The sequence below is a fragment of the Petrimonas sulfuriphila genome (assembly GCA_038561985.1).
Taxonomy (GTDB): Bacteria; Bacteroidota; Bacteroidia; order Bacteroidales; family Dysgonomonadaceae; genus Petrimonas; species Petrimonas sulfuriphila.
In genome coordinates this window covers 2652885-2883570 of record CP073276.1, presented here as the reverse complement: position 1 = coordinate 2883570, position 230686 = coordinate 2652885, and the positions used below count along the sequence as shown (strand labels likewise).

The following is a 230686-nucleotide window of genomic DNA, read 5'->3' as shown; positions in this document are numbered from 1 at the left end:
AAGCAAGTTCGTAAGGGTAAAAATTGAACATCCCGTGAACGTTGCAGCCCGTTACCTGAATTCCCTGGAAATAGAACTGACTTCCAAAAATTCTTCAGTGGCAAACTTGGCGTTGACTTGCCCGAATGGAATGCTGGGAAAGGATTTTTTGGAAGAATACATCAATACATATAACGAAGAAGGCATAAGGGATCAGATTGAGCTAGCCGACAAAACCTCCCAGCTTATCGATGACCATCTCTCTAAATTAAGCGCGGAACTCAGTTCTGTGGAGACGCAGGTACAAGACTACAAACAGTCGCAAGGACTGACCGATATTGCCTCTCAGGCAGATGTCTACAACACGCAATCTGCCAGTGTGGGACAAATGAAAGTGGAGGCAGAGACTCAATATTCGATTGTTTCAAGCCTGAATAATTATGTTCAAGGAAAAAGAGACCACGACCAACTTATCCCCGCAAACTCCGGGATAAACAGTGAAGCCTTGACAGCTCAGATCAATGCCTACAATGATTTGGTTTTGGAGCGAAACAGGCTCTCGCGCATTGCTTCGAGCAGTAACCAGTCCATGATCGACTTGAATAACCGGATAGAATCCACTTTCAATTCCGTGAAATCTGGCTTGCAAAACGAGAAGAACAACCTGGAAATTCAGCAACGCGACATTTCCGCCATGTATTACCGGAATAACGCCCGGATACGGGCTATCCCCCGCCAGGAAAGGGTTTACTCCGACATAAAACGCCAGCAGAACATCAAGGAAGAATTGTTTTTGTATCTTCTTCAAAAAAAAGAGGAAAAATACATGAATATGGCTTCGGTCGAGCCCAACACCAAACTGGTGGATAATATTCGCCTCCTGGGTGCCGTATCACCAAACCGAAGAATGATCGGATTGTTGTTTTTCGCCCTGGGATTGGTTATACCTGTTGCCTGCATTAAAATAAAGGACCTGTTGCGATATCAGGTTAGCGACAAGGAAGAACTGGAAGAACTGACTCCGGTGCCTGTCCTGGGTGAAATTCCCCAGGTTTCTCACAGTGAACATATTGTCATCCGGGAAAACAACAATGATAATTTCAGCGAAATGATGAGGCTGCTAAGAGCCAACCTGTTATTCGTTATCGACAGCAAAGAAAAAAAGGTAATCAATATGCTGTCGAGCATCAGTGGAGACGGGAAAACATTCGTTACCATCAATATGGCCATGAGCTTAGCCCTGCTCGATAAAAAAGTGTTGATCGTTGAGCTGGATATTCGTAAGCCCAAGCTGTCAGATTACCTGGGAATAGACAATAAAAAGGGGATTACCCTCTATTTGTCGGGAAACCTGAACAAAGAAGAACTGGTGAAACCCTCAGGAGTTCATCCCAATCTGTCGGTCATTACCGCCGGGTCCATCCCGCCTAATCCCAACGAATTATTAGCGAAACCTCTGTTGGATGAACTGATAAGCGATCTGCGAAGAGATTTTGATTTTATAATTATTGATACGGCGCCAGTAGGAGTGGTTTCCGACAGTTTTCTACTGAATCGTCTTGCCGATGTGAATCTTTATGTTATTCGAGCGGACTATACGCCCAAGAAATTCATTGAAGACGCGGCAAGATATTACAAAGAGGACAAGCTTACCCGAATGTATTTCGTCCTGAACTCAGTAAACATGAATGCCATCGCCTACCGTTACGGATATGGCAAAAAATACGGATACGGATACGCGTAAGGCAGAAATACCAGCATAAAACATTGACTTAAAACAAAAAAGACAGACAAATGAATTAAAAAACGCAGAACAATGAAACTCAATGGTGCGAAAATAATTGACCTTCCGAAAAATTTGGACAGAAGAGGAAATTTATCCGTGATAGAAGAACTTAAAAACATTCCTTTCAAAATAAAAAGGGCCTACTGGATTTACGATGTACCCGGTGGGGAAGTCAGGGGAGGCCACGCATACAAACGGAATCAGGAATTTATTGTTGCCCTTTCCGGCAGTTTCGATGTGATCCTTGACAACGGAAAGGAGCGACAGATATTTTCTTTGAACCGGTCTTATTATGGGCTGTATGTTCCTAAAGGGATATGGAGGCAAATGCAGAATTTCTCCACCAACTCCCTGGCACTTATTTTGGCATCCATCAGGTTCGATGTAGCCGACTATGTATATGACTACGAATTGTTTAAACAAATGGCAAATGAAAAAAACGAACATCTATGATTGTTCTATACTGGAAATAGACAAGCACCATCACGAGAAAGGAAACATCAGTGTAGTGGAAAACGGCAAAACGGTTCCTTTTCATGTAAAGCGTGTGTATTACCTCTACGATGTGCCAGGGGGAGAGTCACGGGGTGGCCACGCACACAAAGAGTTGCAGCAATTCATCGTAGCAGCCAGCGGCAGTTTCGATGTAACACTGGATGATGGCGAATTGAAAAGGACATTCACCATTAATCGTCCCTATCGCGGATTACTTGTTGTTCCTGGCATCTGGAGGGAGCTGGACAATTTTTCTTCCGGATCAGTTTGCCTGGTTTTAGCCTCTTCGGAATATTCTGCCGATGATTATATAAGAGATTACAACGAATTTAAAGAATACAAAAAATGAGATATATCCATCCGCGAACGGACGTTCTTTCCCAAAACATAGGTGAAGACACAACAATCTGGCAATTTTGCGTGATATTGCCCGACGCACAGATCGGAAGCAACTGCAATATTTGCGCGCATGTATTCATCGAAAACAAGGTTGTGATCGGTAACAACGTGACCATCAAAAGCGGGGTACAGTTGTGGGACGGGATAACCATTGAAGACAACGTATTTATCGGGCCCAACGTGACATTCACCAACGAGCTGATTCCGCGGTCAAAAGCGCACGACACCTCAAAATTTAAACCCACCCTGGTGAAAAAAGGAGCGTCCATTGGCGCAAACGCAACGATACTTCCCGGACTCGTGATTGGAGAATATTCCTTTATCGGCGCCGGAAGCATCATCACGAAGGACATTCCCGATTATTCGTTTTGGTATGGAAATCCGGCTACTCAAAAAGGGTACATAACCGAAGAGGGTATTTTACTGGATATGGACAAAAGAGACAAGAATGGAGTAAAGCATATATTAAAGATCGACACAGATGATTAAATTTCTCGACATACAGAAAATTACACAGAAATACACCGGGGAAATCCATCAGGCCGCATCCCGGGTAATCGATTCGGGCTGGTACCTGCTTGGCGAAGAAAATAAACGATTCGAGAACAACTACGCCGGATTTATCGGCACCCGTTATTGCGTGGGCGTTGCCAACGGTCTGGACGCCTTGCGGATAATCCTCAAGGCATACATGGAATTAGGCATCATGAGCGAGGGAGACGAAATTATTGTACCCGCAAACACGTTCATTGCTTCTATCCTCGCCATTACCGACAACCGGCTAGTTCCGGTGTTGGTCGAACCAGATATCCGTACGTATCAGCTGGACGACACCAAAATTGAAGCGGCCATCTCCCCCAGAACAAGGGGGATCATGATCGTCCACCTTTACGGGCAATGCGCGTACACCAACAGAATCGGAGAGATCTGTAAAAAACACGATTTAAAACTTATTGAAGATAATGCCCAGGCAAGCGGATGCAAGTTTAACGGAAAGACGACAGGCTCTTTGGGAGACGCGGCCGGCCACAGCTTTTATCCCGGCAAGAACCTGGGGGCTTTTGGCGATGGCGGTGCCATTACTACCGACGACAAAAAACTGGAGGAAACGGCACGGGCATTGGCCAATTACGGTTCCAACACCAAATACATATTCGATTACCAGGGGCTTAACAGCAGGCTGGATGAGTTCCAGGCAGCTATTCTGGATGTAAAACTGAAGTACCTCGACAAAGACAACCAACGACGAAAAGAAGTGGCCCGCTATTACCTGACCCATATCCATCATCCGGATATCGTACTGCCTGAAGTAAACGACTGGGATGCACACGTGTTTCACCTGTTTGTGATTCGCTCGGGGCATCGCGATGCGTTGCTTCACCATCTCAACGGAAACGGGATTCAGGCACTTATCCACTATCCAGTTCCACCCCACAAACAGAAGGCATACAAAGAGTGGAGCGACCTGCCTTTGCCGGTCACCGATAAAATTCACAACGAAGTCCTGAGCCTGCCTATAAGCCAGGTACTCTCCGATGAAGAAGTTGAAACCGTGACAAAAACAGTGAATTCCTTTCATCCGAACAATTCGAAAAGAACAACATGAACAAGCATCAATCCTCATACCGGCAGATCATGAAAGCGACTTCTCTTTTTGGCGGAGTTCAGGTCTTTCAAATCGTCATCTCCATCGTGCGCTCGAAATTTGTAGCACTCCTCCTCGGGCCGGCTGGTATGGGTATCGTGGGACTGCTGACCTCCACCACCGGCTTGGTAGCTGGCCTAACTAACTTCGGTCTGGGCACAAGTGCCATCAAAAATATTTCCGAAGCAAATGCCACAGGAGATGAGCAACGTATATCGACGGTAATCTCCGTTATGCGCCGGTTGGTCTGGATCACAGGCATCCTCGGAGCCGTTGTGACGCTTCTCTTCTCGCCCTGGTTAAGCCAGTTCACGTTTGGCAATAAAGAATATACGGCTGCCTTTGCCTGGATTTCCGCCACACTACTTTTCAGCCAATTGAGTACGGGGGAACTGGTGTTGCTGCAGGGGCTTCGTAAGTTGCAAGATTTAGCAAAGGCCAACGTCTACGGCAGCATCGCTGGACTTCTGATTACTGTTCCGCTCTATTACAGATTCGGAGTTGAGGGAATTGTGCCTGTTATTATCCTCACGGCATTGATCACCCTGTTTTTCTCCTGGCACTTCGCAAAGAAGACAAAGATCAGAAAGACAACGATCAACCGGGCAATCACCGTCGCCGAAGGCAAAAGCATGCTGGTTATGGGCTTTATGATAAGCCTCAGCGGACTGATATCGATTGCCGCTGCATACTTGCTCCGGATATTCATCAACCGCACGGGGAACATGGCAGATGTTGGTTTGTACAATGCGGGATTCGCCATCATCAATACCTACGTGGGCATGATTTTTACGGCAATGGGAACTGATTACTACCCCAGGCTATCAGCCGTGGCAAACAGCAACGAACAGTGTGCCCGGAACGTCAATCAGCAGTCTGAAATTGCGCTGCTGATACTGGCTCCCGTGCTGATCGGGTTCCTTGTATTTATTCATTGGGCCATTATCCTCTTATACTCCACACAATTTTTAGCCATAACGGGAATGATATACTGGGCATCCCTGGGCATATTTTTCAAAGCAGTAAGCTGGGCAATCGCCTTTGTTTTTCTGGCAAAAGGGGCGAGCAGGCTGTTTTTCTGGAACGAGTTAACCGGGAACACCTATACACTAGGCTTTAGCCTGCTGGGATACCATTTTGGTGGATTAACGGGGTTGGGGGTTTCGTTCCTGATGGTTTACATGATCTACCTCATACAGGTATATGTCATTGCAAAAGTAAAGTACCACTTTTCGTTCACCTCCTCCTTCTTAAAGATTTTTGCCGTCCAATTCTCGTTGGCATTGATGAGTTTTGCCATAGTAAACCTAATAGAAAAACCCTATACATACGTTATCGGAACATTGCTCATCGGAGTCTCCTGCTGGTATTCCTACCTGGAACTGGAGAGCAGAATCGGATTAAAAGAGATTATCCGGGGTTTTCTACAAAAATACAGAAACAAATAATGATTTATGAATAATACAGGTACACCTTTAGTTTCGATCATCATCATCACGTACAACAGCTCAAGATACGTGCTGGAGACGCTGGAAAGTGTGAAAGCCCAGACGTGGGACAATATTCAGCTGATCGTGAGTGACGACGCGTCTAAGGACGACACAGTCCAGCTCTGTACGGATTGGATCGAAAAAAATCGGCAGCGATTTTACGAATCAAAAATTATTACGGTAGAAAAAAACACGGGAATAGCCGCAAATTGTAACCGTGGAATACAGGCAACCACAGGAGAATGGGTTAAGCTGATTGCCGGCGACGACGCCTTACTCGACAACTGCGTTACCGATAACCTTGCGTACGCAGGCCGCTTTCCCAAAGCCTCCTTCATTATATCGGAAGTGCAGGAAATGGATGAAAACAGCGTGCCGGCAAAAAAGGAAACCATCAATGAGGGATTGATCTATTTTGCCAGCCGCTCATCCGTCAAGGAGCAGCTAAAGGCCTATGCGCGCTGGCCCGTGTTTCTGAATACGCCAACTTTTTTCTACAAGAAGGAACTGATCAACAGCATTGGGTTTTGCGACGAGGAATTCAAAATCTACGAAGACATGTCCATGGTATTTAGAATTATCGGCAAAGGCATTAAAATACATTACATGAATAAACCGACGGTCAGGTACAGGATTCACAAAAACTCACTCTCCAGAAACGATTCCGTGGAAAACCTGAGAAAAAAAGAGGCCCTGAAAATTTTCAACAAATACAGAAAACAGAATTTGAATATATTCAATCCCATTGATTTATCGATCTATTACGAAAACTGGCTGCGGTATAAATACAAAGGGTTCAAGGGGCACAAAGGTGTCCCCCTCCTGTTGAAATTCAGCCTGTTCTACTGGTACTTGAAATTCAACGGAGTAAGGTCATACTGATACAATGTTTAAATAAAGAAAGATATGCGCGTTTTTTGGATAACACACGATGTGTTTGAGGTTTTCTTCCCCTACGTCAAGGGCCAGCCCACAAAAGGCGGGTCCTGGGTTGCCCCTCTGTTTTACAATATCCTCCAACAACCCGGCATAACGCTTGCATCCGTCACTCCCGTGATAAATGGAAACGAACAGAAGCAGGAAATAGATGGCGTTGTGTATTATTCCATACGCATCAGCAAGAACGAAAACGCGTCAGTAATGAGCGCCAATCTGGCGAACAGATACTTGTCCGTAATAAACGATTTTCAGCCTGATATTATCCACATTCACGGCACCGAAAAGAATTTCGCCCTCCTGCGTAAGTACGTGGATACAAAAATTCCGATTGTCTGCTCCATACAGGGCATCGTATCTTCCTGCCTGGATTACCTGAAATACAGCGTGGCCAATGCCGGGTTAAAAAAACACCGGTCCGTCAAAAACAGAGTCGGGCGCGGTGGAGTGAACTCCACGTTGCGGAAATGGAGAAAATACAGTGACATTGAAAAAGAGGTATACAGGATCAACCGGTATTTTATCGGAAGAACGGCCTGGGACAAAGCGCAGCTGGCAGCTATGAATGCAGGGGCCTCTTACTTCCACGGAGAAGAGCTGTTACGCCCTGCCTTTTACCAACATGTGTGGAAGATCGATGAATGCGAACGTCACCGGATATTTGTCCCCTCGGCCGAATATCCGTTAAAAGGATTTCACACCTTACTGCAGGCCGCTGCAATTCTGAAAAGGCAATTTCCCGAAGTAAAAATAGTCGCACCCTTGTCTTCCTTTACACTGAAATCCTCCAAGATAAAAGATGTATTCATTGGAGAAGATTATTCCAATTACCTGAAAAGCGAAATCAGGAAATTGAAATTAACGGAAAACATTATTCTGCGCAAAAGGTTGTCGGCCGACGAAATGGCCGCTGAATACAGCAAGGCGCACCTGTTTGTTCTGCCCTCATTCCTGGAAAACAGCCCCAATTCACTGGGAGAAAGCATGATGACGGGAACGCCTTGCGTAGCTCCGTCTGTTGGCGGGGTAACGTCCATTGTAAAGGATAATGAAAGTTCACTCCTGTTCTCACCGGGAGACTATGTGTTCCTGGCTTATCAGATAGCCCGGATTTTTTCCGATGATGAACTGGCATTGAAGATTAGTGCAAACGCCAGGGAGATTGCCCTCAGACGGCACAACATCACGCAAACCTCCCGGCAATATTACCAGATTTATTCCGAAATTATAAAACAACACCATGAAAGTAGTACAGATTCTTCACGAGCTTAAATTCTCAGGAGCGGAAATAATGTACGTTGACGCGTCCTCCTATTTTCAACACAAGGGATGTGAACTGACCGTTATGGCCACTGCTCCTGACCAGGGCGAGTATTCCCGGCATTTTGAGCAAGCAGGCTACAAGGTTGTTCACAGGCCCTATCCCGGCGGATGGAATATAATTGCACGCATCCGGTACTGGATCTGGTTTACAGAGTTTCTGACAAGGGAAAACTACGATGTGGTCCATATCCACAGCCATGCGATCATGTGGGAGATGGCACTTTGTGCGTGGCTGGCCGGCAAACGATCCGTGTATACCTTTCACAGTATTTTTGTTTCTCACTTTTACAGTTATCCCTATCATGTGTTGCAACGATGGTCGGCCAAAAAAATATTCAGGTGCCGGTTCCAGAGCATCAGCCATTCGGTTTATGAGCACGAATTGAAACATTACCGCAACAAAACGAAAAAGGTATACAACTGGTACGGAGAAAACCGGTTCTTTCCAGCTTCGAATGGAGAGAAAATTAAATACAGGGAGGAGCTGGGGATTCCCGCAGATGCTCTGGTAATAATCTCCATCGGTGGCTGTAGTTCCATCAAAAGGCACGAAGAAATTATCAAGGCGCTGCCGCTCATTACGAAGCATTATCCCAACCTGCAGTACCTGCATTTAGGGAAGGGAGAAGCAGAAAAAGGAGAAAGGGAGCTGGCCGTAGAACTGGGTGTAGACAAATGCGTCCGGTTCTTCGGCAACCAGACGGATATCCGCAGGTACCTGGTAGCATCTGACATATACCTGATGACGAGTAAACACGAAGGGATCTCCATCACGACCATCGAGGCGATGGCTTGCGGAATCCCCGCAATACTCTACAACGTAACTGGACTGAGGGATTTCAACCAGACAGGGGAAAACAGCCTGCTTATTCCCGAAGACCATACCATCCTGGCGGAAAAAATAATCTACCTGCACACACATCCCGAGATTTCAACCAGACTTTCCGCCCGTGCAAAGGAAATGGTGAACGAGACGTATCATTTGAAAAAAAATGCAGAAGAGATATACCAACTTTATTCTTGACAAGAACAAATGAATACCGTTAACAAACAGATAATAAGCCAAGCCATTCCGGTGACCATTCTGGTGCTCACCGTTTATTCCGTATTGTCTTTTGCCAAACGGTGGCGCTCCATCACTTCCGTTCTAAACAACACCACGATTGTCTGGGTATTGTCAATAATTATTTTAGCTGTATTCTTCCTGGCAAGGTATTCTTTCTTCGACAGGAAAAACGAACAAAACCTTAGGATTGTCTGGATATATTTGCTTTGGAACATTGTCTGCATCGTAAGAGGGATGCTTGTTGCTGAAATTTACTGGGACTGGAAAGGATTGATAAGCAACGCAATGGCACTTCTGCTTCCCATTGTGGCTTATTCGGCAACCAACAAGAAGGTTGTGCAATATATGCTTTCGTATTACGTAAGGTACGTGCTACCTCTCTTTTTAATCTTCGCACTTATCCTGCGTGCAGACGCATATGGATTTTACCTGATTCCGATGAGTTTCTTGCTGTTGTTCTTACCGGCACTTACCCTGCGTCAGAAAATCCTGGTAATAACCGTAACGTTGGTGGTAATAACCGCGGACCTGGGAGCACGTAGCAATGTCATAAAATTTGGCGTTCCTTTACTCATACTGGGTTTTTATTACTTGCGGAGCATGATTACTGTGAAGGTTATGGAAGCAGTCCGGCTCTCCTTGTTTGTCATACCCGTAGTATTGTTTCTGCTGGGGGTCAGCGAGATCTTCAACGTTTTTAAAATGGACGATTACGTGAAAGGAGATTACACCACCGTAGGAACGGATGAATTTGGTAACCGTGTGGAAATAAACGTTACCACAGATACACGTACTTTCATCTATTCCGAAGTGCTTCAATCGGCGATAAACAACAACTACTGGCTGTTGGGACGCACACCGGCCCGGGGAAACGATTCTGAAATATTCGGAGAAAGAGCATACGAGCTGACCCGAAGAAGCGAGCGATTAGCCAATGAAATTGGATTGGCCAACGTGTTTACCTGGACAGGTATAGCGGGTGTAATCCTTTATACGTTGATCTTTTTAAGGGCTTCCTATTTAGCCGTAAACAGATCAGCAAACATATACGCGAAAATGCTGGGTATTTACATTGCCTTCCGGTGGCTGTATGCCTGGGTAGAAGATGTCAACAACTTCTCCCTCAACTACTTCATGCTATGGGTGATGATTGGATTGTGTTTTTCATATACTTTCCGGGAGATGACCAACAAAGAAGTTGCCCTATGGGTGCGCGGCATTTTTGATGTCCGCTATATCCGCCTGCAAAATCATTTGATTAAAAAAGAAAAACAATGGGAAAAGAAATAGCTGTTTTACTCACGTGCCACAACAGAAAAGCCCAAACACTCACGTGCCTGGCATCCCTGTTTGAAGCAGAACTCCCACCGGATGTTCAACTGGATGTCTTTTTAACAGATGACGGCTCAACGGACGGGACGGAAGAGGCGGTAAAAGAACTGTACCCGCAGGTTACCGTACTAAAAGGCGGAGGTACTTTATTCTGGGCCGGCGGAATGCGCCTGGCTTGGAAAAAAGCCACCCAGAAGAAATCATACAATGCTTATTTACTGATAAATGACGATGTTAAGTTAAAGCATGACTTTATCATGAATCTGATGAAAGCCGAAGAGCATTCACTCCGGCAAACAGGCAAGACGGGAATTTACTGCGGCACAACGATAGACGGAAAAACCGGAAAAGTAACCTACGGCGGCTCCCGGATCAAAACCAACCACGTTATCGTGAAAAGTCAACTGCTCTCCCCACAGGCCCAACCGCAGGAATGCCAGATTGCAAACGCCAATATACTGTGGGTCAGCAGAGAAGCAGTAGACCAGGTGGGTATTCTCGATGATCGCTTCACGCACGGTATTGCAGACTACGACTATTCACTGCGGGCCCGCAAAAGAGATGTTCCGGTTTACGTGGCACCTAACGTATGCGGAGTGTGTCCGGATGATCACGGGAAAAGCTGGAAAAGAGGAAATCTACCGTTAAGGGACCGGATTGCGTACTTGAAGAGTCCTAAAGGATTGGCGTATAATGAGTATTTGTTTTACGTAAAGAGGCATTTTCCGATGTTTCTCCCCTACTCTTTTGTGATGTTGTGGATGAAGACGTTTTTCCCGTTTTTGTGGGACAGGTTCAAGAACTAAAGATGTATCGTAAAAAAAGTAAAGAAGTATGAACAGGCAAAGAAAGAAAATACTGATGTTTCACCCGTCCCTTGCACCCTACAGACTTGATCAGTTTAATTCGCTGAACGAGCTGTTCGATCTGACGGTGGTTTTTCTTTTCGACAACATCTGGAACAACAAGATGGATCAGAGTAAACTCCTGGACCATTGCAGATTTAAGGTTCTCTACTTACTGAAAGGGCCACGCCGGAAAGGGAAAGTATTCTTCCGTTTTGGCATGTACAGGATGATCCGGAAGATACAACCCGACATAATTATGGGGTTTGAATATTCTCTGACGACCCAGTTGCTGATTCTCTGGAAACAGCTAGGCATCATCACTCAAAAAATAGGGACTACCCTGGACGACAGTATAGACATGTGCCACCACATGCAATCGAAATTACGAAATTTGGCCCGAAAACGGTCTGTAAAACATTTGGATTTTTGGGTGGTCATGTCTGCAGAGGTATCGGAGTTTTACAAAAACAAGTTCAACTTGAAAGAGCATCAGCTTATCGTCTCACCCATATTGCAAAAACCGGAAAGATTGAGGGAAAACGCCCGGAAATTGGAGGAGATCGCACAACAATATGTTCGGGAATACGACCTCGAAGGTAAAAAGACACTGTTGTTTGTGGGAAGGCTAATCCCCGAAAAAGGGCTTTCCGTTTTTTTGAGTACTCTATCCTCCCTGTTGCTCGAAGCTGATAACCTGAAGTTCGTCATCGTCGGGGAAGGAAGAGAGCTCTCCTCCTTACAAGAAATAATGGAAGATCAGCAATTGCGTGGAAAAGTTATGTTTGCAGGGAGACTAGAGGGAGAGGAACTCCATGCCTGGTATGCCTGCGGGTCAGGATTAGTCTTGCCCAGCTTGTTCGAACCTTTTGGAGCCGTTGTGAACGAAGCATTGATTTTCGGGATGCCGGTACTGTGTTCTCAATATGCCGGAGCAGCAAGTTTGATAACTCCTGAACGAGGAATCCTGTTTGATCCAAAGAACAGAAACGACACCTTGGAGAAAACGGAACGTTTTCTGGAAATGATTCAATCCGTAAAAGAGGTACGCTTGGCAGAAAGGCCTTCATTAATGGGGAATTACCAATTGCAGTTCAATAAAGAATGGGAAAAACTGACCTGACGGATTCGACTTAGATACACATAAAAAACTATGCGCAACAAACAAAAGGACATACTCTACCTGCTTCATCTACCACCACCGGTGCACGGATCTTCCATTGTTGGTGAATTTGTTAAAGAAAGCCCGTTGATCAACAACTCCTTTCACGGCAGGTATATTAACTTGCTCATGTCCCGTTCAGTAAACGAGACCGGTAAAACTAGTTTTATCAAACTGTTCCGATTCATTGCAATCTGGATCGAACTCTTCGGGAAACTTATTCACCGCAGGCCAGACCTCTGTTATTATGCCCTGTCAACCACCGGTGCAGCCTTTTACAAGGACTGTTTTCTGGTAGGATTACTACGCATTTTTCGCGTAAAAACAATATACCACCTTCACAACAAAGGGATCCGGCATAACCAGCACAAAAAGGTAAACGACCTGCTCTACCGGTTTGTTTTTAAAAACACCAGCGTCATCCTCCTGTCGGAGCAGCTATACCTGGATGTAGAAAGGTATGTTTTACCCTGGAAAGTTTATTATTGTCCCAACGGGATCAAAGACTACCAGGTGGAAACAGAACTTTTGTCCCTTCAAGAAGACAAGACGTTAAAGATCCTTTTCTTATCCAATCTCTTTACAACGAAAGGAGTTTTTGACCTGATTGAAGCTTGTTCACTCTTAAAAGAGAAAGGATACCGGTTTACATGCGATTTCATAGGCGGGGAAGGAGACGTGAACGAAGAACAGTTCAACAATTACGTAAAACAAAAAAAACTGACGAACCAGGTAAAGTATCTTGGAAAAAGGTTTGGGAAACTGAAAGAAATGGCTTACGAACAGGCTGATGTTTTTGTGCTACCCACCTATTATCCGAACGAATGCTTCCCGTTGGTTATTCTGGAAGCCATGCAGCACAGCCTACCCGTTATTTCCACCTTTGAGGGAGGCATTCCCGATATGGTAAAAGACGGAATCAACGGTTTCCTGATTCCGCAACGTAACGTCATTGCCCTGGCAGAAAGGTTGGAGTTGCTGGTGCGGTACCCGCTGTTGCGAAAGCAGATGGGAAAGGACGGAAGGATGAAATACGAAAATAATTTCACCCTCAGTATTTTTGAACACAAGTTACTTTCCATTTTACAAGATGCGATTAAATAACCCTTATTTGCTAGAAAATGCTTACAGACATTACAAAAACACTGTACAGAAGGTATTTTGACACCGACCCAAGTCCGTTTATTTCAGAAGCATTTCTCGGGCTGGTTGAGAATAAGACAGAACGGCTGATCAGGCTGATGGACGAAGAGGAAAAGTCTATCGGATTAATTCTTGGCTTGAAGGACGATATTCTCTGTTCACCTTTTTCAGCTCCTTTTGGCGGCTTTCACTATACACACGAACATGTATCGTACAGTGTTATATTCAATTACCTCTCTGACTTAAAATTATTTGTGAACGAACAGGGATTCAAGCGGGTAGTCATCACCTTACCGCCCAACCCCTATCAGAACAACATGAACGCGAAATTCATAAATGCATTTGTCAGGTTGGGATTCACTATGGCTACCCCCGATATACAGAACTGTGTGAACCTGAAGAAATTCGACGGGAACTGGACAAAAAACACGGTGGGCCAGAATTGCAGAAGAGCAATAAAACATCAGCTCTCCTGCAGCATTGTTACAGACGAAGCATCTAGGAAAGACGCTTATGACGTGATTTTCCGGAATCGTGTCGAGCAAGAACGGAAAATACACATGACTCTCGAGGACATACTGAAAGTGAATGAAATCCTGCCGGTCGATTTCTTCCTGGTAAAAGACAGCGATGGATGCAATATCGGAGCAGGAATTTTTTATAGGGGACACAGCAAGATCGTTCAGGGCATTTTCCTGGGCGACGACATGGAAAAAAGATCGCTGGGGATAATAGACTTCCTGGTCATGAATATCTACGAACACTATAAAAAGATGGACTTCGATTACATCGATCTGGGAATATCCAGCATGTGCGGAGATCCTAACGTCGGATTAATCCGGTTTAAAGAAATCCACAACTGTGAGACATCACTCAGGTTCACCTTTTGGTGGAACCCTGGCAACAATCAATCATTTCAAATTAACCCTAAAAAATAAGCAATATGTTACACGAATTTAACTTGTTCAACGGGTCTTTACAAGAGATCAATCCGTCAAAAAAACTGATCACCACACTCAATGCCCACTCATTTAATACACTACATAAAGACATTTATTTCCGGGAAGCCCTGAAGTCGAGCGACATGCTGCTACCCGACGGAATAAGTATCGTCTGGGCGCTTCGCCTGTTAATCGGCGAAAAATTAAAAAAGATTGCCGGAGCGGATCTGTTCCGGTACGAAATGGATCGGATCCACTCAACGAAAGGGAAATGTTTCTTTCTGGGAAGTTCGGAAAAGACGTTGAACCTCATCCGGGAGAGAGCAGCAAAGGAGTATCCCTACGTAGAGGTCTACAGCTACTCACCGCCTTATAAGCCGGAATTCAGCGATGAAGAGAGCCAAAGGATGGTAGACGCAGTCAATGAAATCGAACCCGACGTCCTCTTTATCGGCATGACGGCGCCCAAGCAAGAAAAATGGGCCTTCAAGTATTACCCTCAGTTGAAAGCGGGCCACATCTGTTGCATCGGCGCCGTATTCGACTTCTACGCCGGAACCGTGAAGAGAGCACCCGGCTGGATGATATCCATCGGCATGGAATGGTTTTACCGGCTAATCAAGGAACCTAAGCGCATGTGGCGCAGGTACCTCATCGGGAATACATTATTCATCAAGCATATCCTGAAGGAAAAACTGGTGGCACTCTATCATTATAAAAACACTCGGCCCCGTGTAGTATTTCGCGATTTACTCTAAAAGGCTAAAAGACAAGGCATCCTTGTTTTTCAGCATAAACGCAACAAAGCATGTACAACGTATTCTATTTTATTATTTCGCAGTTATGGAAACAGATCACCCGGGAATAAGGTTCTTTTATCTTTTAATAGACTTGTTTCTTTTGAACTTAGCGGTCTTTATTGTTTTTCAGTTTAGCCCGGTTCACGATTATATGGACGTACCCCGAAGAAACCTGTATTATCTACACGCGAATATCTCGGAAATTATTGCATATACCTTGTACGGCAAAAGAAATTTCTTCTTCACTGACAAGTATAGGTACCGGTTGAGAATTATCAGCATACGTTTCCTTGTTTTGATCATCACCCTTTTTGCGCTGGGAGAGATCTTCCTTCCCAAGGGGTACCACCGGGTGTTTTTATTGGAGTATGTGGCATTCTTTTTCCTGTTCAAGGTAGTAGTGTTTTATTTCATTTACCAACTCCATCGATATCGCTACGCGAAGGGATATTCATTCAACAGGGTGATTATATTGGGTACAAACAACTCGAGTCGGGTAGTTGGAAAAATACTCAATAACAACCCTACGTTGGGTTTCAAGCTGGTGGGTTATATTTCTGACAAAGGAAACGGTGCTGGAGAGGACCTTCTGGGAGGGCTGACGGAGCTACCCGCTTTAGCGAAGGATCACAAAATAAACATGATCTTCGTGACCAACCCCAAGTACTTTACCCTGAAAAACACGAAAGAGCTTCTTGCCCTGTGCAATAAAACCGGACTGAGAGTGCGGTATATCCTCATGAACGGATACTGGAACAAGTGCATGTACCGAAAGGTAGAGTCCGCCCGTTTCTTCGAGATGTTCAACCCCCAGCAGATCCCGCTGGACGACCTGACGTTGCGCCTGAAAAAAAGGGCATTCGACGTCGTCTTTTCATCGGCAGTCATTCTGTTTATCTTCAGCTGGTTGCTTCCCCTGCTAAGCATCATTATCAAGTTAAACTCAAAAGGGCCTGTGTTTTTCGTTCAGCAACGGACGGGAATAAACAACAAGACATTCAACTGTATCAAGTTCCGGACCATGAAGGTGAACCAGGAAGCGGACACAAAACAGGCCGTGAAAAATGACAACCGGATAACCTCTATCGGGAATTTTTTACGCAAGTACAATATCGACGAACTGCCTCAGTTCTTTAATGTTCTCGTGGGGAATATGTCTGTGGTCGGGCCGCGTCCGCACATGCTCAAGCATACCGAACAGTATTCCGCTTTGATTGAATATTACAAGGTGCGCCATTTCGTGAAGCCGGGCATTACCGGCTGGGCACAAGTAAATGGCTACCGGGGACTCACCGACGAGCTTTGGAAAATGCAAAAAAGAGTAGAATACGACATGGAATACCTGGAAAATTGGAACTTCCTATGGGATATCAAGATTATTGTGATGACCCTGATCGGTAAGAACGCGTATAAAAACGCCATGTGAAAAATTTACGATATATTTGCATTTTAATTACAACAGATAAAATCATGACAAAAGTAGCATTAATTACAGGTATAACGGGACAAGACGGATCCTACCTGGCTGAATTTCTAATAGACAAGGGATACGAAGTCCACGGGTTATTACGCCGCTCATCATCATTCAATACGGGCCGCATCGAACACCTGTACCTGGACGAATGGGTAAGGGACATGCACCGAAAAAGGCTGGTGAACCTCCATTATGCCGACATGACCGACTCCAGCTCACTGATTCGGGTCATACAGACCGTGCAGCCCGGTGAGATCTACAACCTGGCTGCCCAAAGCCACGTCAAGGTGAGTTTCGACGTACCCGAATACACAGCCGAAACCGACGCTGTTGGTACGCTCCGCTTGCTAGAAGCAGTCCGGATTCTCGGACTGGAGAAGAAAACGAGGATCTACCAGGCCTCCACCTCAGAGCTCTACGGCCTGGTGCAGGAGGTACCCCAGAAGGAGACTACGCCCTTTTATCCACGCAGCCCATACGGCGTAGCTAAGCTCTATGGTTACTGGATTACGAAGAACTATCGTGAATCATACGGGATGTTTGCCGTGAACGGCATTCTTTTCAATCACGAGAGTGAACGGCGCGGAGAGACCTTTGTCACCCGGAAAATAACAATTGCCGTTGCCCGGATTGCCCAACAGATGCAGGACAAACTTTACCTCGGGAACCTGGATGCCTTGCGCGACTGGGGGTATGCAAAAGATTACGTGGAATGCATGTGGCTGATGCTCCAGCACAACACTCCGGAGGATTTTGTCATCGCCACAGGCGAGATGCACAGCGTTCGCGATTTTTGCGCGCTCGCCTTTGCTGAAGCCGGCATTCAACTACGGTGGGAAGGTAAAGGGATTAACGAAAAGGGAATAGACATCTCTACGGGGAAAACCTTGGTGGAAGTGGATCCCAAATACTTCCGCCCGGCCGAGGTGGAACAGCTTTTGGGAGACCCCACCAAGGCGAAAACCCTTCTCGGTTGGAATCCCCGGAAAACTTCCTTCGGGGAACTGGTGAAATTAATGGTAAAGCACGACATGAAGTTTGTGAGAAAACTGAAAGTCAAAGACGAAATAGACAATGAATAAAGGGAGCAAAATATACATTGCCGGCCACAACGGGTTGGTCGGTTCCGCCATCCGGAAGAACCTGCAGGAAAAAGGCTATACAAACCTCATCGGCCGTTCTCACGGGGAACTGGATCTGTTGGATGGTGCAGCCGTAAAAGCGTTTTTCGAAAAAGAAAAACCCGAATACGTATTTCTTGCTGCCGCCTACGTGGGCGGGATCGTTGCCAACAATACCTACCGGGCCGACTTTATCCACAAGAACCTCCAGATCCAGAACAATGTTATCTACGAAAGCTTCCGGAACAACGTGAAGAAACTGCTGTTTCTGGGTAGCACCTGCATCTATCCCAAGGAGTCCCCACAGCCGATGAAAGAGGATTACCTCCTTTCGTCGCCCCTCGAATATACAAATGAACCCTATGCCATAGCTAAAATTGCCGGGCTGAAGATGTGTGAAAGCTTCAACATCCAGTACGGGACAAACTATATCGCGGTAATGCCCACCAACCTTTACGGGCTGAACGACAACTTTCACCTGGAAAACAGCCACGTGCTTCCGGCCATGATGCGAAAAATGCACCTGGGCAAATGCCTGCACGAAGGCGACTGGGAGTCCGTAAGAAAAGACCTCAGAAGAAGGCCGTTGGACAACATCAACGATATAAGCACGACGGACGATATCGTAAACGCATTGAGCAAACACGGCATCTTTTCCACACACATAGAGCTCTGGGGAACAGGGCAGCCCATGCGGGAGTTCCTGTGGAGCGAAGATATGGCCGATGCCTGTGTTTTTATTATGGAGAACGTGGATTTCGACGATCTGAAACAAGACAGGAAAGAAATCCGCAACTGCCACATCAATATCGGCACGGGCAAGGAGATCAGCATAAAGAACCTTGCAGAGACCATAAGAAAAATTATTGGTTATAAGGGAGAGATCCGGTTCGATGCGTCAAAGCCCGACGGGACGATGCGAAAACTGACCGATGTTTCTAAACTAACATCGCTGGGCTGGCAATACAACGTTGAGATCGGGGAAGGCATAGACCGGATGTACAATTGGTATATAGCCGACCAGGAATAAACAAAAAAACAACTTTTTATGGAATACAGAAAACTGATGGAAGTCGAATTCAGGGAGTTCGACCGTGAAGCACTGGAGAAGTCATGGAAATGGCTGAACGACCCGCAATTAAAAAGCCTGACAATGACTCCCGACTTCGACCAGGAGTCTCAGGAGAAATGGTTCGAGGGCTTAAAGACCCGGACCGACTATCACCTGAAGGCCGGTTGGTATAACGGGGCACCGATCGCCGTTTACGGCCTGAAGCACATTACCGGTACCGACGGCGAGGTTTTCGGGTATATCGGCGAAAAGGAGTTGTGGGGTAAAACGGCTGCCATACAAATGATGCAGGATATAATCGATTACGCAAAATCCCGCAACCTGGAATCCCTGTACTGCATCACCCTGAAAGAGAACAAGAGGACTTACAGGTTATGTAGCCGGTTCGGCTTCGAAACGGAGAAAGAGGTTACCGACGATACAATCTTGATGAGACTCCGTTTCTGACCCAAGCTTCCTGGCACCAACATCACAGTAAATGTTCCATAAAGAATGCCTCCGGCTTGTCGAATGGAATCTTATCTATCCTTCATCTTCTTTTTCTTTACGAATAAATTCTTTGTATTGCTTAATCAAATCAGTCAAATATCTGTCAAGTCCTTTTACATTTTCTTCTTTCCATTTCTTGTTTTCGTAAGTTAATAAGCTTGCCTTGTCAAGATAAATCAATGCACTGTCTTTTTGTCCTATAAAATTATTCATTGCTGCAATTATGAAAAGAATTTCTTTTTCTTGTCCAGAATAAACTGAATCTGAAAGCATTAACCTTGCAAGGTCTAATGATTTTAGTCGAGATTCTTTCGCCTTTTCTTTATTTTTTTCCTGGTCATAATGATATCCCTGTACACGATAGAATTTACACCAAAATTCATTGTCTCGTCCAAGTATTTTATAGACATTTTCTGCAATTTCAAGTCGAGTTGTCATTGGAATGTCAATATAGTCTTTATACTTTTTTTCAAGTTTAACTGTGGATAAAAACTTTGTTAAGGTATCCACTCTATTTTCTGGGACACTATCAAAGTCCCACATATAAGTAGTAAAATTACATTTTGGGCAACAATACACTGATGGAAGATCGGTCAATGGCCAATACACATATTGATACTTGGAAGGCCAATTATAAATATATCCACCATAACTCTCAATTTCCTTGTATTCGTGTTTATGTTTACAGATAGGACAAGTATGTTCTGCTGGAAACCAAGTAGTAGCATTTACATTAAATGTCAATAAGAAAATGACTCCTAGTATTGAATTAATTCTTTTCATAATTGCCGTTTTTTGTTTTACAATGACCGCTAACGTTGGATAAAACGGTTTGATTTGTGCCAGTGATTTCGGTCTATGTGTGCCACCTTTTTCGGTTCAAACCGTGCCACTTTTTACGGTTCGATTTGTGCCACTTTGAAAAGATCAAGTTATCTTGTCCCTAAAAAAGGGATGTGGACTTGCAAACTTAATTGAGACAAAAAGTTAAGCGACATTTTTAATTGATTCTTTTTTAATATTATACTGATTCCAAAATTCATCAATGGTTAAGTTTCCCAATGCTGAGAATCTTCTTTTATGATTATACCAGGATTCAATATATTCAAATACATACAAGCGCATTTGCTCTCTTGTTTTGAGTTTGGTACCATAGACCAATTCAGATTTGAAAGTTTTGAAAAAGCTTTCAGCCACGGCATTATCCCAACAATTTCCCTTTCCACTCATACTTTGTTCCAGCTTCAAGGATTTCAACAGATTGACAGTCTGTTTGCAAGCATATTGTATGCCCCGGTCAGAATGAAATATCATTCCTTCTCCAAAAGGTCTGTTCCTATTGGCCATCCTGATGGCCGGAACTACGGTATGGGATGCATTCATATGATCGCTTATGGACCATCCGATCAGTTTGCGGTCAAAAAGATCCAGCACACAGGTCAGATAAAGAAATCCATCCTTACACGGAATATACGTCAGGTCAGAGACACACGCTTTCACAGGCTCATTCTGATTAAATTCGCGATTCAACAGATTTGGAGCAACCTTATAGTTGTGAGAGGCATCCGTCGTCACTTTGAATCGTCTCGAGAGTTTGCTGCGCAAGCCCATTTTCCTCATGTGGCATGCTACAGTGGTTCTCGAGACAGGAGTTCCGGATACCTGCAAATCCTTTGCCAGCCGGGGGCTTCCATTGCGTCCCCTGGCTGCAAAATATGCATCCCTGATCTTTTCGTCCAGCTCCATATATTTGCGCTTACGTTGGCCCTCCGGATCTTTAAGCCAGCGGTAATAACTGCTCCTGGGGACTTTCAGTACTCTGCACATCACCTCGACCGTCCATTGTTTCGAGTTATATTCCTTTATAAAGAGATAGATCAACGATCTCTCTTGGAGATGATGCTCAAAGCTTTTTTTAATATGTCCCGCTCCGTTTCAGCCTCGCCAAGGCGTTTTTCCAGTTCAGCAATCCTTTTGGTATCTTCACTTAATGACTGGACACCGTGTCCGGGGAAACTGGCTTCTCCTTTCTGCTGGTATTCTTTCCGCCAACGATATAAAAGAAAGGGGGCAATACCCAATTCCTGTGCAAGCTCGGAAATATTCTTGCGTTCTAAACTGAGTTTGACCGCATTCTCTTTGAATGCCTTGTCAAAATGGGTTCTTTGTTTTCTCATATTACACAAAAATAAGCGTTTATGCTTAACTCTGTGTCCCGGCTAAGTTAGTAATTCCAAACGATTTTCTAATAACTCAATATTTTTTACTTGATTTTCCATGGAAAGAAAAGAGGATTTTATCACTTGCTTCATTATTTTCTCAACTTTAACAAATTGCTTAAAGGTATTAAGAATTTGTTTTTCGGTCAATTGAAATTTCAATCCCAAGTTTATAAAATCTGATTTTGTCAGTTTCCGTGAGGATTCCGGCAAAGTCATCTTTATAAAGCACTTTCCCCTGTCTCATTTTTCAATCTCCTTATGGTTCACAGGCGCAAGCTTATTCCCAAACATCATCAATACTTGATTCACTTTTGCCAAACTCAGGTTTTCCTTACCCTGCTCTATCTTTCGGACAACCGTAAGTGCTACGCCTGCTCTGTCGGCAAACTCCTGCTGTGTAAGCTTGGCTTCTTTCCGTTTTGTTTTAATAAATGCGGCTAAACTTAATGACATAATTATATGCTTTTGCAGTTATTTTATGCAAAGATATAGAATTACATTCAAAAACATATAAAATCAAGGAAATAATCAAATTTATATGCTTTTGTAATTATTTTTTATCCAAAAATATTTATTTTCAATACACTATTTTCCGATGCAGAAAATGAAATATAATATAAATCAGATTGTTATATGAATAAAATGTACAGAAAAGTAACAAATAATTTTATCTCAACAATATATAATTATTATTCCAACCAAATATTCTCCCATTTATTTTCACAAGAAATACCATTTAATGGATTATTAAAAGCTCTGTGATTTAAAGTTTCATTATCAGATTTGCCTTCGAGCCAATGAAGATTTAATCCAGCTACGGAATCCAAATTAATCTCCTTTACTCTTTTATATCCTTTCGTATAATATTCATGTGACTGATTAGCAAGATCAATAAACTGACTTCGTGATAATATAAAATAACGAAATTCATAAACCCCATTTTTAATTTGTACATAAACAAATACATAAGGACCTAACACTTTCTTCTCAAGTTCATCTCTATTTAGACAATCTTCAATTTTGAAACCTATAGGTATATTTTTCCCTACGCTTGTTTTAACTTGAATGAAAGAAGTTAAAGGCTTCCAATCATTTAAATCCTCTTTGAAACATATTATATCAACAGATTTAAAATTTTTAATTGTTCCGTTTATGTTTAATGCATCCCAACCCTTTTGTAATAGTATTGATAGAACATTACTCTCACCAATCGCACATAAACGCGCTTTTACATCTTGTGAATTTGTTTTCATTAGCATATAATTTATATTTATCTCCAATTAAATTCGACTCCTAATAAATCCAATGCAGTGTATTTCCATATTTCTTGATCAAAGTTTGGGGTATATTTAGACATAAGGACTTTTTGCTTGTGTTCTTCTCCAGTATCATACCAACTATTGAATAGTCCAGTACGATTCCTTATAGTTTTAGGTGGATACTCATCATCTTTCAACTGAAAAAAAACTGTACCAATACGTTGAAGTTTTTTATTCTGTTTTATGCAGTCTGAAAGAAGTAAACTATGGTTATCGAGTACAAATCTATAGTCAAATTCTTCTGCGGTATCAAAAGTACCCAATGCAAGCTGATCACTTATAGTTGGATCTTTTCTTATGATATTAATAACATCACCCGTATAAATCAATTCTTTATTTATATCACGTACGTTTGTGCATACACCCGCAAATAAAACTTTTCGTGCATATCCACGGCCTTCACACTCATCACCAAATACATCTAATACAATACCTTGATTATGTTGGTCTGCCCATTTGTCATCTAAACTCCACACATAAAAATCTTCTTTATGGAAAAAGAAATCGCCAAATTCTCTGTAGCCAAATTTTTGATTTTCTTCTACATACCTTACCCTTATATTTGGTAAAATATCAAAAATTCCTGCACCTATTTCGTAATTATGTTTTTGACATAATTTCATTAGAGTTTGTTCAGTGATGGTTTCTGGTGATATTTCTCGTTCTTTTGGAGTATCAATTCCTAAATATGTGTCAATTAACATTCCGGGCAACCATTCTTTAGGGACAGCTATATTTGGAATATCTACTGCTTTCCTAAAAAGTTGTGACATATCGATATCTTTAAATCCTGCTATACCACATCCGACACGTGTAAGAAGAAAGCGATTTCGTGGATGTTCTTTTGCATATTCAATAAATTTTTCTGCATAAGGACGGATATCTTCTAGACCTCCATGCATCGTAGGAATAGCATAGCATCTACCAGTTGGGCCATCTCCAACTCCCCACTCAGCACCAAACTTTTCATATGCAATTTTGGCAGCACCTCCCATATGTTCACCTTGAACATTACTGCCAAATACAAATATTTCGCATCTTGATAGTTTAGTAATTCTTTCAGGCGTTAAATGGTTATTTTTCCTATTCATAATATTTTTTTAATTGGGATGCCAACTATTAACTTATGCAAAATAGATTCAACCATACAATTTCGTTATCTTTTAATATCATTACACAAGTTTTTTCAAAAGCTTGACTATTATTTGTAATAATTTCAGATTTGTAATCCATTATATATTGTCAACATTAATAATTCCTTGATTTGTAATACAATCTTCAATTTTGCAATCCTCTGATAGCTTGAACGTTCTTAATTTTGGATTTTCATTTTTTGCATCACCTGTAACTTAATCCATTTGAATAAAATCTGCAACAATAATGTTATTTCCATCAATTTCTTGCATATCCTTTATCAAGGTGTAATTATATTCAACATTTTCATTATTTGATAATTCAAACTGGATTTTTGGAGTATTTGCTGGAGCAGTTCCAATTGGAGCATTATTTTTATTATTTTCTACTTTTGTTTTAGGATAAAATCTGTGTTATGGGATATTTTTGCGTATCGAGCATTCATAGCAACGGGCAAAATAATTTCGCGCTCTTCTGATATTCTTAATATAATATTTTTTTCTCCATCGTTAACTTCAATTCTATCAGGGAACTGCTTACAATTTAACTCATTATTAAAAATCAAAATTTTATTTTCATTTATTATTATATTTATTCCCATCAAAAATATCATCAGTATTTACATTAATTCCAAACATGGTTATTTTCAGTGCATAGGTTCCATTATGATAGTTTTTTGCGCCAAAATTACAGGAACTCAACAAAATAATCATTGTTAAAAACAAAATGACCTTTTACATAAATCTTAATTACTTTTTAGAGGTTAGTACTACTTGAATTAAAAGATTTATCAACAAAATGAATTTTTTTGAATTTGTAAATATACTATTTTTCAGACCAAATAAAAAAATAAAATCGACTGGAGAAACATCGGCCGTTTTTGTTCAGTATTTGTTAGTATTTAGCAGTAATTACCAGTATTTAGCAGTAGTAATTTCGACTAGTGACCATAAAGGACAGAATAAATCATACTAATGACAACGAGAGTAACAAAAATAGTAACAAGAAAAAGATAACTAAGTATTGCAAAGTATATATAAAGTAACACTAAGAAGCTTATTATTATAATTTAAAGAATTGTAAACTATACAGTTATGAAAGCAAATCACTTTCCGATACAGAACTTGCTAAAGATGTTTCCCAGAATTTCATCGGTGGATATTTGCCCGGTAATTTCCCCGAGGTAGAACATGCACTCACGGATATCCTGTGATATAAAATCGCTGGAGATACCGATCTCCAGTCCCTCTTTAACCCGGCGGACGGCTTCCAGCGCTTTTACCAATGCCTCGTAGTGGCGCAGGTTAGTCACAATCACATCATGTTCGCCTATTTGCGGGATAGCCGCCGCTTTTAACAGCAGCTGCTGCAAAACATCGGTATTCTGTTGTTTCTTTGCCGATATAAACAGGCGCTCGGCCTTCAGTTCAGGCAGGATATGTTCTTTTTCGACCCGTTCGGCATCTGGCAAGAGATCGGCTTTGTTGAACAACAGCAACACATGCTTGTCAGCAAGTTTGGGGACAATGGATTCGGCAAGCGACTCTATTTTCTCCACGGGAGTAGTTAGATCAATCATCCACAACACAATGGAGGCCTGCCCGATTTTTTGAAAAGTGCGTTCGATCCCCATCGTCTCAATGGTATCGGTAGTGTGACGGATACCTGCGGTATCGATAAACCGGAAAGAGACTCCACTGATGTTTACGGTATCTTCAATCACGTCACGCGTGGTGCCGTGGATATCGGAAACAATGGCTTTTTCTTCGTTTAACAGCAGGTTCAGCAACGTGGATTTTCCGGCATTGGTCTCTCCGATAATGGCAACAGGAATACCGTTCTTAATCGCATTCCCCAACTGAAACGAACGAGCCAGCTTATCAATCTCCCGTTCAATCTCCTCCGTCAGTTCGTAAAGTTTCTGCCGGTTGGCAAACTCCACATCCTCTTCCGGAAAATCCAGTTCGAGCTCGACCAACGACACAAACTGCAACAACTTATCCCGTAACTCCGTCAGTTTTCCGGCAAACCCGCCGCGCATCTGGTTCATGGCCACACGGTGCGAAGCCTGCGATGCGGAGGCAATCAGATCAGCTACCGCTTCTGCCTGGCTCAGGTCGAATTTACCGTTTCCGAACGCACGGCGTGTAAACTCGCCTGGCTGTGCCAAGCGGACACCCCGGGCAATCAGTGCCTCCACAATCTTCTGCTGGATGTATACCGAACCGTGGCACGAGATCTCCACGCTCTCCTCACCTGTAAACGAATGCGGAGCACGAAAGACGGTAACAAGTACCTCATCCGTAACTTCGTTGTTGAACACGATCTGTCCGAAAAGTACCGTGTTTGCCTTTGCCCCAGCCAGTTTTTTACCGGATGGCGAAACAAAAAGGGTATCGGTCACAGCAATAGATCCCTCTCCCGATAAGCGGATAACGGCTATCGCACCCATCCCGGGCGGAGTGGATACCGCACAGATAATATCATTCATATGCGTTGTGAATTAATACCGGAAACTACTCCCTCCCAAAAACTCCCTCAGCAGGGAAGTGGGCGGCAATTCCCTGTCGGCAATATAATTGAAATAACGCAAAAACTTCAGTAAGCGATAAGCTTCGGAATATTCTTCCACCACACGGGGAACCTGTTGCAAAACCGGCTCGGCATGGCGACGGATGGCGGCCAGCTCGTAGATCATGGCCGAGTTGAACATCACGTCGGCGTTCTCCTGATACGGAAAAATCCACTTCTCTTCGCCCCGGCGAACGCTGTCCCACCGCGAAATGGTATCTCGAGCAGAATATCCGCGGTACCGGTTGTCACGGACAATCCTTCGCAACAGCCGGTTGTCCGCAGGCGGGATCCAGTTGTGGTTGTCCAGCGAGATGGAGGTGAGCGCCGAAACATAGATCATATACTTTTTATCGCGAGCAATGTGTTCCGTCAGCTTGGGATTGAGCGCATGGATCCCCTCAACGATCAGCACACTTTTTTTATCCATAACGAGACGACGGTTCCTGAACTCTCTTTTCCCGGTCACAAAATTGTACGATGGCAACTCAATCTCCTCCTCATTAAGCAGTGTTATGATCTGATTTTCAAAAAGATCCAGGTCAATAGCGTAAAGCGATTCGTAATCTTTTTCGCCAAACTCATCAAGCGGAGTCAGGTCGCGGTCGATAAAATAATCATCAAGTGAGATACCCACCGGCTTCAGCCTGTTCACATAAAGCTGTACTTCCAGCCGCTTCCTGAAGGTTGTTTTTCCAGACGATGACGGCCCCGAGATCAGTACAACCCGCAAACCATCGTTGTATCTTTCTGTAATTTCTTTGGCAATATCGGCAATTTCATTCGCCTGGTAAGCTTCCGAAACCTGAATAATCTCTGAAATTTTATTTGTTCGGATAGCCTTGTTCAAATCGCCCACATTATCCAGCTTACTTATCTTCAGAAACTCGAGATGCTCCCTATAAACCTTCAGCAACTTCTGCTGCGGGATGACCGGCTCCAGCTCAACCGGATTTTGCCTGTTAGGCACCACAAGCAAAAAGCCGCCGTTATAGGGAACAACATCAAACAAATGAAGATAGGCCGATGAAGGCAGCAGACAACCGTAATAATAATCGATATAATTGTCCAGTTTTGAGTAACGTGCATACAACAAATCATCAGAAGTCTCAAGCAATAGCGCTTTGTCTTTCATTCCGTTTTCGCGGAACAGCTTTACCACTTCCGCAATCTCTTCTTCCACTTGAATAAACGGAATATCGGCATCGATAATTTCCTGCATCCGTTTTTTGACCGCCATCAGCTCCTTTTCTCCTACCTCCACGTTGCTCTCTATGTGGAAATAGTATCCCCTCGAAACGGCGTGTTCAATGTACACTTCCGCATCCGGCAAAGTGTCGTCAACGGCTTTCGACAGCACGAAGCACAACGAGCGGACGTATGTCCGCATGGCCGAAGAGTCACTGATGTCGACGTACTCCACCCTACGTGGACGGTAGACCTGGTATGTCAGCGATTCTGTTTTATTGTTCACTTTTGCATTCGCAATGAGGTATGGTTTTTTCACTCCGAACACTTCGATCAGTTCTTCCAAGGAAGAACCCACCCTAACATCCTTGTATTCATTGGTGTTAAGGCAATGAATACGAACAGTATCAGTCATGTTTTTTTCAATTAATTTTCACAAATATTTGCAATCAAGCCTATTTTAGCTATATTTGCACGCTAATATACGCTATTTTTGGAAAATGGACTACAGTTTCTTCGACTTTTTAAAGCTTATAGGCTCACTTGCTCTCTTCCTTTACGGCATGAAGATTATGAGCGAAGGCCTGCAAAAACTGGCAGGAAATAAGCTCAGAACAATTTTGTCAGCGATGACAAAAAACCGCGTCATGGGTGTTTTAACGGGTGTCCTGATCACCGCACTCATCCAATCTTCGTCAGCCACTACGGTTATGGTGGTGAGTTTTGTTAATGCCGGATTGCTGAGCTTGGTCCAATCCATCGGTGTTATCATGGGAGCCAACATCGGGACAACGGTTACGGCGTGGATAATTTCTCTGTTTGGATTCGGGAAATTTTCCATCAGCGCTTTATCCATCCCGTTGATGGGGATTGCCCTCCCCTTGATTTTCTCATCGAAAAGCAAAAACAAATCTACCGGCGAATTCATCTTTGGTTTTGCATTTCTTTTTATGGGCCTCGATTTCCTGAAAAGCGCAATGCCTGACCTTCAGAACAATCCCGAAGTGCTGTCGTTCGTACAAAACTTCTCCGACATGGGTATCGGATCGGTTCTTATTTTTCTGCTGATAGGATCTGTTTTGACCATCCTTGTGCAGTCGTCGAGTGCAACCGTGGCCCTTACCCTGATTATGGCAACAAAGGGATGGATCGATTTCCCGGCTGCGGCAGCAATGATTATGGGTGAAAACATCGGCACCACCATTACGGCAAACCTGGCAGCCATTCCGGCAAACCTGTCGGCAAAAAGAGCCGCCTTCGCCCATTTCATGTTCAATGTGCTGGGTGTCATCTGGATGTTGTTTGTATTCAAGTATTTCGTAAATATGGTGGAAGGGCTGGTAACCTCTTTCGGGCCGGCCAATCCGGCTGAAATGTCGGCGTTTATCTCATCCCTCTCTCCCGAAGAGTATACACAGATAACAACACTTTCAAAATCGGAACTTTCTGCGGACCTGGTGTCCAAACAGAACATGTACCTCAGTTACCAGGGAGCTACCTCATACGGATTGTCGCTTTTTCACACGTTGTTCAACATTTGCAACGTATCATTGATGATCTGGTTTGTAAAGGTATACGAAAAAATATGCATCAACGTTGTTCGTCCGAAAGCCGGAGAGGAAGACGATGAAGAATTTGTTCTTCAGTACATTTCCACGGGAATCTTATCCACGGCAGAGCTCTCTATCCTGCAAGCCGAAAAAGAGACGGAGGTGTATGCCAAGCGGGCACGGAAGATGTTTGGATTTGTCAAGAAGATGACCAACATGGACCACAACGACAAGAAATTCCTGAAGCTATACAACCGGTTGGAGAAATATGAAGATATCTGCGACCAGATGGAAGTTGAAATTGGATCCTATCTAAGCAAGGTTTCCGAAGGAAGGCTTAGCCACCAGAGTAAAGAACATATTCGTGCCATTCTTCGTGCCGTAACGGAAATAGAAAGTATTGCGGATTCGTGCTGTAACATCGGCCGCCACCTGAAACGGAAGATGGAAGCAAACGTTGTTTTTGAAGAGAACATCCTTACCAACATCAACTCGATGTATGGATTGCTGGATAAGGCATACGAGAACATGCAGCTGGTTCTGAAGAACCAGCAGATTTCGGAAAAAGAGCTGCACGAAAGCCAAAGCATAGAAAGCACCATCAATAACAAGCGAAACACACTGAAACAGAAAAATGTGGAAGACCTGAACGAAAACCGGTATTCTTACCTGAACGGCGTGTTCTATATGGACATTACTTCGGAGTGTGAACGGATGGGGGACTACATCATCAATGTAATCGAATCACTGAAAGTGAAACCGGATTGAATTCTGTGCCGGTGACTAAAAAAAAATTCCTACCTTCGTAGTTTAATAAACAACGGCAACAATGAAGGATAACGACTGGAAAAAGCGGTTGAATATTGTTTACTCAACCAACCCCGATTATCACTATCAAGATGGGGAAGCGGAAGAGGAAATCACTCTTCCCAAGGAGAAGCAACTTCTGCGTGTGAGCCTTGACAAACGGAACCGGAAAGGGAAAGCCGTTACATTGATTACCGGATTTGCAGGGACAAACGAAGCATTGGAGACATTAGGAAAACTGCTGAAAACCAGATGCGGTGTGGGTGGTTCAGCCAAGGACGGAGAGATTATCGTTCAGGGCGACCACCGGCAAAAAGTGCTCGAGATACTGCAAAAAGAGGGATATGCAAAATCGCGCGTCATCTGACTTCAACCACCTGCTGCTCATAAAAGCTTCTGCCGGGTCGGGAAAAACACACCGGCTGACCGGAGAATACCTGCGCCTGCTTTTTTCTGCCGAAAACCAATACAGGCACATCCTGGCTGTTACCTTCACCAACAAGGCTACGGATGAAATGAAGTCACGCGTTGTAGAAGAGCTCTACAAGCTCACAAAAGAAGAAGGCTCAAGTTATTTGGAAGAGCTGAAAAAAGAATTCCGTCTCCCGGAAAACAGAATCAGAGAAAGAGCCGCAACTATCCTCGAAAGTATTCTTCACGACTATTCCGCTTTTTCCATCAGTACCATAGACCGTTTTTTTCAACAAACCCTGCGTGCTTTCACGCGTGAAATGGGTTTGTCGGGAGGGTATAAACTGGAACTCGACGACAATTTTGTGCTGACGCAGATTATCGACTTGATGATCTTTGAACTCGACAAGCCCCAAAACAAAGAACTCGCCGGATGGATCCTCGATTACATGAGACACCAGATTGAGGACGGGAAAAGCTGGAACATCAAACAAAACATCGGCAAGTTGGCCGGACAACTCTTCAACGAGAAATACAAGCTGCTGGACAATGACGACAAGCTGAAAATTGAAGACAAAAAACAGCTGAACGATTACCGGCAGACATTGCTGAAGATCATCCGGTCGTGGGAAGGTGAATTGAAATCTACCGGAGCGCGCGCGTTACATCTGATGGAACGATTCGGGCTGAACTACACCGATTTCAAGCACGGCAAAAACTCCGGGTTTCTGGCTTTCATCAAATTGGCCAATGGAGATTTTAAAAAGCCATCGCCCCGTTTTTTTAGTCGTGCCGACAACCTGGAAGACTGGGTAACCACCAAAAGCGAGAAAAAGCCGGCAATAGAGTCTGCCTATTACGAAGGGCTCAACGATTGCGTGAAACAAGCCGTAAACCTGTTCGAAAACAACCTCTCCTACAACACCGCCGTAAGTATCCTGCAAAACTACCACACGCTGGGGATCCTCAACGACATACGAAACCGCCTGCAGGAATACCAGCAGGAAAACAACACCCTTTTCCTTTCCGACACAACCGAACTGTTGAACAGGATTGTTTCCGACAGCGAATCGCCCTTTATCTACGAAAAAACAGGCACGCGCATCAACCACTATATGATTGATGAGTTCCAGGATACTTCATCCATGCAATGGCAGAATTTTAAACCGTTAATCAAGGAGAGCCTGGACGGCGGACATTTCAACCTGATTGTCGGGGACGTGAAACAAAGCATATACCGTTGGCGGAATTCCGACTGGGAGTTGTTGGAAAGCCGGATCCTGCAGGATTTCAGCGACAACATTATCCGCAACAACGTGCTTGAAATGAATTGGCGTAGTGATTTCAACATCGTGAATTTCAACAATTCCGTCTTTTCCGCCGCAGCGGCAATCTTGCAAAAAAAATTCAATACCTCTGCAGAATTACAGGAGAATCCCAACGGGAAAATTACAGAAGCCTACCAACACGTCCGGCAACAGGTTCCGTCGGGTAAAAGTCCGGGCGAGGGGTATGTCAAAATTTCGTTCCTCGACACCTCTGACAAGGAAAACGACTGGAAATCAAAGGCATTAGAACAGCTTCCTCTCGAGATCGAGCGCTTGCAGGACCAGGGATTCGCCTTAAAAGACATTGCCATCCTGGTGCGGAAGAACGACGAAGCAATAGAGGTTGCCGAGACCCTGCTGAACTACAAGGAAAAGAACCTCCAATCCGGTTACCGGTACGACATCATATCAAACGAGGCACTCGTCATCGGTAACGCGCAAAGTGTGAAGGCCGTCATTGCCTTGCTCCGCCATTTTCAGAACCGCAACGATGAAACCCGCCGCATGCTTGCCGTATATGAATATTACCGATTTCACCGGGGCCTGTTGCCCGATAAGGCTATCAGCAACTATTTTGATGAAGGAGCGAAGGATTTCCCCGTTGAAGTCAAACCGGAACTTCACCGCATCTCCACCCTGCCTTTTTACGAGATGATCGAGGCTTTTTTCGCGATGAGTGTGGATGCGCTCAATGAAAAGGAAAATGCTTACGTACAGGCATTTATGGATATCGTGCTGAAATTCAGCACCGATGCTTCATCGAACATCAATGATTTTCTGGAATGGTGGGACGAAAAAGGATCGGGGAAAACACTTTTTTCGCCCGACGAACAAGATGCCATCCGGTTGGTCACCATACACAAATCCAAGGGATTGGGGTTTGGTGCCGTTATTATGCCGTTCTTAAAATGGGACATCGACCATACCGGCAATATGGGGCCTGTTTTGTGGTGTAAGCCCACGGTGGAACCTTTTAACAGGCTTGGAACCATTCCACTGCAGTATAAGAGCTCTCTCGAAAACACCCTCTTCAAAGAGGACTACCTGAAGGAGAAGCTGTACACATACATAGACAACCTGAATCTGCTTTATGTGGCTTTCACACGCGCCAAGAACCGCATCATCGCCGTTGCGCCTAAACCTGTAGGGGACGCCGTTAACGATATCAATTCGCTGTTGTGGCAGACATTTAAATCGGACGGGAAAAATGAAGGAGAGCTTTTGCTAAGTGATTATCTCACCGGACAGGAAAACAACGCGGTTTTCGAGTTGGGAACCCCTACTCTGCTCCAGCGTAAAACAGAAAAAGGATCGGCTTCCAAGCTGGATTCGGGAAAATGGCAATCCATCCCGTTCAACAACCGGCTTAAGCTGCGGTTAAACTCAGCAGGCTTTTTTTCCGAAGATGGAAGCCGTGCCTACGGAACACTTATGCACGAGATCATCAGTAGCATACAAGACCTTGGCGACCTGGCCGGTGCTGTTGAAAAAAAATATATTTCGGGGGAAATCGATGCCGGTGAAAAAAACGAGATAACCGGACTGCTCACCCGCATTTTGTCAGATCCGGGGATTGCTGAATGGTATTCAGGAAAATACCGTGTCATCAACGAAACAGAAGTACTTCATCCGGCTTTCGGCTTTAGCCGACCCGACAGGATAATGATTGGAGATAACGAGGCAATCGTGGTGGACTACAAATTTGGCGAAAGGGAAGAAGAACAATACAAACGCCAGGTGAGACATTACGTCAGGTTAATAAAAGAGATGGGATACAACAATGTGAAAGGATACGTGTTTTACGTGAAAATAGGGAAAGTAATCGAAGTCGGGACAATCTAAAGATTATGCTAAAAGAAATGCTATACGTGGGATTGGGGGGTGGAGCCGGCAGTATACTGCGGTTCCTTACCTCGAAAATCGTGGCGAAGTATGCGCACGATTATTTTCTATTTTTAGGGACGTTCGCCGCAAACATTATCGGGTGTTTCCTGATAGGGGTTTTGTCGGGGTGGATGCTCGCCAACCAACCCGATAATCAACCGTTCAGGTTGCTTTTTATCGTAGGATTCTGCGGCGGATACACTACATTTTCGACGTTTGCGTTTGAGAACCTCCGGTTACTGGAACTCGGCCAGTGGACGCTGTTGCTGGGCTACACCCTGTTCAGCGTTGTCCTGGGGATCTTTGCCGCCTGGGCGGGAATGAAAATCGGTGCTTAAAAAAATGAAGAAAACACAATGAACTCATCAATCAAATTTACCTTGACCGTCTTTTTTACGGTTATCAGTACCTCAGCCGTCTTTGCACAGACCGATTCCGTCTTGCTGAGAGAGATCAACTCCTTGAAACAGACAGTAAACGACTATCAGCATCGTTTTGATGTATTGGAAAAGCAAATCGACGACCTGATGTGGTTCCGGCGGTTGGAAGATATTGCCCATGTCGACAAAGTGAGGCTAACCAGTACTCCCCGATGGAAACCGAAAGACCCTGACGACCGCTTCGCAGGCAACAAATTACAGTTCTATACCTATGTGTTCATTCCCAAAACTGTGGACACCAACAGGAAATACCCGTTAATTGTCCTGCCACACAGCGGGATTCATGCCAATTTTTCTACCTACTACGCGCACATCGTACGCGAGCTGATTGCCCAGGAATACGTGGTGGTATCGGCGGAATACCGGGGCAGCACGGGATACGGAAAAACCACGTACGAAAACATCGATTACGGCGGCCGTGAAAACGACGATGTACTGGAAAGTCGAAACTATATGATTGATAACTATAGCTTTGTGGATTCCACCCGCGTGGGTATCATCGGGTGGAGCCACGGTGGAATGATTGCGTTGATGCAAATCTTGCAGCACGGCGACAACTACCAATGTGCATTTGCCGGAGTGCCCGTAAGCGACTTGGAAAACCGGCTGGCCTCGCACGAAGAGAGTTATACGGATTACTTCACGGCACCTCACCATATCGGGGAAAGTATCCGGGAAAATCCCGGAGAATATGCAAGGCGCTCCCCCACTCACTACGCCAGGAACCTGAACAAACCGTTGTTAATTTACACCAACACCAACGACAACGACGTCTATGTGGAAGAAGTAAAATTAATGATCGAAACCCTGAAAAAAGAGGGTAAACAGTTTGAATACACCATCTTTGAAGAAGCATCTGGCGGGCACGGCTTCGACCGTATCGACAGCAAGGAGGCCACCGATATCCGCTATGGCGTGCATAAATTTCTGGAACGTTACCTGAATCCGCCCAAACCGTTCAAATCGGCGGCAGAAATGCGTGTGGCGGCGTACGGATTTTAAGCTTATGCTTCTATTTCGTTTTAATAATTATCACCCCGTTCTTTCCCTCGTCGCCGTAAATTTCATTAGCGGATTTATCCTTTAATACTGTTATCGACTCAATCTTATCGGGATTAACGGTGTTTAGCTCAAAGTCTGCCGGCATTTTTTTTTCGTCAACAACAATCAAGGGTTTTCCCTTCAACCCATGAGTCGAAATTATTGCATGTTGAGCCGGCTTTTTCATTGTAATCAACACCACACCGTTTTTCCCGTCTTCGCCGTAAAGGAACGTGGATGTCTCGTTCTTCAGAACATCTATCGATTTGATTTCCTTGGGATTGATTCCCTGAAGTTCTTCTTCCGAAGTCCGTTTTCCATCCACGATAAGCAACGGTTGCATTCCGTCCGGGGTACGGATTCCGATAACATTCTCACCCTCCTTTTCCCGGATTTTAAGACCTCGCAATTCTCCTTTGAGGGAGGACATCTGTCCTGAACCCACAGCGATTTCCTCATCGGGAGATAACTCATCGGGAGATAACACGATAACCAGATTGTCTTTCGCTTCATCGACCGTATATTCCGAAGATTTATAATTAATCATCGAAAACACGAGCGTACTGCCTTTATCCACTTTTATTACAAATTTTCCTTGTGAGTCAGTGATGGTTCCCCGGTTTGTTCCTTTAATAACAACAGCTGCCCCCATTATAATACCCTGGTTGTCTTTCACTAAACCAGATACAGTAAGCTTTTCCTCAAACGCGATGACAAAATCTGAACTATCCTTCGTCAAAACTCGTGTGTTCCCTAATTCTAACGGATTTTTTGTCAAATCTGCCCGATTATCGGCAATAATTATCGAATCCCCCATTTGAGTCGTCATTATCTCGTTTTCAGAAGTGTTTTCAATTTCCTTTTCCACCACTTTCGCATTCAGTTTAGGAACCGAGAGGACGACCATAGCCAGAAACAACACGGGAAGCGCCGCCGTGTAGCTCCATTTCATTTGTTTGTTGGTTTTGTTTTTCATCATCATTGTAATTCTTTTGTGCAAGTCGCGCTGACGGAAGTTGTTTGCCAAAGCAAACTTATGTTCGCCCACACTCTTGCGGATTAATAAAAGTTGATATTGTTTTGCATCGGTGCCGCTGGTAAGGACCTGTTCGTCGGCCTGGTATTCGTGAACCGATTGAATTTCCCTTCGCAGCAGCCACGAGAAAGGGTTAAACCAGAAAACACACGTGAACAGATCGAAAAAAATCATATCGTATGAATGTAGCAAATGAATATGTGCCCGTTCGTGATTGATGATAGCCCGATTGTCTGCCGTAATGTCTTTGCGTGACAAAACAATGTTTTTCATCCAACTGAACGGCGCAATATCTTTATCGGTTACACATAAAACTGTTTCGTCGGCCAATGACTGCTTCTCTGCCCTCCGAATAATACGGATAAGCTGATTCAGTCCCGCCAGGTAACGCAAAACAGCGAAAAGGAATCCGGCGGCAAACAGAACCGACAGTACCGGCACCCATGGAATTACAATATGTGGTTGCGGTCCAACAATCTCACTCACTGGAATATTCGAGGGATCAAAGGCAATTGTTTCTGCGATTGGTTCTACTTTTTTTACGGGAAGCAAACTGAAACGCAAGACCGGAAGCACGACGACCAGCATCACGATCGATATCAACAAAAAACGATTGAAGCGATGAAACGTATTTTTTCCGAAAAAAAGCCTGTAGAAACCGTAAAAAAAGGCCATCAGAACGGAGGCGCGAAGCAGGTAATATAAAAATGTTTCCATTTGTCAGTATTTGTGTTTGTCTTTTTTTTAAGAATTTAGATCGAATGCAGATTGAATAAGATTGAAAAACAGGCAGCCCACTATCAATCTCCATCAATCTTTTTCAATCTATCATCAATATTACTAAAACATGGCAGTAATTTTTTATTTTCAGTTCTCATTCAACTTTTCCACTTCGTCCAGCAGTTTCCTCACCTCTTCCACCGAAATATTCTCCTCTTTGATCAACGACGAGACTACGCTCAGGTACGAATTATCGAAATATTTCCTCACCACATTCCGAAGCGTTCCGTTGCGATACTCCTCTTCCGTAATTACGGCAAAATAGCGGTATGTGGTCCCAAATGTTTCGTGAGACAAAAAACCTTTCTCTTCCAGTGCCCGCACATAGGTGGATAACGTATTGAAATGCGGCTTCGGTTCGGGATACATTTCTACGAGTTGCTTCACAAACAACGCATCGTTTTCCCAAAAATAACGCATAACTTCTTCTTCTTTGGCTGTTAATTGTTTCATTTTTTACAGAGGTTAGATGTCAGACTTCAGACCACATTAAGCGTGGAGAAATTTACTATGGCACAAATATAACTATTTTTTTTAGTTTTGAAACTAATTTATATAGTTAAAAGAACTAAAGAGTATAGTTAAAATTAAAAGTAAAAAATAAACCGACTGGTTATCAATCGGTTTATAAATATATAATCAGATAGTATTAACGTAGCTGACAGATTAACCCTTTTCCTTCAACCTCCCGTTTTTCTTCAACGCCTGATCCAGGACCCACTGGATTTGGCCATTAACACTGCGAAACTCATCGGCAGCCCATTTTTCAATAGCCTCCATCGTTTCTGAGTCCAGCCGCAATGCGAAGTTCCGGGTTGTTTTTTCTTTTTTAGCCATTTTCAATCCTTCGTTTTGCCCAATTTAACCAAAATTTCGGCAAGAAATTCAGCCTGCATTGTTCCGATAAGCACTTTTTTGCCGTTCATCAGCACAAGCTGCAACCCCTTGTTTCCAGACATGGTAAAAGCTCTTCCCGCATTTATGGAAAACCGGATACCCCAGCCACCGAATTCTTTTATGGGTTTATAATCTCTGACATACACCTTATGCAAGTTACTCCAATCGTAAAACTTATACCGGAAATGAAACGGGAAAAATTTCACGTAAACACCTTCTTCGTTAATGTAAGTAAACAGTTTTGCACCGAGGATTGCCACACTCAACAAGAGCATGGCTGCGGCAACAATTATTAATCCGGCATCGTTCATCGGGTTAGTTCCCCACTGCTTTCCCAGTAGAAGCTGTTGAATACAACCCCACAAAAAAAGGGCGTTAATCCCCAGCAAGAGAATCCATGTCCACCACTGGCGAAACCGCTGTACTTCGTAAAATTCAACCGGTTCTTTTTTCATCATTCTTGACTTTATCCTTTAACCCTGGCTCGCTTACTGATACAATGTTCCTGTATTCAATACAGGCTGCGCCGATTCATCGGCACAAAGCACTACTAACAGGTTACTTACCATGGCTGCCTTTTTATCGCTATCCATCTCAATGATGTTTTCGTCTTCAATGCGTTCGAGCGCCATCTTTACCATCGACACCGCTCCTTCAACAATCTTCTCGCGTGCCGAGATAATGGCTTCGGCTTGTTGACGGCGAAGCATCACGGCTGCAATTTCGGGGGCATATGCCAGGTAATTGATGCGCGCTTCAACAATTTCTATACCCGCCATTTCCAAACGGTTATTCAACTCGTTGAGCAAATCCACGTTCACCTCGTCACCTCCCGAACGGAGCGTAATTGCCGCATCCGACACCACATTATTGTCGTAAGCGTATTGCCCGGCAACCTGGCGCAAAGCGGCATCACTCTGAACAGCAACAAAGTTTTCAAACGCATCCATTTGTTTACTCACCGAATAAGTTACCGTGCCGTCTTTGCCCGGTTTGGAAGCCGCCATTGTCTGTGCGTCAATTTCAAACATTGCCTTGTACGTATCTTTAAGTTTCCAAACCAATACCAATCCTATCAAAATGGGATTTCCCACTTTATCGTTGACTTTTATCGGATTCACATTCAGGTTTCTGGCACGCATCGATAGTTTTTTCTTGGACATGAACGGATTAACCCAAAAGAACCCGGTTTCTTTTAAAATACCCTTGTACTTCCCAAAGAAGATCATCACTACTGCTTCATTGGGTTCGAGTTTTACAAATCCGAAAAGCAGTACAAACCAGATCAATGCTAAAAAACAACCGGCTATAACCCCTGCATTACCCAGAAAAAAACAAAAAACAGTTCCCCCAAGCATTAGAAGCAACAAAAAAAGCATAAGAAAACCGTTCGCTTTAAAACTGTTAAAAATAAATTCCTTTGTTTCCATATCGATTAATTTAAAATGATATTATTTTGATATTGCAAATATATCAACATTTTTTTATATTTTCCAAATTTCCGGCGTTTTTTTTTTGTTTTTTTTAAAATTTTTCTCAAAAACATGAAAAAATGACAGAGCATCGGGTAAAACCATCGGTTAAATCCTTAATTAATAAGCAAAAAGTTATACCTTTGCCTCAGAAACTATTTTGAATTTTTAGAAAACATTCAATACTTTTTTACAATCGTTTAAATAACAATCAATTAGTACTCGAATGAAAAAATTATTATTTATCACGTTAGCAACTATGGCCTTACTTGCTTGTAACAACGCAAAAACCGGGGAACAGGCCCGGGAAAACGGAGCTATTTTTTACACCGAATTCGACACACCGTTCGGGATGCCACCCTTTGACAAAATTTCCTTTTCCGATTTTAAGCCCGCATTTTTAAAAGGGATGGAAGAGGAAACCGGCGAAATTGATTCTATTGCGAACAATACGGAAGCACCCACCTTTGAAAACACCATTGCAGCATTGGACAACAGCGGACGTTTACTGAACAGGGTTTCACGCGTCTTTTACGGTTTAAAGGGAGCTGAAACCAACGATTCTATTCAGGCGTTGGCTGAGGAGTTATCCCCGCTGATGTCCGAACACCGGGACAACATCAATTTTAACGACAAGCTGTTTGCCCGCATCAAAACGCTTCGCGATGACACGACGGGTATGAACCTGACTACCGAACAGTATCGTTTGCTGGACAACTATTATAAAGGGTTTGTCCGTTCGGGAAGCATGTTGGGCGAAACAGAGAAAAACAGGCTCCGTGAAATCAACAAGGAACTTTCCTCCCTTACGCTTAAATTCGGGAACAACCTGCTGAAAGAGACCAACGGTTTTAAATTGGTACTCGAAAATCAACATGATCTGGCCGGACTCCCCGAAGGAGTAATCGCTGCTGCTGCTGAAACCGCTAAAAAGGAAGGACAGGATGGAAAGTGGGTATTCACCCTTCAAAAACCCAGTTGGTTACCGTTCCTGCAGTATGCTGAAAAACGTGAATTAAGGGAAAAACTATACAAGGCCATGTTCAACCGCGGCGACAACGATAACGAAAACGACAACAAGAAAATCATCAACGACATCGTGAACCTGCGTATCGAAAAAGCGCAAATGCTCGGCTACAAAACCCACGCCGATTTCATACTGGACGAAAACATGGCTAAAACAGCGGCAAACGTTTACAAGCTGCTCAACGATGTATGGAAGTACGCTTTACCACAGGCAAAGAAAGAGGCTGCCGAACTTCAGGCGATGGTCGACGCCGAAGGCGGAAACTTTAAAATCGAATCGTGGGACTGGTGGTATTACACCGAAAAACTCCGCCTACAGAAGTATGCCCTCAACGAAGAAGAAATCAGACCCTACTTCAAGATGGAAAACGTTCGCGAAGGCGTATTTGAAGTAGCCAACCGTCTCTACGGACTGAATTTCAAAAAGTTGGATAACGTTCCGGTTTACCATCCCGAAGTAGAAGCTTATGAGGTGCTGGATGCCGACGGTTCCCATATCTCGGTATTCTACACCGATTACTTTCCACGTGCAGGTAAAAATGCCGGAGCCTGGATGAGCAGCTTCCGCGGGCAGCAAATTCGCAATGGCGAAAACATCCGTCCGCTCGTTTTCAACGTGGGCAACTTTACACGTCCCACGGAAACCACTCCTTCACTGCTTACGTTAGACGAAGTGGAAACACTTTTCCACGAATTCGGACACGGTTTGCACGGAATGTTGTCAAACGTGACCTATTCAGGCGTTTCCGGCACAAGCGTGTCGCGCGACTTTGTGGAACTTCCCTCACAAATCATGGAGCATTGGGCATTCCATCCCGAAGTGTTAAAACTTTACGCCAAACATTACCAAACAGGTGAAGTAATCCCCGATTCACTGATCGCTAAAATAGACGCAGCGTCCAAATTCAATATGGGATTCACTACCACCGAATTTGTTGCGGCTGCACTGCTCGATATGGATTACCACACACAAAGCGAAAGAAAAAATATTGACGTTCGCGATTTTGAGAAAAAATCCATGGAGAAAATCGGACTTATCAGTGAAATTATTCCCCGTTACCGCAGCACCTATTTCTCGCATATCTTTAGTGGGGGCTATTCTGCCGGATATTATGCTTACCTGTGGGCAGAAGTATTGGATGCCGATGCGTTCCAGCCTTTTGCTGATAAAGGGGTGTTCGATAAAGCGACAGCCGCTTCGTTCCGTGAAAACATTTTATCGAAAGGCAACTCGGACGACCCGATGATCCTTTACAAGAAGTACCGCGGAGCAGAACCTAATCCAATCTACCTGTTGAAAAACAGGGGATTTGTGCAGTAATTAACTTTTATCTGGCAAGGTAAGGAGGGACTCTCGGGAAAGCATTTCCCCCCATGCAGCAAAAATAATCCAACGATATTGTTCTTAAAAAGACAAAAAAAGTGTATATTTGCAGGCTCAAATAGAAAGGCATTCCAGATGCCTTTATTTTTGGCAAAAAAATCGGATAAACACCTAAAAAAGAATAGATTAATACTCATATAATAAACGTAATATCGAAATGCAAAACAAAGGATTTATTAAAGTTTTCGCAATCATACTCACGCTTATCTGTTTGTTCTACTTATCTTTTACCGTAGTAGGCAGACAATACAACAAAAAAGCCGATGCGTATGCCAAAGGAGACTTGGAACTAAAGAATCAGTATCTCGATTCACTTTCTACCGAGAAAGTCTATTTAGGATACACACTAAAACAAATTCGTGAAAAAGAGATCGGTTTAGGACTCGACCTGAAAGGCGGGATGAACGTGATTGTGGAAATGGATGTTGCCCAGGTTCTCAGGGCGCTGGCCAACACCGATGACCCGCAATTTAACCAGGCATTGCAGGAAACGATTGTTCAAAACAGAAAAGGAAGTTCATCCGACTTCATCACTCTTTTCCGTCAAAACTACGAAAGAATAAATCCCGATGGTAAGCTGGCAAATATCTTCAGCATCACCATGAGTGACAGGGTGACCCCTACAGCAACCAACGACCAGGTAGTCAACGTCCTCCGGCAGGAAGTGAAAAGTGCTGCTGACAACTCGTTTAATGTGCTTCGTACACGTATCGACCGTTTCGGGGTAGTTGCTCCCAACATTCAACGCCTTGATCAGGCCGAACGTATTCTTATCGAGATGCCCGGTATTACGGAACCCGAACGCGTTCGAAATCTTCTGCAAGGAAGCGCCAACCTGGAGTTCTGGAAAACCTACAACGTAAACGAACTCGGAACATACTTCAACGAAATAAACACCCGTTCCGCAGAATATGCGCAGGCTGTTCGTGGCGCTGCGGCAACATCCACCGATTCCGCCACAATAACAGAAACAACGGATTCATTGACACTGGATTCATCAAGTGCTGAGGAAGAAAAAATGGAGATCAACAAAAGTTTTGTTGAATATTTTGCTCAACCCTACTTTGCCATGAGCGGTGCCAGTGGACCTATTGTGGGAACGGCTGCCAAAAACGATACAGCCGCAGTTAATTACCTGCTTCAACGATACAAAGATATTTTCCCTGCCGACGTTCGTTTCAAATGGGGATTTAAACCCATCGACCAGCGCGAGACCTATTTTGAGTTATATGCACTGAAAGGTGACGGGACCCGACGCGGACCCGCTCTCGAAGGAGATGTTGTTACCAACGCAAAGGCCGACCAGGGCCAACAAGGTTCGGCCTGGGAGGTGAGCATGACCATGAACTCGGCCGGCGCAAGCCGCTGGGCAACCATTACGGGGGCAGAAAAAGGCAAATCCATCGCCATCGTACTTGATGGCTACGTTTACTCCGCACCTACCGTAAATGACCGCATCGAAGGCGGACGTTCCTCCATTTCCGGACGATTCACCCCGGAAGAAGCAGGTGACTTGGAGAACGTGTTGAAATCGGGAAAAATGAAAGCGGGTGTCCGCATCGTTCAGGAAGATGTCGTAGGACCCTCACTGGGGCAGGAAGCTATTCGCGACGGTTTTGTGTCGTTTGTCATTGCCCTTATCGTACTGTTTATCTTCACCTGCTTGCTATACGGAATTATCCCGGGAATGGTAATCAACGGCGCGCTGCTCATCAACTTCTTCTTCACGCTGGGAGTCCTGGCAGCATTCCAGGCAGTCCTTACCCTGCCGGGTATCGCGGGGATGATCTTGTCGCTCGCTATGGCTGTGGATGCCAACGTACTGATTAACGAACGTATCAAGGAAGAACTGGCTAATGGAAAATCGTTGCGTAAAGCACTGGAAGACGGTTATAAGAATGCTTTCTCGGCAATTCTCGACTCCAACCTGACAACCATCATCACCGGTATCATCTTGGCGATCTTTGGAACAGGTCCTATCAAAGGATTTGCCGTTACACTGATCATCGGTATTTCCGTTTCGTTCCTAACCGCCGTTTTCTTAACTCGTTTGGTTTACGAGTATCAATTTGAAAAAAACAGGTGGCAAAAACTTACTTTCAATACCGGATTCTCGAGGGCTATCTTTAACGTATATAACTTCGATTTCATCAAAAACAGCAAGAAAATCATACTGGCAATACTCATTTTTGGAGTTGTCAGCATCGGTTCACTCTTTACCTTGAAATTGAATACGGGTATCGACTTTACCGGTGGACGCAACTACATTGTGCGTTTCGACCAGCCGGTAAAAACAGGAGATATTGAACAAGCATTGCAACCGGTCTTAGGCGGATCGGCACAGGTAATCACCATCGGCTCAAGCAATCAGGTGCGTATTTCTACCAACTATATGATTGATTCCGAAAGCGCAACCGTGGAAGACGATTTAGTTACACTGCTTGGGGAAGGGTTAAAAGATTACATTGCACCCGGAAGCAGCATCAACGACCACATCCTGAGCTCACAGAAAGTGGGTCCAAGCGTTGCCGAAGACACGATGAAGAATGCCTTCCTGGCGCTTACCATCGCTTTAATCTGTATGGGTATCTACATTTTTGCCCGTTTCCGTAATTGGGCATTCTCCGTAGGAACAGTTGCAGCACTATCTATTGACACGTTTGCCGTTATCGGTTTTTATTCACTTCTTTGGAAGGTAATGCCGTTCTCAATGGAAATCGACCAGACATTTGTTGCGGCTATCCTGACCATTGTGGGTTACTCCATCAACGACAAAGTGGTTGTGTTCGACCGTTTCCGTGAAGTGCACCAGTTGTATCCCAAACGCGAACTGCGCGCACTGTTCAACGACTCCATGAACGCCGTATTGGCACGTACCATCAACACCGGTTTGAGTACGATCCTGGTTATCTTGTGTATTCTGTTCCTGGGAGGTGATGCCGTAAGAAGTTTCGTGTTCGCCATGTTGATCGGGGTAGTTGTTGGAACTGTAACAAGTTTGTTCATTGCTTCACCTGTAGCTTACTCGATCATGAGAACGCAGCAGGAAAAGAAACAATTGGAACCTAAAAAATAAACAATATATTCAATTAGGTATTATTATGTTAAAACGGGTTGCCAGGCAACCCGTTTTTTTTTGCATTTGAGAACAAAGTACTAATTTTACCGCGTAATAAATCACAAGATTATGAAAAAGACGCTATTTCCCTTTCTTTTTTTATGCTTTACCGTATACATAAATGCGCAACGTACCGCCAACGGGCTTTTTGTTACAAAAGATACCGTTATAGGAAAAGCGTTTGACGGAAACGATATTGTGGCCAAATGTTACCAGCCACAACACAAAATTTACCGGTGGCATTGGGATGGTTTTTCAGACAACCTGTTACTCGAACTGAGACAGGCAAACAAGAAAGGAACCTCGTTCAAGAATGAAGGAAACGTCGTGATGATCGATCTGGAAGATAAATCTGTAAAATGGAGCCGGAATGTCAATTACAACAACTCCGAAACAAAACAACAGGGGAGGTACCTCTTTCTCGCCGAAAAAAAGAAAAACCTTTGCCTCGATCCCGAAACAGGAAAGGTACTTTGGGAGAACAAAAATGACTTTTATTTTATAGACCCGGAACTGAACATAGGCGTGGGTTATCCGCTCCAAAGCATGTCGAATAACTTATCGGCCATCGATTTATCCAACGGAAATATTCTGTGGACCAAGCCGGTTGACCGGACACGCGGCTGGGACGATGCTTACATGCTGACCGACTCCATTCTTCTGGTGTCCGTCAACGGAATTCAGGCACTTGAACTGCCTACAGGAAAGAGCTGGTCGTACAAAGCAACCACCAGTCAAAAGAAGATCGGGAAAATGATCGCAACCAACGCCGCAGGTATTTTGCTGGGGGTTCTCACGGGAACCGTCATGTATCAAACAAACCCCGACGAGGTTACGGAAATGGTTTCAAATATGCTGATCGATGAAGAAAACACGATCGTTCTCGCTTCCCGAGATATGATTTCCCGGGTAGGAAACTCGGGAGAAATTCAGTGGAGTATCCCGCTACCTGAAAAAATCACATCGAAATCGTCCCTTTTCCTGAAAGATTCGGTCATTTATATGATCAATCGCGGTTATGCCTTCTACAACGGTGGTTTTTCCACGGTTGGCGACCCTTATTTCGCTGCTTTTAACCTTAATGACGGCACCCAACGGTATTTAAACATGATTCCCGAGAAAAAAGAGTTCATCCGGAATTTTCAGGTTATCAACGACGTGCTTTTCCTGGTTTTCGAAAACAAAATCGTCACCTATTCCCTTGCCGACGGCAGCCTGCTGACGGAAAAAATAATCGGTCTCGAGAAAGGTGAACGACTGGATACTTTTGTGGAATCCGGAATCTATGCCCTGCAGGGCGATTCTACTTTTATGGATTTGGCTGCCGCTTACCCCGAACAGAACCTGATAATGACGTCTGAGAATCGAGTCATCTCGCTGACTGACAGTTTAGAAACACTAATAACGTATGACAAGAAGGATGTTTTCAAAAAAACAATCGATAACGGCAATTATAAATTCCTGACTAACGATGAAAAAGAGTTCACCGTTTGTGATTATTCGGGAAAAGCGTTAATGAAATTTCGGGCATCACCCAATATGTTTATGAGAAACAACAAATTGTATGCTTTCGATAAAGATTTGTTTTGGGAATTAAGCCTAAGTGCGTTCGTACGATAAAAACTTGATGTAATTTTAGTCGGTTTCGGTTATTTTTTATAATTTTGCAACCCGAAACGTTGCCACAATAGCTCAGTAGGTAGAGTAACGCATTCGTAACGCGTCGGTCGCGAGTTCGAATCTCGCTTGTGGCTCTTTCACCAAAAGCCTTTAGCCGCCCGGCTAAGGGCTTTTTTAGTTGGTGCCGCAGATCTCCCGGATAAACCGTTCTTCCGCCTGATGCACCCAATCCCGGAAGTTTTCATCGGGCCGGTAATGCGGTATAAAGTTCAACAGTTTGTTCAGTTTAAATTTCGTACTGCTTATTCCCGCTCCGGAAAGGCTGGCATCATAAGCATTAAACTCCTGCTCCACGTGTACGGGAATCATCAGAATGGGTTTTTTGTAATAGAGTGCCTCGCACACCGACTCAAATCCCGAGGTGGTGGAATATGCCATACTGCCCGCCATACTTTTCAGGAAAAGATCGTCATCGATGCGATACAGTATCAGGTTTTCGTCTATCACCGTCACCTCATCGGCATCCTTCTTGTCCCAGAAGAAGCGCAGCGGAATGTGGGGGTTTTTAGTGTGCCAGTCCAGCACTTCCTCGTAATATCCGGTATTGATCATATAGCCGTGGATATAATCTCCGTCGGAGGGTTCATTTTCAAAGACCTCCTGTCTGAGCAGTGGCGGAACAACCACCAGGTTCTTCTCAATGCTTCCGGGCATATCACGGAACGAAAGTGCCAAGATTTTGGACGAACACTGGCAGGTAACCTTCGTTATCATCCGAAGAAAATAATACTTGATGTCCTGTTCGCTGGTGGTTTTGTATTTCGGATTCAGCAGCATGTACTGGTGTGCGATGCTGATTAATTGAACATTTAACTTCTTATCAAACCGATAGGTTCTAAAAGCCACTCCGGTAACCATTTCATAAAAATTGACCACCGCGTCGGGACGATATTCCTCTATCTTGGATTTGACGAAAAGAATGCTTTTCCGAAAGATGAACGATTGCGAAAAATTACCAATGACGCTCAATACGAGGTTTGGCCGTTTTTGTTTGTATAATGCGGTGAAATTAGGGCTTCTAAAATCAAAAACAGGCGCATTGATTTTATCGAGATAAAACCGGGGAATTTGTCGCGAGTCGTCTTTACCCACCAATACGGCCACCACTTCGTGTCCGTGTTTTCTTAACATAGACGCCAATGCGAGCGATTGCGTAAAGTGTCCCCTGCCCTCGCCCTGTACGGTAAATAAAAATTTCACAGTTATTTATTCTTGATTTCGCGCAAAGATATAAAATTATTGTCACATAGGGGCCATAACCTCACATGGATTTACCGGTCGAACGTCAATGCTTCCCCCGAAGCCGATTCAACTACATTGCCGTTATCAAACACCAGATTCCCGTTCACAAACGTTTTCTCGATGCTGTGCCGGAAAGTTTCACCTTCGAACGGCGACCAACCACATTTGTACAGGATATTGTTTTTGCCTACGGTATAGAGTTTATCAGGATTCACAAGCACCAGGTCGGCAAAATATCCTTCGCGGATATATCCCCGGCCTCTCACCTGAAAAAGTTCTGCAGGCGCATGGCACATTTTTTCCACAACAAATTCTTTCGACCAGAGCCCTTGTAACGACAACTCCAACATAGCCTGCAGGGAGTGTTGAACCAACGGCCCGCCAGAGGAAGCTTTCAGGCAACCGCCCTCTTTCTCGCTCAACAAATGCGGAGCATGATCAGTTGCCACAATATCCAGCTTTCCCGATATCAGCGCAGAACGCAAGGCATCACGGTCTGCACGCGTTTTTATCGCCGGATTCCATTTGATGCGTGTGCCCAACCGGGCATAATCCTCATCGGTAAACCAAAGGTGATGAACGCATACTTCTGCTGTTATTTTTTTGTCTTTTACAGACGACTTACTGAACAAACTCATTTCCCTGGCAGTGGAAAGATGCAACACATGCAGGCGGGAACCGTACTTGTCAGCGAGTTCCGCAGCTTGTGCCGAAGAGCGGAAGCATGCTTCTTCACTGCGGATAAGCGGATGGTACAGAACAGGAATATCTTCTCCGAACCGCTTCCTGTAGGCATCCACATTGTCACGGATAATTTCCTCGTTCTCGCAATGCGTGGCAATTAGCGAATCTACTTCGGCAAAGATCCGCTGCAGTGTTTTTGCGTTGTCTACCAGCATGTTTCCGGTAGAAGCGCCCATAAACACTTTCACCCCGCAAACGTTCTTTTTGTCGACTTTTTTCAGTTCCTTGATGTTGTCGTTGGTGGCACCCAGGTAAAACGAATAATTGGCAATGGATTTTTGTGCGGCCAGATCAAACTTTTCGTGCAAAGCATCTATCGTCACGGTTTGCGGGTTGGTATTGGGCATTTCCATAAACGAGGTTACGCCTCCAGCGACAGCGGCCCTGCTCTCCGAATAAATATCACCCTTGTGCGTAAGTCCGGGATCACGAAAATGCACCTGATCATCCAATACCCCGGGAATAAGGTACAAGCCCCTTGCATCGATAATTTCACCGCACTGCTGAAGGATAATTTCGGGGACTTCGTTCTCAAATACTTTCGAAATCCTGTCTCCTTCTACAAGTACAGAACCCGTAAAGGAACGGCCTTCGTTAATAAGGATTGCCTTATGGATAAGTTTCATAATTGTTTGGGTTTAATGTTGCCCGATATTTTTCTCCAGCGCAAATTCATGACACCAAAAAAAGCTTCCCCAAAAATGCTGCTGTTCATTTTGGAGGTCCCCAACTGACGATTAACAAATATGACCGACACTTCTTTTATTTTGAATCCCAATGCGTAGGCCGTATATTTCATCTCGATCTGAAATGCATAGCCTTTGAATTTTATCTCATCCAGGTTGATGGCCTCCAATACCCTTCGTTTGTAACATACAAATCCAGCAGTAGTATCCTTAATAGCTACGCCTGTTATTATTTGAACATATTTCGACGCGAAATAGGACATCAAGACACGTCCTATAGGCCAGTTAACTACATTTACACCGCTGCAATAGCGGGATCCCACCGACATATCGAACCCTTCATCGTGACAGGCAGAATAGAGCCTTAGCAAGTCGTCGGGATTGTGGGAAAAATCGGCATCCATCTCAAAAATATAATCGTACGAATGATCTAAAGCCCATTTGAAGCCATGAATATAAGCGGTTCCCAAACCCAACTTTCCTGACCGCTCCTGAATAAAAAGCCGGGTTGAAAATTCCGTTTCTGCCAAATGGCGTACAATGGTTGCGGTTCCATCGGGCGACCCATCGTCTATAACCAGTATGTCAAATGGCTTTGACAAACCAAAAACGGTACGGATAATGTTCTCGATGTTTTCTTTTTCGTTGTACGTGGGTATAATTACAAGACTGTCGGACATGGTTTTGAAATTTATACCAAAAGTACATATTTTGTCGCAGAAAAAAAAAGAAATACAAAAAACTTGTTTTATAAATAAAAACATTGTATCTTTGCACCTCAATTAATGAAAACATATCGCGGAGTGGAGCAGTTGGTAGCTCGTTGGGCTCATAACCCAAAGGTCATAGGTTCAAGTCCTATCTCCGCAACTACTGAAGGAAAGTTTTAATACTTTCCTTTTTTCTTTTCTACGGGTTAACGCGTCAATCTTCCCAATATCTCCTGCATCTCCGGATCTGGTTTGTGAGCCTGCAGATAACCACGATAAAAAATGATCTGGTATCTTTATGGGCAAAAAAAATAAAAAAAATGGGAGACTCTCATTTTTTTTATACATTTGCAGTGTGAAAATCAAAACAAGAGACAATGAAAAAGTCGTTCTTTTTTATTATCATTCTGTTTATAAACACATTAAATAGCCCTGTTTTTGCACAGCAAAAAGGAGGAGCGTCCTATTATGCCGACAAGTTTCACGGCCGGAAAACATCAAGTGGCATACCCTACCATAGAGACAGCCTCACTTGCGCTCACAAAACCTATCCGTTTGGGACCATACTGGAAGTGATAAATCCGAAAAACGGAAAGAAGGTACTGGTGGAAGTAACCGATCGCGGCCCATACTCCAGAAATAAAATCATCGACTTGTCGTATGCCGCTGCCAAGCAACTGGACATTATCCATCAAGGTGTCACTACGGTGGAGCTCAGCGAATGGATTTGGGACCTAACAAGATTCAAGCCGTTTGTTTTCGAATTCAACAATATCTTTGTGAAAGTTTCTCACCCGGCAGGGAAGAATTTGAAAATAGACAAAGAAAAAGTGCTGAAGTAAATTTCAGCACTTTTTTTGTTATTTATTCTCGTTGGAAAACGAATACGGAAAATCGGACTTTCGGATTCCCCTTGTCCTGTTCGGTTTATCCGACATCTTCACATCAATTCTGGCTCCTTCCATCAAATCCTGATGCTTCACGTAGTTTTTGGTATACGTTTTTCCGTTCAATCTAAAGTCCGAAATGTAACGAGTTGACTTACTGTTCCCTGGAGAATTTATCAGTAGTTTTCTCCCGTTTTCCAGGTGAACGGTTATTTTCTCAAACAACGGTGACCCCAGGATATATTCATCGCTTCCCGGACAAACCGGGTAAAATCCCATAGCAGAAAAAACATACCATGCCGACGTTTGCCCGTTATCTTCATCACCGCAATAACCGTCGGGAGCGGGCGTATAAAGTTTATTCATCACTTCACGCGCCCAGTATTGGGTTTTCCAGGGTTCTCCTGCATAATTGTAGAGGTATACCATGTGCTGAATGGGTTGATTCCCGTGAGCATACTGCCCCATATTCATAATCTGCATCTCCCGGATTTCGTGAATAGGAAATCCGTAATAGCTATCGTCAAAAACCGGTGGCATCTTGAAAACAGAATCCAGCATATTCACAAATTCCTTGTTTCCACCCATCAGATCGATCAATCCTTGCGGATCGTGAAATACCGACCAGGTGTAGTGCCAACTGTTGCCTTCGGTAAATGCATCCCCCCATTTCGTGGGGCTGAAAGGCGACTGAAACGTTCCGTCCTTGTTCTTGCCCCTCATCAGTTTGTACTCAGGTGAATACAAATTACGGTAATTTTGGCAACGTTTCGCGTATAGGTCGATCTCCGCCTGGGGACGGTTCAAGGCTTTGGCCAATTTATAAATTGTCCAGTCGGCATACGCGTATTCCAGCGTGCGCGCCGCATTTTCTTTGATCTTCACATCATAAGGAACGTAGCCAAGTGTATTGTAATATTCATGCCCCAACCGCCCGGTAGACGAGACCTTCGGATGTACATTCTCCGTTCCGTGTATCATTGCCTCATAAAGCGTTTCGATATCGTAGCCGCGTAACCCTTTCAGGTAAGCATCGGCCACCACCGAAGCCGAATTGTTCCCAATCATGATTCCACGGTGTCCAGGACTTGCCCATTCAGGCAGGAAGCCGCTCTCTTTGTACGTATTAATCAACCCCTCCTGAATCTCCTTGTTGACAGACGGGTACATCAAATTCAGCAAAGGAAACAGGGAACGGAATGTATCCCAAAATCCGGTATCTGTATACATATATCCGGGGAGTACCTGCCCGTTGTAAGGGCTATAATGTATTGCATTTCCCTGGGCATCAATTTCGTAAAACTTACGGGGAAAGAGCGTTGAACGATAAAGGGTGGAATAAAAAGTGCGTTTGTTGTCAATATTGTCATCTTCAATCTCTACTTTGCCCAATACTTCATTCCACGATTTTCTGCCTTCCTGCTTAACATTTTCGAAACTCTTGCTTTCAACCTCTTTCAGGTTTTGCCACGCCTGATCGTAACTGATGAAAGAGGATGCAACGCGCGCTACTATTTGCTCGCCGCGCTGTGTTTTGAATTTAACGATTGCTCCGGAATGATCGCTTTGCGTTTTATCGGCTTTTTTCTTTCCGATCATTGCATCTCTTACGTCAAAATATGTTCGAAACGGCTTATCGAAAACAATTACAAAATGGTTTTTGAAATTATCGGGGACTCCGCCGCTATTACGGGTTGTATAGCCGATAATTGCATTTTTTTCAGGCAAAACCTCCACCGAAGATCCTTTATTGAAAGCATCGATTATCAGGTTTGCGTCTTCGGTTTCGGGAAACGTGAAACGGAAAATAGCCGCGCGTTCCGTTGGTGTAATTTCGGTTGTCACATCGTAATCTGCCAGATAAACGCTGTAATAATAAGGTTTGGCAATCTCCGCCTTGTGCGAAAACCAACTGGCACGTTCTTCTTCGTTAAAAACCGTTTTGCCAACAATTGGCATAATCGAGAACTGGCCATAATCGTTCATCCAGGGACTTGGTTGGTGTGTCTGCTTAAATCCGCGGATCTTATCCGCATCGTAGCGGTAAATCCATCCATCGCCCATTTTTCCTGTCTGAGGAGTCCAAAAATTCATTGCCCACGGCAGGGCAATGACAGGATAGGTATTTCCGTTGGAAAGTTCAAACTTGGATTGAGTTCCTACAAGAATACTCACATAATCAACCGGTTCTAATTTATCCTGTGCGTGAACAAGATAAACGCTCAGCAACAAAAGAAGAAACACTGAATTTGATTTCATTACGCTTATTTTTAAGTGTTTAATAGGTTCATTTTATTTTCCTTCTCTAATTTAAGAATCAATTCTCCAAAAAGAGTGTTAACCCATGCGAACCATGTTCGTGTAAAATTTGCAGGATCATTTTTATGAAACGATTCATGCATGAATCCGGTACCGGCGTCAGTATCACGAAGCATTTGTATACAATGTCGAATCTCATCGTCGCTCTGGCTTGTAATTGCACGCAAAATAATACTCATGGGCCAAATCATATCATAACCGATGTGTGGTCCACCAATTCCCTCCCCTGCAGTTCCTTTAAAGAAATACGGATTATCTTTGCTCAACACGAAATTACGCGTATTTCGGTAGATAGCGTCATCGTCACATTCGCCACCCAAGTACGGAATTGCCAATAAACTTGGGACATTAGCATCGTCCATCAGGTAATAATTTCCAAATCCGTCCACTTCAAATGCGTAGATTTGACCGTGGTTGGGATGTGTGGTGACCGCATATTTCTTAACAGCTACATCAACCTCGTCGGCCAGGGATTTGCACTCTTTCGCAAAAGAAGCATCCTTGGTAACCGATTCCGAAATTTCGACCAATTGCTTCAGCGAGGTTACGGCAAACATATTGGAAGGAACCAGAAATCCAAAAGTGGTAGCATCATCCGAAGGACGGAACGAAGAAACGATTAATCCGACAGGATTCACAGGATTCCCCAATCCCTTATTATTTACCGTATCCAACTGGCGGTCGGTAACACGTAGGAAAGTATATGGCCCTTCATTTTCTTTTCGTTGTTGTTCCCTGAAGGTTTTCAACACCAATGCCATCGCTTTTCGCCAATCGGCATCAAAGACCGAGGTATCGTTGGTCGTTTTCCAATAATGGTAAGCCAGACGAATAGGATAACAAAGTGAATCAATTTCCCACTTGCGCTCGTGCACCTCGGGTTTCATATCGGTATTGTCCGTTCTCCATTCCCCTTTGGGATTAGGATTAGGATAAAATGCGTTCGCATAAGGGTCGACAAGTATACACTGCGTTTGCCTGTTTACAACGCCTGCAATCATCTGTTTGAGTTGATTGTCTTCGTTCATTAAAGGAAGATAAGGCCAAACTTGCGCCGAGGAGTCACGAAGCCACATGGCATCGATGTCCCCCGTAATTACAAAAGTATCGGGTTTCCCGTTTCTCATTGAAAAATTCACGGTTGTATCCAACGTGTTCGGAAAACAGTTCTCGAACATCCAAGCCAATTTTTCATCTTTAATCTTGGACTTAACCCTTGTGATGGTCGTTTCCACAGCCCTTGAAACAAATTTTCTTTCAGAAACAGGAGGCCGTCGTGACACATATTTACCCGCCTGGCCGGAAGTTGTGATTTTTCCTTTCGCCCAGGAAGGATTTACAGCCAAGGCCGTAAGCCCCAGGGCACTTTTTTTGATAAAATTTCTCCTTGAAGTCATTTTTATTCACTTAATTTTAGTAATGTCGCCGAGTCCGGCGAAAAGTTCAATCATACAAGCATTATCGAGCAACCATTTATAGGGTTGTGTCGACTTTTTCCTCCAGTCTTTTCCAAGCAGGTTATGCTCATCTGCTGTATTGCTCCAGGCAAAGTGAGCGTTTTCAAGCATGGATTGAATATATTTCTTGTTTCCGTCCACGATATAAAGCGCTTTTAATCCCCTGAAAAGTATTGCATTAAACCACGGAGTATCGGGATAGAACACTATTCTTCCCTCCGCAGTTGATTCAACAGTTGTAAAATATTGATAAGTTCCCGATGCTGTTTTTTGAGCATCAGTCAGGTATGTTCTGTCACCGGTAATCTGGTAAAGCAAAACTCCCGCTTCGATCATTTGCCCGCTGTTGTAAGTATATTTCCTTTTATCAATTTTTCCATCAAGCGCAACATTATCCCAATAAACAAAATCAGACCGGTCCAGTAAATTGTTTTTTGTCCAGAGATAAGTCTCTACTGCACGTGAAAGGAATTTTTCATCGCCGGTTAACTGATACAACCTGGCACTGAGTACGGCTGACGGAGCATTGGAGCAGGTGTTTTTACTGGTTTTTTTTTGCTCACACCAATAAACTCCCCCACCCAGGTTACCGTCCCATCCGCTGTAAACAAAGTCATATATTTCAAGTGCTTTATCGAGGTATTTCTTGTTTTGAGTATTTGCGTAGAACGTACAAAAATCAAGTGCCAGCCATACATTATCATCATAGAACCTATCACTGTGTCCCGCAAAAATAGGATAAGACTGATAACCTCCGGGGTGACGCGATGTATCGAAGTATTTCTCCAACCCCGGCAACAAGCGCTTCTCCATCAGATCAAGGTATTTTTTTTCCTTCGTAAAAGCATACAGGGCAACCGTTCCAGAAATCACACCCGAGTAAGGCCATAAAAAAGACACTTCCTGTTTTTGTTTTTGAGTGCTCCCCTCAGCCAGGTAATTTACTTTGTGATCGGGATTTATCGGATAGGTTTCCGACAACAATCCGTGTTCAGGAACATCATAAAGTCTTATAACATTAGTGAGAATAAAGTCAGCAATCTGCTTTTCATTGCCTATTCCTTCCACTTTTTTACCTGGAACTCCGGCATTACCAGCACAGAATAGCAAACCGGTAAAAACAAAAATAAATATCAATATTTTTTTTTTGCCCACCATCTGACTTTGAAATAAAACAGGTAATAATTTTTTTACGAAAAATCTATCGGCAATTTCTTGCGAAAAGCATCTTTGAAGCACATCAACGTTTCGGTTCTGGCCAGACCAAGAGGTTGAAGCTGACTGTGGATAATACGAAGTAGATCTTTGTTGTTTTTAGCGAACACTTTAATTAACAGGTCATACTGCCCGGTAGTGTAATAACACTCCACCACTTCGGGGATTTTCTCCAATTCTTTCACTACGCTATCGAAAGACGAAGGCGATACAAGAAACAACCCCACATAAGCACACGTTTCGTAACCTATCTTTTCAGCATCAAGGATAAATTCAGATCCCTTGATAACGCCTAAATTGACTAATTTCTGTACGCGTTGGTGAATGGCTGCACCCGACACACCACATTCGCGGGCTACTTCAAGAAAGGGAATTCGTGCGTTGTTTACAATAAGTTTCAGGATTTTCCCATCCAGTTCGTCTAAATCATGATAAGCCATAGTTATACTTTTAATTTGTTAGAAAAATGATTATTTTTTTACAAAAATATAAAAAAACAGGTTCCTAACAGCAAAAAACGAATAAATTATTACCTTTCAAGTGAATCGAGAGCAATAAAAGCAAATAACGATGAAGCGGTTAACAATGCCTTTTCGTCGATGAGAAAATTGGATGAGTGAAGCTTGCCGCAAGCCCCGCTTCTGTCGGCCACACCAAACCGATAAAAACAGCACGGATATTGCTGGGAAAAAAAGCCAAAATCCTCTGCTGTCATGCGTACGGGGTACTCCGAAACCCCGGCTTCGCCTAAAAATTCAATAGCCTGCGAACGTACTTTTTCAGTTACAGCAGCATGACTGACGGTGCACGGATAACCTTCAGGCATAACAATCTCACAGCTACACCCATAGGCAGCAGATACCGAATCAATAATTTGCGGGATGACACCAAGCATCTTCTGTCGTTCGCTTTCGTCCATACACCTGAGTGAGCCGGCAAGCACTACTTCCGAAGGAATAACGTTGGTTGCACCGTCGGCAATGAATTTCCCGAAAGAAAGTGTCATGGGTTGAAACGGATTTCTGCGACGGCTTACCACTTGTTGAAGAGCAATAAGGATGTTCGAAGCAGCCAGCACCGTATCGTTCAGTTCATGAGGTAATGCGCCGTGGCCACCCTCTCCTTTTACCTTAATGTGAATTTCATCGGCAGATGCCATTACCGTTCCGGTTTGGAATGCCACCATTCCGGCTGGTAAGTCCACATAAGCATGCTGTTTTATTACGAAATCGGGGTTAAAATCCCGGAAAACGCCGTCTTTTAACATCAAGGCGGCTCCACCGGGCGATTGTTCCTCTCCAGGTTGAAACACAAACAATACCGTGCCGGAAAATTCACTTCGCAGCGAATTCACTATTTTGGCTGTCCCCATCAACGATGCCGTGTGTGAATCGTGGCCACAGGCATGCATGATACCATCGGTCACCGATTTATACGGCACATCATTTCTTTCGTGTACAGGCAAAGCATCCATATCGGCAACAAAAGCGGCAGTTTTGCCACCCCCTTCTTTTTCACCTACGACCCACGCCAGAATTCCATATCCTCCGATATTTCTGCGGTACGGAATTTTTTCGATATCCAAAAACTCCGTAATGTACCTTGCCGTATTTTCTTCTTTATAGGAAAGCTCGGGATGTTGATGTAAATAGCGGTAATGTCCGACAATTTCGGTAAAAATTTTTTCCGATTCTTTTCTTATCATTACCGCATTATTTGCCATTTCCATCCGGTCTGTTACTTTGGGCATTATTCCCTGTGATTTACGAAAGTTTATGGATTACCAGGCCTGAACGAAGTTTCGGTTCAAACCACGTTGTTTTGGGAGGCATGATGTTGCCAGAATCAGCAATATCCATCAACTGCTTCATGGATACAGGATAAAGTGCTATCGCCAATGCCATTTCTCCGGTGTCCACCCGTTTTTTCAATTCTCCCAAGCCACGGATTCCCCCCACGAAATCAATACGCTTATCGGAACGCAGGTCTTTTATTCCCAAAATCTCGTCCAGGATAAGGAGGGATGTAACCGTTACATCCAGTGCACCTATAGGGTCGTTATCGTCATAGGTTCCGGGTTTTGCCGTCACACTGAATGAACGTCCGTCGAGATATACCGAGAAGTTGTGTAAGTTTCCGGGTTTCTGTATTTCGGAACCGGTAGGCTCAACCAGGAAATTCTTTTCCAGTTTTTTCAAAAATGCGTCAGGGGATAATCCGTTCAAATCCTTTACCACCCGGTTGTAATCGATAATTGTCAACTGATTGTCCGGAAAACAGACCGCCATAAAATAGTTATACTCCTCATCCCCCCTGTGGTAAGGATTATTCTTTGCCTTTTCAGCACCTACAAGGGCAGCCGCTGCGGAGCGGTGGTGTCCATCAGCAATATACATGGCCGGGAAAGTGGCGAAAATTTCGGTAATGCGGCGGATATCGGTATCATTGTCAATCAGCCAGAAATGGTGTCCTACACCGTCTACGGAAATAAAATCATATTCAGCTTCCTGCCTGATAATCCGCGCTATTATGGCATTAATCTCTTCATTGTAATGGTAAGCAAAAAATACGGGTTCAATATTGGCATCGTTCACACGCACATGCTTCATCCGGTCTTCTTCTTTATCGCGCCGGGTTAACTCATGTTTCTTGATTTTACCGTTTATGTAATCTTCCACGTAAGCACCGACCACCAGGCCATATTGCGTCTTGCCGTTCATTGTCTGTGCATACACGTAATACATTTCTTTTTCGTCCTGCACCAACCAGCCTTTGTCTTGAAACAACCGGAAATTCTCTGCAGCCTTCGCGTACACATCCTCGTCGTGTTCATCTTTTCCAACCGGAAATTCAATTTCCGGTTTAATGATTCGATAGAGCGATTTTTCATTTCCTTCGGCTTCCCGGCGGGCCTCGTCAGAATTTAGCACATCATACGGACGCGATGCAACCTCTTTTACGAATTGTTTGGGTGGACGAACACCCTTGAATGGTTTAATAATTGCCATTGTTTAAGATTAATATTATTTGTGAATACTGCTGCAAAAGTACTGTTTTTTTCCCAACCTTGTAGTTATTCAGCGAAATTGTTTAACTTTGGTGTGAGCAATCAAACACTTAGTATTATGGGTGGTGAAGGACACATGCTGGACATGATAAAGAAGCTGGAGCTAAACCGCACACAAAGAAAGGAGGTCGGAGGCGGAAGATTCAGGTCGCATAAGCGGCCGCGCATAACGGAAGAATACTTACGGAACATAGAAAGCGTTGAAATAGAAAAAGCTGAGGAAATTTCTTCACAAAAAAAACGGCAATATCAAATTATTGCCATTGTCTCCCTGATTATTGTTGTGGCAGCCCTACTTTTTTTCTTCATCCAGCTATTTTCACACCGATGAGTTTTTTATACGGCAGGTAACACCTTCAAAATTTATTAAAAACAAATAAAACGTGAAGTAATATGATTCAAATTCCCGAACAAAAGATTATCAAGGCAGCCGAAAAAGGCATGGATGAATTTCTGAAGGTGTTTACCGATGCTTACCTGGAAGTGTTAGACGGGGGCATTACGGCAGAGAACATGCATAAGCTAAATGGTTACCAACACACGCTTCTGGCTTTCCGGTTTTTTACGGACGAAGTGCGCGAAGGGGGTTTCGTGCAGTTGATCCAGAACGGATACGGCGGGTACCTTTTTGACAACCCTGCGGCGAAGGCCTTGAAGTCGATGGGAGCTAAAGGGTTATCGAAAATCCTGTACAAAGCCAAGGAAATTTACGATAGCCACCGGGCTGAACTCGAGCGTGACACCACCGAAGAGGAATTCATGGCCATGTATGAACAATTCGAACAGTTCGATGAATTGGAAGAAAAGTATATGGAAATAGAAGAGGAAGAGACTTCTGTTATTGCAGCATACGTGGATGAAAACATGGAAGATTTTGCGGAAGTGGTCAAGTGAATGCTGATAAAAAAAATTGCGTATCGACCGGCCAAAAGAAAATAAAGAGGATATTTTCCCTTTTCTCCCGCTACGGCATGCTGTTTCTTTTGGTTCTTGTCAAATTTGTTTTGCAGTACGTCATGGTCAATCCGGAATACGAACTGCACCGCGATGAGTTTCTCTATCTCGACCAGGCTTTTCATCCGGCTGCGGGGTACATTTCAGTGCCTCCTTTTACCTCGTGGATTGCCGCAATAATCCAGTTGTTGGGTGGAGGGTTATTCTGGGTACGTTTCTTTCCTGCCCTCTTCGGCACGTTAACGGTCGTGATGGTTTGGTTCCTGGTGGAGGAACTGAAAGGAGGGCTTCCGGCCAAGATGCTTGCCTCAGTTTTGCTGATTTTTTCTCCTTTTTCCCGACTTAATATCCTTTTTCACCCAAACGCTTTCGATATCCTTGTGTGGACAATCATTTTTTACACGCTCGTCAAATTTATCACTTCCCAAAACAACAAATGGTTGCTCATGTCAGGGGTTATCTGTGCACTAGCTATCAACAATAAATACACGGTGTTTTTTCTTATCGCGGGGTTGTTAATTGGGTTACTTCTTTCTTCTCAAAGGAAAATTTTAACCCATAGATATTTCTATTATGCTGCAGGAATCTGCCTGCTGCTAATCCTGCCCAATATTATCTGGCAAGCCAACAATAACCTGCCGGTCTTTCATCACATGAAAGCGCTGAACGAAAGCCAGCTGTCTCACATCAGTCATGCAGAGTTTTTAATTACCCAACCCCGTTTTTTGATGTTTGGAGTATTTCCTGTCTTGGCTGCGTTCTGGTCGTTTATCTTTTACAAGCCTTTTCGCCAATTCCGGTTCATCGGAATAACTTTCCTTGTCGTCCTTACACTGTTCACCCTTTGCAGGGCGAAGAGTTATTATGCGCTGGGGCTTTATCCCGTTTTGCTGGCTTTTGGCAGTGTTTATCCGGAACGCATGATCGGGAAAGGCAGGGTTGTGGTATTCTCGTTGCTGGGAGGGCTGAGCATGGGTGCTTTCCTTTTTCTCGGCCCTTACATCATGCCCTACCACTCTCCCAAATACATCGCGGAAAATCAGGAGTTCTATAACAAGATGGGGCTACTCGACTGGGAGGATGGTTCCCAGCGTCAACTTCCTCAAGATTTTGCCAATATGACCGGTTGGAAAGAACTGGCCGCAAAAACAAGAGAGGCTTACAATCAAATCCCTGATAAAGAGAAACAATCAACACTCCTGTTCTGTGACAATTACGGCCTTGCGGGAGCTATAAATTATTACAACAGGGATAAAGTGCCGGAAGCCTACTCGTTAAGTACCGATTACATTTTTTGGATTCCGCATTATCCAGTTATTCTAAACATTATCTGGATCGGTCCGGAACCCGACAGCACAACCCTCAACCTGTTCAGGAGTGTTCACCTGAAAGGCAAAATTGAAAATAAATATGCCGATGAATACGGAACCCGGATCTATCTTCTTAGCCAACCGAAAACAGATGTAACACCCGTGTTTTATAAAATGATTGAAGAAAAGAAAAAGGCAATGGATATTTTCTAGGGCTCCCTGCTATCTGCTCTTTTCTCCTCTTCCAGCAACTTTGCCGCTTCACAAACCTCCTTGTACCATTCTTCACCGAACCTACGTATAAGCGGCTCACGAAGAAACTCGTAGATCTTTACCCCTTCACGTTTTCCAAGTTTCACAGCGGGCTTGCATATCGACCAACGGTTGTAGTTTACTGCCGTAAATTCGCTCAGCTTCTGTAAACGTATGGGATAAAGGTGGCACGAAATGGGTTTCTGCACCTGAATACGGCCTTCGCGGCAGGCTTTTTCAATGGAACATTTGCATGTACCATCCGCATCAAAGTAGGTGAACACACATTCCCGGCCGTTGATGATGGATGTTACCAGTTCACCGTCATAATCGGTATAAGCAATGCCCTGTTCTTCAATAAGAGCCTGCGCCTTGGGCGACAAATCGTTCCATATCTCAGGCAGGATCGACTGTATTTGCTCAAATTCCTCCTGTTCCAACGGCGCGCCAGAATCACCTTCAACACAACAAGCACCTTTACATTTGGTTAAATGACAAATAAAATGCTCTTCAAAAATATCGTCTGATAATATAGTGTCTCTAATTTGAATCATCATTTTCAACTTTAACTTGTACCTTGTATTGTGAAAACAGGAAATAGGTCAACAACCCACTCACAATCATCACAATAAACGAAACCCACGTCAGGGGCTTATCTTCCAGTTGTTCCAGAAAATTGCTTTCTCCCCAGAAGTACGTGATCACAACCACAGCCGCATTATTCACAAAATGATAAAGCATGGGAATCCATAAATTTCGTGAATAAAGAAACAGGTACCCCAACACAGCCCCCATAACCAGTCGCGGGAGAAAACCATAAAATTGCAAGTGAATGGCACTGAAAATAAAGGCGGCTGTCCACACTGCCACATGGCCGTTACGCAACCATTTTTCGATAAGCTGTTGCAAGGCACCCCTGAAAAAAATCTCTTCCACAAAAGCGGCAGCAGCAGCAATAATCAACAAATTCAAAAACAAGTCGGATAAGGTTTCCCCCGAAAGGAAGAGATCGGTAACATCCTTGGCGGCGTCCTCCATCTGCCGCATCCAATTCTCCACTCCCGTCAATGAGTCAGGAAGCACAATCTGTTCATTCCACTGAGCGATAACCGCTATTGCGGGATAGGAAACTCCAAAAATTAAAAAACCGTACAGAAGACCTTGCGACATTTTTCGGGTTTTCCTTACCCCCATCATCTGCATCGGCTTATCCGCAATCCACAGACAAAGAGTGTAAGCGGGCAGAAACATCACAAAAATATCCTGCAAGATAATGCTGAACCGATAATACCAGATGCTTCCGTCTACGGATGGCAGTGAAATTCCAACCACAAACAAGACTGCTCCGGCCAAAAACGAGCCCATCAGGGAGAACAGAAGCAGGTAGATAATTCTTGCACGTTGTGAGCTATGTTCGAGTATTTTTTGCATGTTTCGTAATTTCGAGCTGCAAAGATAGCTAAAATCGGGTGAATGCGAAGGGCTTATTTTGCATTGTTTAAATAATTAACTCTCAAATATTTTTTGCAGTTATCAATATAAAGCGTATTTTTGCATCCAATTTTAAAAAATCGGTTTTACTATTTAAATCGATTGATTTTCAAACTGGAACAAAACTTATAAAGCGTAAAATAAACAGTTCAAATGAAGGTAACACTCAACAAAACAGACAATGTAAACGGCATCATCGCCATAGAATTAGAAAAACCGGATTATCAGGAAAACGTTGACAAATCGTTGAATCAATTCCGTCAAAAAGCCAATATCCCTGGTTTTAGACAAGGAAAAATTCCCAAAGGAATTATTCAGAAAATGTATGGAAAATCTATTCTTGCCGAAGAAATCAACAAGTTAGTAAGCAACGAATTATACAAATACATCAAAGAAAACGAACTGAATATCCTGGGTGAGCCGCTGCCAAACGAAGAAGAACAAAAAACCATCGATTTCGACAAGGATGAAAATTTCGAATTTAAGTTTGATGTTGCTTTGGCTCCTGAATTTGAACTTCCACTCAACAAAAGAGACACGCTCATTTATTACAACGTCAAGCTGGAAGATGATTTGCTTGATAAACAATACGATGCCTACAAACAAAATTACGGCTCCTATAAAAAAGTGGAAGGCGAAACGGTCGAAACCGATCTTATCAAAGGAAAGATATCGGAAATCGATAACGGCGAACCTAAAGAGAACCTGATTGAAATCGAAAACGGCATGATCATGCCATCGTACATCAAGGATGAAGAGACAAAAAAGAAGTTTGTGGGTGCCAAGGTGGGCGATACTGTTGTCTTCAACCCCAAAACAGCCTATGACAACAACGCTGCGGAAATAGCATCGTTGTTGCAGATCGCCAAAGAAAACGTAGCGGATGTCGACTCCGACTTTTCTTTTGAGATCCAGGAAGTTACCCGGTACGAAGAAGCAGCTATGGAGCAGGAATTGTTTGATAAAGTGTTGGGTGAAGGTGTGGTTTCATCGGAAGAGGAATTCAAGGTAAAAGTCACGGAATTACTGAACAACCAGTTCAAACCGGCAGCAGATAACCTGTTTATGAAATCGGCACGTGAACTGATCCTGAAAAAGTTGAAAGACGTTGAATTTCCCGATGTTTTCCTGAAACGGTGGTTATTGGTAGCCAACGAAAAAAACACAGCGGAAACGATCGAAAACGACTACCCGAAAATCGCTGAAGATTTAAAATATCACCTGTCAAAAGAGAAAATTGTAAAGGAACAGGACATTAAAATCGAAAACAGCGACCTGGAAACCTTTGCAGCCGAGGTTGCCAGAGCACAATTTGCGCAATACGGGATGAGCAATGTTCCCGCCGACGTGTTGGAAAACTATGTTAAACGGATGCTGGGTGACCAGAATACGGTCAGAAACATGTACGACCAGCTGGTTGAAAACAAAGTGATGGAATGGCTCAAACAAACCGTTAAAGTCAACGAGAAGGAAATTCCATCAAAAGATTTCGAGAAGTTACTGTCGGAGGACAAAGAAGAAAAATAAAATCTTCTGCGTAAACAAGGAGATTATCTCCTAAAAATAAATATCTTTGTTTCACGGAAAACGATATTCCGATGGTTGATTGTCTAAATCACACACATTGCATCAGGAGTAAAACCGGTGATAAAAAAACAAAAAATTATGCAAAACGATTTCAGAAAATATGCCGTCAAGCATCTTGGGATGAGCAGTGCCCGATTGGACGGCTATACAAAAATAATAAGTGCAGGTGGCGGATACATCTCTCCGACCATTATCGAAGAACGTCAGTTGAACGTTGCCCAAATGGATGTGTTTTCACGTCTGATGATGGACCGGATCATCTTTCTCGGCACTCAGATCGACGATTACACCGCCAATGTCATACAGGCGCAGCTGCTTTATCTCGACTCTGCTGATCAGGGAAAAGACATCTCCATTTACATCAATTCTCCCGGTGGATCCGTTTATGCCGGTTATGGAATATATGACACCATGCAGTTCATCTCCAGCAACGTAACCACCATCTGTACCGGGATGGCAGCATCTATGGCCGCCGTTCTGCTGGTTGCCGGAACATCCAAGAAACGCTTTGCGCTCACGCACTCACGTGTAATGATTCACCAACCGCTGGGCGGCGTTCAGGGACAGGCATCTGACATTGAGATTACCGCTCGCGAAATTGCCAAGGTAAAACAGGAATTAAATGCCATCATTTCAAAACATACGGGAAGACCCATCGAGGAAGTGTCTCGCGATTCGGACCGTGATTTCTGGATGAGTGCTTCAGAAGCCAAAGAATATGGAATGGTGGATGATATATTAATTAAGAAATAAGAAGTTAGAAAACAGATTTCTGAAATCTGATATCTAAAAGTCTAATAAAATGGCAAAAAAAGCAAACAGCAGCAATCATTGCAGTTTCTGCGGAAGAAGTGAAAACGATGTGAACCTGCTTATCTCGGGAATATCGGGTTATATCTGCGATATGTGTTCTGAGCAGGCACACGAAATCGTAAACGAAACGTTCAAAAGCAGTGGAAAATCGGCTCCCGACATTTCACTCAATTCACTTCCCAAGCCGAAACAGATCAAGGAATTTCTTGACCAGTACGTTATTGGCCAAGACAGTGCCAAACGCTTTCTGTCTGTTTCAGTTTACAACCATTATAAGCGAATCCTGCAAAAGACGGTGAAAGACGATGTGGAAATCGAAAAATCAAACATCATTATGGTCGGTGCCACCGGAACAGGAAAAACTTTGTTGGCTAGGACGATCGCCAAACTGCTGCGTGTTCCGTTTACCATCGTCGACGCTACTGTTCTTACTGAAGCCGGATACGTGGGAGAAGACATTGAAAGTATTCTCACCCGGTTGCTGCAGGTTGCCGATTATGATGTCGCCGCAGCAGAGCGTGGTATCGTTTTTATCGATGAAATAGATAAAATTGCCCGTAAAAGCGATAATCCGTCCATCACCCGCGATGTCAGCGGCGAAGGTGTTCAACAAGGATTGTTGAAGTTGCTGGAAGGATCAGTCGTAAACGTTCCTCCGCAAGGCGGAAGAAAGCATCCCGAACAGCGCATGATTGCAGTAAATACCAAGAATATATTGTTTGTTTGCGGGGGCGCTTTCGACGGGATTGAGAAAAAAATAGCCAACAGGCTGAATACGCGCGTAGTAGGTTATGCAGCCAGCGGAAGAACCGCCGATATAGACCGTAACAACCTGCTCCAGTACATCACCCCGATGGATTTAAAAGCTTTTGGCTTAATACCCGAAATTATCGGACGCCTGCCTATACTTACCTATCTGGAACCCTTAGACAGGGATGCTTTGCTGAGAATCCTCACCGAGCCCAAAAACTCCATCATCAAACAGTACGAAAAACTCTTCTCCATGGACGGTGTTACACTCACCCTGGATAAGGATGTTTACGAGTACATTGTTGACAAAGCCATCGAATTCAAACTCGGTGCCCGTGGGTTACGTTCCATTGTGGAAGCCATTATGATAGACGCCATGTTCAGTTTGCCTTCCGAAGACAAGAAAAAACTACACGTAACTCGCGAATATGCGGTGAAGCATTTCGAAAAATCGGATTTCCGGCACCTGAGAGTAGCTTAAATTGCCTTTTCTCTTTTCTTTTTTCCTTCCTTTTTCAGGAAGTGGTTTGTTGTGTCTTTATTTCTCCCGAAAGATGAATATCAGAATTTGTTTATTCGGTTTTTATTCTTAAATTTAGTGTTTATTTTTGAATTGGAATTGTTTTTAAATATAAAATACTTTCTTACATTTGCATTATTCCATTTGCACGAAAATGTTTTAAGTTTGTAGCGGAATTGCTCTTATGGAAAAACAAAAGACTCTATACGAAGAATTAAAGAAATATTTCGGGTTCGACACGTTTAAAGGAAATCAAAAAGCCATTATCGAAAGTGTCTTGTCCGGGAAGGATACTTTTGTATTAATGCCTACCGGGGGCGGTAAATCGCTTTGTTACCAGCTGCCGGCATTGCTTTCCAAAGGTACGGCAATTATCATTTCGCCACTTATCGCACTGATGAAAAATCAGGTGGATGCCATGCGGAATTTTAGCGAAGAAGACGGCGTTGCTCATTTTCTGAACTCTTCGCTGAATAAACAGGAAATTGAGAAAGTTAAACAAGATATTGTTTCGGGAAAAACCAAGTTGCTGTATGTTGCTCCCGAATCACTTACCAAGATGGAGAATATTGATTTTCTCCAAAACGTGCCCATCTCGTTTTACGCGGTGGATGAAGCACACTGTATATCGGAATGGGGACACGATTTTCGCCCCGAGTACCGGCGCATAAAACCCATTATCAACGAAATAGGCCCTCGGCCCGTCGTTGCGTTGACGGCAACGGCCACACCCAAGGTGCAGCATGATATTCAGAAGACACTGGGTATGCTGGACGCAGCCGTTTTTAAATCATCCTTCAACCGGTCCAATCTATACTACGAAGTAAGAAAGAAAACCGATAAGGTTGATAAGGAGATCATAAAATATATCCTTTCTCAAGGCATAAAATCAGGTATTGTTTATTGCCTGAGCCGCAAAAAGGTAGACGATTTTGCACAGATACTGCAAGCCAACGATATACGGGCCCTGCCCTATCATGCCGGGATGGACGCTGCCACTCGAAGCGCCAATCAGGATGCGTTTCTGATGGAGCAGGCAGACGTAATTGTCGCTACTATTGCTTTTGGCATGGGGATCGACAAACCCGATGTACGCTATGTGATTCATTATGACATACCTAAAAGTCTCGAAGGGTACTACCAGGAGACGGGCCGTTCAGGCCGCGACGGAGGAGAAGGCAAATGTATTGCTTTCTATTCCAGCAAAGATTTGCAAAAACTGGAACGTTTTATGCAGGGCAAGCCTGTTTCCGAACAGGAAATCGGGAAACAACTGCTGTTAGAAACAGCCGCCTATGCCGAAACTTCCGTTTGCCGGAGGAAAATGCTCTTGCATTATTTCGGCGAAGATTACAACGAGCCCAATTGTGGGAACTGCGATAATTGTTTAAATCCAAAAATAAAAGTGGAAGCTAAAGAATTACTTGTCACCGTTTTAGAGGCCATCTCCGTGCTAAAGGAAAAGCACAAGGCCGATTATTTGATTAATTTTTTACTCGGAAAAGAAACATCCGAAATAGAAACATTTGAACACAATGAGTTAGAAGAGTTCGGATCAGGATCGGATGAAGAGGAGAGCACTTGGGAAACGGTTATCCGTCAAGCACTACTTGACAATTATTTAAAAAAGGACATCGAGAATTACGGAATTCTTAAGATCACAAAGAAAGGAAAAGAATTCCTGAAAAAACCCGTTTCTTTCAAAATCACGAAAGAGGAAGATGAAGATGATGCCGATATCGAAGAACTCGAATCCGAAGAAGGCGTAATCGCATCGGGAGGGGGAAATTCCGGAGCTGCCGACCCGGCATTATTTTCGATGATGAAAGACTTACGAAAGAAAATATCCAAAAAACTCAACGTCCCGCCGTATGTTATTTTTCAGCCCGCTTCCCTGGAAGCGATGGCTACGTCTTACCCCATTACACTGGAAGAGCTGCAGAATATTCCGGGTGTAGGGGCCGGCAAAGCAAAACGTTATGGTCAGGAGTTTATCGAACTCATAAAGAAACATGTAGAAGAAAACGAAATTATCCGTCCCGAGGATTTGAGGGTGAAGACCGTAGCTAACAAATCAAAACTCAAGGTTTCTATCGTACAGGCTATCGACAGAAAAGTTGCCCTGGACGACCTGGCCGAATCCAAAGGAATAGATTTCAACGAGATGCTTTCGGAAGTTGAGGCTATTGTCTACTCGGGTACAAAAATAAACATCAACTACTTCCTCGAAGAAGTAATGGATACGGATACTGTTAGAGAAATCTACGAGTATTTCCGGGAAGCCGAAACCGATAACCTGGATAAGGCTATGGACGAACTTTCCGATTATTCCGAAACAGAAATCCGCTTGGTCCGAATCAAGTTTTTCTCCGAAATGGCGAATTAACACTAGACAATGAACCATCGAACTCGATTCTTCGTTTATCAGAAACGAAGAGAAGAGAAAACAAAAAGAATGACATATTTACAAGACATAAATAGCCCGGCTGATCTCAAAAAGTTCAATGTTGAACAACTCAAGGAGGTCTGCAAAGATTTGAGGGAGTTCATTATTGAACAGCTTTCTCACAATCCCGGACATTTTGCATCGAGTTTAGGTACTGTTGAACTCACCGTTGCGCTTCACTATCTATACAACACGCCATACGACAAACTGGTTTGGGATGTTGGCCATCAGGCTTACGGACACAAGATACTCACCGGACGGCGCGATGTTTTCCACACAAACCGCAAACTGGGTGGACTTTCCGGATTTACCAATCCGCAGGAAAGCATATACGATACTTTTGTTGCCGGACACGCCTCCACTTCCATTTCCGCTGCATTGGGGATGGCTGTTGCTGCATCACTTAATGGTGAAGAAGACCGGCATGTAGTGGCCATTATCGGAGACGGAGCCATGACCGGCGGTCTCGCATACGAAGGATTAAACAATGCCTGCTCACAGCCGAATAACTTGCTCATCATACTCAACGACAACGACATGTCTATCGACAGTAATGTGGGGGGTATTCAGGATTATCTGGTTAAAATGACCACGTCGTCCAAGTACAACAAAATGCGTAACAGGGTCTACCAATCCTTCAAAAGCAAAAACCTTATATCCGAAGAGAAGAAAAACATTGTGCTTCGCTTCAACAACAGCATAAAATCCCTTATTACCCAACAGCAAAATATGTTCGAAGGGTTTAATATCCGGTACTTCGGCCCGGTTGACGGACACGATCTGCCGGGACTTATCCGGGTTTTGCATAACATCAGGGACATGAAGGGACCAAGACTGCTTCACATCAAAACCGTCAAGGGAAAAGGGTTCAAACCCGCAGAAAAAGCCGCCACCATCTGGCATGCTCCCGGGTTATTCGATAAAGAAACAGGCGAACGGATTGTAAGAAAAAGAATTGATCAACCGCAACTCTACCAGGATGTTTTCGGACATACACTGGTGGAACTTGCCGAAGAAAACCAGAAAATTGTCGGGATTACACCCGCTATGCCCACGGGATGCTCCATGACGTATATGATGCAAAAATTGCCGGACAGGGCTTTTGATGTGGGAATTGCCGAAGCGCATGCGGTTACTTTCTCCGCCGGATTGGCAAAAGAGGGTTTCATCCCGTTTTGCAATATCTACTCATCGTTTATGCAACGGGCTTACGATCAGGTAATTCACGACGTGGCGCTGCAAAAGCTCAAAGTCATCATGTGTCTCGACAGGGCCGGACTGGTGGGCGAAGACGGGCCAACGCACCACGGGGTATTTGACCTGGCATATCTTCGGCCCATTCCCAACCTGGTTATTTCGGCTCCTTTCAATGAACACGATCTCCGCAACCTAATGTACACAGCCGTTTACGGCAATGATGGTCCGTTTGTGATCAGGTACCCGCGTGGGCAGGGGGTAATGGTGGATTGGCGCAACCCACCGCAGCTCATCCCAATAGGAAAAGGGAAAAGGTTGAAAAAGGGCAAAGACATGGCCCTGCTTTCCATAGGCGCCATAGGTAACAGCGCGGTAAAAGCCATTGCACGGGCAGAAGAGATGGGAATTAGCGTGGCACACTACGACATGCTTTTCCTGAAGCCAATCGATCAGGAGATGTTGAGTAAGGTTGCCAGAAAATTCAAGTACATCATCACGCTGGAAAACGGAGTAATAAAAGGCGGAATGGGAAGTGCCGTAATAGAATTTCTGGCTGATAACGGTTTTATCCACAACCGGATTTTCAGGATCGGGATAGCAGATGAGTTTATCACTCACGGAGCAATAACAGAGTTGCAAAAAATTGCAGGGATTGATGAAGAGGGTATTTTACGAAAAATTATGGAGGTAAACGAATTAATAAAACAGGAACAGGCCATTGTCGTCATTCAGGAACAAAGTAACCTGAGAAACTAGAAAACAGTAAAGTTGTTCTTCCGTTAACGTATTCTGGATGGAGTTCAGAAGCAATTGTAATAAACCATAACTGATGAAAATATTAATAGCTGGAGCAGGAGAAGTGGGCACCCATCTTGCCAAACTGCTTGGGCAGGAAAATCACGATATCACATTGATGGACAGCAGTAAAGAGCGGCTGATGGCTGTTCGCGACAACGCTGAGTTATTGACTTTCATCGGAAACTGCACATCGCTGAAAGACCTTACTGAAGCCGGCGTTGCCGATTCGGATCTTTTTATCGGTGTTACCCCGGAAGAGTCCAAAAACATTAACGCTTGCATGCTTGCTGCCAATCTGGGCGTCAAGAAAACGCTGGCTAGAATTGATAATTACGAGTACCTGCTGCCCAAGAACGTGGAGTTTTTCGATAAGCTCGGCATTCACTCCATGATCTATCCCGAAATGATGGCCGCACGTGAAATCGTTTCTTCGCTCAAAACTCCCTGGACCAGGGTTTGGTGGGAGCTATCGAACGGCTCCATAATACTTACCGCAGCCAAAATAAGGGCCAATGCGCCTATTGCCAACTGGTACCTGCGTGAACTCCCAAACGTCGGTAAAAAGTTTCATATCGTCGTTATAAAACGCGGAAACCAAACGTTGATCCCGAAAGGAAGTGATCAGATCTTACCCAACGATATTCTCTATTTTACCACGTTAAGAAAAAACCTCGATGAAATGCCTGCTATCATGGGTAAGACATCGTTCGAAACCAAAAACGTCATGTTTATGGGCGGTAGCCGGATTACCATGCGGGCCGTGCAATACCTGCCGTCAAACATAAACATAAAGATTATCGAACAAAACCGGGAAAGGGCGGAAAAACTCGTAGAGATTTCTCCTTCGAACGTTACCATATTTCTGGGTGATGCGCGCGATGCAGAGTTGTTACTCAGTGAAGGAATCTCCGATATGGACGCATTTGTTGCGCTTACCGGAAATTCCGAAGCCAACATCCTGGGCTGTATGATGGCCAAGCAATACGGTGTTAAAAAAACCATTGCCGAGGTAGAAAACATAGATTATATTCCTATGGCCGAACGTTTCGATATCGGCACCGTAATCAACAAAAAGCTGTTGGCAGCCAGCAAAATATACGAACTTCTTCTCAAAGCGGATGCTTCAAACATCAAATGCCTCACTTTCTCAAATGCAAACGTAGGAGAAGTTGTTGCAAAACCCAACTCAAAGGTCACCAAAAAACTGATCAAAAACCTGAATTTACCCTCCGACATGACTCTCGGCGCACTTATCCGAAACGGGGAACCCATGCTTATTGACGGTGATACGCTCATTGAGCCATACGACCAGGTAATGGTGTTTTTTATGAATACATCGTTGAAAAGCATTGAGAGTTTCTTCAATTGATTATGCGAAACTTCAACCATCAATTCGTATTTAGCAGCATAGGACTTATTTTGATGATCGAATCATCATTTATGCTTATTTCCGCATTTGTTGGCGAAGTTTATCAGGAACCTTCCGTTTACAGCCTTTACCTGTCATCGTTAATAACGTTCGTTTCAGGGCTTGTTTTATTTTTAATCGGAAGAAAGAAGCGTAAAGAGAAACGCATCTCCCAACGGGAAGTTTACCTTACCGTCACACTTGTATGGGTGATGATGGCCCTTTACGGTACGCTGCCTTTTTTGATCGGTGGAGCCATCCCTTCTTTTACGGATGCTTTCTTTGAAAGCGTTTGCGGGTTTACCACCACCGGAAGCTCTACCCTGATCAACATAGAAGCCTTCCCTAAATCACTTCATTTTTGGCGAAGTTTTACCCAATGGATTGGAGGCATCGGAATCATCATTTTTGTGATGTCTTTTTTGCCCCTCTTCGGGGGCAGCTCCTCCCATCTTTACAATGCCGAGGCAACCGGAATCTCCAAAGAACAACTCCGCCTGCGTGTCAGCGACATCACCCGAAACATGTCCTTCACCTACCTGGGTCTAACAGCAGTCGGGTTTCTCCTGCTCTGGGCAGGTCCCATGAATGCATTTGATGCGGCCTGCCATGCTTTCACCAGCATCTCCACCGGAGGATTCTCCACCAAACAAGCCAGCATTGCTCATTTCAACTCCGCCTATACGGAATATGTAATTATATTTCTGATGTTCTCGGGCGGAATCCGTTTTTTGTTGCTGTTCAACCTGTTCCGCAATTTCTCAGGTCGGATTTTCAAGGACGAGGAATTTTTGTGGTACTCTTTTATGATTCTCGGCTTTACGTTTATCATTACCCTGGCCTTGTATGCCGAAGGTAACGTGTTGGGATCTGTAGAAGACACTATCCGCACCGTTCTTTTTCAGGTTGTAGCGGCAATCACCACTACCGGATATGCCACTACGGACTTCCTGCGTTGGGGACAATTTTATTGGTTCCTTTTCCTGGCTATGGTTCTGTTTTGCGGAAGCGAAGGTTCAACATCGGGCGGGATGAAGATATCCCGGTTAATCATTTTGGTAAAGAATACAAAGGTAGTATTTCGTCGCCAGGTTCATCCGCAAGCATTGTATATGGTAAAGATTAACGGGCAGGTGTACTCAAATGCGGTAGTTGAAAAGGTCCTTGCTTTCGTTTTTCTTTACCTGACTATCACCGGACTGGGTGCCATCGTACTGAGTTTTACCGGAATGTCGTTCGACGAATCCATTGGTGCCGCAGTTTCGAGCATGAGCAGTTATGGCTTTGGGTTAGGCGATTTCGGCCCGTCGGGGAACTTTTCAACCGCTACCGGTTTTGCCAAGTACTTCTTGTCTTTCCTGATGATTGTAGGCCGGCTTGAAGTGTTCACGGTACTCTCGCTTTTCACCTCAAGTTTATGGAAGAAGTGATAAAACAACAAAGGGCAACTTGCGTCGCCCCTTGCCTTGAACAACTGTTCATCATTTTTTCTTCAACAAGGCATACACCCACAGAATGATCAGTGCGCCTCCAACGGCCAGTAACAGCGTACGAAGGCTGAATCCGTCAACGGTCCCCCAGCCTAACAACGAACCTATCCATCCGCCCAAGACACCGCCGGCGATACCGATCAAGATGGTTACGATCCAACCGCCCGGATCTGCTCCGGGGCGAATGGCTTTTGCTATCAAACCTGCTAACAGGCCTAAAACGATCCAAGATAAAATTCCCATAATCAAAAATTTTAGTTAGCTAATTAAAAAATACTATTCTATAACGTATTCTTTTAACGCTTTGTTCGAACCGCCCCATCATTTTCCTCTGTTCCTACACCATTGGAAGAAACATTCATCCACGATTATTTTTTATATTTCGAAAAGTCGGCGTTGATCATATCACCGGTTTCCATAAACGCCTTGTGGAATTCAAAACAAGCGTATAAATTCTGCGGTGTGTGCCCTTTTTTCGTAAGACTCAGGTAATCGTGCAACAACGGGCGGTAGCTAGGATGTGCGCAATTCTCAATGATCTCTTCAGCACGGGCATACGTTCCCTTGCCGCGCAAATCAGCAACGCCATACTCCGAAACAATTACTTTCACCGAATGTTCGCTGTGGTCTTCGTGTGCCACTTTCGGAACAATGGCGCTTATTTTTCCATCTTTTGCGGTTGAAGGTGTAACAAAAATAGAGATATAAGCACTTCGCGTAAAATCACCCGAACCTCCGATACCGTTCATCATCATATTACCCATCACATGCGTGGAGTTTACATTTCCGAAGATATCAGCTTCAATGGCCGTATTGATGCCTATTACACCCAACCGGCGCACCAGACCGGGATTGTTGGAGATTTCCGACGGACGAAGCACCAGCTTGTTCTTGAAAAAATCCAAATCGCGATAAAAACGTTCCATTGCTTCGTTGCTTAACGTAAGCGAGCAACCGCTGGCAAAAGAGATATGCCCTTTTTGCATCATATCCAACACGGCATCCTGAATAACCTCGGTATATACTTCGAAGCGGGGAATATCCTTGTTCTGTGCCATGGATGCAAGAACAGCATTGGCAATGTTTCCCACACCCGATTGAATAGGCAGGAAAGTGGGCGGAATATGTCCTTTTTTCAATTCAGAAACGAAAAAGTTCGAAACGTTCTCTCCGATTTTTTCCGTAATCTCATCAACCGGTGCAAAACCGCTGCCTTCATTTTCCTTACTTGTCCTTACCACATAAATTTTTGAAGGATCCACTTTCACGTATTCCAACCCTACACGCCCCTGTACTTCAAAAATATTTATCTGACGGCGTTTAGGAGGATCCTGTAATTCATATAAATCATGCACACCGCGCATTTTGGCGGGTACCTTATCGTTCAGCTCCACAATAACTATCTTGGCCAAACGGCAAATGGTTGGCATAATCCCAACACCGCTGGTGGGAACAATCTCTCCCGAATCGGTAACCTCACAGGCTTCCACAATAGCCACATCCACACCTCCTAAAAAACCGTAACGAATTTCCTGCGCCACTTGAGACAAGTGCATGTCGAAATACTGTACCGGTTCATGCTGAACGGCGTTAATGGCGTTACGCATATCTTTATTCGTCTGATAGGGTGTGCGGAATTTTACCGCATTGGCGCGAGCCAGGCTACCATCGATAGAATCGCCGGTGGAAGCACCGGTAAACATGCCTATTTTAAAAGGATTGCCTTTAGCGTGCTCTTCTTCGGCACGTTTGGCAATTTCAACCGGAACCACTTTAGGACATCCGGCGTGTGTAAAGCCGCTAAAACCCACATTGTCGTTGTGGTTGACAAGAGCAGCAGCCTCTTTCGCTGTTACATAAGTAAGACTCATAGATTTTTGTTTGTTTTTTATATCATTGTTTTTTAGTTACACAAGAGTCAGGTCAGTATTTTCTGTTCAGTATTTCACTGTAGATAACCGCCTTGCGTATTTCAGACTGTCCGTTTTTGCTCCTCAATTGCTCCAGAATAGGATGGACCGTTTCCATTTCTTTCATCTCATGATGATTGTCGAACCGTTCGGTTGCAAACATGGAACCTTTCAACGAGGATTCTCCCTCGAAATCGGTTACCAGGTCCAGGGAAGATTGAAATTCCCAACGAGTGCTCCTGGCTGAGGCCATTGCTGGCCTTGCGAGTCGATTTTCATTCTTAACGGTCTTTGGAGTTGGAGGTGAAATAGGTTGTCTTTGTGGTTTTTGAAAAACTTCCCGAAACACATCGCGAAACTCTTCTTCTAAATTTACAGGTTGGGTACTTTTACTTATTTTCTTTTTCTTTTTTTTTGAATCATTAAAAATTCCAAAAACAAAGAAAGCAAGCATGAGTATTAAATAAATAATGTCGCCAAATTCCATAAATTGATTAATTTTGCAGTCCGACAAAAGTAATCAATTTTCACGAATAAAGGAAAGGTTATTCAAAAAATCAGGGGCAACTTCACAGCCGCCCCTAATTGTTTAACCAAAACCTTAACTATGAAAAAATTTTTATTTTTTCGTTCGTGACAAAAGTAAAACAAGAATTTAAATTTTACAAATATTTTAGTTTAAAATATACTAAGATGTTTATAAATTCCTGACATTAAGAAAAAATTACAGCAAAAAAAGGAAAATGAGCACAGAAACAACAGATAATCAAAAAGAAAAAAGGCTATTTATCGAAACGTACGGTTGCCAAATGAACGTAGCCGACTCCGAAGTAGTGGCAGCTATCATGGAGATGGACGGATACTCGGTTACCGAAGACGAGAAGGCTGCCGATGCTATTTTTGTCAACACCTGCTCCATCCGAGACAATGCAGAACAACGCGTGATACAACGGCTTGACTATTTCAACGCTTTGAAGAAAAAAAAGAGAGGAGAGCTCATCATCGGTGTTTTAGGATGTATGGCAGAACGTGTAAAAGAGGAACTGATCGATAATCATCATGCTGACCTGGTAATCGGCCCCGACGCCTACCTCGACTTACCCAACCTGATGGGGGCCGCCGAACGCGGAGAAAAAGCAATCAACGTGGTTCTTTCCAAAACGGAAACCTATAAAGATGTTATTCCATTAAAAATGAGTGGATTAAATATTTCGGGGTTTGTTTCCATTACGCGGGGATGCGATAAGTTCTGCCACTACTGCATCGTTCCTTTTACGCGTGGCAGGGAGCGAAGCCGGGAACCGGAGAGCATCCTCAACGAGATTCGTGACCTAAAGGGAAAAGGCTATCGCGAAGCCACTTTGTTAGGACAGAACGTCAATTCATACAAGTTTGAAGACGACGGAAGAGTTATCGATTTTTCCGATCTGTTGGCAATGGTTGCCGAGGAAGCACCTCAAATGCGTATCCGTTTTACCACATCGCACCCGTGGGATATGAATGACAAAACATTGGAAACCATTGCCAAGTACAAGAATTTGTGCAATTATATCCATTTGCCTGTACAGTCGGGGAGTTCACGCATGTTGAAACTGATGAACCGGAGATACGACAGGAAATGGTATTTAGAGCGTATTGCCGCTATAAAACGGATCCTTCCCGGTTGCGGACTCTCAACCGACATTATGTGTGGATTTCACAGTGAAACCGAAGCAGATCACCAGGAAACACTATCACTTATGCGTGAGGTAGGCTTTGATTCGGCTTTTATGTTCAAATACTCCGAACGTCCGGGCACATACGCTGCGAAAAAAATGGAAGACAATGTTTCCGAGGAGGTAAAAGGCCGCCGTCTGCAGGAGATTATCGACCTGCAGCTTGAACTTTCGCAGAAAAGCAACGAGCAGGACGTAGGAAAAGAGTTTGAGGTGTTGGTAGAGGGTTTCTCAAAACGCTCTCGTGAACAGCTCTTTGGAAGAACTGAACAGAACAAGGTGGTTGTTTTCGACAAGCAAAAGCACAGGATTGGAGAATTCGTAAAAGTCAAGATTACCGGATTTACTGCAGCAACGCTTTTTGGAGAGCCTAGCGGGAACTGATAAATCAACTTTTTCCCGAGGGAGTAAACATTTTCAAAAAAAAAACGTTTTACTAAATAGGCAACGTTGAAAACAACATTTCAAAGAAAACAAACTATTAACATCTAAAAAAGCAAAATTATGAAATCAGAAGCAAAATTATTACTCGGATTAGGAATTGGAATTGCGCTTGGAGCAGCTGTCGGTTATATTATGGGAAGCGACAAAAAGGAAGAGTGGCTTGAACAAGCTAACGCGTTTGCCGATAAAGTACGTGCGAATGTAAAATCCGCTATCTATAAAGGAAAAAGCGAAGTCAGTGATCTGAAAGAAGACATTGATGACATTGCAGAAATAGCAAAAAAAGAATTGGCTAAACACTAAAAGGAAACTCAGATGGAGGACAAAACGGTTACCAGCTTATTTGAAGAGATGAAAAGCGATGTCACAGGTTATGTGACAAACACGATTGAGATTGTAAAACTCGAAGCTTTTGAAAAAGTGAGTAAGGGAGCGGCTTCAACTGCCATTACTCTGTTTTTGGTCAGTTTCATTTTTCTGATATTGGCATTGGCACTTCTCACTCTCGGATTTTACCTGGCAGACGTTTTTGACAGTAATTGGAAAGGTTTTGGCATTGTCACTTTAGGCACTATCGCTCTTACTCTGGTTTTGTTGTTGATAAAAAAGCCGCTGAAACACTCTATCATCAATTCTGTAATCAAATTTCTGCAACGTCAGGAAGACGAAGAGGTTAAATTTACAACAAAAAGCTGATGAAAAGTTACAAACTTACTCCACTCGACGAGCTCCATCTGGAGAAGAAGAAACTGCGTGAGGAACGTGCAATTTCTGGTCAACGCCTATCTTATCAGATCCAGTATCTGGCGGATAACTGGGGATCTATGCTTACCAAAGGCGTAACGACCAGTATCAAGAACAAGTTCAGTGAAACGGTGGACAACCTGTCTTACGGCTCATCGTCGTCCGTGGTACCCTTTAAAACAAAAAAACCGGGTAACCCCTGGATAAACCTGGCCCTTTCAAACTTACCTTTAATAAGTGGAATTGCCTGGAATGTTGCCAAGCCGGCCATTCTGGCCTTTGCCGTAAAAAAAATTACCGGCAGGTTGTTTGGAGGGAAGAAACGAAAATAAAACTACTTGATTAAATTAAGGCTCTGTGGACGGTGGTTACACCGTCCACTTTTGCTATCTTCGAAATCAGGACATTAACATCTTCCACACTGTGGACATGAACATGAAAAACACCTTCAAAAATACCGTCTTTCGACGTAACGTTCACACTTTTTATGTTTACCACAATATCCTCTGCGAGTTTAGACAATATCGTATTCAAGATGCCTATCCGGTCAATGCCCGTAAAAACAATGGCTGAAAGAAAAGAATACTGTTTATAGTCGCCCCACTCCGTCGCCAGGATTCTTTCCCCAAAACGCGATTTCAACTTTATGCCTGTTTCGCAGGAGCGTTTGTGAACTTCCACTTCATTTTTGTCGGTTATAAATCCAAAAACATCATCACCGGGCAACGGATTGCAGCAAGAAGCAACAATAAAATTTTTCTTGAAACTCACCTCGTGCAGTTTATATATCGCCTTCTTGTCTATTTCTCCGGTTTTTGCAGGACTTGCAACAGCAATGTCACTCCTGCTTTCCTCAGGGGCTTTTTTAAAACCGCTCATGGCCTGTTTCATATAACGAACAAACAGGTTGTCTTGCTTGGGTTCCACTGTTTCCCGTTGTTTAAGCAACTTATCCCTGGAATCGGGAAGTTTCAGGTCACCATTCCCCAGGCCATAATGCAAATCTTCCCGCTTTTCTACTTTATAATAATTCAGGGTTTTGTTGTACAGGGTATTATCGAGTTGTTCTTCTCCGACAAACTCTTCCAACATTTTTTGACCTCGCTCGCTTATTCTTCTCCTTTGCCGGCGGATTGCGGCTTCTATCTTGGTTCGGGCCTTGGCGGTTGTAACATAATTGAGCCACTCGGGTTGTGGTTGTTGCGATTGGGACGTCAGAATCTCTACCTGATCGCCGCTTTTCAGTTTCTGGCTAAGCGGAACCAGCGTATGGTTCACTTTTGCTCCCAGGCAGTGGTCGCCTATGCGGGTGTGAATGTTGTATGCAAAATCGAGGGCGGTAGCACCCAGGGGAAGGGTTTTGATTTCGCCTTTTGGGGTGAAAACAAAAATCTCGGAAGCGAACAGGTTCATTTTTACCGTATCCAGAAAATCGATGGCGTTAGGGTTGGGATTGGCCAATACCTCCTGAATCGTTTTCAGCCATTTATCCAGTTCGTTGTCTTCCTCTATCCGGTTCTCCTTGTATTTCCAATGGGCAGCAAAACCTTTTTCCGCAATATCGTCCATTCGCCGGCTGCGAATCTGTATTTCGATCCATTTCCCGTCGGGGCCCATCACCGTCAGGTGAAGCGCTTGGTAACCATTGGCCTTGGGATGGCTCACCCAGTCTCGAATACGGTCGGGGCGGAGTTTGTATATATCCGTAATAGCAGAATAGATGTCCCAGCATTGTTTTTTCTCATCCATCCCGGGATAAATCTCAAAGATGATACGGACGGCAAAAAGATCGTACACTTCGCTGAAATCGATACCTTTGGCCTGCATCTTCTTCCAGATGGAATAAAGCGATTTTACCCGGGCACGCATCTCATATTCGATATTCATCTTATCGAGTGCTTTAACTACCGGCTCGGCAAAACTCTCATAAATTTCAAACCGCTCCTGGGCAGAAGTTTCCACTTTATTCGAAAGTTCAGCGTAAGATTCCGGGTGTTCGTACTTGAAGCAAAGTTCTTCGAGCTCGGTTTTGATGGCAAAAAGTCCCAGCCGGTGCGCCAAAGGGGCATAAATATACATGGTTTCGCCGGTTATCTTGAATTGCTTTGCGGGAGTCATGGACGACAACGTCCGCATATTGTGCAACCGATCGGCAATTTTTATCAGGATCACACGAATGTCTTCCGACATCGTCAACAGGAGTTTACGAAAATTTTCCGCCTGAGCCGATACGTTCTCACCAAACATGCCGTGTGAGATTTTTGTTAATCCGTCAACGATCTGCGCAATCTTATCGCCGAACATTACTTCAAGGTCCTCAACCGTATAGTCGGTGTCTTCCACCACATCGTGCAGCAATGCAGCCGATATGGAGGTTGAGCCCAGTCCCATTTCGCGGGAAATAATTCTTGCAACGGCCAGCGGATGCATAATGTACGGCTCTCCCGAACGACGGCGTGCTCCTTTGTGGGCTTCCTTCGCCATATTAAAGGCTTTGGTAATGACTTCCACTTTACGCCGGTGGTTCGAATTTAAATAATCGTTAATAAGTGCCTGAAACTCATCCTCGATCATCCGATCTTCTGCCGCAAGTTTATCTTCTTCGCTCATATTTTCATTTAAAACATACCGTAATTGAACGTTGCAATGAAGGAACGAAATTACAAATAAAACAGCTATCAAAGTCACACGTAACAGATTTTTTATTGCTGGAACGTTAAAAATTGCGGTTTTTATTGTTTGGTGAACAAAAATGAAGTAGCTTTGTTTTGTCAAATACAGGGGTGCCACATAACAACGGGCTGAGATCATACCCAAATACCTGATCCGGATAATGCCGGCGGAGGGAAACAAAAAAAGATCACAAAAAAATCAATGGATATTCAACAGGTATACGCTCCGCGTTATTAGCCGTACAATTGAATAACATTGTAGCTTGGTGATTTTGTTTTTAGGTAAATCTTTCAAAAATCCCCTTTTTTATTTTACTCATCCGACGCAAAAAAACACTTGTTTCTTGTGTCATAAAAACTACTTGTAAATGAAAAAGGCAGTTATTCTTGCAGGGCTTCTGGCCCTCAACCTTTCCTTGTTTGCTCAGGCAGACGAACAAACCGACAGTTTAAAGAACATACATCTCGAAGAAGTGGTGGTCTCTTCCACCCGGGCGGGAAAGAACACGCCGATGGCGTACAGCAATGTTTCCCAGACTGAAATCAGAAAAGAAAACGCAGCCCGAAATATCCCGGCAATCCTGCAGGGCATTCCATCGCTGGTGTTTTTCAGCGAAGACGGATCGGGCGTGGGAAACACCTCCATGCGCATACGCGGAACGGATGCCACCCGCATCAATGTTACGCTAAACGGCATGCCGTTAAACAATCCTGAGAGTCAGGAAGTTTACTGGGTAAATCTACCCGATTTATCATCGTCCCTGCAAAGTATTCAAGTACAGCGCGGCGTAGGAACCTCAACAAACGGTGCTGCCGCTTTCGGCGCCAGCATCTCCATGAAAACGGCAGGCGCACGGTCAACGGCATATGGCGAAGCATCCACATCAGCAGGCAGTTATCACACGTTTTCGTCCACTATCGCTGCTGGAAGCGGGATTCTAAAGAACGGCCTGTCGCTGGATGCACGTTATTCACGAAACACGGGTGACGGATATATCCGCAACGGATTTGTAGATCACAGCAACCTGTATGCTGCCCTTTCCCATTATACGGACAATCAATTGCTCCGGTTGAGTTACATCAATGGTAGGCAGAAGACAGGCATCACCTGGGAAGGAATCTCCCCCGAAGACCTGGAAAAAGAGGGAAGAAGATACAACCCCGCGGGAAAATACATCGACGAAGCCGATAACGTGCATTATTACGATAACGAAACCGACAACTACTTTTCACACATCGTACAGCTTCTGTTTACGCGCGACCTCAACTCCCATCTATCCCTCAACGCCAACCTGAGTTACAACAACGGTTTTGGTTATTACGAGAATTATCGTTCCGATCCATATGGCGGATTCAAGCGGGGCGATAAGTTTTCGAAATACGGGTTGCCTGATCAAACGGTAAACGGAGTAACCTATTCGCGCTCACCGTTAATCCGCCAGAAACTGATGCGCAACGATTTTTACGTGGCAAACCTGGCATTCTTATACACCAAAAATGCGCTCGACTGGTCTTTCGGCGGGATGTACAGTTTCTACGACGGCGACCACTACGGCAAACTGCCCTGGATAAAATTCAATCAAAACATCCCCGAAGATTACGAATGGTACCGAAATGTAGGGAAGAAGGGTGAATTCAACTTCTTCACGAAAGCGGAATACCGGCTCAACGAAAAAGTTTCGCTCTTCGGCGATCTCCAGTACAGGCATATCGATTATGATTTTTCAGGAATTGATGACGACCTGGCGGATATCACCAGCCACTTCAAATACTCCTTCTTTAATCCCAAAGCCGGAGCCTCCTACCGGATAGATAACCGCAACAACCTGTATGCCTCGGTGGCTGTTGGGCAGCGCGAACCGCTTCGGACTGACTTGAAGGAAAGCATCAAGGGAGGCGGAGGAGAAGAGCGGATCCGTCCCGAAAAAATGATCGACTATGAGTTGGGATATCGTTTCTCCCACGAAAACGGTGTGAGCCTGGGTGCAAACATTTACTACATGGATTACAAAAACCAGATGGTGCAAACCGGAAAGCTCAACGACGTGGGATACAAGTTGATGGAGAACGTGAAAGACAGTTACCGGACAGGTGTGGAACTGGAAGCATCGGTACCGTTGGCAAACGACAAATTTCGTTTTGATGCCAACGCCACATTGAGCCGGAACAAAATCAACAATTACACGGCCTATTTCGATCTGTACGACAACAGCAATGACTGGAACGAAGTTTATATAGAAAAAAACGGCAAGCAGGTACGCAAACAGACCCGTAAAGAGTTGGGGACAACCCACATTTCCTATTCTCCCAACCTGGTGGGTATGGCTAGCCTGACCTATCAGCCTCTTCCGGCGCTCTATTTCAATTTGTTGGGGAAATATGTGAGCAAACAGTATCTCGACAACACATCGGACAATGCAAAATCGATTGACGGCTATTTTGTAAGCAACTTCTCGGCCGGATACACATTCAAGAAAACACCGTTGGGCAGTATAGCACTGCAGCTCTTCGTGAACAACCTGTTCAATAAAGAATACATTGCCAACGGGTGGGCTTCTACCGAAGTATTTGAAGAGGATGGTAGCAGCGTAAACTGGATTGGCTACTATCCGCAAGCTACCCGGAATTATATGGCACGGCTAACGGTTAGTTTCTAAACCCTGTTCGCCTGAAAAGAAGTTTTTGCGGGCTGCGGCTCACCCGGCCCGGCCCGCAAAATATAACCCGCAATTCATATGCAGACCCTTGAAATTATTGGAGCCGTTATCGGGCTTATCTACCTCTATCTCGAATACAAAGCCAACCGCTGGTTGTGGCTCTTCGGCGTTATTATGCCGGTGGTGTATATTGTCATCTTCTACCAATCCAAGTTTTATGCCGACATGGGCATAAACATCTACTATTTCTTTGCAAGTATCTGGGGATGGATGGTCTGGACAAAGAAGAAGAAGAAGAATTCAGCGAAAAACGGGAAGATCTCCCATACTCCCACCCGTTTCATTGTACCGTTAACGTTGGCGGGTATTGCTATTTTTGCACTTATAGCCTTTATCCTGGTCAACTACACAGACAGCCCGGTACCGTATGGAGATGCATTCACTACAGCCCTGAGCATAATTGCCATGTGGATGTTGGCTTTCAAATACATCGAACAGTGGGGATTGTGGTTTGTGGTGAACAGTATTTCCTGCGGCCTTTACTTCTGGAAAGACCTACACTACACCAGCGGATTGTTTGCCATCTATGCCGTTATTTCCATTTTTGGATATTTCAAATGGAAGCGGATGATGAAGGATGAATTTCGCCCTTTTACCGTCTAACTACAACCGGAGGCGCCTAAGGTTCACTTCGGGTACCTGCACTCCTGTTAATTGCATCAGACTCTATAAATTTGCCGTAGCTGTAACCTTCTCCTGACAGCTCCATAATTCTTTTGTAGATAGCAAGTCTGGAGGGAGCGTTAAATTCGTCAGAATAGGAGTTCATTATGCTGTTTTGGGAAGGTCGATAGACTCCATATTCATAAGTAAGAACACGTAGTTTGCGTCTGATGTCTGATGATGCTTTTAAAGTCATAAAAATCAAGATTTGAGATTACAAGTTAGTTAATTTGTTAAAAACTTGTCAAGCTTAGTCTCGATTTTCATAATTTAGAAATCAGCCCAGGACTTCACTTATTAGTGTGATTGTTAGCGAAAAAGCACATAATTAAAAAACTATGGTCGTGAAGTTATATAAAAAACACAGTTTTCTGGATTACTACCCGGGATATTATATCGACACTCTACTTAAGAGCGCCTTATCGTTGTTGTGTTCCCTTCCGATATGGAGATATCTACAGGTTGATTTGTTCTCCAGGCTCCTCGTGTAAAATCAGGAATTTCAACGGGTTTTGAACGATTCGATACCGATTTTTCACTTAACGGGATAATCACGCTCCAAGAAGCAGCATCATACACGTCGATATCCATCGGAAGCCCGTTTCTCAAACAATCAATAAGCCGCCATGTCATTAAAAAATCCATTCCCCCGTGTCCTCCTACTTTTTGAGCCATATCACCTATTCGTTTTACAATCTCCGGCTTATATTTGTCGTTAATTTCATTCATCTTTTCATTATCAAGCCATTCACTACCAAGTGAAATCCTACCGGGTTCAGGATATTTCTGAACAGCACCTTTTGTGCCGCTAATCATGTGTATTCGGGAGTAGACCCGAGGACTGGTAATGTCGTGTTGAAGCATGATGGTACGCCCTTTCTCCGTCCTGATTATTGAAGTATTCATATTTCCTCTATAGGAGTTAGTATCATACTTTTTATAAAACGGATCACTTTGTGCCAGTTCCGAAACTTTCTTTCCCAACATAAAATCATTTGAAGACATTGAGGTCATGTAGTCCAGTTTGTCTCCTCTGTTTATGTCCATAACCTGGCATACGGGTCCTAATCCATGCGTAGGATACAAATTTCCATTATGGCGCTGACTTTCTTCCAAACGCCACATATTGTTATCTTTTGTCTTTTCATAAAGTGACTGGTGATGAATATATGCAGCATCGGCATGAATAATATCTCCGAAAAATCCTTGTCGCACCATATTTAACGTTAGTAGCTCGAAAAAATCATAACAACAGTTTTCCATCATATAACAATGCTTTCTGGTCTTCTCCGAAGCCTCAATCACTTCCCATGCCTCTTCAACGGTAGCTATTGCAGGTACTTCAACAGCCACATGCTTACCACACTCCATAGCATACACAGATATTCGTGCATGGAGCGGTCCCCGCGGCACAGCAATACTTACCAAGTCGATGTTTGGGTCTTCACATAGCTTTCTCCATGCATCTTCACGTCCGGTATGGACCTCTGCTTCCGGCAATCCCCGTTTTCTCAGCAACTGTTGAACATTGTCAATGCGAAATTGTACAATATCACAAATTGCCTTTATATGAACTCCTTCCAAAAAGGTCATCTGGTTCAGGTTTGCGTAACCACGATTCCCTATCCCGATAAATCCTACACGAACGATATCCAACTTGGGAGCCCGGTAACCACACATATTAAAATACTGTCTTCTTCCAGTTTCCTTGGAAAGAATTTCATATGGTTCTGAAATAGATTTTTCAGCTCGAAGCCCAGGAATAAAGCTTAAGCCAATACCTCCTGCTGTTATCTGTTTTAAAAAATGACGTCGGTTTTCTTTCATTCGATTACTTTATTTGTAAATAGAAATATTATTTCTCAATTAGCCCAATTTAGTCCAAAACCATTTTAATAAGTCTAACCTTAAAAAAGCCCAATTTTCTTTTATTTATGAAATTATGCCGGATGCTTTTGTATTTTTTTAATGATATCGGATGAATCAAAAGTATCTTCCGGTAAATCAGAGACATCCATAAAGGCGAGCGGTTAAGTATCCATTTATCTGATTCCTGCCAACCCCAATCGAGTTGAAAATGGCTTATTCCCAATCTTGCACAAACATCAATCTACCTGAAACAGAAATCTTCCGTTAATCGCTCCAAACTGTAAATCTTCAGTATAAAGTTTACCGGTTGGTTAAGTGCAAATTTAGTTTAGTAATTTCACAAAAACAACTAATTTTATAACAAACTAACTTTATGCAAAAACAAGGTATGAACGTTATCCCGAATCGCTTGACAACCTTACGCCTGCGGATGTTTATTCAGGCAGAGGAGAGAAGATATTAAAAATCAGAAATCAAATAAAAAAAGAATCGACGGTATTACGAAGAAAAAATTACGTATAGTTCAAAATGCAGCAAGCACTTAACACTAATATTTTTCTTTTCGAACACCCTCTCGCAAATAAAGGAGGGTTCTGAATTATGCTAACCATTTTTCATCTTACTTATATCGAACTCACATTTACCACAATCAAAACTATATATAAGAGAGGTGTGAGGTTGAAAAACATTCTACCCTATATATTAGAAAGGCATTTACAGTCCTTATGAGGGGTTTTACAATTAGTTTAAGGAAGGATTGTCAACAGAAAGAAGCACCTCTTCCAGAAGCAGGAATATTGCCCTCTGGCGTCAGAAAATAACCGGACGGATCTCTTAAAAGAGACAGCTCTTATCCAAACATAACTATTCTCTCTTTTATACTGGAGTTTTTGTCTTGTGGAAGTAAAATCGGAAGAATTTACCAATTCGATAGATTTACTTTGTGGGTAAAAATAGAAGACAAAGAAAGCTATTAATAAATGATTTGTTTGACTACGGTTTGACTAAAATAATAAAACGGTTTCAAGATATTTCCTAAAACCGCTTATGAAATTGGTAGCGAGAGGGGGGCATGATCCCCCGACCTCATGATTATGAATCATATAAAATATATTTCCATTGTTTTTTATCTTTTTTCGGTAGGTTTATATCTATCATATAAACAGAAAATTAATGCTTTATTTTATTCCATTTTGTTTTATCGTTTCAAGTTATTTACTTAATTTTGTTTACCCATTGTTTACCCACTTTTATAAATGAATCGATATGGCAACAAGTTTTGATTACGAAAACAGAGATGTAACGGTCACATTAACCCGGAAAGTAAGAAATGTTGGCGATGAGATTGCCCCGGTATTTTGGCGAATAACATACCGTAGAAAACACAAATTCTATAAAACTGGATTAGCATTTACAGTTAGCGAGTGGGAGGACTTTTTGAAAAGAGGACTTCAGCGACATAGCGATATGAAAAAAACGCTCAAGAATTGGCTTAAGAGAACCCTTGTTCCAATAATTGATACACTTGTAGAAGATGATGGATTTTCATTTGATGCACTTAATAGCCGGTTAGGTAAGTCTGATATCACAAATTTGAATGAGGCATTCACGGCAAAGATCAAAAGGTTATATGAAGATGATCGAGTGAATTATGCTGAAAGTTTAAAATCAACATTAAGTAGTCTGCAGAAATTCAAAAAGAATCCGATCCAATTTGCAGAAGTTACAGTAGATTTTCTCCGTAAATACGAAAAATATTTGATTAATGAGGAAAAGTCTGTGACAACAATTGGTTTTTATATGCGGAATATCCGGACAGTGATTAATGGTGATGGAGAGCCTTATTTGAAAGGCAGTAGGTACCCATTTGGAGCAGGAGGGTATAAATACACCATCCCGAAAGGTGAGAGGCGAGAAATGGCATTATCTTTAGCCGAGATCCATATGATACAGGCTTATCAATGCACTGAATCAATTCAATTATATCGTGATTTGTGGTTATTCTCCTTTTACGGTAATGGGATCAATATGACTGATATCTGTCGCTTAAAATATTCTGACATTCAGGATGGCGAACTAACCTTTATCCGGAAAAAGACAAAGAATAAAAGGAGGACTGTTGTAAGGATCTTCATACCTGTTATCCGGCCAATAGATGAGATTATGCGAAAGCACGGCAACAAAGATAGAGGAGGATATATTTTCCCATTCTTGAACGGTAAGGAGAATGAAAAACAACGAGTGAGAAAAATTGCCGATGTAACAAAAGAAGTTAATGATACTATGCGTAAAATAGCAATCGATCTTAAGCTGCCTGATGGGATCACAGGTTATAGCACGAGGCACTCTTATGTTACAATTTTAGAACGCTTAAACGTACCGAGAATATATATTCAAAATAGCTTAGGACACACTGCAGAAAGCGTGACCGATAGTTACAGTAAGATGGCAGAGCGAGAACTGAGATTCAAATATAATTCTCTCCTTTTGCCAAAAACCAATGAAGAGATCTTGAAAAATTTAGTTGATGCTGCAAAAAAGGAATTAGTGTATAATTGATGATAAAAGTGTATTTTTCTGTATTAAACGAGTGATTTTTGCTTAAACTGAGCGATTAATTGCAGTTTTCGAGGGTTTTCTATTTAAGAAAACCCTTTATTTTTTTAAAATCTAATGTTCTGCATTTCAATATTTTGCGTTTTTGTCAATAACTTTACTCTTTTTTATTTGCTTTTGAAAATTCCACCGACTACATTTGCTTTATGCTAAATTACTGATAATAAGGAATGTATCTTTATAGTATTAAAATAACAGTTACTATATTAAACTAAACATAATTTAAAATGGAAAAAATTTATCTAACAATTAATGAGGCAGTTGAGTATCTTCAGGGATTGGGCTTGCCAGTAAAAAAAAGTACGCTGTACAAACAGACAATGGATCGCACCATTAAGTTTTATCGATTTGGCGGTCAAAAAATCGTTATAAAGATCGATGATTTGAAAGATTGGATAGAAAGCCGATTTGAGGCATTCACTGAAGATCAGTACGAAATGGCTAAAACAGTCGCAGAATCCGCAAGAAATAAAGAAAGGAGGTCATAATGAAACAAAAAGAAGAAGCCCCCGGACGGTCTGGAGAACCGATGCAGGGGCAAAATTTTTCACTTTCCAAGTGTGAACGGTGCAAATGTACAGAACTTTTATCGAAACGCCAAAAGAAAGTTTATGATCTATTGTTAACCGGTAAGCACAGCGTTACAGATATCACTATTGCTTTGGGTTACGGTGATCCACGTTCATATATCCGTGATATTCGAGAAAAGGATATTACGGTGAATGATGAATGGATTGAAAAAGGTGAAGTGAGATACAAAGTTTATTGGATTGATCGAGTAACGCCAGTGCCACTCACCAACGAAAATATACAGACCGTCGGTGAGATCATTCAGAGAGACTTCAAGAACCTATTTGAACGAAATCATTATGATCAGTGAAATCAAAAAACTGCTGATAGAGAGGTACGAATTAAAAAAAGAAATTCATACCAGGCACAACAATATTTTCGAGGGCAAGAGCATTGTCCTGATTGAAAATGTAGTCACGGGCGAGTTAAAATTGAAACCCCGGAGGCGGTAAACCATATCATAAGATGAAGACAAATAGAGATAAAGACATAAATGGTTACAGCTTGAGCCGGCAATGGTTTGATTTCTGTTTCGAAAATCCTGAAAAGATCAGGCCTAACCACACGGCATTATACTTTTTCATAATCGAGCACTGTAATAGGTTAGGCTGGAAAGATAAATTTGGTTTGCCTACAACGGTAACAATGGAGGCCATCGGGATTAAATCCTACAACACTTACAAGAAGACACTTGAAGAGCTTATCAGTTTTGGGTTTGTCGAGATGATAGAAAAATCAAAAAATCAGTATTCAGCCAACATAATTGCCCTATCAAATTTTGATAAAGCACTTGATAAAGCACTTGATGAGGCAATCATGAAAAATGACGTTTGCTCTATCAAAAAACAACAAAGCACATGTCAAAGCACTGATAGTATAAATAAACAATTAAACAATAAAACATATTTAGGGGAGAATGCCCTTGAAAAATCTGAAAAAGAAAAAGAGTTTGACAGGTTTAATTCATGGATCGATGATGAGGCAGGTTACATCAGAAGGATCAAAGATCAGATAACTTTTAAGCAGTATTGCAAGATTACCGAAAAATACAACGGTACCCAAATCAAGCAGATTCTTGGGGATATTGCAAACTACAAAGATGCACCCAAAAAATACACTTCGGTTTACATGACGTTTTTAAAATGGTCAAAAAAAGAATTTGGAGCATGAAAGATATGATATTACCACATAACCTCGACAGTGAAAGGATAGTGATTGGATCTGTTTTGAGTGATATTAATGCCTGGGCCGAAATAAGCCCTGTAGTAACGCCCGAAATGTTTTATGATCCTTTTCACCGGGAACTCTTTGAAAACATCACAGAGCTAAACCGGAAAGGCAAGGCCGCTGATTTGGTAATACTTTCCGAGAAGTACGCGGGGAACAGTGAGAAGATAATCAAATTAGCGGACATTTCTGGAATGTTTTCGGTGGATTACTACGATCACGCACTGAATGTTCAAGAGAAATTTGTGAGGCGTAAATTGTGGATGATAGGTCAACAGCTGACTACTGATGTGTTCTCACCAAAGGAAACAGATGATCTTCTTTATTCGTTACAGGGTGAACTAACAACCGTCACGCAAACAGTTGCATCTACTGAGATCTCGACACTAAAAGAGGCGATAAAAGGCGTTTATAAACAGATTGAAACTAACTTGCAAGGCAACACTATCACTGGAACTGATACCGGATTCGCTCAAATAAACAAAGCTTCAGGAGGATTGCAGAAAAGCGACCTGATAGTTATTGCAGGGGAGACATCGCAGGGAAAGACATCCCTTGCATTATCAATGATTGACACAGCGATAAAACAGGGCGTCCCTGTTGCGTTCTATTCAATGGAGATGAAAGCGACCCAACTGGCAGCCCGGTTACTCTCAATGAACACTGGCATCCCCGCAAATCAGATTCTCTACTCACAGCTTGATCCTGACTATTTGCGAACACTGGATGAAGGAGTAAATAGAATTCATGATCTACCGATTTACTTCGACGAAAGCAGCACATCAAACATTGATAAGATCATTGCCTCAATCAGATCTTTAAAGCATAAATATGACATCACAGGAGCAGTTATTGATTATCTGCAAATATTAAATGTTAACCAAAGATCTGCCAACAAAGAACAGGCAATGGGGGAGGTCGCAAGACGATTGAAGAACTTAGCAAAGGAGCTTGACATCTGGATCATTGCACTTTCTCAGCTAAACAGAAATGATCAAAACCCGGTACCGAACTTGAATAGGTTGCGAGATAGCGGACAGATAGGGGAGGCTGCCGATATTGTTTGTTTCGTTTACCGGCCAGAGATCTATAATAAGTTTTATCCGGCGCCATTTTCGAGTTATTCGACCAAAGGAACAGCGATGATTGACGTGGCAAAGGGTAGAAATATTGGCTTACTAAAATTCATTTGTGGATTTGACGCGAAAACAACTCACTTCACAGAGTTAGGCGATCAAATACCAGAATATGCAGAAGAAACTCCATTTTAAATAACAGATTATGGCTATGACGAAAGAAGAAATTCAAAAACATATCAATTGGATTAACAGAATTGATAGAGCCAAAGAGATTGTATCTGAATTACATATTGATTGGGAAACCGATATCGAAATGATGGATTTTTCTAAACTGTACAACTTTCCCCTCAAAATATCACGGATAATGTCAAAGTCATTATTTTTTGCGCCGGTAGATCCTGGAGTTGTACAACAAACCATCATAGAGCGGGATACGATTCTGACAGATTGGAAAATGTCAGAATTAATTGAATTCGTAAAAGAAGGAAACAAAATCATTCCACCAAGCGTGATAACCTATAACACCGTGGTAGATGGTATCGTTACTAAAAATCACTTTTATTTGGCAGACGGATCTCACAGACAAATGTTATCAGCAATTTTAGGATTGAAAATAATTCCATTCGTTAAGATTGAAACGTACGAAAATATTAAATTTTCCATTGATAAATGGAGTATCAATTATCAGGGCGATTTTATTGTATTGGAGTCTCCAATATTTGGTAAGCGATATGAATTTGTGATGAACGACTGGGAAATAAATAAATATGAATATCGGTACCTGGAATTCAGATAATTAAAATACAAGCCATTTTAAAGCCGTTTAAAAGCTTTAGTTGTTTTTGTGGGCAGTTGTGCCAGAATGTGGACAATCCTCTTAAATTAGCGACGCAGTGAAGCCAGAGGGCATAATTTTAATGATATAATATATTCCAATGGAAATAAAAATTAATAATTACGTTAAGAAACATATAGGTCGGTTACTATTGCAAGAAAGCAAATAAATTATTTTCTTAAATAAGATATAAAGCAAAAGTTTAAAGAGTATTTTTAAATAAGTGTATATGAATAAGTTGACAGCTAGACAAGAAAAATTTTGCTATGAGTATGTGATAGATTTGAATGCTACACAAGCTGCACTAAGAGCCGGGTATTCAGAGAAAACAGCCTATTCAAGTGGCAGTAGGTTGTTGAAAAATGTTGAAATTCAAAAGTTTATACAAACATTACAGGCCGACCTGGAGAAAACAGCAGGTATCACAGCCTTAAAAGTTTTGAAAGAACATAAAAAGATTGCGTTTAGTGATACAAGTATGATCCGGGAGGGATGGATGACCTTAAAGTCCTACAAAGAACTCCCAAAGGAAATTAAAGACTGTATTCAGGAAGTAGTAACGAGGGAGACGAAATACGGAAATGAAGTAAAAATAAAATTCTATGACAAACAAAAATCTTTAGATAGTATCAGTAAAATATTAGGATTTGATGCACCTACTAAGATTGAGCAGAAAATAGATTTTGACAGTTTGACAGATGAACAAGTAAATTCATTAATTGCAAAAATGACTGAATGATTATGAAACAAAGAATTTTAGCAAAGGATAAGAAGATCATTATTTCAGGGTTGAAAACAGGAACCTTCAACATTACTGAATTAAACTACCTAACGAGGGAGATAGCCGACCATTCCGGAGACATTGAGTTGTTTGGTGAAGTTGAGGTAAAGTTAACGATGAACGATAAACGACAGCTGTTAAAATCTCTTAGAAGCGGATATATTGACTTCCAATTGATGCCGGATCTATTGGGAAAAATCAAAGAAAACTTTTTTTTAAGGGTAATGATGGAAAATTGTGATTGATATGAAAACAAAGCAAATATTTAGAAAATCATTGAAGCGAGGTTATATCCTATTGGGAGAGCTCCACTCTATTTATGGTAATCAAAACGATAATAGTTTAGATGGCACTCTCACCCCGGAAGAAATTCAGCGACTGGAAGAAATAGACTTAAAAATCGATGAACCGGATAAACATATACCGCTCACGAACGAAAATAAACGGAGTATTCTCAAATATCTTTTCGGTGGAGAATTGCCACAAGAAAGCGATTTTAAATACAGCCAGGACATTGATAGATTAAGTGAAGAAGAGCAGCAATTTTTAATTGATGTATCCCTAAAATTAGAAGGACACAATAAAGAAAACAAAAATCAATAGATTATCATTTTAACGCCAAAAAGACTAAAAACGGATGCAAAACAAACAAAATAAGCAGTTTTTTAAACATTTTTCCACTATCGGTGAATTGTTAAAAATTGACAGTTTGTAAAGTAAAAAAATATTAATCTGATTATCAGACGTTTGATAAATTAGGGTTTCCTTATAACTATCATTATGTTTAATTATAAATTTCAAAATTAAAAAATTATGAGCACAGAAGACAGAGCAGAGAGGCTTTTAGACCTTGTAGAGAAACAGTCGGAGAAGTTTGATGCACTTCTCGCCAAAACAGAGGAAGCGAGTAAAAAGGAATCCGCAGAAGATCCGGAAGAGCTGGCGAAAAAGAAGGCTGATAAAGATGAGGCTGATTTCATACAGCTTATGAAGGACATTAACAAAGAGTAAACCTATTAACAGCGAAAATTATGGAAGAAAAAATACTGGTGAAGTTTTACGAAAGTGAAGCAGCTAAGCAGATCAATTACCTGAAGGTATCATTGACAGATCTACAAACGATCTTCAACGAAGTTACAAAGATCATCAAAGGGAAGGATCCGGTTACTATTGAAGAACTGGGGAATATGATCATTCCAGATATTTATAGCATCCCGCCAAAAAGACCGAAGCCGAATGAGGGCTATATTATTGAATTTGTAAGAAGCAGGATTGCCGAAGATTTCAAGGGCTTGCCGATCAAAAAGGAGATGATTGAAATACCAGCTATTGATGGTATTGTTGATACAATCCTAAGAGGTAACAGCCATTTGCCCGGCTTCATTTACAATGGTAGTTTTGAAATTCAAAAGGGAAAGGTAGTAATCCGGGATGGAGTGGAGGAATCCATTATTGAATCATTCAAAGTCTACGCCGAATCACCCGACCAGATCAAGCGGTTTGAATCCGTTCAAAAGCTGGCCGATGCGATGAATGAGGTCGGAAGCTATTTGAGCATAAACCCGGCCTTTGGGGTGAAGCTATTCATTCAGGGGCAACTGGAATATATGCTTGAATATGGTGAAGATGGGAATGTGATACCAACTGACTATTTTGTTAAGACAGGAAACGCACCCTTTAAAGAACGTGAGTTTGATGTAGTGATTCCGAATCCACAGCAGGGAGCCATAGGAGGCACTCAGACAGCTTCAAACAAGTTTATTAAGGATCTGCTGGCCGGAAGTTATTAAAATGAGTGGAGAGGGGCGCATTTGCCTCTCCCTGTTATGAAGTTTGGCCCCGAATATACAAGCCCGAAAAGGGAGGAAAATTACCGTGATTCCCATAAATTGGTACCACCTACAGTGCCACATTTATGTAAAATACATAATCATTTGATATTATTGTCCTATGTGGACAACAATCTATATTGATTATCAATCAGTTATAAAAATGTGGTACTAAATGTGGTACTAATTTTCCGGTCGTTCAGAGCGACCTTAAAATGGTCATTATAAGCGACTTATGTTAAATAAATATAAAGTTTAATTTTTCTGTTTTTTATTCATGTTATTCACTTTCAGCTGTTTAGATAGTTTGTTGGTCGCTATTGGCGACCAACTGTCTTATTATCAATTTATTATGTGAATTATAACCGTTATATTTGTCGCGAATAACAATTAAAATTTACAGATATGAAAACAGCAGTAGATCGTTTTTTAATGGCAACCGAAACTATCAAGATGGTAAGAAATGCCTTGTTTGACTTAGCGGAGAGCAAAAGTTTAAATGTTTCTGATAGATTGGCTACAATCGCTTATGTTCTATCTGGAGCAGAGGACATCCTAAACGAGTTTGAAGAAGATCCTGAGAGCGACAATGTATTAATTTTTAAAAATTAGATCATGGAAACAGTATTTGAACAAAACAAAATCACCACAACCACACCGACCGGATCGGTGGTATTTGACATTGAAAATTTAAGGGTTGTACACCAAGTAGGAAACGAACCCTCAAAAACGGTCGATTTACGTAAGGAGCCGTTCTCTCTCAACGATTACACTAAATTATTAACTCAATAAAAATTTACACAAATGGAAACTTGTCTTTCAAGAATGGAAAAAGCGGGTATCTCACCCCAAACGAGAAACTATTTTAAAGCCTATGCGATGCTTTTAGACGCCCTCGAATTAGTCAGAAGCGAACACGTGGCAATGTACACAGAAAAAGGCGAGCAAGGCGAATTAGACGCCATTACTGATATTATTAACGAAGCCAGGACACAAACCGCCAATATGGTTATCCGGGCAATTGAATACAGAATTGCAGAAGAAAGCCCTAATATCTAAACAATATGGAAGAAGGTATCATCAACAGAGTAAAAACCCTTATGGAAAGCCGTAAGGCGAGCAGACAGACACGAATAGTGGAAATTGAGACAGCCACTCACAAACGGCGTGGGTTGCTTCGTGGAGTGCAATCTGATGGAACAATAGTATTTTCATGGATACCGGAACTCGACCCGAAAGCAAAAAAGATTGAGTTTACCGATATGGAAATTATTACAATTTTGTGCGAATACAGACCGGAACAAATTTTATCAATTAACTAAGAACCGACCTAAGCAAGTCGCAAAACTGCTTTATCGATTATGAAAAATGTTACATTAAATTACACTGTCATTAACGATAGTGGAGAAATTAAGCACCACAAAGATGTTTTGCCTGTTAAGCAAAAAGATGGTAAATTTGAAGTTTGCAACCATAGTTTCACGTCTCTTGAGGCGGTTCAGGCGTTTGTTTCACTCTTAGTGAACACTACTATCAAACCAGCGACATACAGCTTTAAATAAGGACGTGAATCAGGCAAGTTACAGGTAAGTTAAGACCGTTCTCACAGGACGGTTTTTTATTATCGGAATTCCGATGTTTAAATGGGCAGAATTCTGCCTTTGTAGATTTTTCACTATCTTTATAGTCCAAATGGAAATTTACAGAGACAAGCACGAAATCAGTCGTGTGATTTTTTTAGAGTTAGAAAACGATCTTTTAACCCTGAGTTCTTATGATTTGGGTGGAGGATACGATGAAGAGCGGATCATTGAAGTTAAAGCGGATTTACTTAAAAAAGCGATGAAACTGGATACCGATGAAGCCTTAATTGTGGAAATGAAGAAGCTATATTCAAAAAGTGAGGGATTAGATTTGTTTAGCGACTTTCTAAATAAACATAAAATAAAATTTCAATATCATCGTTTCACCAATTAAAAGGTGCAATTTGAAATACCAGCATTTGATTAAAAAAATAAGGTTATCTGTTAGATAAAATAAAGTCCATAAAAACAGTATTTGTGAGTTCTTGTTTACCCATTGTTTACCCTTAAAGAAAAAAACACTCACCGAAATAATCGATAAGTGTTTGATTAATAAGCTGTAGCGAGAGGGGGGCATGATCCCCCGACCTCATGATTATGAATCATGCGCTCTAACCAACTGAGCTATCTCGCCAACATGTCTTTCCGAAAATGATTCCAAATTCGAGGTGCAAAAGTAGTTTAAATATTTTAATTTTGCAACCCTAAAACAATAAAACCCGACAAAATATTATTTTTTATTCCAATGCCATCAGCGCAAACGATGCCAGCCAATGTTCTCCGCCGTAGTTCCCGTCAAAAACAAGCGGAAGAGCATGGTCCAATAGTTTCTGGGCGGTTTCTTCGAAATGCAGCTTCAACGGATGCCCTTCGGATAATGATTTGGCGATTCCTTTCATGCACCACGCCCGAGAAAACGACAGTCCAACCAGATGAACCGTCTGATAATCATCCAAATCGCTTACCACAGGAATCTGACTGATGTTATCGATCCCTTTTTGTGTATAAAAGGCAACCAGCCACTTTTCAAAATCGTCCCGGGAAAGAATTCTCCTCATTAGATCAGCAATTTCCAGGCTGGGTGAGAAAAAATCGGCGCCGTCCGGCTCCAGGTGTGCCGGGGTCTCCGTGTCTTTTCCGTAAAAATCGAGCGATTTACCGATCAACTCTTTTTCAAACTCCTTATTTCCGTTCTCCCTTGCCCAATCTATGGCAAAACCCAGTGCAAAAGCTGAATTCGGATGCACTCCTGTTCTGTTCGGATAGGTCTGCTTGGGCAGATACTCCCTCCACAGCTCCACAATTTGCCCGGTAAGCGGCTGAAGGTTTTCGTGCCATTGCCTGGCAGCCGGATTGTCCCACGACGCCAGTTCTTCATCGAGTTTCAGCAGCCACGCCCAACCGTAGGTTCGTTCAAATCCTTTACCTGTCTCGTACTTGAGGAAATACTCCTTCTCAACTTCAACCGCTGCTTTATCAAAGGAGTTATTCAACAAGGTGATGATTTCATTTTTGCTCGCAATACCGGGTTTGGTCTTCAGTAAGCGGATCAACATCCAATGCCCGTGAACACTACTGTGCCAGTCAAAACACCCGTAAAAAACAGGATGCAGTGCCTTGGGCGAAAGACCTACCTCATCGGCCGAACCGTAGGTATGTCCCGGTTTGTTGGGATATTCCCGATCGATACAACCGAGGGGCAGGGCAGATAATTTAAGCGCTGTTTCATCGGTGAGATCCGGATTTTTTTGCGAAAAGAGAGGTGACAGCACCATGCTTAAAAAAAGGTTGATAAACAAAATGGAGGACAACGGTTTCATAAAATTTCTGATTTATCCATTCAAAGATAGGAATAATATCGGCTAAAAAGAGTAATTTTGCACCAAATCCGAAATCGCAAATCCCAATTCCAAAACTAACCGTGATTTATCCCGAAAATTTCGAACAAAAAATAGAGTTTTTCAAGATAAGACAACTGCTAGAACAACATTGCCTCAGTCCACTGGGCAAAGAGAAGGTAGAAGAAATGCAGTTTTCTTCCGTTTTTGAAGAGATTGACGTACAACTATCGCAAACCGATGAGTTTGTGCATATCTTACAGGAGGAAGACTCTTTTCCTTCGGACAACTTTTACGATGTGCGCCCGGTTCTCCATCGCATACGTGTTGCCGGGTCGTGGATTGATCAAAACGCTTTGTCGGAGCTTCTTAAATCGATGTTAACGATAACTTCCATCGTAACGTTTTTTAAAAACGATGAAGAGAAAGCGGAACGTTATCCCCACTTGATGTTGCTGGCAAAAGAAGTGTTTGTATCGTCGGAAATAAGCAAAAAAGCCGAGCGGATCATCGATGAGTTCGGACAAATAAGGGATCATGCATCTCCCCAACTAAGCAATATCCGCAGGGAAATCACCTCGACGCTCAACAGCATCTCTCGAAGCCTGAATTCGATATTACGCAAAGCACAGGCCGAGGGCTTTGTGGACAAAGACATCACTCCCAGCATGCGCGACGGAAGGTTGGTTATCCCCGTAAATCCGGCTTTCAAGCGAAAAATAAAAGGAATTGTCCACGACGAGTCGGCCTCAGGGAAAACCGTTTATATAGAACCTTCGGAGGTGGTAGAGGCCAACAACCGCATCCGTGAGCTGGAAAGCGACGAACGTCGCGAGATCATCCGCATCCTCACCGAGTTTACGGATTACCTCCGCCCTTTTCTACCCGACTTGCTGCAGTCCTACGAATTCCTGGCACAAATAGATTTCATCCGCGCCAAAGCCAAATTTGCGCTGCAGCTAAACGCATTGAAACCCAACTTCGAAAACAGGCTCATTATCGACTGGGTACAAGCGGTTCATCCGCTTCTTTTTCTTTCGCTGAAAAAGCAAAACCGCAAAGTGGTACCGCTCGACATAACGCTCGAAGAGGACAGCCGGATACTGGTGATCTCGGGGCCCAATGCCGGAGGAAAATCGGTTTGTCTGAAAACCGTAGGACTACTGCAATATATGGTTCAATGCGGCTTGTTGGTTCCGTTACGGGAAAATTCACAAGTGGGCTTGTTCAGCGATATTTTTATTGATATAGGCGACGAGCAGTCCATCGAGAATGATCTCTCCACATACAGCTCCCACCTGCAGAACATGAAGTTCTTCGTGAAAAACTGCAGTAAGCATTCTCTCTTACTGATCGACGAATTTGGCAGCGGCACGGAGCCACAAATTGGAGCAGCCCTTGCCGAATCGCTGTTGGATCGGTTTAACCAAAAGAACGCTTTTGGGGTCATCACCACCCACTACCAGAACCTAAAACATTTTGCCAACGAAAATGAAGGGGTCATCAATGGAGCCATGCTTTACGACAGACATGAAATGCAGCCGCTCTTCCAGCTTTCCATCGGAAACCCTGGAAGCTCCTTCGCTGTAGAGATTGCCCGCAAGATCGGACTTCCCGACGATGTAATCGCCCAAGCCTCCGAAATTGTCGGCAGCGATTACATCAACATGGATAAATATTTGCAGGACATTTCCCGTGACCGCCGTTACTGGGAGCGTAAACGCGAAGAGGTTCGCCGCGAACGCAACCGGCTTAACGAGATTTCGGAAAAATACGAATCCGAAATGGAGGAAATAAACCGGAAGAAAAAAGAAATATTGGCCGAAGCAAAACAGCAGGCTGAACGGCTTATAGCTGAGAGTAATGCAAAAATTGAAAGCACCATACGCCAGATCAAGGAAGCACAGGCAGACAAGGAAAAGACCAAACGGGTGCGTCAATCGCTCACAGAATTCCGGGAAAACATAACAACCTCCTCCGACACTCTCCAGGAAGTGAAGCCGATCCGAAAGAAAGTCAAACAAAAACCCGTAACTCAACCTCAAAACACCAACCTCAAAACGCCAATCGTCACTGGCGATACCGTTCGCATGAAAGGACAGACCGTTACCGGAGAAATCCTGGAGATACAGGGAAAAAAAGCGATCGTTGCCTTTGGAGTAATCAAATCCACAGTCGATCTGGAAAAACTGGAAAAAGTAAACGGCAATCAGCGGGTCAAAGAGAATAAATCGTCCAACACGCGTGATCTGCTGCACGACCGCAAGCTCAGTTTCAAGCAGGATATCGACGTGCGCGGAATGCGTGGTGACGAAGCGCTTCAAGCCGTGATGTACTTTATTGACGATGCTATTCAGCTAAGCATTTCACGGGTACGCATTCTCCACGGAACAGGCACCGGCGCATTGCGACAAATCATCCGGGAATACCTGAAAACGGTAGCGGGTGTCGCCCATTTTCAGGATGAGCATGTTCAATTTGGCGGTGCCGGAATCACAGTAATTGATTTGGATTAAACATTATTGTTTTATCTTTGCACGAAAAACAACTCTTTGCGCATTAAATTAACAGATAAAACATACTCTTATGCTGAAATTTTCAAAACCTTTTTGGGTCGCGAACTTTGTAGAACTACTTGAACGTCTGGCATTTTACGCCGTATTTATTGTAATCACTCTATACCTGTCCAACGTCTGGGGTTTCTCCGATGTGCAAGCAGGCATCATTTCCGGGATATATTCCGCTTTTTTGTATTTACTCCCAACCTTTACCGGTGCCGTTGCCGACAAAATAGGTTTTCGTAATTCCATCATTCTGGCATTTACCTTCTTAACCATCGGTTACGGTGGACTGGGCCTAGTTCCCACAATATTGCAGAGCGCAGGGTTGGTACATTACGGAATGACCACCACCTATTCGGGATTAATCGGAAGCCTACACCAATGGTCGATTATCCCGATTCTTGTTTTTATCGTGATCGGTGGCGCTTTCATAAAGGCAGTAATATCGGGAACCGTGGCTCGTGAAACCACTACGGAAAATCGCGCCCGGGGATATGCCATTTTTTATATGATGGTGAATATCGGGGCATTTTTGGGTAAGACCGTGGTCGACCCTCTACGAAGAAGTATGGGGGATGAAGGCCTGGTCTACCTCAATTACTTTTCCGCTTCCATGACATTTTTAGCACTGATTGCCGTGTTCTTCTTTTACAAATCGGCGCATACCGAGGGTCAGGGAAAGAAAATGCAGGAGCTTTTGCAATCGATGGGCAAGGTGCTGACAAACGGAAGATTGATGATCCTTATCCTGATCATAAGCGGTTTTTGGATGATCCAAAGCCAAATGTACTCTACAATGCCGAAATACGTCATACGACTGGTGGGCGATGGTGCTACACCGGGATGGTATGCCAATGTGAATCCACTGGTGGTATTTATAAGCGTTAATTTTATTACCTCCATGATGAAAAAAAGAAACGCCATCACTTCGATGATGACAGGCATGTTTATTATCCCGCTTTCAGCGTTGGTCATGTCTTTTGGGAACCACATAGGAGATGCATATATCCTGGGGATGCATCCCGTTGCATTCATGATGATTATCGGTATTGCCATGCAGGCGTTGGCCGAATGTTTTATTTCACCTCGCTATTTGGAGTATTTTTCGCTGCAAGCACCCAAAGGCGAAGAGGGATTATACCTGGGATTCAGCCACCTGCATTCATTCTTCTCCTACTTGTTTGCTTTTGGAATATCGGGATTCCTGCTGGAAAAATATTGCCCCGATCCACGCCTGTTTACCAGTGCCGAAGGCATACTCGACAAGGCAGCCTATTCTGCGGCAACAGAGCACGCACATTATATCTGGTACGTTTTTGTAGGAATTGGAGCCATTTCTGCGGTTGCCCTCTTTATCTATTCCAGGGTAGTTAAGCACCTGGATAGGAAGCTTGAACTTGTGAAGCAATAAATTTACTTTATTACTTATTGATCAATATTTAATAATTACTTTGCTTTAATTGCCTATTTTGTCTATTTTTGTCAATGGAAATTCTTTATAAAAATCATGTCATGCGATTAGATTTAAGTTCTTACATTACACTCGAAAGAATACCTCAACGGTATTATAAACCGGAAAACGATTTTGAGGAATACACGCTCAGCCGCTTCGAAAAAATCCCGATTCACATTTTTGAAAAATCGGATCGTGCTGCAAAAAAAGTAGCCAGCGGCATTGTAAAAAACCTGCAAAAACATCAGGCGGAGGGAAAACAGTTTACCCTCGGCGTATCCGGAGGATCTTCACCCATTCAGGTATATGAAGAACTGATCAGGCTGCATAAAGAAGAAGGGGTGAGCTTCAACAACCTGGTGGTATTTAACATTTACGAGTTCTATCCGGTTTCCGAACCATCCCTTACTAATTTACAGTTCATCAAGGACTCTTTTTTGAACCACATCGACATAGACCCCGGGAACATCTACTCGATCGATGCCACAATCGAAAAGGACCTCATCGCGGAAAAGTGTGAGGAGTACGAACAGGCATTGCATCAATTGGGGGGATTGGATTATTTGCTGCTGGGATTGGGAAGCAAGGGAAACATCGGCTTTAACATGCCGGGTAGCAACCTCCATTCACAAACCCGCCTGGTGATGCTCGACGGAGACTCGCGACGAGACATAGCTTCCAGCTACGAATCACTGGACAAAGTGCCCGTCAGCGCTATCACTATGGGTATTGCGGATATGATGCGAGCAAAGAGAATTGCACTGATTGCCTGGGGCGAGCAAAAAGCAGAAAGCATCAAACAAATGGTGGAAGGAAGCGTAACGGAATCGACGCCTGCGTCAGTTTTGCAAACGCATCCGGAAGCAGATGTTTATATCGATCTGGCTGCAGCCAGCGACCTGACCCGTATCAGCCAGCCTTGGCTTGTAACCAATTGTGAATGGACAAGCAAACTTATCCGCAGAGCGATCGTTTGGTTGTGCGGCATTGTGAACAAACCCATTTTGAAACTCACCAACAAGGACTACAACGATAACGGGCTAAGCGAACTCATCACCCTTTACGGTTCTGCGTACAACGTCAACATAAAAATATTCAACGACCTGCAACACACCATCACCGGCTGGCCAGGCGGGAAACCCAATGCCGACGATTCCAACCGTCCGGAAAGAGCAAAACCGTATCCCAAACGCGTGATCATCTTCAGCCCTCACCCCGATGATGATGTGATTTCTATGGGTGGGACCTTTCAGCGGTTAGTGAATCAAGGGCACGACGTGCATGTTGCTTACCAGACTTCTGGAAACATTGCCGTTGGCGACGAAGAGGTTATCCGGTATTTATCGGTCTTCAAAAATCTCATCAAAGAGTTCGAACCGACCAACTCTACCGCTCTTAGCAAGTTATCGAACATATTACACCATCTCTTCCACGAAAAAGGGGTAGACGATATAGACACACCTGAAGTTCGTTTTCTCAAAGGAAGGATTCGCCGTGAAGAAGCTCGCTCTGCAGACAGATACGTGGGGTTACCACACAGCCATGTACATTTTCTCGACTTGCCCTTTTACGAAACAGGAAGGGTAAAAAAAGACCCCATTTCGGAAAGAGACGTGATAATCGTCAAGGACTTTATTGAAAGCATCAAACCGCATCAAATCTATGTTGCCGGCGACCTCGCCGATCCGCACGGAACCCACAAAGTATGTCTGGATGCTATTCTGGCCTCCATCGATTTGATGAAGGATGATGAGTGGTACAAGGATTGCCGCGTTTGGATGTACCGGGGTGCCTGGATGGAATGGGAAATCGACCATATCGAGATGGCCGTTCCAATCTCTCCCGAAGAGTTACGCCAGAAAAGAAATGCTATCCTGCGCCATCAATCGCAAATGGAAAGCGCTCCGTTCCTCGGGGATGACGAGCGGTTGTTCTGGCAACGTTCTGAAGAGCGTAACCGGGCAACGGCCAACATGTACGACAAGCTCGGATTGGCCTCCTATGAAGCCATTGAGGCATTCGTGGAATACAAGCCTTTTCGGGAAAACATCGAAAACCATTAAACGGACAAGGGATCTACAGCACAAAACTGATCATACCAGTTTTTGTTCCAGGGCTATTCGTACCAGGACGGCTGTGTTTCGGGCGTTAAGCTTACATAAGAGTTTCTTCCGGTAGTTATTGATGGTATCCACGGCAAGGAGCATCTGTTCTGCAATTTCAGGATTGGTATATCCATTCACGATATGTTGCAACAGTATCTTTTCCCGTGGAGTCAGCCAAACCTGTTCCACGGAGCGTTTGTTCATCAGAAAGTCAATTTCTTCACACAAAAAAGTTTCGTTGTCAGCTACTGTTTGAATACCCAACAGAATTTCTTCGGGCATGGCATTTTTAATGACATAGCCCGAAGCTCCGTTTTCAAGCATTTGCCGCACGATAGAATATTCCGAATAACTGGTGAGCGCTACTATTTTCACCTGCGGATATTTCTCTTTTATTACGCTGCACAGGTCAATGCCACTCCAATCGGGAAGATTGATATCCAGCAAGATGACATGCGGTTGTTTGAAACTTAATTTCCACAGGCAATCTTCTCCGGTATAACTCACGGCCGTGGTCTGGGCAAATCCGGAATTATCCACCAACTTTTGCAACCCCTCTACCAGGATTTTATGGTCATCAACGATATGAACGGTTATCATTTTGCTCGTTTTTGTCTTTGCTTGCCTACCCTGCTTAACTATATCTTTATCTCCACATCCACCTCGGTCCCCTCACCCGGAGAAGAGTGGATGTTCATGGTTCCGTTTACTGCAGCAACACGTGTCCGGATATTGTTCAGACCCGTACCCGAGGTCTCGGCGGCCGTATCGAACCCCTTGCCATCATCCTGGACATTGAGTGAGATCAGATCAGTGCCACATACCAACTGCACATTTACAACACTTGCCCCAGCGTGTCTTAAAGCGTTATTTATCAACTCGTTTGCAGCACGATAAATAACCGTTTCGAGCTTCTTTTCAACCCGCTGTTCTGCACCGAAGTAATGAAATTTTACGTTTCTGAAGTTTTTACAGAAGTCGCTCAAGGCTGTCTTAAGCCCATAGCGCGAGAGTGCTTCGGGCATCATGTTGTGTGCCACACGCCGGAGCTCCCCGATGGAATTGTCCAGCATTTCCATCACTCTGTTGAAACGTAAAACATCTTCCTCTTCAATAATTACATCCTGCTTCATATCGAATAAATTTAATTTTACTGCCGAGAGCATCCCTCCCAATCCATCGTGAAGGTCGCGTGCAAGCCGGGTACGCTCTGCAGTTTCGCCATTCAGTACGGCTTGCGCGGCGATGAGCTGGTTCTCCTGTTCGAGTTGAAGAATTTTTTGCTTGTTAAGTTCCTCGTTCGTTTTTATCGTTCTGTTGCGTAAATACAATACCAACAAAAAGAGAAACAACCCAACCGTACTCACCAGGAAGATAATGGAATTAAGTTTTTTTTCTTTCTCCAGCGTGCGTATCCTGAGCTCTTTTTTCTCGGTCTGGTACTTCTTTTCCAGTTCCGCCATTGCCTGCTCAAACTCTGCCGTTGAGCGGGTATCGATCAGCTTCCGGTACTTGTCGAAGTATCGCAACGTTTCCTGGTGATGGTTTAAAAATATCCCTGCCCTTACCATGTTCGCATACAGGTTTGAGGTTACGTTGGCATCCGTTGTGTCTGCTTCTATTGCTTCTCTGGCCGACTTCAAGCAATTGATGTAATCTTTCTCGTTAAAATAAATGTTCGACAGGATATTCAACGAACCGGCAATCTGTGTGTCATACCCTATCTCCCGGGTTAAATTCAATGCTTTCAGTGCGTATTCTTTAGCTTTCGGGTAATTGTTATAATCCAGGTAATAAACCATGGCTATTCCCTGAATCGCAATAGCTTCCGATGCCTTATACCCTCCCTTGTGGAATATTTCTGCCGCCTTTTCAGAATATTCCAACGATGATTTAAAATCTTTTCGTTTAAGGGCTATCCTGCTGAATCCCTCGTATGCACGCCCTATATTATACAGATCATTGGCCTCTATACTCTCTTTTTCCAGTTCCGAATAGTATCTTTCGGCCTGGCTTAAGTTTATCAGGCTATAATATAATGTAGCAATGTTTCCGAGCAGCGACCGTATACGCTCCTTGTTGTTATGCTTCTCAAACACAGGGAGAGCTTTCAGGTAATAGGTAAGAGCTTCCTGATAGTTCCCCGATACGTTGTGCACATTTCCGATAGCCCCGTAAACGGCAGCTTCCAGTTGTTCATCTTTCAGGAGGATAGCCTTTTCAAGCGATTTGTTTAAAAACAGTTGAGCCGTATCCATCTGACTGTTCATGTAGTAGGCGACTCCTAAATTTCGGTAAAGCCGTGCCTCCATAAGCAGGTTCTGGTCCGACTTTGCTCTTTCAATACCCCGCACAGCGTATTTTATTGATTTTTCAAAATTATCGTCGAGATAGTTCCAGCTTAAGTCGTCGCATACCGTCAGGAACTCTTCCGATGACAGGTCACTGCCGTTCAACACATTTTCCAAACTATCTAAATTCTGAGCAAACCCGTTCATGCAAAGCAAGTACAGCCCAAGAAACAGGATAGTCGTTGGTTTTCTTTTCCTGAAAGTGATCATTGTGTTTAGTTATTAGCATTTTAGTACGTTGACAGCAGCAAATGTAGATTGTATTGCCGACACAAAATTAAATTTATTCACAGTAATTAAAAACTCCCTTTTGGGTCTATTTTTTACTTTTCCCAGTCCGTAAATTTGTATCCTAAGAATCGGATAACGTGAGAAAAATACTTCAATAAACAAAAGTAAAAATCAGTGTTTTATGGAAATTATTAGCAAAGTAAAAAACATTTTGTTGAATCCCAAAACAGAATGGGAAGTAATATCGGAAAAAAACGATACACACTTGAAAGTATTAACCGCCTACCTTATTCCTCTGGCACTCATCCCTGCTATTGCGGGATTCATCGGGTACGGGATCTTCGGATTCAACCTGATGGGAATTCATGCGAGTTTCGCAAATATCGGTATCCGTCACGCATTTACTTCATTTATCTCTACACTAGGAGGAGCTTACCTGTCGGCATGGATCATTGCCTTTCTCGCCGATAAGTTTGAGTCCATCAAAAATTTCGATAAGGCATTCTCTTTGGTCGCCTACTCCTATACGCCTATGTGCGTGGCAGGGATACTCTTGTTGGTTCCCAGCTTGTCGTTTGTGGCAACGTTGGGAGGGCTGTATGGCCTCTACCTGCTTTACCTCGGAATCGCGCCCGTGATGAAGACACCCGAAGAGAAGAAAAACACCTATTTCATCGTGAGCCTGCTCTGCGTGGTAGTGGTTTCGGTCCTCGTTTCTGCACTCCTGGGTGCCCTGATCGTTTCGTCCTCAAGATTCATTTTTTAAATAGACAGATCATGAAAAAAGTACTTATCCTGTTAGGTTTTTGCCTGTTGTTTAACACGCAGGCCGATGCACAAAAATGGCTGAATAAACTGGGAAATGCGGCAAAAGATGCAGCAAAGAATGCCGTAGAGAGACGCGTGGAACAGAAAGCGGAGGAGGTAACCGAGAAAGCAATGGATAAAGCGGAAGAGTCGGTGACGAAAGAGGATAAAAACAAGAAATCCGCCTCAAACGAAGAAGAAGAGGAAGGTGCCATTGTTACGGAGGAGAAAGGCGAAAATATGGCCGCCAACACTTCGCAAAAATTAACGGGCACCAGCCAGTACGATTTCGTGCCGGGCGATCAGATCCTCTTTTACGACGATTTCTCACAGGATGCTATCGGCGACTTTCCGGCCCTTTGGACAACAAACGGCAGTGGTGAGGTGAAGTCGGTGAATATCGCTCCCGGCAAGTGGTTTCATATGAACGGGGAAGATGCGGTATACTGTTATACCCGTCAGATCGATTTTCCGGATAACTTTATCGTTGAGTTCGACATTATCCCCGATGAAAAATATCAATACGGAATCCAGTTCACACTCTACCAGGAAAATGCAGATGACCCGAAAGAGATGAACGACGATTTATATCCGGGTGAAGCAGGGCTACATGTCGATCTGGGATATGACCGCTGGGATACCAAGGGTTACAAGGAAACACAGGACTGGCTTACCGGACAGGCAACGAAAAATACGGTTGTCCGTGAAAAGGAAAATCACGTCATCCTCTGGGTACAGAAACGCAGGGTGCGTATCTATCATCAGAACGCTAAAGTGTTGGATATGCCCACCAACATCTATCCCAACGTGAAGTTCAACCGCATGCGATTCTCGGGATGGGACCGATACAGTGCACCCTACGTGTCGAACCTGAAAATCACCACAGCATCGCCCGACACCCGCAGCAAACTGATTACCGAAGGAAAGCTGGTCACCTACGGCATCACCTTTGATGTGAACAAGGCGGATGTAAAACCCGAATCGTTCGGCACACTGAAGAGCATCGCCGATGTGTTAAAGGAAAATGGACCGGTAAGAGTTAAAATTATCGGGCATACCGACAGCGATGGAGATGATGCCAAAAACCTGGAGCTATCGCAACGCCGTGCCCAATCGGTAAAGAACGAGCTGGTCAGCAAGTTCGGAATAGACGCATCGCGGATAGAGACGGAAGGAGCCGGTGAAACCACCCCCGTTGCGCCCAATGATACACCGGCTAACAAAGCATTGAACCGCAGGGTTGAATTTGTGAAGCAGTGAGAGCAAAATCAAATTTGTTTGAATTTTGCCTAATCGTGAAACAAATCAACGGAGTTAAATTGTTAAACTCTAACTAAAAAAAACATCATGAAAAAAATTGCCACTTTATTACTGTGTCAGTTGATTCTTTCCTACGCACTTGCAGTAAATGTGAGGGATACAATCAAGGCTGTTGCTCCGAATGATCCAAACTTATTGCTGCCGGACATGAACATCTTGATGAACCAACTGAACCAAACTCCCGAACTGCAGCAGATGCTGGAAGGTTTTCAGGATGCCGGTGATTTGCTTCAGCAGTATAACGGAGATTCACAGGTTTTGGTGTTCGACGTACCGGCGGAGTTGCTCCAGATTCTTCCTGAAGGCTGCCGTACGCTGGGCAAAGCAAGCTGTATCTTGTATCCTCTTTTTGCGGGAATCCAGTTTGACACCTTGACCGGAAGGAACGACGGCAAGGGTTACAATTTCACCGTCATCCTTTCTCTGTATGATTCAGACAGTCAGAACGAAGAAGTGAGGGGACGAACGGAAATGGAGAAGATGGCATTGGATATGAAGCTCGAGAAGATAAAAAGCGGGATACATCCAAACTACGACCAGAAGCTGGCAGATATCAAAACCCGGGAGTGGGGGGGCGGCGGAAGCTACAACTATATGGCAGAGTGGGACGGTAAGGAACAGGTGCGTTACTCCAGCTACTATGCTGGACAGGTGGGGGATGTGTTTTTTTCCCTGGAAGCAGACGGTGACGACACTGCGGTTCCCTTGATGGTGGCAGAGAAGCTGGCATCACTGGTCAAAGAAAAAATGACATACAGATCGCTGAAAAGCAGGATAGTCAAACAGTAAATTTGTCGGTATAGTACTCGACAGCAATCACTCATTTAAAAGAAATAATCATGAAAAAACTTCTATCCTTTTTATTGGTGGCCCTCATATTGGGCAGCTGTACCGGAGAAAAGAAAGGAAAAGAATCCGCCGGGAAGGAATTATCGGTGAAAGAACTGCAGGCTGAGGCCGGGAAGAAAAGATATCCCCTTGAACAGGGAATCATACGTTCCACTTCTGAAGCCATGGGAATGAAGATGGACATAGTTACCTACTTCGACAAGTGGGGAGAATGGGAAGCGATTGAAACAACGGTGCCGATGGAGGTTATGGGAGAGGACTATTCCTCACACACCCTGGAGATCATAAAAGGTGAAGACCACTGGAAGATAGACCTGAACGAGAAGACAGGCGAGCATTATACCCAAGCAAGGGCAATCAACCCCATGGGTATCGATGTGGAAACAATGACAGATGAGTTTTTGGGGAAAATGAACATAGAGGATCTCGGCGAAGTGGAGTTCCTGGGATACAAGTGCCGGGAGATGCGCATGAAGGGTGACAAGGGAACTTTTATGGATTATGTAATGTGGGGCAATGTGATGATGAGCATGGAGGGAGAGGCAATGGGCATACAGACCTCTTTACAAGTGACATCGGTGGAAGAGGCGGCTCCTTCGCAGGAGAAGTTTGAACTACCCGAGGATATCCGGTTCACCGACGAGCAATAATGCTTTCTCATCCATGAAACAATTATTACTTTTACTTGTGGCGCTGACATTCGCATTTGCTGTCTGCGCCCAAATACAAATCCCTGATGACATAAGCCGGATTCTGGAAAAAGCAAAATCGGGAAAGGAACTCTCCGAACAGGAAAATACCCGGCTGGAACAGTGGGGAGCATCAATGGAGAAGCAATTTGATGCATTGGACAAGCAAACGAATAAGAAAGATCCGCAAGCGGCCGATACGAAAAGCAACGAACCCTGCCCGGAAAAAGTTGACGTCTCCTCGTTGTCTGCCCTGACACGTGAAAAGTACGTAGAACTTGCCCGGTCGCTGATGACGGCCTATGGCCCGAAGACGGGCGATCTGCAGAAACTGGATCGAATATTGGAACAGACGGCAAAGCCGACAGACGGTGCCGATATGGGAGCGGCTTTTGTGATGACGGGAGCAGGTTCTGCCTCTGTATATGCCATAGCATGGAGTGCAGCAAGAAGCCCGGACGATCTGCTGACTGCCAACAATCTGGGTGTAGCACTCAAAGATATGGGCGAATATGCTAAAGCCATTCAGGTATTACAGTATGCCAATGAGTTAAAACCCAATATAGGCCTTGTTCTTTGTAACCTTGGCTGGGCTTATCGTGAAGCCGGCGATAATGCAAATGCCACACGTATGTTCGAAAAAGCGTTGATGGCTGCCCCCGGGATGAGCTCCCCCTATCTGGGGCTTGGACTGATTGCACAATGCGAAGACAATCATGCGAAGGCTGTGCAGTATTTACGAAAGGCGTTGAGACAAAAATATTCGACTGTTGGTTTTGCTGCCATGGCAAAGGCACAGGAAGCAACCTCCGCCTCACAGCAGCAACCCAGCACACCCCGTCCGCTGGCGGATGAAAAAGGAGACACCGGAGGACTTGAGATTCCCGATTTACCCGTATATGAGAACAAGGGTATGATGGCAGGCCAGGAGCAGTCTCTCAAGCTTTATTTGACGCAATTGGATGCCCGGGAACAGCAATTGTTGTCCCGCCTGCTCTCCGCTTCGGAGCGGATAAGAAATCAGCAGTTGCATGCGTCGAAAGATCCGGACAATGCGATGGTCTTTCAACGGGATTTTTCGAAAGAGCTCATGCAATTCAGTGACGTCACCATGCTGTTATTTGGTGAAAACAGCAACTACGGCCGGGCAGCACAGGAAGGATCAAAATTGTTGGAAAACAACGCGAAAAGAATGGAACAACATCTGCCCACGGTCGCACAGGATCAGGAAAAACATCTGCAGATGCTGGAACAAATGCAGGTCCTCTTTGAAGAAGGAATGAAATGCGGTGATAACGAGTATTGTCAGAAACAGGTTGAAGCCAAAATAAAGAAGTTACAGTATGAGATTGATCTACTCATGTTCAAGATGTGTAGGATGCAAAAGGGAGACATGGAGTCCTCCTTTTCAGCTGCCTGTAAAAATTACGCGCTTGTTTCCGGTGCATTAAAAGAGGCGATATCTGATTTATATGCATTTACCAATCCCATCATTGAACGGATGTATGCGCCCAGCCTCAACGAGTATTACAATCTCTATCGGGAGATGATCGCGCTCAGTCACCTTAAAATAGCCGCAGGTTTTGCTGCTGGAATACCACCCCTTGCCAACCAACTCAACGGGATGATCTGTGTGGAGCCGGAGCCGCCGCAGCCTCCTGTACCACCTGCAGATCCAACGCTGCCCGCAAAAGAGAAAAAAGAATGTCCGCTGGGTGAAAAGGGTATAGGAGGTGGCATTGGAGTCTTATCGTTTGAACTCAGCTGCGAACATGTGAAACTGTCTGGCGGCGAGGGTATCCTCTGGTCGGTCAAGCGCGATTTCAACAAACACGAAACCTCTATCTGGGGAGGCGTGGGCGTGAAAGGAGAATATGGCCGGGGCAATGCCACCGTGGAAGCAAATGTAGGGATGGAAGTCACCTTCGGACAGGGAGATGCCGTGAAAGATGTTGCATTCACCAGCAGTGTGAAGGCAGGTGTGGGGGGACTGGCCGAAGCGGAGATCAGCGGACGGTTTGCCCTGGAGGGAGGCCCATCGGTGGATGCTTCTGCAAACTTCACGCCTCCCGGCTTGGGAGATTTGATGCCTTGACCTGTAGTCAGTCTTACGATCTGATCGTGGTTTAATGGATGCAGTACTAAACTTAAATCAAACCTATGAGTGTTTTTAGAATATTGTTAATAAATGTTTTATGCTTTTATTCTTTGGGGCTTTTCGCAAGGGACCTAACCATAACCAATGAGGGTACCAACGAGAGAAGCATATCATTCACAACCGGTGAACCGAGAAGGGACACGGGTGATTTGAAAGTAACCAGGGAAGATTTCACCAAATTGTGTCAGAATTACATCGATTTGTATTACGATAAGCTTGATCTTATTGAAAAATCACGGATAAACACCGCTACAGATCGATTAAAGGCAAATCCGGACTATGCTGCCGATCTATCTGGCAGTGCAGTGGTGGCTTCCGCCACTGCTACATTGGAATATATGCCTATTGTGATGTCGGCTTTAGCTGCCCTTTCTGATCCGGTTGATCCGCTGCTCGTAAATAATTTTGGTGCTATCCTGCGTGCACTACATGATGCCGATGTGAAACAAATTTCACAGGGGTTTGATGACCCAATTCTTATATTTATTTATGCAAAAACCCTGGAGCCTCATTCACCGATGATCTTAACGAATCTCGGAAACGCATACATTGACCTCAACATGTATCCAGAGGCCGAAGAAAACTATCGGCAGGCCATTAAATACGATGATTATTTCTGTGCAGCCCATGAAGGGATGGCAAGAGTGTATGTACATAAAAAAGATGGCAGACGTGCCATCGATGAACTTATCAAGGCAGGCAAACTGGGCTTTTCAGCTTCAATGCGGAAAGGCTTCAGGGAAGCCGCAAAAAGCGGAGGTCACGTAGAATCTCCATTCTGGGAAGAGGATCAACAAAATGAGGATCAAAATGAGAACGAAAAGTCGCAGGATGACATACTGAAACTGCCTGTTTTTCCGAAATGGGTGAGCAGGGATGCGTTTATGTTTTCATTACCCAATCTGGTTGAGTTCTCACAGGCTGTGATGGAGAAGAGCATGGCAGGGGGATTGCAATTTGCTGCCACGTACCATGCCGACGAGTTGGATGAAGCCATCAATGATTTTGATTCTGACCCATACCCTGATGAGGAGGGTGATAGTGATGGCGAAGATGAAGACGATAATTCTGAAATGGAGAGTATTGAAAGTGTCGAATTGTTGCCCTCCTATGGTCAGAAATTATTTATGTTGGAGCTGGTAAATGATTATTATACCCAAAAAATTGAGCAGGAATACAATAAAAATGCGGCGAGAAGAAAAATGGCAGATGAGATTTTTCAACAAGAACTGCAAAACCTAAAGGAAAGTGGTGAATATAAACAGATGATGAAGTACGTGCAGGAGAATGATACCTACAATTCAAAAAGACTCGCCAAGGATATCAACAAACGTGCCTCTGCCCTTGCTGATGACCATTTTATTCAATGGAGAGATATGACGTTGGACACCTACCGGGGTGTAAAGATATTGCTTTATGAATATTGGAATGTAGCTTACCAGGTGGCTGGAGATATGTATGATCAGGACGCTGTAAATTATTTCAATGATATTCGGGAGTTAACAGTTAATATCAGTCTGTTACCCATAGCAACCGATTTTTCTTTATTACCGCCGGGCTACGCATTGGCAGACTATTTCGCCCCCATTGTAACCAAGGATGAAGACCTGAATCAATATAAAAGTTCACCGGTTGCTGAGATTGAGATGCTCGAGAAAGAGGTGGATGATTGCCCGCTCAAAAAAATTGACAAGCTCGTTTTAAACGCAGGAGCAATAGGATTTAGTATTACCTGTGATACCTGGGAAATTGAATATTTACAAGGTATTGGAGGATCGTTAAAACGTAACTTTAAGAATGGAGATACCGAAATTACGGTCCTGGTAGGTGTCAAAGCCGGTGTTGGTGGTGTGAGTGCCACCGCCAAGGAAGGCATATCGCTCAAATTCAATGAGGCGGGCGATTTCACGGGATGGGCGGTTAAATCGGAGGTAGGTGCCAAAGTGGGAATGGGGCCTGTTTCAGTGGGTAAATCAATTGGATTCTCAAGCGATATAGGCATGGTTTCTTCCCCAAAAACGACGATATCATTCGGAGGGGTAGGAAAGGAGACAAGTAACTGAAAAAATATGAATCATATGAAAAAGATCGATTTTATAATTATTGCAATGTTGTGTATGGTGCACAGCTACGGAGAACAGAACAGTTACCTCTTTTTGAGAGATGGGATGACGGTCGGTAGTGACACTTTGTTGCTGCAGAATAACCCGGACTACAACTATCTGCGCATATTGCGTAGTTTCCCATCGATTCCGGAAAATACACTTACCGCCAGTCAAACAGAAATTGAGCGTTATAAGGAGAAACTGGAAATCATTAACGAACTACTCTATGATTGTGAAGAAGCTGAGAAAGAGAAACAGAGGATAAGGGACAATAAGCCTGTTCCTTTTGATCTGGAGATACTGAATAAGATTGATGCTGCTCAAAAAGAGTGGGAGAAAATTTATGATCAGTATACAGCGATCACTATGCCTCTTACTGAGACTGAAATGGATATTTTGGGCCAGTGGCGGGAGGGCATTGATTCAATGATGAAATTGAATGAACCGCTTAATTATGAGTTGGCGGAACTCAGAAGCAAACCTGCTTCGACAGGAAATCAGCAAAGGAAAAAACAATTAGAACAACAAATCCATCACAACCGGTTAAAGCTCCATAAAGAAGTGGATAGGAAGAACAGGGAAAATCTTCAAAAAATGCTGCAGGAGTATGAGAAATTGACTCCCATTGTAGATAAATTAGATAATTATATCGTTGATGGTTACCGAATTTCATCGGAATCAGTCGGTTTGACAGCCTTAAGGGATCTGTATAAATCAATGTTAAGAGCTTTTTCCTATAACGCTGAGGCCGAGGGCAAAATGAGTCCCTTCGATGCTGTACAGGAATTGAATAAAATGTTTAGGTAAGAATAAACATGGAATGACCTGCTGTTAAACGAGTTTTTGCGTTCGACGTGCCTGCGGAGCTGCTCCAGATTCTTCCTGAAAGCTGTCGAACACTGGGCAGAGCAAGCTGTGTCTTCTATCCTCTTTTTGCAGGAATTCAGTTTGACACCTTAACCGGAAGGAACGACGGCAAGGGTTACAATTTCACCATCGTCCTTACTCTGTATGATTCAGAGAGTCAAAATGAAGAGGTCACGGGACGAACGGAATTAGAGAAGATGGCATTGGAGATGAAGCTCGAGAGCATAAGGAAAGGGTTACATCCAGTGCATGACGAGAAACTGGCGGATATAAAAACCCGGGAGTGGGGAGCTGGCGGAAGCTACAAGTATATGGCAAAATGGGACGATAAGGAGCTCTTGCGCTACTCCAGCTACTATACAGGCCGGGTGAAGGATGTCTTTTTCACCCTGGAAGCAGATGGTGACGATATTGCAGTACCTTTGATGGTAGCAGAGAAGCTAGCTTCGCTGGCCGGGGGCAACATGACAGACAGATCGCTGAAAAGCAGGATAGTCAAACAGTGAGATTATCGCTACCGGATGCGACGGCGATCACTTTTATTAGAGAAACAAATTACTGGGAATTTATAAATCAACAAGTGTGATAAAAGCAAACTAAAAACGGAATAATCATGAAAAAACTTGTATTTTTTTTGTTGGTGGCCCTGTTTTTGAGCAGCTGTACCGGAGAGAAGAAAGAGAAAGAATCCGCCGGGAAGGAATTATCGGTGAAAGAGCTGCAGGCTGAGGCCGGGAAGAAAAGATATCCCCTTGAACAGGGAATTATACGTTCCACCTCTGAAGCCATGGGCATGGAGATGAGCATTGTTACCTATTTTGACAAGTGGGGCGAATGGGAAGCCATTGAAACAACAGTGCCGATGGAAGTCATGGGAGAGGACTACTCCACACGTACCTTGGAGATCATAAAAGGGGATGACCACTGGAAGATAGACCTGGACAAGAAGACAGGTGAGCATTATACCCTGGCAAGGGCAATCAACCCCCTGGGAGTAGATGTGGAATCATTGTCGGATGAACTGTTGGGAAAGATGAACCTGGAAGACCTGGGAGAAGTCGAATTCCTCGGATACAAATGCCGAAAGATGAGCATGAAGAGCGATAAAGGAACCCAAATAGATTATGTGATGTGGGGGAATGTCATGATGAGCATGGAGGGTGAAGCAATGGGCATACAAACTTCCTCCCGGGTAACATCGGTTGAAGAGGTGGCTCCTCCGCAGGAAAAATTTGAAGTACCCCGGGATATCCGGTTCACCGACGAGGAGTAATACCGTCTCATTTATGAAGCAATTATTACTTTTACTTACGGCGTTAACGTTCGCATTTGTTGCCTGTGCACAGATGCAAATACCCAGGGATATAAGCCGGATTCTGGAAAAAGCAAAATCCGGAAAGGAACTCACCGAACAGGAAAGTGCCCGGCTGGAGCAGTGGGGAGAATCGATGGAGAAGCAAGCCAATGCGCTAGACAGGCAAACGGATAAAGGCAAGCTACAGGTACAGGCTACTACGAATAAGCACAACCCATGTCCCGAAAAGGCTGAGCTCTCCCTCCTGCCTTCACTGACGCGTGATACGTATGTGGAGTTTGCTCAATCGCTGATGGCGGCGTATGGGCCGAAGACGGGTGATTTACAAAAGCTGAGGCTTATGCTGGAGCGCTCTTCCAAAAAGACAGACGGAGCAGATATGGGAGCGGCCTTTGTGATGACAGGGGCAGGATCGGCATCGGTTTATGCCATTGCCTGGAGTGCCGTCCAAACGCCGGATGATGTGCTTACGGCCAACAACCTGGGCGTGGCACTCAAAGACATGGGTGAATATTCCAAAGCCATCCGGGTGTTGCAATATGCCGATCGGTTAAAACCGGATATCGGCCTTATCCTCTGTAATCTGGGTTGGGCTTACCGGGAAGCTGGCGACAACACGAATGCCACCCTGATGTTTGAAAAAGCGTTGAGAACAGCACCAAAAATGAGTTCGCCTTACTTGGGCCTGGGGTTGATTGCCCAGTGCGAAAACAATCCCCTGAAAGCGGAACAATACCTGCGGAAGGCTTTGGGCCAAAGGTATTCGGCAGTAGGTTTCGGCGCCATGAAACAAGCACAGGCGGCAAAGTCGCCTTCACAGAGCCAGGGGAGCCAGCCCCGGCCGCTGACGGATGAGAAAGGCGATACAGAAGGAGTGGAGGTACCCGACCTGCCCGTGTATGAGGATATAGGAAGAATGGCGGGACAAGAGCAACCAATCAAGAGATACCTTTCCGGCCTGGATGCCCGGAAAAGACAGCTGACCTCCGACCTGCTGTCGGTGTCGGAGCGGATCAGAAAACAGCAGCTGCGTGCATCGAAAGATCCGGACAATGCAATGGTTTTCACCCGTGATTTCTCAAAGGAGATCATGCTGTTTTCCGATATCACGGAATTGTTGTTTGGTGAAAACAGCAACTACGGACAAGCACTGAATCAGGGTGCAAAGATCATGGAAAACAATTCGAACCTGCTGGAACAGCATATGCCCACAATCACACAACTGATGGAACAATCGCTACGTCTTCAGGAAGAGCTGACTGCACTCCTCAAGAAGCTTGAGGCGTGTGGAGATAATGAGTATTGCCAGAAAAAGGTGGGAGCGGAAATCAGGCGGGTACAATACCAGCTGGACCAGGTCATGTTTCGCATCTGTAAGGAACAAAAACGGGACCTGGAATCTTCCTTTTCAGCCGGATGCAAAAACTACACACTGGTTTCCAATGCTTTGAAAGAGGCGATCCCCGACTACTATGCTTTTACCAATCCCATCATTGAACGGATGTATGCCCCCAGTCTCAATGAGTATTACAACCTTTACCGGGAAATGATGACGGTGATCCATCTGGAGATAGCTGCCGGCTTTGCTTCAGGATTGCCGGGTTATGCCGATCAGCTCAATCAAATGATTTGCGTGGAGCCCGAACCGCCGGAACCGCCGGGAGAGGCGCCTGACCCTGAGCTGCCCTCAAAAAAGAAGAAAGATTGCCCGTTGGGTGAAAACGGTATCGGGGGTGGCATTGGGCCTTTATCGTTTGAGCTCAGCTGCGACCACGTGAAGTTATCGGGTGGAGAAGGTTTACTATGGTCTGTAAAGCGCGATTTTAACAAACACGAGACCACCATCTGGGGAGGAGTGGGCGTGAAAGGAGAATACGGCAACGGCAATCTCACGGCGGAAGCTACCATGGGAGTAGAGGTCACCATCGGACAGGGTGATGCCGTAAAGGATGTGGCTTTCACCAGCTCGGTCAAAGCCGGTGTGGGCGGACTGGCAGAAGGAGAGATTAACGGCCGTTTTGCCCTGGAAGGAGGCCCTTCGGTGGATGCGTCCGCTAATTTTACGCCACCGGGCATTTCTGATTTGCTGCCGGAATAAGCAATAACCAGTCTTGCCACAATAAGTCTTTCAATAAAAAATGGATGTTAAATCAATAGGCAATGAAAAATAATGTAGTTATAATTCTGTGGATTTTTTCTCAACTTGTCTCAGCGCAGCAACTCGCTCAAAACTATCTCTCCAACCTTCCAAAGTTTCCAGACAATGGTTGTGCGGTAACCGAAACAAATAAAAACACCTTTTACCAGCAGATTGACAGGGTCATCGAAGCGATCGAATTGGATATTGAGCGGATACACAAACAACAGCCGCCTGCCGACCAAAATCAGCTCTTAAGTACGGTATCAGGTGGCGAAGCTGCCGGCGAACAACTGGCACAACAAAAACTCATGAAAGATCACGGAATCTCTTCGATGGATCTGAAAAAAATTGAAAACATGAGTGAAGAGGAACTTCAAGAGTGGGGTGAGAAGTATGTCGCTTCCAACAGGGGAAAACATTCGCAATCATCTGCCAGGAAGCAGTACAACATCAAATTACAAGACCTTCAGGACAGACTGTCGACGTATAAAGAGGGGTGGGTGAACATGCAGGCTGAATATGAAAAGAAAGAAAAGCAGGCTAAAACCGATCTCGACCTGTGTTTGGAAATGGTATTGAAAAATGCCCCGGAACCCCAATACAGAGGTGAAGCATGCATCAACCAGGATGTTATTGATGAGTATATCACCAAGAACGAACAACGTTGTAATGACAACTACTGCCAGGCTATCGCGCCACTCAAGAAACAAATGATGAACAAAAAAATGGGGGAGATGCCTCAGGTACTGAGGTTGCTTTCCCAAATTCAAACGATACAGAACGATCAGGTGAAAGAACAAACCGGTCTTAACCTTAATGCATCTCAATCAAATGAACTGGCTGCGTTGGAACTGGTAAAGGAATTCGCCGGAGAAATGCGAAATATGCTTTGATATGAAACAAACGTGCCTCATCCTTATTGCGAATAGAGACAACAATTTGTAAATATTTTGTGTTATAAGCGTAAACATAAAAATTACAGCATTATGACAACAAAACATTTCTTTCTGATCGCCGCCGTTTTCTCTTTTTCCATCTCACTGGCACAAGGCAAATTTGTAACCTATGAGGTGGACAATGAGCCTTATGAAGGCTATTACATCAGGCCATCGACGGGAAATCCGGGAAACGCCGCACTGGTACTGATTCTTCACGACTGGGACGGGCTGACCGATTACGAAGTAAAACGTGCCAACATGTTGGCCGAAGAAGGCTATCAGGTATTTGCAGCCGATCTTTTTGGCAAAGGGATCCGTCCCACCGAGAACAAAGAGAAAGCCCAACACACGGGAGAATTGTATAAAGACCGCAGTAAACTGCGCCGCCTGATGACGGGTGCTTTGCATGCTGCAAGACAACAGGGCGCTGAAACGGAAAAAGTGGCGGCGATGGGTTATTGTTTCGGGGGTGCAGCCACCCTGGAGCTAGCCCGCTCGGAAACAGCGTTGAAAGGTTTTGCAACCTTCCACGGTGGCCTGGGAACCCCCGAAGGGCAAGATTACTCAAAAACCAGGGGGAAGATCATCATTTTTCACGGAACAGCCGATACCGCCATCACGATGGATGATTTTGCCGCTCTTGCCAAAGAGTTGGAAGCGGCAAAAATCCCCCACGAAATGACCTCATACGGAAATGCCCCGCACGGTTTTACGGTGTTCGGGACTCCGGCATATCGCCTGGAAGCTGATAAGCAATCTTGGAAACGATTCATAAAATTTCTCGAAGAAATATTCTCTTAAAAACAAGCCAATTCTGCTCATCTATTTTTATACAACGGCCAAAAAACTGTTGTGAAATGCCGTTATATGGAAAAAAAGTTGTATATTGAGCGCAATTTATTGTGAGCAGTTATGCTTAAAGAGAAGTTTCATATTGAGTTTGTGATGGGGAGTGCCACACAAGCGAGTTTGTGGAGAATGATCAGCCAGGTTGACGGATTATCGGAATGGTTTGCCGATGAAGTTACGATGAACGAGGAAGAAAATGTTTACACATTTTTTTGGGGAAAGTCGGATAATCAGGCAGAGATCTTAGGTTCGAAACCCCAGCAAAGTATTCGTTTCCGGTGGTTGGACGAGGAGGAAGAAAATATATATTTTGAGTTCCAGCTTCATAAACTGGAATTATCCAATGAAATTGCTTTACAAATCACCGATTTCGCAGAACCCGACGAAAAAGGCGATGCCATTACCTTGTGGGAAACACAGATCGATAAAATGAAAAGAAGGCTGGGTGTGTAGTAGCTATCCCTCGCTATATAAACAAAAAGAACAACCGAAAACAAGCCGGTTGTTCTTTTTGTTTTCTTAAACCTCAAAACACTTTTCTCCACAGGAATTTATTATCTTTGTATCGAATTTAAAAAGGGCTTCTTTTAACAGATGAGAAGGGATTTCCATATAAAAAAACTTTACGGCTATTTGTTAAAAACCTATATCCCGCTGTTTCTGATGACGTTTGCCATATGCCTTTTTTTGGTGTTGATGCAGTTCTTATGGAAATACGTTGAGGACATGGTAGGTAAAGGGCTCGGGTTGAACGTAATAGGTGAAATGTTTTTATACGCAGCGCTTCAGTTGATACCTTTGGCACTGCCTTTATCCATATTGCTGGCTTCGCTGATGATGTTTGGGAACCTGGGTGAAAACCTGGAGCTGCTGGCCATAAAATCGGCGGGGATCTCTCTCATCAAGGCGATGGTTCCGCTCATTGCCCTGATTGTCTTAATCTGCATAGGCACCTTTTTTTTTCAAAACAACGCCATGCCGAAAATCCAGCCCAAGTTTTATTCACTCCTGATCTCCATCCGGCAGAAATCACCTGAACTGGATGTTCCCGAAGGTGTTTTTTACAAGGAGATAGAAGGTTACAATTTGTACGTGGACAAGAAAAACCGGAAAACCGGAATGCTGTATGGCGTTTCCATTTACGACGTCAGCAGCGGGTTCCAGAATATGGCTGTCATTATCTGTGATTCGGCCGAGATGCGAACCTCGGAAGATAAATTATCGCTTGTCTTTACGATGCATAGCGGGCAACAGTTTCAAAACTTTACCCAGGGAACGGAAAATATGAATTTTTCTTCGGAGTTTATCCCCTATGCCCGCGAGAGTTTTGTTACAAAAACGATGACTATACCCTATGATGACAACTTCAACCGAATGGAAGAAAGTGTTTTACAGGAGAGCGAATCGAGCAATTACGTTTCCAAAAATATCGCACAGCTAAGGGTTTCGATCGACTCTTTGGAGCAATTCATCGACAGCGTAAACATTTCCGACCGGAAGATAATGAAACAATATACCTATCTTTCTTTCCGGAACAGCTATCCGCAAGAGAAAAGGGACTCCATCGTTGAGCACGCAACCGCATCCATGAAACCCGATATGGATTCTATTTTCGCTTCAAAAGACATACAAACCCAGACGGCCATCCTGCAAAACGCCTACTCAAAAGCCGACAATAACGGGAACGATTATCTTTTCCGGTCGATGTCCAAAACAACCACACAACGAAATATAAACCGGCAATGGATCGAGTGGCACCGAAAATTCACCATCCCCTTTGCCTGTCTCGTATTCTTTTTCATCGGTGCCCCACTGGGCTCCATCGTACGCAAAGGTGGCCTGGGAACACCCATTGTCATATCGGTTATTTTGTTTATTATCTACTATATCCTAGACAATGTAGGTTACAAAATGGCCCGCGACGGGGTTTGGGATCATTGGATCGGCATGTGGTTCAGCTCGATGATTCTGCTGCCGTTGGGCATTTTCCTGACGTACAAGGCCATGACAGACTCGGTAATTATGAGTACCGATACCTATACAAGCTTCTTCAAGAAACTTTTCTTTATCCGCGAGAAAAGAAATTATACGCTGAAAGAGGTCGTTATTGAAGAACCCAACTACGCCGAGGTTTATCAATCGTCACGTGAGCTGACCGATGAGGTGGCCGCCCACCTGCAAAAATACGGCACCCTCGGATACAAAACCTATTGGACAGACAACGGATACGACCATTCCTTGACCTCGATAAAAAACAAGATGGAGAATATGCTCAATCAGCTATCCAACTCACGTAAGCCGATGGTTATTGAGAAAGCAAAGGAATACCCGGTTTTGATAAAATATGTACGCCCCTTTAATACGGGATCCACACTTGCCAAACTGTGCATGTATATTTTCCCTCTCGGGGTTATAATGAAACTGCTTTCACTGCCTTTTGAAAAGCGAATCAACAGGGACTTAAACGCCGTATTAACGTTAAACAACGAATTAAATGAGATAATGAACAACCAGCAACGTAAAGTAGCTGTATAAACAATACAAAATGAAAGAATTTACGCTAAACACGATAGAAGAAGCTATCGAAGAAATAAAAAAAGGAAACTTCATAATCGTGGTCGACGACGAAGACCGCGAAAATGAAGGCGATCTGATCATTGCTGCCGAGTGTATCACGCCGGAAAAAGTCAACTTTATGGAGACGCACGCCCGGGGACTTATCTGTACACCCATCACCAAAGAACGTGCCGAAGAATTGGAGTTGCCCATGATGGTCACCCACAACACCTCCATCCACTCCACACCGTTTACCGTCTCTATAGATTTACTCACTCACGGCTGCACGACCGGCATCTCGGCCTACGACCGGGCACAAACCATACTGGCGCTGGCACGTGAAGAAACCAAACCCGAAGATTTTGGCCGGCCGGGACACATTTTCCCGTTACGAGCCATGAGCAAAGGCGTTATTCGCCGTGCAGGACACACGGAAGCTACTATTGACCTGGCCCGTTTGGCCGGATTGTACCCTGCCGGAGCGCTGGCAGAGATAAAAAAGGAAGACGGGGAAATGGCACGCATGCCCGAACTGATGAAAATGGCAAAGGAATTTAACCTGAAGATTATTTCAGTTGCCGATCTCATCAAGTATCGCCTGAGGACAGAGTCGCTCGTAAACCGCGGGGAAGAGGTACATTTACCCACCCAGTACGGCGATTTCCATATGGTTCCTTTTCGCCAGAAGTCCAACGGATTGGATCACGTAGCACTGATAAAAGGAGAATGGCACAAAGACGAGCCCATTTTGGTGCGCGTTCACTCGTCGTGTATAACCGGCGATATTTTCGGCTCCATGCGATGCGAATGCGGAGAACAACTGCATAAAGCCATGCAGATGATCGAAAAAGAAGGAAAAGGCGTGTTGGTTTATCTCAATCAGGAAGGACGTGGAATCGGACTTATGGCAAAGGCTTCGGCCTACAAATTACAGGAAAAGGGAATGGATACGGTTGATGCCAACCTCCATTTAGGCTATAAGGCCGACGAGCGCGATTACGGCGTGGGTGCACAAATCCTGCAAAGCCTGGGCGTCACAAAAATGCGGTTAATGACCAACAATCCCGTGAAACGTATCGGACTGGAATCTTACGGACTGGAAGTGGTGGAAAATGTGCCTATCGAAATTACGCCCAACGAGTACAACCATTTCTACATGGAAACCAAGAAGAAAAAGATGGGACATATCCTGAAAAATTCCGGATTGTAACCGTAAAAGCAAAAAAATGGAAATAACCGGTCTTCTCATAGGTTTTGTGGCCGGAGGAATTATTGCCTGGATCATGGCAACCCTCCTTGTCAGGTTGAAAACGGTATCAAAACAAGAACTTGAAGCCGTGAATGAGAAGAATGTCTCTCTACATACCGACCTCATTGTAGCGCAGGAGAAACTGAAGTCAATGCAGGAAGATGAGGCGGAATTAAGAACGGAGATTGCGGCATACCGGGAAAAGACAGAACAGTCCCGGGACGAAGTTCAGGCCCTTGAACGTAACCTCTCCGGCACTACTGCCCAGCTCAATGTAGCCCACGACACCGTACAAAAGCAGTTGGAAGAAATCGGCACTTACAAGCTGGAATTAAAATCGATGACCGATGAGTTTAACGAAACCAACAGGTTGCTTGCCGCCTCAACAGCCGACTTCAACGCCCTGAAAGAGAAGCTGGAGACGCAAAAGTCCGAAATGGAGAACCTGCGAAAACAATTCAACCTGGAGTTTGAAAATATCGCGGAAAAAATCCTGGACGAAAAAACGCACAAGTTCACCAAGATCAATCAGGAGAACTTAGACATCATCCTGAAGCCGTTAGGTGAAAATATCGACTCGTTCCGGAAAAAAGTGGAAGAGGTCTACATTACCGAAGCCAAAGAGAGGTTTTCACTGGGCGAAGAAGTAAAAAAGCTGAAGGAGCTCAATACAAAACTCAGCGAGGATGCCGTGAACCTGACCAATGCCTTGAAAGGAAGCTCCAAAACACAAGGCGATTGGGGACAAATGATCCTGGAGAACATCCTCGAGAAATCGGGATTGGTGCGCGACAGGGAATACTTTGTCCAGGAGTTCCTGAAAGACGTCGACGGTGCCTACCTCGTTAACGAGGACGGAAGCAAAATGCAACCCGATGTGATCATCTCCTACCCCGACGACCGCAAGGTAATTATCGACTCCAAGGTATCGCTGTCGGCGTATGTTCGTTACACACAAACCGACGAAGTCGACGAACAAAAAAAATGCATCGGGGAACACCTGCGTTCGGTAAGGAAGCACATTGATGAGCTGAGCCGGAAAAGCTATCAGGATTACGCCGTTACGCTCGATTTCGTGATGATGTTCGTCCCAAACGAACCGGCATACATGCTTGCCTTACAACACGACCCGGATATCTGGCAATACGCATACGACAAAAAAATCCTGCTCATCAGCCCTACAAACCTGATTGCAGCGTTAAAGCTCATCGTTGACCTCTGGAAGCGTGAATATCAGAACCGAAATGCGATAGAGATTGCCGAACGCGGGGCAAAACTCTACGATAAGTTTGTGGGGTTTATCAATAACCTCGAAAAAATCGGGAAAAACCTGGACCAGGCTCAGAACGCGTACAACGATGCCTACAAACAGCTTTCTACCGGAAACGACAATTTGGTCTTACAGACTCAGAAACTAAAAGATTTGGGAGTTAAAGCAAAGAAAAGCTTGCCGCAATCGCTGATTGAGGAGTAAAAAAGCCCAGGCTCTCACAACTTATAACTTAACAACACTATGTACGAAAAAATGCAACAACACCTGCAAAGCGAATTAGCCGCTATCCAAGAAGCAGGACTTTACAAAAATGAACGGATTATCGTTACGCCTCAAAAGGCAGAGATCAAAGTAAAATCGGGACAGGAAGTATTGAACTTTTGTGCCAACAACTACCTCGGATTGTCAGACAACGCCCACCTGATCGAAGCAGCCAAAAAAGCCCTCGATGAACGCGGGTACGGAATGTCATCCGTACGTTTCATTTGCGGGACGCAAGACCTTCACAAAGAGCTGGAAGCTACGATCAGCAAATTTTTCAAAACGGAAGATACCATTCTATACGCAGCCTGCTTCGACGCCAACGGCGGGTTGTTCGAACCCCTGTTTACCGAGGAAGATGCTATTGTTTCAGACGCACTCAACCACGCCTCCATCATCGACGGAGTGCGCCTGTGCAAAGCCAAACGTTATCGCTACGCCAACGCCGACATGGCCGATTTGGAAGCCAAACTGCAGGAAGCACAAGCGCAACGCTTTCGCATCATCGCAACGGACGGTGTGTTCTCCATGGATGGAAACGTGGCTCCCATCGATAAAATCATGGAATTGGCCGAGAAGTACGATGCCCTGGTGATGATCGATGAAAGCCATTCGGCAGGAGTCGTCGGAAAAACCGGACGCGGCGTTACTGAACAATACAACTGCCTGGGAAAAGCGGAAATCATTACCGGAACGCTCGGAAAAGCATTTGGTGGTGCCATAGGCGGTTTTACTACCGGACGCAAGGAGATCATCGACATGCTTCGTCAGCGTTCACGCCCCTACCTTTTCTCCAACTCCATTCCTCCGTTGGTGGCAGCTGCCGGAATCAAGGCGTTTGAATTGCTTCAGGAATCGAATGAGTTGCAAGACAAGCTGCACGAGAATGTCGATTATTTCGTAGCCAAAATGAAAGAAGCCAATTTCGACATCAAACCTACCCAGTCGGCTATTTGTGCCGTAATGCTCTACGATGCCAAGCTGTCACAGGAATTTGCATCAACCCTGCTCGATGAAGGCATCTACGTTACCGGATTCTATTATCCCGTCGTTCCGAAAGGGGAGGCACGTATCCGTGTTCAGCTATCCGCCGGACACAAACGTGAACACCTGGACAAAGCCATTGCTGCGTTTATTAAAGTCGGAAAAAAACTTGCCGTTATTAAATAACCCACAACTTATAACCCACACTCATTATGAAAGCCTTAGTTAAACTGCGTCCCGAAAAGGGAATATGGATGCAAGAGATACCCGTTCCCGAGATCGGAGTGAACGATGTCCTCATTAAAATCATAAAAACCTCTATCTGCGGAACCGATCTGCACATTTATAAATGGGACGATTGGGCGCAAAAGACCATCAAAACCCCCATGACCATCGGACACGAATACGTGGGCGAAATTGTGGACATGGGAAGCGGAGTAAAAAACCTGAAAACCGGCGACCGGGTTACCGGGGAAGGACATATCGCTTGCGGACACTGCCGCAACTGCCGCCGCGGGAAGCTACACGTTTGTGAAAACACCCTCGGTGTGGGTGTGAACCGCGACGGGGCCTTTGCCGAATATTTGTCGCTCCCGGCAGAGAACGTCGTTAAGCTGGACCCCCGTATTCCCGATGAGATCGCCTCCATTATGGATCCCTTCGGAAATGCCACGCATACAGCCTTATCGTTCCCGCTTATCGGGGAAGATGTGCTCATCACCGGTGCCGGGCTTATCGGGAGCATGGCAACCGCCATATGCCGCTTTGCAGGTGCCCGGTACGTTGTGGTCAGCGACCTGAGTGATTACAGGCTGGAGATAGCCCGGAAAATGGGAGCTACGCTAACCGTTAACCCTTCGAAAGGAGAGAGCATCCGGCAAGCGGTTGAAAAACTGGGAATGCGCGGCTTTGACGTAGGGTTGGAAATGTCCGGCTCCCCCGCTGCATTCCGGGAAATGATCGACAACATGTACAACGGTTCAAAAATATCGCTGCTCGGAATTTTACCCAACAACACTACGGTCGACTGGAACGAGATCATCTTTAAGGCCCTTACGCTGAAAGGGATTTACGGCCGTGAGATGTGGGAAACCTGGTACCAGATGGAGCAGATGCTTATTTCCGGAATTGACCTGACTCCCGTTATCACCCATCGTTTTTCCATCGATGAATACCAGAAAGGTTTCGAAGTGATGGAAAGCGGACAGTGTGGAAAAGTGATTCTCAGCTGGGATTAGAATTTTCAGAACGCGTCGGCAGACGGTTTGCGTTCGGTCAGGGTAAGTATCCGGAAGTTCCTGTCCAGTTCCATCTGAACGATATACCCTGAAACGGTTTTCTGTTGTCCACCGTCAACATACGATTTCTGAACGGGAACATTCACCTTGTAATGTTCAATATCCGTTTTCTCGTATGCTACTGCGGCCGTATTCGGTAAAAACTGGACGGTTGGAGCTTGTGTTCTTGCCCCAGTGATAATCAGGTCTCCAACTATCTTTTCACGTTGACCTCCACCGGAGTTGAAAAACCGGAAAACGACCGGAGCCATATATTTGGTTATTTCGTTGGCTTTAAGAGCGGATAATGCCGTAAAGAACCCGTCGACGGTAAGCCGGATACTGTCCAGATCACTTTTTGTAACCGGATACGATTGGAACAACATCTCGTATCTTTCCTGTGCATTGCCGAAATAGTCGCCCGGCAGTTCTCCGCTTTGCGACGCAACCATGTAATCGGAATAACTTTCGGCGGTATTGTCGTTCAGGGTAGCCACCCAGGCAAGCGAATCCAACCTTTTTTTCACCAACGGGGTGTACGGGCTTTCCGGATATTGCGTCAGGAAATCCCGCAGTTCCGCCCTGTTATCCGAAGATTGCAATGTTCTCCAGGTCTCTGCTTCATTTCCTTTGAGTTTCACCAGGTTTTCTTCAGCCAGGGTGTAATATTTTCCTTTCGGAAACGCCTGCATATAAGTCAGGTAACCGCTTACACTGTTTTCTTTCACAGCCGCATCCCATTGCAACCTGTCTAAATTGCCTTTTCTTACCGTCTCTCCGTAATAAAAAAACCCGGCAACCAGCAATATACCCAAGAGGAGCAACCCCCAAAAAAGGCGGCTTTTGTTCTTTCGCGGCCCTGTGTCTTTTGACAAAGTATCCGTCGGCAGATCCGGATTCTCTTTTTTGGCCTCAACACTCCTTTCAGTCAATTCCTGCCCAACAGCATCCATTCCCCCTTCACCTTTGGGGACATCCACTTCATATTCCTTTTCTATCTTATCTTTGCAATCGTTGCAAAACAATGCTTCTTCCGGTTTACTCCTTCCGCAAAGCGGGCAAAATTGGGCCATAGTGTTGTATTTAATTCAGGCAAAGATAAAAAATGCACGGCAATAAAGATAAAAAAACGGCCTGTTTTTGCAAAGATCACCAAAGTTCGTATATTTGTCCCACCACCGTTACCGGCTTTGTCGCGGATGATGATGTATTTGAAAAAGGAATTGTTTATGAATGGTTCTTACAAAAAAAAAATGCTTAGTTTTAAATACGCTTTTCAAGGTGTCGCAACACTTTTCCGCGAAACGCCTAACGCGGTGATTCACCTGATACTGGCCATATCAGCCATTCTGATGGGGTTCCTGTTTTCGATTTCCACTGCGGAATGGCTGGCAGTAACTGTCATTATTGGATTGGTTTTGGCCCTGGAAGCTGTAAACACCTCCATAGAAACGCTTGCCGACCTTGTTTCAAAAGAACGCAACGCAACGATTAAAAAGGTGAAGGACCTGGCTGCTGCAGGCGTTTTGCTGGCTGCCATGGCGGCATTGGCGGTAGGGGTTTTGGTTTTTCTTCCAAAAATTATTGAGTTATTTCAACCTTGATGCCTGATTACACAGCCTACCTGACGGATATACAGGAAGTTTCAATTTCGGAGTCTGCTTTAAACGACAAACTTTTCGAGCTGAAAAAGTTGTTAGAGCGCTTTTCGAGAGAATTAACGTCCGGTGAATCCGTCCAGTTTCCCAACCTGTTCTCGCGCTTGGTGTTCCTGGCTCAGCAACACCGGATTCCCAACCGGTTGGAGTGGCAACTGCAACACTTACGAGTTCGTACGAAAGAGATCCGGGAAAAGAATGAAGAACTGGTAGAGGCCGAATACCGGCAACACGAAAGGGCACTGATCAATTTCCTGGAACTCCTCTCCGGCAACAAAACAAATTCGGATGAGGGCCTCACGCTCTCGCCTCAACCCATCGGCAAAGAGCGGACGTTACGCGTTCAAGTTCAGGCGGTAGACAACGAAAAATCCGAAATCAGGTGCCTGTCGGAAAAACATCCGGGAACGGAGGTAACTGTCAGGTGCGATGCGTTGAGCAGCCCGGTCGATCATTTTTGGGAAGGGGCGCAGCTCAACCTGATCGATTTCACGGTAGACAAAAACGGCCGTTTACTCCCCAAGCTGATTGTATTGGAACCCGATTACCTGATAGACGCCTCCGCCATCGCGGAATGCTTTCACGATTACTGCGTCACTCCGATGCACTATTTCAGAAACAAGTTCGAGACACCCGAAAACCGTTCCTATCTTCTGCTGGGTAACCTGGCAAACTTTTTCCTCGACGAGCTGATCTTTGCCCAACAACCCGATGAGGTCTCTTTTGACGAAACATTCCTGAAATCGTTCCGGCAGTCGCCTTTCGAATACACGAGCTGCCGGGATATTGCAACCGACGAAGACTTCCGTGATTTCATGCGAAAAGCGCGTACCCAGTTTGAGAACATCAAACGAGTGATCACCGAAGATTTTCCACGGAGAGGAATTAACCTGCACCAGTGTACGCTCGAACCGTCGTTCTTCAGTGAACGATACGGTTTTCAGGGGCGGTTGGACTTGTTGCACATCAATAAAAAAGCGTATGAGATTGTAGAGCTCAAATCGGGTAAACTTCCCTACCCTGCTTACGACACAGGAAAGATTGCGCTTAACCACGAAGTACAGACCGGCGTTTACCGGCTAATGACCGAAAGTGTGTTTGATGTACCGTCACGCCGGGTGGAAGCAGCCATTTTATACTCGTCCGGAAGCATTCCGGGTACAAACCTCCGTTTTGCCGCCGGATTCCAACAACTGGAGAAAGAGATCATCAACGTCAGGAACCTCATTATTGCCAACGAACATGCCATCATAAACGGTAACAATCAAACGGTTGCGCAACTGTTTCAGGCTCTTTACGACACCACCGGAACCGCTCAGAAATCCGCAACGTTCTACACGCAACGGATCGAACAATTCAAGTCGGTACTGCAACAATGCACGCCAATGGAATTGAGCTACTTTTACCGCTACATCCGTTTTGTTTCGCAGGAACTGTACCTGCAAAAAACAGGAGACGTAGAATACGAGTCACCCGCCGGTGTGGCTTCGTTGTGGAACAGCGATTTTACCGAACGTGCAGAAGCACTGGATGTTTTGTATGGCTTGTCCATCGAGTCGATTGACGATTCGGGAAACGACATGAAAATCGTGTTCCGGAGAAATCATGCCGGAAACGATGTGGTAAACTTCCGTGAGGGAGAGATCTGCATTGTCTATCCCCGGCAGGATGAACAAGACACCGTCCTCAACCGCCAAATACTGAAAGGGGCCCTGGCAGCCATCTCGCGGGAATTTGTCGAGGTCCGTTTCCGGAACAAGCAACGAAACCGCACGTTTTTCAACGAGAACCCGCTTTGGGCGATCGAGCATGACGCGCTCGACACATCGTACAATAGTATGTATAAGAGCCTGTTTGATTTTCTGAATGCCGAAAAGCAGCAGCGCGATTTACTGTTGGGATTAAGAGCACCCCAAGCTCCGGCAATCCCTGAAAACAAGTTGCCTTATCCCGAAAGCATCATCCGGAAAGCGATGGCTGCCGAAGACTATTTCCTGATTATCGGCCCGCCGGGAACCGGAAAGACATCCATTTTTGCCCGCCGGCTGATTGAAGAGTTTTACGCGAAAGAAAACGGCAACATGCTGGTATTGGCCTATACCAACCGGGCCGTGGATGAGCTTTGCGAAGCCATAAATGCCGCATTTGGCTGCAAGGATGAAAATTCATGCAACTACATCCGTGTGGGAAGCGAACTTTCGTGCGCCGAAGCGTATCGGGACCGGTTGTTGCAAAACATCTCCGAAAAAGCCAGTAACCGCGAATCGCTGCGGACAACGATCCGGAAGACCCGGATTGTTGTATCCACCCTGGCATCCATAAACGGAAAACCGGAACTTTTCAGCCTCAAGAAGTTCGATGTGGCCATTATCGATGAAGCGTCACAGATCCTGGAGCCACAAATTATAGGGTTGTTGCCCCGTTTCGATAAGTTCATCATGATTGGCGACCATCACCAGTTGCCCGCCATTGTCTTGCAGAAAAAACAGGTTGCCGCCATTCACGAGCCGGAACTTACCGGAGCAGGGATCACCAGTTGTGCCCATTCCCTTTTCGAACGCTTGCTGCGCAACTGCGTCGGTAACAACTGGACACACGCCTACACCCAGCTCACCATCCAGGGCAGGATGCACGAGCAGATTGCCGCATTCCCCTCCACTCACTTTTACCCGCAAGCCCTCTTGTCCGCAAAGGAGTGGCAGGCTCAACCGTGGAGATCATCCTTCCCCGAAACCGGCAATGTCTTTTTACAGCATGTGTCAAAAAGCCGAATCGCATTTTTTTCGACCGAACAGTTGCCTCCGCAAAGTACCTCATCGAAAACAAACACCCCTGAGGCGGAGATCGTGGCTGAGGTCATACGTTCCGTTGCCACCGTGTATGCGCACGACCGGCGGAATTTCGACCCACGGAATATCGGAATCATTGCGCCCTACCGAAACCAGATAGCACTCATCAAGCACAAACTGGAGAAAGCAGGCATTCCGGCGTACGAGAACATCATGGTGGATACGGTGGAACGCTTCCAGGGCAGCCAGCGCGATGTGATCATCATTTCGTTTTGTGTGAATAAACCGTATCAACTGTACTTCCTTTGTAACCTGAATGATGAGGGCACCGTAGACAGAAAACTGAACGTATCTCTTACGCGCGCGCGCCAACAACTGTTTATGGTGGGAAACCGGCAAATCCTTAAAAAACATCCTGTTTACGCAACGTTGATGGAATTTCTGAAAGAGAAAACGGTGGTTCTGGAAGCTACCGGGATTAACCCGTAAAAACGTTGTTGCTCGGTAAAAATAGCAATTTTAATTCACGAATCAAACAAAAAGTTTCAGCCTAATAATTTTTTGTTACAATAAATTTTGTACTTTTGTACTCACAAATTGTCTTATGGTGTAATGGTAGCACAACAGATTCTGGTCCTGTTTGTCCAGGTTCGAGTCCTGGTAAGACAACTAATTAAAAATCAGACTGTTGGAAGAAAGCCAGCAGTCTTTTTTTATTTTATATGCAGCAGAAGCGAAAAATAATCAACGATCCCGTTTTTGGATTTGTCAATATCCCCGATGAGTTTATTTACGAACTTATCCAGCATCCCTGCCTGCAGCGGCTGAACCGGATCCGGCAACTGGGAATGGCATCCTATGTTTATCCCGGTGCACAGCATACCCGGTTTCACCATACCATTGGCGCCATGTACCTGATGGACGTGGCCTTGCTGAATTTACGCGACAAAGGCCACGAGATCACCAAAGACGAATACCGCGGAGCGCTGGCTGCCATCCTGATGCACGATATCGGGCACACTCCCTTTTCGCATGTGCTGGAGAATACGCTGGCGAACAACGTGCCTCACGAAGAGGTTTCGTTGCTGCTGATGCAGCAGATCAACGACGAGAAAAAAGGTGCACTCCAGACGGCCATCGATATTTTTCGGGACAAGTACCCCAAGCGGTTTTTACACGAGCTGGTAAGTGGGCAGCTGGATGTCGACCGACTGGACTACCTGCAGCGCGACAGTTTTTTTACGGGTGTCAGCGAAGGGGGTATCGGTGCGGCACGCATCATGAAGATGCTCGATGTGATTGACGACAAGCTGGTGGTTGAGTCGAAAGGGATTTATTCGATAGAGAACTTCCTGATGTCACGCCGGTTTATGTATTGGCAGGTCTACCTGCACAAAACGGCGGTGGCCTCGGAGAAAATGTTGACAAACACCATCAACCGGGCCAAGTACCTGTCGCGAAACGGCGAAGACCTCTTTGCATCGCCCTCGCTGGCATTCTTCCTAAAAAACGACATCACGTTGAAAGATTTCCGGGAAAGCCCGGAAGTGCTGGAACATTTCACGAACCTGGACGACAACGATATCTGGACATCGTTAAAGGTATGGAAGTCTCATTCCGACAAGGTCTTATCCTTGCTGAGCCACGGAATGGTCAACAGGAAGCTGTTCAAGATCCAGATTACCAATGAACCTCACCCGACAGAAAAGAAGCAAGAATTTATCGAAAAATTTACCCGTAAATACGGAATCTCGGAAAGCGAGGCTGCCTATTTTGTTTCTGCCGATTCGCTGGCTACCGACATGTACAACAAGTACGACGAAAGCATCAAGATCCTCTATCGCGACGGCTCCATAAAAGACATCTCCACCGCATCCGATATGTTCAACATCGAGTTGTTATCGAAAAAGGTGGAGAAGTATTACTTCGCGTACCTGAGGGACTAGCCCTCCTCTTCGGTATAGTCTCTCCCTTCGGGAACAAAGAACCACACCACAATCGCTCCGACAAGGCCCGACAAGAGAATTACGATCCTTATGGCCGGCACATTTATTATCAGGAAAGAAGAGACCAACACCATCGTCACCATCAAAATGATTACCTTCACTTTTCCGCCTTTCGAAATACCTTTCCGGCGCTGGTAGTTTTTAATGCGGGGCCCCAGTATCCTGTTACTCAGCAACCAGTTATACAGCTTTTCGGAACTTTTTGCAAAAAGGGCGGCAGACAATAGTGCGAAAGGGGTACAGGGTATGCCGGGAACGAAAACGCCCAACACGGCTAAAACCAGGGCAAAAGAACCTCCTGTGGCGAACAGGATTCTTTTACTCCTGTTCTTCTCCAATTCTTTTTTAGCTTCAACAACGGTAATCTCTTTGGAAATGGGCTGCGATTTTCTCTCTTCCGGTATGTTCATTCCGACACAAAAATGGTTTAAGGCTGCAAATATAAATAAAAATGTTATCTTTGCCGCATTGTTTTAGATTATAATCGATTAGCGTTATGCAAATTCCTCCTGCCAAGAATCAACAAGTCAACGTTCTCTTTGTTTGTCTCGGAAACATTTGCCGTTCTCCGGCTGCTGAAGGGATTCTCAAGAAAATGGTTGCCGACAACCGCCTGGAAGAGAGAATCTTTGTAGATTCCGCAGGCACATCCGGCTGGCACGAAGGCGAATTGCCCGATGACCGGATGCGTATGCACGGACAACGGCGCAACTACGATTTTTGTTCCCGGTCGCGGAAGTTCGTCAGCACTGATTTTGAGCGGTTCGATTACATCATTGTGATGGATGATGACAACTACAGGAACGTAAAAAAACTGGCAAAAACGGAAGAGGATGTTGCCAAAATCCACCGGATGATCGATTTCTCCAGTAAGTTTTCCCACCACCACAAGGTTCCCGATCCCTATTACGGGGGAGCGTCCGGTTTCGAGCTGGTGATGGATTTGCTGGAAGATGCCTGCGGGAACCTGCTGGATAAGATAAAAAGTAATTTTGGATAGAACCGGGATCTTCTTAAGTCGAAATACCCGTTTCTAATTTCAAATTTCTACGAATATTCGTATCTTTGCACCCTTAAATAAATATTCAGAATTTTATATAAGATATGGCAAAGGAATTGAAAGAACTTACCTCCCGCAGCGAAGATTATTCGCAATGGTACCTCGACCTGGTGATTAAAGCCGAATTGGCGGAAAACTCAGCCGTACGCGGTTGTATGGTGATAAAACCGTATGGGTATGCTATCTGGGAGAAGATGCAACGCCAGCTGGACGACATGTTCAAGGAAACCGGACACGTGAATGCCTATTTTCCGTTGTTTATACCCAAATCGTTTCTCAGCCGTGAAGCCGACCACGTGGAAGGTTTTGCCAAGGAGTGTGCCGTAGTAACGCATTACCGGCTGAAGAACGCTCCCGATGGAAGCGGCGTAGTGGTAGATCCCGAGGCCAAGCTGGAGGAAGAACTGATCATCCGCCCCACCTCCGAAACCATTATCTGGAGCACCTATAAAAACTGGATTCAATCGTATCGCGACCTGCCGTTGCTCATCAACCAATGGGCAAACGTGGTTCGTTGGGAGATGCGTACCCGGCTGTTCCTCCGCACGGCCGAATTTCTCTGGCAGGAAGGGCATACGGCCCATGCCACGGAGCAAGAAGCTGTGGAGGAGACCGAGAAGATGATCAACGTTTACGCCGATTTTGCCGAAAAGTACATGGCCCTGCCGGTGATAAAAGGAAAGAAATCGGCTTCTGAACGATTTGCGGGAGCCATAGACACCTATACCATCGAAGCGTTGATGCAGGACGGAAAAGCCCTGCAATCCGGCACATCGCATTTTCTGGGACAGAACTTCGCCAAAGCGTTTGATGTAATGTTTGCCGATAAGGACGGCGGACGCGACTATGTCTGGGCTACCTCCTGGGGTGTTTCCACCCGGCTTATCGGGGCACTCATCATGGCTCACAGCGACGACAACGGGTTGGTACTCCCCCCAAAACTGGCTCCCTATCAGGTTGTTATCGTTCCTATATACAAAAATGCCGAACAACTGGCTCAAATAGACGAAAAGGTATCGGGTATTGTCTCACGCCTGAAAGCGCTGGGAGTAAGCGTAAAGTACGATAACTCCGACAACAAGAAACCGGGGTGGAAGTTTTCCGAATACGAATTAAAAGGTGTTCCCGTTCGTCTGGCCATGGGTGGCCGGGATATGGAGAACAACACCATAGAGGTTGCCCGCCGCGATACGCTGACCAAAGAGACCGTTTCCTGCGAGAACATCGAGGAATACGTCAAGAACCTGCTCGATGAAATTCAGGAAAACATCTATAAGAAAGCGCTCGATTACCGCGCCTCCACCACCCGCGAAGTAAACTCCTACGAAGAATTTAAAGAAGAGATCGAGAAAGGCGGATTTCTACTCTGTCATTGGGACGGAACCCCCGAAACCGAAGAGCTCATCAAGAACGAAACCAAGGCTACCATCCGTTGTATCCCGTTGGAAGGTGATAAAACACCCGGGAAATGCATGGTTACCGGTAAACCGTCGGCACAACGGGTGATTTTCGCAAGGGCATATTAAAGATGGCGAAGTTAAAAAACTGGATCTCGGCTTTCAGGCTTCGCACACTCTTTCTGGCTGTCGCCGGAGTTACCCTGGGTACGGGAGTTGCCTTGCAGGAAGGAAAATTCTCTGCAATCACTTTTGTATTGGCACTGGCACTGGCTGTATCCATCCAGATCTTGTCGAACCTGGCAAACGACTTGGGCGACTACCTGAAAGGTACCGATGTTACCGGCAACCGACAGGGTCCTGCCCGTGCGGTGCAAAGCGGAAAAATTTCTCCCGGGGAGATGAAAACAGCCATCGGGATCGCTATCGTTATCGTTGCTGCAATCGGGCTTACGCTGGTTTTAGACGCTGCGGAGAGTTATACCCAACCGTCCGTTTTCGTACTGCTGGGCATCGGGTTGGTCTGTATCCTGTCGGCCCTGTTCTACACCATCGGCAAGTACGCTTATGGCTACGTGGGGTTGGGTGATTTTTTTGCTTTTTTGTTTTTTGGCCCTGTAGCGGTTGTCGGAACCTATTTCCTGCACACCCACTCCATCGGGTTTCAGCCTGTCTTGCCAGCTGTAGGCTTGGGCTTCATAAGCACGATGGTACTCAACATCAACAACATGCGCGACATGGATAACGACAAGGCATCGGGAAAAATCACCTTTGCATTGAGGTTGGGCTTAAAAAACGCCAAGATCTACCATACCTTGCTCACTTTTGGAATGTTTACCTGCTTTTTGCAGTACAGTTTTATGTTTGCAGCATTGCCCGGATACCGGTTTCTCTATGTGGCTGTTTTTCTTTACCAGTTCTACCTCTTAACGCAAGTTCACAAGAAAACAGGCCGCGAGCTGGATCCCTACCTTAAGCTTACCTCGATGTCAGGTTTTCTGTTAGCCGTTGTTTTCAGCATCTGCATCAATATTTAAACCGTCTGAAAAGGAATGAGAAGAATTTTAGTGCTTACGGGAAAACTTATCGGCGATCTCATTGACTTCTTTTATCCGCCGTTCAAGCGCTATTTCAGCCGGCAGTTTTTCCGCTATGGCGTCAGTGGTGCCGCCAATGTAGGTTTCGACTGGCTGCTCTATTTCGTTGTCTACAACTACGTCATACAAAAGCAGTTTGTTCCGCTCGGGTTTGTGACCATCAGCCCGCACATCGCGGCTCTGCTCATCACGTTTCCGGTCACCCTGTTCTCGGGATTTCTGCTTCAAAAATACGTCACATTCACCTCTTCCGATTTGCGGGGCAAGGAACAGCTCGTCCGCTATATGGCTGTTGTGGGAGTGAACCTGCTGATCAATTATTTCGGATTAAAGCTACTGGTAGAGGTGCTGCACCTCTACCCCACACCCTCGAAAATGGTGGTGACGCTGATTTGTACGATCTTCAGCTATTTCTCTCAAAAGACGTTCACGTTCAAAATAAAAAACTAAACTCTTACTTCAACTCAAGTTCTACCACGTAATCCAGTTCATCGGGAACCTTGTCGAGTTTCAACAGAACACCGTCAGCGTCCTGCGTGAATTTCACCGGTTTCTTATCAAGGAAAACGCGGGCCGACTTCACTTTTTTACCGTTCGTCGGCAAATAAAGCGATTTATCTTTGCAGTTGAGGATATGGACGTAGAGCCTGTTCTCTTTTTGCGTGGTGACACCCCAGTCGCGCGGTGTGACAAGCCCTCCCCTTGTACCGTAAATGCTTTCACCGTACACCTTCAACCAATCCCCCATGGCTTTGTAGCGCTGGACAGCTATATCGGGGAATGTACCGTCTGGACGCGGTCCAACGTTCATCAATAGATTGGCATTGTTGCCGGCCGCTTTAACCAAATAATGAATCAGTTCCTTCTCCGATTTGTATTTCAGGTCGGTAATGTTGTATCCCCACGAATTGTTCATCGTTTCGCACGTTTCGAGCGGAAGTTGTCCAATTTCCGCGTTGGCCGAGAATCCGGTTGTGTTGTGTCCCGGAAGGTCTTTTTCGAAAGTCTGTCCGTCCTCCCCTTCCTGCGGAGCAAGGTGGTGATTGCTGATGACAAGGCATCCCGGCTGTATGCTGTGGATGTGGTCGTAGATTTCACGCAGTCGCCAGTTGAAATCGGCAGGCTGGTCCCATTGCCCGTCAAACCATATTGCGCCGATCTCTCCGTAGTTGGTCAACAGTTCGGTAAGCTGATTGAGCATGAACCGGTGGTAGGAGTCCCAGTTTCCCTGTTCGGTGCGTCCTACTCCACGGCCCGTGCGTCCGATCGGAAAATAGTCGGATCGCCTCCAGTCGAGTTGGGAGTAATAGAAATGCAGTTTGACTCCCTGCTTGTGGCAAGCATCCGCGAGCTCTTTGATGATGTCGCGCTTGAACGGTGTGCCGTCCACAATGTTATAAGGCGATTGCCGGGTATGAAACATCGAAAAGCCATCGTGATGGCGTGAAGTGATGCAAATGTACTTTGCTCCGGCCGCCTTCACATCTGCCACCCATTTTTCAGCATCGTATTTAGAAGGATAGAACCCATCAGCCAGCTTGGCATACTCCTGCCAGTTGATGTTCTTGTTGTTCATGATCCACTCCCCGTCGGCCATCATGCTGTAAATACCCCAATGGATGAATACCCCGAATTTCATGTCCTGGAACTCGGCTCTGTTTTTCAGGTTCTCTGCTGCAGGCACATATTTTTGTTGTGCCTGGGAACTGCCGGCTATAGCAACTGCCAGCAACGATAAGATAATTAGTCGCTTCATTGTTAATCGTATATATTTAATTGTTTTCCAGATAGGTTATGGCCTCCTCAACACTCTTTTCATTAGCCAGCTTCACCTCGTTCTTTTTCAGGTAATTGCCAACCAGCTTCTTTTTGTCCCGATAAATTTTCTTCAACTGCCCGAGGTTCGAAAAACTTTGCAACTTCCCGTTCCGGTTCAGCCAAAACACATTGTAAGGTATAATCTTGTAGTCGTCAGGAAGTTTCAGGTCATATACCCTGCCGTCCGACAGGATGGAAGAATAAGATGTTGTGGATGATGTTTGCGACGTTCCTCCGTAAGCGGCCGGCTTCCCGGGAGGGATCAGCCTGCATTTGTGTTCCACAAACAAGTCAATTTCAGGTTTATCGATCAGGATTCTTACGAATTTATTGTTTATCCGGATAAACTTCTCATCCGCAACGAACACGGTATCTATCTGGGGAAGGACGGCATCTCCTATTGCCAGGGTTTTGCCGTTTTCATCAAAAACCATCTCTTCCGATGCTGCATTATAATTGAGCTTGGCGTTGTTCCTCACGCCGTTTTTCAGCAACACCACCCCCGGCTGGAAATCGGGGAACAGGTAATGCGACAGGGTTACCGTTTCCTGTGCTTTCAGGCAAACGGTTGTCGACAACAGGAGGAATAAAGTCAGGTATTTGATTTGCATGTTGCCTGCCCAACGATTACTTTAATTGTGCCGGTTTCATTGTACCGTACCTTTTTGATGCGATTGGACAACGTAAAGATAATGGATATTCTTTTTCCGGCAAAAAAAATTGTACAGGTTGTAACCAAACAAAGGAAACGGTTGTCCTATTATCGGATTAAAACAAAAACATAATGAATCAAAAAATTCTCTTTTCGTTATTTCTATGTGGCATACTGTTGCCCCTGCGTGCCCAGATAAAAGGAACGGTAACCGATAGCGACAGCAATCCCATTCCATTTGCCAATGTGGCCATCTACTCCCTCCCCGACTCAACACTGATCACGGGAACCACCACCGATCAACAAGGTGTCTTCTCGCTTCTTGCGGATAACAACAGCTCCAATGCCCTTCTGCGGGTATCGTTTATTGGATACGAAACACAAACGGTGCCGGCGCTCCCCGAACAAACGATCTCCCTTCAACCGGACACTACCCTGCTGGATGAAGTGGTAGTAGAAGGAGACCTGCCCCGCATCAGGCTGCGCAGTGATGCCGTGGTCGCTACCGTACAAAACACCGTATTGAGCAAGGCCGGAACAGCCAACGATGTGCTGAAACGGTTGCCCGCCATCACGGGTGACAACGGCGATTTCTCGATCTTCGGCAAAGGGAAGGCAAAGATTTACGTCAACAACCGTGAGTTGCGCGACGTGTCGGAACTCGACCTGATCTCGTCCGCCGACATCAGGGAAGTGGAGATTGTGCACAACCCCGGCGCTGGATACGATGCCTCTGTAAAGGCGGTGATCCGTATTCATACCGTCCGCAAGACCGGCGACGGATTGAGCTTCGATATACGGTCTACCTACCTGCAAACGGAAAATACCGACCTGCGGCAGCAGCTCAACCTGAACTACCGCCACAAGGGATGGGATATCTTCGGGACGGTCAAGTATGAACGGTATGCCTACGTCCAGGACAGCCGGATAGCCCAGGAGGCCTTCGTAGATACCCTTTGGACACAAAAAAACGAACTCCGTGTGGACGGGCTATCCAATCCGCTGACCACCATTGCGGGAGTCAACTACGAGATTTCATCCAACCATTATGCGGGAGTAAAATACACCATGACCGCCTTTCCGGGAAAAAACGGCATGCAGTCCACCACGCTGAGCGACGTCTATGCCGACGGGGTGTTTTACGACCGGTGGGAAAGCAACGATAACCAGACACAGAACAGCAAACCCAGGCACAGGCTGAACGCCTATTACAACGGCAAGTTCGGAGAACTGAACGTGGATTTCAACAGCGATTTCTACAGGAGCAGCCAATCGACCGCCTCCTCCATTACCGAGAGCAGCCAGGAGTATGACGACCGGGTCATCACTTCCGACAACCGGATCAAGAATCGCCTGTTTGCCACCAGGCTGGTACTCTCCTACCCTGTTTGGGAAGGCCAGCTCTCGGCAGGGAATGAGTTTACCCGTACCCGCCGGGACGATGACTACACCACCGACATCCAGGGAATCCCTTCCACCAACACTTCCATCCACGACGAAAACAACGCTTTCTTCGCTGAATATTCCCGTTCCACCCCTATCGGACAGTTAACTGGCGGAGTCCGCTTTGAGAAAGTCTATTCCGACTATTTCAGCGACGGCGAAAAGATGGATGAACAAAGCCGGCATTACGCGCACTGGTTTCCCAATTTCTCCTACAGCAATACACTGGGCGGAGTGCAACTGCAACTAAGCTATACTGCAAAGACCGTCCGTCCCGCATACTGGCAGCTGGGAAGCAGCATCTTCTATGCCAACCGGTTCACCATGCAGACAGGCAACCCTTTCCTCAAGCCGACCATCATCCACGATGCTTCGCTCACCGGTTCCTGGAAATACCTTCAGCTCATGGTCAGCTACAAACAGGAAAGAGATGTGATCATGCAGTGGGCGACACAGATGGAAGAGAATCCCGCCGTAACCCTCCTCTCTACGCGCAACCTGGACAAGCTGCCCAGCCTGACCGCCTACCTCACCGCTTCTCCCAAATTCGGCATCTGGGCTCCGCAGGCCTCCATCGGGTTTATGAAACAATGGCTCACCATCACCAGCAACGATAAGCAGGTACGCCTGAACAGCCCCATACCCACCGCCTCGCTGAACAATTCCTTTTCGTTGCCGAAAGGATTCCTCCTGACCCTCGACGCCAACTTCCAGGGCAAGGGGAACCAGCAAAACGTGGAATTGACCGATCACCAGTTCGTGGTCAACCTGGGAGTCACCAAATCGTTCTTCGACGACCGGCTGTCGGTAGTGCTGAAAGGGCACGATCTCTTCCACGGGCGTACGATGGATATCAAAGCTTATAACGACCGCCTCAACATTTACCAGTTCAGCCGCTGGGATACGCGCGAGCTGGAGCTGACGGTGCGCTACAAATTCAATACCGCCAAGAACCGGTACAAGGGAACCGGCGCCGGCCAGGGAGAGATCAACCGGATGTAAAAGTACTGTTTCACTCAAAATAAAGCCTGCCGCCCTGCATCAAAGCAGATCGAGCGGGCTTTTTATTTTGGATTTCGCGATGTCGGTAACATGGGTATAAATTTCGGTCGTATTCACCGATTTGTGTCCGAGTAATTCCTGGATATACCGGATATCCGTACCGTTTTCCAGCAGGTGGGTAGCAAAGCTGTGGCGCAAGGTATGGGGAGTCACTTTTTTGGTGATGCCCGCTTTTAAAGCTGCATTCTTGACAATGACCTGCACGCTCTTTTCGGAATAGGCACCCCCTCCCTGCCCCTCTATCAGGTATTCCTCCGGTTGATATATCTTGTAGTAATGCCTTAAAGATTCCAGTAACAGAGGGGAAAGCATCACCACACGGTCTTTTCCTCCTTTGGCTTTTCTAATCAGGATAATTTTATTTTTCGAATCGACATCGGTCAGTTTCAGGTGAAGCAGTTCGTTTAACCGCAGTCCGCATCCGTATAACAGCTGGAGGACGCATTTGTGCTTCAGGTTGGTCACGTTATCCATCAACCTGCGGACCTCCCGGGCAGTCAGGTAAACCGGCAGACTTTTGTTCTTCGAGCGGGGATACAGATGGTTTAGGTTGAGTTGTCTGTTGAACATGGAAAGATAAAACTTGTCTATTGAAGCCACGATCAAACGTTGATAAGATGCTCCGATGCGATGTTTCTCAATTTTCCAGTATATATATTTCTCAATTTCCGTTTCCGTTATCTCCAGCGGATGGCTGTATTTCTTTTCAGCCAGCTGTAAAAAACTCCTCACCGCACTCTTGTAATTTTGAATGGAGTTGGAACTGTATCGTTGAACAATCATTTTTCGTTCAAACTCGTCCAATAAATCCATTGTTTTCATTGTATTCGATTTTGTGAAACATTCGTATATGCAAAAATATAAAAAAAATTAATTAAAACATAACAAACACAAATACAATATGATATAAATGCAAAATATTTTAATGTTAATATATATAAGCGAATGTTATAAATCGGGTATTTACGAAAGTTGTATATTTATTGCGTAAACGACACGTTACCAGCCATATTAAGACGACAGATACAATGAAGAAACTTTGGGACAACATAACACCAAGTGACGTAAAAAAAGCAATAGAACTTTTTGACAGGACAAATGAAAATTATCCTGAGCCACGCAACACATTTCTAATTTTTAATGAAAAAAAATACCCTGCCAAGCACATTCGTGGACTTGCTTACTTTGTTGCCAACAAAAAGGAAATTTCAAAAAGTGAATATAGTGGCGGACAAGAGACTGCGACTTTTTTTAAAAAATTAGGCTTTACGGTTCAATACAAAAAAGACACACTTAAACCGATAGAGAAAAGTAAAACAACCGCAAAACCAACTGAACAAACCGAACCACGAAAAACAATCAGCAAAAAATTAAATGTTGTTAGTCAGAAAAATGCTATCCAAAGGTTATTACAAAAACACTTCGGACACATTGAAACTGAGAAAAAATTTGATTGGTTAAAAACTCCAAACCAAGAAAAATTGCCCAAGGAGTATTCTCAAATCGTAAAAGCATTATCAGGATACAGAAATCAAAACGGTTTTCAAAAGTCAAACTACCAACTTCTTTGCGACATTGTTTTAGAAGACCATAAATTGATAATTGAATATGATGAAAATCAACATTTCAGTAAAGCGAGAGAAATCACTTTGCTAAATTACCCTTCAACAATTAAACTAAATTTCTCAAAAGAAACGTGGATAAATGCCTGCAAGAAGATTAATGCAAAAGATAACAGCCCAATAGACAGAGATGAGAAAAGAGCCTTTTACGATACCGTAAGAGATATAGAAGCAAATAAACACGGTTATAAACTTATTAGAATTAAACACGGAGATATAGATTGGGAAGCTGACGGAGCCGAAATATATTTAAAGCAATTTGTTTCCATTGAAGACGAGCAAAATGAAAATTCCACGAAGCATAAAATTGCACGACTTGTAGTTACAGGAAAGCAATATGACAAATACGGCAATCCAAACTTTTCTAAACTTAAAAAAATGATTGAAAAGTTTCTTGCAACAGAATATCAGAAAAGAACTTATGAATTTATTCTAACGCCTGGTGGCTTCTTGACTTTTGACTTTCCAGAAAGTCTCCAATATGAACTTGACATTGCAAAGGCGGAAAAACAAAGTGTTGCATTGCTTGAAAAAGAAGCAAACTCAATAATAGTTTCATTTTTTGAAAGTCTAAACCCTGCAACTTTCAATAAGCTTAAAGAAACTGCTGACTATTTTACCATAGGTATTGACGGCTTCAATCCTACCAACAATCAAAGTATTGAACTTGTTGCTATTTACGATTTGAATAAGGAGAAAGTAATTAGTTGGACAGGAAAATTTTACCCAACCGAAGGGCAGAAAAGGGACTTAATAAAAATAAACGACCTCGACACACATTTCGTTGAGTTGAATAATCAAAGGGTTTTGATGCTTGGTTGTCACGACCTAAACGTATTCAGTCCTCGTGGACAAGCAACTGCAAACCCAGACGGTTGGAAAAAACAATTGGCAGACAGATTTAAAACACAATGCAAGAAATTCAAACCTGAAATTATTTTGCAACACCCACACACGACAGACACACCGAATATCTGGAACTTAGCTTGGCGGACAGTTGATAAAGAACTCCCCTATGTAAAACATTTTGCAAGTGGAATTAAGTATTTCAACAGAAATGGTGTTCGTGGCGACATAGACAAAGTTTTAGAGAAAACAAAAAAGGGTGACGTAACTGATTTTTATTATGACTGAAACAAGAAATACGGCTGGTAACACGGGTTTGGCAAAAGTGGCGGTTCTGTGCTCCGCAGACACATTTGTGGTGAAAATCGCCACCTTCGCCAAGCCCGAAAACGTTAGGGCAAATAGTGACGAACGACATCAAAACGATAAATTACAATTAAATAAATGATTATAAATTTAAAAAACCCAAAAAAAATGACTCGACCAATTAAATTATTAGTACTAATTTGTATGATTTCATTATTTAGTAAAAGTGGATTTTCCCAAATGAGTGTTTCCTACTATTCATCATCTCTTTCAAAAATTGGAGTTGGATATGATTTTAATGAAAAATTTTGGGGAGAATTAAGATTGTATAGTAATACGGAGATTGATGATATTACACCTGAATTAGTTTTTTGCTACAATTTTATAAATAAAGAGAAACACAAAACATATGTCGGATTTGGTGGGAATGTAAATTATTTTACCGGATTAGTTTTACCAATTGGATTACAATTTACACCATGCGAAAAGTTGAATGGATTTTCACTTCATATTGAGCTACAACCAACTCTTGATTTTGATAATGATTTGATACTTCAGAGTTCTTGGGGCTTAAGATATAAATTTGGAAAAAATGATTAATGATTATTTTAAAATCTAAATAATTCAAGATTATAAAAATTGACTGTTAAGTCTAAAACTAAAAAATGATTAAGAAATTATTTTAGAAATATTGAGTAAAAATAGATTGATTAACATTCTGATTAAAGGACACAAATGAACTACTTGCCCTAACAGCCGCTCATAAGTAATTTGGCGCGCAGTGGTTTGCTTAGGTTTTAGCTTTTAAATATGTTTACCGTAAATTGATAACAAAGAGCTACGAATTGCCAAACTACTCATAGCGGCGGACCGTTGAACTAAACCTGTCGGTAAATTAGAATAGTGATAATTTTGAAGCGTAATAACTTCAATTAATTATCATTATGAATCTAAACAAAACATTCGAGAGTTTGCAGATCAAGGAGATGCAAATTCGCAATTACAGTCCCCGTACAATTAAGACGTATTGCAGCCTGCTCATAAAACTTGAAAAAGACTTGGGTAAATCGCTGTATGAGGTTACCACCGAAGACTTTAAAAACTGGTTACATTACCTGATTACCAAAAAAGGAATTTCCGTTTCCACGGTAAACCAGCTTATAAGTGCTTTCAAGATTTTCCATGTAGACGTCTGCCATCGCAAATGGGAAGAGTTCCATGTAAGACGGCCTCGCAAGGAGAAAAAACTCCCCATAGTTTTGTCATTGCAGGAGGTGCAACGCATGATCACGGTAACAAACAACATAAAGCACAGAGCCATTCTAATGCTTACTTATTCTGCGGGACTTCGCAGGATGGAAGTATTACAAATCAAACCAGGCGACATTGATTCACAGCGTATGCAAGTACGTATCGTGCAAGGAAAGGGGAAGAAGGACAGATATACCATTCTTTCGTGGAAAACACTCGAAGTGCTGCGAATGTATTATAAATTGGAACGACCAAGCACTTATCTATTCGAACCGATGGGGCGTAAAGGACAACCCTTGTCGGAAAGAACTGTAGAGTATATTGTGAAAAACAGTGCTAAAAATGCCGGAATAAAAAAAGAGGTATCGTTTCATACATTGCGTCATTGTTTTGCCACCCATTTATTGGAAGCCGGTGTAAACCTGAGACAGATACAGCAGTTCATGGGTCATACTTCATTGAAGACCACAGCTGTTTACCTGCATGTAGCCCATATCAAAACCAGCGAGTTTACTTCTCCATTGGATGATATAACACTTTTCTGATCTATCATTATGGAGAATAAAAAGCAAATCATAGAGATTGCTGACATTTTCCGGGATAAGAGACACGATTTCCTGACCGAGAACACACTTTGTGCCGTACAGCAAAAAGCAATGGAAGATATTATTGCCTGTCGTACTTCAGAACTTGGCGGGCATACATTGAGTTGCAATCATTGCGGTCACAAGGTTCAATCCTATAACTCGTGTCGTAATCGCAATTGTCCCAAATGCCAGTACATAAAACGGATGCAATGGGTACCAAGTGCTAAAAAGTTTTTTGTCCCGGTAAAAGTGCTCAGCACCGTTTTCAGGGGTATTTTATGTCGGCTACTGCAGGAGTCAGTATTCAGGAAGGAGATCAAACTTCCGGATGATACACCCGATTTTCAGACCATAAAAGCAAAATGCTACGCTAAAAAATGGGTGGTTTATGCAGAAAAACCGTTTGCTTCACCCGATAACCTGGTCCGTTATCTGGGCAACTACACACACCGTGTGGCAATTAGCAACCACCGTATGGTAGGTTACAAAGATGATAAGGTTACTTTCAGCTATAGGGATAACAAGGCAGGAGGTGCAAGAAAAACAATGACCCTGGAAACTATGGAGTTTATACGGCGATTCATGCAGCATGTCCTTCCATGTGGATTTAGCAAAATACGTTACTTCGGATTCATGGCTATCTGCAAAAGGAAAACAAAGCTCAATTTATGCTATTCACTGTTGCCCACCCCAACCTATTTTTCAAGACTTACAGGACTGCTTGCAATGGAAGTTTTACAAATAATATCCGGTAAGGACCCGATTATTTGCGCAAAGTGCAAAAAAGGGAAATTAATGGTAAGCCCGGCATGCAATGTTTTACACATAGAACCAGGATAATTCTGATAATTAACAAAAGCGTTCTTTCCATTTAATGACAAAACTCGTATAGATGATGAGCAAAATCATACAGGGAGAATTATGCATTTACGTGGACGGTCTAAGATTAAAAAACAATCATGTACTTGAAAAAGAGCTTTTATAGGAACTTATTAACACAAATCAAGCAAAAACGCCAACCTCCCATAAATACTTTTCCCATAGCAATAGGTTCCGTTCAACTAGTTTTATTTGCCATTATTGATATCATATTAAATTAATCTTTGTGAAAATTTGTGAATCAACTTCTTTTCAATAACTTTGGTGGGCTATAACGGCGAATAAAACACTAAGATGTTGAAAGAGGAAATGCCAATAAATAATATTGATAATTAAAAGACTAAATTTGTGTATTAACAAAATTATCACGAATGACAGAAATTACACATAATCCTGAAAATCTATACTATAAAGTTTCAGAGTTATTAAAACAGGCGCAAAGCAATGTTGTCCAAACTGTAAATAAAACAATGGTTACAACCTATTTTGAAATAGGGAGAATGATTGTAGAAGAAGAACAAAAAGGAAAAGAAAGGGCAGAATATGGGCAACAATTGATCAATGAGCTCTCATACAAGCTTTCGACTGAATTTGGTAAAGGATTTTCCCCGACAAATATCAAACAAATGCGAAGCTTTTATCTCATTTACTCAAAAGGTCAGACAGTGTCTGACGAATTCAATTTAAGCTGGTCGCATTATTTAAAACTAATGAGGATTGACGATGAAAACGAACGCCGGTTTTACGAAATAGAAACTTATAAAAATAACTGGAGCTTGCGCGAACTTCAAAGGCAGTACGACAGTGCATTATACACAAGACTGGCTTTAAGCCGTGATAAAAAGAAAGTCATTGAATTGTCAGAAAAAGGTTTAATAATAGAAAAACCCAAAGATGCCATTAAAGACCCGTATGTTTTAGAATTTATTGGATTGCCGGAACGACCTTCATATACTGAAAGTGATTTAGAACAAAAATTAATAGATAAACTTGAACATTTCTTACTCGAATTAGGGACAGGCTTCACATTTGTTGCAAGACAAAAAAGAATAACATTTGATGAAAAGCATTTCAGGATAGATTTGGTATTTTATAATCGAATTTTGAAATGTTTTATTTTGATTGATTTAAAAATTGGAGAGCTAAAACATCAGGATATTGGACAAATGCAAATGTATGTAAATTATTATGACAGAGAGATAAAACTTAAAGACGAAAATCAAACTATTGGTTTGATACTTTGTCAGAATAAAAGTGAAGCAGTTGTAGAATACACTTTACCCGAAAATAATGAACAGATTTTCGCCAGCAAATATCAGACAGTATTACCAAGCAAAGAAAGGCTGAAACAATTAATTGAAAATAAGGACGAAGAATGAAAATAAACAACAAACTGGTAACAATGTGCAAAAATAACAGCCTGAAAGATAGTAAATTCAAGGCTTTTGGCCCGCTTAAACTTTCGTTTATTTTGAGTGAAAGATAACACGCTACCGGCTACTATTCTTGCACTGAACAGTTATGAGCAAACAAAAACAACGCTCTCCCCAAATGAAAAAGCGTTGTTCTGACAAAAACGGATTTACTTTTTTGGATGAAATCTATCGGGTACGACTTTTAACATTTCAACAAAACATTCTAAAAATTGCTGTGCAGACATCGTGCAAACCGAATTATCCAACTTTAAACCAGACTTTTCAGAAAGTTCCCTAACTTGTTGTTTACGAAAGATTTTCTTCAAAGCCGTACGTACCGGCAAATCAGGGAAATGAAGCATAAAATAAAGAAAATCAAGATATTTTTCTTTCATCTCGACACCGATATCTTCACACTTCTTTTTACTGATTTTTAGTAATGCCGACTTAACCGTTGGAGACGGCAGAAAACTTTTCGGACTAATTTCATACATCAATTCCAACCTGAAAAATGTATGATAAAAAACAACATACGGGTTGAAAAACTTTTGCTGAACAAGTTTTTGAGCGGGTTCTAATTGCATAATCAAACAGCCTTGCGTAAAATATTCCAGATTCGTGAACATCAGCGATTTCAGAATATCGGAAGTAATTCCGTATGGTATATTAGAAACCACTTTAAAATGCTTTTGTGGAAACGAAAACCGCATATAGTCAATTGCTACAATGTTGACTTTTTTATTACATCCGAATTTCGACCTGAGTTCGGATACCAAACGCCTGTCATTTTCAATAGCTATCACATTGTCAGTGTTTTTAGCTAAATGAACAGTCAAAAAACCGCGACCGGCACCAATATCTAAAACCAAATCTTCTTTTTGCACGTCAGCTAGCCGAATAGCATCATTTATTAATCGGGTGTCTATTGCAAAATGTTGACCTGTAAACCTTACAAGAACACGATTTTTTTTCATTATTAATTTCTTTTGGATGAATACTTGACTCAAATCACAGAAAGTGAAAGACAGTATTACCCATCAGAAACAGCAATGAAATTACGACACTGATTTTAGAATAAAATAGTGGCTGTAAATCATAGACTAATCGTCTAGAAAAATATTGATTTAAAAAAATAAGGGAGAACTGTCTTTCACTTATATAAAAGTCCAAGGTCTGCTGAAATACATAATGAAATGATTTAGTTTATGACAAAAGTACAAAAAAATTGCCATCACATAACATCGGCTTTGCAAAAGCGAGGGCAAAATTCCCTGGCGTTGAAGATTTTCGCACTTTAAGTCGCAAAAAACCATTTCGTTTTTTTATTTTTTGTAAGTTTGAAAAACGAAAATGGTTTTTGCTCGGGTTCGTGTTTATAGAAAGTTTTGAATTTCTTAGCCCCGCCTTCGTAAAGCCGTTAACCGTTGGGCAATTTTACAGACTTAGTTAACGAATAGACAAACAGGACTTAATGTAAAAAAATGAATAAATATTTACTTCTTGGTGCAATTGTAATTGGCTTGACAACCTTTTGCTCAAATCCAAGTCAGTCGAATTACGCTGACAAAGCAATAAACCACACTGTAGCAAAAATAACAACGACAAAACGAAATAAAATATGATTACTCAAAAAATAACACCTTCGATTTGGGTCGAAACAACAGACGCTAAAGCAGTTGCCGACTATTATCTTTCAATATTTAAAGACGGTAAACTAAAAGAACATCACAAGTACACAAACCCACCAGAAGCAGGAGGCGGAAACTTTGAAACAGCAATTATCGAAATTGCTGGCATGGAATTGAGCATTTTAGCAGCAGGTCCATTTCAAAAATTTAACGAGTCAGTTTCATTGGTTATTAACACAAAAGACCAAGCCGAAACAGATTATTATTGGAATGCCTTAACTAAAAATGGTGGACAAGAAAGTTCTTGTGGATGGTGCAAAGACAAATATGGCTTATCTTGGCAGGTAGTACCTGTTGAATATTTTGCCCTAATAAACAACGCTGACCCAAAGGTTCGAGAAAAGGCCATGAAGAACACATTGCAACAAAAGAAAATTATCTTAGAAGAACTAAAATAAAAACTGCCCATTACACGGGTTTTGCGTCAGGCGGGGTGACGTGCAAACGCGGAACTTTGTGCTTCTATTCAAGTTCAGTTCAGGTTGACAGTTTTGTGCTCCGAAACCCGTCTGAACGCAAAGCCCGAAAACGTTGGCGGTAACCCTAAAAAGGCTGCGCAAATTGAGTTGTTTAATGACAGATTTTCTAACTTTACATTTTAACGATGGACATTTCGCACGACAAAAAACTTTTAAGGTCAAATAACAATTAAAATGAAACACTATGGAAACATTTCAATGCTTTCAAGATTATCCTACTTGGTTTTTACCAGTTTTCATTGTTCTTATTCTTTGGGATATTGTTTGGAAAATAATCGCAATGTGGAAATCTGCACGCAACAATCATCTGATTTGGTTTATTTGTATTATAGTATTTAATACGATAGGTATTTTACCAATTGTTTACATTTTAATACAACGAAAAAAACGATCTGCATAACTTGACAGACAACTTTTTGATTACTAATTTCAAGTAAGACAGGCTTTTTTATCGACAATTTTACATTTGGTTTAATACAACCTTGACAACCAGAGATTGAAAAAATCAGACAGGACAAAAGGGCTAACCGCCAACACATGGTATAATACATACGGGTTTCAGCGGTTTTCGGGCGTTTGTGCCTCGTAAAAAAGCTGGTGTAAACTGACAGGAAATCGCCCGCAATCGGCAACTTTTCTTACTGCCGTCCGTTATGGTCAAGCCAAGAACAACAAACTGCAATGACAAATACTGACTGAGAAAGATTTTTAACAATAAATCTGACAGACTTCATGGATTAGATCATTTGAGAGCAATTGCTATTTTACAAAAAAGTCACGTTGAAGTAATGCGCTTGATTGACACGTTTACCAACGAGCAACTTTTTACAAGTAAGTTTTTTGATTGGACTGGTACTACCAGTTTGGGTAGTTACTGCGTTTCAGCAACTTCAAGTCATTACGACTGGGCAATGAAAAAGATAAAGGATCACAAGAAAGAACTAAAGTAATCAATACAAACCACCGCTATTTGCCTTGTTTTTAGTAAGTTTGTGCTTTATTTATTCTGAGAGTTTTTATGGCAAAAGGAAGAATATTACAAGTAAAAGAATCCGAAATAACGGTTATCAGTCAGCAGAATACCGATTATATCAGCCTTACGGATATGACCATTACTTTTCGGGAAGGTAGCGGACTGATAGGCAAATGGATAACCAACAAAAACACGATAGAATATCTCGGCGTTTGGGAGAGAGTAAATAATCCCGATTTTAATTACCCCGAATTCGGGGTAATTGGACAAGAAGCAGGTACGAACAGATTTATAATGTCAGTTGGTCAATGGATTGACAGGACGAAAGCCGTAGGAATGCTCGTAAAAGCAGGAAGATACGGCGGAACGTATGCACATAAAGATATTGCATTTCACTTTGCAATGTGGTTAAGCCCCGAATTTCAAATCTACTTGGTTAATGAGTTCCAGCGACTTAAAGATGAAGAAAACGACCGACTGAAATTAGAGTGGAACCTGCAACGCACCCTTGCCAAAGTAAACTACCAAATTCACACGGATGCAATCAAAGAGAACCTTATTCCGCAAGAAATTACCAAACAGCAAGCAAGTTTTGTTTATGCCAACGAAGCCGATTTGCTGAATGTTGCCCTTTTCGGAATTACCGCAAAAGAGTGGCGAGACAGCAATCCCGACAAAACAGGAAATATAAGCGAAAGACTTCTACAACTCAACAAGGTCGCTATTACACAAATGAAATCGTTACTTGCAAGCAACACAATGAAAAAACTGAAATAAGAAAACAACGAACCGCTAACATTGCATATAGCCTTATGGCGGGTTAAGTGATAAAATCAAAGTTTTCGAGACATATCTACTTTTGTGTTATGCTGAAAGATAAACGCTTTTAAAACCGCCACAAGCCATATGCTTAAACGTTCCCGTCGTTTCACACACGTAACCGTTGTGGCGTAATGCAAGAAAATCAGAATCAATAAGGCGATGAAAGACAAATTGAAAAAATATGAGACGATTGGTTGTTGTGGAATAGATTGTGGACTGTGTCCTAGATTCCATACAAAAGGAGATTCTGCATGTCCTGGTTGTGGAGGATTGAATTTTAATGATAAACATCCTTCATGTGGATTTATGACTTGTTGCACGATTAAAAATGGATTAGAGGTTTGTTCCGATTGCAAAGATTATCCTTGTAAAAGATTCAATAAAGAAAAAGAAGGATTAGATTCATTTGTTACTCATAGAAAAGTCTTTGTAAATCTTGACTATATTAAAAGTAATGGAATTAAGCAGTTCATTGAAAATCAAAAAACACGGACTGGCATATTGGATGACTTATTGATAAATTTCGATGATGGTCGTTCAAAAAATTTTTATTGCATTGGTTGCACATTATTACCTATTGACAAATTACTGGAAGTAAACAGATTTGCTTGTGGATTATCAACGGATATTGAAACTCGGGAGAAAAGCAAACTGATTAAAAATTTCATGACGAACATTGCTGATTCCTTGAACATTGATTTGAAATTAAACAAGAAAAAATAATGCACATACGCACAACACGGGTTTTGGCGTCAGGCGGGCTAACATGCAGTTGTGAGGTTTCGTCATCCCTATAAGCGTTCGTCTCGCCAACACGCTCGAATACAAAGCTCCAAACCGTTGTGGGTTATACTAAAAAAGACATTCTACCAAGATGACACCTAGATTAAGAAAGACGATTTTGTTTTCACTATTGGGATTATCGTATGGGTTTTTTTCATATAACTTCTTCGGCGGTTGGTGGAATTCATCGTTTGGGACAATATTGATTCTTTTTTTTAGCTATTTGATTTGGAAAAAAGATTTTCTTAGACATGTAGGGTTACAAGTAAATTTTAAAACATTTGCTACATCAATAATTCTTGCTGTGATTGTTACAATATGTGCATTGTTGATTATGAAACATATCGCAGCTAAACAAAATGTTGTGATTAGCTATACGAGTTGGCGGGGTTATTATCACGATATATTTTACATTATAAATGAAGAGATTGTCATAGGTTCTATTTTACTTTTTGCATTAGTCAATAAAAGAAAAGTTAGACCAATTTTTGCATCCATAGGATTAGCCGTTATCTTTTCATTGATACATTTCGTATTTTACAAATGGATTTTTAATGACAAAGGAATTTTGAGTGTTTCAACATTAATAACGCTTTTTCTTGTTGGATTTGTGAGGAATAGCTTAATTCTACAAACTGGTCATATCGGATACTCTTGGGCGCTCCATTTTGGGTGGATGATGGTAATGTTTGGTAGTAAGCACATTGATTTGAATAGCAACTTGAGAGTAACTGAACCCGAAAGATTTAATTTATATTTGGGTTCAATTGAGATGTTAGGAATTTCGATAGTTTTAGCAGGTTTGAGTTTAACATATTGGATAAAAAAGTACAAATCACAACATCATATATAACACTGCAGTTGTAAATTTTACGACAGAACAAATCGCTACCATACAAAGCGAATGTCTTATTTTGGGTGCGGTAAACGAAAACGAAGTAACATTATTGACGATAGATAAGCCTGTAAATAACGGGCTAAGAATTAAATGAGACGAAAAAAAAGGAGAAGTGAATGCTAAATATTTAGACAAGCAAAATACTCAATTAAGAAAACAGAATAGGATAAAAACAATCTATTCGTCGTTACAAATCGAAGGAAATACTTCGACTGAAAAGCAAATAACAACAATTATCCGAATTATTTGATGACCCTCACTTTATACACATCAATTTCGGGGATCGTTATTTTTTTGGTTGGATTTATGGAGTATATGTTGTGGGTCCACCAGCTTATTTCACCCTGGGTATAGATGAGATGATCCGCTTTTTCGTCGTAATAGACCGACTTGACATCGGGCTCGTTCGCAAGGGGAGCAAAAGGCTCAAACGCATTGCTGTTTAAATCGAACTTCCATACTTTTTTCGACGTGGTTATCAGCAGCTGATTTTCCGAAGAGGCATACAGGTCATGCCCGCCCGTTTCCGGCAGTGTCCACTTCTCCTCCAGTTGTAAACCCGGATTGGGAGTGTCCCAGTCAACCAGCGAATACGCCCTCAGTTCATCGTAGCCCAACGCATAGAGCAGGTTCCTTCCCGCCATCCAGGTAACGCCGTGGCCGGAATACAACGAATCGCTGAACAACACGGTATTTGAACGGCCCGCATCGTAAATTTCCAGCCGGTTCCCCTTGTCGGCGGTAGACAATGCAACCGCTATACGGTTACCGGGAAGGTATTCTACGGAGTGCGCATTGGGTGTGATGGCGTAAAAGAGGCATTTCCGGGTCGCACGGTCCACCAGAAGGGTTCCTCCGCTCGAGGAACAGATCAGGATCTTGGTATGGTTATCTACCGATTTGTGATCATCCACGGTCCTCATGTGCCGGATCATTGTATCGGGCATGTTCGTGACTTCGGAGGTCTTCAGGTACCAATTGACTTTCTTTACGCTGTCGGCCGAGTTGGCGAAATCCAGGATCATCACCACATTGTCTCCCCCGACGATTATTTCCCGCGGACGCTTCGAGTTTGATTCGCTGCACGAAACGGTAACGAAAAGGAAGAAAACAAGAGCGATCTAATAAACACATTTACATTTTGTCATCGTTCTTTTAGTTTAAGTTATCCCATCCGGGATTTTGTTTCAACATTTTATTTAACGTAAGCTCTTCGGTAGAAATCGGGGCGAATTGAGTCAATATCCCTATAATTTAATACCCCCATCTCATTTTTTCTCCAAAAAAAAGAACAAATAAACAAAATCACATCAAAAGAGGCCGGCTCAAGGTAATCCGAAACCGGCCTCTTTGGGCTTTAATTACCGAAACCAAAATCATTTCAGCTTAAATTCAACATAAACAGGATAGTGGTCCGACATGACATCTGTGTATTTATCATGAATGATATCTGATTTCACCACTTTTTCGGCCATCGCTTGATTTACCCACATGAAATCAATTCTCTTGAAATTTCCGGATCCTGATTTTTTAGTCGGAATACTATGTTTGAATGTCGTATTAGTCAGCCAGTGGGTATCCCTGAATCCGGCTTTGGAGAGCTGGTCCATAACCGAGTAATCAATATCGCCGTTATTGAGATTTCTAATGTGCGACTGCTCCTTTTCCCGCTTTCTCATGCCTTCCACCATTTGTGCACCATAGTGTGACTCATCACTTCTGTCCAATGAATTAAAGTCCCCCATAATAAGAATGGGCTCATTTTGGGGTAAGGTAGCGGCATGCGACAAAACTGTCCTTACCTCTTCCAGTCTTTTCTTGTAATTAAAAGGAGAAAAGTGTATGACAAAAATATGCAATTTATTTACGTTCGCGTAAATATACGCATGCCACATATTATCCACCACCTTTTGAACATTCACGATGGGAAATTTTGACGACAAGGCTACCGGATATCCTTCCAGTTTGGATAGGACAGCATACGGATGTCCGTAACTATGGGAAAATTCCTCCAGGCTTTTTTGCGTAAATTTGTTCATCTCCTGAAAAGCCACCACATCGGGGTCAACGGAAGTAACCCATTCCTCAAACCTGACTTTGTTCAGACTATCTTGCTGCAGGCCTTCAAGAATGTTGTAAGAAACAATTTTGAAGTTGTGCTGGGAACAGACAATACTGAAGTGAGTTAAAAAAACGACTGTAATTAAAAACGATATTTTTTTCATATGTAATGGTAATAATATTATTATTCTGTTATATATCCGGGATTTTGATCAACTTTCTGATCAAGAGCCTTGTTGTAGTTAAATTCCGCATCGGGGATTTTCCACAAATAATGCTTTTCACTTATTGTCGTATAGTCACCGTTGACTTTCTGATATTTACCCACCAATTCCTGGGCTTTGCCCAAACGAACGATAAAATCCCAGTGCTTAGCCTCGTTCATCCGTTCATACGTCTCCTCTTTTATTAACAAATCGATAAATTTATCCATATCATTATAATCGGATAACTTATAATCAACGGATTCATCCGGAGAGTCTGGATTTAATCCATAAGCGCGTCGCCTTAATTTATTCAAATACTCTATCGATTCCTGGGTAGGATTATTATTCACCCGCGCAGTGGCTTCGGCGTATGTTATCAATACATCAGAATATCTGATTAACGGTATTGAAACATTCGCCCCGCCTCCTTGTGCCAGAGGATCCCAATATTTAGTCAATAAGCAGGTATAACTACCGTAAGCGTCTTCTCCAAAAATATAAAATCTGACATTTAAATCATGCCGAAAATCATTCTCATCCCAATTTTCTATGACCTTGTTTCTTAAATCGGTATAATGGGTAAAATATCCGTTTCCGTTTAACATTAGTTTACCAGGCTCAATTTCAAACTTGGGGTGTGAAGTATAGGATAAATAACTCCACGTTTTGCCATCCGTCCTGGAGGTTTTAATGTAAAAGACTTCTTCGGTTGAAGTTGTCAGATCATAACCGAAAACCTTATCGAAATCTCTTGGCTGGGCCACTGTTACTAAAGCATATATGCCGCTGTTGATAATCTCTTCGGCAAGTTGTTTCGATTTGGCGTAATCCTTGGTATACATATACACTTCTGAAAGCAACGCTTTTGCCGCATACAGGTTTGGGGTTCCGATCATCCGTGAGGTTGAGGGACAGTTGTTGACCGCAAACAACAAATCATCAATAATGAATTCATAGATATCTTCCACGGAACTCTTTTTCAGGTCCCAGATCTCCATATTCTCTTCCGTTCGCAAAGGCACCGCGCCCCAATGGCGGACCAGATTAAAATAATTGAACGCCCTCAAGAACCTTAATTCACCGATAAAGGCATTGATTTCCTGTCCTGTCATGGCATTGGCGTCTGGAAGCCTGTCAATAGCAATATTGCAATATAAAATTGCCTTGTAGATGTTCGTCCAGTTGGAGCCAATTCTTGTTATATGGGTAGCGTTTACCAATCCTTCATACCTTGGGGAATAGCCCGTGTAGACACCTTTCGAATAACAATATTCCGTATTGATTTCAAGTGTGGCAAACCAGTTTGCGTCATAAGCTCCACGCATCATATTCAAGGGAGCCATAACGGCGGCATTCGCCTCGTTGGTCGTATTGTAAAAATTGGATGTTGCCAGTGCATAAGTATAATCCGCCTCGTCAAGAGACTCATAGCATGAAGATAAGCACAGCAACGATAATGCAAAGATGGATAAAAGTACTATTTTTTTCATAATCTGATTTTAAAATGTGATATTGGCACCAAAAGAGATGGTTTTGTTGTTGGGATAAGTGAAGTGATCAATTCCCGAATTTATATCTCCTCCTTTTGAATTCACCTCGGGATCCAATCCTGAATATTTTGTAAGTGTCAGGTAGTTTTGCAAGCTGACATAGAATCTTATCGCCTGAAACAGTCGTTTATCCTTGAGTGTCATCGGCGGGACGTTGTAACCCAAAAGAATATTTTTCAATCTCAGGAACGACCCGTCTTCAATAAACCTGTCGGAATATTTCAACGGTCCCACCAACTCTATTCTTGGATAACGAGCGTTGGAATTATCTTGTCCCTCACGCCAACTGTGATAATAAACATCCCTTTCAATGTTCATACCCTGGCTGTAACTATAATTCCTCATCTCGCTAAGGTTAAAAACATCATTTCCCTGACTCCCCTGCAGGAAAAAGCTCAACTCCATTTGTTTATACCTGAATCCGCAATTAAGGCCATATATGAAGTCGGGATGGGGAGACCCCGCCACATAGCGGTCCTCTGTATCCGTGAGTTTGTCGTCCTCGTTAAAATCATGATAAGTGAGCGACCCTTTTTCGTTAAATCCGGCATCCTTATAAACATAAAATGATCCTATCGGCAATCCTTCCCGTATAATGGTGATTGAACCGGAACCGAAACTATTGTAGGTTGTGCCGAAGATATCAAGGCCATCGGAAAGTTTTTCAACCCTGTTTTTATTGTGACTTAAATTGAACTGTGCGGTAAATCCGAAATCTTTGGTTTGAACAAGGTCTCCCTCCAACAATAACTCAAACCCTTTATTTGACATGCTGCCGATATTCTGTACGGTTGAGTTGTATCCTGACGACGGTGGCAGAAACACGGTATTAAGGAGGTTGGTGGTCAATTTCGAATAATAATCCAATGTCATACGAAATCTGTTATTAAAAAACCCCAGATCAAGCCCCATATCCCATTGGGAAGTCGTTTCCCATTTCAGATCTTCCGGAAATTCACCGCCCGGCGCGTAAAATGTGTAGTTCCCGTTACCCGTCGCCGTCTTTCCCGATGAAAGCAAATTTTGTGTGGAGTATGGTGCAATGGCAGTAGAGCCTGTTTTTCCATATCCAAAGCGGATTTTCATATCCGACAGGTTTTCGAAACTTTTCATGAAACTCTCGTCAGAAACCCGCCATGCCAAAGCAAATGACGGAAAATATCCCCATTTGTTGTTCTCCGAATAACGGCTCGATCCGTCTGCCCTGATGCTTGCCGTCAACAAATATCGTCCCTTGTAAGAGTAATTGATCCTACCCAAAAGAGATTTCATGACCCATTGCTGGTAACCTGTGGAGGGCGTGTTTATCGTTCCGGCTGACCCCAGGTCGTTTGTCCAGGTTACATCTGACATGAAACTGTTTCCTGAAGCGTTAATGTTCCGCCTGATGTACTGTTGGTAAGTGTATGCGCCCATCACATTGAACGAATTATCATCCAGCACATTGAAATTATAATTGCCGATAAATTCATTGGTGAGGTTCGAATATCGATAGTGATTTACCGAGGCGGAGTTATTTTGATAAATATATTTTGAAGTGGTATACCCGTCGTATCTCCTGTCGGAACTTTCCAGCCCCAGAATTCCTTTCAGGGAAAATCCCGAAAAAGGTTTAAAGGTTACCGAAGCATTCAAGTTGGACAAGTTGGTCGAATTCTTGTAAGTCGATTCGTACGCCATGTTTATAGGGTTCTTCACTTCGTGTGAAGACCAGGAAAACCAGGATCTCAGGTCTTTATAATTCCCGTTTTCATCGTACGGAGTGAATAAAGGTGACGCGGAATAAACAGCTCCGATCATGCTGCTTCCGCCATGCCCTCCGCTATTGGATTGATTGAATCCCTCTATTGAGGAATAACCCAGTTGTACGTTGGTTTCAACCACAGGGCTTATAAGGATATTCAGATTTGACCTGAGGTTGTATCTGCTATATGAGCTATTCTTAATCAACCCGTCTCTGGATAATGCGGTAGCACTTACAAAGTATTGCAACTTGTTTGTACCACCCGATATTCCAAGATTATGCTGTGTCGACGGTGCATTTTTAAACATCAGGCTTTGCCAGTCGGTGCCTTCTCCCATAGCGGCGATATCCTGGTCAGAAAACGGTTTTTCCGTAAGGATGTTGGCATTTATCAGATATTCATTATAGAACCTTGCCCATTCCTGTAGGTTCATCAGATCCAGTTTCTTAATTTGCGATTGCTGCCCGTATTCAAAATTATAAGAAACCGTGGGATTCTCATCTGTTCCTTTTTTAGTGGTTATTAAAACCACTCCGTTTGCCCCCCTTGATCCGTAAATAGCGCTCGCCGAGGCGTCTTTCAATACTTCAATAGATTCTATATCATACGTATTGATGGATGACGTGCTGGCAGGAATGCCATCAATGATAAACAAAGGCGAGTTGTCTCCTTTTATGGAATTGATACCCCGGATACGAATCGAATAATCTCCGGATGGATCTCCTGTATTCTGGGATATGGAGACGCCAGGCACTTTCCCTTGCAATGCCATCATGGGATCGGGCACGGTGTATGTCGTTAATTCTTTGCCTTTGATGGACGAAACAGCTCCCGTCAAATCACTTTTTCTCACGGTACCGTATCCGATCACTACAACCTCATCCAATAGCTCCGCATCTTCGTGCATAACCACATTCATTGTAGAAGTACCATCCCGGACAACTTCCTGCGCTGAAAAACCGATGTACGTAAAAACTATCGTCGCGTTTGCGGGTACGTTGATCGAGAAGTTCCCGCTCTCATCCGTCACCGTTCCGTTTGTGGTTCCTTTTTCAATCACGTTCACCCCTATGAGAGGGATACCGGCCATGTCTTTCACAGTTCCCCTCAGGGCACTGTTTTGTGCTACGGCTCCTGTTGAAAGAGCCCAAAATAACACAATCAAGCTTATAAACACACTTGACAATTTACTTCTAACCATAATTTTTTTGTTAATCAAATTAAAATTTCCAATCGAGACGCAAAGAAAAATGATACATGTTAAGAAGCGGTTACTTTTTAACGAAGAATTTGTTACTTAACATTTGAGGATTGAATAAAACTCAGTAAAACACCATCATGACGGCCGCCTCTTTTACCCTACCTTCCTCTGACGGGGTAATTCAATGATTTTCATTGTCTTGTTTACGATTTAAATTAAACGGGTATTTCCGGGCAAAGCCGGCTGAAAGAGAAGAAAGTTTGCAGATAACTGAAACCCGGTGCGGTAACGGGCAATCGTAGTATGCGCGGGGATATAAAAAAGAGGCGCGGACGATTGTCGTTATCCCTTTAGTCAGGCTCCGCAAGGGCCTTCTCAGGAGAATTGAACAATGTCCACGCCCTTATTTCTAAGGGCGCTTCCATTCTTCGGCCTCCTGATTTGAATTTTGCGGATTCGACTAAAAGGCCAAAAAAAGCGCTATATTATTTCGTACCGTGGTTTTACGGCACAAAGATAATAATTCATTTTAAATTCTGTTATGGATCCATGGCTTTTAGTTTTTTAAAATTTAACAATTATTGATTCATGGGTCAAAGAAAACGAAATTTAACCAAACATATACCAAGAACTTCATTGTTAATTATTATTTTTGCATTGATAGTTATCAGCACCTCCGCTTTTTTGTCTATATTTGCGGTAATAAAATAATATCCAGACAGATATATGGAAACCAAAGAACAAAAATTAAAAAACACCCATCACGGGCACGCTATCAAGCGATTCCGCCATACACTGGGCATCAAGCAGGAAGCTCTCGCCGCGGAGATGGGACTTAGCCAGGCACTGATTTCCACCTACGAACAGAGGAAGGTCCTCAACGACGATGTAATCGAACGTTTTGCCAAAGCCCTGAACGTGGCTCCCGAACTGATCAAGGAATTGGAGGAAGATCCGGTAACTTTCATCGTTGAAAACAATACATTTGAAAATGGAAGTATAGGCAATATAACGTCTGGCAGCGAAAATTTTGGTAACATATACAATCCGCTCGAACAGATTTTGGAACTGAACAAAGAGAAAACTGCCCTCTACGAACGGATGCTCGAACTGGAGAAAGAAAAGAGTGCTCTTCTGGAGAAATTGTTAGAGGACAGGAAGTAAAAATATCCTGTTTCCTCTTTAAAATGGACAAGGTGACTTCTTTTGCGAAAGGGAAAGAAATATGCTTCCGAGGCTGAATTTCTTTCCACCATTGCCACTATCGAAAAGACTCATAACTTTTTAACAATACCTTTTTTTTATCCAAATAATCGTTATATTTGCGATTCAAAATACTGATACTTATGCTAAACACCTGTTTCCACCAATATTTATTCGAATTCAACAAACTTTCGTAAACAACACATTAGCGAGCATTATAAAAACCAAACTACATGAAATATTTAGCATTAGATGTTGAAACCGCAAATGCAGATTATTCTAGTATCTGTCAAATAGGAATTGCAGAATTTGAAAATGGGAAAGTCATTGAAAAATGGAGCACATTGATAAATCCGGAATCATATTTTGACCCGTTTAATATTTCTATTCACAGTATAAGCGAGTCTGATGTAAAAAACTCTCCGACCTTTGATAAAATCTACGAAGAAATTAAAAACCGACTTGAAGAAAAAATAACTGTTCATCACATGCCATTCGACAGAGTCGCATTAAGCAGAGTGTGTGAAGAATATCAACTGTCGCCAATTAAAACAAAATGGTTGGATTCTGCTAAAGTAACAAGACGAACCTGGGAGCAATTTGCATATAAAGGTTACGGGCTAAAAAACATTGCCGACTTTTTAGAAATTAAATTCGCCCACCACGATGCACTCCAAGATGCCATTGCAGCAGGTTTAATAGTTGCAAATGCGTGCATAATTAAAGAAATGTCTATTGAAGATTGGTTCCAAAGAATTGGAACACCAATAAATCAAAAGGCTTCCAAATCTGACTATTTAGCATCCATCAAACAGGACGGAAATCCTGAAGGTTCTCTTTTCGGTGAAAATTTGGTATTTACAGGTGCATTATCACTACCAAGAAAAGAAGCTGCAGTAATTGCTGCAAAAATTGGGTGTAATGTTTTAGATTCAGTTACTCAAAAAACAACAATATTAGTTGTAGGAACTCAAGATTCAACAAAACTAGCTGGCTATGAGAAAAGTTCGAAGCATAGAAAAGCAGAAGAATTAATTGAAAAAGGGAATCAAATAAAGATATTAACGGAGAAGGATTTCATAAAAATGTGCAATGACGAAGACAAAGAATTGAATCTTGGAATTCCAAAATCTGAGCCGATTGAAAAACATATAAAACAAGCACACCCAAAAAATCAATCCTTAACAATCGAGATAAATCTTACAGAGACTGTAGCAAAGGCTTTTAATGGATTATCAAAAGAACAGAAAGAACTGTTAATTCAAGCAAGCAAAAAGAAACAAGAGTTTCTGGATAGTATTACAGAATTTAGTCATGACGAGAAAAGAATTTTTGCAAATAATTTTCAAACCCAACTGGAAAAGATAGAAACAGCTTTAGACGGTTTTGAGATTGAATCTTACGAAGATGATGACTTAGGAATATTATTCACAATAGAATCTGAGATAGACCAGTTGACAGAAATGAATTTCGATTTAATGAAAAATAAAATCACAATTAGCAAATTTTACGAACAACTTGACAGTTCGGTAGATTTTATTGAATCTGATTTGGAAGAAGATGATTATCCGAATAAGGTAAAAGAGTATGTAAGAACAATAATAAACGAATTAAATAAAGCAAAAGAAAGAATAACAACTCGCCAACATCATGTATAAAACATTTGGGTTTAGGTGGTTATTCAAAGTGTTCTACCACCGCATCGGTGTTTGTTGTTAACGGCAGACAGGAACGAAGCCCGCAATCCCCAACGTTTCATACATGTAACCGTTAGCATTCATGCTGAATGACAACTGAGAATTGAAATTATCAAATACATTAACTTTTAAAATTAAGAATCATGACAAAGAAAGAAGAAAAATTCAAAATTTTGGTTGACCAAAAACCTTTTGAAGTTGAGGAACAATTTATTACTGGTTTGCAAATCAAATCGTTGATTGGTGCTCCAGCAAATTATGGTGTTTGGCTTAAAGTAAATGGACCTAATCCAGACAAAGAGATTGCAGATAATGAACAAGTTGATTTATCACAACCTGGAAGAGACCATTTTTTTACTGGAGCAAAGACAACAACTGAAGGCTAATGTTTCTACCTGAATTTGACAGAGAATATTTGCTTGAAAAGGAGTATGTTTTTGAAGAAAAAACTGATGCTAATCGAAATGGATTGATAATTAGGAATTGGATTCTACCCGTAGGAAAGTATAACTTCGAGAAATCAAATTTGTTGATAATATTGCCAAATGGATATCCTGAAGTTCGACCCGACATGTGGTATTTCAATCCTGCTTTACTATTAGTCCCTTCAAATAGTCTTGCAAAACAAACACAAGCAAATATTAATTTTGAGGGTAAAATATGGCAAAGATGGTCAAGACATTACCCTGCTAATGAATGGAGGTGTGGTATTGATGGAATTCATACATATTTAAAGAAAGTGCAAACAGCTTTAGAAAATGCAACATGAAGTATTCCATTACTATACAAAGTAAACATTTTGAAACGCTTAAAGAAAATCTTATTCGACCTGATAAGAAAGAACGAGTAGCTTTTGTTATTTGCGGTCGTTCAATAATTAAAGATGTTGAGGAAAGGTTTTTAAGTAAAGAAGTTCATTTTATTCCAGAAGATAAACTTATTACTTCTGAATACAATCAAGTAAGTTGGCATAATAAATATTTTATTGATGTTTTAAAAAAAGCAGAAGTTAAAAATCTTGCAATCATTTTGATTCATAATCATCCTGATGGAGTAAATAGATTTTCAGAAATTGATGATGATGTTGAGTATCATCTTTTTAAGTTAGCATTTAATAGAAATGTAGGCGCCAATTCTCACGCTAGTCTAATTCTCTTAACTGAAGGTAATTTTGTTGGTCGAGTATGGAAGCATGATTTATCGACAGAACCAATTTCAATGATTAGAATAATTGGAGACAGAATTAAATTAAATTATCCTAATCAAACAGATGAATATGAGTCTCCAGAGATTTTTAATAGACAGCAATTGGCTTTTGGACGTTCATTAATTCAGGATTTGTCAAATTTAAAAATATCGATAATTGGAGCAGGGGCAACTGGTTCAGCAACTGCTCTTCTATTAACAAGATTAGGTGTTGGAGAATTGTGTATAATAGATAAAGACACAATTGAAGAATCTAACTTAAATCGCTTACATGGTGCAACAATCTTAGATGTCGGCAAATTCAAAGTAGATGTACTTCAAAAATACATTTATAATATTGGCCTTGGCACTAAGGTGAATGTAGTTAAAGAATGGGTCTCAAATCAAAAATGTATTGAGCAATTAAAAACTAGCGATATTATATTTGGATGTACAGATGACCATGCTGGCAGAATCATGCTTAATCGGTTTGCATATTTTTATTTAACTCCAGTTTTTGATATGGGATTAGTGATTTCTGTAAAGAAACACTCTCTTGAATTAGAAAATTTACAAGGACGTATTTCATATCTGTTTCCAGGAAGTGATTGTCTTGTTACCAAAGGAAATATTAATATTGATATCGCATATTCTGAGAATTTGAGAAGAAATGAACCTGAAAATTTTATAAAGTTAAAGGATGAAGCCTATGTAATTGGAGAAGGTAATCCGTCTCCAGCCGTAGTAACGTTTACAACTCAAATTGCAACTATGGCTGTTAATGAGTTTTTAAATAGAATTCAAGGATTCAATCCTCAAGCTTTGAATTCTCAGCACAAAATATTCTTCTTTCATCATGGTATTGAAATATTTCCTGAGAATGTCTCTGAAAATGAATGTCGCATTTGTGGCAAAAGTAATTACTGGGGCAGAGGTGATATGGAACCATTTTTAGATATGGTTATATAAATGAAAAAACTTAGTTTTTTAAAAGATAAAATTAGAGATATGCTATGGTTATATAAGCAATTTCAATATAAAATTGAAATTATTCCTGATAATCCCAATCCAGATTCTCTTAAGGAAAATATTGTATATGTGGTTGGTAACAAAAACTATTCAAAGTGGGGTTATATGAAATGCCCATGCGGTTGTGGGGATTTGATAATGCTATCTTTAAATAAAGATTCTTTTCCATCATGGACAATAAAGCAGGACAAATTAGGTAGAGCAACAATTTCTCCTTCAATAAATAGATTAGACGGATGTAAAAGTCATTATTTTATACGAAAGGGAAAACTAATATGGGCGGCATTTAATAATTGCTATGAATAACAAAGCACGAAACGCTAACAAAGTATAAATGTCATAAGGATTTCAGAAGTATGCGAAGGTCATAATTTCACATAGACTTTTCGTGTAACTTGATAGGAAATAACCCGCATTCCCTTACGGCACACTTTGTTAGTAGTAACCCTTGGAGAGCGGTGCAGACACGAAAAGACAATATTTAATAAAATTGATAAAATAATGGACGACTTAATTTCACCCAAATATCAAATGCAACTTATTGCCTCAGTTGAGAAGGCAATTTGGGATGAGTATAAATCGTACAAACAAGTCCGTTTGTATATAGAGAAATGGTACCAAAACAATTATGAGCCGTATGGTTTTAATAATGACTTTTGGGAGAATTTTAAAATAGTCGAGAAATCAAACAAAGACATTGATTTAACCTTGACACTACATAGTATGAGCGGTTCAGACATCCTCAAAATTGCTATTGACTTGGGTGTTGACACGCCAGACTTTATTCCTTCTATTCCCACATTTAAAAACGAATTAAAATCTGACTCCAAAACGGCTTACGACACTTTTACAAAAGCATATAAACAAATTGAAAACGACCCAAGTACTGCTGTCGGATTAGCTAATTCAGCTCTTGAAAGCATAATAAAAGAAATCCTTAAAGATGAAAGAATAAGTTGCAAAATAAGTGGAGGAGAAACACTATACAAACTGACCTCAATAATCCTAAAGGAGTTCAATATAACCAACAAAGAACATCCAATAGAAATTAAAACAATAGGCAGTTCACTTTTAGCAATTAATCAAGCCATTGAGAAATTGAGAAGTGAGAAAACAGATTTTCACGGAAAGACTGATGATGACTATTTAATATCCGACACAATTTATACCTACTTTATTATAAATTCAGTAGCGACAGTTGGACTATTTCTTAATTCATATTACAAGACAAAATTTCCAAAACCTGAGCCAATAATTGACACAAATGATGAATTACCATTTTGACGAAAATAAAGGGCGAACCGCTAACAAAAACTATATGTCAACTGCCCTTTCCATGCTGACAGCAAGCCGTGTAGCCCGCAACAACTGCATATAGTTCCGTCCGTTACCAGCAAGCGTATTTCGACAGTGGTATAATAAAAGAGCATACAAACCCTTGAATCCTAAGTTCTAAAACAAATATTTATTTTAATTTTACCAACCATAATTCTGACTTAGAATTGAATTAGAAATAAAAAATGGCAAAAAAGAAAGAAGATAAAACATTCAACGCAAGGAAGTATATGGAAATGTCTATTCAGATAATGAATAAGTCTATTCAAGAGCCTAGACAAGATAAAGTTAGCCCTAAGGTAGGTGCTGTTTTAATTAAGCCTGATGGCACAGAAGAAACAGCATTTAGAGGAGAACTTCGACACGGTGATCACGCAGAATTCACTTTGCTCGAAAGAAAAAACCGCAGTAATCATTTAGATAATTCTATTTTATTTGCGACACTAGAACCTTGTGCCCCAGGAGCAAGAAAACATCCTAAATTGGGCTGTGCTGAGCGGATTGTAAATGCTCGTATAAAGAAAGTTTGGATTGGCATAGAGGACCCAGACCCAACTGTTGACCGAAAAGGCATTAAATATCTTTTGGATAATGGTGTGGAAGTAGAAATGTTTGATGTTGACCTTCAAAAACAAATTCGAGAGGCTAACAAACAATTTATCAAGGAAGCAGAAGAAAGAGCTAAAATAGCAAATGATGAAGAATTACCAATTGTATTATCTGAAAAGGAGCGAACTGAACCAAAAGCCGAATTAGACGATTTGTCGAGAACTCATTTAAATTCTTTCATCAAAAAAGCGAAACTAAATGTAGAGTGGAATACACCTAAGTTTTATAGAATTCTCACACAATTGGGCATATTGGAATCCAAAGACGAAAAGTTTACACCTACAGGCTTGGGATTGCTTTTGTTTGGAGAGCGTCCACAGCTAATCTATCAAAATGCCTTGATAAGAGCCACTTTCAAAACCAAAGGCAGAGGAGAAGATATCGACACTATTGAGGGACCACTTATTTCGCAAGCTGATAAAATTCAACAATGGTATGAAAACCATATTGGCAAACAAATTGACCGTTCATCTGCTGAACGTAAAGTTACTTATGATTACCCTTTGGTTGTTATCCGTGAAGCAATAATTAACGCAATTGTGCACAGGGATTACGACATTGAAGGTGCTCCTATTTACTTTGAAATTAACGATGATGTAATAATCATTAAAAGTCCAGGAGAACCTGTTAAACCAATTACACTAGAACAAATCAAGCGGTTCAATGCTCCATCTCTAAGTCGTAATCCCAAGATAATGTATGTATTTGACCAATTGGACTTAGTTGAGCAAAGAGGTTTAGGTTTTCAAACTATTAAAGACTTACCTACTAAGCATAATTTACCACTACCTCTAGTTTCTTATGAGGCTCCATATATGGTTTTAACATTTCCAAGAAGTATTGAAGCTGTCAAAAAGGTTTCTGATAAACCAAACGTTTCAAAACTTAAAGATGCTCAATTGAAAGGTTACGAATGGCTAAAATCAGTAGGTGAAGCAAGCACAAGAGAATATTCTGCTCATTTTGGTATTGGTTATAAAACTGCCCAAAGACATCTTGCTGCTATGAAAGAACTTAGTTTAATACGAGATAACGGAGAAGATGCTAATTCTCCTAATTATAAATATGTTGTTAATGAGTGAGATAGACAGCTTGGACAAGAAGTTGGACATAATGTCCAAGTTAGAGATAATAAAGATGCTTTAAACATTGGAGTTGGACAAGAAGTTGGACATAGTGTCCAAGTAGATAAAATAAATAGTGAACCTGATGCTATTTTAAGATAAAGAGAGGTATAAAAGTTGAATAAACCAGTAAGACAGAAAAAGTAATATTGAAAGCCGAACTTTATGAATTATTGATACAGAGAATTAGAACGCCAGCTGGTAACAAGCGTTTGGTTAAATGGCGGGTGAAGTGGTTAATTGAACATTCTACCTCGCATCAACCTTTGTGGTGTATTGACAGTTTGGTGCTCCGAAATCCGTCACTGCGCCAAGCGCTAAACGTTACCAGCTATATTAAAGACAGACACAAACAATGATAAACAAAGAAACATTTTCAAAACGACAAGGACTTTTCTCTCTTAAGGAGAAAGAAATTACAGTACGTGAGGACGCACCAGAAGGACTTCGTGGCTTTATAAAAATGGCTTTTTACGACCTTAATAAAAATCCATCTGACTTAAGAGCAATAACATCAAGAGTTTTGAAAATTGCACCTGACAGAAATAATTGGTCTGAATATCCAAATATTGACTGGGAGGTTGGTCAACATTTAGAAAATTGTGAATGGTACATAGTTTATGACATAATTGAAGTAATCATTCAAAAACTTGATCCAAAAGACAAAGAAATATTTATACGCGAAATCAATGAATATTTTATAGCTAATGGTATAGGTTGGAAAATTGTAAATGGACAAATTGAAACTCGTGGAGACAAAGTATTTGAAACTGCGGTCAAGACGGTAGTTTCGGTTCTTGAAACCGCCAAACTGCAGACAGCTAAGACAGAAATAAGAGAAGCACTTAATGATCTGTCAAGAAGACCAACGCCAGACATAACTGGTGCAATTCAGCACTCTTTAGCTTGCTTGGAATGTGTGACAAGAGAAATTACTGGTGATACAAAATCAACACTTGGAGACTTAATGAAAAAATACCCAGGAGTTATACCAACACCACTTGACCAAGCAGTAACCAAGATTTGGGGTTTTACTTCAGAACAAGGTCGACATTTAAGAGAAGGTAAAGCTCCTGAATATTTAGAAGCTGAATTAGTGGTTGAAGTAACTTCGGCGATTGCGACCTATTTGGGTAAAAAATTGGCGGAACAATTTTGACAATACAGACAGATGACCTATCATTTTGAATTAGAAATACAGCTGGCAACATCGCATATAAAACATTGGTGTTTAATTTGTTATATCAACACTCCTGCCCCGCATCAACTTTTGTGTCGGCGGATAGGTACGTAGCCCGCAATCCCACCCGAACACAAAGCCCCGAACCGTTATGCCATATACAAAAAAACCAATGCTAACAGACAGATTTACCGAAAATATTGATAAACAAATAGGATTTAATCAAGGTAAAAACATTTTTCTTGATAATCTGGAGATATTTCAATTTGCCAATGAAACAGTAAAAGCTATTTCGAATATTGACAAACTAACCCCTCATTCTAAAGAGTATTTAATTGATTATGCAAAAGACAAAGCCATCGAAGAGTTTTGCAGAGTAAATCAATACTATTCGTTTGACTTAAAAGCTAAAAACAACTTAAGACAAATATATTCTAATTTATTTGAAGCCCTTCAGACAAGAGCATATTCAATTGACAACATTTCAAAAGAACATTACGAAAAGCTAAAATTCTGGCTTAAAGAAAATAATCCTTTCGCAGAAAAATTATATAAAGATGACAACGAGAAAATAAGTCCAGTTGTTTGCTCTGAATATACCCCTAAATTGCAACTTAAAATTTTACAGGTTGATATTAAACATTTATTACAACCGGTTTTGGATATAGGTTGCGGAATCAATGGATATCTGGTAGATTATTTTAGAAATCAAAAAATTGAAGCTTATGGGATTGACAGATTTAAGTTTTCAACCTCAAATTTAATAACCTCAGATTGGCTGGAATACGATTACGGAACAGACAAATGGGGAACCGTAGTCAGTAACCTGGGATTTTCCAATCATTTTAATCATCATAATTTGAGAGAAGACGGCAACTATATCGAATATGCCAAAACTTATATGAATATTCTGAACTCATTGAAAATCGGTGGCAGCTTTCACTATGCACCGGATTTACCGTTTATTGAGAAATATCTTGACAATAAACAGTATGACTTAAAAAAATACGAGATTGAAGGATATGATTTTAAAACGACGATAATAAAAAAATCAAATCTATAATATTATGACAGAAGAAGCTCAAGATAATGTATGGCCATTACCAAAGTTTTACTTTACAGTTAAATTCGGTTCACAAGACAAGACAATATCGTTTCAAGAAATTTCCGGATTAGGAACAGAAACACAACCCATGGAATACAGACATGGAGATGGCAAACAATTCTCAACGATTAAAATGCCTGGATTAACTAAAGGAGGAAACATTATTCTTAAGAAAGGCGTTTTAGTGAAAGACAATAATTTCTTTAATTGGTATGATGCCATTAAAATGAATACCATTAAAAGAGAAACAGTAACAATCCAGTTGTTGGATGAAGGTGGAAAACCTATTATGACTTGGAGGTTGACAAATGCTTGGCCTACTAAAATTTCAAGTCCGGATTTAAAATCGGATGCAAATGAAGTTGCAATAGAGACGTTAGAGTTAGCACACGAAGGATTAACGACAGAGCTTGAAACTTGACAGAAATAAAATCCTTAATCAGTTACTATCCATACACTAAACGTTATTTTAAGGCGACCCGTAAACGACAACATTAACAAGACAAAAATGACAAAAACAATCTTAACAACAGCTCTAGTTCTGACATTAGGTCAAATAGGAATTGCTCAAACCGGTTTTGACAAAACTAAATTAGATAACTATTTCAACGCACTTGAACAAAACAATAAGTTTATGGGAAGCGTCGCCGTTTCAAAAAACGGAGAAATAATTTATTCAAAAACCGTTGGTCTCGCAGACGTTGAAAACAACACCAAAGCAACTGAAAATTCCAAATACAGAATTGGCTCCATTTCTAAATCGTTCACAGCCGTTTTGGTTTTAAAAGCGGTTGAAGAAAAAAAGGTATGCCTGAACCAAACTATTGACAAATGGTTTCCAACAATCATAAACGCAGATGAAATTACCGTAAAGCATTTGCTAGGTCATAGAAGCGGAATACACAATTTCACAAACGATAAAGATTACTTGACCTGGAACACACAACCAAAGACAGAAAAAGAAATGGTGGAAATCATTTCAAAAGGCGGTAGCGACTTCAAACCAGACAGTAAAGCAGCATACAGCAATTCAAATTTTGTTCTCTTATCTTACATTCTTGAAGCGACTTTTGCAAAATCGTATGCAGACTTATTGCAAGAATACATTGTTAAGCCAATAAATTTGACAAACACGTATGTTTTTGGCAAAATCAATCCTAACAACAACGAATGTAAATCATACAGTTTCGCAGGAACCTGGAAAGTGGAAAATGAAACAGATTATACCATTCCGCTGGGTGCAGGCGCTATTATTTCTACACCAAGCGACTTGACAAAATTTGCAGACGCTTTATTTGGCGGAAGACTTTTGAAATCTGAAAGTCTTGAGATAATGAAAACCATAAAAGACGGTTACGGAATTGGTTTGTTTCCAATTCCTTTCTACGAAAGTATTGGCTTCGGACACACAGGCGGAATTGATGGGTTCAGTTCGGTTTACTCGCATTTTACCGACGACAAGATTTCGTACGCTTTAACTTCAAACGGAACAAACTTCAATAACAACGACATTTCTATTGCGGTTTTAAGTGCGGTTTACGACAAGCCATACGAAATTCCGGTATTCGCAACTTACAACTTGACTCCGGAAGAATTGGATGGGTATCTGGGTGTTTATGCTTCCAAGCAAATCGCTTTGAAAATTACAATTACAAAAGACGGAAATACGTTAATCGCACAAGCAACAGGACAATCAGCGTTTCCACTTGAAGCAACCGAAAAAGATAAATTTAAGTTTGACCGGGCGGGAGTTGTGTTGGAGTTCAGTCCGGCAGACAACACAATGATCCTAAAACAAGGCGGTGGACAATTTACATTCACGAGAGAATAAAAAAGGACGCACTCCGCGATCCGGCATGTTAGTGGTAAGTGTGGGACAAGACGATCAAGAATCAACAAATCAAATAGAAAATGAAAGCAATTGTATACTCAAAATACGGTCCACCGGAAGTTGCCAGATTAACGGAAGTCGCCAGGCCTTCACCGAAGGACAATGAAATATTGCTTAAGGTATATTCGTCAACAGTAAACCGCACCGATTCGGGATTCCGTAGTGCTGAATATTTTATTTCAAGATTTTGGAGCGGACTATTTCGACCAAAACACAAGATACTGGGTTGTGAGTTTTCGGGTGTTGTTGAAGAAGTTGGGAAATATGTAACTGCATTCAGGAATGGAGATAAAGTTTTTGGCTTCAATGATAAAACCTTTGGTGGGCACGGAGAATATCTGACAATCGCTGAAAACGATGCGGTTATAAATATGCCGGAGAATATGAGTTTTGATGAAGCGGCAGCTATTACGGAAGGGTCTCATTATGCCTTAGTAAATATTCGGGCAGCAAAAGTAGAGCCCGGACAAAAAGTTCTAGTCTACGGAGCAACGGGGGCTATCGGTTCTGCAGCTGTACAATTACTAAAACACTTTGGTGCAACAGTAACAGCTGTCTGTAATACAAAAAACGTAGATCTGGTGAGATCTCTCGGTGCAGACACAGTCATTGATTATCAGACACAGGATTTTACGAAGACAGAAGATAAGTTTGCTTTCATCTTTGACGCAGTGGGAAAAAGTTCATTTGGTAAGTGCAAACCTTTATTAACTGAAAAAGGAATATACATCTCAACTGAATTTGGGAAAAACGCAGAAAATATATTATTTGCATTGACCACACCACTTTGGGGAGGTAAAAGACTTTTGTTTCCAATTCCGTCTATCTCCAAGCAAGATATAATATTTTTGAAAGAGCTTGTTGAAAAAGGTGAATTCAAGCCTGTAATAGACAGATTTTATACGTTAGGCCAAATTGTGGATGCTTACAGATACGTTGAATCGGGGCAAAAAACAGGTAATGTTATTTTAAAGATACGTGAATGATAAGAACACCAGCCACTAACAACCGTTACTAGTCATTGTAGAACGATTCACAAAACAGACTGACAAAAAAAATTATGAAAAAAGTAATTGCAGCAATCAATATGACGCTCGACGGGTTTTGTGACCATACCTCAGGTATCCCTGACGATGAAATACATCAGTATTACGCTGACCTCTTGAGAAGTGCGGACACAGCGTTATACGGCAGGATAACCTACCAGCTTATGGAGTTTTGGCGAACCGTGCTGGAAAACCCCACAGGCAACAAAGCAATGGACGACTTTGCTGTGGCAATAGATAACACTCCGAAGATTGTTTTTTCCCGCACATTGAGAAATGTAAACTGGAAAAGTGCAAAATTAGCAAGTCAAGGCCTGGTGGAAGAAGTTCTGGGACTCAAACAACAATCGGGGAAAGACGTTTTTGTATGCAGCCCGAGCTTGATTGTAGCTTTGACGAAACTTAATTTAATAGACGAATATCAACTTTGTGTTCACCCTGTTATCGCAGGGAGTGGGTTGCCGTTGTTTAAAAACATCAACGAAAAAATTACGCTTAAACTCACAAAAACCAAAACGTTTAGCGGTGGAGCAGTCATTCTTTATTATGAACCGGTAAACGAAAGAACAACAAACGGCTAACAGGGGCTTAGCGTCAGACGGCCTGGCGTTCAGGCATATATCAGACAACGACAACACATATAGATTTTATAGAAAAAATCAAAAACCATGAGTAAATAATCCGGCACGACAGGCATTATAACATGAAATCTAAAAAATAGGGGAAAATGCATTAACAACAGTTTATTTAGAGAAACAACATGAAAAAAATTACATTCATAACACTGATTCTAGTTCCACTGCTGTCTTTTGGACAAGGAATCACATTCGAGATCGAAAAGCTCTCAAAACCCGAGAGGTTACTGTATTTACAATCATACAATGATATTTACAAAAACCTGATCCTTAAAGATGCAAGTTTGTCAAAATGGGAGGTTGAAAGGAATGGAATGGATTTTAAATACAATATTCTAGCCAAAAGCGAGGCTCCAGACAGCCTTGTGAATTATGATTATAATTCCTTTTTTAACGGGATGTATCAGGCTTATGCAGAACACAGGCCGTTTGTTTTATCTCCCGACATGATCTGGTTATTAATAAGCCAGGGATTTGCAAGACATGTAAACGCTAACCCGGAGAAACTCCGAAAACATTTTGTTGATTTTTCTGGGCAGTTGACATTAACAGTCAGTTCTGAAAATGATTTATTAAAGGACTCTATAAATTGGGAAGATTTTTTTCCTCAATTCACAACACAGATTGCAGAACATACAGGCAAAGAGCTGATCAATACGTTAACTTCTGATTTTTCCACAACAACAGCAGTCGAAAAAATTGCTTCTGAAATTACAATAATGGAAGCGATGGAACCATACTTTGAGTTTGTAGTAATATATATTGTTTGTGGTATTCCCGAAATTACGTTAAAAGGTACAACTGAAGATTGGCAAAAAATCCTTGACAAGACTAAAAAAATGGGAAAATACGACCTGAAATGGTGGACAAATGAATTAGAGCCAATCTTAAAAGAATTTGTAAATGCCTCAAAAGGGAAAGTTGATAAAAATTTTTGGAGGAACATGTTTAAATATCATTCTCAAAAGAAATACGGCGCCCCTAAAATTATTGATGGCTGGATTGTTAAATTCTTCCCTTACGACAAAGAAGGAAAACGCAACGATCTGAATAAACTTATCGGTGGCGGGAGTTTACCCGAAGAAATAGTTAAAGTTGATTTGAAGTATGTAAAAACGGACGGTGTCCATACAGAAGAAACCCCGCTTGAATTATGGGCGGGCTTTGTCGGCCTTGAGCAAGATAAAGAAACATTTGCCTTGACACCACAAATAAGTTGGATGATTAAAAAGAAAGATACGGACCAAATGGGCTTATACCAAAAGTTGGAAGCAGAAAACATTCCCAGTAGTAGTTTCGGGCCGAAGATTGACCTGAAAATAAACGTTGTACCTGAGGTCCTGAAAAAACTAGACGTTATATACTCACTTGGACTTCACTTCAAAAAAGAGGTGTTCTTGCCGGATTGGATGAAAACAAAGAAAATTGGTAAACTATTTATTGAAGGAGAAATATCGGATAAGGAGACAGAAAAGATTTTAGATTGGTTCCCAAACACGGAAATTAACATGAATGGCAAAAAATACAACGTGGGAAAGAATGGATGGATCAGGGTTTCGCGTGATGAAATCCCCAGGCACGTTTTGGAATTGGATGAAATATGGATTTTAGAGGTAGAATTCAACAGCAATAAACTTACAATTCCAGATGAACTCGGAAAGATAAAGATTGGAAACTTTTCTTTAATGAATAAAACATCCGAAGAGAATATCGGGAAATTAAAACGATTACTTCCCGAGACCACTATTTATATGAGTGGAAGGAAGGTTCAATAAGAATGAAGTATAGAATTAAACAACCCTTCAAGTCCTGTTGATTACGACATATTTACTTACTGGTTTTATGGGAATATTTATTTTACTCGCCTAAAGCTGCTTAAAAGTCGGAATTTGGAAGCTCAGTCTATGAATTTCGTTGTAAAAACCCATTCCGTTTTTTATTTTTTGTAATTTAGCAAACAAAAGGGATTTTTCAAGGAATAACCGTTCGAAGTTCACATGAACAGGCAAACTATATACGATTTTGCAGAAGCAACAAAAGATATACAGGTAATTTCGTAAAACGCTCAAACAGAGAAATATGAAAATTTTATTGATGATTTGTTGTATTGTATTTGTGACAGATGTGGTAGGACAGACAGTTGTAGTAAATCCGGACGGAACGCACTCCACAGTTCATGGCAATGTAATTATAAATCCGGACGGGACGCACTCTACTGTTCACGGCAATGTAATTGTAAATCCAAACGGAACGCACTCTACCGTTCATGGCAACATAATTGTAAATCCGGACGGAACGCACTCTACTGTTCATAGCAATGTCAACATAGATCGGACAACGGAGAAGAAGGTATCCAGGTCAGCGTCTTTGATAATCAATCAGGTTTCGGAGCATGTATATCAGCATATTTCATTTCTTGACTTTGGGAACTTTGAGAAAATTTCGTGCAACGGAATGATTATTGTGAACAACAATGAAGCTGTTGTTTTCGATACACCGACAGACAATGAAACTTCTCGCGAGCTGATTGACTGGTTAACACAATCGTTGAAATGCAAAATTATAGCGGTTATTCCAACGCATTATCATATAGACAACTTGGGAGGCCTGGAGGAGTTTCACAGACAGGGCATTATTTCTTACGCCTACAACAGAACGATACAAGTACTGAAAGAAAATGGTTCTACTATGCCGAAGCAGGGGTTTGATGAACATTTTGAATTGAAAGTCGGCAACGAAGAAGTGTATGTTGATTTTCTGGGAGAAGGTCATTCCTGCGATAACATTATTGCTTATTTCCCCCTGGAAGATATTATGTTTGGGGGTTGTTTAATAAAAGAAGAAGGAGCGGGGAAAGGTAATCTCGCGGAAGCAAATGTAGAAGAGTGGCCGAATACAGTAAGAAAAGTAAAGATGAAGTATCCAGAAGTAAAAAAAATTATAGTCGGACACGGGAAATCCGGCGGAATCGAGCTTTTGGATTATACGATTAAGCTGTTTGAATGAAAAAGTTGCCGCTGATATAGCCTACACTGTTCCGCGCAAGAATAAGACGACATAAGAAACCATATGATTCTTTGGATAAATAGCAGCCTTTGTAAACGGAACAAACAAAATAACAAAAATGGAAGAAACAGAATACAAGTCCAACGAAGATTTAAATTGGAATAAGTTGTACAAGGTTGGCGGAGTCGCAGCTATAGTAATCGTTTTAATAATACCAATACAACTGGTTATATTCACCCTCTTTCCTCCCCCTGAAACCACAATGGGATTTTTTGAACTGTTCCGTAAAAATTGGCTCATTGGATTATTGAGCCTTGATCTCTTGTATTATATAAATAACGGGATTTTAATCCTGGTGTACCTTGGATTATTCGCAGCATTAAGGAAAGTAAATTTCACCAATATGCTTATCGCCACGATAATCGGATTAACAGGAATTGCAGTTTATTATGTATCTGCCGTTGGATTTGAAATGTTATCAATCAGCAAACAATATTTCTCCGCGGAATCAATGGAGTATAAACAGCAGTTGCTGGCGGTAGGGCAAGGCTTGATAGCAAGATATAAAGGAACGGCATTTGATGTATATTATGTGTTTAATGCCATTACGCTCATTTTGATTTCCATGACAATGTATAAATCAAGGGATTTTAAAAGATCTTCAGCCACGTGGGGCCTGATTGCAGGGATTTTTATGATAATTCCTTCGACAGCAGGGACCCTGGGACTGATTTGCTCATTACTCTCTCTTGTCCCCTGGATTGTCTTTTCTGTCTTGATAGGGAGAAGACTCATACAAATGGCAAAACAACAGGTCTGAATTTGAAATAAAAAATTGAAGAGTAAAATGATGAAATATCCCGAACCTACTGTGGGGGCAATTATTTTTAATCCGGATAATAAGGTACTGCTTTGCAAAGCCCATAAATGGAATGATAAATATATTATTCCCGGAGGCCATATCGAATTGGGAGAAAAAATGGAAGAAGCATTGAAAAGGGAGATATTGGAAGAAACCGGCCTGAAAATTTACGATATTCACCTGATCAGTATAAAAGAGAGTGTGTATAATGATTCTTTTCATGAGAAAAGACACATGATATTTATTGATTATACATGTAAAACAGATTCATATGATGTGTCTTTAAATGATGAAGCTCAAGAATATGAATGGGTGGATTTAAAAGATATCGATAACTATGAACTGGGAGGATTTCTTAAACCGTTCTTTGAAGAACTAAAAAATAAAAAGGAATCGAGACATAAGACTGAGATTCTTTATAACTACTAACATGAAGATACGAATCTCGAAGCATGGCATGATGGTAATTCCTCACCCTATTTCGACCCTGCCCACGAAAAACGGATCGACCGAAACGATGGCTGTCCTGACCTATAACCTGCTCTCATATTCAGGTGAGGCAATCTGGAAAGAGAATTATCGGAAAACCGCCATTCTTCACGGAACTTCACACGTCTTTTCCAAATATTTCCTTAACTTTGTCCATTATACCTGCTAAAACTTTACAAACCTATGTTCGACAACAGCAAACGCGCTTTTATAGCCATCAACGACGAGGCTGAAGTTTGCCTTATCCCCAAAATGGCAAACCGCCACGGACTAATAACAGGTGCCACAGGAACAGGAAAAACCGTCACCTTGCAAACACTTTCTGAAACATTCAGCGAAATGGGAGTACCCGTCTTTGCCGCCGACATGAAAGGCGACCTCTCCGGCGTGGCCAAAACAGGCGGAAACAAGGAGAGCGTTTCCAAACGCGTGGACGGTTATAAGTTAGGTGAAAAAGGATTTGAGTTTAAAGGCTTCCCGGTGAGGTTCTGGGACGTTTTCGGCGAACAGGGGCATCCGGTGCGGACAACCGTTACCGAAATGGGGCCGATGTTGCTCGAACGACTGCTGCAACTGAACGAAACTCAGGGAGCGGTACTGACTATGGTTTTCAAAATTGCCGACGATAACAACCTGCTGCTCCTCGACTTGAAAGACTTGCAAAAGATGATCCAGTTCGTAGGAGACAACCGGGCAAAATACACCACCGAATACGGGAACATCTCTCCGGCAAGCATCGGCGCCATACAACGCGCGCTGCTACGCCTGGAAAGCGAAGGCGCCGACAAATTCTTCGGTGAGCCCGAACTGGTGATTACCGATTTTATGCAAACGGAGCAAGGAAGAGGAGTAATCAACATTTTGGCCGCCGACAAACTGATGAACTCCCCACGGGTGTATACCACTTTCCTACTTTGGCTGCTCGACGACCTGTTTAACAACTTGCCCGAAGTGGGCGATATGGACAAGCCTAAACTGGTTTTTTTCTTTGATGAAGCACACATGCTGTTTAACGACATGCCCAAGCCGTTGCTCGAAAAGGTGGAACAGATTGTCCGCCTCATCCGCTCCAAAGGGGTAGGTATCTATTTCTGCACGCAAAATCCCGCCGATATCCCGCCCGTAATTCTCGGACAACTCGGAAACCGTGTGCAACACGCGCTCCGAGCCTACACGCCCAACGATCAGAAAGCGGTAAAGGTGGCGGCCAACACGTTCCGGTCCAATCCGAAGTTCGACACGGAAGAGGCTATCACACAACTGAACACCGGCGAAGCGTTGGTGTCGTTCCTCGACGAAAAAGGTGCGCCCCAAATGGTGCAACGCGCCAATATCCTGCCGCCGCAGGGCCAGATCGGACCGATTACGGCAGGAGAAAGGGACCAGATAATGAAGCAATCACTCATTTATGGAGTGTATGAAAAACTGGTCGACCGGGAATCCGCTTTCGAAATTCTTTCCCAAAAACAGGAACTGCTCGCCGAAGAACGTGAGCAGGCAGAAGCCGAGAAAGAGCGTATCCGTCTGGAAAAAGAGGAACGGAGGTTACAGGCGGAAGCCGAACGTGAAAGACGCGCCGAAGCCCGCAGGAAAAAAGAAGAGCGGGGCATCGTGGGCGATTTGCTGGAGCAAGTGGGCAGAAGTGCCACACGGCAAATAAGTTCGCAACTCGGCAGAACCATCACCCGAAGCATTTTCGGCGCATTTTTCGGAAAAAAATAAAAGCATCAGACTAAAACTTCATGTATTCAACATTTTTCAAACACTATTGGCTGAAAAGTGTACGCGCACCCGGATATTATAAAAACCTGATCGTTAATATATTCGTCGGGTTGAGCGCTGTATACTTCCTGGTAATCTTCGTACTCCTGGGTTTTATGATGCCCAGAATCCTGGCAGAAGCCGCTCCGAAACTCGATCCCGCACTCACGTTTAACGGTATCCTGATGTACGTAACCGTCCTGGCATTGCTTTTCCGGTTCCTGTTTCAACCGTTGAGCACCATCAACCTGCAAAGCTATCAGGTGTTGCCGGTGAAGAGAAGCAAGCTGGTGAATTACCTGTTGATCAAACCCTTGCTCAATCCGGCAAACTACCTCACACTTTGTTTTGCCATACCTTTTTCCGTCACGGGTATTCACCCGGCATACGGTTTAGGCGGAGCGTTCCGGTTTGTTCTGATCGTCATTTTCCTGATCTGGTTCAACACGCTTTTTGCTTCTTTCCTGAAACGTAAATTCGGGTCATCCATTACGGGAATCACCTCTTTTCTCCTGATCGTCGCCGGACTAGCAGCATTGGAATATTTCAACATCTACTCCCTTTTCGCGTTATCGCAGCAGGTGTTCGGCTTCCTTATCGAAAATCCGATTGGATGGATAATTGTTTTGGTATTCAGCGGAGCAGCTTTCCTGCTGAACAAAGGGTTCTTCGCTCAGAATTATTATCCCGAGAACTTCGACAGAAAAACAATCCGGAAGCAGGCCGAAACCCAAAACTTCACGTTCATGGAACGTTTTGGGAAAATAGGAGAGATCATTTCCCTGGAGATGAAACTCGTGTTAAGGCATAAACGGACCAAGAACGTGCTCTACACAGCTGTACTTTTCCTGCTCTACGGGTTGCTGTTTTACCCCAGCGACATGTACAAGGAAAACGATGCCATGCTGATGTTCGTCGCTATCTTCGTTACCGGCATAGGCATGATCCTGTTCGGACAATGGATCATCAACTGGGAAGGTTCCTATTTCGATTTCCTGATGACAAGAGACATCGATACCCAGTCGTACATCAAGGCCAATTATTTTCTACTGTTGTCGCTCAGCATCATCTCCTTCATACTTACCACGCCCTATTTCCTGTTTGGAAGGGATATTCTGATCAATCACTCGGTCGCTTTCCTGTATAACGCAGGGGTGAACATCCACGTCTACCTCTTTGGGGCCACGTTCAATACCAAACGGTTGGAACTCTCAAAAGGCTCTGCCATGAACATGCAGGGAGTGAGCTACAAAAACTTCATCATCATGATTCCCCTGCTGGTTGTTCCGATGGGATTAATCGGTATTTTCTCGTTGTTTTCCGCTAAACACATTGCTCTCATCATCTTGGCCGTCCTGGGGCTGGCCGGCATTGTTTTCTGGAAACAACTGCTCGAAATTACCGAAAAGCAGTTCTTGAGGCGGAAATACGCGCTTTGCGAAGGATTCAGAAAGAAGGAATGAACTTACCACGAACAAATAATTAAAATTAACGATATGAACGCTGAAGAAATTCAACCAACCCTGGATACCGCAATTTCAATGCCGCCACCCGTACCCATTGCAGCAAATACTGTGATTAAAGTAACCGATCTCAAGAAAATATACAACGGCGTAGCTGTTTTAAATATTCCGGAAATAACCGTTAAGAACGGCGAAAGTTTCGGACTGGTTGGAAACAACGGCGCAGGGAAAACCACTTTTTTCCGGCTGATACTCGACCTGATTGAAGCGAGCTCGGGCGAAGTACGTATTGACGGGGAAAGAGTTGCCCGTCGCGACGACTGGAAATCGAAAGTGGGGTCGTTCCTCGACGAGAGTTTCCTGATCGACTTTCTTACTCCCGAGGAATATTTTGCTTTCACGGGAAAAGTCTACGGAAAATCGGAAGGCGATATTACCGCCTTTTTAGAGTCGATGAAGGAGTTCTTTAACGGCGAGATCTTGGGTTCGAAGAAGCTGATCCGCGACCTCTCGAAAGGGAACCAGAAAAAGACCGGGATAGCCGCCGCACTTCTCAGCGATCCGCAGATACTTGTTCTCGATGAGCCGTTCACCGCGCTCGACCCCACTTCGCAAATCCGCCTGAAACGGATGCTCAATGAACTGAAAAGTACCAGGAGCATGACGATGCTTATTTCGAGCCACGACCTCAACCACGTTACGGAAGTCTGTGACCGCATTGTTGTTCTCGAGAAAGGGCTGGTGGTGAGGGATACCCAAACCACCCAGGACACCCTGAAAGAATTGGAAAGTTATTTTGCCGTGTAACGGATCTATCTGAGGCTCGGATCGTTGAACGTGTCACCTTGCCGGATATCGCCGGTCTGGTAACCTTTGCGGAACCAGTATGTCCGTTGGGCAGCCGTTCCGTGCGTGAATGAATCAGGGACGGTGTAACCCATCGCCTCCTTTTGCAGGGTATCATCACCAACGGCGGTCGTGGCGCTGATGGCCGACTCCAAGTCTCCCGGCTCGAGTTGAATTATTCCCAGTTTGCTGGCCTGATTGGCCCACAACCCGGCGAAAAAATCGGCCTGCAGTTCCATCTTGACCATGATCTTGTTGTATTCAGCTTCACTGATACGGCCCCGGTATTGGTTTACCTGATCGACAATACCCAGCAGTTTCTGCACGTGATGCCCCACTTCATGAGCCGTAACGTAAGCCATTGCCATGTCGCCCCTAGCACCGTAATCGCGTGTCAACTGGTGAAAGAAGTTGAGATCGATATACACTTTTTCATCGCCGGGACAGTAAAAAGGCCCCACCTGAGCCGTTGCACCGCCGCAGGCAGAGGTGGTCTGATCGGTAAAATTCACAAGAACCGGGTTACGGTAACTTTCACCCATCTGAGTCCTGAAAATTTCCGTCCACACATCGTTGGCGCTGTTAAAAACACCAAGCGTGAATACTTTCAGGTCTTCGTTTTCGTTCATGCGCGAAGGATCCACCACCTCTTCCGATGTTTGTCCGGGCACCACACTGTTTACCATATCGATGGCCTGAAAAGGGTTCTTCCCCAACAACAGGGCGATTATGGCAACAATGATCATCCCAACACCGCCGAATGCAGCTCCCCGCTTCACTCCTCTACCCCGACGATCTTCGTAGTTGGATTCGCTATCGTTTCTGTTTATCCATTTCATACGATAATTCTTTTTACGTGTCGGTTTGCTCCGAACGTATTTTTGGTTTTGATTATACTTTTAATTCAAACGCAAATCTACATTTTTTGTTCGGGATAAAGCACCAAATCACAAGCAATTTTCAAATCCATAGAACAATCGATTGTTCCTTCCAGGCAAAGGCCATACATTAAAATAATTCCGGCACGTTACACCTACGTTTTTTTATAATTTTATTAAAAAAATTGTCATATTCCTCACTTTACAACATTTTTTTATTTCTTTGTAAAGAATTCATAGTTTTTTACTTTTATGGTAGATTTCTCCAGCAACTACGATTTATTCAACGAAGTTAAAAAGGGCAACGAAAAGGCATTTGAATATGTCTTTAAACGTTTTTATTTTCGTTTAAAAGGGTTTGCCCTCCGTTTTGTTGGTGATCCCGACGTGGTTGAGGACATTATTCAGGAGTGTTTTCTTACGTTATGGGAAAAAAGAGAAAGGCTGGCTTTGATATCCCTTCCTTCGCTTCTTTTCATTATGGTGAGAAACAGTTGCCTGAACCATTTAAAACACGTTTCGGTGAAAAACAAACTCATCTCAGGCATTCACCCTTTAACGGAAATCGAAGAACGGCTCTATTACGCTGATTTTGAACTTGATGCTTCTCAGAAACTACTTTACGATGAACTGGACGAACAAGTGAATAAGGTAATAGAAGTACTCCCCGATCGATGTAAGGAAGTGTTTGTATTAAGCCGGAATGAGGGCCTGAAAAACCGCGAGATTGCCGAAAAATTAAAAATATCCACCACAGCCGTAGAGAAACACATTAGCAAGGCATTGAGTATTTTTTCGTTCCATTTGAAAGAGAAATACCCCGTAGACTACACCTTCTTTTTTCTGGTTTTTTCCCCTATGCTGTTTGCCTGACATTCTTTCTTGTTATTCTTTAAAAAAAAGTTTTAACATTGTGGGAGGTTGGGTAAAATACTATCCGGTTGTTATATCTTTAGGACAACATGGAAGAACAACAGCAACATATAAAATTATTGGCTTTTCGGTATTTCGAAGGAAAAAGCTCCCGGGAGGATGCCGAAAAAATATTTGCTTTCCTGAAAGAAGATGATTCCCATCACTCGATTTTCAGAAAATGGGAAAACGACTGGATCAACTCCCTGGAGCTTCACCCGGAATTGAACGAGAGGTGGGAACAAATAAAACTGGCGAACAGAAATACGGAATTTATCAAGAAATCCGTACCCGTCATAAAACCCTACCGGAATTATATTTATGCGGTTGCCTCAATTGCAGTTCTTATCCTCGGCGTTTTTTTCGCGCTCATGAGCATGCAGGATCTTCAGCCCGAAGAATTTTTCATCCTGAAAACTCCGCTGGGCCAAAAAAGTAAAATCACCATGCCAGATGGCAGTAATGTGTGGTTGAATTCTGGATCTTCGCTAATCTATTCCAATAAGTACGGAAAGAAAAACCGCGAAGTTCAATTATCGGGTGAAGCTTATTTCGAAGTAAGAAAAGGGCTCAAGGATTTTATTGTACGAATTAATGAATACAGCGTCATTGTAAAAGGTACCCGGTTCAACGTATCTGCCTACCGCGACGACCAACTTCTTACTACAACGTTACTGGAAGGGAGTGTGGAATTTAACTACATACAAGGCTCACTGGAAATGAATCCCGGCGAAACAATGGAAATGAATCTTGAAACCAATTCTATCACATGCAAAAAAAGTCAGCACTCCACCAATGCCTGGACCCGGAATCGCCTGGAGTATGAAAACATAGAGCTTGAAGAACTGCTTAAGAAATTATCGAGGGAATACGCAAGGCCAATATTTCTGGAGAGCGACTCGCTAAGCAAACAGTCCTTTTCTATCAGTATCGATACAAACAAAGATTTATCGGATGTGTTGAACGCTATCGCCGAAATAATACCTATAAAAACGATTCATCAGAACGATACAATTAAATTAAAACCCATTTAAACTAATTATGAGATTAAAAATGAAAGTAACCCGTTTGTTTGCACTCATGTTTGTTCTGCTTATCAGCTCCGTGACGAGTGCACAGCCATTAACGAAAGTTTTCAGCAACGAAACGTTGAAAAATGTTTTAAAAGAAATTGAAAATCAAACCGGCCTGTCTGTTATTTACAGAAACAGCGATTTGAATGAAAGCAAGAGAATCACCGCATCGTTCGACGATGCCTCTCTTTCTGAAGTAATGAACGCCATATTGGACGGCAATTTGCAATACAGCATTCAAAACAATATTCTTGTTATTTCCAGGAAAGAAACAACACCAGTAACGGAAGTTGAAAAGGTCCAACAAGGAAAAACCATTAAGGGGAAAGTTACGGATGCAACGGGAGAACCCATTATCGGAGCCACCTTAACCGTGGCAGGGACTACAAAAGGAACTGCAACGGATTATAACGGAAACTACATTATTGAAGGTGTTTCCGATTCCGATGTGATTTCCGTATCGTTCATCGGTTATATTTCACAGGAACTTTCTGCCACAAGCCCCCAACTCTCCAATATTGTTTTACAGGAAGACAACAAATTACTGGAAGAAGTTGTGGTTACGGCTTTGGGAATAAAGCGGGAAGAAAAATCACTGGGTTATGCCGTGCAAAATGTCTCCGGAAACTCCTTGCAAACCATCAAAGGGGTAGATATGACAGCTTCACTGACCGGAAAAGTTGCCGGACTTGTAATTAAGAACTCAACTGAATTTAATGGAACATCGGGAATAGAGATGCGTGGGGAATCTCCGCTTTTAGTTATCAATGGCGTGCCCTACGGGAACATGTCGCTTCGTGACATACCGGCCGACGAAATTGAAAATATAACCACTCTGAAAGGGGCCACGGCTGCCGCATTGTACGGTGCGAGAGGCTCGGCAGGAGCAATTATGATAACCACAAAGCGTGGAGCAAACAAAGGGTTGTCTATTGATGTCAACAGCAATACGATGTTCAGGGCCGGTTGGGTAGCCATACCTAAGGCACAAACCTCATACGGCCATGGTTTGAATGGAGAATTGGCCGACGATTATGTCTGGGGACCTAAACTTGATATAGGCAATACAGCTCTTCAATGGAATCCGACTACCAAACAAAACGAAGTGATGCCACTGGTTTCGAGCGGGAAAAATAATTTTCGCAATTTTCTGGAGCCCGGATTGATAACAAACAACAGCATTAATGTAACACAAACCGGGGAAAACGGTTATTTTAGAACAGGACTTAACTATGTGTATAACAAAGGGCAATATCCCAACCAAACACTCAACAAATTCAATTATTCACTTAGCGGTGAAATAAAATTGGGAGATAAATTACTGGTAGAAAGCCAGATGGGCTATATGCGTTCAACGGCTCCCCAGATTTGGGGAGGTGGATATGGTAATCAAGGATACATTTACCAGATATTGATGTGGACAGGACCCGATTATGACATTCGTCAATACAGGGATTATTGGGTTACGCCCAATGAAAAACAAAACTGGCTTTATAACGCATGGTACGATAATCCTTATTTGATTGCCTATGAGAAACTGCTGGGAGTTGAAGAGAATAAGTTAAACGCAAGCCTTACCGTGAACTACAATATCCTGGATAATTTAAAAGTTATTTTCCGGAACGGATATGATTTCTATAAGAATGAAGATAAATTAAGAAATCCTGCCGGCATATATTCCACCAGAGGCCCATCCGTCAGCGGCAATTATTGGGGCTGGAACGGGAAAGGCATGTACGGTATGAACCAAAGGTGGGGACACAGTATTAATAGCGACTTAATGCTTACATATAACAAATCTTTCGGAAAATTTGATTTTGATTTATTGACCGGAGGAAGCCTGTACTACTACCAGGACAGGTATCAGGGAGCCAGGACGGCAAATGGACTGGCGGTACCCGGATGGTACTCATTGGCCAATGCTGTACCCTCCACGGCTGCAGGTGTTAATTCCATAGAAAATATTGTAGGCACATATGCACGCGAAGTAAACAGTATATACGGAAAGTTATCACTGGCATGGAACAATGCAATTTATGTAGACTTAACAGGAAGAAATGACTGGAGTTCAACACAGCCGAAAGAAGAGATGTCCTATTTCTATCCTTCCGTTGTAGGAAGCGTTGTATTGTCTGAATTTTTTCAGGCACCTTCATGGCTCAGCATGTGGAAAATCAGGGGATCATGGACAATTGCCAAATCTCCACTGGGGGTATACGAAAACAACCTGCCTTACAGTACATACAATTCATGGGGATATATCGGAGCTTCGCTTGCCGCCAATTTAAAAGGAACCGATCTTCTCCCTTCGGAAACCCGCACCTGGGAGACCGGTACGGCCGCGTACTTCTTTGGCAAAAGACTATACCTGGACATTGCCTATTTCGATAAACTTTATTATAACAGGCAAATTAAACAAGACATTGCTCCATCTTCCGGTTTTAACAGCACACTGATTAATACTGAAGAAACCTATGCCAGGCGAGGTGTTGAAATTACGGTATCGGGCAGCATCATAAAAAACAAGGAGTTCGAATGGAACTCCATGATTAACTATTCAAATCAACACAGGTACTATGTGGATATCGATCCGGTATACTCGCAGAAAGACCAGTGGACCAAATCCGGCAAAAGACTGGACTATTACGCACAAACAGAAAAGGTGCTCAGAGATCCTGAAGGCAATATGATCCACAGTGCTGATGGAAACGTGTGGTTAAACAACTACAGACAACTGTACGGATACAGAGATCCCAACTTTACCTTTGGCTTTATCAATAATTTCACCTGGCGGAATTTAACTATGGGTATTAGTTTGGATGGCCGCATAGGGGGGTTAATGGATAATTACATATATGGCAAGATGTTTGATACTGGATCGGCTCCGGAAACAGACACCCAAGACCGTTACGATGAAGTGGTAAACGGGAAAAAATACATAGGGAAAGGGGTAAAAGTCATCAGCGGCACAGCAAAATATGATACCGATGGCAATATTATTGAAGATACACGGCAGTATGCCTCCAACGACATTCCGGTGAGCTACCAGGAATATATGAGGTTGTGGGGTAATTCCTGGGAAGAACGTATTCGCAACCAAACGTTCATTAAGTTAAGGGAAGTATCTATTGCTTACAGTTTTCCCAAAAAATTACTTGGCAAGACCTTTCTCAATCAAGCTTCTATAGCGCTTACCGGACAAAATTTGCTTCTCTGGACTAAGGATTTTAAATATTCCGATCCGGATGTAGGTTCAGAAGACATGAATGCCCCCTCACAGCGTATGATCGGTTTTGATCTTAAAATTGGCTTTTAATTAATCAAATAAACTTTATAATTATGAATGCAAAACTATTCAAAATAACAGCTACTTTGTTGGTTGCAGTTTTCATCGGCAGTTGCAGTAATTTTGAAACAATTAATACAAATCCCGACCAACCTTCAGTAGCATCTGCACCCTGGCTGGCCACCAATCTGATAACAACAGTGACGTCGTCCGCTACGTCTACCACAAAAGGATTTACGGAACCTTATCAGCAAGCCAAATACTTACTTTTTACCGAAAGGAAAGAAGGTACACAATACAACTATATGGGAAGGGCAAATTTTTCCAGCAGGTTGACCGTCCTAAAGAATGTAAATCCCATGATTGAATATGCTAAAAAACTAAGCCCGGAATTAGCAAATTCATACGAAGCATTGGGCCATTTTATCCGTGCCTGGCAGTTTTTTCATCTCACCATGTCAGTAGGAGATATTCCGTATTCAGAGGCTATCCAGGGCAATGAAGGAATTATCAAACCCAAATACGATACTCAAAAAGATGTATTCAAAGGAATCCTAAATGAGTTGGATCAGGCCAACGACTTGTTCTCCAAAGGAACTGACATATCGGGCGATTTTATTTACAAAGGCAATGTCGAAAAGTGGCGTCGTCTAGTTAATAGCTTTGAGTTGTATGTATTGATTAACCTGTATAAAAAAACCTCCGACAACGACTTAAACGTCATTGCCAAATTCAAGGAAGTGGCACAACGTCCGTTAATGAGAGACTTTAACGATAATTTTGCCATAACATACAATACCTCCAAAGGATATTGTTATCCGTGGAGCAACACTCCCACAGACCTGAATCCGTTCACTCAATACACCATGCTTTCCACAACCTATATAGACTTATTGAAACAGAATCAGGACCGTCGACTGTTTTACGTGGCAGAACCTGCCGAGTCACTCCTAGCACAAGGCAAGATTGCTTCGAACTTTGATGCATATATTGGAGTGGAGCCATCAGATGAATACAACAGCACCATTGACAAGAAAAACATGAATGAATACAGCGATCTAAATAAGAGATACGTAGAATCGGCCACAGCGGAACCGGTAGGGCTATTGTGCCACTGGGATCTTGAATTTATTTTAGCTGAAGCCGCAGTAAGAGGATGGATTGACAGTGATGCCCAAACCCACTATGCTAACGGGATTAGGAGTTCCATGAGATTCTACGCACACTACGTGCCTGATAACTACACACACAACGTTAGTATGGACGATCCATACATTGCATCTTATCCTGCTTCTGTAGCACTTGCGGGAAATACGGAAAACAAAATCAAACAAATAATCAGCCAGAAATACATGGCGGGATTCTTTCATAATGGCTACTTGGCATGGTTTGAGTTCAGACGTACAGGTTATCCTGAATTTGTTTTAAATCCTAACTCAAATATGAATCCGACGGATAATACAAAATTTCCAACGAGGTGGCAATATCCACAAAACGAGATTAACTACAATACCGACAACCTCAATGAAGCCGTTCAACGACAATATAACGGCAGTGACGACTTCAACGGTATCATGTGGATATTAAAAGAATAGCTTCACCTAATAAAAACCAAAAGGCGTTTACTACTTTCGTAAACGCCTTTTGATTTTTTACTTGGTTAATCTTTACAACTCCCTGATTTTCACGTTACGGAACCAGATGGCATATCCGTGATCTTGCAACCCGATATAACCTTCCCGGGAAACACCTTCCTGGAATCCGGGAAAACTTTTGAACTTGCTGTTTTCCACCATTCTGTCCCAATCTTTTGTCCACAAGGTGTATTCAACTACTTTCACCCCGTTTTGCGTATGGGTAACCTTGCCGTTGTCCACCCGAATAACAATCGTGTTCCATTCCCCGTAAGGGTTCACGGTCTTTGGATCCGCAGGCAGCATATCGTAAAGCGATCCGGCGAGGTGACTGTCTATTTTGTTGTCGCTAGCATTCTCGTTATCCAGAATTTGGACTTCGGGCGCCGAGCTGTAAATGGCCCTCCCTTTTTCTTCGCGGACGTTGTAGAAAATACCGGAGTTGGCCTCTTTTTCGGCCTTCCAGTCAATGGAGAGTTCAAAGTTTTTGAATTTACTGGCGAAGTAAATCAGATCGCCTCCTACCCCTTGCCCCGGACGTGCATTCGGGGCCGTAAACACTTTCATGGTACCGTCTTCGATGATCCAATTCTCAGGCACACTGTTCCCGTTATACTGGCGCCATCCGGTAAAATCTTTTCCGTTAAATAAAAGTGTCCATCCTTGTTTTTCTTCTTTGTTGGTCAATTCGTTCACTTTTGCCGTGCGCGTTGCTCCACAGGAAACAAGGAAAAGAATTGATAACAGGTAGATCCATGTAGTTTTCATTGCTTAAAATTTTTTAATGATTCGTTATTCGTGTTTTTTCTGACCTTTATTTCGAAAGCTTTCACGGGATTTGTCTCCAGCAAAAGCCGCACTTCTTCACGGGTAAAACCGTTGTTCAACAAGGCAGGGACAAGTTCACGGAAAAGAGCCGTATATCCCCGGACTTCGCCACCGCCGGGCTTCGCCGGATCGTACCAGCCGGCATCGTGCGACAGAAGTACTTTATGCAACAGATTTTCATTCTTCATCCCGGTTATCATCTTGATGTAATCCGGAATGTTGTCCTCGTTCAGCCCGTCCAAGCTTATCCAGGCACCCAGACGGGCTGCTTCCGCACGTTTTACGGAATCCTTTTCAGCTTGCGCATGTACCCAGATAAAAGCGTCGGGCGACACCCCTTCTTCTTTCAGAACGGAGAGTTGCTCAAATGCCAGAGACGACGGACCCGTATGGGATGCGATAACCAATCCGGTTTTAAGGTGGGTTTTGGCGGCAGCCGATATCAACTTGGTATTCATTCCCGATAAGTTTGTACTATTGACCCCGATTTTGATAAACCCCGGTTTAACGGTTGTGCCGTCTATTCCGTGTTCCCATTCGTTTATCCATCTTTCGGCCAACTGGCCGGCACTTTCATCGAAAGCAAACCGGGGGACGAACTTGTTGTCCACGGCTCCGTAAAATCCGGTGTTGGTAAGAATATTAACGCCCGATAATTTCGACAGCTCCTGCAACAGAAGGACATCACGCCCCAAATAATCGGGAGTGCAATCCACAAAGGTCTGGCAACCCGACTCCTTCGCTTCCAGCAAAAAAGGCAACATTTTTTGAACGACCTCTTCTCTCTTCCACCTGTCGGCGGATAGGGAGTCAGCACCGATAAAATCAACCAGAAGATGCTCGTGCGTGAGAAATACTCCCGCTGAGCTGGATGGGATTATCCCGTTCACCGTCATCACCTGCCCGCTCCCTCCTGAAAAATTGCAAGACGAAAAGAAAAGCAGGACGAAAAGAATAACTGTTTCTCCCGGATTAAATTTCAACACCCTTATATGAATTTGATATTCGATGATTGATTCTACAAATATAAAACAAAAAAAGTGGGAATTGATCCCACTTCCTTACTTTTTTAAAAAACCGCTTATTAATGGTACGTATGCTCTTCGGCACTGGAGGATATTTCAATTTCCCGAGCGATAAAAGACTCATTTCCTGCCTCATCCGTGCAATAGATTGTAAAATGATAATGTCCTTCCCGGATGGGCTTCCCGTCAATTTCTGCGGGAATCACCATGTGGTGGTGATGAAGCCTGGCTTCTCTTTTTCCCGCAATAGGCTCGTCTCCGAGTTGAATAAAATCGGCTTCCAGCCAGGTTTTTTCAAAAGCAACAACATCACCGGCCGCACGTGTTGCCGCACTGTGGCTGTGCCCGTCAAATGCTCCGTGTATATTGATTTTATACGACTTTAGGGCAACATTGTCCGTTAAGACCGCATCGAAGTGAATATCGGATCCGGGCTTGATGCCTTCCTCTTCTTCAGGGGCAATTAATTTAATTACAGGCCTTTCGGCGTCAATCGACTCTTTTTCACACGATAAGAAAACAAAGGCGCTTATCGCTAAAACTGTTGTAAAAAATACTTTTTTCATTGTTTGATTAATTTAAAAGGGTATTTTCAAAATAAACTGGATGTTTCGTCCCGGCTCGGGGATATTTAACTTCCGGTAATAACTCAAGTGATTATAAAAAGGGGTGTCGAAAATATTCTGCACCTGAAAATCGGTAAAAAAGCGGAAATCACCCACCTTCCAGTTCATGCTGCAAAGCAAGTTGAACAACGACGTCCCCGGCGTTTTTTCCTCGTTGTTGGCAATACGGTTCTGTGCGAACACGGTTTGGTTCTCCAGACTGGCCGAATACTGGATTAACGGGCCCTTTCCGTGATTGGAATAAATCAGTGCCAACAACATATCCACAGGTGGTGAAAAAGGCAACGGATAACCGTTGTCGATATTCCGGTTGTAAACATATTCCCAATTGGCTGACAACAAAAGGTTCTCGGTAAAACGATAGGCCGCTTCCAGCTCTCCACCTGCCAGAAACACACGGGACTGGGTATATTCGTAAATCTGTCCGGCATGTGGCAAAACCGACCATTGCCCCGTAGGGTTCAGGTAAATATAATTGGGGAAGTAGGATGCAAAATGATTGATGGAGAGGTTTAATCGCCGGTTCTTGAGGGAATAACCAAGGTCATATTGCCAACCGGTTTCGGGTTTCAAACTGTTGTTTCCTTTCTCGTGACGGAAAGCTCCGTGATGCACCCCGTTGGATGCCAACTCATTGGCAGTAGGAAAGCGGAAGCTTCGTCCAATGTTTATCTTTAGTGAACTCAGTCGGTTTGGGTCATAGACCGCCCCCAGCGCCCCGGAGAACGAATGAAAATTCTTTCTTAAGGCATCGGCACGCTGGGCGTAATACCAGACATCATCAGCATCATATCCGCCAAGTTGCAGGAAATCGGCCAAAGTGTCGTCGTAGAAACCGCGAATATTCAATTTCCCGGAATCGAAACGCACCCCTCCGGTAAGCATCAGTTTCGGGGATACCTTATACGAGGTTGCCGCATATGCTCCGGCGGTATATCTTTCAAAGTCAGGCATCAGAAAAGAATACCCTCCCACCCTGTTTCGCTGGATTTCCACCGACATGCCTGCTGTTTTTGTCCAGAACGAATCTTTGCCGAAAGACAGCCGGGAGTTGACGGACAATGTTTGCAACGAGAAACTTAATTCCAGGTCGGGGCTGACTTGTGGGGGAGCTTGGTTGCCGTAATGCGTATGGAACTTCGACCATTCGGCACGGTTATTTTGCTGAAAACCGATATCGAAGTGCAAAGATGAATTGTCCCAGTCGATTTCTGTCCCGTTGGAGATTTTAAAATGATTGGAGGTACTGTATGGATACCCGATATTAAAAGAATTTCCGTCGGGGGTCAGCCTTTTCAGATCAGGGATACCGTGTGAACCGGGGAAAAAGCCGTTTTTGGAGAAAACATTGGAAATATGGGTCCACGAGCTGATGTTTTCCTGGCTGTAGTTGGCCGACAAAGCAGCGTTTAGTTCCTGTCCGGCGGTGTTTTTCATTCTTCGTCCATAAAGGGGCAGTTTCCACGTCAGGTAGGTAACCGTATCGACCGGAACGCGATAATCAGCGAAGCGTTGTGCCGTCAGGCGTCCGCGAAAAAACCACCTTCCCCTTTTTACGCTTGTCATTGCCGTTATTCCCGACAGATTATTGTTCGATTTGGCAATCAGGGACACATCCCCCCAAACCATGTTTTCCGAAGGGACATCCACCGGAAGGATCTCAATAACACCACCAATGGCATCGGAGCCGTAAAAAAGCGACATGGGCCCTTTGTGAATAAACACCTTATCCACGTCGTACTGGTCAATGTCAAGCCCGTGATCGGCTCCCCATTGCTGATTTTGCTGAACAACCCCTTTGTCTGCTACTGCTATGCGGTTGAAACCCAATCCGCGGATAACCGGCTTCGCCACGTTTGCCCCTATATCCATCGATGAAACGCCGGCAACCTTCGATAAGGATTTTGAAAAGCTGGCCGAATTGTTTTTCATGAAAAAGGACCTGTCAATTTCTTTTGCAGTGATGGCAGACAACAAGCGGTCGTGTCCGTTTTTCCCGTGCACGACTACTTCGTTCAACGAATAGGAGGTTGTTTCCAGGTGGAAGTGCAACACAGTGTCGGAAGTCAGGATGATGCTCGTCGTCAGCAACTCGTATCCGGTAAAACGAACCTCCAGGGTATGTGGGGTTTTTCCGGGCAGATCAACGGAAAAAGCCCCGTCCCTGCCGGAAACTGCGTAAATTTCATTCGGCCCCAGCACTACTATCGCTCCGGGAAGCGGCTCCTTGGACAAGGCATCGCAAACATACCCTTTCAGGGAGTAAGTCTGAGAAAACGACAACAAAAAACTTAAGGCGAAAGTCATCGCCAGAACAATTTTTTTCATTCAGGAGGAAGTTGTTACATCAGTTACAGGCAGCACAGACACCTTCTACAATCATCGAAACACGGTGTTGAACAAACCCTTGCGGCAATTCTATGTTTATCTGGCTTTTGTTTTGAATACAAAAGACCTCGTTGCAAACGCAGCAATGAAAATGGGAATGAATATCTTGTTCGTGGAAAGGTTTCTTGGAAACGGCATACCTGGTTGTGTTGTCCTGCAAAACAATCTTGTGGATAACACCGGCGTCCTCCAACGTTTTGAGCGTTCGATAAAACGTAACACGGTCAAAAAGATCGGGAAACGAAGTTTTTATTTCGTGTTCAGTCAGAGCCGTCTGGCTTCGAAGCAACTCATTGAGAATGAACTTCCGACAGGTTGTACTTTTTAAATGGTAATCGCGTAAAATATTCTCGACTGTCATAATGCTATAATCTTACAAATGCAACATTGTTGCAAATGTAACACTATTTCATTAAAATGAGGTATCCGGGTAATTTAAAAAATATTAAAATGATGGATTACCTGGCCCTCTCAATCCATTTATCGGCCAGTTCCGCATCGTATCCCAATTCTTTTGCCTTTTCGAAATCAACTCTGGCGGCAAACTTGTCAAACTGATCCAACCGAAGCCGGCCGCGTAAAACATAAAAATAGGGATTTGCCTTTTCGTCGCTTTCGACAGCGTGAAGGTCTGCGGCGGCTTTCGAGAACCGGTCGGTGTTCACGTAACATTCGGCCCTGTTAAGGTAATATGCCGAGCTCGGTTTTACAGTTGTGTTAATAATATCGGTATAAATTTTCTCGGCTTCTGTCCAGTTATCATCAAGCTTGAAGATCAACGCTTTGCTGAGCTTGGTGAACAAGTTGCCGGGGTCCGTGCTTTCGCAGGTTCTGAAATCGGCTTCGGCACTTTCCCGGTCGTTTTTTTCCAGGAACAGCAATCCCCGACGATAATAGGCCTCCACGTCTGACGGTTGTTTATCAATAATGGAGTTGTAATCCTCCATCGCCTCATCAAAACGGCCCAAGTCGCACAAAAGGGAAGCCCGGTTATGAAGCACCAACACCGGATCGGGGTTGTTCCCAAGGGATGCCGTGAATGAAATATAAGCGTCATCGGTCTGCCTGAGCTGACGTTGCAGGATTCCCAGATTCAACAGGAGCACAGCATTATTTTCGTTAGCCGGATCCAGCCTCATGGCTTTTTGCAAGGCAACAGCAGCACTGTCGAGTCGGTTATTTTCGATAAACTTTGCCGATTTGTCGATCCATCCGTTATAGGTATCGGTCTGGGCCGATATTGAAAAACTGCAAAACAGCAGAAAGAGAAAATTCAAAATATATTTCATTGTACTACCCGATCAAATGAACGACAAAATTAGCTCATTTTTTGTAACTTTGCGCCCTCAATTGCATTTAAAAGAAATAAACTATGTTATTAAATACTTTTGTATCTGCCGATTCTGCAGTAGTAAAAACCGGAGGAAAAGTTGCCGAGATGATCAAAGATGGCCGCTTTGAGGAGTTAGGACAACAATCCCTCACGTGGGGAATTGATTTCCTGGGTAAACTTGCGGTAGCTCTCCTCATCTTTTTTGTAGGGAAATGGATAATCGGTAAAATCCGAAAACTGGCAGACAAGATCATGTCGAGACGGCAAATGGATATCGCCCTGAAAGGTTTTCTAAAGAACCTGCTCGATATCTTTCTCTTCGTACTGCTCGTTATGTTGATCATAAACGTAGTCGGAACACAAACCGTCTCTCTGGCGGCATTGATTGCTTCGGCCGGCCTGGCGGTTGGCTTGGCGGTAAAAGACAACCTGGCCAACTTTGCCGGAGGCGTGATGTTGCTCTTCAACAAGCCTTTCAAAGGCGGCGACTACATTGAAGCGCAGAACCTGGCGGGAACCGTTCAGAGCATCGGTATTCTCTATACAACGCTAACCACAGCCGACAACAAAACCATTTACATACCCAACGGGCCGCTGTCGACCGGAAACATCATCAATTACAACACACAAACCACCCGGCGGGTAGAAATTACAGCGAGCATTGAATACGGAACCGATGTGGATGTAGTAAAAAAAATGCTGCTGGATATTGCCAACAGGCATCCGTTGGTGTTGAAAGATCCCGAGCCGTTTGCCCGGATGACCAAAATGAACGAAGATTCTATCGATTTCTCCCTGAGGGCCTGGGTGAATTTAAACGACTTCTGGAATGTTACCCACGACCTGAATGAGGAGGTATACAAAGAGATCAATGCGCGCGGCCTGGTGATCCCTTTCCGTCAAATGACCGTCCATCTGGCCAACTCAACTGAACAAAACGCCAATTAATGCCTGTTACCGAAAGAATAGCCAAGTACCGGGAGCTTGCCGAAAATCAGCTCAATGCTGCTGCCAGGTACAAGAAAGAACTCAATGCGAACAGTCTTTTACGATTCTTCGTCTTTTTGACCGGTTCAGCGCTTACCTATTTTTTTCATCAAAATACTTTGCTGGCTGTTCTCTTTGCCGCGGTAACCGGAGTTTGTTTCTTGGCCCTGCTGGCCAGGCATAAGAATTTACTGTTTAAAAAAGCCAAATCAGAAGCGCTGGCCCGGATAGCCGGGAACGAACTCCAGGCCTTTGTATACGATTTCTCGCCTTTCGACGGCGCACCGGAGCATGTGGATCCTGCTCACAGCTTCAGCTTTGATTTAGATATTTTTGGGGAAAGGTCTGTTTTTCAAATGCTCAACCGAACCAGCCTTGCCATGGGGAAAGAAGCTCTTGCCGGGATAGTAGGAAGTCCGCTTAAGGACAGCGAAGAAATCCGCATAAGGCAGCTTGCTGTAAAAGAGCTTTCGGAGAAAGAAGATTTCTGCCTCAGCTTCAGGACAATTGGGATGTTATCGGACGATAAATTATTCGATAATCGTTCCATCAAACAGCTTTGTAGGAAACAGGAACTGTTTCCCCGGCCTTCATTATGGAAAATTGCCACCTGGGTTGTTCCTGCTTTATACGTACTGGCCATTGCACTGGCGCTGGCCGGACTGACAAGCGGAGCGGCAATCACCTTGTTGTATTTTACAACATTGTTGGTTTCGGTTATCCCCATGAAGAAGGTGAAGCAGATCCGGTCTTTATTCGATAACAAGGCAAAAGTGCTGGAATCGTATGCCGACCTGTTAAAATTGATGGAAACGACCAGCTTCGAAAGTGTACAGTTACAGTCGCTGCAACAGTCGATAAAGAACGAACGGCAAAGTGCGTCAGCTGCCATTAAGCAACTGGCACAATACAGCCGGAACCTTGATCTGGCTTTTGCCGTACCCGTTTTTCTTCTCCTGAATCCTCTTTTTTTGTGGAATGTTGTTTACGCCCTGAAGATAGAACAATGGATGCAACGCCATGCTGTGGAAATCGAAAAATGGTTCTCTACACTGGCACAGGTTGATGCGCTAGTGTCCATGGGCACGTTTGCCGCAAACAACCCCGATTATGTGTTTCCCACGTTTGAGGAATCACTCCCTTTCCGGGCAAGAAAACTGGGGCATCCGCTCCTTCCGCGCCGTAAATGCGTAAAGAACGATATCAACGTTTTCCGGAAACCGTTTTTCATGATTGTTACCGGAGCCAATATGGCCGGGAAAAGTACTTATTTGCGTACTGTCGGTGTAAATTACGTGCTGGCAGGGGCCGGCCTGCCCGTTTGTGCCGAATCCATGAGTTATCGTCCGGGCCAGTTATTGACAAACCTGCGCACAGCCGATTCTCTGGTAAACAACGAATCCTATTTTTTCGCCGAGCTCAAACGGCTGAAAATGATTATCGAACGGTTGGAGTCGGGAGAACACGACCTGTTCATTATCCTGGACGAGATACTGAAAGGCACGAACTCTCACGACAAGCAAAAGGGTTCTTCCCAACTCATGAAACGGTTGGTGAAGTTAGGCGGAAACGGCATCATTGCCACACACGATTTAACGTTGGGAGAACTGGAGAATGAATACCCGCAAGAGATCGCAAACTTTCACTTCGACGCAAAAATTGAAAACGACCTCCTCTCTTTCGATTACAAGCTTCAGCAGGGAATTGCCCGGACCATGAATGCCTCTTTTCTGATGAAAAGCATGGGCATTACGGAATAGCGGATGAATCCTGAAAATGTTCGTCAGAACTCGGAATTGAAATGGAAGGCAATGTTTTTAAAGTCTTGCTGCGCCATCATTAACAGATAGTTTGATTCGGCCAGAAACACATCCCTACCCTCTTTATCTTTAGCCATGTACTGATATTTACGCTTTTTGAAATCTTCCAGTTGCGCCGCATCGTCACTTTCTATCCAGCACGCTTTATAAAGGTTAATGGGTTCCCAACGGCATTGCGCACCGTATTCGTGCAAAAGGCGGTATTGGATTACTTCAAACTGAAGCTGTCCGACGGTTCCGATGATTTTGCGGCCGTTAAACTGGTTGGTGAAAAGCTGTGCCACCCCTTCGTCCATCAGTTGCTCCACCCCTTTCTGCAGTTGTTTCGACTTCATCGGGTCGGCATTTTCGATGTACTTGAACATCTCCGGCGAGAAGCTGGGTAATCCCTTAAAATGAAGGTCCTCTCCAGCAGTGAGGGTGTCGCCAATTTTAAAGTTTCCGTTGTCGGGCAAGCCCACGATATCTCCTGCAAAAGCTTCGTCCAGAATCTCTTTTTTCTGAGCCATGAAGGCCGTGGGCGAAGAAAACTTCATTAACCGGCTATACCGCACATGCTTGTAATTGACGTTGCGTTCGAACCTGCCCGAACAGACCTTCACAAAAGCTATGCACGACCGGTGATTGGGATCCATATTGGCATGTATCTTAAAGACAAATCCGGAAAAGGACTCTTCGTAGGGGTCCACCACACGCTCTTCGGTCTGTACGGCCCGCGGTGACGGAGCAATCGCCACAAAACAATCGAGCAACTCTTTTACCCCGAAATTGTTGAGTGCCGAACCAAAGAAGACAGGCGCCAGTTTTCCGGCAAGGTACTCTTCCCGGTTAAATCCGGGATACACCTCCGATATAAGCTCCACATCGCTTCGCAGCTTTTCCGAAAGCTTTGCCCCGATATGCCTCTCTACTTCCGGCGATTGAATATTCAAGTGCACGGATTCCGTAACGATCTGTTTACTCGGTTGATACAAGTCGAGGCTGTTCTGATAGAGGTTATACACTCCTTTGAAACGTTCACCCATATCGATCGGCCAGCTCAGTGGCCGTACCGCTACCTGGAGCTCTTCTTCCAGTTCATCCAGGATCTCGAACGGATCTTTTCCCTCACGGTCCAGCTTGTTCACAAAGATCATCACCGGCGTATGGCGCATACGGCACACCTCCATCAGCTTGCGGGTTTGTGCTTCCACACCCTTGGCAATATCTACCACCACAATTACGCTGTCCACAGCTGTCAGTGTACGATAGGTGTCTTCTGCGAAATCCTGGTGCCCGGGTGTATCGAGAATATTGATTTTATAATTGCCGTACTCAAACCCCATCACGGAAGTAGCTACGGAAATCCCGCGTTGCCTTTCGATCTCCATCCAGTCGGATGTGGCGGTTTTTTTTATCTTGTTTGATTTTACAGCTCCCGCCACGTGTATGGCCCCGCCAAAAAGCAACAGTTTCTCCGTTAATGTGGTTTTTCCCGCGTCGGGATGGCTGATGATGGCAAACGTTCGCCGGCGTTGAATCTCTTGTTGTAATGTCATCTATTTGTAAGCTTTTCAATGCATCTCTCCAGCCCGTTCTCCCATTGCGGAATAACGACACGGAAAGCCGATTGAATTTTTGATTTATCCAATACGCTGTACATTGGCCGTACAGCGGCTGTTTTGTATTCGCAGGCAGGAACGGGATCTAACCGGCAACGGCCTACGGCAGCCAACTCTTTTATTTTTTCTGCAAATTTGAACCAGGTGGTTTCCCCCAGGTTGGAAAAATGATAAACGCCCGATTTCCACTCCTCACATTCAAGGATGACCAGAATCATCTCTGCCAGGTCGGCGGCGTAGGTAGGTGTTCCGTATTGGTCGGCAACGACGTTTAGCTTATCGCGCTCATTCATGAGGCGGAGCATTGTCTTCACGAAATTGTTTCCAAATTCGGAATAGAGCCACGAAGTACGGATAATTATCCACTCTTCGGCAAACTCCCAAATCGCCTCTTCGCCCTTCAGTTTCGATTTTCCGTAAACCGACAACGGATTCGTGGAGGCATCCTCTTTATAGGGAGTACTGGCCGTGCCGTCGAACACATAATCAGTAGAGATATGAATTATTTTTGCACCCGACCTGGCCAGGTTTTCCGCACCGGTGCAATTGATCCTGTACGCCACTTCCTCATCGGCTTCAGCCTTATCCACAGCCGTATAGGCTGCACAGTTGATGACGTACTCAATGGAGTATTCCGATACAAAGTGCTGTACTTGCCCCGCATCGGTAATATCCAGCACATCTGCGTCGGTATAGATAAACCGAAAGGGGGAATTTGTTTTTTCTGCCAGTTGTTTCAGTTCTTGTCCCAGTTGTCCGTTTGCACCGGTGACCAAAACGTTTTTTTGAACCAGTCCGTAAAAGACGGTCTGTTTCCGGGTGACAGTTTCCGTTCCGCCAAGATGTTTATTTGATCCTGTGTAGATAGCCATTACACTTTTCTTTTTACTTTTGCACAAAAGTACTACGAAAATGGCAAATTTCCACATAATTGAGACAGGTTATTTCTGGGCAGATGGCGGTGCCATGTTTGGGCCCATACCCAAAAAATACTGGCACAAACGGTATCCAAGCAACCATAACAACATGTGCCTGATGGCAATGCGATGCCTCTTCATTGAAACCGACCGACATAAAATACTGGTAGATTGTGGGGCTGGCGACAAGCAATTGAACAAGCTGAAGTTCTACCAGCCGCACAATTTGAAAGACCTGAGGGCAGAAATCGGAAAAATCGGCTATTCGCCTGACGAAGTAACCGATGTTGTACTTACCCACCTCCATTTTGATCACTGCGGCGGAGGAACGGTTTTTAACGGGAAACAGGAGGTTGTCCCTGCTTTTCCCCGGGCCACTTACTGGCTGAGTCGGGCGCAATGGGATAATTACAGAAAACCGATGCTTTACGAAGCGGCTTCGTTTTTCCAGGAAAACATTGAACCTGTCTTCGAGGCAGGACAACTCCGGCTGACAGAATCGGAACAACCGCTCTGTGAAAACGTAACCCTCAAGCTCTACGATGGACATACACCCGGACAGATAGTCCTCTTTTTCGAAAATGAGGGAGAAAAAATCGTTTTCCCCGCAGATGTTGTCCCTACTTCGGCACATCTGCCGCTAAGCTGGTTATCGGCCTACGACAATAACGCCGCACTGGCCATGGAAGAGAAAAAACGTTTTCTGGACGAGGCTAAGGCCCAAAATGCGACGCTCATCTTCTTCCACGATGCGTATTCGCAGATGGAGAAGATGATGCCTTCCCCGCATCAAAATAATCGTTGAAAAACAACGCCTGGTATTTAATGGCGTTTGCCCAATATTCCCAGTTATGTACACCGGGGCGCGAGATAAAATCGTGGGGTATATTCCGGTAAAGAAGTTCCTGATGTAACCTGACGTTTACTTCGTAAAAGAAATCACCGGAACCGCAATCGATTATTATTCTGGAGGAGTTGGGCGTAAGCAAATGCAACTGATTCATTACGGTGTTCTTCTCCCAGTTATCGGGGTTTTCACGTTGCGTGCCTAACCGTTTTGCCAGATCCCAGTTGTTGGGAAAAGGACGAATATCTACTCCACCACTCATACTTCCGCAAGCACCGTAGACATCCTGATGGCGAAATCCCAGGTACAATCCGCCGTGACCACCCATACTTAATCCGGTAATGGCGCGTCCTTCGCGTTTTCGGACGGTCTTGTAGTTCTTGTCCACCCAATCCACCAATTCTTTCGATACAAAAGTTTCAAACTTAAATGCAGGATCCACGGGACTGTCGAAATACCAGCTCCCGTAAGCTCCATCGGGACAAACGATAATCATATTGTGCCAATCGGCCAACTCTTTCACCGCAGGCACTTTGTTAACCCACCCACCGTAATTGTCGCTGTAACCGTGTAACAAATAAAGAACCGGAAATTCCGTTTCTTGCAAATAAGCATCGGGAATGATTACCACCGTTTTGATTTCTTTTTGCATAGAGGGGCTGAAGACATTGACCGTATCTACTTTTGAAGCGTAAAGCACTGCTGATAACCCTATTAAAAACAGGCTGCTGAATGAAAGACGTTTTATCATGATCGTGTGTGAATAAATTTTTTCCAAAGATAACCATTTGACCGCAATTGACATGAATTTTTTGAACCCATTGACGAAGCAATTGTTATACCTGAAATTAATGATTTAAAGAAATGGATATACAATTTAAAAGCAACAGCAACGGCATAGGAAGTTTTTTTATCGAGAAAGAAGGCAGGCAGATTGCCGAACTCGATTTTGAAGTGAAAAACAATCTTTTAAACGCTTATCACACCGGCGTCCGTCCCGAACTGGAAGGGCAGGGAATTGCCGGCAAATTGTTTGATGAGCTGGTAAAGTATGCCCGCAAAAACGGATATAAAGTCATTCCGTCGTGTTCGTATATCCTGGCAAAATTCCGGCGAAACCCCGAAGGGTTCAAGGATATCTGGCACCGCACAGATGATGAGCCCACGGGAGACGCATGTGGTGTTAAACCAAAAGGTTTTTAGTAAGTCAAAAAAACGTTTTAAGCATACGGAAAACTTTTAAAAACACCTCCTTTAACTATGGAATTAAACGTAGAAACCATCAGTGCCGTGGCGCTCGGCATCGGATTGAGTGCCAGTACCGGGTTCCGGGTGTTCATACCGCTTCTGGTTGCCGGATTGGCTTCGCATTTTGGGATTTTGCCGTTGGGGGAGAGCTTTTCGTGGATGAGTTCTGTTCCGGCATTGTTAAGCTTTGGCGTTGCGGCTGTCGTTGAAGTATTGGCGTATTATATTCCTTTTGTTGACAACTTGCTGGACAGTATAGCCACGCCTTTATCAGTGGCAGCAGGCACGCTGTTGATGACATCGGTTTTCCCTTCCGACAGTGAGTGGATGAAATGGATAGTAGGGTTTGTCGTGGGCGGGGGAGCAGCTGCCACCATTCAAAGCGGAAGTGCCGTAACCCGCCTTCTATCGACTAAATTCACTGCCGGGGCAGGAAATCCCGTCGTTTCAACCGGAGAAGGCGTCGCCGCCACCGGTTTTTCAATCCTGTCGCTGTTCACGCCCATCCTGGTTGCCGTTATCCTGGTCATTTTTGTGGTGGTTGTATTGCGGCTGGTATATAAAAATTTGCTCAAAAAAAGAAAATTAACATCACATCAGGGAGACTGAGTTTCTTGTGTCTCGGATGACATACAATTACAACATTAGAACCGCATGAAAATATCATTTAAACTACTGATTATACTATTATTGCCGTTATTCTGCGCTCAAGCAAATGCACAACAGACAGCATACACCCGGCACGGCACTAAAGTATTTCTATACGACGACGGGACATGGGAATATGCCCACCAAACTGAAAATCCCGCGGATATAGAAATTAATGAATCCGGAAGCGGAATGTCGGCTGAAATAATCATCAACGATGATTTACTGTTCAGCATACATAACGGCATGTTGGATAATTTCGAGGTCTTGAGAAGAAATGGAGTCCGACTGTATGACAATATGAGTGGAAAGTTAAGAAAGATAGGTCCTTATGACCTGGAATACGAGTTTTCCACGGATAGGTTGAAACAGGTGGGACCGCACAGGATTGAATATGATTTCAGTTCAGGAAGAATTATCCGGATCGGGAATTACCGCATAGAATATGACTTCCGTACAAACAAAATATCACGCGTAGGAGACACCTTGTTTGAATACAGTTTCTTTAACGGTAAACTTACCGATATAAAGGGGCATACCCCTGGTGTAAGGATAACTATTTTCTGAAATTATCCCGAAGCTTTTATTTCAACAAAAAATTCCGGATTTTGGCATGAATATCGGTATTTTCCATAATTCCGATAAACTCCGATGCTCCCGGGCCGTAAGCAAAGATGGGAACCATGACTCCCGTATGTCCGCCCGTTGCATAGCCACCCTTTACCATTCCCGTTTCAACGGAACCGTCAAGAATAGCCATCCCTCCGGTCTCGTGGTCAGCAGTAACGATGACTAACGTTTCCCCGTTACCGGCAGCAAATTCAAGCGCTTTACCTACGGCCTGGTCAAAGTCCAACACCTCTTCAACCACTTGAACGGTGTTATTTCCGTGGCCGCCAGAATCGATAAATGAACCTTCCACCATCAGAAAAAAACCTTTTTCATTCTGCTGCAAAACACGAATAGCTGTTTGTGTGGAAACCGGGAGCATATTCCCGCGTTCCGATACGCGCGGATTCCCTTTTGGCGCCGTTAGGCCGGCTAATTTTTTCCCTTTGAAATTTTCAATTCCGCTTAACTCCCTTTCTACGGCATAGCCTTTACGGACAAGGTCATGCAACAGGTTACGCCCGTCCGCTCTGTTAGCGAAGAAATCATACCCTCCACCGATAAAAACATCAATATCGGTTTTGAGAAAGTCGGTAGCAATATCTTCCTCCTGGCTTCTGCTCGGCTGATGTGCTATGAAGGATGCCGGTGTTGCGTGGGTAATGGAAGAGGTGGATACCAGTCCGGTCGCTTTTCCCTGTTCCGACGCTTCTTCAAGAATTGTTTTTATCGGGTTCTTATCGGGTCCCACACCTATAGCTCCATTGTAGGTTTTGGTTCCCGTGGAAATGGCAGTGGCTCCTGCTGCCGAGTCGGTTACGTACCGGTCGGCCGACGAAGTTTTTGAGAACCCGATATATTTACAATTTTCGATAAACAAACTTCCCCTATTTGCGGTGAGCCCCGCAAAAAGTTGCGAAACTCCCATCCCATCCCCAATAAAAAGAATAACGTTCTTCGGTGTTTTGTTTACGAATGACGAGGGGAAGGATTTAACGGCATACGCTTCCCCACCCTGATACAACGTAACGTCTTTGGTTTTTTCCTGTGCAAAAGAGCTGAAGCTGCAAAGCAACATCACTCCCGCAGCCAATGCGATTGTTACCTGTCGTTGTTTCATAATCTACTTTGTTATAACAATGATTCGGGATCTAAATTGTCGTGTTCAATATCCAGAAAATACTTATAAGTGCCTACTCTCAGTTCGGCACAGGCATCGTAATCGCAGACGATAATCCCTTTTTGATGCAACTGCAGCGCGCTGATCGTCCACATCTGGTTGATGGGGCCCTCAACAGCATGATACAGTGCACGCGCTTTGTGATGGCCGTTCACCAGAATCAACACCTCTTTAGCATCGAGAACCGTCCCCACTCCCACTGTGAGAGCCGTCTTAGGCACCTTGTTCACATCGTTATCGAAAAAGCGGGAATTGGCGATGACGGTATCGGTTGTGAGCGTTTTGATTCGTGTACGTGAGGAAAGTGACGACCCCGGCTCATTAAAGGCGATGTGTCCGTCGGGGCCTATCCCACCGAGGAACAAGTCTACGCCACCGGCATCTTTCATGGCATCTTCGTACGCCCTGCATTCGGCTTCCGGATCCTCCGCCATACCGTTGAGGATATGCACATTTTCCTTCTTGATATCGATATGGTTGAAAAAGTTTTGCCACATGAACGTGTAATAGCTCTGCGGATGGTCTTTGGGTAAACCTATGTATTCATCCATATTGAAAGTTATCACGTTCTCAAACGACACCACGCCTGACTCGTACAGCTTAATCAACGCTTTGTATGTCAAAAGCGGTGAAGAACCGGTAGGAAGCCCCAATACAAAGGGTTTTTCCGAAGTTGGATTCGCCTTGTTAATTTTTGCAGCGATGTAGTTTGCTGCCCACTGTGCCATTTGGTTGGCATCGGATTGAATAATTAGTCGCATATATTTTTAAAAAATAATAAGTTATAATTGCAAATCGTTAATGGTCAATGACAGGTAGTCTTATGCGGTATGACGGCATCGCCCGAATGAAGCCTCTCAGCCATAGCCTTACCTAACGCATACGCATTTTCCATCACGTTTCTGTTCAGTGACTGCTTCATCTCCACCGACTCACAAATCGTTTCGAACTCCATGCCTTCAGCAAATGCTTTCAACTCTCTTTTGGCTCCATCTGCCCAGGTATGTCCACTGAAAAAACTGAAAAATTTATTTTTCACGTTCCGGTTTTGTAAAGCCGACAACAAGCTTTCCACAGCCGGGTAAAGTTTATTGTTGTACGTGGGTGAGCCGATTATGAGCCCTCGATATTTAAAGATATCCCTCAACACTTCCGACTCGTGGCTCTTGGAAACGTTGTGCATAATGATGTTCCTGGCGCCGTTTTCGGCTGCCGCTGCGGCAATGATTTCTGCCAATTGTTCCGTGTTTCCGTACATGCTTCCGTATGCAATGACCAATCCGTTTTCAGACTCGTACCGGCTTAACCGGTCATAAAGCGATACCACTTTTCCAAGGGTATCGGGTTGTGTCCACACAGGGCCGTGAGTAGAACAAATTGTATCGATTCCCATCCCGCTCAGTTTTTTCAGAGCTGCCTGTACAGGAGATCCGAATTTCCCTACGATGTTGGAATAATACCGAATCATTTCATCCCAGTACCACTCCGGATTGAGTTGTGTATCCGTCACCCCTCCGTCCAGAGTTCCAAATGTACCGAAAGCATCTGCAGAGAACAATGTTTTTGATTCTTTTACGTAAGTCATCATTGTCTCCGGCCAATGGACCATGGGGGTCAGGTAAAACTGAAGGTTGTTTTTTCCCAGGTTCAGTTCTTCTTTGTCTTCTATGACAACTACATTATCAGTAATACCGTAATACCCTTTCAGCATTTCTGCTGTACGGCTGTTCCCCACTATTTTTATCTGGGGATAACGGGTCTTAAGCAGTTCCACGGAACCGGAATGATCGGGTTCCATATGATTCACGATAAGATAATCGATTTGCTTATCCCCTAAAACGGAGTGAATTTTATTGAAAAAAACATCTGCATAACAGATATCTACAGTATCTATCAACGCAATTTTTTCGTCTTTTATGATGTACGAATTATAAGATACTCCTTTTGGTAAAGGCCAAAGATTTTCGAAAAGATGTTTTGTCCGATCGTTTACTCCGACGTAAAACAAGTTCTCTTTGATTTCAAATGGTTTGTACATTACAGTCTAAAGTATAAAGTTTACAGTTTAAAGTTTAACGTCTTCATTTTCTTCGCTCTTAACCCTATTTCTTCGGTTTAACGTTTTGGCTGTAACCTGCATTGATCTTCTCTTTCTGAACCGTGGGTTCAGCTTTCCTTTTCATTGACCGCCAAATCAGCCAAAATCCCCAGATAATAAACGGTATACTGAGCCATTGCCCAAGGATTAATCCGGTATTTTCACGCATGGTAATTTCTGAATCCACCTGTACATTTTTAACAAATTCAATAAAAAACCTGGCTATAAAAATCAATGCAATACCTACACCAAGAATCAATCCCTGCCGGTCTTTAGCATTCGTTTTCCAGTACATATACATGGTAATTCCGAAAACAAGAAGGTATATCAAGGCTTCGTAAATTTGCGTGGGATGAGAAGGTTCTGTATAGACCGGTTCTGCGCCGCGCATCCATAATCCTACATTATCAATAAAACGGAATCCCCAGGGCAGATCGGTGGGGCCACCGTAAATTTCGTGATTCATCAGGTTCCCAAAACGAATCATCGCAGCGGTAAACCCTGTAGGGACCATTACCCGGTCGAAAGTCCAAAGCATGCTCTTTTTGGTGACCCTTTTTGAATACAGCCAAACGGCAATAATAATGCCGATGACCCCTCCGTGGCTTGCTAACCCTCCTTCCCAGATTTTCAGCATCTCCACGGGGTTTGCCAGATAATATTCCGGTTCGTAAAACAAACAGTGCCCTAACCGGGCACCAAGAATGATCCCAAGCATCATATAGACAAAAAGTGAATCGAACCACTTCTCGGGAAGTTCTTCGCTCTTGTAAATTCTCTGTACAATGTACACGGCCACAATTAACCCGATAACCCAAAGTAATCCGTACCAGCGGATTTCACGGCTTAAAACAGTAAAAATTGTAGGATCTACATTCCATGTTACGGTTAATAATGTATTCATCTGTGTTGAATTTGGAACAAAGATAGGAAAATTAAACCAATTTCTTAATCCATTTTTCCCTGTCGCCTGGAAGAAGGTCTACAACAGGTATTTCTATTAATGTATAGGCACCCGGCTTTTGTTTTACAGCAGCCCTGGCACACCCGACCATTACCTGTGCGGTCAACGCGGGGTTGTTTATGCGCATATCGAACCTGAAAAGCTGGTTCTGTGTATTTCCGGATACCCCTTTACGTTCCATCAACACGCCGTGCCCCATATCTTTTAATGCTTCCACGTTCTCTACCCGGAAAACGTGTGTTTCATCGTGTACAAAGTAATCATCGGATTGAATGGCTTTAGCTACCTGGTCAAAATCATAACCATCATTCAGCTCGATGTAAACCATCCGGCGATGAACTCCCGTTCCGGTTGGAATAGTCATTGAAAGTGCCGCTTTAACACCCTCAATCGCTTTTACAGCTACCGTATGTCCCATGCTCATTCCCGGGCCGAAATTGGTATAAGTTATTCCCTTTGGCGCCATGGCCTCCATCAACGTGCGGACAACGGAATCGCTTCCAGGATCCCATCCGGCGGAAACGATAGAAACGGCATTGTGTTGTTTCGCAACGTCGTTTAACGAATGGCGTAAATCTACAATGCCTCCGTGAATATCATAACTGTCCACCGTGTTAATTCCTAACGCCAGACATTCTTTAGCAAATTTCTCCACGCTTCGCGTAGGGGTACAGAGTAACGCAACATCCGTATTTTTCAATTGCGATATCGAGTTTACGACTTCAAATCCTTTCAGCTCGGCAGGCACATTCGTTGCATCACGACGCACAACTCCCGTAATTTCAAAATCCGGGGCATCGATCAACGATTCCATTACGTATTTCCCAATATTGCCGTAACCGATAACGGCAGCTCTGATTTTTTTCATTTTCTTATAATTTTGATGCACAAAAATAGTAAAAAATGCGGATTTTTGCCGGCTCATAATCCCGGATATTTCTGCTCAATCACAAATCAGTATGTAAAAGTCTACAGTGTTGCATTTTTTTCTGTACTTTTACTTTTCGAAATACGGACAACCTTTGTGTCTTCTATTCTCACTAAATATAAAGTGTTTTATTTCCGGGGAGGTTTTTCTCGAAAGGAAAGTGGTATTGAATCTAACTTTTAAATGATAATAATATGAAAGCATTACTTGTTTATCTACTGATACCCTTGTTGGTTTTCTTTTCCTGCAATTCAAATCCCCAAGAAGGAGCTGTTGCCTCACCTGAAAAAATAATTTTCGATACGGACATGGGGCCCGATTATGATGATGTGGGAGCAATAGCCATCCTGCATGCCTTGGCAGATTTGGGGGAATGCGAAATTTTAGCCACACTGGCAAGTGACGGTCATCCCAGTATAGCACCTACCATCGAAATGTTTAACCGTTACTACGGAAAAGGGGGCATTCCTGTTGGAATTCCCGATAACGGTGTAGCAAATTTCACGGCATCCAACAATTGGAACGACTCCCTGCTGGTAAGATTTGCTCCCGATTTAAAATCTAAAACGGATTATCCGAAAGCGAGCGAGATTTATAGGAAGGTACTGGCTTCACAGCCGGATAAAAGCGTGACCATCGTAACCGTTGGATTTACAACCAACCTGGCAGAATTACTAAAAACCGGGAATGATGATTATTCTCCGTTATCGGGTGTAGAGCTGATTAAAAAGAAAGTAAAAAAATGGGTTGCCATGGCCGGACGGTTTCCCGAGGGCCGGGAATTCAATGTATTTATAGATTCGGTCTCTTCTTCTTATGTATTGGAGCGCTGGCCAACACCCATTCTTTTCAGCGGTTTTGAAATAGGAGAGCGTATTTTTACCGGAAGCAAGGTGGCAGAAAAAAATGATCAAAACAATCCGGTTTCCTGGGCGTACAAGTATAATTTAGCCACATACGAAAATAAACCCGTAAAAAACAGGATGTCCTGGGACCAGACAGCAGTTCTTTGCGCCATTCGCGACCCCGAAAGATATTTTTATGTATGTGGCCCCGGAAAAATTATCGTCAATCCCTCCGGGTATAACAACTGGGATCCGGACTCAACTAAGGATCACTATTTTTTAGTCCACAAATATCCTTATCAGGACATCTCCGATACGTTAGAGGGGTTAATGATGTACCAGCCTAAATGATATAAAATCACCCTGTTATCACTGTCTCATCATTATCATCTTCACCGTCTTCTTCCCAAAGGACTTCCGGTTTTTGCGGGCCCCTGCTTCTGAAAACAAAAGCAACGATGAGCCCTGCTGCAGCCCCCGACAAATGGGCTTCCCACGAAAGGTTTACATCGATATATTCGGTAATCGGGAAAATACTCCAGACGGTACTTCCATAAACAAAAGCCACCACCATGGATACGGCAACAAGCGGAATATATTTTCGGAACAACCCGCTGAAAAACAAAAAGAAAACCAGTGCAAAGATTAAACCGCTTGCGCCCACGTGGTATGAGTTCCGACCTATCAGCCACGTAAAAAAGCCGCTCAATAGCCAAAGTAAAGTGAGTGACTTAAAGGCTATCTGATTGTAAAAATAGAATAACAACGAAAACAAAACCAGCATCGGAAATGTATTTGAGACAAGGTGTGAAAGCGATCCATGTATAAAAGGCGAGAAAACTATACCGGCCAAACCGTTCAGTTGACGGGGGTAAATTCCCAGAAGTGAGAAATTAAAACGAAAAATGCGGGCATAATCAATCAGAAAAGTCAACCAGACCAGCACACATATTACCAGTGCGGGAATCGTTGCCAGACGAATCCTTTTTTTCTGCCACCTTTCTGTATGTATTGTTGCATTATCCATAGATGCAAAACTAAATAAAAAGAACCGTTTTTCGCCGGAAATTACCCAAAAAACAAAAAAGAAGCAGGAAGAAAAAAAAGAGTTTATTATTTGCCGAATCAACGGCAATTAACTATCTTTCGAACATCAAAACTAAAGTGGTATATTTCTAATTCCTCTATCAACTATGAGTTATCTTAAATTCGATAAGGACCTGATGATTAACCTGGAGTACTCCCTGTATCGCAACATACTGAGGACTAACAGAAAAGGGGCTTATCAAAACACATCGATCTCGGGTTGCAATACATCGAAATATCAGGGACTTCTGGTGATGCCGGTACCCTTTCTGGACGACGACAATCACCTGATCCTCTCTTCTATTGATGAAACCGTTATACAGCACGGTGCACAATTCAATTTAGGAATCCACAAATACAACGACGACAACTACAGCCCGAAAGGGCACAAATACATCCGTGAATATAATATCGATAGTGTTCCAAAAACTATTTACCGTGTAGGAGGCGTTATTCTTTCTAAGGAGATTATGTTTTCATCGAAAGAAAACCGGCTCATGATCCGGTACAAGTTGATGGATGCCCATTCGCCGACCACCATGCGGTTCAAACCCTGTATGGCATTTCGGAACATTTCACAGTTAACCAGGCAAAACGATCAGGTGGACCGTTCATACCGCGAAGTGGAGAATGGAATCAGCACCAGTATGTATTATGGTTATCCCGAATTTTTCATGCAATTCAACAAGAGAGTCGACTTTATGTACCAACCCTACTGGAATCAGGGCGTGGAGTACATTCAAGATATGCAAAACGGAGATACGTTCAAGGAGGACCTGTATGTCCCCGGGTATTTTGAGATGCCAATTGCAAAAGGCGAGGAGGTAATTTTTTCTGCTGGTGACATTCTGGTAAACACCTCTGCCCTTACCGATGAATTTAACGCTGAACTTAAAAAACGCACGCCAAGGTCTAGTTTTTACAATTGCCTGAAAAACTCCGCCCATCAGTTTTATTACATTCCAAAAACGGACGAGATGTACTTGCTGGCCGGCTATCCCTGGTTCAAGGTACGCGCCCGGGATCAGTTTGTGTCGTTGCCCGGTTGCACCCTGTCGGTGGGCAGGCCCGATGACTTTACAAAAATCATGGATTCGGCCATACCCCATATTCAGGATTTTTTGAACGACAAACCGCGGAAAAACATTATAAAACAGATAGACGACCCTGATGTCTTGTTGTGGGTAACCTGGGCACTGCAACAATACTGGAAAGAAAACAAGCCCGTTTTTAAAGAAAAATATGTCGACTTTCTTTTTTCCATAATCGATTTTATTTTGTCAAACAAGCATCCCAACTTAACTGTTGACCCTGAGAACGGATTAGTCTCAACGTACGGACGTGATGTTGCCGTGAGCTGGATGAATGCGGTGCAAAACGGCAAGCCTGTCACTCCAAGATCGGGATACCTGGTTGAATTCAATGCTTTGTGGCACAATGCACTTAAATTTGCGGAAGAGGTGGCCGCTGCGACAAATAAAGAAGTTCTGGCTACAACATACGAAGAGAAAGCCTTGAAGGCGCAACAGTCGTTTATCGAAACATTTCTCAACGATGCCGGCTATTTATATGATTATGTGGATGGCACTTATGCAGACAGGAATGTTCGTCCCAATATGATTTTTGCTGTTTCTATGGACTATTCGCCGCTGGACAGGCGTCAGAAAAAATTGGTGATCGATTTCGTCACCAAAGAGTTGCTTACCCCGGTGGGCATACGTTCTTTAAGCCCGAAAGGCTATAACTACCGCCCTCGTTATGCAGGAACATCTGAAGAAAAGGAATATGCCTATTTCAACGGGTGTGCTTTTCCCTGGCTTATAGGAGCTTACATTGAAGCGTACCTGAAAGTGTTCAGCATGAGCGGACTCTCCCTGGCAGACCGGGTAATGATTGAGCTGGAAGATCAGATGCAAAACGATTGCATTGGAACCTTGTCTGAATTTTACGATTCCAGCCCCCCGTTTTATGCCCACGGAGGATATTCTTTTGCCATGAGTGTTTCAGAAACTTTACGTGCAAAGAGACTCATCAGATCATTTGGGTAAACCTTGCGAAAACGATGAATCGTAAATGAAGAACTATTGAACTACAAAAGAATATAAAACACGATAGAATGAAAGCGTTGATGTTAGGGTGGGAATTTCCGCCTCATATACTGGGTGGGCTTGGAACCGCAAGTTATGGATTAACCAAGGGTATGGCTAAGCAGGAAGATATGGAAATCCTGTTTGTCATTCCCAAGCCCTGGGGTGACGAAGACCAAAGTTTTCTGAAAATAATTGGCTGTAACAATACTCCCGTCGTATGGCGCGACGTGAGCTGGGAAACTGCCAAGGCCAGGCTCGAGAAATATATGAACCCCGAGGAATATTTTTGGATGCGTGATAACATTTACGCTAACTTCAACTATATGAACACCAACGACCTGGGATGTCTGGAATTCTCAGGAAGGTACCCGAACAATATCCTGGAGGAGACCAACAATTACTCCATCGTTACGGGTGTTATTGCCCGGACGTATGAATACGACATTATCCATGCGCACGATTGGCTCACCTATTCCTCTGGCCTCCACGCAAAAAGCGTAAGTGGAAAACCGCTGGTCATTCATGTGCACGCAACGGAGTTCGACCGCAGCCGCGGCAAGCCTAATCCTACTGTTTACGGAATCGAGAAGAACGGAATGGATCACTGCGACCACATTATCTGTGTAAGCAACCTTACCCGCAAAACCGTCATTGAGAACTATCATCAACCCGAATGGAAAGTATCCACCGTCCACAACGCCGTTGAGCCGTTGAGCCCGGAGATTGAAGCGATCGAACGGATATCGGGAGTGAAGGAAAAAGTCATTACCTTCCTGGGACGGATTACCATGCAAAAAGGCCCGGAGTTTTTTGTAGACGCGGCCACTCAGGTACTAAGAAGGACCAAGCACATCCGGTTCGTGATGGCAGGGAGCGGCGACATGATGAACCAGATGATACGTTTGGTTGCCGATCGGGGAATTGCTGACAGATTCCACTTTACCGGGTTCCTTCGAGGCGAACAGGTCTATGAAATGCTGAAATCGAGCGATGTATATGTTATGCCTTCGGTATCAGAACCTTTTGGTATTTCACCGCTTGAAGCTATGCAGTGCGGTGTGCCAAGTATAATCTCCTACCAGTCGGGTTGTGCAGAGATACTGAATAACGTCATTAAAACCGACTACTGGGATGTTGACGCCATGGCGGACGCCATGTATTCGATTTGTACGTACCCGGGTATGGCGGAATTTCTCAAAGAGGAGGGAAAACGAGAGGTGGACAGTATCGTTTGGGAGGATGCCGGAAAAAAAATCCGGGCCATCTACGACAGCCTGGTGTGAAGACAAGAAGACAGTAAAAATCTAACAGTCTAAAAAAATATGAAAACAATTTGCTTTTATTTTCAAATCCATCAACCGTACCGGTTAAAAAGATACCGTTTCTTCAATATCGGAAGGGACCACTATTATTACGATGATTATTCAAACGAAGACATCATGCAGCAGATAGCTGCCCGGTCTTTCATCCCGGCAAACCGCATGCTGCTCGATTTAATAAACACCTATAAGGGGAAGTTTAAATTTGCCATATCGGTTTCAGGAGTAGCTCTTGACCAGATGGAAGTGTATGCTCCGGAAGTAATCGACGGACTGAAGGAATTAAGCAGAACCGGCGCTGTTGAGTTTTTAGCCGAAACATACTCACACTCCCTTTCAAGCCTGATCGATCCTGTAGAATTTCAAAGCCAGGTGCAGCAACAAACGCAGAAGATCAAATTACTTTTCGATCAGAAACCAAAAGTTCTGCGAAATACGGAAATGATCTTTTCAGACGATATCGCTGAAATGGCTTACAACATGGGCTACACTAAAATGGTTTCTGAAGGAGCTAAACTCATCCTCTCCTGGAGAAGCCCCAACTATGTGTACAAATCCGAAAATCAACCCAACATGAAACTATTGCTGCGCAACTCACAGTTCAGCGACGACATTTCGCTCCGATTTTCAGATTATACGTGGAAAGAATATCCGTTAACGGCGGAAAAATACATATCGTGGATTGCTGCAACTTCACCGCAGGAAGAGGTATTCAATATTTTCATGAATTATGAAACGTTCGGGAACCTCCAACCGGCTCATTCGGGAATATTTGAATTTATGAAAGCACTGCCTAAATTTGCTTTCGACAAAGGCATTGAGTTTTCCACTCCCAGTCAAATTATGGACACCCATAAACCGGTGGGCACCGTATCGGTTCCCCTGGCTATTTCCTGGTCGGACGAAGAACGCGATTTAAGCCGGTGGCTGGGAAACAAGCTTCAAAAAAGTGCATTCAACACCCTCTACGAGATCAGTGAAAGAATTCGCTTGGCCAACGACAGGCGCTTGAAGAAAGACTGGCAATACCTGCAATCGAGCGATCATTTTTATTACATGTCTACCAAGCATTTTTACGACGGTTCAATGCACAGTAAATTCAGCCCTTACCAATCGCCCTACGACGCGTTTAACAATTACATGAATGTCTTAAGCGATTTTATTGACCGGGTCAAAGCACAATTCCCGGATTCGGTAGACAATGAAGAATTAAATTCGCTTCTCACCACTATTCACAACCAGGAGCGTGAAATTAAGAAACTCCAATCCGAACTGAAGAAAGTACTGACAGAGAATGAAGAAAAATTAGTGGAAAAAACTCCGGTAAAATAAATCGGACCAGGCTATTCTCTACCGGATAAAGCACAAAGTTAAGGTTTAAAGATTAGAAACCGTTTTGAATTTTATATTTCTATTTTTTTCGATTTAATAGTTAACTTTGCACGATTTTTTTAAAAGACTGCAACATGATTTATGCAATGATCCTCCTTTTCATCGCAGGTTATTTTTTTATCGCGATGGAACATACCATAAAGGTTAACAAAGCCAGCGTTGCTTTACTAATCGGTACGCTTTTATGGGTAATTTACGTGTATCTGGCACCAAGCACAGTCCTCAGCGTCTCTCCCGATGCTTTCAACCATTATATCCATTCGCATCCTGAACTCCAACACCACGCTTTTGGAATTCAGGTACGCCACTTTGTAATTGATCATCAGATTCTGGAAAGTATTGGGGACATCAGTGAAATGTTATTCTTTTTGCTTGCCGCTATGACCATTGTGGAGCTCATTGACGTTCACGGCGGATTCACGTATATTACTGAAAAAATTACGACACGAAAAAAACGTCGGTTACTCTGGTTAATCAGCTTTATCACGTTTTTTATGTCTGCCGTTCTCGACAACCTGACTACAACCATTGTAATGATTATGCTTACCCGTCGTATTATCCGTGAACCCCGTGAACGATGGCTTTTCGGCAGTATCATTGTTATTGCGGCTAACAGCGGCGGGGCCTGGTCTCCGATCGGTGACGTTACGACCATCATGTTATGGGTTAAGGGAAACATCACTGCATCCATTATACCTCAGTTGTTCTTTCCAAGCCTTGTATCCATGATAGCCCCGGTTTTTGTAGCACAGTTTTTATTAAAAGGCAATATCCAGGAAGAAGAAATTTCCCAAACAGAAGAAAAAGAAAACTCCGAATTATTGCTTCATATGCAAAAAAAAGACCGGCTGGGGATACTGATTTTCGGGGTTTCCATCCTTGTTTTATCTCCCGTGTTCAAGGGAGTTACCCACCTGCCGCCTTTCATAGGTTTATTACTGGGTGTAAGCTTATTATGGATTTATACCGAGATTCTGTACAACCAAAAAAACCAGCTCAACGAAAACCTGAAGCTTCGTGTTTCAAAAGTATTGGGACGAATCGATTTTTCTACCTTAATGTTTTTTCTGGGAATATTGCTGGCTGTTGACGCCCTTCAAAGCGCAGGAATTCTTCAGCAATCATCCACCTTTATGGCACAACATCTTCCCAATGTCTATGCCCAGGCCTATGCCATCGGATTATTATCCGCCATTGTAGATAACGTTCCCTTAGTTGCAGCAGCTATCGGTATGTACCCGGTGCTGGAACCGGCCGCTTTAAGTACGATGGCCGATCCGGTGTTTATGCAAAATTTCGTGGAAGACGGTGTTTTTTGGCATTTTCTCGCCTATTGCGCAGGGGTTGGCGGAAGCATCCTTATCATTGGTTCTGCGGCAGGTGTGGTTTTTATGGGACTGGAAAAAGTACCGTTTGGCTGGTACCTGAAACGCATTTCACTCATTGCACTTATCGGATACACATTCGGGGCTGGGGCCTATATTCTGCAACAGGTCATATTCTGAAGATCAACCTGTGTAAAAGTCGCCTATATTTTAGCAGTCATCTTTTCAACTGGTGGATGGGCAAGCACACAGGGGAATAATTTTTTCTAAAAATAGCCCGGAAAACACTCCAGTACAAAAAATTGCATTATATTTGTACAGTTTTTCATAGAGAATGAAAATCAATTCGAAAATACGGTACGGACTTAGAACAATGATCGAAATTGCCTGTTGTAAAGAACCGACAGGCATATTACAAAAGGATATTGCCAAAAATCAAAATATTTCTGTGAAATATTTGGATTACATCATAAGTGCACTCAAACTGAAAGGATTGATTTCAAATACAAAAGGACGAGGAAGTGGTTACATGCTGGCCCGGCCAGCCGATAAAATAACAATGTTGGACATTTACACCGCTTTTGAGCAAATAGTGATAATTGAATGTGTGAAAAACAGAAGTTTTTGCGAAAGAGCCACACACCAATGTACAGCAAATAACTACTGGAAACAATTTCGTCATCAGATAATTGAAATTCTTTCAGCCAAAACACTCGAGCAGATTATAAAAGAAACTAAATATGATTGTCCTGAAATTTGTGAATAATTTTTTAAAAATGAATCCCACTAAACCTATAGGATTGGATTGATATTGCATTTTTTTCACGCATTATCCTACTAAACCTATAGGATTAGTTTATCCAAACAAGAAAGAGTAAGTAAACAGGCTTGTCTTAAAAAATTCGGACCGACTTCTCAGCTATTTAAAGTTAAATGTCTGAATGAGATGAATTGATAAATGTATTCCTACTAAAACTATAGTATAACTAAACATTAACGATTTACAAACTTTTTAATAATAAATACAGAAACAATGAAAAGTAATTTTTTATTCAAATTTCCAACTGTGTTGATCGCATTTATTTTTGTTTTAACAGGAACAACGGTTAAAGCTCAAACATTGAAAATCAAATCATCAACTATTACTATTTCCGGAACAACAAATGTTCACCCCTACACAACCACGTCGACTCAGGCATCGGGGGAATTAACTGTTTCAAACAACAAAGCCACAGTTCTTAACGTGAATGTTCCCGTAAAGTCAATAATCAACGGGGAGAAATTGATGGACAAAAAAACGCATGAAACATTTAACGAACCCAAAAACCCATTTATCAACTTTAAAATGTCTGAAGTAAAATCCATTACAACAAACGGGTCTGACATTAGTGTGGTTATAGGTGGAACGCTTGCAATGGCCGGCACATCTAAAACAGTTACTCTTGAGGCTAATGGCAAAGAAATAAAACCGGGAACGTATACTTTTGAAGGTAGTTTGCCCCTTAAAATGAGCGACTACAATATGAAAGCTCCAACGGCAATGTTAGGAGTGATGAAAGTCGGTGATCAGGTTACGGTCAAATACAACGTAACTTTTGAAGGGCCTGCCGTTCAATTCAACTAAAACAAACCAAATTATTTACTTACTATTTAAACTAACGAAAACTAATGAAAATGAAACAGAGAGGTTTACTTCTGGCAGCTACCTTGTTAGCTTCGGGCATGATGTTCGCTCAATTGCGTCCTACAAACAAAGACGGAATCAACGTTTTTGAAACACCAAAAACCGAAACCGAATTTGAAGGTTTCAATGTACAATTAGGCGGTGCTTTGACACTTCCGTTCTCCATGCTCGACCACAGCAATACTGTGACAAGAGAAAGTGGCTATAGTTACGATTACGCAAACCCGGCAGCTAACTCTCTGGTTCCCTTGACCAGTGGCTTTGGCTTACCTCAGGCCAATCTTTACATCAAGTCAAATTTATCCGATGGCATTTACTTGAATTTTGAACTCTATCTGGCTTCAAGGCATCACAACGAAACGTGGGTAAAGGGAGGTTTTCTTCAATTTGAAAAAATGGAGTTCCTACCTTGGGATTTTGTGGATGAAATCATGAAATACACCACCATTAAAGTGGGTCAATTTGATGTAAACTACGGTGACGCCCACTTTCGTCGTTCTGATGGCGGGTTGACATTTTACAACCCCTTTATGGAAAACCACATCATGGATGAATTTGCCACCGAAATTGGCGCTGAGGTTGATGTTCACGTCGGAGATTTTATCCTTGTAGGAGCTGTAACCAACGGCAAACTCAACAACGATCTGACAAAAATTGACACTACGCGTGCTCAAACCAAATATTCAAACGGTGTACATAATCCTGCCTGGATTGGAAAACTGGCTTACGACAAACAAATCAACAGCCAGTTCAGGCTACGCGCCAGCGCATCGGGATATTACACGGCCGGATCCGTAAGAAACACGTTGTTTGGAGGTGATCGTACGGGTTCAAACTACTACGGAGTAATGTACAATGCCCCTATATCCAACGCCAATTTTACAAACGGACGTTTCAACCCCGGTTTTGGGGACAAGGTAGCTGCTGTAATGGGTAACTTGTTTTTGAAGTTTTCTCCTGTTCAGGGATTTTCACTCGAATCATTTACAACACTGGAGAATGCAGGCGGGAGAGGTGCTAACGAGCCTGATGTGAGAAAGTCCAATCAATTTGTTACAGACTTAGTGGTTCGCTTCGGAGCTGATGAAGATTTTTATGTAGGTGCCCGTTATAACACAATGAAAGCCGACATGGGAGCTGCACAGGGTGAACCCAATCATTACGAAGTGGATATAAATCGCGTAGCCATTGCAGCCGGTTGGTATATGACAAAAAACGTTATGGCTAAAATTGAATATGTAAACCAAAAATACAACGGATTTCCAGCCAGATCCATACAAGATGGTGCAGAGTTCAACGGATTGACTTTGCAGGGATCCATAGCATTTTAAGAACAATAAAAACCAAGCCGGTAAATTGATACCGGTTTGGTTCTTTCTTTAAAAAATTGACAATGAAAGCTTTATTTGCCCTCTTACTTATAGGTATCCTGACTACAGGAGCTGTTGTCGCGCAAACATCTTCAGCTGTAGTTGCTGTAGACGTGAATAAAAACAGCAGTTTATCGATAAACGGCAGCTCGAATATTGTTAATTTCACACTTACCCAAAGCAGTGAAAACTTCATACAAAAGAACATGATCATCACTGCATCACAAAACGATAAAAAACTTTACCTGAGCGAAAACCGGCTTATTGTACCGGTGAAAAGATTTACTTCAAGCAATAAGATGGCTCTCAGGGATTTTTATAAACTATTGAAATCCGACGAATACCCAACGATGGATATTCAGCTGAATCACATAGACTTACCCGAAAATCCAAAGCTCGCGACAGGCGTGGCCGTTGTAGATGTTACCATTACGGGAGTTACAAAAAAATACCAATTCCCCATTAAAACCGAAAAAAACGGTACGAGATACATTTTTGACATTGAAAAACATATAAATATTCGTGACTTCGGACTGGAGCCTCCCGTACAAATGATGGGTATGCTAAAGGTAGACGAAATGATCAATATTAACTTGAAAATGATATGCAACATCCAGCCGGCGGAAAGTGCACAATTAAATTTATCCGGCAGTTCAGAATAAGCCATACACTTATTTTACCAACACCCCCACTTTCTCAATACCCTTAATGGGATTGTCTTTCATCACCTGACGGATGCGGATAAGATAAGCACGTGCGGAATCCAGAGCTACGGATGTTTTGTAGGGAACAGACAGCTGATAAAGCCCCGCAGTACCTTTTCCCAGCCATTTTCCTTGAGGATCAGCCAGTGTTATCTCGACAGTGTCGCCAACAAATGTAGTATCTGTTATGTTCTGTTGAACGAGCAACCAGATGTTCTGGTAAGGATACCGGTTGTTGTTAACGATCTCCAACACGATATCGTATCGTTTATCCGGATCAACGGAAAGCGAGTCGATTAAAAAATTAGCTGTGGCCTGCTTGCTCCAGCTGCTGTTTTTGATCGGATGAAAACGATAATAAACCTCTCCTTCGTCACACGAAGATAAGCAAGCAAAAACAACTAAAAAACCAACAAACAGCTTACTCCTCATTTTGTTTAGGCGGTTTTCCTTTCCTGTTTCTGTTGTCCTGTCTACCCCTCCTTGGTTTTCTCCTTTTAGAAGTACTTCCATCATCCTTTTTATCAAAACGGGTAATACTCTGATCTCCCAGTAAATCGTTCTGGATAGTTTCTTCTTTTGTTTCACCGGACTCAGTTTCAGACACTAACTTTGAAGGTTTTTTCCCTTTTTTATTCCACTCAATAATTTGAAATACTCTCTCTTTTGATATTGTCTCCAAGTTTATCGGATTATTCTTATCCGTGGAATACGTGATCTGACCCGATAAAATATCGGTCTTGAAGTGAAAATAATCACTGTCTTTGGTCTGCAGCACAATCTCACGCGACGGTAACCTTCTGCTGGCTTCCACGTATGCATCCACTTCATAATTCATACAGCATTTCAATTTTCCACATTGTCCCGCGAGTTTTTGTGGGTTAAAGGAGATATCCTGGTACCGGGCAGCTGAAGTAGATACCGATACGAAACTTGACATCCAACTGCTACAACATAACTCGCGTCCACAAGGTCCAACTCCCCCTATCCTTCCGGCTTCCTGGCGCGCGCCAATTTGCTTCATCTCAATCTTTACCCTGAATTCCGCAGCAAAATCTTTGATTAATTGGCGAAAGTCCACGCGTTCATCAGCAATATAGTAAAAAATGGCCTTACTTCCATCCCCCTGATATTCAACGTCTCCAATTTTCATATTCAAGCCAAGACTCTCAGCCAGCTCTCTGGAACGAATCATGGTAGGTTGTTCTTTAGCTTTAGCCAGCTCATACTTTTCCATATCTGCCGGACGCACTAACCGGTAAACCCGTCTCGGGCCACTATTGCCATCTTCTCGATAGTTGTTTTTACGCATCTGTGCCTCCACCAGCTTTCCGGTAAGTGTTACCGTTCCGATATCGTGACCGGGAGAAGCTTCAACGGCCACAACATCGCCTTTTTTCAAATCGATATTGTTGCTGTTTATGTAATATCCTTTCCGGGTATTTTTAAACTGAACTTCTACCATATTGGTCAGTTCCTGCATTTCGGGGAAATCGTGCAACCAATCATAAACATGAAGTTTAGTGGAATGTTTGGGACATCCCTTGCAAGAACCACTGTTTCGTACAGTCGTTATTCTTTCAGGGACAATGTCCGCTAATTTATCTGATAATTTTTCTCTGTCCATAATATATACATTGATATTGTCTAAGGGCAAACGTTATTTAACTGCGTGTAATTCAATTGTTGCCCGCTCACTTCGTTCGCGTTACTCGCTCCGTGGAATATTGAATTACTTATTTTTTAAAAGCATTGTACCTTTTAAACATAAATCTAAAAAAATAATTTTGGCATTTCCGTTTTGCTCTATTTGCCGGTAGGCAAGCTGAAACTCATCGTTAAACGATTGGATGTTTCCTTCGTTGATAAAAGGCGCAAAACGTTCACCAAATTCTTTTTCTTCCTCGCTGAGATAAATCATGTCGGGTTCATTGAAGTTACTTATGAAGAACTCCCGAAACAGACGCAGGCTGTACAGCAAATAGCTTTTCTGCATTTCCCTGCCCATAGAAGCCATTTCACCCGCAACCGATTTTATCGCTTTAATGTTCCTCGATACCGAAGAGCGCATCATCTCCTTAAACAATGAAAAAAAATATTTATTGTCGTCAGCAGACTGAATAATACTCACGGCTTTTGAAAAACTCCCGTTGGCGATATGCGTCACATACTTTGCCTCTTCTTCCTGTAAACCATAAACCGACCGGATAGAGGCCACCATCTCATCCGGCTCTACTGCCCGGATGTTCAACGGTTGGCAACGCGACTGAATAGTGGGCAGTACATGGTCCAAGTCTTCTGAAACCAGCAGGAAAACAGTTTTTTCGGGTGGTTCTTCAATCATTTTCAGCAACTTGTTGGCACATGCATCGTGCATCTTTTCAGGCAACCATACAATCATTATCTTATATAGGGCCTCGTAAACCTTCAGGCTCAGTTTGCGTATAATCTCATCGCTCTCCTTTGAGTAAATAATGCCCTGTGCATTCTCGGCATTTATGAAGTTGAGCCAATCGTTCAGGTTGAAATAAGTCTGTCCACTCAAAAACTCACGCCACTCGGGCAAATATTCATCGCTAACTTTCGATTTTACCACCGGAAACACGAAGTGCAGATCGGGGTGCATCAGTTTATCGAATTTGTGACACGATGCACATTTACCACAGGAATCTTCCAACGTTCTGTCTTCGCAGTTCAGGTATCTGGCATAAGCAATGGCCAACGGCAGTTTTCCCACACCTTCCGGACCGTGAAACAACCGGGCATGCGGAATAAAGCCGCGCTGCACGGAATCGGTCAGGTGTTTTTTAACATCGTGAAGCCCTATGATGTTACGAAAATACATGTATCCTCCGTTCTTGATTATACAAAAGTAATGAAAAAGAGCGAAACTGAAAAGCGTGTCAAAAAAACGTTTTGTACCCCTTTCTGCAAGCCTTTTAATTGTCCGTTAACGGATTGTTGTATTTTTATCCTCATCGTATAAACTGTTTTAATTTTTGTCATGCCATGCTTTATACTTATTTTTTGTTTCATGCGTACTTTTTGATGGATTTGGATTTTCAATTCGCACATAGTAGCGGGTTATTTTGAAGAAATTTAAAATCCAAAACAATTTCTTAACTCAAAATTAAAAAAATGAAGTAATTTTGCGTGATTTTTTGCTTGTAGGCTCGCGTTGATCAGAAAAATCTGCGCCTGTTCCGCGACCGTTTTCTGAAATTTATAGATACAAAAGGACAATGAATAATTCATTTTTTAGTAAGTTCACCCCAAAGGAGCCCAAGTTCTTTCCGCTTTTGAAGGGGATAGTAGAAGTGATAAAATCAGCATCTTATTTAATGTTGGAGTTTGTGGAAAAAGGCAATCACGCTAATGCTGCAGATTACTACAAAAAAATAAAAGACGAGGAACGCAAAGGGGACACCCTTTCCAACAAAATTTTTGATGAACTGAATGCTACTTTTATCACACCCTTTGATCGTGAAGATATTCATAACCTGGCAACCAAAATGGACGATGTCACAGATTATATCAACAGCGCTGCCAAAAAAGTTTTTTTGTATAATCCCAAAGAGATGCCGGCTGCAGCCAAAGATATGGTCGAACTGATTATAGAAGCATCTGCCCAGATAGAAAAAGCCGTAAATGAATTGGATGTCCTGAAGAAAAGTAGAAAAAGAGTATCGGATTATTGCCGGGAACTACATCTTATTGAAAACAGGGCTGATGATGTTTATGAACACTTCCTAATCGACTTATTTGAAAATCAAAAAGAGAGCATCGAGTTGATAAAAAAGAAAGAAATCATGTTTGAGCTTGAAAAAGCCACCGATGCAGCTGAAGGCGTAGGGAAGATTATAAAAACGATTATCGTAAAATACGCGTAAAAGAGTTATTACCTGGCTGTTTTTCATTCTATTTTATCTTAACTTATAATAATCCGTATGACGTTATTGATCGTTATTATTTCCTTAGCGCTTATTTTTGATTTTATAAATGGCTTTCACGATGCGGCCAACTCCATTGCCACCATCGTTTCCACCAAGGTGCTGACTCCCTTTCAAGCCGTTCTGTGGGCAGCCATGTTTAACTTTGTCGCTTTCTTCATTGCCAAATACCTCATCGGTGGCTTCGGGATTGCCGACACCGTTTCAAAAACCGTGATTGCCGAATTCATCACTCTTCCCATTATTTTTTCCGGGTTAGTGGCAGCCATTACGTGGAATTTGCTGACCTGGTGGCTTGGGATTCCTTCGTCCTCTTCGCATACATTGATTGGAGGGTTTGCCGGCGCGGCCATTGCAAAATGGGCCAGTTTTTCGGTCATCAAGGTTTCCGTGATTGTGAAGATTGCTTCCTTTATTTTCATTGCGCCCCTGGTAGGGATGCTGGCAGCCATGATTCTTACCATCGTCTTGCAATGGTCTGTAAAGCGTGCGAATCCGCACAAGGCGAATACCTGGTTTAAGCATTTCCAGCTCGTATCATCTGCCCTGTTCAGTATCGGCCACGGGCTGAACGACTCTCAAAAAGTAATGGGCATCATCGCCGCCGCATTAATCGCCACCCACATCCAGCACCCTGAAATAGGATTCGGAATTGAGTCCATCAGCGATTTACCCAACTGGGTAGCATTCTCCTGCTTCTTTGCCATCTCGTTGGGCACAATGTCCGGTGGTTGGAAGATTGTCAAGACTATGGGAACACGCATCACCAAAG

The 230686-nt window shown here is 43.2% G+C and carries 206 protein-coding genes, 4 tRNA genes, 1 pseudogene and 1 riboswitch (2 of these 212 only partly in view); of the genes and pseudogenes, 147 read left to right on the top strand and 64 right to left on the bottom strand.

Annotation, left to right across the window (positions count from 1 at the left end; all coding sequences use genetic code 11):
* The 19 genes from KCV26_12210 to KCV26_12120 form a co-directional block, all read left to right on the top strand.
* On the top strand, positions 1-1723 hold the 3' portion of the coding sequence (locus KCV26_12210; GenBank protein ID WZX36057.1) for a polysaccharide biosynthesis tyrosine autokinase. The gene continues 665 nt to the left of window position 1, outside the view; only the last 1723 of its 2388 coding nucleotides appear in the window; its start codon lies beyond the left edge, outside the window; it ends in the stop codon at positions 1721-1723.
* Between the two features lie 72 nt (positions 1724-1795).
* Positions 1796-2218 carry a WxcM-like domain-containing protein gene (locus KCV26_12205; GenBank protein WZX36056.1) on the top strand — a complete coding sequence of 141 codons (423 nt, stop codon included), beginning with the start codon at positions 1796-1798 and terminating at the stop codon, positions 2216-2218.
* On the top strand, positions 2196-2609 hold the full coding sequence (locus KCV26_12200; protein ID WZX36055.1) for a WxcM-like domain-containing protein: 414 nt from the start codon (positions 2196-2198) through the stop codon (positions 2607-2609). Before KCV26_12205 ends, KCV26_12200 begins: the two co-directional genes overlap by 23 nt.
* Positions 2606-3148 (top strand): N-acetyltransferase, encoded by a 543-nt coding sequence (locus KCV26_12195; GenBank protein ID WZX36054.1) that lies wholly within the window; start codon positions 2606-2608, stop codon positions 3146-3148. Before KCV26_12200 ends, KCV26_12195 begins: the two co-directional genes overlap by 4 nt.
* Positions 3141-4265 (top strand): DegT/DnrJ/EryC1/StrS family aminotransferase, encoded by a 1125-nt coding sequence (locus tag KCV26_12190; GenBank protein WZX36053.1) that lies wholly within the window; start codon positions 3141-3143, stop codon positions 4263-4265. The genes KCV26_12195 and KCV26_12190 overlap by 8 nt, the downstream gene beginning before the upstream one ends.
* Entirely contained in the window at positions 4262-5752 is a 1491-nt protein-coding gene (locus KCV26_12185) for an O-antigen translocase (protein ID WZX36052.1), read from the top strand. Before KCV26_12190 ends, KCV26_12185 begins: the two co-directional genes overlap by 4 nt.
* Positions 5753-5758: 6 nt before the next feature.
* Positions 5759-6676, top strand: coding sequence for a glycosyltransferase (locus tag KCV26_12180; GenBank protein ID WZX36051.1), 918 nt, complete (start codon positions 5759-5761; stop codon positions 6674-6676).
* Between the two features lie 24 nt (positions 6677-6700).
* Positions 6701-8002, top strand: a complete 1302-nt coding sequence (locus KCV26_12175; protein ID WZX36050.1) for a glycosyltransferase family 4 protein — start codon at positions 6701-6703, stop codon at positions 8000-8002.
* Positions 7971-9077, top strand: coding sequence for a glycosyltransferase family 4 protein (locus KCV26_12170; protein WZX36049.1), 1107 nt, complete (start codon positions 7971-7973; stop codon positions 9075-9077). The genes KCV26_12175 and KCV26_12170 overlap by 32 nt, the downstream gene beginning before the upstream one ends.
* 9 nt (positions 9078-9086) lie before the next feature.
* Positions 9087-10409: a hypothetical protein gene (locus tag KCV26_12165; protein WZX36048.1), complete on the top strand. Its 1323-nt coding sequence runs from the start codon at positions 9087-9089 to the stop codon at positions 10407-10409.
* Complete coding sequence (locus KCV26_12160; GenBank protein ID WZX36047.1) at positions 10394-11257, top strand: glycosyltransferase family 2 protein; 864 nt, start codon at positions 10394-10396, stop codon at positions 11255-11257. Before KCV26_12165 ends, KCV26_12160 begins: the two co-directional genes overlap by 16 nt.
* A 28-nt stretch (positions 11258-11285) precedes the next feature.
* Positions 11286-12419: a glycosyltransferase gene (locus KCV26_12155; protein ID WZX36046.1), complete on the top strand. Its 1134-nt coding sequence runs from the start codon at positions 11286-11288 to the stop codon at positions 12417-12419.
* Positions 12420-12449: 30 nt separating this feature from the next.
* Positions 12450-13562 (top strand): glycosyltransferase, encoded by a 1113-nt coding sequence (locus KCV26_12150; protein WZX36045.1) that lies wholly within the window; start codon positions 12450-12452, stop codon positions 13560-13562.
* 17 nt (positions 13563-13579) lie between these two features.
* The gene (locus KCV26_12145) at positions 13580-14539 is read left to right on the top strand and encodes a hypothetical protein (GenBank protein WZX36044.1); all 960 of its coding nucleotides are present in this window, start codon (positions 13580-13582) and stop codon (positions 14537-14539) included.
* Between the two features lie 5 nt (positions 14540-14544).
* Positions 14545-15300 carry a WecB/TagA/CpsF family glycosyltransferase gene (locus KCV26_12140; protein ID WZX36043.1) on the top strand — a complete coding sequence of 252 codons (756 nt, stop codon included), beginning with the start codon at positions 14545-14547 and terminating at the stop codon, positions 15298-15300.
* Between the two features lie 85 nt (positions 15301-15385).
* The gene (locus KCV26_12135; protein WZX36042.1) at positions 15386-16768 is read left to right on the top strand and encodes an exopolysaccharide biosynthesis polyprenyl glycosylphosphotransferase; all 1383 of its coding nucleotides are present in this window, start codon (positions 15386-15388) and stop codon (positions 16766-16768) included.
* 44 nt (positions 16769-16812) lie between these two features.
* On the top strand, positions 16813-17898 hold the full coding sequence (gmd, locus tag KCV26_12130; GenBank protein WZX36041.1) for a GDP-mannose 4,6-dehydratase: 1086 nt from the start codon (positions 16813-16815) through the stop codon (positions 17896-17898).
* Positions 17891-18967, top strand: a complete 1077-nt coding sequence (locus tag KCV26_12125; protein ID WZX36040.1) for a GDP-L-fucose synthase — start codon at positions 17891-17893, stop codon at positions 18965-18967. Before gmd ends, KCV26_12125 begins: the two co-directional genes overlap by 8 nt.
* 18 nt (positions 18968-18985) lie before the next feature.
* Positions 18986-19456 carry a GNAT family N-acetyltransferase gene (locus KCV26_12120; protein ID WZX36039.1) on the top strand — a complete coding sequence of 157 codons (471 nt, stop codon included), beginning with the start codon at positions 18986-18988 and terminating at the stop codon, positions 19454-19456.
* A gap of 75 nt (positions 19457-19531) precedes the next feature.
* Here KCV26_12120 and KCV26_12115 read toward each other — a convergent pair whose 3' ends face one another.
* The 9 genes and pseudogenes from KCV26_12115 to KCV26_12075 all read right to left on the bottom strand — a co-directional run bounded on the left by KCV26_12115 (position 19532) and on the right by KCV26_12075 (position 28347).
* Positions 19532-20281, bottom strand: coding sequence for a DUF2225 domain-containing protein (locus KCV26_12115; GenBank protein ID WZX36038.1), 750 nt, complete (start codon positions 20279-20281; stop codon positions 19532-19534).
* 204 nt (positions 20282-20485) lie between these two features.
* Complete coding sequence (locus KCV26_12110) at positions 20486-21379, bottom strand: IS3 family transposase (GenBank protein ID WZX36037.1); 894 nt, start codon at positions 21377-21379, stop codon at positions 20486-20488.
* Positions 21376-21675: a transposase gene (locus tag KCV26_12105; protein ID WZX36036.1), complete on the bottom strand. Its 300-nt coding sequence runs from the start codon at positions 21673-21675 to the stop codon at positions 21376-21378. Before KCV26_12105 ends, KCV26_12110 begins: the two co-directional genes overlap by 4 nt.
* Before the next feature lie 285 nt (positions 21676-21960).
* The gene (locus tag KCV26_12100; protein WZX36035.1) at positions 21961-22173 is read right to left on the bottom strand and encodes a helix-turn-helix transcriptional regulator; all 213 of its coding nucleotides are present in this window, start codon (positions 22171-22173) and stop codon (positions 21961-21963) included.
* A 236-nt stretch (positions 22174-22409) separates the two neighbouring features.
* A complete protein-coding gene (locus tag KCV26_12095; protein ID WZX36034.1) occupies positions 22410-22973 on the bottom strand; it encodes a hypothetical protein in 564 nt (187 codons plus the stop codon).
* A 779-nt stretch (positions 22974-23752) separates the two neighbouring features.
* Positions 23753-24130 (bottom strand): annotated as a pseudogene (locus tag KCV26_12090) (hypothetical protein).
* Positions 24131-24558: 428 nt separating this feature from the next.
* A complete protein-coding gene (locus KCV26_12085; GenBank protein WZX36033.1) occupies positions 24559-24786 on the bottom strand; it encodes a hypothetical protein in 228 nt (75 codons plus the stop codon).
* 492 nt (positions 24787-25278) lie between these two features.
* Positions 25279-26664: a tRNA uridine-5-carboxymethylaminomethyl(34) synthesis GTPase MnmE gene (mnmE, locus tag KCV26_12080; GenBank protein WZX36032.1), complete on the bottom strand. Its 1386-nt coding sequence runs from the start codon at positions 26662-26664 to the stop codon at positions 25279-25281.
* A gap of 12 nt (positions 26665-26676) precedes the next feature.
* On the bottom strand, positions 26677-28347 hold the full coding sequence (locus tag KCV26_12075; GenBank protein ID WZX36031.1) for a nucleoside kinase: 1671 nt from the start codon (positions 28345-28347) through the stop codon (positions 26677-26679).
* 85 nt (positions 28348-28432) lie between these two features.
* Between KCV26_12075 and KCV26_12070 the strand changes: the two genes are divergently transcribed.
* The 5 genes from KCV26_12070 (at position 28433) to KCV26_12050 (ending at position 35354) form a co-directional block, all read left to right on the top strand.
* Entirely contained in the window at positions 28433-30250 is a 1818-nt protein-coding gene (locus KCV26_12070) for a Na/Pi cotransporter family protein (GenBank protein WZX36030.1), read from the top strand.
* 61 nt (positions 30251-30311) lie between these two features.
* Entirely contained in the window at positions 30312-30656 is a 345-nt protein-coding gene (locus KCV26_12065) for a translation initiation factor (GenBank protein ID WZX36029.1), read from the top strand.
* Entirely contained in the window at positions 30634-33870 is a 3237-nt protein-coding gene (locus KCV26_12060; protein WZX36028.1) for a UvrD-helicase domain-containing protein, read from the top strand. Before KCV26_12065 ends, KCV26_12060 begins: the two co-directional genes overlap by 23 nt.
* 5 nt (positions 33871-33875) lie before the next feature.
* Positions 33876-34250: a fluoride efflux transporter CrcB gene (gene crcB / locus KCV26_12055; protein ID WZX36027.1), complete on the top strand. Its 375-nt coding sequence runs from the start codon at positions 33876-33878 to the stop codon at positions 34248-34250.
* Positions 34251-34268: 18 nt separating this feature from the next.
* A complete protein-coding gene (locus tag KCV26_12050) occupies positions 34269-35354 on the top strand; it encodes a prolyl oligopeptidase family serine peptidase (GenBank protein WZX36026.1) in 1086 nt (361 codons plus the stop codon).
* 10 nt (positions 35355-35364) lie between these two features.
* On the opposite strand, the gene KCV26_12045 is transcribed toward KCV26_12050, so the two are convergent.
* The 5 genes from KCV26_12045 to KCV26_12025 form a co-directional block, all read right to left on the bottom strand.
* Positions 35365-37146, bottom strand: a complete 1782-nt coding sequence (locus KCV26_12045) for a TonB-dependent receptor plug domain-containing protein (protein ID WZX36025.1) — start codon at positions 37144-37146, stop codon at positions 35365-35367.
* A 150-nt stretch (positions 37147-37296) separates the two neighbouring features.
* The gene (locus KCV26_12040) at positions 37297-37662 is read right to left on the bottom strand and encodes a BlaI/MecI/CopY family transcriptional regulator (protein WZX36024.1); all 366 of its coding nucleotides are present in this window, start codon (positions 37660-37662) and stop codon (positions 37297-37299) included.
* Positions 37663-37875: 213 nt separating this feature from the next.
* Positions 37876-38046 carry an Arc family DNA-binding protein gene (locus tag KCV26_12035; GenBank protein WZX36023.1) on the bottom strand — a complete coding sequence of 57 codons (171 nt, stop codon included), beginning with the start codon at positions 38044-38046 and terminating at the stop codon, positions 37876-37878.
* A 2-nt stretch (positions 38047-38048) separates the two neighbouring features.
* Positions 38049-38561: a hypothetical protein gene (locus KCV26_12030; GenBank protein ID WZX36022.1), complete on the bottom strand. Its 513-nt coding sequence runs from the start codon at positions 38559-38561 to the stop codon at positions 38049-38051.
* A gap of 33 nt (positions 38562-38594) precedes the next feature.
* Positions 38595-39536 carry an SPFH domain-containing protein gene (locus KCV26_12025; GenBank protein WZX36021.1) on the bottom strand — a complete coding sequence of 314 codons (942 nt, stop codon included), beginning with the start codon at positions 39534-39536 and terminating at the stop codon, positions 38595-38597.
* Between the two features lie 301 nt (positions 39537-39837).
* On the opposite strand from KCV26_12025, the gene KCV26_12020 reads away from it, so the two are divergent.
* The 4 genes from KCV26_12020 to KCV26_12005 all read left to right on the top strand — a co-directional run bounded on the left by KCV26_12020 (position 39838) and on the right by KCV26_12005 (position 46860).
* Positions 39838-41925, top strand: coding sequence for a M3 family metallopeptidase (locus tag KCV26_12020; protein ID WZX38390.1), 2088 nt, complete (start codon positions 39838-39840; stop codon positions 41923-41925).
* Between the two features lie 220 nt (positions 41926-42145).
* Positions 42146-45064 carry a protein translocase subunit SecDF gene (secDF, locus tag KCV26_12015; GenBank protein ID WZX36020.1) on the top strand — a complete coding sequence of 973 codons (2919 nt, stop codon included), beginning with the start codon at positions 42146-42148 and terminating at the stop codon, positions 45062-45064.
* Between the two features lie 111 nt (positions 45065-45175).
* Positions 45176-46726 (top strand): PQQ-binding-like beta-propeller repeat protein, encoded by a 1551-nt coding sequence (locus KCV26_12010; protein ID WZX36019.1) that lies wholly within the window; start codon positions 45176-45178, stop codon positions 46724-46726.
* A 61-nt stretch (positions 46727-46787) separates the two neighbouring features.
* Positions 46788-46860 (top strand) — tRNA-Thr (locus KCV26_12005).
* 40 nt (positions 46861-46900) lie between these two features.
* Here the strand turns inward: KCV26_12005 and KCV26_12000 are convergent.
* The 3 genes from KCV26_12000 to KCV26_11990 form a co-directional block, all read right to left on the bottom strand.
* Positions 46901-47986, bottom strand: coding sequence for a glycosyltransferase (locus tag KCV26_12000; GenBank protein WZX36018.1), 1086 nt, complete (start codon positions 47984-47986; stop codon positions 46901-46903).
* Between the two features lie 71 nt (positions 47987-48057).
* A complete protein-coding gene (locus KCV26_11995) occupies positions 48058-49398 on the bottom strand; it encodes a dihydroorotase (protein ID WZX36017.1) in 1341 nt (446 codons plus the stop codon).
* The gene (locus KCV26_11990) at positions 49395-50138 is read right to left on the bottom strand and encodes a polyprenol monophosphomannose synthase (GenBank protein WZX36016.1); all 744 of its coding nucleotides are present in this window, start codon (positions 50136-50138) and stop codon (positions 49395-49397) included. The genes KCV26_11995 and KCV26_11990 overlap by 4 nt, the downstream gene beginning before the upstream one ends.
* A 117-nt stretch (positions 50139-50255) precedes the next feature.
* Here KCV26_11990 and KCV26_11985 point away from each other — a divergent pair.
* A tRNA-Met gene (locus KCV26_11985) sits at positions 50256-50328 on the top strand.
* A gap of 217 nt (positions 50329-50545) precedes the next feature.
* Positions 50546-51010, top strand: coding sequence for a septal ring lytic transglycosylase RlpA family protein (locus KCV26_11980; protein WZX36015.1), 465 nt, complete (start codon positions 50546-50548; stop codon positions 51008-51010).
* Positions 51011-51028: 18 nt separating this feature from the next.
* On the opposite strand, the gene KCV26_11975 is transcribed toward KCV26_11980, so the two are convergent.
* The 6 genes from KCV26_11975 to KCV26_11950 form a co-directional block, all read right to left on the bottom strand.
* Entirely contained in the window at positions 51029-53314 is a 2286-nt protein-coding gene (locus KCV26_11975) for a GH92 family glycosyl hydrolase (GenBank protein ID WZX36014.1), read from the bottom strand.
* Positions 53315-53325: 11 nt separating this feature from the next.
* Positions 53326-54771 carry a glycoside hydrolase family 125 protein gene (locus tag KCV26_11970; GenBank protein WZX36013.1) on the bottom strand — a complete coding sequence of 482 codons (1446 nt, stop codon included), beginning with the start codon at positions 54769-54771 and terminating at the stop codon, positions 53326-53328.
* 6 nt (positions 54772-54777) lie between these two features.
* Positions 54778-55989: a hydrolase gene (locus KCV26_11965; GenBank protein WZX36012.1), complete on the bottom strand. Its 1212-nt coding sequence runs from the start codon at positions 55987-55989 to the stop codon at positions 54778-54780.
* Between the two features lie 32 nt (positions 55990-56021).
* Positions 56022-56486, bottom strand: coding sequence for an Lrp/AsnC ligand binding domain-containing protein (locus KCV26_11960; GenBank protein ID WZX36011.1), 465 nt, complete (start codon positions 56484-56486; stop codon positions 56022-56024).
* A gap of 89 nt (positions 56487-56575) precedes the next feature.
* Positions 56576-57769 carry an amidohydrolase gene (locus KCV26_11955; GenBank protein WZX38389.1) on the bottom strand — a complete coding sequence of 398 codons (1194 nt, stop codon included), beginning with the start codon at positions 57767-57769 and terminating at the stop codon, positions 56576-56578.
* 40 nt (positions 57770-57809) lie between these two features.
* Positions 57810-59054 carry a DUF1015 domain-containing protein gene (locus tag KCV26_11950; protein ID WZX36010.1) on the bottom strand — a complete coding sequence of 415 codons (1245 nt, stop codon included), beginning with the start codon at positions 59052-59054 and terminating at the stop codon, positions 57810-57812.
* Positions 59055-59147: 93 nt separating this feature from the next.
* On the opposite strand from KCV26_11950, the gene KCV26_11945 reads away from it, so the two are divergent.
* The 3 genes from KCV26_11945 (at position 59148) to KCV26_11935 (ending at position 61590) form a co-directional block, all read left to right on the top strand.
* Positions 59148-59444, top strand: coding sequence for a hypothetical protein (locus KCV26_11945; protein WZX36009.1), 297 nt, complete (start codon positions 59148-59150; stop codon positions 59442-59444).
* Positions 59445-59506: 62 nt separating this feature from the next.
* Positions 59507-60007 carry a DMP19 family protein gene (locus KCV26_11940; protein WZX36008.1) on the top strand — a complete coding sequence of 167 codons (501 nt, stop codon included), beginning with the start codon at positions 59507-59509 and terminating at the stop codon, positions 60005-60007.
* 122 nt (positions 60008-60129) lie between these two features.
* Entirely contained in the window at positions 60130-61590 is a 1461-nt protein-coding gene (locus KCV26_11935) for a glycosyltransferase family 39 protein (protein WZX36007.1), read from the top strand.
* On the opposite strand, the gene KCV26_11930 is transcribed toward KCV26_11935, so the two are convergent.
* Together KCV26_11930 and KCV26_11925 are read right to left on the bottom strand one after the other, a co-directional pair.
* On the bottom strand, positions 61587-62183 hold the full coding sequence (locus KCV26_11930; GenBank protein WZX36006.1) for a DUF3109 family protein: 597 nt from the start codon (positions 62181-62183) through the stop codon (positions 61587-61589). The genes KCV26_11935 and KCV26_11930 overlap by 4 nt on opposite strands.
* Positions 62170-63060: a CPBP family intramembrane metalloprotease gene (locus KCV26_11925; GenBank protein ID WZX36005.1), complete on the bottom strand. Its 891-nt coding sequence runs from the start codon at positions 63058-63060 to the stop codon at positions 62170-62172. Before KCV26_11925 ends, KCV26_11930 begins: the two co-directional genes overlap by 14 nt.
* A 213-nt stretch (positions 63061-63273) precedes the next feature.
* On the opposite strand from KCV26_11925, the gene tig reads away from it, so the two are divergent.
* The 7 genes from tig to KCV26_11890 all read left to right on the top strand — a co-directional run bounded on the left by tig (position 63274) and on the right by KCV26_11890 (position 74069).
* Positions 63274-64647 carry a trigger factor gene (gene tig, locus KCV26_11920; GenBank protein ID WZX36004.1) on the top strand — a complete coding sequence of 458 codons (1374 nt, stop codon included), beginning with the start codon at positions 63274-63276 and terminating at the stop codon, positions 64645-64647.
* Positions 64648-64785: 138 nt separating this feature from the next.
* A complete protein-coding gene (gene clpP, locus KCV26_11915) occupies positions 64786-65460 on the top strand; it encodes an ATP-dependent Clp endopeptidase proteolytic subunit ClpP (protein WZX36003.1) in 675 nt (224 codons plus the stop codon).
* 49 nt (positions 65461-65509) lie between these two features.
* A complete protein-coding gene (gene clpX / locus KCV26_11910; protein ID WZX36002.1) occupies positions 65510-66751 on the top strand; it encodes an ATP-dependent Clp protease ATP-binding subunit ClpX in 1242 nt (413 codons plus the stop codon).
* A 223-nt stretch (positions 66752-66974) separates the two neighbouring features.
* The gene (gene recQ / locus KCV26_11905) at positions 66975-69176 is read left to right on the top strand and encodes a DNA helicase RecQ (protein WZX36001.1); all 2202 of its coding nucleotides are present in this window, start codon (positions 66975-66977) and stop codon (positions 69174-69176) included.
* A 69-nt stretch (positions 69177-69245) separates the two neighbouring features.
* A complete protein-coding gene (locus KCV26_11900; GenBank protein ID WZX36000.1) occupies positions 69246-71189 on the top strand; it encodes a 1-deoxy-D-xylulose-5-phosphate synthase in 1944 nt (647 codons plus the stop codon).
* Positions 71190-71262: 73 nt separating this feature from the next.
* On the top strand, positions 71263-72600 hold the full coding sequence (trkA, locus tag KCV26_11895) for a Trk system potassium transporter TrkA (protein ID WZX35999.1): 1338 nt from the start codon (positions 71263-71265) through the stop codon (positions 72598-72600).
* A gap of 2 nt (positions 72601-72602) precedes the next feature.
* The gene (locus KCV26_11890) at positions 72603-74069 is read left to right on the top strand and encodes a TrkH family potassium uptake protein (GenBank protein WZX35998.1); all 1467 of its coding nucleotides are present in this window, start codon (positions 72603-72605) and stop codon (positions 74067-74069) included.
* A 51-nt stretch (positions 74070-74120) separates the two neighbouring features.
* Here KCV26_11890 and KCV26_11885 read toward each other — a convergent pair whose 3' ends face one another.
* The 3 genes from KCV26_11885 to KCV26_11875 form a co-directional block, all read right to left on the bottom strand.
* Positions 74121-74372 carry a GlsB/YeaQ/YmgE family stress response membrane protein gene (locus KCV26_11885; protein WZX35997.1) on the bottom strand — a complete coding sequence of 84 codons (252 nt, stop codon included), beginning with the start codon at positions 74370-74372 and terminating at the stop codon, positions 74121-74123.
* A 125-nt stretch (positions 74373-74497) separates the two neighbouring features.
* Positions 74498-76000: a succinate CoA transferase gene (locus KCV26_11880; protein WZX35996.1), complete on the bottom strand. Its 1503-nt coding sequence runs from the start codon at positions 75998-76000 to the stop codon at positions 74498-74500.
* A 52-nt stretch (positions 76001-76052) separates the two neighbouring features.
* Positions 76053-76526, bottom strand: a complete 474-nt coding sequence (locus KCV26_11875) for a hypothetical protein (GenBank protein WZX35995.1) — start codon at positions 76524-76526, stop codon at positions 76053-76055.
* 256 nt (positions 76527-76782) lie between these two features.
* Here KCV26_11875 and miaB point away from each other — a divergent pair, with 256 nt between their 5' ends.
* The 4 genes from miaB to KCV26_11855 all read left to right on the top strand — a co-directional run bounded on the left by miaB (position 76783) and on the right by KCV26_11855 (position 79274).
* Positions 76783-78138: a tRNA (N6-isopentenyl adenosine(37)-C2)-methylthiotransferase MiaB gene (gene miaB / locus KCV26_11870; GenBank protein WZX35994.1), complete on the top strand. Its 1356-nt coding sequence runs from the start codon at positions 76783-76785 to the stop codon at positions 78136-78138.
* Positions 78139-78258: 120 nt separating this feature from the next.
* Positions 78259-78501 (top strand): YtxH domain-containing protein, encoded by a 243-nt coding sequence (locus tag KCV26_11865; GenBank protein WZX35993.1) that lies wholly within the window; start codon positions 78259-78261, stop codon positions 78499-78501.
* A 12-nt stretch (positions 78502-78513) separates the two neighbouring features.
* Entirely contained in the window at positions 78514-78894 is a 381-nt protein-coding gene (locus KCV26_11860) for a phage holin family protein (protein WZX35992.1), read from the top strand.
* The gene (locus tag KCV26_11855) at positions 78894-79274 is read left to right on the top strand and encodes a hypothetical protein (GenBank protein ID WZX35991.1); all 381 of its coding nucleotides are present in this window, start codon (positions 78894-78896) and stop codon (positions 79272-79274) included. The genes KCV26_11860 and KCV26_11855 overlap by 1 nt, the downstream gene beginning before the upstream one ends.
* Before the next feature lie 10 nt (positions 79275-79284).
* Here the strand turns inward: KCV26_11855 and KCV26_11850 are convergent, their stop codons facing one another.
* The gene (locus tag KCV26_11850; GenBank protein ID WZX35990.1) at positions 79285-81552 is read right to left on the bottom strand and encodes a bifunctional (p)ppGpp synthetase/guanosine-3',5'-bis(diphosphate) 3'-pyrophosphohydrolase; all 2268 of its coding nucleotides are present in this window, start codon (positions 81550-81552) and stop codon (positions 79285-79287) included.
* A 159-nt stretch (positions 81553-81711) separates the two neighbouring features.
* Positions 81712-81808: riboswitch (TPP riboswitch) on the top strand.
* A 174-nt stretch (positions 81809-81982) separates the two neighbouring features.
* On the opposite strand from KCV26_11850, the gene KCV26_11845 reads away from it, so the two are divergent.
* On the top strand, positions 81983-84271 hold the full coding sequence (locus tag KCV26_11845) for a TonB-dependent receptor (protein WZX35989.1): 2289 nt from the start codon (positions 81983-81985) through the stop codon (positions 84269-84271).
* 78 nt (positions 84272-84349) lie between these two features.
* Positions 84350-84934 (top strand): nicotinamide mononucleotide transporter, encoded by a 585-nt coding sequence (locus tag KCV26_11840; protein ID WZX35988.1) that lies wholly within the window; start codon positions 84350-84352, stop codon positions 84932-84934.
* A gap of 16 nt (positions 84935-84950) precedes the next feature.
* On the opposite strand, the gene KCV26_11835 is transcribed toward KCV26_11840, so the two are convergent.
* Both KCV26_11835 and KCV26_11830 read right to left on the bottom strand, forming a co-directional pair.
* Complete coding sequence (locus tag KCV26_11835) at positions 84951-85100, bottom strand: hypothetical protein (protein ID WZX35987.1); 150 nt, start codon at positions 85098-85100, stop codon at positions 84951-84953.
* A 302-nt stretch (positions 85101-85402) separates the two neighbouring features.
* Positions 85403-86821, bottom strand: coding sequence for a Gfo/Idh/MocA family oxidoreductase (locus KCV26_11830; protein ID WZX35986.1), 1419 nt, complete (start codon positions 86819-86821; stop codon positions 85403-85405).
* Between the two features lie 1308 nt (positions 86822-88129).
* Here KCV26_11830 and KCV26_11825 point away from each other — a divergent pair.
* The 17 genes from KCV26_11825 (at position 88130) to KCV26_11745 (ending at position 97777) form a co-directional block, all read left to right on the top strand.
* Positions 88130-89422, top strand: a complete 1293-nt coding sequence (locus KCV26_11825; GenBank protein WZX35985.1) for a site-specific integrase — start codon at positions 88130-88132, stop codon at positions 89420-89422.
* 284 nt (positions 89423-89706) lie between these two features.
* Positions 89707-89967, top strand: coding sequence for a helix-turn-helix domain-containing protein (locus tag KCV26_11820; GenBank protein ID WZX35984.1), 261 nt, complete (start codon positions 89707-89709; stop codon positions 89965-89967).
* Positions 89967-90359, top strand: a complete 393-nt coding sequence (locus KCV26_11815) for a hypothetical protein (protein WZX35983.1) — start codon at positions 89967-89969, stop codon at positions 90357-90359. Before KCV26_11820 ends, KCV26_11815 begins: the two co-directional genes overlap by 1 nt.
* Complete coding sequence (locus tag KCV26_11810; protein ID WZX35982.1) at positions 90349-90501, top strand: hypothetical protein; 153 nt, start codon at positions 90349-90351, stop codon at positions 90499-90501. The genes KCV26_11815 and KCV26_11810 overlap by 11 nt, the downstream gene beginning before the upstream one ends.
* Before the next feature lie 13 nt (positions 90502-90514).
* Positions 90515-91219 carry a hypothetical protein gene (locus KCV26_11805; protein ID WZX35981.1) on the top strand — a complete coding sequence of 235 codons (705 nt, stop codon included), beginning with the start codon at positions 90515-90517 and terminating at the stop codon, positions 91217-91219.
* Complete coding sequence (locus tag KCV26_11800; protein ID WZX35980.1) at positions 91216-92547, top strand: AAA family ATPase; 1332 nt, start codon at positions 91216-91218, stop codon at positions 92545-92547. The genes KCV26_11805 and KCV26_11800 overlap by 4 nt, the downstream gene beginning before the upstream one ends.
* Positions 92548-92563: 16 nt before the next feature.
* Complete coding sequence (locus KCV26_11795; GenBank protein ID WZX35979.1) at positions 92564-93151, top strand: hypothetical protein; 588 nt, start codon at positions 92564-92566, stop codon at positions 93149-93151.
* A gap of 268 nt (positions 93152-93419) precedes the next feature.
* Complete coding sequence (locus KCV26_11790) at positions 93420-93929, top strand: terminase small subunit (GenBank protein WZX35978.1); 510 nt, start codon at positions 93420-93422, stop codon at positions 93927-93929.
* Positions 93930-93931: 2 nt separating this feature from the next.
* Positions 93932-94216, top strand: coding sequence for a hypothetical protein (locus KCV26_11785; protein WZX35977.1), 285 nt, complete (start codon positions 93932-93934; stop codon positions 94214-94216).
* Position 94217: 1 nt separating this feature from the next.
* Positions 94218-94574, top strand: a complete 357-nt coding sequence (locus KCV26_11780) for a hypothetical protein (GenBank protein WZX35976.1) — start codon at positions 94218-94220, stop codon at positions 94572-94574.
* 210 nt (positions 94575-94784) lie between these two features.
* Positions 94785-94982 carry a hypothetical protein gene (locus KCV26_11775; protein ID WZX35975.1) on the top strand — a complete coding sequence of 66 codons (198 nt, stop codon included), beginning with the start codon at positions 94785-94787 and terminating at the stop codon, positions 94980-94982.
* A 20-nt stretch (positions 94983-95002) separates the two neighbouring features.
* The gene (locus KCV26_11770) at positions 95003-95761 is read left to right on the top strand and encodes a hypothetical protein (GenBank protein WZX35974.1); all 759 of its coding nucleotides are present in this window, start codon (positions 95003-95005) and stop codon (positions 95759-95761) included.
* A 444-nt stretch (positions 95762-96205) separates the two neighbouring features.
* Complete coding sequence (locus KCV26_11765; protein WZX35973.1) at positions 96206-96412, top strand: hypothetical protein; 207 nt, start codon at positions 96206-96208, stop codon at positions 96410-96412.
* Between the two features lie 3 nt (positions 96413-96415).
* The gene (locus KCV26_11760) at positions 96416-96592 is read left to right on the top strand and encodes a hypothetical protein (protein ID WZX35972.1); all 177 of its coding nucleotides are present in this window, start codon (positions 96416-96418) and stop codon (positions 96590-96592) included.
* A 12-nt stretch (positions 96593-96604) separates the two neighbouring features.
* Entirely contained in the window at positions 96605-96859 is a 255-nt protein-coding gene (locus KCV26_11755) for a hypothetical protein (protein ID WZX35971.1), read from the top strand.
* 5 nt (positions 96860-96864) lie between these two features.
* The gene (locus KCV26_11750; GenBank protein ID WZX35970.1) at positions 96865-97122 is read left to right on the top strand and encodes a hypothetical protein; all 258 of its coding nucleotides are present in this window, start codon (positions 96865-96867) and stop codon (positions 97120-97122) included.
* A gap of 370 nt (positions 97123-97492) precedes the next feature.
* Positions 97493-97777 (top strand): hypothetical protein, encoded by a 285-nt coding sequence (locus tag KCV26_11745; GenBank protein ID WZX35969.1) that lies wholly within the window; start codon positions 97493-97495, stop codon positions 97775-97777.
* 166 nt (positions 97778-97943) lie between these two features.
* Here KCV26_11745 and KCV26_11740 read toward each other — a convergent pair.
* Positions 97944-98017: transfer RNA gene (locus KCV26_11740), tRNA-Met, on the bottom strand.
* A 103-nt stretch (positions 98018-98120) separates the two neighbouring features.
* Positions 98121-99176, bottom strand: coding sequence for a DUF2891 domain-containing protein (locus KCV26_11735; GenBank protein WZX38388.1), 1056 nt, complete (start codon positions 99174-99176; stop codon positions 98121-98123).
* Positions 99177-99304: 128 nt separating this feature from the next.
* On the opposite strand from KCV26_11735, the gene KCV26_11730 reads away from it, so the two are divergent.
* From KCV26_11730 to KCV26_11720, 3 genes are all read left to right on the top strand, one after another.
* Positions 99305-101737 carry an endonuclease MutS2 gene (locus KCV26_11730; protein WZX35968.1) on the top strand — a complete coding sequence of 811 codons (2433 nt, stop codon included), beginning with the start codon at positions 99305-99307 and terminating at the stop codon, positions 101735-101737.
* 70 nt (positions 101738-101807) lie between these two features.
* Entirely contained in the window at positions 101808-103193 is a 1386-nt protein-coding gene (locus tag KCV26_11725; protein WZX35967.1) for an MFS transporter, read from the top strand.
* 101 nt (positions 103194-103294) lie between these two features.
* Positions 103295-105298, top strand: coding sequence for a glucosamine-6-phosphate deaminase (locus KCV26_11720; protein WZX35966.1), 2004 nt, complete (start codon positions 103295-103297; stop codon positions 105296-105298).
* A gap of 30 nt (positions 105299-105328) precedes the next feature.
* On the opposite strand, the gene KCV26_11715 is transcribed toward KCV26_11720, so the two are convergent.
* Positions 105329-105940, bottom strand: a complete 612-nt coding sequence (locus KCV26_11715) for a response regulator transcription factor (GenBank protein WZX35965.1) — start codon at positions 105938-105940, stop codon at positions 105329-105331.
* A 38-nt stretch (positions 105941-105978) separates the two neighbouring features.
* Positions 105979-107901, bottom strand: a complete 1923-nt coding sequence (locus KCV26_11710; GenBank protein ID WZX35964.1) for a sensor histidine kinase — start codon at positions 107899-107901, stop codon at positions 105979-105981.
* 202 nt (positions 107902-108103) lie between these two features.
* Here KCV26_11710 and KCV26_11705 point away from each other — a divergent pair, with 202 nt between their 5' ends.
* The 18 genes from KCV26_11705 (at position 108104) to tdh (ending at position 129520) form a co-directional block, all read left to right on the top strand.
* A complete protein-coding gene (locus tag KCV26_11705; GenBank protein ID WZX35963.1) occupies positions 108104-108688 on the top strand; it encodes a YIP1 family protein in 585 nt (194 codons plus the stop codon).
* Between the two features lie 824 nt (positions 108689-109512).
* Positions 109513-109989, top strand: coding sequence for an OmpA family protein (locus tag KCV26_11700; GenBank protein ID WZX38387.1), 477 nt, complete (start codon positions 109513-109515; stop codon positions 109987-109989).
* Between the two features lie 87 nt (positions 109990-110076).
* Positions 110077-110838, top strand: a complete 762-nt coding sequence (locus tag KCV26_11695) for a hypothetical protein (protein ID WZX35962.1) — start codon at positions 110077-110079, stop codon at positions 110836-110838.
* A 50-nt stretch (positions 110839-110888) separates the two neighbouring features.
* Positions 110889-111548: a hypothetical protein gene (locus tag KCV26_11690; protein WZX35961.1), complete on the top strand. Its 660-nt coding sequence runs from the start codon at positions 110889-110891 to the stop codon at positions 111546-111548.
* A 13-nt stretch (positions 111549-111561) separates the two neighbouring features.
* On the top strand, positions 111562-113682 hold the full coding sequence (locus KCV26_11685; protein WZX35960.1) for a tetratricopeptide repeat protein: 2121 nt from the start codon (positions 111562-111564) through the stop codon (positions 113680-113682).
* A 65-nt stretch (positions 113683-113747) separates the two neighbouring features.
* Entirely contained in the window at positions 113748-115808 is a 2061-nt protein-coding gene (locus KCV26_11680; protein WZX35959.1) for a tetratricopeptide repeat protein, read from the top strand.
* A gap of 15 nt (positions 115809-115823) precedes the next feature.
* A complete protein-coding gene (locus KCV26_11675; protein ID WZX35958.1) occupies positions 115824-116657 on the top strand; it encodes a hypothetical protein in 834 nt (277 codons plus the stop codon).
* A 269-nt stretch (positions 116658-116926) separates the two neighbouring features.
* Positions 116927-117223, top strand: coding sequence for a hypothetical protein (locus tag KCV26_11670; GenBank protein WZX35957.1), 297 nt, complete (start codon positions 116927-116929; stop codon positions 117221-117223).
* A gap of 107 nt (positions 117224-117330) precedes the next feature.
* Complete coding sequence (locus tag KCV26_11665) at positions 117331-117990, top strand: hypothetical protein (GenBank protein WZX35956.1); 660 nt, start codon at positions 117331-117333, stop codon at positions 117988-117990.
* Positions 117991-118003: 13 nt separating this feature from the next.
* Positions 118004-120130, top strand: coding sequence for a hypothetical protein (locus KCV26_11660; GenBank protein ID WZX35955.1), 2127 nt, complete (start codon positions 118004-118006; stop codon positions 120128-120130).
* 62 nt (positions 120131-120192) lie between these two features.
* Positions 120193-121065: a hypothetical protein gene (locus tag KCV26_11655; protein WZX35954.1), complete on the top strand. Its 873-nt coding sequence runs from the start codon at positions 120193-120195 to the stop codon at positions 121063-121065.
* A 93-nt stretch (positions 121066-121158) separates the two neighbouring features.
* Positions 121159-121911: a dienelactone hydrolase family protein gene (locus KCV26_11650; protein WZX35953.1), complete on the top strand. Its 753-nt coding sequence runs from the start codon at positions 121159-121161 to the stop codon at positions 121909-121911.
* A 111-nt stretch (positions 121912-122022) separates the two neighbouring features.
* On the top strand, positions 122023-122412 hold the full coding sequence (locus tag KCV26_11645; protein ID WZX35952.1) for a hypothetical protein: 390 nt from the start codon (positions 122023-122025) through the stop codon (positions 122410-122412).
* A 141-nt stretch (positions 122413-122553) separates the two neighbouring features.
* On the top strand, positions 122554-124494 hold the full coding sequence (locus KCV26_11640) for an LptF/LptG family permease (protein ID WZX35951.1): 1941 nt from the start codon (positions 122554-122556) through the stop codon (positions 124492-124494).
* Between the two features lie 10 nt (positions 124495-124504).
* Positions 124505-125725, top strand: coding sequence for a bifunctional 3,4-dihydroxy-2-butanone-4-phosphate synthase/GTP cyclohydrolase II (locus tag KCV26_11635; GenBank protein WZX35950.1), 1221 nt, complete (start codon positions 124505-124507; stop codon positions 125723-125725).
* A 16-nt stretch (positions 125726-125741) separates the two neighbouring features.
* On the top strand, positions 125742-127238 hold the full coding sequence (gene rmuC, locus KCV26_11630) for a DNA recombination protein RmuC (GenBank protein WZX35949.1): 1497 nt from the start codon (positions 125742-125744) through the stop codon (positions 127236-127238).
* A gap of 39 nt (positions 127239-127277) precedes the next feature.
* On the top strand, positions 127278-128468 hold the full coding sequence (kbl, locus tag KCV26_11625) for a glycine C-acetyltransferase (GenBank protein ID WZX35948.1): 1191 nt from the start codon (positions 127278-127280) through the stop codon (positions 128466-128468).
* A 26-nt stretch (positions 128469-128494) separates the two neighbouring features.
* A complete protein-coding gene (gene tdh / locus KCV26_11620) occupies positions 128495-129520 on the top strand; it encodes an L-threonine 3-dehydrogenase (protein WZX35947.1) in 1026 nt (341 codons plus the stop codon).
* A 5-nt stretch (positions 129521-129525) separates the two neighbouring features.
* On the opposite strand, the gene KCV26_11615 is transcribed toward tdh, so the two are convergent.
* Positions 129526-130632: a hypothetical protein gene (locus tag KCV26_11615; protein ID WZX35946.1), complete on the bottom strand. Its 1107-nt coding sequence runs from the start codon at positions 130630-130632 to the stop codon at positions 129526-129528.
* Positions 130633-130788: 156 nt separating this feature from the next.
* Between KCV26_11615 and KCV26_11610 the strand changes: the two genes are divergently transcribed.
* The 4 genes from KCV26_11610 to KCV26_11595 all read left to right on the top strand — a co-directional run bounded on the left by KCV26_11610 (position 130789) and on the right by KCV26_11595 (position 135952).
* Positions 130789-131163 (top strand): diacylglycerol kinase family protein, encoded by a 375-nt coding sequence (locus KCV26_11610; protein WZX35945.1) that lies wholly within the window; start codon positions 130789-130791, stop codon positions 131161-131163.
* Positions 131163-134495 (top strand): AAA family ATPase, encoded by a 3333-nt coding sequence (locus KCV26_11605; GenBank protein ID WZX35944.1) that lies wholly within the window; start codon positions 131163-131165, stop codon positions 134493-134495. The genes KCV26_11610 and KCV26_11605 overlap by 1 nt, the downstream gene beginning before the upstream one ends.
* 109 nt (positions 134496-134604) lie before the next feature.
* Positions 134605-134675, top strand: a tRNA-Gln gene (locus KCV26_11600).
* 53 nt (positions 134676-134728) lie between these two features.
* Positions 134729-135952, top strand: a complete 1224-nt coding sequence (locus KCV26_11595) for an HD domain-containing protein (protein WZX35943.1) — start codon at positions 134729-134731, stop codon at positions 135950-135952.
* Here the strand turns inward: KCV26_11595 and KCV26_11590 are convergent.
* Complete coding sequence (locus tag KCV26_11590) at positions 135949-136422, bottom strand: YbaN family protein (GenBank protein ID WZX35942.1); 474 nt, start codon at positions 136420-136422, stop codon at positions 135949-135951. The genes KCV26_11595 and KCV26_11590 overlap by 4 nt on opposite strands.
* Before the next feature lie 86 nt (positions 136423-136508).
* Between KCV26_11590 and KCV26_11585 the strand changes: the two genes are divergently transcribed.
* From KCV26_11585 to KCV26_11570, 4 genes are all read left to right on the top strand, one after another.
* Complete coding sequence (locus KCV26_11585; protein ID WZX35941.1) at positions 136509-137012, top strand: low molecular weight phosphotyrosine protein phosphatase; 504 nt, start codon at positions 136509-136511, stop codon at positions 137010-137012.
* Positions 137013-137116: 104 nt separating this feature from the next.
* Complete coding sequence (locus tag KCV26_11580) at positions 137117-138598, top strand: proline--tRNA ligase (protein ID WZX35940.1); 1482 nt, start codon at positions 137117-137119, stop codon at positions 138596-138598.
* A 2-nt stretch (positions 138599-138600) separates the two neighbouring features.
* Positions 138601-139506 carry a 1,4-dihydroxy-2-naphthoate octaprenyltransferase gene (gene menA, locus KCV26_11575; GenBank protein WZX35939.1) on the top strand — a complete coding sequence of 302 codons (906 nt, stop codon included), beginning with the start codon at positions 138601-138603 and terminating at the stop codon, positions 139504-139506.
* A gap of 15 nt (positions 139507-139521) precedes the next feature.
* Positions 139522-140016 (top strand): GtrA family protein, encoded by a 495-nt coding sequence (locus tag KCV26_11570; GenBank protein ID WZX35938.1) that lies wholly within the window; start codon positions 139522-139524, stop codon positions 140014-140016.
* 4 nt (positions 140017-140020) lie between these two features.
* Here KCV26_11570 and KCV26_11565 read toward each other — a convergent pair whose 3' ends face one another.
* Together KCV26_11565 and KCV26_11560 are read right to left on the bottom strand one after the other, a co-directional pair.
* Complete coding sequence (locus KCV26_11565) at positions 140021-141322, bottom strand: alpha-L-fucosidase (protein ID WZX35937.1); 1302 nt, start codon at positions 141320-141322, stop codon at positions 140021-140023.
* Between the two features lie 16 nt (positions 141323-141338).
* Positions 141339-141995 carry a hypothetical protein gene (locus KCV26_11560; protein ID WZX35936.1) on the bottom strand — a complete coding sequence of 219 codons (657 nt, stop codon included), beginning with the start codon at positions 141993-141995 and terminating at the stop codon, positions 141339-141341.
* 173 nt (positions 141996-142168) lie between these two features.
* Here KCV26_11560 and KCV26_11555 point away from each other — a divergent pair, with 173 nt between their 5' ends.
* Positions 142169-144481 carry an outer membrane beta-barrel protein gene (locus tag KCV26_11555; GenBank protein WZX35935.1) on the top strand — a complete coding sequence of 771 codons (2313 nt, stop codon included), beginning with the start codon at positions 142169-142171 and terminating at the stop codon, positions 144479-144481.
* Between the two features lie 39 nt (positions 144482-144520).
* Here KCV26_11555 and KCV26_11550 read toward each other — a convergent pair whose 3' ends face one another.
* On the bottom strand, positions 144521-145363 hold the full coding sequence (locus KCV26_11550; GenBank protein ID WZX35934.1) for a tyrosine-type recombinase/integrase: 843 nt from the start codon (positions 145361-145363) through the stop codon (positions 144521-144523).
* Between the two features lie 206 nt (positions 145364-145569).
* Between KCV26_11550 and KCV26_11545 the strand changes: the two genes are divergently transcribed.
* The 6 genes from KCV26_11545 to KCV26_11520 all read left to right on the top strand — a co-directional run bounded on the left by KCV26_11545 (position 145570) and on the right by KCV26_11520 (position 151411).
* Positions 145570-147297, top strand: a complete 1728-nt coding sequence (locus tag KCV26_11545; GenBank protein WZX35933.1) for a hypothetical protein — start codon at positions 145570-145572, stop codon at positions 147295-147297.
* Positions 147290-147457, top strand: a complete 168-nt coding sequence (locus KCV26_11540; GenBank protein ID WZX35932.1) for a hypothetical protein — start codon at positions 147290-147292, stop codon at positions 147455-147457. The genes KCV26_11545 and KCV26_11540 overlap by 8 nt, the downstream gene beginning before the upstream one ends.
* A 26-nt stretch (positions 147458-147483) precedes the next feature.
* The gene (locus tag KCV26_11535; protein WZX35931.1) at positions 147484-147915 is read left to right on the top strand and encodes a hypothetical protein; all 432 of its coding nucleotides are present in this window, start codon (positions 147484-147486) and stop codon (positions 147913-147915) included.
* 344 nt (positions 147916-148259) lie between these two features.
* Complete coding sequence (locus KCV26_11530) at positions 148260-149111, top strand: tyrosine-type recombinase/integrase (GenBank protein WZX35930.1); 852 nt, start codon at positions 148260-148262, stop codon at positions 149109-149111.
* A gap of 9 nt (positions 149112-149120) precedes the next feature.
* Positions 149121-149993 carry a transposase gene (locus KCV26_11525; GenBank protein WZX35929.1) on the top strand — a complete coding sequence of 291 codons (873 nt, stop codon included), beginning with the start codon at positions 149121-149123 and terminating at the stop codon, positions 149991-149993.
* A gap of 410 nt (positions 149994-150403) precedes the next feature.
* Positions 150404-151411, top strand: coding sequence for a DUF1016 family protein (locus KCV26_11520; GenBank protein WZX35928.1), 1008 nt, complete (start codon positions 150404-150406; stop codon positions 151409-151411).
* Between the two features lie 203 nt (positions 151412-151614).
* Here the strand turns inward: KCV26_11520 and erm are convergent, their stop codons facing one another.
* Complete coding sequence (erm, locus tag KCV26_11515; protein WZX35927.1) at positions 151615-152421, bottom strand: 23S ribosomal RNA methyltransferase Erm; 807 nt, start codon at positions 152419-152421, stop codon at positions 151615-151617.
* Between the two features lie 644 nt (positions 152422-153065).
* On the opposite strand from erm, the gene KCV26_11510 reads away from it, so the two are divergent.
* From KCV26_11510 to KCV26_11490, 5 genes are all read left to right on the top strand, one after another.
* Positions 153066-153533 carry a VOC family protein gene (locus KCV26_11510; GenBank protein WZX35926.1) on the top strand — a complete coding sequence of 156 codons (468 nt, stop codon included), beginning with the start codon at positions 153066-153068 and terminating at the stop codon, positions 153531-153533.
* An 869-nt stretch (positions 153534-154402) separates the two neighbouring features.
* Entirely contained in the window at positions 154403-154564 is a 162-nt protein-coding gene (locus tag KCV26_11505; protein ID WZX35925.1) for a ClbS/DfsB family four-helix bundle protein, read from the top strand.
* Positions 154565-154632: 68 nt separating this feature from the next.
* A complete protein-coding gene (locus tag KCV26_11500; GenBank protein WZX35924.1) occupies positions 154633-155364 on the top strand; it encodes a KilA-N domain-containing protein in 732 nt (243 codons plus the stop codon).
* A 204-nt stretch (positions 155365-155568) separates the two neighbouring features.
* Positions 155569-156132: a DUF3795 domain-containing protein gene (locus KCV26_11495; protein WZX35923.1), complete on the top strand. Its 564-nt coding sequence runs from the start codon at positions 155569-155571 to the stop codon at positions 156130-156132.
* A 151-nt stretch (positions 156133-156283) separates the two neighbouring features.
* A complete protein-coding gene (locus KCV26_11490) occupies positions 156284-157045 on the top strand; it encodes a hypothetical protein (protein WZX35922.1) in 762 nt (253 codons plus the stop codon).
* Between the two features lie 287 nt (positions 157046-157332).
* Here the strand turns inward: KCV26_11490 and KCV26_11485 are convergent, their stop codons facing one another.
* From KCV26_11485 to KCV26_11470, 4 genes are all read right to left on the bottom strand, one after another.
* The gene (locus KCV26_11485; protein ID WZX35921.1) at positions 157333-158115 is read right to left on the bottom strand and encodes a hypothetical protein; all 783 of its coding nucleotides are present in this window, start codon (positions 158113-158115) and stop codon (positions 157333-157335) included.
* 351 nt (positions 158116-158466) lie between these two features.
* Positions 158467-159315, bottom strand: a complete 849-nt coding sequence (locus KCV26_11480) for an endonuclease/exonuclease/phosphatase family protein (protein ID WZX35920.1) — start codon at positions 159313-159315, stop codon at positions 158467-158469.
* A gap of 20 nt (positions 159316-159335) precedes the next feature.
* Positions 159336-160847, bottom strand: coding sequence for a RagB/SusD family nutrient uptake outer membrane protein (locus KCV26_11475; protein WZX35919.1), 1512 nt, complete (start codon positions 160845-160847; stop codon positions 159336-159338).
* 9 nt (positions 160848-160856) lie between these two features.
* Positions 160857-163853: a TonB-dependent receptor gene (locus tag KCV26_11470; protein WZX35918.1), complete on the bottom strand. Its 2997-nt coding sequence runs from the start codon at positions 163851-163853 to the stop codon at positions 160857-160859.
* A gap of 726 nt (positions 163854-164579) precedes the next feature.
* Between KCV26_11470 and KCV26_11465 the strand changes: the two genes are divergently transcribed.
* The 22 genes from KCV26_11465 (at position 164580) to KCV26_11360 (ending at position 186280) form a co-directional block, all read left to right on the top strand.
* Positions 164580-165017, top strand: a complete 438-nt coding sequence (locus KCV26_11465; protein WZX35917.1) for a helix-turn-helix domain-containing protein — start codon at positions 164580-164582, stop codon at positions 165015-165017.
* Positions 165018-165289: 272 nt separating this feature from the next.
* Complete coding sequence (locus KCV26_11460) at positions 165290-166714, top strand: hypothetical protein (protein ID WZX35916.1); 1425 nt, start codon at positions 165290-165292, stop codon at positions 166712-166714.
* A 182-nt stretch (positions 166715-166896) separates the two neighbouring features.
* A complete protein-coding gene (locus KCV26_11455) occupies positions 166897-167139 on the top strand; it encodes a multiubiquitin domain-containing protein (GenBank protein WZX35915.1) in 243 nt (80 codons plus the stop codon).
* The gene (locus KCV26_11450) at positions 167139-167522 is read left to right on the top strand and encodes a hypothetical protein (GenBank protein WZX35914.1); all 384 of its coding nucleotides are present in this window, start codon (positions 167139-167141) and stop codon (positions 167520-167522) included. Before KCV26_11455 ends, KCV26_11450 begins: the two co-directional genes overlap by 1 nt.
* Positions 167519-168907 (top strand): ThiF family adenylyltransferase, encoded by a 1389-nt coding sequence (locus KCV26_11445; protein WZX35913.1) that lies wholly within the window; start codon positions 167519-167521, stop codon positions 168905-168907. Before KCV26_11450 ends, KCV26_11445 begins: the two co-directional genes overlap by 4 nt.
* Entirely contained in the window at positions 168908-169273 is a 366-nt protein-coding gene (locus KCV26_11440; GenBank protein WZX35912.1) for a hypothetical protein, read from the top strand. It begins immediately after the preceding gene.
* 195 nt (positions 169274-169468) lie between these two features.
* Positions 169469-170251 carry an abortive infection family protein gene (locus KCV26_11435; protein ID WZX35911.1) on the top strand — a complete coding sequence of 261 codons (783 nt, stop codon included), beginning with the start codon at positions 169469-169471 and terminating at the stop codon, positions 170249-170251.
* A gap of 236 nt (positions 170252-170487) precedes the next feature.
* Positions 170488-171993: a hypothetical protein gene (locus tag KCV26_11430; protein ID WZX35910.1), complete on the top strand. Its 1506-nt coding sequence runs from the start codon at positions 170488-170490 to the stop codon at positions 171991-171993.
* A gap of 397 nt (positions 171994-172390) precedes the next feature.
* The gene (locus tag KCV26_11425; GenBank protein ID WZX35909.1) at positions 172391-173194 is read left to right on the top strand and encodes a hypothetical protein; all 804 of its coding nucleotides are present in this window, start codon (positions 172391-172393) and stop codon (positions 173192-173194) included.
* A gap of 193 nt (positions 173195-173387) precedes the next feature.
* Positions 173388-174278 (top strand): hypothetical protein, encoded by an 891-nt coding sequence (locus tag KCV26_11420; GenBank protein ID WZX35908.1) that lies wholly within the window; start codon positions 173388-173390, stop codon positions 174276-174278.
* A gap of 4 nt (positions 174279-174282) precedes the next feature.
* Complete coding sequence (locus KCV26_11415) at positions 174283-174741, top strand: phage tail protein (GenBank protein ID WZX35907.1); 459 nt, start codon at positions 174283-174285, stop codon at positions 174739-174741.
* 87 nt (positions 174742-174828) lie between these two features.
* Positions 174829-176151, top strand: a complete 1323-nt coding sequence (locus KCV26_11410) for a beta-lactamase family protein (GenBank protein WZX35906.1) — start codon at positions 174829-174831, stop codon at positions 176149-176151.
* A gap of 80 nt (positions 176152-176231) precedes the next feature.
* Entirely contained in the window at positions 176232-177197 is a 966-nt protein-coding gene (locus tag KCV26_11405; GenBank protein ID WZX35905.1) for an NAD(P)-dependent alcohol dehydrogenase, read from the top strand.
* A gap of 74 nt (positions 177198-177271) precedes the next feature.
* The gene (locus tag KCV26_11400) at positions 177272-177838 is read left to right on the top strand and encodes a dihydrofolate reductase family protein (GenBank protein ID WZX35904.1); all 567 of its coding nucleotides are present in this window, start codon (positions 177272-177274) and stop codon (positions 177836-177838) included.
* 179 nt (positions 177839-178017) lie between these two features.
* Positions 178018-179667, top strand: a complete 1650-nt coding sequence (locus KCV26_11395) for a DUF4419 domain-containing protein (GenBank protein WZX35903.1) — start codon at positions 178018-178020, stop codon at positions 179665-179667.
* A gap of 304 nt (positions 179668-179971) precedes the next feature.
* A complete protein-coding gene (gene bla, locus KCV26_11390) occupies positions 179972-180898 on the top strand; it encodes a subclass B1 metallo-beta-lactamase (GenBank protein WZX35902.1) in 927 nt (308 codons plus the stop codon).
* Positions 180899-181016: 118 nt separating this feature from the next.
* Positions 181017-181718: a DUF4386 family protein gene (locus tag KCV26_11385; protein WZX35901.1), complete on the top strand. Its 702-nt coding sequence runs from the start codon at positions 181017-181019 to the stop codon at positions 181716-181718.
* A 30-nt stretch (positions 181719-181748) separates the two neighbouring features.
* Complete coding sequence (locus tag KCV26_11380) at positions 181749-182189, top strand: NUDIX domain-containing protein (GenBank protein ID WZX35900.1); 441 nt, start codon at positions 181749-181751, stop codon at positions 182187-182189.
* 1 nt (position 182190) lies between these two features.
* Positions 182191-182418: a hypothetical protein gene (locus KCV26_11375; GenBank protein WZX35899.1), complete on the top strand. Its 228-nt coding sequence runs from the start codon at positions 182191-182193 to the stop codon at positions 182416-182418.
* A gap of 14 nt (positions 182419-182432) precedes the next feature.
* Positions 182433-183971 carry a DUF853 family protein gene (locus tag KCV26_11370; GenBank protein ID WZX35898.1) on the top strand — a complete coding sequence of 513 codons (1539 nt, stop codon included), beginning with the start codon at positions 182433-182435 and terminating at the stop codon, positions 183969-183971.
* Positions 183972-183991: 20 nt separating this feature from the next.
* Positions 183992-185473: a hypothetical protein gene (locus KCV26_11365; protein ID WZX35897.1), complete on the top strand. Its 1482-nt coding sequence runs from the start codon at positions 183992-183994 to the stop codon at positions 185471-185473.
* A gap of 111 nt (positions 185474-185584) precedes the next feature.
* Positions 185585-186280, top strand: a complete 696-nt coding sequence (locus KCV26_11360; GenBank protein ID WZX38386.1) for an ABC transporter ATP-binding protein — start codon at positions 185585-185587, stop codon at positions 186278-186280.
* Positions 186281-186285: 5 nt separating this feature from the next.
* Here KCV26_11360 and KCV26_11355 read toward each other — a convergent pair whose 3' ends face one another.
* A complete protein-coding gene (locus KCV26_11355) occupies positions 186286-187158 on the bottom strand; it encodes a zinc metallopeptidase (protein ID WZX35896.1) in 873 nt (290 codons plus the stop codon).
* Between the two features lie 291 nt (positions 187159-187449).
* On the opposite strand from KCV26_11355, the gene KCV26_11350 reads away from it, so the two are divergent.
* From KCV26_11350 to KCV26_11335, 4 genes are all read left to right on the top strand, one after another.
* Positions 187450-188070 (top strand): RNA polymerase sigma-70 factor, encoded by a 621-nt coding sequence (locus tag KCV26_11350; protein WZX35895.1) that lies wholly within the window; start codon positions 187450-187452, stop codon positions 188068-188070.
* An 89-nt stretch (positions 188071-188159) separates the two neighbouring features.
* The gene (locus tag KCV26_11345; GenBank protein WZX35894.1) at positions 188160-189143 is read left to right on the top strand and encodes a FecR domain-containing protein; all 984 of its coding nucleotides are present in this window, start codon (positions 188160-188162) and stop codon (positions 189141-189143) included.
* Positions 189144-189162: 19 nt separating this feature from the next.
* Positions 189163-192498: a SusC/RagA family TonB-linked outer membrane protein gene (locus tag KCV26_11340; protein WZX35893.1), complete on the top strand. Its 3336-nt coding sequence runs from the start codon at positions 189163-189165 to the stop codon at positions 192496-192498.
* 23 nt (positions 192499-192521) lie between these two features.
* Complete coding sequence (locus KCV26_11335; protein ID WZX35892.1) at positions 192522-194063, top strand: SusD/RagB family nutrient-binding outer membrane lipoprotein; 1542 nt, start codon at positions 192522-192524, stop codon at positions 194061-194063.
* 72 nt (positions 194064-194135) lie between these two features.
* Here the strand turns inward: KCV26_11335 and KCV26_11330 are convergent, their stop codons facing one another.
* The 6 genes from KCV26_11330 to KCV26_11305 all read right to left on the bottom strand — a co-directional run bounded on the left by KCV26_11330 (position 194136) and on the right by KCV26_11305 (position 200258).
* Positions 194136-194870: a DUF1080 domain-containing protein gene (locus tag KCV26_11330; GenBank protein ID WZX35891.1), complete on the bottom strand. Its 735-nt coding sequence runs from the start codon at positions 194868-194870 to the stop codon at positions 194136-194138.
* A complete protein-coding gene (locus tag KCV26_11325) occupies positions 194867-195916 on the bottom strand; it encodes a hypothetical protein (GenBank protein ID WZX35890.1) in 1050 nt (349 codons plus the stop codon). Before KCV26_11325 ends, KCV26_11330 begins: the two co-directional genes overlap by 4 nt.
* 98 nt (positions 195917-196014) lie before the next feature.
* Positions 196015-196521, bottom strand: coding sequence for a DUF4625 domain-containing protein (locus tag KCV26_11320; protein WZX35889.1), 507 nt, complete (start codon positions 196519-196521; stop codon positions 196015-196017).
* Between the two features lie 12 nt (positions 196522-196533).
* Entirely contained in the window at positions 196534-198909 is a 2376-nt protein-coding gene (locus KCV26_11315) for a TonB-dependent receptor (protein WZX35888.1), read from the bottom strand.
* 19 nt (positions 198910-198928) lie between these two features.
* The gene (locus tag KCV26_11310) at positions 198929-199330 is read right to left on the bottom strand and encodes a transcriptional repressor (GenBank protein ID WZX35887.1); all 402 of its coding nucleotides are present in this window, start codon (positions 199328-199330) and stop codon (positions 198929-198931) included.
* A 97-nt stretch (positions 199331-199427) separates the two neighbouring features.
* A complete protein-coding gene (locus KCV26_11305; protein WZX35886.1) occupies positions 199428-200258 on the bottom strand; it encodes a tetratricopeptide repeat protein in 831 nt (276 codons plus the stop codon).
* 83 nt (positions 200259-200341) lie between these two features.
* On the opposite strand from KCV26_11305, the gene KCV26_11300 reads away from it, so the two are divergent.
* Positions 200342-201250 (top strand): mechanosensitive ion channel, encoded by a 909-nt coding sequence (locus KCV26_11300; protein ID WZX35885.1) that lies wholly within the window; start codon positions 200342-200344, stop codon positions 201248-201250.
* Complete coding sequence (locus tag KCV26_11295) at positions 201250-203049, top strand: hypothetical protein (GenBank protein ID WZX35884.1); 1800 nt, start codon at positions 201250-201252, stop codon at positions 203047-203049. The genes KCV26_11300 and KCV26_11295 overlap by 1 nt, the downstream gene beginning before the upstream one ends.
* A gap of 23 nt (positions 203050-203072) precedes the next feature.
* Here KCV26_11295 and KCV26_11290 read toward each other — a convergent pair whose 3' ends face one another.
* Positions 203073-204647, bottom strand: a complete 1575-nt coding sequence (locus KCV26_11290; protein ID WZX35883.1) for a peptide chain release factor 3 — start codon at positions 204645-204647, stop codon at positions 203073-203075.
* Complete coding sequence (gene rfbD / locus KCV26_11285) at positions 204644-205582, bottom strand: dTDP-4-dehydrorhamnose reductase (GenBank protein WZX35882.1); 939 nt, start codon at positions 205580-205582, stop codon at positions 204644-204646. The genes KCV26_11290 and rfbD overlap by 4 nt, the downstream gene beginning before the upstream one ends.
* Positions 205583-205622: 40 nt before the next feature.
* Here rfbD and KCV26_11280 point away from each other — a divergent pair, with 40 nt between their 5' ends.
* Positions 205623-206432 (top strand): MBL fold metallo-hydrolase, encoded by an 810-nt coding sequence (locus KCV26_11280; GenBank protein WZX35881.1) that lies wholly within the window; start codon positions 205623-205625, stop codon positions 206430-206432.
* Here the strand turns inward: KCV26_11280 and KCV26_11275 are convergent.
* The gene (locus KCV26_11275; GenBank protein WZX35880.1) at positions 206362-207225 is read right to left on the bottom strand and encodes an esterase family protein; all 864 of its coding nucleotides are present in this window, start codon (positions 207223-207225) and stop codon (positions 206362-206364) included. The genes KCV26_11280 and KCV26_11275 overlap by 71 nt on opposite strands.
* A gap of 113 nt (positions 207226-207338) precedes the next feature.
* On the opposite strand from KCV26_11275, the gene KCV26_11270 reads away from it, so the two are divergent.
* From KCV26_11270 to KCV26_11260, 3 genes are read left to right on the top strand one after another with little or no spacing between them, the layout of a single operon-like run.
* Positions 207339-207677 carry an N-acetyltransferase gene (locus KCV26_11270; GenBank protein WZX35879.1) on the top strand — a complete coding sequence of 113 codons (339 nt, stop codon included), beginning with the start codon at positions 207339-207341 and terminating at the stop codon, positions 207675-207677.
* 57 nt (positions 207678-207734) lie between these two features.
* Complete coding sequence (locus KCV26_11265; protein WZX35878.1) at positions 207735-208331, top strand: DUF4126 domain-containing protein; 597 nt, start codon at positions 207735-207737, stop codon at positions 208329-208331.
* Positions 208332-208376: 45 nt separating this feature from the next.
* Complete coding sequence (locus KCV26_11260) at positions 208377-208937, top strand: hypothetical protein (GenBank protein WZX35877.1); 561 nt, start codon at positions 208377-208379, stop codon at positions 208935-208937.
* Between the two features lie 16 nt (positions 208938-208953).
* Here KCV26_11260 and KCV26_11255 read toward each other — a convergent pair whose 3' ends face one another.
* The 5 genes from KCV26_11255 to KCV26_11235 all read right to left on the bottom strand — a co-directional run bounded on the left by KCV26_11255 (position 208954) and on the right by KCV26_11235 (position 214089).
* Positions 208954-210099: an alkaline phosphatase gene (locus KCV26_11255; GenBank protein WZX35876.1), complete on the bottom strand. Its 1146-nt coding sequence runs from the start codon at positions 210097-210099 to the stop codon at positions 208954-208956.
* 11 nt (positions 210100-210110) lie between these two features.
* Positions 210111-210920 carry a glucosamine-6-phosphate deaminase gene (locus tag KCV26_11250; protein WZX35875.1) on the bottom strand — a complete coding sequence of 270 codons (810 nt, stop codon included), beginning with the start codon at positions 210918-210920 and terminating at the stop codon, positions 210111-210113.
* A gap of 44 nt (positions 210921-210964) precedes the next feature.
* The gene (locus KCV26_11245) at positions 210965-212197 is read right to left on the bottom strand and encodes an FprA family A-type flavoprotein (GenBank protein WZX35874.1); all 1233 of its coding nucleotides are present in this window, start codon (positions 212195-212197) and stop codon (positions 210965-210967) included.
* 64 nt (positions 212198-212261) lie between these two features.
* Positions 212262-213161, bottom strand: coding sequence for a prolipoprotein diacylglyceryl transferase (gene lgt, locus KCV26_11240; GenBank protein WZX35873.1), 900 nt, complete (start codon positions 213159-213161; stop codon positions 212262-212264).
* 31 nt (positions 213162-213192) lie between these two features.
* Positions 213193-214089 (bottom strand): diaminopimelate dehydrogenase, encoded by an 897-nt coding sequence (locus KCV26_11235; GenBank protein WZX35872.1) that lies wholly within the window; start codon positions 214087-214089, stop codon positions 213193-213195.
* 254 nt (positions 214090-214343) lie between these two features.
* Between KCV26_11235 and KCV26_11230 the strand changes: the two genes are divergently transcribed.
* A complete protein-coding gene (locus KCV26_11230) occupies positions 214344-215345 on the top strand; it encodes a nucleoside hydrolase (protein WZX35871.1) in 1002 nt (333 codons plus the stop codon).
* A gap of 7 nt (positions 215346-215352) precedes the next feature.
* On the opposite strand, the gene KCV26_11225 is transcribed toward KCV26_11230, so the two are convergent.
* Entirely contained in the window at positions 215353-216021 is a 669-nt protein-coding gene (locus KCV26_11225) for a rhomboid family intramembrane serine protease (protein WZX35870.1), read from the bottom strand.
* 166 nt (positions 216022-216187) lie between these two features.
* Here KCV26_11225 and KCV26_11220 point away from each other — a divergent pair, with 166 nt between their 5' ends.
* The 8 genes from KCV26_11220 (at position 216188) to KCV26_11185 (ending at position 225922) form a co-directional block, all read left to right on the top strand.
* The gene (locus KCV26_11220; protein WZX35869.1) at positions 216188-218128 is read left to right on the top strand and encodes a glycogen debranching enzyme family protein; all 1941 of its coding nucleotides are present in this window, start codon (positions 216188-216190) and stop codon (positions 218126-218128) included.
* A 68-nt stretch (positions 218129-218196) separates the two neighbouring features.
* Complete coding sequence (locus tag KCV26_11215) at positions 218197-219453, top strand: glycosyltransferase (protein WZX35868.1); 1257 nt, start codon at positions 218197-218199, stop codon at positions 219451-219453.
* Positions 219454-219492: 39 nt separating this feature from the next.
* Positions 219493-220821 (top strand): glycoside hydrolase family 57 protein, encoded by a 1329-nt coding sequence (locus KCV26_11210; protein ID WZX35867.1) that lies wholly within the window; start codon positions 219493-219495, stop codon positions 220819-220821.
* Positions 220822-220955: 134 nt separating this feature from the next.
* Positions 220956-222386, top strand: a complete 1431-nt coding sequence (gene nhaD, locus KCV26_11205; GenBank protein ID WZX35866.1) for a sodium:proton antiporter NhaD — start codon at positions 220956-220958, stop codon at positions 222384-222386.
* Positions 222387-222579: 193 nt separating this feature from the next.
* Positions 222580-222972 carry an Rrf2 family transcriptional regulator gene (locus KCV26_11200; GenBank protein WZX35865.1) on the top strand — a complete coding sequence of 131 codons (393 nt, stop codon included), beginning with the start codon at positions 222580-222582 and terminating at the stop codon, positions 222970-222972.
* A 267-nt stretch (positions 222973-223239) separates the two neighbouring features.
* Entirely contained in the window at positions 223240-223830 is a 591-nt protein-coding gene (locus tag KCV26_11195; protein ID WZX35864.1) for a YceI family protein, read from the top strand.
* A 50-nt stretch (positions 223831-223880) separates the two neighbouring features.
* Positions 223881-225221 carry a hypothetical protein gene (locus KCV26_11190; protein WZX35863.1) on the top strand — a complete coding sequence of 447 codons (1341 nt, stop codon included), beginning with the start codon at positions 223881-223883 and terminating at the stop codon, positions 225219-225221.
* A gap of 62 nt (positions 225222-225283) precedes the next feature.
* The gene (locus KCV26_11185; GenBank protein ID WZX35862.1) at positions 225284-225922 is read left to right on the top strand and encodes a YceI family protein; all 639 of its coding nucleotides are present in this window, start codon (positions 225284-225286) and stop codon (positions 225920-225922) included.
* Positions 225923-225931: 9 nt separating this feature from the next.
* On the opposite strand, the gene KCV26_11180 is transcribed toward KCV26_11185, so the two are convergent.
* The 3 genes from KCV26_11180 to KCV26_11170 all read right to left on the bottom strand — a co-directional run bounded on the left by KCV26_11180 (position 225932) and on the right by KCV26_11170 (position 228809).
* Complete coding sequence (locus KCV26_11180) at positions 225932-226396, bottom strand: gliding motility lipoprotein GldH (protein WZX35861.1); 465 nt, start codon at positions 226394-226396, stop codon at positions 225932-225934.
* A complete protein-coding gene (locus KCV26_11175) occupies positions 226386-227591 on the bottom strand; it encodes a hypothetical protein (protein WZX35860.1) in 1206 nt (401 codons plus the stop codon). The genes KCV26_11180 and KCV26_11175 overlap by 11 nt, the downstream gene beginning before the upstream one ends.
* Positions 227592-227696: 105 nt before the next feature.
* Complete coding sequence (locus KCV26_11170; protein WZX35859.1) at positions 227697-228809, bottom strand: DNA polymerase III subunit delta; 1113 nt, start codon at positions 228807-228809, stop codon at positions 227697-227699.
* Between the two features lie 397 nt (positions 228810-229206).
* On the opposite strand from KCV26_11170, the gene KCV26_11165 reads away from it, so the two are divergent.
* Positions 229207-229854 (top strand): DUF47 domain-containing protein, encoded by a 648-nt coding sequence (locus KCV26_11165; protein ID WZX35858.1) that lies wholly within the window; start codon positions 229207-229209, stop codon positions 229852-229854.
* A 57-nt stretch (positions 229855-229911) separates the two neighbouring features.
* Positions 229912-230686, top strand: partial view of an inorganic phosphate transporter gene (locus KCV26_11160; protein ID WZX35857.1) — the 5' portion only. 257 nt of this gene lie beyond the right edge of the window; only the first 775 of its 1032 coding nucleotides appear in the window; the start codon lies at positions 229912-229914; its stop codon lies off the right edge, out of view.

What these genes read in the sequence shown, in the direction of transcription:
- KCV26_12205 (WZX36056.1), top strand. Translation starts at nt 1,796, where the DNA reads ATGAAACTCAATGGTGCGAAAATAATTGACCTTCCGAAAAATTTGGAC.
- KCV26_12200 (WZX36055.1), top strand. Translation starts at nt 2,196, where the DNA reads ATGAAAAAAACGAACATCTATGATTGTTCTATACTGGAAATAGACAAG.
- KCV26_12195 (WZX36054.1), top strand. Translation starts at nt 2,606, where the DNA reads ATGAGATATATCCATCCGCGAACGGACGTTCTTTCCCAAAACATAGGT.
- KCV26_12190 (WZX36053.1), top strand. Translation starts at nt 3,141, where the DNA reads ATGATTAAATTTCTCGACATACAGAAAATTACACAGAAATACACCGGG.
- KCV26_12185 (WZX36052.1), top strand. Translation starts at nt 4,262, where the DNA reads ATGAACAAGCATCAATCCTCATACCGGCAGATCATGAAAGCGACTTCT.
- KCV26_12180 (WZX36051.1), top strand. Translation starts at nt 5,759, where the DNA reads ATGAATAATACAGGTACACCTTTAGTTTCGATCATCATCATCACGTAC.
- KCV26_12175 (WZX36050.1), top strand. Translation starts at nt 6,701, where the DNA reads ATGCGCGTTTTTTGGATAACACACGATGTGTTTGAGGTTTTCTTCCCC.
- KCV26_12170 (WZX36049.1), top strand. Translation starts at nt 7,971, where the DNA reads ATGAAAGTAGTACAGATTCTTCACGAGCTTAAATTCTCAGGAGCGGAA.
- KCV26_12165 (WZX36048.1), top strand. Translation starts at nt 9,087, where the DNA reads ATGAATACCGTTAACAAACAGATAATAAGCCAAGCCATTCCGGTGACC.
- KCV26_12160 (WZX36047.1), top strand. Translation starts at nt 10,394, where the DNA reads ATGGGAAAAGAAATAGCTGTTTTACTCACGTGCCACAACAGAAAAGCC.
- KCV26_12155 (WZX36046.1), top strand. Translation starts at nt 11,286, where the DNA reads ATGAACAGGCAAAGAAAGAAAATACTGATGTTTCACCCGTCCCTTGCA.
- KCV26_12150 (WZX36045.1), top strand. Translation starts at nt 12,450, where the DNA reads ATGCGCAACAAACAAAAGGACATACTCTACCTGCTTCATCTACCACCA.
- KCV26_12145 (WZX36044.1), top strand. Translation starts at nt 13,580, where the DNA reads ATGCTTACAGACATTACAAAAACACTGTACAGAAGGTATTTTGACACC.
- KCV26_12140 (WZX36043.1), top strand. Translation starts at nt 14,545, where the DNA reads ATGTTACACGAATTTAACTTGTTCAACGGGTCTTTACAAGAGATCAAT.
- KCV26_12135 (WZX36042.1), top strand. Translation starts at nt 15,386, where the DNA reads ATGGAAACAGATCACCCGGGAATAAGGTTCTTTTATCTTTTAATAGAC.
- gmd (WZX36041.1), top strand. Translation starts at nt 16,813, where the DNA reads ATGACAAAAGTAGCATTAATTACAGGTATAACGGGACAAGACGGATCC.
- KCV26_12125 (WZX36040.1), top strand. Translation starts at nt 17,891, where the DNA reads ATGAATAAAGGGAGCAAAATATACATTGCCGGCCACAACGGGTTGGTC.
- KCV26_12120 (WZX36039.1), top strand. Translation starts at nt 18,986, where the DNA reads ATGGAATACAGAAAACTGATGGAAGTCGAATTCAGGGAGTTCGACCGT.
- KCV26_12115 (WZX36038.1), bottom strand. Translation starts at nt 20,281, where the DNA reads ATGAAAAGAATTAATTCAATACTAGGAGTCATTTTCTTATTGACATTT.
- KCV26_12105 (WZX36036.1), bottom strand. Translation starts at nt 21,675, where the DNA reads ATGAGAAAACAAAGAACCCATTTTGACAAGGCATTCAAAGAGAATGCG.
- KCV26_12100 (WZX36035.1), bottom strand. Translation starts at nt 22,173, where the DNA reads ATGTCATTAAGTTTAGCCGCATTTATTAAAACAAAACGGAAAGAAGCC.
- KCV26_12095 (WZX36034.1), bottom strand. Translation starts at nt 22,973, where the DNA reads ATGAAAACAAATTCACAAGATGTAAAAGCGCGTTTATGTGCGATTGGT.
- KCV26_12085 (WZX36033.1), bottom strand. Translation starts at nt 24,786, where the DNA reads ATGATATTTTTGATGGGAATAAATATAATAATAAATGAAAATAAAATT.
- mnmE (WZX36032.1), bottom strand. Translation starts at nt 26,664, where the DNA reads ATGAATGATATTATCTGTGCGGTATCCACTCCGCCCGGGATGGGTGCG.
- KCV26_12075 (WZX36031.1), bottom strand. Translation starts at nt 28,347, where the DNA reads ATGACTGATACTGTTCGTATTCATTGCCTTAACACCAATGAATACAAG.
- KCV26_12070 (WZX36030.1), top strand. Translation starts at nt 28,433, where the DNA reads ATGGACTACAGTTTCTTCGACTTTTTAAAGCTTATAGGCTCACTTGCT.
- KCV26_12065 (WZX36029.1), top strand. Translation starts at nt 30,312, where the DNA reads ATGAAGGATAACGACTGGAAAAAGCGGTTGAATATTGTTTACTCAACC.
- KCV26_12060 (WZX36028.1), top strand. Translation starts at nt 30,634, where the DNA reads ATGCAAAATCGCGCGTCATCTGACTTCAACCACCTGCTGCTCATAAAA.
- crcB (WZX36027.1), top strand. Translation starts at nt 33,876, where the DNA reads ATGCTAAAAGAAATGCTATACGTGGGATTGGGGGGTGGAGCCGGCAGT.
- KCV26_12050 (WZX36026.1), top strand. Translation starts at nt 34,269, where the DNA reads ATGAACTCATCAATCAAATTTACCTTGACCGTCTTTTTTACGGTTATC.
- KCV26_12045 (WZX36025.1), bottom strand. Translation starts at nt 37,146, where the DNA reads ATGGAAACATTTTTATATTACCTGCTTCGCGCCTCCGTTCTGATGGCC.
- KCV26_12040 (WZX36024.1), bottom strand. Translation starts at nt 37,662, where the DNA reads ATGAAACAATTAACAGCCAAAGAAGAAGAAGTTATGCGTTATTTTTGG.
- KCV26_12035 (WZX36023.1), bottom strand. Translation starts at nt 38,046, where the DNA reads ATGGCTAAAAAAGAAAAAACAACCCGGAACTTCGCATTGCGGCTGGAC.
- KCV26_12030 (WZX36022.1), bottom strand. Translation starts at nt 38,561, where the DNA reads ATGAAAAAAGAACCGGTTGAATTTTACGAAGTACAGCGGTTTCGCCAG.
- KCV26_12025 (WZX36021.1), bottom strand. Translation starts at nt 39,536, where the DNA reads ATGGAAACAAAGGAATTTATTTTTAACAGTTTTAAAGCGAACGGTTTT.
- KCV26_12020 (WZX38390.1), top strand. Translation starts at nt 39,838, where the DNA reads ATGGCCTTACTTGCTTGTAACAACGCAAAAACCGGGGAACAGGCCCGG.
- secDF (WZX36020.1), top strand. Translation starts at nt 42,146, where the DNA reads ATGCAAAACAAAGGATTTATTAAAGTTTTCGCAATCATACTCACGCTT.
- KCV26_12010 (WZX36019.1), top strand. Translation starts at nt 45,176, where the DNA reads ATGAAAAAGACGCTATTTCCCTTTCTTTTTTTATGCTTTACCGTATAC.
- KCV26_11995 (WZX36017.1), bottom strand. Translation starts at nt 49,398, where the DNA reads ATGAAACTTATCCATAAGGCAATCCTTATTAACGAAGGCCGTTCCTTT.
- KCV26_11990 (WZX36016.1), bottom strand. Translation starts at nt 50,138, where the DNA reads ATGTCCGACAGTCTTGTAATTATACCCACGTACAACGAAAAAGAAAAC.
- KCV26_11980 (WZX36015.1), top strand. Translation starts at nt 50,546, where the DNA reads ATGAAAAAGTCGTTCTTTTTTATTATCATTCTGTTTATAAACACATTA.
- KCV26_11975 (WZX36014.1), bottom strand. Translation starts at nt 53,314, where the DNA reads ATGAAATCAAATTCAGTGTTTCTTCTTTTGTTGCTGAGCGTTTATCTT.
- KCV26_11970 (WZX36013.1), bottom strand. Translation starts at nt 54,771, where the DNA reads ATGACTTCAAGGAGAAATTTTATCAAAAAAAGTGCCCTGGGGCTTACG.
- KCV26_11965 (WZX36012.1), bottom strand. Translation starts at nt 55,989, where the DNA reads ATGGTGGGCAAAAAAAAAATATTGATATTTATTTTTGTTTTTACCGGT.
- KCV26_11960 (WZX36011.1), bottom strand. Translation starts at nt 56,486, where the DNA reads ATGGCTTATCATGATTTAGACGAACTGGATGGGAAAATCCTGAAACTT.
- KCV26_11955 (WZX38389.1), bottom strand. Translation starts at nt 57,769, where the DNA reads ATGGCAAATAATGCGGTAATGATAAGAAAAGAATCGGAAAAAATTTTT.
- KCV26_11950 (WZX36010.1), bottom strand. Translation starts at nt 59,054, where the DNA reads ATGGCAATTATTAAACCATTCAAGGGTGTTCGTCCACCCAAACAATTC.
- KCV26_11940 (WZX36008.1), top strand. Translation starts at nt 59,507, where the DNA reads ATGATTCAAATTCCCGAACAAAAGATTATCAAGGCAGCCGAAAAAGGC.
- KCV26_11935 (WZX36007.1), top strand. Translation starts at nt 60,130, where the DNA reads ATGGTCAATCCGGAATACGAACTGCACCGCGATGAGTTTCTCTATCTC.
- KCV26_11930 (WZX36006.1), bottom strand. Translation starts at nt 62,183, where the DNA reads ATGATTCAAATTAGAGACACTATATTATCAGACGATATTTTTGAAGAG.
- KCV26_11925 (WZX36005.1), bottom strand. Translation starts at nt 63,060, where the DNA reads ATGCAAAAAATACTCGAACATAGCTCACAACGTGCAAGAATTATCTAC.
- tig (WZX36004.1), top strand. Translation starts at nt 63,274, where the DNA reads ATGAAGGTAACACTCAACAAAACAGACAATGTAAACGGCATCATCGCC.
- clpP (WZX36003.1), top strand. Translation starts at nt 64,786, where the DNA reads ATGCAAAACGATTTCAGAAAATATGCCGTCAAGCATCTTGGGATGAGC.
- clpX (WZX36002.1), top strand. Translation starts at nt 65,510, where the DNA reads ATGGCAAAAAAAGCAAACAGCAGCAATCATTGCAGTTTCTGCGGAAGA.
- recQ (WZX36001.1), top strand. Translation starts at nt 66,975, where the DNA reads ATGGAAAAACAAAAGACTCTATACGAAGAATTAAAGAAATATTTCGGG.
- KCV26_11900 (WZX36000.1), top strand. Translation starts at nt 69,246, where the DNA reads ATGACATATTTACAAGACATAAATAGCCCGGCTGATCTCAAAAAGTTC.
- trkA (WZX35999.1), top strand. Translation starts at nt 71,263, where the DNA reads ATGAAAATATTAATAGCTGGAGCAGGAGAAGTGGGCACCCATCTTGCC.
- KCV26_11890 (WZX35998.1), top strand. Translation starts at nt 72,603, where the DNA reads ATGCGAAACTTCAACCATCAATTCGTATTTAGCAGCATAGGACTTATT.
- KCV26_11885 (WZX35997.1), bottom strand. Translation starts at nt 74,372, where the DNA reads ATGGGAATTTTATCTTGGATCGTTTTAGGCCTGTTAGCAGGTTTGATA.
- KCV26_11880 (WZX35996.1), bottom strand. Translation starts at nt 76,000, where the DNA reads ATGAGTCTTACTTATGTAACAGCGAAAGAGGCTGCTGCTCTTGTCAAC.
- KCV26_11875 (WZX35995.1), bottom strand. Translation starts at nt 76,526, where the DNA reads ATGGAATTTGGCGACATTATTTATTTAATACTCATGCTTGCTTTCTTT.
- miaB (WZX35994.1), top strand. Translation starts at nt 76,783, where the DNA reads ATGAGCACAGAAACAACAGATAATCAAAAAGAAAAAAGGCTATTTATC.
- KCV26_11865 (WZX35993.1), top strand. Translation starts at nt 78,259, where the DNA reads ATGAAATCAGAAGCAAAATTATTACTCGGATTAGGAATTGGAATTGCG.
- KCV26_11860 (WZX35992.1), top strand. Translation starts at nt 78,514, where the DNA reads ATGGAGGACAAAACGGTTACCAGCTTATTTGAAGAGATGAAAAGCGAT.
- KCV26_11855 (WZX35991.1), top strand. Translation starts at nt 78,894, where the DNA reads ATGAAAAGTTACAAACTTACTCCACTCGACGAGCTCCATCTGGAGAAG.
- KCV26_11850 (WZX35990.1), bottom strand. Translation starts at nt 81,552, where the DNA reads ATGAGCGAAGAAGATAAACTTGCGGCAGAAGATCGGATGATCGAGGAT.
- KCV26_11845 (WZX35989.1), top strand. Translation starts at nt 81,983, where the DNA reads ATGAAAAAGGCAGTTATTCTTGCAGGGCTTCTGGCCCTCAACCTTTCC.
- KCV26_11840 (WZX35988.1), top strand. Translation starts at nt 84,350, where the DNA reads ATGCAGACCCTTGAAATTATTGGAGCCGTTATCGGGCTTATCTACCTC.
- KCV26_11835 (WZX35987.1), bottom strand. Translation starts at nt 85,100, where the DNA reads ATGAACTCCTATTCTGACGAATTTAACGCTCCCTCCAGACTTGCTATC.
- KCV26_11830 (WZX35986.1), bottom strand. Translation starts at nt 86,821, where the DNA reads ATGAAAGAAAACCGACGTCATTTTTTAAAACAGATAACAGCAGGAGGT.
- KCV26_11825 (WZX35985.1), top strand. Translation starts at nt 88,130, where the DNA reads ATGGCAACAAGTTTTGATTACGAAAACAGAGATGTAACGGTCACATTA.
- KCV26_11820 (WZX35984.1), top strand. Translation starts at nt 89,707, where the DNA reads ATGGAAAAAATTTATCTAACAATTAATGAGGCAGTTGAGTATCTTCAG.
- KCV26_11815 (WZX35983.1), top strand. Translation starts at nt 89,967, where the DNA reads ATGAAACAAAAAGAAGAAGCCCCCGGACGGTCTGGAGAACCGATGCAG.
- KCV26_11810 (WZX35982.1), top strand. Translation starts at nt 90,349, where the DNA reads ATGATCAGTGAAATCAAAAAACTGCTGATAGAGAGGTACGAATTAAAA.
- KCV26_11805 (WZX35981.1), top strand. Translation starts at nt 90,515, where the DNA reads ATGAAGACAAATAGAGATAAAGACATAAATGGTTACAGCTTGAGCCGG.
- KCV26_11800 (WZX35980.1), top strand. Translation starts at nt 91,216, where the DNA reads ATGAAAGATATGATATTACCACATAACCTCGACAGTGAAAGGATAGTG.
- KCV26_11795 (WZX35979.1), top strand. Translation starts at nt 92,564, where the DNA reads ATGACGAAAGAAGAAATTCAAAAACATATCAATTGGATTAACAGAATT.
- KCV26_11790 (WZX35978.1), top strand. Translation starts at nt 93,420, where the DNA reads ATGAATAAGTTGACAGCTAGACAAGAAAAATTTTGCTATGAGTATGTG.
- KCV26_11785 (WZX35977.1), top strand. Translation starts at nt 93,932, where the DNA reads ATGAAACAAAGAATTTTAGCAAAGGATAAGAAGATCATTATTTCAGGG.
- KCV26_11780 (WZX35976.1), top strand. Translation starts at nt 94,218, where the DNA reads ATGAAAACAAAGCAAATATTTAGAAAATCATTGAAGCGAGGTTATATC.
- KCV26_11775 (WZX35975.1), top strand. Translation starts at nt 94,785, where the DNA reads ATGAGCACAGAAGACAGAGCAGAGAGGCTTTTAGACCTTGTAGAGAAA.
- KCV26_11770 (WZX35974.1), top strand. Translation starts at nt 95,003, where the DNA reads ATGGAAGAAAAAATACTGGTGAAGTTTTACGAAAGTGAAGCAGCTAAG.
- KCV26_11765 (WZX35973.1), top strand. Translation starts at nt 96,206, where the DNA reads ATGAAAACAGCAGTAGATCGTTTTTTAATGGCAACCGAAACTATCAAG.
- KCV26_11760 (WZX35972.1), top strand. Translation starts at nt 96,416, where the DNA reads ATGGAAACAGTATTTGAACAAAACAAAATCACCACAACCACACCGACC.
- KCV26_11755 (WZX35971.1), top strand. Translation starts at nt 96,605, where the DNA reads ATGGAAACTTGTCTTTCAAGAATGGAAAAAGCGGGTATCTCACCCCAA.
- KCV26_11750 (WZX35970.1), top strand. Translation starts at nt 96,865, where the DNA reads ATGGAAGAAGGTATCATCAACAGAGTAAAAACCCTTATGGAAAGCCGT.
- KCV26_11745 (WZX35969.1), top strand. Translation starts at nt 97,493, where the DNA reads ATGGAAATTTACAGAGACAAGCACGAAATCAGTCGTGTGATTTTTTTA.
- KCV26_11725 (WZX35967.1), top strand. Translation starts at nt 101,808, where the DNA reads ATGCTGAAATTTTCAAAACCTTTTTGGGTCGCGAACTTTGTAGAACTA.
- KCV26_11720 (WZX35966.1), top strand. Translation starts at nt 103,295, where the DNA reads ATGCGATTAGATTTAAGTTCTTACATTACACTCGAAAGAATACCTCAA.
- KCV26_11715 (WZX35965.1), bottom strand. Translation starts at nt 105,940, where the DNA reads ATGATAACCGTTCATATCGTTGATGACCATAAAATCCTGGTAGAGGGG.
- KCV26_11710 (WZX35964.1), bottom strand. Translation starts at nt 107,901, where the DNA reads ATGATCACTTTCAGGAAAAGAAAACCAACGACTATCCTGTTTCTTGGG.
- KCV26_11705 (WZX35963.1), top strand. Translation starts at nt 108,104, where the DNA reads ATGGAAATTATTAGCAAAGTAAAAAACATTTTGTTGAATCCCAAAACA.
- KCV26_11700 (WZX38387.1), top strand. Translation starts at nt 109,513, where the DNA reads ATGCCCACCAACATCTATCCCAACGTGAAGTTCAACCGCATGCGATTC.
- KCV26_11695 (WZX35962.1), top strand. Translation starts at nt 110,077, where the DNA reads ATGAAAAAAATTGCCACTTTATTACTGTGTCAGTTGATTCTTTCCTAC.
- KCV26_11690 (WZX35961.1), top strand. Translation starts at nt 110,889, where the DNA reads ATGAAAAAACTTCTATCCTTTTTATTGGTGGCCCTCATATTGGGCAGC.
- KCV26_11685 (WZX35960.1), top strand. Translation starts at nt 111,562, where the DNA reads ATGAAACAATTATTACTTTTACTTGTGGCGCTGACATTCGCATTTGCT.
- KCV26_11680 (WZX35959.1), top strand. Translation starts at nt 113,748, where the DNA reads ATGAGTGTTTTTAGAATATTGTTAATAAATGTTTTATGCTTTTATTCT.
- KCV26_11675 (WZX35958.1), top strand. Translation starts at nt 115,824, where the DNA reads ATGAAAAAGATCGATTTTATAATTATTGCAATGTTGTGTATGGTGCAC.
- KCV26_11670 (WZX35957.1), top strand. Translation starts at nt 116,927, where the DNA reads ATGAAGCTCGAGAGCATAAGGAAAGGGTTACATCCAGTGCATGACGAG.
- KCV26_11665 (WZX35956.1), top strand. Translation starts at nt 117,331, where the DNA reads ATGAAAAAACTTGTATTTTTTTTGTTGGTGGCCCTGTTTTTGAGCAGC.
- KCV26_11660 (WZX35955.1), top strand. Translation starts at nt 118,004, where the DNA reads ATGAAGCAATTATTACTTTTACTTACGGCGTTAACGTTCGCATTTGTT.
- KCV26_11655 (WZX35954.1), top strand. Translation starts at nt 120,193, where the DNA reads ATGAAAAATAATGTAGTTATAATTCTGTGGATTTTTTCTCAACTTGTC.
- KCV26_11650 (WZX35953.1), top strand. Translation starts at nt 121,159, where the DNA reads ATGACAACAAAACATTTCTTTCTGATCGCCGCCGTTTTCTCTTTTTCC.
- KCV26_11645 (WZX35952.1), top strand. Translation starts at nt 122,023, where the DNA reads ATGCTTAAAGAGAAGTTTCATATTGAGTTTGTGATGGGGAGTGCCACA.
- KCV26_11640 (WZX35951.1), top strand. Translation starts at nt 122,554, where the DNA reads ATGAGAAGGGATTTCCATATAAAAAAACTTTACGGCTATTTGTTAAAA.
- KCV26_11635 (WZX35950.1), top strand. Translation starts at nt 124,505, where the DNA reads ATGAAAGAATTTACGCTAAACACGATAGAAGAAGCTATCGAAGAAATA.
- rmuC (WZX35949.1), top strand. Translation starts at nt 125,742, where the DNA reads ATGGAAATAACCGGTCTTCTCATAGGTTTTGTGGCCGGAGGAATTATT.
- kbl (WZX35948.1), top strand. Translation starts at nt 127,278, where the DNA reads ATGTACGAAAAAATGCAACAACACCTGCAAAGCGAATTAGCCGCTATC.
- tdh (WZX35947.1), top strand. Translation starts at nt 128,495, where the DNA reads ATGAAAGCCTTAGTTAAACTGCGTCCCGAAAAGGGAATATGGATGCAA.
- KCV26_11615 (WZX35946.1), bottom strand. Translation starts at nt 130,632, where the DNA reads ATGGCCCAATTTTGCCCGCTTTGCGGAAGGAGTAAACCGGAAGAAGCA.
- KCV26_11610 (WZX35945.1), top strand. Translation starts at nt 130,789, where the DNA reads ATGAATGGTTCTTACAAAAAAAAAATGCTTAGTTTTAAATACGCTTTT.
- KCV26_11605 (WZX35944.1), top strand. Translation starts at nt 131,163, where the DNA reads ATGCCTGATTACACAGCCTACCTGACGGATATACAGGAAGTTTCAATT.
- KCV26_11595 (WZX35943.1), top strand. Translation starts at nt 134,729, where the DNA reads ATGCAGCAGAAGCGAAAAATAATCAACGATCCCGTTTTTGGATTTGTC.
- KCV26_11590 (WZX35942.1), bottom strand. Translation starts at nt 136,422, where the DNA reads ATGAACATACCGGAAGAGAGAAAATCGCAGCCCATTTCCAAAGAGATT.
- KCV26_11585 (WZX35941.1), top strand. Translation starts at nt 136,509, where the DNA reads ATGCAAATTCCTCCTGCCAAGAATCAACAAGTCAACGTTCTCTTTGTT.
- KCV26_11580 (WZX35940.1), top strand. Translation starts at nt 137,117, where the DNA reads ATGGCAAAGGAATTGAAAGAACTTACCTCCCGCAGCGAAGATTATTCG.
- menA (WZX35939.1), top strand. Translation starts at nt 138,601, where the DNA reads ATGGCGAAGTTAAAAAACTGGATCTCGGCTTTCAGGCTTCGCACACTC.
- KCV26_11570 (WZX35938.1), top strand. Translation starts at nt 139,522, where the DNA reads ATGAGAAGAATTTTAGTGCTTACGGGAAAACTTATCGGCGATCTCATT.
- KCV26_11565 (WZX35937.1), bottom strand. Translation starts at nt 141,322, where the DNA reads ATGAAGCGACTAATTATCTTATCGTTGCTGGCAGTTGCTATAGCCGGC.
- KCV26_11560 (WZX35936.1), bottom strand. Translation starts at nt 141,995, where the DNA reads ATGCAAATCAAATACCTGACTTTATTCCTCCTGTTGTCGACAACCGTT.
- KCV26_11555 (WZX35935.1), top strand. Translation starts at nt 142,169, where the DNA reads ATGAATCAAAAAATTCTCTTTTCGTTATTTCTATGTGGCATACTGTTG.
- KCV26_11550 (WZX35934.1), bottom strand. Translation starts at nt 145,363, where the DNA reads ATGAAAACAATGGATTTATTGGACGAGTTTGAACGAAAAATGATTGTT.
- KCV26_11545 (WZX35933.1), top strand. Translation starts at nt 145,570, where the DNA reads ATGAAGAAACTTTGGGACAACATAACACCAAGTGACGTAAAAAAAGCA.
- KCV26_11540 (WZX35932.1), top strand. Translation starts at nt 147,290, where the DNA reads ATGACTGAAACAAGAAATACGGCTGGTAACACGGGTTTGGCAAAAGTG.
- KCV26_11535 (WZX35931.1), top strand. Translation starts at nt 147,484, where the DNA reads ATGACTCGACCAATTAAATTATTAGTACTAATTTGTATGATTTCATTA.
- KCV26_11530 (WZX35930.1), top strand. Translation starts at nt 148,260, where the DNA reads ATGAATCTAAACAAAACATTCGAGAGTTTGCAGATCAAGGAGATGCAA.
- KCV26_11525 (WZX35929.1), top strand. Translation starts at nt 149,121, where the DNA reads ATGGAGAATAAAAAGCAAATCATAGAGATTGCTGACATTTTCCGGGAT.
- KCV26_11520 (WZX35928.1), top strand. Translation starts at nt 150,404, where the DNA reads ATGACAGAAATTACACATAATCCTGAAAATCTATACTATAAAGTTTCA.
- erm (WZX35927.1), bottom strand. Translation starts at nt 152,421, where the DNA reads ATGAAAAAAAATCGTGTTCTTGTAAGGTTTACAGGTCAACATTTTGCA.
- KCV26_11510 (WZX35926.1), top strand. Translation starts at nt 153,066, where the DNA reads ATGATTACTCAAAAAATAACACCTTCGATTTGGGTCGAAACAACAGAC.
- KCV26_11505 (WZX35925.1), top strand. Translation starts at nt 154,403, where the DNA reads ATGCGCTTGATTGACACGTTTACCAACGAGCAACTTTTTACAAGTAAG.
- KCV26_11500 (WZX35924.1), top strand. Translation starts at nt 154,633, where the DNA reads ATGGCAAAAGGAAGAATATTACAAGTAAAAGAATCCGAAATAACGGTT.
- KCV26_11495 (WZX35923.1), top strand. Translation starts at nt 155,569, where the DNA reads ATGAAAGACAAATTGAAAAAATATGAGACGATTGGTTGTTGTGGAATA.
- KCV26_11490 (WZX35922.1), top strand. Translation starts at nt 156,284, where the DNA reads ATGACACCTAGATTAAGAAAGACGATTTTGTTTTCACTATTGGGATTA.
- KCV26_11485 (WZX35921.1), bottom strand. Translation starts at nt 158,115, where the DNA reads ATGATCCTGGATTTCGCCAACTCGGCCGACAGCGTAAAGAAAGTCAAT.
- KCV26_11480 (WZX35920.1), bottom strand. Translation starts at nt 159,315, where the DNA reads ATGAAAAAAATATCGTTTTTAATTACAGTCGTTTTTTTAACTCACTTC.
- KCV26_11475 (WZX35919.1), bottom strand. Translation starts at nt 160,847, where the DNA reads ATGAAAAAAATAGTACTTTTATCCATCTTTGCATTATCGTTGCTGTGC.
- KCV26_11470 (WZX35918.1), bottom strand. Translation starts at nt 163,853, where the DNA reads ATGGTTAGAAGTAAATTGTCAAGTGTGTTTATAAGCTTGATTGTGTTA.
- KCV26_11465 (WZX35917.1), top strand. Translation starts at nt 164,580, where the DNA reads ATGGAAACCAAAGAACAAAAATTAAAAAACACCCATCACGGGCACGCT.
- KCV26_11460 (WZX35916.1), top strand. Translation starts at nt 165,290, where the DNA reads ATGAAATATTTAGCATTAGATGTTGAAACCGCAAATGCAGATTATTCT.
- KCV26_11455 (WZX35915.1), top strand. Translation starts at nt 166,897, where the DNA reads ATGACAAAGAAAGAAGAAAAATTCAAAATTTTGGTTGACCAAAAACCT.
- KCV26_11450 (WZX35914.1), top strand. Translation starts at nt 167,139, where the DNA reads ATGTTTCTACCTGAATTTGACAGAGAATATTTGCTTGAAAAGGAGTAT.
- KCV26_11445 (WZX35913.1), top strand. Translation starts at nt 167,519, where the DNA reads ATGAAGTATTCCATTACTATACAAAGTAAACATTTTGAAACGCTTAAA.
- KCV26_11440 (WZX35912.1), top strand. Translation starts at nt 168,908, where the DNA reads ATGAAAAAACTTAGTTTTTTAAAAGATAAAATTAGAGATATGCTATGG.
- KCV26_11435 (WZX35911.1), top strand. Translation starts at nt 169,469, where the DNA reads ATGGACGACTTAATTTCACCCAAATATCAAATGCAACTTATTGCCTCA.
- KCV26_11430 (WZX35910.1), top strand. Translation starts at nt 170,488, where the DNA reads ATGGCAAAAAAGAAAGAAGATAAAACATTCAACGCAAGGAAGTATATG.
- KCV26_11425 (WZX35909.1), top strand. Translation starts at nt 172,391, where the DNA reads ATGATAAACAAAGAAACATTTTCAAAACGACAAGGACTTTTCTCTCTT.
- KCV26_11420 (WZX35908.1), top strand. Translation starts at nt 173,388, where the DNA reads ATGCTAACAGACAGATTTACCGAAAATATTGATAAACAAATAGGATTT.
- KCV26_11415 (WZX35907.1), top strand. Translation starts at nt 174,283, where the DNA reads ATGACAGAAGAAGCTCAAGATAATGTATGGCCATTACCAAAGTTTTAC.
- KCV26_11410 (WZX35906.1), top strand. Translation starts at nt 174,829, where the DNA reads ATGACAAAAACAATCTTAACAACAGCTCTAGTTCTGACATTAGGTCAA.
- KCV26_11405 (WZX35905.1), top strand. Translation starts at nt 176,232, where the DNA reads ATGAAAGCAATTGTATACTCAAAATACGGTCCACCGGAAGTTGCCAGA.
- KCV26_11400 (WZX35904.1), top strand. Translation starts at nt 177,272, where the DNA reads ATGAAAAAAGTAATTGCAGCAATCAATATGACGCTCGACGGGTTTTGT.
- KCV26_11395 (WZX35903.1), top strand. Translation starts at nt 178,018, where the DNA reads ATGAAAAAAATTACATTCATAACACTGATTCTAGTTCCACTGCTGTCT.
- bla (WZX35902.1), top strand. Translation starts at nt 179,972, where the DNA reads ATGAAAATTTTATTGATGATTTGTTGTATTGTATTTGTGACAGATGTG.
- KCV26_11385 (WZX35901.1), top strand. Translation starts at nt 181,017, where the DNA reads ATGGAAGAAACAGAATACAAGTCCAACGAAGATTTAAATTGGAATAAG.
- KCV26_11380 (WZX35900.1), top strand. Translation starts at nt 181,749, where the DNA reads ATGAAATATCCCGAACCTACTGTGGGGGCAATTATTTTTAATCCGGAT.
- KCV26_11375 (WZX35899.1), top strand. Translation starts at nt 182,191, where the DNA reads ATGAAGATACGAATCTCGAAGCATGGCATGATGGTAATTCCTCACCCT.
- KCV26_11370 (WZX35898.1), top strand. Translation starts at nt 182,433, where the DNA reads ATGTTCGACAACAGCAAACGCGCTTTTATAGCCATCAACGACGAGGCT.
- KCV26_11365 (WZX35897.1), top strand. Translation starts at nt 183,992, where the DNA reads ATGTATTCAACATTTTTCAAACACTATTGGCTGAAAAGTGTACGCGCA.
- KCV26_11355 (WZX35896.1), bottom strand. Translation starts at nt 187,158, where the DNA reads ATGAAATGGATAAACAGAAACGATAGCGAATCCAACTACGAAGATCGT.
- KCV26_11350 (WZX35895.1), top strand. Translation starts at nt 187,450, where the DNA reads ATGGTAGATTTCTCCAGCAACTACGATTTATTCAACGAAGTTAAAAAG.
- KCV26_11345 (WZX35894.1), top strand. Translation starts at nt 188,160, where the DNA reads ATGGAAGAACAACAGCAACATATAAAATTATTGGCTTTTCGGTATTTC.
- KCV26_11340 (WZX35893.1), top strand. Translation starts at nt 189,163, where the DNA reads ATGAAAGTAACCCGTTTGTTTGCACTCATGTTTGTTCTGCTTATCAGC.
- KCV26_11335 (WZX35892.1), top strand. Translation starts at nt 192,522, where the DNA reads ATGAATGCAAAACTATTCAAAATAACAGCTACTTTGTTGGTTGCAGTT.
- KCV26_11330 (WZX35891.1), bottom strand. Translation starts at nt 194,870, where the DNA reads ATGAAAACTACATGGATCTACCTGTTATCAATTCTTTTCCTTGTTTCC.
- KCV26_11320 (WZX35889.1), bottom strand. Translation starts at nt 196,521, where the DNA reads ATGAAAAAAGTATTTTTTACAACAGTTTTAGCGATAAGCGCCTTTGTT.
- KCV26_11315 (WZX35888.1), bottom strand. Translation starts at nt 198,909, where the DNA reads ATGAAAAAAATTGTTCTGGCGATGACTTTCGCCTTAAGTTTTTTGTTG.
- KCV26_11310 (WZX35887.1), bottom strand. Translation starts at nt 199,330, where the DNA reads ATGACAGTCGAGAATATTTTACGCGATTACCATTTAAAAAGTACAACC.
- KCV26_11305 (WZX35886.1), bottom strand. Translation starts at nt 200,258, where the DNA reads ATGAAATATATTTTGAATTTTCTCTTTCTGCTGTTTTGCAGTTTTTCA.
- KCV26_11300 (WZX35885.1), top strand. Translation starts at nt 200,342, where the DNA reads ATGTTATTAAATACTTTTGTATCTGCCGATTCTGCAGTAGTAAAAACC.
- KCV26_11295 (WZX35884.1), top strand. Translation starts at nt 201,250, where the DNA reads ATGCCTGTTACCGAAAGAATAGCCAAGTACCGGGAGCTTGCCGAAAAT.
- KCV26_11290 (WZX35883.1), bottom strand. Translation starts at nt 204,647, where the DNA reads ATGACATTACAACAAGAGATTCAACGCCGGCGAACGTTTGCCATCATC.
- rfbD (WZX35882.1), bottom strand. Translation starts at nt 205,582, where the DNA reads ATGGCTATCTACACAGGATCAAATAAACATCTTGGCGGAACGGAAACT.
- KCV26_11280 (WZX35881.1), top strand. Translation starts at nt 205,623, where the DNA reads ATGGCAAATTTCCACATAATTGAGACAGGTTATTTCTGGGCAGATGGC.
- KCV26_11275 (WZX35880.1), bottom strand. Translation starts at nt 207,225, where the DNA reads ATGATAAAACGTCTTTCATTCAGCAGCCTGTTTTTAATAGGGTTATCA.
- KCV26_11270 (WZX35879.1), top strand. Translation starts at nt 207,339, where the DNA reads ATGGATATACAATTTAAAAGCAACAGCAACGGCATAGGAAGTTTTTTT.
- KCV26_11265 (WZX35878.1), top strand. Translation starts at nt 207,735, where the DNA reads ATGGAATTAAACGTAGAAACCATCAGTGCCGTGGCGCTCGGCATCGGA.
- KCV26_11260 (WZX35877.1), top strand. Translation starts at nt 208,377, where the DNA reads ATGAAAATATCATTTAAACTACTGATTATACTATTATTGCCGTTATTC.
- KCV26_11255 (WZX35876.1), bottom strand. Translation starts at nt 210,099, where the DNA reads ATGAAACAACGACAGGTAACAATCGCATTGGCTGCGGGAGTGATGTTG.
- KCV26_11250 (WZX35875.1), bottom strand. Translation starts at nt 210,920, where the DNA reads ATGCGACTAATTATTCAATCCGATGCCAACCAAATGGCACAGTGGGCA.
- KCV26_11245 (WZX35874.1), bottom strand. Translation starts at nt 212,197, where the DNA reads ATGTACAAACCATTTGAAATCAAAGAGAACTTGTTTTACGTCGGAGTA.
- lgt (WZX35873.1), bottom strand. Translation starts at nt 213,161, where the DNA reads ATGAATACATTATTAACCGTAACATGGAATGTAGATCCTACAATTTTT.
- KCV26_11235 (WZX35872.1), bottom strand. Translation starts at nt 214,089, where the DNA reads ATGAAAAAAATCAGAGCTGCCGTTATCGGTTACGGCAATATTGGGAAA.
- KCV26_11230 (WZX35871.1), top strand. Translation starts at nt 214,344, where the DNA reads ATGAAAGCATTACTTGTTTATCTACTGATACCCTTGTTGGTTTTCTTT.
- KCV26_11225 (WZX35870.1), bottom strand. Translation starts at nt 216,021, where the DNA reads ATGGATAATGCAACAATACATACAGAAAGGTGGCAGAAAAAAAGGATT.
- KCV26_11220 (WZX35869.1), top strand. Translation starts at nt 216,188, where the DNA reads ATGAGTTATCTTAAATTCGATAAGGACCTGATGATTAACCTGGAGTAC.
- KCV26_11215 (WZX35868.1), top strand. Translation starts at nt 218,197, where the DNA reads ATGAAAGCGTTGATGTTAGGGTGGGAATTTCCGCCTCATATACTGGGT.
- KCV26_11210 (WZX35867.1), top strand. Translation starts at nt 219,493, where the DNA reads ATGAAAACAATTTGCTTTTATTTTCAAATCCATCAACCGTACCGGTTA.
- nhaD (WZX35866.1), top strand. Translation starts at nt 220,956, where the DNA reads ATGATTTATGCAATGATCCTCCTTTTCATCGCAGGTTATTTTTTTATC.
- KCV26_11200 (WZX35865.1), top strand. Translation starts at nt 222,580, where the DNA reads ATGATCGAAATTGCCTGTTGTAAAGAACCGACAGGCATATTACAAAAG.
- KCV26_11195 (WZX35864.1), top strand. Translation starts at nt 223,240, where the DNA reads ATGAAAAGTAATTTTTTATTCAAATTTCCAACTGTGTTGATCGCATTT.
- KCV26_11190 (WZX35863.1), top strand. Translation starts at nt 223,881, where the DNA reads ATGAAACAGAGAGGTTTACTTCTGGCAGCTACCTTGTTAGCTTCGGGC.
- KCV26_11185 (WZX35862.1), top strand. Translation starts at nt 225,284, where the DNA reads ATGAAAGCTTTATTTGCCCTCTTACTTATAGGTATCCTGACTACAGGA.
- KCV26_11180 (WZX35861.1), bottom strand. Translation starts at nt 226,396, where the DNA reads ATGAGGAGTAAGCTGTTTGTTGGTTTTTTAGTTGTTTTTGCTTGCTTA.
- KCV26_11175 (WZX35860.1), bottom strand. Translation starts at nt 227,591, where the DNA reads ATGGACAGAGAAAAATTATCAGATAAATTAGCGGACATTGTCCCTGAA.
- KCV26_11170 (WZX35859.1), bottom strand. Translation starts at nt 228,809, where the DNA reads ATGTATTTTCGTAACATCATAGGGCTTCACGATGTTAAAAAACACCTG.
- KCV26_11165 (WZX35858.1), top strand. Translation starts at nt 229,207, where the DNA reads ATGAATAATTCATTTTTTAGTAAGTTCACCCCAAAGGAGCCCAAGTTC.